Genomic DNA, 228,278 nt, shown 5'->3' with positions numbered 1-228,278 from the left:
ATCTCCTGATCGATTTTTCCAAGTGCCGCCTCACGGCCGAGACCCTGGCGCTGCTGTGCAACCTGGCGCGGGCCGCCGGCGTCGAGGCGCGCCGCGATGCGATGTTTGCGGGCGAGAAGATCAACGCCACCGAAAAGCGCGCCGTGCTTCACACCGCCCTGCGCAACCTCTCCGACGATCCGGTGATCGTCGATGGCGATGACGTGATGCCCGATGTGCGCGAGGTGCTGGCAGCCCTCGGCGACTTCGCCGAGGGCCTCCGGGCCGGCGAGATCACCGGTGCGACCGGCAAGGCCTTCACCGACGTCGTCAACATCGGCATCGGCGGCTCGGACCTCGGGCCGGTCATGACGACGCTGGCGCTGGCGCCCTATCACGACGGCCCGCGGCTGCACTATGTCTCCAATGTCGACGGCGCCCATCTCGCCGACACGCTGAAGAGCCTCGACCCGGAAACGACGCTGTTCATCGTCGCGTCCAAGACCTTCACCACCATCGAGACCATGACCAATGCCCGCTCGGCGCGGCTCTGGGTGGCGAATGCCCTGGGAGAACGCGCGGTCGGTGATCATTTCGCGGCCGTCTCGACGGCCATCGACAAGGTGGCGGCCTTCGGCATCGAGCCCTCGCGCGTCTTCGGCTTCTGGGACTGGGTCGGCGGGCGCTACTCGGTCTGGTCCGCCATCGGCCTGCCGCTGATGATCGCCATCGGCCCCGACGCCTTTGCCGAATTCCTCGAGGGTGCGCATGACATGGACCGGCACTTCCGGACCGCGCCGCTGGAGGACAACCTGCCGGTGCTGATGGGACTGGTCGGTGTCTGGAACCGCAACGCGCTTGGCCATGCCGCCCGCGCGGTGCTGCCCTATGACCAGCGGCTGTCGCGGCTGCCGGCCTACCTGCAGCAGCTCGACATGGAATCAAACGGCAAGGGCGTGACCCTCGACGGCGCACCGGTGGCCGTCGAGACCGGCCCGCTGGTCTGGGGCGAGCCCGGCACGAACGGCCAGCATGCCTTCTACCAGCTGCTGCACCAGGGCACGACGGTCATTCCTTGCGAGTTCATCGTCGCCGCACAGGGGCACGAATCGGATCTCGCCCATCATCACGAGATGCTGGTGGCCAACTGCCTGGCGCAGTCCGAGGCCCTGATGCTGGGGCGCACGGAGGCAGAGGCGCGGGCACAGCTCGCGGCCACCGGCCTTGATCCGGAGGAGATCGAGCGACTGGTCCCGCACAAGGTCTTCCCCGGCGACCGGCCGTCCCTGACCATCGTGCATGACCAGCTGACGCCCTTTGCCCTTGGCCGGCTGATCGCGCTCTACGAGCACCGGGTCTTCGTCGAGGGTGTCATCTGGGGCATCAACTCCTTTGACCAGTGGGGCGTGGAACTGGGCAAGGAACTGGCCACGGCGCTGTTGCCGATGGTGCGCGGCGAGGCCGACGCCTCGGCCAAGGACAGCTCCACGCGCGGTCTTCTGGCGGCCCTGCGCAACGTCTGAGCGGCGCCACGGACCAGTCCGGACCGGGCAGGCCTCCAACCTGCCGGCAGCCTCGCGGGCCTGGAACAAATCCGGGCCCGCCTGCGTTCCGGGTCGTGATTTAAATCACCGCATTATCGCCAAGTTAGCCTATTATCGCCTAGGGCATTGGCTGCGGGAGTGTATTGCCCCGTCCGCACGCTTAGGGAGACCCGTGATGAAGAAGTATGTAGTCCTTGCCGTTGCTGGCCTCGCGCTGGCGGCATGCCAGTCCGACAGCCAGCGCGACCGCGCGCTCGTCGGCGGCGGCCTGGGCGCGGCAACCGGTGCGATCATCGGCGCGGCCGCAACCGGCGATGTCGGTGGTGCCGTGGTCGGCGGCGTGATCGGCGGCGCCGGCGGTGCCATCGTCGGCTCGGCCACCACGCCGAAGAACTGCGTCGCCTACGACCGCTACGGCCGTCCGTACCGCGTCGTCTGCCCGTAATCGGACCAGATCAACACCCGCGCCGGGTCCGGTTCTCGCCGCCCGGCCGGGTTCATCTGACCCGTCCGTGACGCTGGAGGCCGCCGAATGATCTCGCGCCGTCTCGCGCACATTCTTCTTGTCCTGATGTGCGGCAGCCTTGCCGCCTGTTCGAGCACAAGTCAGCGCGACCGGGTACTGGTCGGCGGCGGCCTTGGTGCGGCAACAGGTGCTGCGATCGGGGCTGCAGCCGGTTCGACGGCCGGTGCGGCTCTGGCGGGGGCGGCCATCGGTGCGGTCGGCGGCGGACTGATCGGGGCTGCGACGGCCCCGCGCGACTGCATCGCCCGCGACGCCAACCGGAACGCCTACAAGGTGCCCTGCCCCTGATACTGGCTCTGCCCCCCTATCCCCGTCCCTGTCCCTGCCCCTGTCCGTGCAGCTGACGGGAAGGGCCTCGCCGACGGGACGATCGTCCAGCAAAAAAGCCCCGGGCCAGTCACCCGGGGCTTTGCTGTTGTCAGGGACGAACCCGCGTGCGCCCTCAGGCGTTCAGGGCAGCTGCCGGCTCGACGTAGTCGTAGCCAAGCGCATCGGCCACGGCCTTGCAGGTCACCTTGCCCTTGTAGACATTGAGGCCCGGCAGGAAGTTCGGGTTGGCAAGCAGCGCCTTCTTCGCGCCATGGTCGGCGAGCGCCAGCGTGTAGGGCAGCGTCACGTTGTTCAGCGCGAAGGTCGAGGTGCGCGGCACGGCGCCCGGCATGTTGGCAACGCAGTAGTGCACGACGCCGTCGACGACATAGGTCGGCTCGGCATGCGTGGTGGCCCGTGCGGTCTCGAAGCAGCCGCCCTGGTCGATCGCCACGTCGACGATCACCGAGCCGTTCTTCATGCGCTTGATCATGTCGGCGGTGACAAGCTTCGGCGCGGCAGCGCCGGCGACCAGCACGGCGCCGACGACCACGTCGGCCTCGACCACATACTGCTCCAGCGAAGCCTTGGTCGAGTAGACCGTGCGCAGCGCCGAGCCGAAGGTGCGGGACAGGCCGGCGAGCACGTCGACATTGCGGTCAAGCACGGTGACTTCCGCACCGAGGCCCAGCGCCATGGTGATGGCATGGGCACCGACGACACCGCCGCCGATGACAACGACCTTGGCCGGTGCCACGCCCGGGACGCCGCCCACGAGAATGCCCGAACCGCCGTTCGCCTTCTGCAGCGCATTGGCAGCAGCGGTGATCGACAGGCGACCGGCGACCTGCGACATCGGCGCCAGCAGCGGCAGGCCACCGCGACCGTCGGTCACGGTCTCGTAGGCGATGCAGGTGGCACCCGACTTGACGAGGTCAGCCGTCTGCTCCGGATCCGGAGCCAGGTGCAGGTAGGTGAAGAGCGTGTGGTCCGGGCGCAGCATGGCGCGCTCGACGGCCTGGGGCTCCTTCACCTTGACGATCATCTCGGCGCTGTCGAAGACCTCGCGGGCGGTCTTCAGGATCTTGGCGCCAGCCGCGACATAGGCCGCGTCATCCGCGCCGATGCCGGCACCGGCCTGGGTTTCGACGAACACTTCATGGCCATGGGCCACGACTTCCATGACGCTGTCCGGCGTCAGACCCACGCGGTATTCGTGATTCTTGATTTCCTTGGGCACACCGATACGCATTGGTTCTTCCTCTCTGGGCAGGATTTATCCTCCGACGATAGCGGGATGCGTTTAGAATTGGATTGCGTTCTGTGCGCACAAACACGTAAAGTCGCAAGATCCTGCGAAAATCGAACGCTTTTTCCGCATAGTCTGCGAGGATGCCGCAATGAAGCTCGACCGTCTCGACAAGCGCATTCTCATGGTCCTGCAGCAGGACGGCCGCATCCCCAATGCGGATCTCGCGGAGCGGGTCGGCCTGTCGGCCTCCGCCTGCCTGCGCCGCGTGAAGGCGCTCGAGGAGGCGGGGATCATCAGCCGTTACGTGGCCCTGCTCGACCAGCGCAAGCTTGGCCGGCGCATGGATGTCTTTGTCGAGATCTCGCTGGTCGGACAGTCCAACGAGGTGCTCAACGCCTTTGAACAGGCGGTCGTGCAGTCTCCCGAGATCATGGAATGCTATCTGATGGCCGGCGATGCGGACTACCTGCTGCGCCTGACCGCTGAAGACCCGAACGACTTCGAGCGCATCCACCGCGAGACCCTCGCGCGCCTTCCGGGCGTCTCCCGGATGAAGTCGTCATTTGCCATCCGCCCGATCGTGCGCAAGACCGCCTTTGCGCTGGAAGGTGCAGGCCGTCCGGGCGAGGACGGCGGTCGACGTTCCGGCTGACGGAAGCTATAGTCCGCCCGCCTGAATCGATTGAATCCACGACGGAGCTGCGCCCTTGTCCCTAGCCTTCACCTGCCTGATCGACGGGCGCTATGACCTTGGCGAATGCCCGACCTGGGACGCAGACACCGGCACGCTCTATTTCGCCAACATCAAGGGCCGCACGATCCACGCCTACGACTGGGCCAGCAGGACGCTCCGCGCCAGCTGGACCTTCGCCCGCGACGTCGGCTCCTTCGGCCTGTGCCGGGATGGCCGGCTCATCGTCGCCGTGTGGGACGAGGTCGTGCTGTTCGACATGGCGACGGGCACCAGCGAGGTGATCGCACGGATCGAGGCCGACCTTCCCCACACCCGCCTCAATGACGGCAAGGTCGGGCCGGATGGCGCCTTCTGGGTCGGCACCATGGACCTGCGCTCGCCGCGCGAGCCGGTTGCCTCGCTTTACCGGGTGGCCCATGACGGATCGGTGCGTCACGTCACCGGAGATCTGCGCGTCTCCAACGGCCTTGCCTGGTCACCGGATGGCAAGACCCTCTATCACGCCGACAGCGGACCCGGCTGGATCGACAGCTGGGATTTTGATGCGGCAACGGGCGAGGCCAGCAACCGCCGCCGCTTTGCGCAGCTGACCAACGAGACAGGCCGCCCCGATGGCGGGACGGTCGATGCTGCGGGCAATTACTGGAGCGCCGGTGTCTCGGCCGGGATCCTCAACTGCTTTGCGCCGGACGGCAGCCTCACCGGTGCCCATCCAATGCCCGTTCCGCGCCCCACCATGCCGTGCTTCTGCGGTCCGGACCTCGAGGATCTCGTCGTCACCAGCCTGCGCCCGGACGATGCGGCCGCACTGGAGGCCTATCCCCGGTCCGGCAGCCTGTTCCACACGCGCCCCGGCGTCCGGGGCCTGCCGGCCGACCGGTTCGGCCCGCTCGACTGAGGTCGGGCGGTCACGCCGGCTCGTCGACCTCGCCAAGACCCGCAGGCAGCACCGACCGTGCCGCCTCCGGGATCGACCGGCCCCAGTTGGGCGCCAGATCATGATCGACCGCAATGCGCTCGTCGAAGACGAAGCACTCGCCAGACCAGAGGCTGCGGTCCTTCGGCATCTTCTCCAGATAGTTCAGGATGCCGCCGTCCAGATGGAAGACGTTCTCGATCCCGAGATCGAGAAGGTAGGACGTCGACTTCTCGCAGCGGATCCCGCCGGTGCAGAACATCGCCACCTTCTGCGCCTTTCCGAGGTCGCGCTGCTGCTGCAGCCATTCGGGAAACTGCCGGAAGGACCGGGTCTCGGGATTGACCGCGCCACGAAACGTGCCAAAGGCGAACTCGTAGTCGTTGCGCGTGTCGATGACCAGAACGTCCGGTTCGCTGATCAGCGCGTTCCAGTCCTCCGGGGCCACATAGGTCCCGACCCGGCGGCGAGGATCGACGCTCGGAACCCCAAGCGTCACGATCTCCTTTTTCAGCCGGACCTTCATGCGGCGGAACGGGATCCGTTCGCACCAGCTTTCCTTGTGCACCAGATCGGCCAGCCTTGCGTCGGCACGCAGATGGTCCAGCACCTCGCGCAGGGCCTGCTCCGGACCGCAGATGGTGCCGTTGATGCCCTCCGCCGCCAGAAGCAGGCTGCCAAACACCCCGCGCTCGCGGCAGACTTCGAGCAGCGGCTGCCGCAGCGCGGCGTAGTCGGGCAAAGGCACGAACTTGTACAGGGCGGCGACGAGAAACTGGGTCATGGCAAGGCAGCAGGTCGGCAGGTCAGGGGCACGGGTGGTCCGGACGTCTCGGGCAGGCCAGTGCCTGCCGCGCCTGTATGCCCGCAAAGCCGGCAAAACGCAAAAAGGGAACGCCCCTTTCCTGCCGGAACAGGAAAGAAGCGCTCCAGGAGGTCCGGGAGGAACCGGAACGACGGGGCTCAGCGGCCGCCGCTGAAGGCATTCAGCACCGTCAGCAGGCTCGTGAGATTGTCCGCGACACCGGTCTGGGCAACCTTCTCGGTCGCACCGGCCGCAGCCGTCGTGTCGAGCGAGTAGATCTGCATGATGCCCTGGTTCACGGCTGCCTGCGCCAGCGAGGTCTGCTGCTGCTGGGCCTGCACCGCATTCTCGAACAGGATGCCGGTGGAATGGGCCATCGCCTGGTAGAGCGTGCTGATCGCGATCGCCGGGGCCTCGCCCACGACCTTGACGTTGGACTGGGTTACCGCATCGGTGACCATCGGATTGACGGTTACGGGATCTGCCATTGGTCTTGCTCCTTTGAGGGGGCCGCGCGTCACTCGGCCCTTGCATCTGATAGGACGCCCAGCCCCTGGGCTTGTGACGGCGAATGTCTTCTTTTCTCGAGTGTTTTCAGTCTTCTGAGCCGGCGGACCGGCCTCACTTGCCAGGCCGGGTCAGCGCCGGAACAGCGCTGGATCGGGGCCACGTGCGCCGGGATCAGCTGAACGAGTTGAGGATCGTGAGCAGGCTGCTCAGGCTGTCGGCGGTGCCGGTCTGGCCGATCTTCTCGGTCGCCCCGGCGGCAGCCGTGGTGTCGAGCGAGTAGATCTGCATGATGCCCTGGTTCACGGCTGCCTGCGCCAGCGAGGTCTGCTGCTGCTGGGCGGCCACGGCATTCTGGAACAGGATGCCGGTGGAATGGGCCATCGACTGGTACAGCGTGCTGATCGCGATCGCCGGAGCCTCACCCACGACCTTGAGGTTGGACTGGGTGACGGCATCGGTGACCATCGGGTTCATGGTAACGGGTACGGGCATCTGGTTGCTCCTGAAAGCGGGAGGTGCGGTGTGCCCTCCTTGCCTTCTCTTCGACGCCGCACGGACCAGACCGTGAAGTGTAATCCCTTATTTTTGCTAACTTTTTTCTGAAAGACTGCCCGCACGCACGTCAGCCCTGGCGGGAGCGCTTCTGCTCCAGCCGGGCCGCCAGCTGTGACAGCAGTCCCGCGATCTTGCGCTCGACCTCCTGGGCGACGATGCCGCGGATGTCGCCGCCGCGCTGGTTCATCTGCACCGCCAGTCCGCGCGGCGTCACCTGCGGCCGCGCCTGGGACTGCCCCGGTGCCGGGGCCCCCATGCCGGGCAGCCCCGTTTGCGCGGCCGGAGCGGGGCCACCTCCCGGCCCCTGCCCGCTGCCCTCGCTGCCCGGCGGCGACCCGAGCCCCTGACCGATGGTGCTGGCGGCGGCCAGCGCCGTCGACGCGTTGGCCCCGAGCTGGCTCAGCACATCCTTGTCCGACAGCAGCCGCAGCAAGGTCTCGTTCTCGTTGCGCATCGAGGTTGCCAGCTGGTTGGCGGCCTCGCTTGCGGCCGAGAGCACCTTGGCAGCGGCCGCGATGCCCTGCTCGAACGCCTGGTCAGCCGCCTTCTTCTGCCGGCCCGCCTCGATCCCGGCGGCGAGGACGGCCGGCAGCTGCCGGGTGACCGCCTGATAGCTCGCCTGCAGCGCTGCAACCTTCATGTGATCCTGCAGCAGCTTGCGCATCAGCTGGCTGCCCGATGCGCCCGCCTGCTCGCTGGCCTGTTCGCTGGCCTGTTCGCTGGCCTGTGCGCTTGACTGTGCGCTGGCCTGTGCGCTGGCGTCACCGCTGGCCGAAGGACCCTCAGTCCTGTCCCCGGAGCTGCCGGCGGCAGCGGCAGGCCCCGTGGTGCCAGCCGGACCGGCCGCGACCGGCCCGGCAGGCTGAGCCGCCGGCTCGGCCGTGCCCCCGACAAGCACCTCGACCCGCGGCGGCGTGACGACCGGGGCGGTCACATCCGGCAGGGCCAGCGGGTCGATCTGCACGTCCGGCGCGCGGACCTCGGGTGCCCTGACCTCTGGGACGCTGACCTCGGGCACGCTGACCTCTGGCACGCTGGCCTCGGGCACGCTGGCCTCGGGCACGCTGGCCTCGGGCGGCGTGACGTCCGGTGCCTGCACCTGCGGCACGGGAACGGTTGGCGCCTCAGGCGCGGAAACGATCAGCGTTTCGGACATCCCGGTCCTCCTCAGGATTGCGGTCATCTTCCCTCACCTGCCCGCGCGACCCGTCGCAACGGCTGTCACGGACCTCCTCGCGGCCCGATCCGGTCGAGACAGGGTCGCTGGCCCGATCACTGCCGCGATCACTGGCCCGATCACTGGCCCGATCATTGGCCCGATCATTGCCGCGATCATCGCGGGCAGGGGCGGCGTCGGTGTCCCTGTCATGGCAACGGCACTCACCGCGATCCGCGCCGCGGGGGCTCGCTCGGTCGGCCTCGCGCCCCGCGCCGCGCCGGACCGGAACGCTGCCGGCCTCGGCCTGCACGACATAGACCCCGCTCATCCCCGACCCGCAGGGATGGCCGCAGCCGCCCGCCCCCGGCACCGCACGCAGGCCCAGCTCCGGCGCGGGGTCGAAGCGCAGGTTGCGCGCCAGCCGCATCGTGTGGTCGGCACCGCCCAGCGAAGCCCGCGCGCTGGCGATCTGGGTCACGACACGCGGATACATGCAGTAAAGCCGTTCGATGTCGGCCGGATCCTGGTCATGCCCGAGATCCCGCGCCCAGCGCTCGAGAAAGTCGGCCAGAAGGCCGTCCAGCTCCGTGCAGATCACATCCAGTTCGAGTTCCATGGTCGCACTCCTGTCGTTGGCATGCGCAGGGCATGCTTCGCCTGTCCCGCAGGACATCTGCAGGTTCGGGCAGACCCTCCGGTGCACGTCAGGTCAGGTCTTGAGATCAGTGAAGATGGTCTGGGCCGACTGACCGGCCGTGGTGCTGACAGAGCCATAGACCTGCACGGCAGCCGTCACCATGCCCTGGATATCGCTGAGAAGCTTGGTCGCCTGCGCTTCGCCGGCCGGCCCCTGGGCCGCCTTCTTGATCGCGATTGCCTGCCCGGCAACGGCGATCTGCATGATCGCGTTCATGTAGCTGGCCGCATCCTGCACCGCCTGCCCCGTGGTCTGGCCGACCATGAGCTCCGGCGGAGTGACGGCCATCTTCAGGCCGGCGTCCAGGGTCTCCGCATTGGAGAACTGGACGGCCTGAACCACCTGCTGATTCAGGGCGGATGTGTCCGGCGTCGCGCCGGAGCCTCCGGCCCGCACTCCGCCGCCGCCCCCCGCGCCGGAGCCAGGGCCGTTGCCGTTGCCATTGCCGTTACCATTGCCGTTGCCATTCTCGTTGCCGGAACCGTCACCGGTCCCGTCATCGGCACCGGACGGACGCGCGCGGTCGTCCGCGGCCGATGCAGCGGCGCTCCCGTTGCCCGGGCTCCGGCCATCGCCGGTTGCGGCGCGGGCCGGCGCGGACGCGGGATCGGAGGCACCACGAAGCCGGGAAGCCCCGGCCCCCATCCCCTCGGCCGCGAAGGCAGGCGTGCCATCCGCGACCGGCTCCGGAGACCGGTCCGCACCGGCAAGGGGTGCGATGATGCGGTCGGCAGAAACGCCGTTCCTGCCGACATCGGCAGCCTGGCTGCCCTGCTGCTGGATGCTCATCTGAGACCTGTCCTCTCGGTTCCTCGAGGTTTCTGCCGGACCGGACGCGGGGCTGCGACCGGCACGCCGGCCCCCTTCCATCGCCAGCGTCAGCGGGCGGGAGGGCTCACCGGCATCCGGAGCGGTCACCCGGTGACGGCGATCGGGCACCCAGTCGGCCGTAAAGCCATCCGACCAGCCCGCGCCGGCGACGGCCGGTCCGCGCGCGGTGCTGCTGGCGGCGGGCATCGCGGCAGGTGCGACCGCCAGGATCGCTCTGGTGCGGGTGATCAGCCGGTCGAGCCACATGGCGACGATCCCCTCCCCGGTCTCACTCGCCGATGTCCATGATCAGCTGCACGGCCTTGGAAACGACCGCGGTCATGATCTGGTTCATGGCCTGCTGGCTGTGCACCGCGTTCTGGATCGACAGGCCCGTCGCGTGGCTGCTGACCTGATAGAGACTGGCGATCGCCTGGGCCGGGGCTTCCGCCACCACCTTGACGTTGGTCTGGGTCACGGCATCGGTGATTTGGGCGTTTACGAGATCGACCATGGCGCAAGTTCCTGTTTCGCTTGCAGTTGTGCGTACCGGTAAAGACGCGTCAGGCCTTCCGGCGTGACGCGGGCGGGACCAGCGCCGGCTCCTCGCCGGTCTCAAGGCCCTGGCGCAGCATCTGGCGCAGGTTCTGCACCCGCTTGCGGGCCAGCGGCTCGCTGATGCCGAGGGCCACCGCGATGTCGCGGTAGCTTGCCTCGTCGCAGAAGCGCATCTCGAAGATCCGCCGATGCTCGGCCGGCAGGCGGTCGATCAGCCGCATGACGCGGCCGAGGGCCTCCTGTTGCCACAGGAGATGCTCCTGGCTTGGCCGGCTGTCGGCGAGATCGGCCGCATTGTCCTCGTAGATGTCGGTCGAGAAGTCCCGCACCTGCCGCTCGGAGTTCCGCTTGCGCAATCTGGAGATGTACTCGTTCTTCAGGGCAAAGAGGAGGAAGGCACGGGGCTCGCGCACCTGCGTGTCGCTGCGCTCCACATGGCTGATCGCCTTGATGAGGGTCGAGGACAGGAGATCCTCGGCCTCTTCCCGGTCCCCCCGCGTCAACCGCATGGCACGGCGGCGCAGAACAGGGCCATCGTCGATCCAGCTTGCCCAGAGGCCGGACGTCGGCAAGTCGTCAAGCATCATCCGTTTCCTGATCTCGTTCACGTGCCGCCTCCCTGCGCAGCGCCCCTTCCGAGTGGGCATTCACGCAGATTGACGCAGAAGATATTCCTTCGTGACACTACATCAGATGAATTTTTATTTAAATCTGTTTGGCGTTAGGAATTTGTTAGGCATGTTATTCTTGAGTTCAGCAACCGACTACACCAAAGAACGTCAAGAACCGCGCAAGCAACGGCATCTTCGCCGCAGCATTCCGACAGTCCGGAAAAGATCAATCCAAGGTTGCGGTCAGGATGCAGCCTGAACCTGCAGGGCAACTCACCAGTCAGGCAGGAAACTCAACCAGAAAACAACCTGAACGCGAACAGACGCGCACTGCCAGAACGCGCCGCGCCTGCCGGACGATTGCGCCCGCGCCCGTCAGATCATCCCGCACGCCACCGGAACGGCGCTTCGCCCCTCACGCGTCCCTGATCCGACCGGACCGGCACGGCCAGGCGGAAGCCCCGGCACACCAGGCGGAGCCAGTTGATGAGGCCTCTAAGGACGCGCGGACAGACCTGCAAAGCCGGCCCGGGCAAGACAGGAGCCACATCCGGTCCGCACGACACGGGGGCGAGAAGAACTGGGCGCGAGACGGACAGGACGCGAGATGGATCGGGCGAGCGATGAGGCGGGCGAGCGATGAACGGGGCGAGCGATGGACCGGGGCCGAGCTGCCAGGACAAGGCAGACTGAAAACAAAAAAGGCGGCTTTCGCCACCTTCATTCAAGACCAGCCGGAGAGTGAGATGGTGGGTGCACAAGGATTCGAACCTTGGACCGTCTGATTAAGAGTCAGATGCTCTACCAACTGAGCTATACACCCATCTCGCCGCCGCGCCGGACAGGCCGTCCGCGTCGGATGAGCGGCTTATACCCACGGCCTCCCCGCATGGCAACCCCCTTGATTGAAGTTTTTATGGTGAGCCGTCGAAGCTGTGGGAAACTCGCCAAGCCCTTGGCAACACGACGTCAACGGGCCCCGCCCGTGCCGCTGCGCAATTTTCGGCAAGGCGCGGACGGATTTGCGAAACAAACTGAATTTGGCCTTGACCGGACGTGTTCACGCCACTAGTGTGCGGCGCAATCGCTGGCGGCGTCCGGGTGTGGACAGTCGAGGCGGGAGATGATCTTATCCCGATCGGCCCGATTGGCGGGCCGGGATGGTGAAGCTGGTAGCAGGGTCGACAAGATGGCTTCTCTGATTCTGGTAGTAGGGACGCGCGCCGCCGGAACGGTTTGATCCGTTCGGAACAGGTTGGCGCGCAGACAGGGCTCCTTCGGAGCCCTTTTTCGTTCCAGCCCCCTGTTCCCGGACCGACAGACCCGCTCGAGGCAAGCGGACGGCAGACCGGAATGACCAGCCCCACCAGGGGCAAACGCAAGGATGTGATGCGATGACACGGGAGATGACCGGAGCCGAGATGGTGCTCCAGGCGCTGAAGGACCAGGGTGTTAAACATGTCTTCGGCTATCCCGGCGGCGCGGTGCTGCCGATCTACGACGAGATCATCCAGCAGGACGAGATCCAGCACATTCTGGTGCGCCATGAACAGGGCGCCGGCCATGCGGCCGAAGGCTACGCCCGCTCGACCGGCAAGCCGGGCGTCGTTCTGGTCACGTCCGGCCCGGGCGCGACCAACATGGTCACCGCCCTCACCGATGCCATGCTCGATTCCATCCCGCTCGTCTGCCTCACGGGCCAGGTTCCGACGCACCTGATCGGCACGGACGCCTTCCAGGAGTGCGACACGGTCGGCATCACGCGCAACTGCACCAAGCACAACTGGCTTGTGCGCAACGTCAACGACCTGCCGCGCATCCTGCACGAGGCCTTCTATGTCGCCACCTCCGGCCGCCCCGGCCCGGTCGTGATCGACATCCCCAAGGATGTCCAGTTCGCCAAGGGCGTCTACCAGGGCCCGACCTCGACGCCGGCCGCCGCGCACAAGAGCTACCGCCCGCAGGTCAAGGGGGACATCGGCGCGATCCGCCAGGCCATCGAACTCATGGCCAGCGCCCGCAAGCCGGTCTTCTACACCGGCGGCGGCGTCATCAATTCCGGCCCCAACGCCAGCCTGCTGCTGCGCGAACTGGTCCAGCTCACCGGCTTCCCGATCACCTCGACGCTGATGGGCCTTGGCGCCTATCCGGCCTCCGGCGACAACTGGCTGGGCATGCTTGGCATGCACGGCACCTACGAGGCCAACATGTCGATGCATGACTGCGACGTCATGATCTGCATCGGCGCCCGGTTCGACGACCGCATCACCGGCCGGATCGATGCCTTCGCCCCCTACGCCCGCAAGATCCACATCGACATCGATCCTTCCTCGATCAACAAGATCGTCAAGGTCGACGTGCCGATCATCGGCGATGTCGGGCATGTGCTTGAAGATCTGGTCCGCCTGTGGCGCTCCTCGGGCACCAAGGCCGATCCGGCTGCGCTGAAGTCCTGGTGGGCGCAGATCAACCAGTGGCGCGCGCGCAAGTGCCTGGCCTACACGCCGAGCAATGACGTGATCATGCCGCAGTATGCCCTGCAGCGCCTTGCCGCCCTCACCAAGGACCGCAACACCTACATCTCGACGGAAGTGGGCCAGCACCAGATGTGGGCTGCCCAGTATCTCGGCTTCGAGAGCCCGAACCACTGGCTGACCTCCGGCGGCCTCGGCACGATGGGCTACGGCCTGCCGGCCATCCTCGGCGCGCAGGTCGCCCATCCCGACGCGCTCTGCGTCTGCGTGGCGGGCGATGCCTCGGTGCTCATGAACATGCAGGAGATGTCGACGGCCGTGCAGTTCGGCCTGCCGATCAAGATCTTCATCCTGAACAACCAGTACATGGGCATGGTGCGCCAGTGGCAGCAGCTGCTGCACGGCAACCGCCTGTCGCATTCCTACATGGACAGCCTGCCGGACTTCGTGAAGCTCGCCGAGGCCTATGGCGGCGTCGGCTTCCGCGTCGAGCGCCCGGCGGACCTCGATGACGCGATCCGCGAGATGATCGCCGTCGACCGGCCGGTCCTCTTCGACTGCCGCGTCGCCAATCTCGCCAACTGCTTCCCGATGATCCCCTCGGGCAAGGCCCACAACGAAATGCTGCTGCCCGACGAGGCCAACGACGACGCCGTCGCCAATGCCATCGGCTCGGCTGGCAAGGCCCTGGTGTAACAGGCTGGAAGGACTGAGACGAATGAACGCGCAGAACGTGAACGCGCCCTCCGCCTATTTCATGGCCGAAGTCAGCGACAAGACGGAAACCCATACCCTGTCCCTGCTGGTGGACAACGAGCCCGGCGTGCTGGCCCGCGTCATCGGGCTGTTCTCCGGCCGTGGCTACAACATCGACAGCCTGACCGTCTCCGAGACCGAGCACGAGGCCCATCTCTCCCGGATCACCATCGTCACCACCGGCACGCCGATGGTGATCGAGCAGATCCGGCATCAGCTCGACCGGCTGGTGCCGGTCCATCGCGTCACCGACCTGACCGTGCAGGCTCGGCTCGGCAACCAGGACAAGCCGCTGGAACGCGAGCTGGCGCTGGTCAAGGTGGCCGGGCTCGGCGAGAAGCGGCTTGAGGCCCTCCGGCTGGCCGATGCCTTCCGCGCGACCGTGATCGACGCGACGACGGAGCATTTCGTCTTCGAGATCACCGGCCGGACCTCCAAGATCGAGCAGTTCATCCAGATCATGAAGCCGCTCGGACTGGTGGAAGTCTCGCGCACCGGCGTTGCCGCCGTGCAGCGCGGACCGGAAGGTCTCTGACCGAACCGAGCCCCGGCGGCCCCGGCAGCCCCGCACAGCCCGTCTGCGTCGTCCGCAGGCGGGCATTTTTTCAGGCCGCAACCTGTCCCGGTCCGGCGCGCAAGCCGGATTGCGGCACGCCGCGTTACAGAACCGAAGTCCCGTAGACGTCGGCCCCGAGAGGCAATATAGGAGGCTCCTGTTCCGGCCGGGGGCCTCCCGCCCCGGCCGCGCCCCGTCCGAACGCCGACCCACGAGGGTCCCACCAGGAAGGCAGATGCCCATGAGCAACGGTTTGTCCCGCCCGAAGAACCAGATCCGCTGGCTGCTGCTGGAAGGTATTGCTTCCACGGCCAAGCAGGTGCTGGACGCCAGCGGCTACCACAATGTCGAACTGCTCTCGAAGGCGCTCGACAAGGACGCGCTCATCGAGGCGCTGAAGGGCGTGCATGTGGTCGGCATCCGCTCCCGCACCCAGCTGTCGCGCGAGGTCATCGAGGCCGCCGGCACGCTGGTCGCCATCGGCTGCTTCTCGGTCGGCACCAACCAGGTCGACCTGACCGCAGCGCGCGAGCGCGGCATCCCCGTCTTCAACGCCCCCTTCTCCAACACCCGTTCGGTGGCGGAGCTGACGATCGCCGAGATTGTCATGCTGATGCGCGGCGTCTTCGAGAAGTCGACCGCAGCCCACGCCGGCCGCTGGATGAAGACCGCAACCGGCTCGCGCGAGGTGCGCGGCAAGACGCTCGGCATCGTCGGCTATGGCAACATCGGCTCGCAGCTCGCGGTGCTCGCCGAGGCCGTCGGCATGACCGTCCTCTACTACGACAAGGTCGACAAGCTGCGGCACGGCAACGCCGCGCCGGTGGACAGCCTCGAGGAGCTGCTGAGCCGCTCCGACGTGGTGTCGCTGCATGTTCCCGACACGGCCGAGACGCGCAACATGATCCGCGCCGAGCAGCTTGCCCTGATGAAGCCCGGCAGCTTCCTGATCAACAACGCCCGGGGCAAGGTCGTCGACATCGCCGCCCTCACCGAGGCCCTGACGTCGAAGCACATTGCCGGCGCGGCCATCGACGTGTTCCCGAGCGAGCCCAAGTCGAATTCGGACGAGTTCATCAGCCCGCTGCGCGGCCTGCCGAACGTCATCCTGACCCCGCATGTGGGCGGATCGACCGAAGAGGCCCAGGAGCGCATCGGCGAGGAAGTGTCGCGCCGGCTGGTCGAATACTCCGACGTCGGCTCGACGCTCGGGGCGGTCAACTTCCCCCAGGTGCAGCTGCCGCGCGGCACCGATGCGACCCGCTTCATCCAGGTGCACCGCAATGTGCCGGGCGCGATGCGCGCCCTCAACGATCTGTTCGCGCGCCACAACCTCAACATCCACGCCCAGTACATGCAGACCGTCGAGGAGACCGGTTACGTGGTGCTGGACGTGGACGGCAAGGTCGAGAACGGCGTCGAGATTCTCGAGGAGATCCGCGCCCTGCCCGGCACGATCCGGGCCCGGCTGCTCAACCGGGTGTGAAATTGCCCCATCGGCAGTCGCCGGTCAGAGGTTGACAGGGCCGTGAAATCGGTCACGCTAGGCCAAAGGGCAGCCGGTCGCGCTGCCCTTTCCCGTCTCACCGATCTGGAATCCGCGCTGATGTCCGCCTCCCGCCTGTCCGTTAACGTCAATGCCGTTGCCGTTCTGCGCAATCGCCGGGACCTTCCCTGGCCGAGCGTGACCGGTCTTGCCGCCATCGCCCTCGAAGCCGGCGCCAAGGGGATCACGGTCCATCCGCGTCCGGACGAGAGACATATCCGCAAGTCCGACGTGTTCGAGCTGGCCGAGCTGATCGAGGACCGCTTCCCGCACAAGGAACTGTGCCTCGAGGGCTATCCGTCACCGGACTTTCTCGATCTCGTCGAGAAGGCCAGGCCGGATCAGGTGCTGTTCGTGCCCGACGACCCGCACCAGCAGACCTCGGACCACGGCTGGCGCTTCGACCCGGCGAGCAAGGCGTTGCTGAAGGAGGCCATCACGGCCGCGCGCGAGGCGGCGGTGACCGTCTCGCTGTTCCTGGATCCGGAGCCCGCCCTTGCTGCCGAAGCCGCGGCGATCGGTGCCGAGCGCATCGAGATCTACACCGGGCCCTATGGCGGCTGCCATGACAACCCGGAGGCGGCCGGGCGCGAACTGGACAGGATCGTTGCCACGGCGGAGGCGGCCCGCGACGCGGGGCTCGGCGTGAATGCCGGCCACGACCTGACGGTCGCCAACATTCCTGCCCTGATCCGGCGCGCGCCGTTCATCCGCGAGATGTCCATCGGGCACGGCTTCACCGCCGACGCGCTCATCCACGGGTTTGCCGAAAGCGTTCGCCGCTTCCGCCGGGCCATGGGCGAGATCTGATCCGGGCCATCGGGGCCGCAGACCGCTGCCGGCGCCGTCTCACTCGACCGGCGGCAGCGTCTTGTCCCTGGCGCATTGCGCGAGTTTGCCCTGCTTGAAGGAATAGACAACGGTGATCCGCCGCCCCTCGCCGGATACCTCGGTCTCGACCTTCATGCAGCCGCAGGCATAGCCATAGGGCCCGTTCACGGCCTTGTAGTCGCCGGCCGAAATGTCACCGATGTTCTCCATGCCGAGGGCTTCCGCGTCCGAGCCCTGCGTGGCGAGGATCCAGTCCCCGTCACGGTCGGTGAGCCACCAGTTGCCCGGGGTCGGATTGACCACCCAGCCGCAACGGGTTTCGGGGGCCGCCTCGGCCACGCCGGCGGCAAGCGAGAGGGGCAGCAGCAGGGGCAGCAGGGCAAGGGCAATCCGGCGCATGATCCGTCTCCGGCTCAGTTGTTGATCGACACCAGGGCCCAGTGGCTGCGGGTGCAGGACTGGTTGTCGCAGACCGGAGCGATCCACACCGCGCCATCGCCGATCGACACGCCGTCGGAGGACACGAACAGCTCCGTATAGTCGGCCGACGCGACCAGGTCCTTCGTGGCCTCGGTCACCAGCCGCTCGTAGTTGCGCTCGAACTCCTTGGCCGACCTGATGTCGAAGGACGTGCCGTTGTTGTTCACCGGCAGGGGAAAGGCGACCAGCTTGGCCACGTCCCGCGCCGTTCCGGTGACAAGCGCACGCCGCAACTCCTCGAGGAAGGGATCGAGGCCCTCGGCATCGCCGAGCAGGGTCTCGACCTGCGCATAGATCTCGTCCTCGCTCGCAGCCTGTCCGGACAGGGGCCACAGGGCACTTAGGCTGACTGCGAGCGCAAGCAGGATACGGTTCATCTACGTTCAACTCCGCGTCTGATCTGGATCAGACACTACAGGAACGCCGTGCACGCATCTTGACAAAAACAGGGGCGACCTCGGCGTTTGGCGGTCAGGACACCACCAGCTGCAAGCCCGTGCAGGCCGCGATCAGGACCATGACGATCCAGCCCGGGTGACGCCCGCGCGTGCCCCAGATCCAGTACACAGAGGCAGCCGCGAAAAGAAGGGTGATCAGGAGCAGCCAGCGTGCATCCGGGACCGTGTCGCCCGCCAGATGGAACAGCGCGCCGGCGAACCCGAGCCCGAGGAGAGATGTCAGGTGCCAGGTCGTGCGGAGCGCCGCGAAGTGTCGGTCCGGAAGCCGTTCAGTGCTGCCGCCAGCCTGCCGCCGGGCAAGCCGGGCGAACACGAGCCGTTCCCCGAGAAGACTGTGGGCCGCGGCCAGGAGCACCGCAAGGCCGGAGGCGATGAGCAGAAGGGAATGCATGCGTCCAGTCTCCTGCCCGCGTCAGTCCCCTGACAGAAGCGCAGGTCCTAGTGCTCGCGCAACCCCCTTTCGTCGTGGGGCAGTCGGCCCTTCTCCCTCTTGAACACCGCTTCAGGGGGCAGGCTGGAAATGGGAATGCGCCGATCGACCGGCACATGGCCGCTGAGCTGCAAGGCCAGATAACGGCCGCAGCACACGCGCAGGAACGAGGTGAAGTTGCCAAGGTCATGCCCGGCGTCGATCGATTCATGGTGCAGCCGGGTGATCAGCTGCACCACGTTCATGCCGTCCCGTCCGGCGATGTCCTCCAGCACCGACCAGAAGAAGGTCTCCAGCCGGACGCTGGTGACCATGCCATCAATGCGCAGCGATCGGGTCGTACTCTCCCAGAGCTGCGGCTCGGCGCTGATGAACAGCTTGCACATCGGTGTCCTCCCCAGGATCACGATCTCACCCCGTTCCCCATGAGGACCGAAGGCGGTCTCCTTGTCGAGCCGAATTCTGCGCCAGGACGCCTGCCGGATCTGGCGGTCGAGGCCGTAGATCTTTTCCGCCGTCATTCCGGACAAGGTGAGCGTGAGCGAACCGCAGATCCGGGATCCAGCACATCTGTGCGAGCATAAGCGAGCGCCTCACCTCGTCAGCTTCAAACCAAACGCCGATCAAGTCGTGTCGCGCTTCGCGCGACTGATCTCTGGATCCCGGCTCGGCGCTTCGCTGACGCTCAGCTGGGCCGGGATGACGACCACATGACAAGGAACGCACCGGTCAGAGGCGCACCCAATGGCGCGCCCCTCGCCTCGTCAGCCGGCTCAGGCGGCCTGGCGGGTCGTGTCGCGGGCGGCGAGCACGTCAAGGAACTGGCCGAGCCAGGCCGGATGAGCCGGCCAGGCCGGGGCGGTGACCAGATTGCCGTCGGTGATCGCAGCGTCGATCGCGATGTCGGCATAGGTCGCGCCGGCAAGCTCCACCTCGGGGCGGCAGGCCGGATAGGCCGATACGGTCCGCCCCTCGATCACCCGGGCAGCGGAGAGCAGCTGCGCACCATGGCAGATCGCGGCCACCGGCTTGCCGGCCTCGAAGAAGTGGCGCACGGCTGCAATCACGCCGGCCTCCAGCCGCAGGTATTCCGGCGCCCGCCCGCCCGGAATCACCAGTGCGTCATAATCGGCCGGATCGACCTCGGCGAAGGTGGCGTTGAGCGTGAAGTTGTGGCCGCGCTTTTCCGTGTAGGTCTGGTCGCCCTCGAAATCATGGATCGAGGTGGCGACCGTCTGCCCGGCCTTCTTGCCGGGACAGACGGCATGGACGATGTGCCCGACGGTCAGCAGCGTCTGGAACGGCACCATGGTTTCATAATCTTCCGTGAAATCGCCGGTGATCATCAGGATCTTCCTGGCCGCCATGCTGTCCTCCCTAGGCTGAAAGCGGTAGGTGCAAACCCTAGCAAAACCGCGCGGCGCACGGGTATTATGGCACTACTACAGCGTCCTTTTTGATCGGACGGACAGCCGACAGGCATGACCCTTCCCTGCGTCATCCGGCCAGGCAAAGCGCCGAGCCGGGACCGGGGCGTCGCGGTATCGATGTGTCCATAAGCCAAAACCTCTGAGACCTTGGCTCTCCGGTCCCGGATCTCCCTTGCGCTACGTCCGGGAAGACACCTGAGGGTCCCTGAGCGGTCGGAGCCATCCTTTCAATGCCCCGGCGTTTCGTCGCTTGCCCCCTTGACGACCCGGCACGCCTCGCCTAAAAGCATGAACCGTACGGTACGGTACAGATCTTGAGGAGGAGCGACGCCGTGGCGCAGACAGCCCTGCATGACAGCTTGCCGGATGAGGCCGAGGCCTTCACCCCGCGCCAGCAGACCGTGCTGGAATGCGCGCTCAAGCTCCTTGTCGAAGGTGGCGAGAAGGCGCTGACGACAGCCGGTCTCGCCCGCAGCGCCAACTGCTCCAAGGAAAGCCTGTACAAGTGGTTCGGCGACCGGGACGGGCTGCTGGCAGCCGTGGTGTCCTTTCAGGCAAGCAAGGTCCATTTTGCTTCCGAGGGCGCGGCGACCGACGCCCAGACCTTCCGCACCCACCTCACTGCCTTCGTGCGCGAGCTGCTCGACGTCCTCACGGGCGAGACCTCGCTGGCACTGAACCGCCTCGCCATCGGCCAGTCCAACCGGGAGGAAGCGCGGCTTGGCCGCCTGCTGCTCCTGCGCGGCAAGTACACGATTTCCACCCGCGCACGCGCCCTGCTCGAGGCCGGCCGGTTCCGCGGGTTCCTGAAGTTCGACGACGCGGAGGAGGCCTACCAGGTTCTCTACGGCCTGGCCGTCCGCGACCAGCACATCCGCCAGCTCCTGGGCGACAAGCCGCGCTCCAAGGATCTGGACATCGACCGCCAGGCACATCTGGCGGTGGACCGGTTCTACCGCCTGTTCGGCGCCGAGGCGCCCTACACCGGCGGGGGAAAATGAACGGCAGCCCCGGCCGGCGCCACGGTCGGGCCCTGCCATCGTGAAGTGGGAGAAAGGAAGACCCATGCGTGTTTATTACGATCGCGATGCCGATCTGAACCTGATCAAGTCCAAGAAGGTTGCCATCATCGGTTACGGCTCGCAGGGCCGCGCCCATGCGCTGAACCTGAAGGACAGCGGCGTGAAGGACATCGTGGTCGCCCTGCGCCCCGGCTCCACCACCGCCAAGAAGGTCGAGGCTGATGGCCTGAAGGTGATGAGCGTCGCCGAGGCTGCCGCCTGGGCCGACCTGATGATGATGGCCACGCCGGACGAGCTGCAGGCCGACATCTACAAGGACCACATCGAAGCCAACATCCGCGACGGCGCCGCCATTGCCTTCGCCCATGGCCTCAACGTCCATTTCGGCCTGATCGAGCCGAAGTCGACCGTCGACGTGCTGATGGTCGCACCGAAGGGCCCGGGCCACACCGTGCGCGGCGAATACGAGAAGGGCGGCGGCGTGCCGTGCCTCGTGGCCGTTCACCAGAACGCTTCGGGCAATGCCCTTGACCTTGGCCTGTCCTACGCCTGCGGCGTCGGCGGCGGCCGCTCGGGCATCATCGAGACCACCTTCAAGGAAGAGTGCGAGACCGACCTGTTCGGCGAGCAGGCCGTGCTGTGCGGCGGCCTCGTCGAGCTGATCCGCGCCGGCTTCGAGACCCTGGTTGAAGCCGGCTACGCGCCGGAGATGGCCTACTTCGAGTGCCTGCACGAAGTGAAGCTCATCGTCGACCTCATCTACGAGGGCGGCATTGCCAACATGAACTACTCCATCTCCAACACCGCCGAATGGGGCGAGTATGTCACCGGCCCGCGCATCGTGACGGCCGAGACGAAGGAAGAGATGAAGCGCGTCCTCAAGGACATCCAGACCGGCAAGTTCACCTCCGACTGGATGCAGGAGTACCGCGCCGGTGCTGCCAAGTTCAAGGCAACCCGCCGCCTGAACGACGCGCACCAGATCGAGGAAGTCGGTGCCAAGCTGCGCGGCATGATGCCCTGGATCAAGAAGGGCGCGCTGGTCGACAAGACCCGCAACTGATCCTGCCGGTCCCTCGTCCGGACCTGCAAGAACGGCCCGCCCCACGGCGGGCCGTTTTCGTTTGTCGCCTGTCCGCCTTGCCGGCACCGCAGCCGGGTCCGCTGGCCCGCCGTCCCTGCCTGCCGGCCTGTCCCGGCGTGCTGCCGAGGCCCGCGCCCCGCCAGAGCGCCCCCTGAAAGCAGACAGGCCCGGCAATGACGCCGGGCCTGTCCGATCCGTGTGACGCTGTCCGTTGCCTCAGCTATCGAGGAACGAGCGCAGCTTGCGCGACCGGCTCGGATGCTTGAGCTTGCGCAGGGCCTTGGCTTCGATCTGGCGGATACGTTCGCGGGTCACCGAGAACTGCTGACCGACTTCTTCCAGCGTGTGGTCGGTGTTCATGCCGATGCCGAAGCGCATGCGCAGCACGCGCTCCTCACGCGGGGTGAGCGAGGCAAGGACCCGGGTCGTCGTCTCGCGCAGGTTCGACTGGATCGCCGCATCGATGGGCAGGACCGCGTTCTTGTCCTCGATGAAGTCGCCGAGGTGGGAATCCTCCTCGTCGCCGATCGGGGTTTCGAGCGAGATCGGCTCCTTGGCGATCTTGAGGACCTTGCGGACCTTTTCCAGCGGCATCTGCAGCTTTTCGGCCAGCTCTTCCGGGGTCGGCTCGCGGCCGATCTCGTGCAGCATCTGGCGCGAGGTGCGGACGATCTTGTTGATCGTCTCGATCATGTGCACCGGGATGCGGATGGTGCGGGCCTGGTCGGCGATCGAGCGGGTGATCGCCTGCCGGATCCACCAGGTGGCATAGGTCGAGAACTTGTAGCCGCGGCGGTACTCGAACTTGTCCACGGCCTTCATCAGGCCGATGTTGCCTTCCTGGATGAGATCGAGGAACTGCAGGCCGCGGTTCGTGTACTTCTTGGCGATGGAGATCACGAGGCGCAGGTTCGCTTCCACCATTTCCTTCTTGGCGATGCGCGCCTCGCGCTCGCCCTTCTGGACCATGGAGACGATCTTGCGGAACTCGGTGATCTCGAGACCGGTTTCGGTCGCCAGGGTCTGGATCTCCTGCCGCAGCTCGCGGATGGTGTCCTTTTCCTTGGCGACAAAGTTCTTCCAGCCGCGCGTGGCAAGGTTTGCCACCTTGCGCAGCCAGTTCGGGTCGAGCTCGGCGCCCTGGTACTGCTTGAGGAAGTCGGTGCGGTCGACGCCGTAGCTGTCGGCCAGACGCAGCAGGCGGCCTTCGTAGCCCATCAGGCGCTTGTTGATGTCATAGAGCTGCTCGACCAGCGCATCGATGCGGTTCTGGTTGAGCGACAGGCTCTTGACGTCGGCGACCAGCTCTTCCTGGATCTTCTTGTAGCGGCGCTCCTGGCTCGGCGAGAGCGTCTTGTTGGCCAGCTTGTTCTCGACGAGCTGGTCCTGCAGGCGGCGCAGCTTCTTGTAGCTGTCGGCAACCCGGTCGAAGGTTTCCAGCACCTGCGGCTTCAGCTCGGCTTCCATGGCCGACAGGGAGACGTTGGACTCGAACTCGTCCTCTTCCTCCTCGCCCTCTTCCGGCAGGCGCTCGCCGTCCGGACCAAGGCGCGGCGCGTCGCCCTCACCCGCCGGCGGCCGCTTCGGCATGCCGTCGTCGTTGAGCTCGATCTCCTCTTCCTCGCCCTCGCCGACGACCGGCCCGCCACGCCCGTCCGGGCCGGCGTAGGTCGCCTCAAGGTCGATGATGTCGCGCAGGAGAACCTTGCCCTCGTTCAGCTCGTCCCGCCAGATGATGATGGCCTGGAAGGTCAGCGGGCTTTCGCAGAGACCTGCGATCATCGCCTCGCGGCCGGCCTCGATGCGCTTGGCGATGGCGATTTCGCCCTCGCGCGACAGGAGCTCGACCGAGCCCATCTCGCGCAGGTACATGCGCACCGGGTCGTCGGTGCGGTCGGTGGGCTCGCGGGCGGTTCCCGCCTTGGCGAGTGCCGTGGAGCTGGCAGGCACCAGCTCGCCCCCATCCTCGCTGTCGTCGACCTGGGCCTCGTCAACCTCATCGCTGTCGATGACGTTGATGCCCATGTCGGACAGCATCGACATCGTGTCTTCGATCTGTTCCGAGGAGACCTGCTCGGAGGGCAACACCTCGTTCAGCTCGTCATAGGTGACATAGCCGCGCTTCTTCGCGGCCTTGATCATGCGCTTGACGGCGGCATCGGACAGGTCGAGCAGCGGGCCATCCTGCCCCTCCCCCGACGTCTCCTGTGCCTCTTCCGTCTGTGTTGCCTTAGCTACCATTGTCTGCTCCAGAACCGCCGCGGTGAGCGGCGTCGCACCCGCCTGTCAGGACCTGATCCGAATCGCCCTCGCGAGCCCATCCGTGTCGCGCTGCCCTGACGCTGCGCGGAGATGGCGGGTGATGATTCGGGTTTTAGTCCCTGTCCCTTAAGTCCCACTTAACCGTAAGGCCCGATTGCCGAAATTCGCCTGAGCGCTCGGCTGACCAAACCCGTTCCCGCGAGCGCGCCGGTCAGACGCCTCGCCAGGCCATACGTCAGGATGTTGCAGCATCGTTCTGTGAACTGCCCGTGGTCTCGTGCCATGCGGAGCGGAGTGAGCTGCCTGAATTTCCCTATTTAGCTCGACGCATGTGATTCGCAAGTGTGATTCGCGACCAGTCAATGCGATTCGGGCAAAAATCACCGTCTTCGTAAACCTTTGCGTCACCAAAGCCGCCTTGCGGGGCTCTCCGGCCTGCCGGCGCCGGCCCCGCGCTGCCTGTGCTGCGGTGCGCAGCCCGGTGTCACCGCGGCCGCGGCGCGCTCAGGATGCGACCGCCGGCGCGGCGCGCAGCTTGCGCGCCCGTTCGGCCAGCTCCGCCTCCTCGCGCGCACATTCCTCGCGCCGGCGGGCCAGATCCTGGGTCAGTCCGCGAATGCGGTTCCAGGAGCCCTCGTCCAGCTCGATCTCGGCCGCGTCCAGCTCCTGTTTCAGGTCCTGCTCCAGGGCAATCAGCTCGAGGCTGTCGAGGAAATGCAGGAAGACCGCTTCGATGAAGTCCTCCGGCGGCCCCTTGCGCAGCAGCGGAAAGCGCTGCGCCAGCTCGGAGAAGCTGCCCAGTCCGGTGCCGGTCCCTGCCCGGGCCTCGTCCGCGCCGGCCTCCCCCATCACCTCGCCCAGCAGCTGGTAGAAGGTGTCGTCCAGCGTCTCGTAGAAGTCGGAGACCGACAGGTTGTCGAAGTCGCTGGCAACCCGGCAGATCGCGTCACGGAAGCGGGCATGCAGCGGATCGGAGAAGCCGAGCCGCGCCACCCGCTCGATATGCCGGTCGAGGAGATGCGGGAACCGCACGCAGAGCCCGCAGATCATCCGTTCCGTGCCGAACATCGGTCCCTGCGGCGCCGAAAGGATGCGGCCACCCGGATCGGTGGTGACAATTGCGTTCGGTCCGCCGCTGCCGCCCCCGCTGCCCGGCTGCCCCGGCGCGCCTGCAAAGCGTCGGCGGCGCGCCTGCTCGTAAAAGAGGTTCGACAGCTTCAGGCGCAGGTCGAGCTGATAGCGCCGCCGCACCCGCTCGTCGCGGATCGTGCCGATCAGATCCTCGAAGCGCTTTTCCAGCGCCGCCTTGCGCTCCGGCGTGTCGAGATTGGCCGCCGAGATTTCCCGGTCCCAGACGGCCTCGGACAGGGGCTGGGCCTTTGCCACCTCTTCCAGAAAGCCGGTGACACCCCGCGCCTTGACGAGGTCGTCCGGATCCTGCCCGTCCGGCAGGAAGCTGAACTGGAACGAATAGCCGGACTTCAGCACCGGGAAGATGCGGTCGATCGCCCGGTGCGCGGCGGCAATGCCGGCCGCATCGCCGTCGAAACAGACGACGGGCTCGGGCGCGAGCTTCCACAGCCGCAGCACCTGCTCTTCGGTAAAGGCCGTGCCGAGGGTCGCCACCACATGGCGGATGCCCGCTTGCCACAGGGCGATGGCATCAAGATAGCCTTCCACCACCACGGCCTGGCCGAGCTTGAACGCCGGCTCGCGCGCCCGGTGGGCGTTGAACAGCATCGTCCCCTTGTGGAACAGCGGCGTTTCCGGGGAATTGAGATACTTCGGCTGGCCGTCGGGATCGAGCGTGCGTCCGCCGAACGCAATGACGCGGCCACGATCGTCATGGATCGGGATCATCAGCCGGCCCCGGAACCGGTCATAGGACGGGCGGCCATCTTCCGGCCGGATGACAAGCCCTGCCTCGACCATGACCGGCTCGTCCACGCCCTGCGCGGCCAGATGCTTCTTCAGCGCGTCCCGGCTGTCTGGCGCAAAGCCGAAGCGGAATTCCGACAGGGTCGCCGGCTGGAGCTGCCGCTTCTGCACATAGGCGCGGGCGGCCTCGCCTCTGGGCCCGGCCAGTTCCGTCTGGAAGAAGCGGGCCGCCATCTCGCAGACATCCGCAAGGCCGGCGCGCTTCTTCTCCTGCCGGGCGGCCTGCGGATCAGGCGCCGGCAGCGCGACGCCGGCCTGCCCGGCCAGCCGTTCGACTGCCTCGGGGAAGCTCAGGCCTTCCGTGTCGGTCAGGAAGCGGAAGTGATCGCCGGAGGCACCGCAGCCGAAGCACTTGTAGCGGCCCCGGCGGTCATCGACGTGGAAGCTCGGGCTCTTTTCCTGGTGGAACGGGCAGCAGGCCCAGAAGTCGCCCTTGCCGGGCTGGGTCTTGCGCCGATCCCAGGACACACGTCGGCCGACGATGTCGGACAGCGATATCCGAGCCTTGATCTCGTCGAGCAAGCGGGTGTCGAAGCGCATGTCTCAGCCTGGTGCCGGGGAGCGAGCCTGTTCCGCTGCCGCGACCGGCAGGTGCAGAGGAGCCCGCAATCGTTCTAGATAGGGGATGGACGGGTCTTCCTGCAAGAGCACCGTCCGGGGCGCGGCGAGCCGCCCGGCACCATCGCGCCTGCCCCGTGTCACCTGCCCCGTGTCACCTGCCCCGTCACGCCTGCCCCGTCACGCCTGCCCCATGTCTCTTGACCCGGCTGCAACAGGGGCGGGCCCGGCGGTCGAGACCCGCCTTCGGGCCCGGTAAAGGCCCTTGCGCCATGCGGACGGCTCCGGCCGTCAGCCCTCGGTCGGCTTCGGCTTGCTGCGCAGCAGATCCTTGACCATGCAGGAGGCCTGCACGAAGTCCATCTGGCCGGGATAGCGCTCCTTGAGCGCGGCCATGCAGCGGCCCATGTCGCGCAGGCCCGCCGCATCGATGGCCCGGATCGTTTCCTCGCAGATCCGGCGCATCGCCCCTTCCTCCATCTGCGGCGGCAGGAACTCGCGGATAATCTCGCTTTCCTCTTCTTCCTGGTCAGCGAGATCGATCTGGCCGGCTTCCTCGTAGCCCCGGCGCGATTCCGTGCGCTGCGCCAGCATGCGGCGCAGGAAGTCGTGGATTTCCTCGTCGGGAACGCCGTCGCGGCCAAGATCGCGGGCGGCCGAGTCGCGGTCCTTGATCGCCGCCAGGATCAGGCGCAGTGTCGCCACGCGCCGCTTGTCGCCGTGCTCGAGCGCCTGCTTCAGCGCGGCGCTGATCTCTTCCCGCATGACAAGTCCCCACGACATCCCCGGGCCCGGCCCGGGACAAATTAGACAAGTTCCGGCCGCAAAGCAACGCCAAACAGATCAAGTCATTGATTTTGCTTGATTTTATTCGCAGAAACCACAGTTGACCGGACCCGCGCCTTGGCCTACATTCCCGCGCTTGAAGCATGAGGGCGCCTGCCGGCCCCGGTTGCGCACATTCACAGTGCTGACGGGCTGCTGCGCCCGATGATGTCATCAACAACACCGGGAAAGCAAGACATGACGACCGCAGACGCGTGGGCCGTTCCGCCTGCCACGGCGCTACTGGTGCTGGCCGATGGGACCGTGATCGAAGGCCGCGGTCTTGGTGCCACGGGCGAGTCCGTCGCCGAAGTGTGTTTCAACACGGCGATCACCGGCTACCAGGAAATCCTCACCGATCCGTCCTACGCCGGGCAGATCGTGACCTTCACCTTCCCCCACGTTGGCAACGTCGGCGTGAACGAGGAAGATGTGGAGACGATCAACATGGCCTCGGCCTCGGGCGTCCGCGGCGCGGTCCTGAAGGCCGACGTCACCAGCCCGTCCAACTACCGGGCGGCGCGCCGGTTCGACGACTGGCTCAAGGCCCGCGGCATCATCGGCATTTCCGGCATCGACACGCGGGCGCTGACGGCCCGCATCCGCGACCTCGGCGTGCCGAACGCGGTCATCGCGCATCACCCGGATGGCACGTTCGACATCGAGGCGCTGAAGGCCAAGGCCGCAGCCTGGCCCGGCCTTGAGGGCATGGACCTGGCGCGGGACGTGACCAGCGGCCAGAGCATGACCTGGACGCAGACGCCCTGGGCCTGGAACGAAGGCTACGGCGAGCGCGGCGCGGCCGAGTTCAAGGTCGTCGCCATCGACTACGGCGTGAAGCGCAACATCCTGCGCCTGCTGGCGGAGGCCGGCTGCGACGTGACGCTGGTGCCGGCCGAGACCTCTGCCGAGGACATCCTGGCGCTGAAGCCGGATGGCGTCTTCCTGTCGAACGGTCCGGGCGACCCGGCGGCCACCGGCGACTATGCCGTGCCGACCATCCGGTCGCTGGTGGCAAGCGGCCTGCCCGTGTTCGGCATCTGCCTCGGCCACCAGATGCTGGCGCTCGCCCTCGGCGGCAAGACGCTGAAGATGCACCAGGGTCACCATGGCGCCAACCATCCGGTGCATGACCACACCACCGGCAAGGTCGAGATCACCTCGATGAACCACGGCTTCGCCGTTGACCGCGACAGCCTGCCGGACGACGTCGAAGAGACGCATGTCTCCCTGTTCGACGGCTCGAACTGCGGCATCCGCGTCAAGGGCAAGCCCGTGTTCTCGGTGCAGTATCACCCGGAGGCGTCCCCCGGCCCGCGCGACAGCCACTACCTGTTCCAGCGCTTCACGGACCTGATGCGCGCCCACAAGGCCGCGCATTAAGGCAGCGCCTTCAGCTGACAAACGAAAGCCCGGCCAAGTGCCGGGCTCAGACTGCCGACAAACCCTCGATCGTCATCCCGGGCGCAGCGGAGCGTCAGCGAAGCGCCGAGCCGGGATCCAGATATCAGCCGCGCGAAGCGCGACACACCTGTCGGTCGCAAGTCGTATCGAGGTGACTTGGGTTTGGGCTCGCTTGCGCTCGCACAGACATGCTGGATTCCGGGTCAGGCCCGGGACAGGCCCCGGATCTGCGGTTCGCGAAACGCTCACCTTGTCTGGAATGACGGCAGGCTGACGAACCCTCTATCGTCATCCCGGCCCAGCTGAGCGTCAGCGAAGCGCCGAGCCGGGATCCAGATATCAGCCGCGCGAAGCGCGACACACCTGTCGGTCGCAAGTCGTATCGAGTTGACTTGGTTTTGGGCTCGCTTGCGCTCGCACAGACATGCTGGATTCCGGATCTGCGGTTCGCTGAAAGCTCACCTTGTCCGGAATGACGGGAAACTCACGAAACTTCGAGGTTTGTCAGCAAGCTCAGCCCGGCCTCGAGCCGGGTTTTTTGTTGGCCACGGCAAGTCGCGGCATCGGGCCTGGAACGGCGCAATAAAAAAGCCCGGTCCTGGGGCCGGGCTTCTTCGTCGTGTCGACCTGCTGGCGTCAGGAGACGGGGATCAGCTTGTCGAGCGAGTTGAGGACGTGGTCCACTTCCGCGACCTGCTCCTGCAGCAGCGCATGCTGTTCCTTCAGCATGTCCTGCTGGGCGCCACAGATCGAGCGCAGCTCCTCGAGCTGCTGACGCCGCGGGGCGTTGCTCTCGACCAGCTTGATGACCCGGCGGATCTCGGTGAGCGTCAGGCCGATCTTCTTTGCCTGCAGGATGACGCGCATGCGGCCGACGTCACGGCGGGAGTAGAAGCGGCGAGCGCCCTTGCGAACGGGATTGATCAATCCCTTCTCTTCGTAGAAGCGCAGGGTGCGGAGGGTGACGGCAAACAGCTCCGACATCTCAGAGATGGCAAGAAGCTTGGTGTCGTTCTCATCGTCGATGACCGGCCCTGCGATATCAGGGACGACGACGATGTTTGTCGCTAAACTGTTCATGGTCGAGTCTTGCCCGGTGGTTGATGCGAAGACGAACGTCGGGCCACATGCGTTTCCGCAGGTCCGGTCTCCCACCTAGTCCGACCCTGCAGTACTGACATCACATATGTTACCCCCTGCCCGACATTTGTCACCCGCACTTCGTTCGAGGTGCAGGGTCACGCGCTACAGGGGGACCGATTTGTTCATCACCGGTACTATTGCACCAGACCCCGTAGTTCGCTTCTCACAACGCGCCAAATTTTGCGCCCTGGATACAAAAAGACGGAAAACGAAACGTTATTTCGCAAGGAAAGCGAGGGTAATTTTGTTGTTGCGACGCACATGACGCAGGATAGAGCAGGCGTTGATTTGAGTGTAGAGCAATGATTTATCAAACTATAGCTATTATCGATAATCCGGAGAGACCGAATACAGCCATTTCGGATCACCTCACCAAAGGTTCGACACCAGTAGCACTCAAGACAAGCGCAAGGAGAGATCTGTGAGTTCGCATATATATTGTGTGATCACAGGCGAGGAACGGCCCTCACGCCCATATGGAAACACTCAGAAACATCCTTGAAACCGTTTTCATCGCTAGTATCTTGACAAAATACGACGTTCCGATGTCGGTTTATAATCGTTCCAAGGAAATCAATTCCGCTGTAATGCAATTCGCCCCGACGTCAGTCACCCGAATGGCGCCACTGGCTGGGGGTCGTGCCGAACCAGCGTTTCGCGGCCCGGGTAAAATTGCCGACGGCTGAAAATCCGAGTCGGAAGGCAATTTCGGAGATCGGCAGCGACGTGTTCCGGAGCAGGTCGGCCGCCGTCTCGCGCCGGACCTGGTCGTAGAGCTCCTGGAAGCTCTGCCCCTGCTCGGACAGACGGCGCTGCAGCACGCGCGCGCTGACGCCAAGGGTCCGGGCGACCATCTCCAGCGACAGGTCTGCCTTGCTGAGGTTCTGGGCAATCTCCTCCCCGACAAGACCGGCCACGCCGGTCACCTGGCCGCGGTCCGCAGTCCGCCGCTGGGCCAGCTCGACCAGCGCGGAAAAGAGGGCCGGATCATGCCGGGGAAGTGCCCGCTCGGCCTGATCGACCGGCAGGGAAACGCTGTTGTAGGGGGCGTCGAACGCGAGCGAGGCTCCGAACACCTGCCGATGCAGTTTCAGGTCGGCCGGCTTTGACCGGGCAATCCGGAACTCCGCCAGCCGCATCACGTCCGGTCCGAGCGCCGTCGACAGGCGGACGGCGAGGGCTGCAGCAATGCGGTCGGCAAGCTGGTCCCGCAGCACGATGCGCGGCGACAGGCGCCAGACCAGCTCGGTCCGCTTGCCGCTGGTGCGCGCGGTGCAGTCCGCAAGGTCGATGAGGGACCGGTGATGGGCCGCGATCACCTCGAAGGCGACCTTCGGCGTCGGCGCGTAGGCAATGGCCAGCATCAGGGGATGCATGGCCCCGCCGTCGGGCAGGCCGGAACAGCGCACACCGATGTAGTCGTCCTTCAGCATCCGGGCGCCGAACTCGAGCAGATGCGCATAGTCATTCAGCGACAGGAACCGGGAGTAGAGGGCGCCGGCCGGCGGCAGCGTGACGCCTGCCTTGCGGCTGACGTCGTCCAGTGTCAGGCCGTTGCGGGCCAGATGCAGGGCAAATGCCTTCAGCACGCTGCCGAAGACCTGCGCCGTCTCCTCGCACCGCCCGCCATGCCCCTGCTCGCGCTGCCCTTCAGCCGCGTCGTCCACGTCCCCGGTCCCATTTGTCGGCAGGCCCGTCCGGCCCTGCCCCCCAGCCACAAAGATAGCGCCCTTGTATACCGACAATCCCGCAGCGGGGCGATGGTAAAAAAACCTTTGAAAACAAAGCCTTTACAGAAGATTAACAGTAATATTGCAATTTTTCGCAATGCCGACAACCACAGAATGCACTTTCCGACCCCTGGCAACCCGACGGTAGCCGGCGAAGAAATTCGATTTGGCACCCCGGCCGACGGTGCTAAAGATGTCCCGCCGGCCAGACCATGCCACCCGGGACCCAGTGATGGCAGAGACGAAGAAATCCCCGCGCCCGCCCGTGATGACGCCGGACCAGTTCCGCGACTGGCGCCGCGCCCTTGGCCTCAAGCAGAAGGAGGCTGCGGAACGCCTCGGCCTGAAGAAGCGCATGATCCAGTATTACGAGAAGGGCCATCGCGACGGGCGGCCGGTCGAGATCCCGAAATCCGTCCGCCTCGCCTGCTACGCGCTGAGCCAGGGGATCGGCGATTTTGACGGAACGGCAACCACGGCAGCCAACCTTCCGCCCCGCCCGGCGGACGGAGCGCCCGCCTCAGACTTGGATTGATGCGATCCGGGGTTTCATCCTCGGAGTTTATTGCCTATAAGGCGCGCTCAGCCACCAGTGTAATCCTCTTGGACGAGCCCTCACGTCCGCGCTTCAAGGCGCGGCGACGGGACGATGCGAGCCACGATGCCCAAACGCACAGACATCTCCTCCATCCTGATCATCGGCGCCGGTCCGATCGTCATCGGCCAGGCCTGCGAGTTCGACTATTCGGGCACCCAGGCCTGCAAGGCGCTGCGCGAGGAAGGGTATCGAATCATCCTCGTCAACTCCAATCCGGCGACGATCATGACGGACCCGGATCTGGCGGATGCCACCTACATCGAACCGATCACGCCGGAAGTCGTGGCGAAGATCATCGAGAAGGAACGCCCCGACGCGCTCCTGCCGACCATGGGCGGACAGACCGCGCTGAACTGCGCGCTTGATCTGGAGCGGGAAGGCATTCTCGAGAAGTTCGGCGTGGAGATGATCGGTGCCCGTGCCGAGGTCATCGAGAAGGCGGAGGACCGCGAGAAGTTCCGCGCTGCGATGGATGCCATCGGGCTGGAGAACCCGCGCGCCTCGATCGCCTCCTCGCCCGCGATCCGCGATGCCAACGGCAAGATCATCGGCTACGACCGCAGCGCCGGCTTCCAGGAAGCCATGAAGGCCCTCGACGAGATCGGCCTGCCGGCCATCATCCGTCCCGCCTACACGCTCGGCGGCACGGGCGGCGGCGTGGCCTACAACCGCGAGGAATTCGAGACGATCGCCCGCTCGGGCATCGACGCCTCGCCGGTTGGCCAGATCCTGATCGACGAGAGCCTGCTGGGCTGGAAGGAGTACGAGATGGAAGTCGTCCGCGACAAGGCGGACAACTGCATCATCATCTGCTCCATCGAGAACATCGACCCGATGGGCGTGCACACGGGGGATTCCATCACGGTCGCGCCGGCGCTGACGCTGACCGACAAGGAATACCAGATCATGCGCGACGCCTCGATTGCGGTGCTGCGCGAGATCGGCGTCGAGACGGGCGGGTCGAACGTGCAGTTCGCCGTCAATCCGGAAAACGGCCGCCTTGTCGTCATCGAGATGAACCCGCGCGTGTCGCGCTCCTCCGCCCTCGCCTCGAAGGCGACCGGCTTCCCGATCGCCAAGGTCGCGGCCAAGCTCGCGGTCGGCTACACGCTGGACGAGCTGGAGAACGACATCACCGGCGGCGCGACGCCGGCCTCGTTCGAGCCGACGATCGACTACATCGTCACCAAGATCCCGCGCTTCGCCTTCGAGAAGTTCCCGGGCTCCGTGCCGACGCTGACCACGGCCATGAAGTCGGTCGGCGAGGTCATGGCCATCGGCAGGACCTTCCCCGAAAGCCTGCAGAAGGCCCTGCGCGGGCTGGAGACCGGTCTCACCGGCCTCGATGAAGTCGAGATCCCGGGCCTTGGCCAGGGTGACGACCAGAACGCCATCCGCGCGGCCATCTCCACGCCGACACCGACCCGTCTGCTCAACGTCGCCCAGGCCATCCGTCTCGGCATGCCGCTCGACCAGATCTATGCCATCTGCGGCATCGACCCCTGGTTCCTCGAGCAGATCGCCGGCATCATCGAGATGGAAGCGAAGGTGCGCGCCAACGGACTGCCGCAGTCGGCGGAAATGCTGCGTCGTCTCAAGGCCATGGGCTTCTCGGACGCGCGCCTCGGCTCGCTCTCGGGCCTCGATGCCGACGCGGTTGCCAAGCGCCGCGCCGATCTCGGCGTGCATCCGGTCTACAAGCGCATCGACACCTGCGCGGCCGAATTTGCCTCGCCGACGGCCTACATGTACTCGACCTACGAGACCCCGTTCGCAGGCGCTCCGGTCAGCGAGGCGATGCCCTCGGACCGCAAGAAGGTCGTCATCCTCGGCGGTGGCCCGAACCGCATCGGCCAGGGCATCGAGTTCGACTACTGCTGCTGCCATGCCGCCTTCGCCCTGGAAGATGCCGGCTATGAATCGATCATGGTCAACTGCAACCCGGAAACGGTCTCCACGGACTACGACACGTCCGACCGGCTCTACTTCGAGCCGCTGACCCCGGAGGACGTGCTGGAGATCATCCGCGTCGAACAGTCCAACGGCACCCTGCACGGCGTGATCGTCCAGTTCGGCGGCCAGACGCCCTTGAAGCTGGCCCAGGCCCTCGTGAAGGCCAACGTGCCGATCCTCGGCACCTCGCCCGACATGATCGACCTTGCCGAGGACCGGGACCGGTTCCAGCGTCTCCTGACCAAGATCGGCCTGAAGCAGCCGCAGAACGGCATCGCCTATTCCGTCGAGCAGGGCCGCCTGATTGCCGGCCAGCTCGGCCTGCCGCTGGTGGTGCGTCCGTCCTACGTTCTGGGCGGCCGTGCCATGCAGATCATCCGGGACGAGGAAGCCCTCAACTCCTACCTGCTCGGCACCCTGCCGGAGCTGGTGCCGGGAGAGATCCGCGCCAAGTACCCGAACGACAAGACCGGCCAGATCAACACGCTGCTCGGCACCAATCCGCTGCTGTTCGACCGGTATCTCGACGGCGCCATCGAAGTTGACGTGGACGCCCTGTCCGACGGCAAGGACGTGTTCGTCTGCGGCATCATGGAGCACATCGAGGAGGCCGGGATCCACTCCGGCGACAGCGCCTGCTCGCTGCCGCCCTACTCGCTCTCGGCCGAGCTGATCGACGAGCTCAAGCGCCAGACGGTGGCCCTTGCCAAGGCGCTCGAGGTCGGCGGCCTGATGAACGTCCAGTACGCGATCCGCGACGGCGAGATCTTCGTGCTGGAGGTGAACCCGCGCGCCTCGCGCACCGTGCCTTTCGTCGCCAAGACCATCGGCCTGCCGATCGCCAAGATCGCCAGCCGCGTGATGGCCGGCGAAAGCCTCGCGTCCTTCAACCTGACGGAGAAGACGCTGACGCATGTGGCGGTCAAGGAAGCCGTGTTCCCCTTCGCCCGGTTCCCGGGCGTCGACACGATCCTCGGCCCCGAGATGCGGTCGACCGGCGAGGTCATGGGCCTCAACGGCTCCTTCGCCTCGGCCTTCGCCAAGTCGCAGATCGGCGCCGGCACCGGCGTCCCGGTCGGAGGCACGGTGTTTGTCTCGATGCGCGACCAGGACAAGACCGGCGTCGTCGATGCGGTCCGCCGTCTGGAGCGGCTGGGCTTCCGCATCATCGCCACCAGCGGCACGCAGCGCTACCTTGCAGAACAGGGAATTGCCTGCACAAAGGTCAACAAGGTGCTTGAAGGCCGCCCGCACATCGTTGATGCTATCAAGAATGGAGAGGTCCAGCTCGTCTTCAACACGACCGAAGGCGCGCAGGCCCTGTCCGACAGCCGTTCGATGCGTCGCGCTGCCCTCCTGCACAAGGTGCCCTACTACACGACCCTCGCCGGGGCCGTGGCAGCGGCAAGGGGCATCGAGGCGTATAAAACCGGCGGCCTTGAAGTTAGACCCCTGCAGTCCTACTTCGGCTAAGGCTCTATTCATCCACACTCGGGCCGGACTGGAACATGTCCGGCCGGAGCGTGTTTTTTATGTTCTTTCGGCCCGCGCCCTCGGTGCGGGCCATGGTACGTGAAGGTCCAGGACCAATGGAAAAGATCCCGATGACGGCTGCCGGCTATGCGATGCTGCAGTCCGAACTGAAGGAGCGCACGTCGGTCGAGCGTCCCCGGATCGTTGAGGCGATTTCCGAGGCCCGTGCGCACGGCGATCTGTCGGAAAACGCCGAGTATCATGCGGCCAAGGAAGCCCAGAGCCACAACGAGGGCCGCATTGCGGAGCTCGAGGACAAGCTCGGCCGCGCCGAGATCATCGACGTCTCCAAGCTGTCCGGCACCACCGTCAAGTTCGGCGCGACCGTGACGCTGATCGACGAGGACACCGAGGAAGAGAAGAAGTACATGATCGTCGGCGATGTCGAGGCCGACGTGAAGCAGGGCAAGATCTCGATTTCCTCTCCGATTGCCCGTGCGCTCATCGGCAAGTCGGTTGGCGACACCGTGGAAGTTTCGGCTCCGGGCGGCTCGCGCTCGTACGAGATCGAGAACATCCAGTTCGTCTGACACCCGGATATCCGGCGTCCTTGCATGAAAATGCCCGCGGCTTCGCGGGCATTTTTTGTTGGCACACGGGGCAATGGCACAGGCCCTCAAGGCGGTTCGCTGATCGAGGGGTATCGAAGTCTCTATGGCTTCCGAGCAATTTCAATGCTTTATGCATCGCCACCGCAGGATGTCGCGTAACGCCGTCCACATGACCTGCAAGGTTGCTGCCGACTGTAACCCTGTCCGGAACAGGAAGGTCTTGTCGTCTATTCACCCGACAGGTTCTGCGTCCAGTCCTCATGCCCGTGGCGCACGCGAATGATCAGCACATCATTGCGGTCGTCGACGACATAGATCACGAGATGAGACCGGACCGGATAAACGCGGACAGGCGGGCTGATTTCATGACGTTCCCGCGCCACATGCGGATTGGCTGCAATCAGTTCGAAGACGTTTTCCAGCAAACCATGATAGCGTGCGGCCTGCGCTTCGCCAAACTGCATAGCCCCTTCGATCACAATCCGCGTGATATCGTCCGCGGCCTTGCGTGTGAGCCTATAGGCCATCCGAAGACGGATCCGTCCGGACGCGATGACGCACAGTCTTCAGGATGTCGGCCATAGATTGGTCACTGACGCCGCTTTCCAGACCTTCGGTAACGAGCATCTGCATATGGGCAATCTTGCCGCAGCGCTCCTGGTCGCGACGGATCAAGTCACGCACATAATCACTCGCGTTGCTGTAACGCCCCGAACCAGCCTGCGCCTCCACCCACTCCTTCATGGGATCCGGAAGCGAGACATTCATCGTCGCCATGACCAAAGTCCTCCAGGAACACCGGCAAAGTTTGGCAGGGTTTGGCAAAGTTTGTCAAATGGCCAGTTGCGGCCACAACCGTGTTTGGTCACTCTCACTTGGAAATCGGCACCATCGCCTCGTCCTTGGTGCGCCGGATGGTGAGCGCGGTGCGCACGCTGTCGACGTTGGGGGCGGCGGTCAGCTCGCGAATGATGAAATTCTGGAAGGTCTGCAGGTCGGGGGCGACGCACTTCAGCAGGAAATCCACCTCGCCGGACAGCATGTAGCACTCCCGGACGATCGGCCAGTTGTTCACGGTCTGCTCGAAGGCGATCAGGTCGCCTTCCGTCTGGCTGTGCAGGCCCACCATGGCGAAGGCCGTGACCTCGTAGCCCAGCTGCTTCTCGTCGAGCAGCGTCCGGTAACCGCGAATGAGTCCGGCCTCCTCCAGGGCACGGACACGGCGCAGACAGGGCGGCGCGGATATCCCCACGCGCCGGGCGAGTTCAACGTTGGTCATCCGCCCATCCTGCTGTAGTTCTTTCAGGATGTGCCAATCGATGGCATCAAGCCGAGCTTTCAAGAATCTCTCCATCTCGATAGGGGCGGGTGGTCTCCTGGACCGGGGCTGGAGGGCTCTGCCGGCCTTGTCCCGTGGCTGAGGCCTTGCGACTCTCTGGCTTGCCCGCGTACATGAAGCCGGAAGTAAAATTTTTTTGGCGGTTCTGCAAGACTATAACAAAAAGCCCGATGAATAAGAAAGAACTCGAAACCGCCATTTCCGGCGGCTCCGCCCCGGTCTGGATCCTGACCGACGGCAAGGCTGGCGACGAGGCGCAATGCATCGGCGTTGCCGAGGCGCTGGGGCTTGCCTACGAGCGCCGGGTGGTCCGCCCGCGCGCGCCCTTCACCTGGGCCATGCCCTACGGGCCGATCGATCCGCGCGAGAGCGAGCTGAGGCCGGGCAGTCCCCTCGCCCCGCCGTTCCCGCGTCTGGCCATCGCCTCCGGACGCCGGGCCGTGCCCTATCTCAAGCGCCTGAAGCGGATCAGCGACGGCTACACCTTCACCGTTTTCCTCAAGGATCCGCGCACCGGACCGGCGACGGCCGACTTCATCTGGGTCAGCACGCATGACCGCCTGCGCGGCGACAACGTGATGGTGACCCTGACCGCGCCGCATCGGATGAGCGCGGCCCGTCTCGCCCGCGCCAGCGCGACGCCGGATCCGCGGCTTGACGGCATTGCCCATCCGCGCGTCGCCGTCCTCGTCGGCGGAGACAGCCGGCACCACCGGTTCTCGGATGCCGACGTCCATGCGCTGGTCAGCGGTCTGGAGACATGGGCGCGCATCGGGGCCCGGCTGATGATCACCACCTCGCGGCGGACGCCGCCCGCGCTTGCGCGCGCGCTGGTGGACCTGTCGGCGAGAGGGGGCCATTTCTTCTGGGATGGCACGGGCGACAATCCGCTCGCCGCCATGCTGGCCCGCGCCGAGGCCATCGTCGTCACGGCCGACAGCACCAACATGATCGGCGAGGCGGCCGCAACCGGCCGCGCCGTCCACGTGTTTCATCCCGGCGGCGGCCACGCCAAGATTGGAAAGTTTTTGTCCGAACTGGCCAAGAACGGCATCCTTCACCCCTTCCCCGGGCCGCTCAAAACCACTACCTACGAGCCGCTGAACAGCACACCGGAAATCGCCGCAGCCATTCGCGACGCCCTCCTGCGGCGCGCGGCTGCCGGCCAAAGCACGATTGCCAGCCAGCCTTGAGGCCGGCACAGGAACGTCCAAGGGGGCTCGCATGACCACGCAGCACGTCAAGCTTCTCATCATCGGGTCGGGACCGGCCGGGTACACGGCCGCGATCTATGCGGCCCGCGCCATGCTCGAGCCCGTTCTTGTCGCCGGCATCCAGCCGGGCGGCCAGCTCACCATCACCACCGACGTGGAAAACTACCCGGGCTTCGCCGAGCCGATCCAGGGCCCCTGGCTGATGGAGCAGATGCGCCTGCAGGCCGAGCATGTCGGCACGCGGCTGCACTACGACACGATCACCGAGGTTGATCTCTCCTCCCGGCCGTTCCGCGCCGTTGCCGACAGCGGCACCATCTTCCTTGCCGAGGCACTGGTGATTGCCACGGGGGCGCAGGCGCGCTGGCTCGGCCTGCCCTCGGAGCAGGAGTTCATGGGGGCCGGCGTGTCGGCCTGCGCCACCTGCGACGGCTTCTTCTACCGCGGCAAGGAGGTTGTGGTCATCGGCGGCGGCAACAGCGCGGTCGAAGAAGCGCTGTACCTTGCCAATCTGGCCTCGAAGGTCACGGTCATTCACCGCCGCGACACCTTCCGCGCCGAGCGGATCCTGCAGGAGCGCCTGTTCCGGCATCCGAAGATCAGCGTGGTCTGGGACAGCGCCGTCGACCAGATCCTCGGGGGTGGCATGCCCAAGGCCGTGACCGGGGTCCGGATCCGGAACGTCAAGACCGGCGCGCTGCAGGACCTTGCCACCGATGGCGTCTTCGTGGCCATCGGCCACGCGCCGTCGGTCGATCTGTTCCGCGGGCAGCTGCAGCTCAAGCCGAACGACTACATCTTCACCGAGGCCGATTCCACCCGCACCTCCGTGCCCGGCGTCTTCGCGGCCGGAGATGTCACGGACGACGTGTATCGTCAGGCCGTGACGGCTGCCGGCATGGGCTGCATGGCAGCGCTTGAAGCGGAAAAATTTCTGGCGGAACATGGTCCGGGCACGAAGGCCTGACAGAATCGCCCTCCCGCGCGCGTCCAGCGCCCGGCACGAGCGGAGGCTCCAATGATGGATTGGGATAAGCTGCGGATCTTTCATGCTGCTGCGCAGGCGGGAAGCTTTACCCATGCCGGCGACAGCCTGAACATGAGCCAGTCCGCAGTCAGCCGTCAGGTCAGCGCCCTTGAGGCGGATCTTGGCGTGCCGCTGTTCCACCGCCATGCCCGCGGCCTCCTGCTCACCGAGCAGGGGGAGCTGCTCTACCGCACGGCACGCGAAGTGCTGATGAAGCTCGAAGCCGTGCAGACGCGCCTGACCGACAGCCGCGAGAAGCCGACCGGCGTGCTGCGCGTGACCACGACGGTGGGCCTCGGCTCGACCTGGCTGACCTCGCGCATCAACGAGTTCATCGACCTCTATCCGGACATGGAGCTGCGGCTGATCGTCGATGATGCGGAACTGGACCTGTCCATGCGCGAGGCGGACATCGCCATTCGCCTGCGCCAGCCGACCCAGCCGGACCTGATCCAGCGCAAGCTGTTCACCGTGCATTTCCACGTCTACGCCTCGCCGTCCTACCTCAAGCGCTACGGCACGCCTGCCACGCTGGAAGAGCTGGACCAGCATCGCCTCGTCACCTTCGGCGAGCATGCGCCGGCCTATCTGCGCGACATGAACTGGCTGGAGACGGCCGACCGCGACCCGTCCGAGCCGCGCCGGGTCGTGCTGCGCGTCAACAACGTCGTCGCCATCAAGAAGGCGATCCAGCAGGGCATCGGCATCGCCATCCTGCCCGACTATCTGGTCGAGAACGACGCCGGCCTGGTTCAACTCCTGACGGACATCGAGGACCGGATTCCGAGCTTCGACACCTATTTCGTCTATCCGTCGGAGCTGAAGAACACCGCACGCGTCACGGCCTTCCGCGACTTCCTGCTCGCCAAGGCCGAGCGCTGGTCCTACTGAGCCAGCCTTTTTCTCCCGCAGTGCAACGCGAAACCGGACCGCCCGACACGCGGTCCGGCTGCGACACTTTGGCCCTCTTGCCGGAAACATGGGCAATCCGGCGAGCCAGCGCCGATGCACGACTGGCCACAGACTGACCCGAAGACGCTGATTTTACAGGCATTTGCCCATGCGGACGGCAAGCGTTGTGCAGCGCAACCTGAACTTGACGACAAACGCATGACGATTTCGCCAGCTACCCGCCAGATGCATAGCAGATCTGCGCTTCTGCCACTTGTTTCGGCAGCTTGTGCACTGCATATAAGCATCACTGTTGGTTCTGCGGCGTCGCACTCTCCTCCCAGCGACGCCAATTCAGCCAGCTGTTCCCCTCTGGAAGGTGATCTTTCACCGCTGTGAGAGATCAAAAAATAACTGCCGGGTCCTTTGACCCGGCTTTTTTTTGTCCTGCATCCGGAGCCGGCTGGCAGGGCGAGGGGACCAGCCTGCGCCCGCCCGGACTGCCCCCGTCGCAACCGGCGGCACAGGCCCGACCGGCCGGTCGCGCGAGTGCCGCCGTGCCCCGTGGCGTGCCGGGTCGCCTCACATGAAGAGCTTTTCGCCCTCAAGCCCCTTGTAGAGACCCGCGACCTGCTCGCCATAGCCGTTGAACAGAAGCGTGGGCCGGCGCTCGCCGGTGCCCAGCAGCTCCTCGTCGGCCTGGCTCCAGCGCGGATGCGGCACCTCCGGGTTCACGTTGGCCCAGAACCCGTATTCCGAGCCGGCGATCTCCTCCCAGAACGAGACCGGCCGCGTGTCGGTGAAGGAGATGCGCACCACGGACTTGATCGACTTAAAGCCGTATTTCCACGGCAGCACCAGCCGGATCGGCGCACCGGACTGTTTCGGCAGCGGCTTGCCATAGACACCGGTGGCCATGAAGGCCAGCTCGTTGGTGGCCTCGGCCAGCGTCAGGCCCTCCACATAGGGCCATGGGTACCAGCTCGCCTTCTGGCCGGGGGCAATCGACGGGTCGAGGAAGGTTTCCATGCGCACGTACTTCGCCTCGGCCCGCGGCGCGGCCAGCTTCACCAGCTCGGCAAGGGCAAAGCCCGACCAGGGCACCGCCATCGCCCAGGCCTCGACGCAGCGGAACCGATAGAGCCGCTCTTCCAGCGGCATGCGCTTCAGCAGGTCGTCGATGCCGATCTCCTGCGGGTTGTCGCAGAGCCCGTCGAGCTTCACCGTCCAGGGCCGGATCGACAGCTGCTGCGCGGCGGCCGAAATGCGCTTGTGCGAGCCGAACTCGTAGAAATTGTTGTAGGTCTCGACGAAGGCCGGGTTCGTGAGGTCCCGGTCCAGGGTAAAGGCCGGATTGCGCGCGACCGGATAGAGCCCGGCGCTCGGGTCCTCCTGCGCGCGCAGCTGGCCGGGGATCAGCCCGCCCAGGATGCCGCCGGCAAGGCCAAGCCCCGCCAGCACCTGGCGCCGGTTGAAGAAGACCGCTTCCGGAGTGGCCTCGTGCTCCGGGATGGTCCAGCCGGGTCTGTGAAGGATGTTCATGGGCAGGCTCCCTTGCATGCCGTTCCGCAACTGCCCGCATGGGAACCGCCTGCGGCCGCTCCGCGCAAGTCACGGTCGGGTGAGGCCGCGAGGAAGCCCCGCCCGACCGTGTCTGCAGCAGGGGTCAGGCGGCGCGCGCCGCCGCGCGCTGGACAACCTGGTCGGCCGCCTTGCCGACCAGTTCGGCCAGATGGTCGAAGCGGTGCGTGTAGCTTCCGACCCCCGACGTGGCCGAGCGCAACTCGACGATCAGATCGGTGATGTCGGCTTCCGGGATCAGCGCGCGCACCTCGTCCCATCCCGGCCAGCCGGGTCTTGCATCAAAGCCGAGCAACTGGCCGCGGCGGGCCGAGATGATCGCGTTGATGCGCGGCGTGGCCTCGCTCGGACACAGCACCTTCACCTGGTGCACAGGCTCGAGCAGGACAGGGCTGCAGGCCGGCAGGCCCTCGCGCATGGCCAGGATCGCGGCCATCTTGAAGGCCTGATCGGAACTGTCGACCGAATGGTACGAGCCGTCGGTCAGGGTCACGGCAAGATCGACCAGCGGGAAGCCGAGCGGACCGGTGGCAAGCGCCTCGGCAACCCCCTCCCCCACCGCCGGGATATACTGTTTCGGCACCACGCCCCCGGTGATCCGGTCCGAGAAGCGGAACCCCTCGCCGCGACCGAGCGGCCGGATGTCGAGCGCAACGTCGCCGAACTGGCCATGGCCGCCCGACTGCTTCTTGTGGCGGCCGCGCACGGACGTGCCCTGGCGGATCGTCTCGCGATAGGCGACCTTCGGGGCGCGCACGTCCAGGGAAAGTCCGTACTTGCCACGCAGGCGTTCCTGCGCGACGCGCAGATGCATCTCGCCCTGCCCCTCCAGCCGTGTCTCGGCCGTCTCCGCGCCCTGCGTCACCCGCAAGCCGGGGTCTTCTTCCAGAAGCTTTGCAAGGGCGGCCGACAGCTTGACCTCATCCTTGCGTTCGGCCGCCGCCAGCGCGACGGACAGGACCGGTTCAGGGATCCAGGACCGGGCCACCTGCGGCGCCTTGCGGCCGAGGCCGAGGGTCTCGCCGGTCTGCACCCCCTCCAGCTTGCCCAGCGCCACCGTCTCGCCGGCCTCGCCCTGAGGACGCTTGGCGGTCTGCTGACCGTTGAGCGCAAACACGCCGCTGACCCGCACCTCGCTGCCATCGGCGCGGACCAGACCCGTTGCGTCGCTCACGCGGCCGGACAGGACACGCACGAGCGACAGCTTGCCGCCATGCGAGGTGTGGAGTGTCTTCAGCACCTGCACCGCGTCGCAGTCTGCCGGCAGGTCAAGGCGATGCCGGGTGGCCGCGATGCCTGGTGCCTCGTGGCGCAGCGCCTTCATCAGCCGCTGGATGCCGTTGCCATGGTCCGCCGATCCGATGAACACCGGACAGATCAGGCCTTGCCGCATTTCGGTGACAAGATCGGCAAAGATCCGCTCCCGTCCCGGCGCGATGTCCTCGAGCAGGGCCTCCATCAGCACATCGTCGTGGTCCGCAAGCCGCTCCAGCATGGAGAACCGGGCCTCGACCTCGCGCTGGTGCTCGTCATCCGGCATCTCGATCACCAGGCTTTCCGCATGTTCCCGGTAGACAAAGGCCCGTTCCAGCGCCAGGTCGATGAAGCCCATCGCGATGCCGTTCTTCCAGATCGGGATCTGGCGCAGCACCAGCGGCACGGCGGACGCCGGCTGCAGGGCGGCCAGCACCTCGCGCACGCGCCGGTCGGTGCGGTCGATCTTGTTGAGGAACAGCACGCGGGGAATGCCGCGATCCTCCAGTGTCTTCAGGATGAGCTGCAGCGCCGGGATCTTCTTGTCGTCGGCTTCCGCCACCACCACGGCCATGTCGACACCGCCGAGCACGCCCTGGGCCTCGCTCGGGAACTCCACCGATCCGGGACAGTCGAGAAAGGTGTAGCGGTCCCCGAGATAGTCGGTCTCCGCCACATTGACCTCGACGCTCATCCCGTGCGCGCGGGCTTCCGGGCTGGCATCGCCGACACTGGTGCCGGCGGCCACGCTGCCCTGGCGCGTCAAGGCCCCGGTGCGTGCCAGGATGGCCTCCAGCAGGGTCGTCTTGCCGCTTGCGAAGGGGCCGAGCAGGGCGATGCACCGGGGCCCGGCGTGTCTGCCGCCGGCGTCCGTCTGCCCGTTGGGCTGTGTCCTGTGTTCCGTCATGCCGCTGCCTCCCGTTGGCCTGGGGTGCCAGCGCGGTTTGCGACAGGATTGGCGCCGCAAGGCCGCGCCGCCGCCCGCCATCGGGCGGTAGGTCATGGTCGCGCCGTTTTGTCGGCTTAGGCAAGGAAAACATGTGCGGCGTTGCAGCATCTGCAAGCCGCCACGTCCGCCCCCATCTTCGCCCCCCCATCCCCGCCCTTGGGCAAGGCGGCTTGCAATCCGGGTCCCCGGCGGGGCAGGATTGCGGACACACGCCCCTGGAGTCGACATGCACCCGTTGTCCCGCCGCCCGATCAGTCCTGCAGCCTCCGCCGCACGCCTGCTCCTGGCGCTTGCGCTTGCAGCACTGGTGGCCGCCGTGCCGGCACCGGTGTCAGCCCAGACCTCGGCGCTTGGCGGCTTTCGGGACAATGGCACGGCCGGCGGACGGGCGGCGCGCAGCGAAAACCCCGCGCGCCTGCTCGACCGGGACCGCGCCCGCCAGCTTGGCACCCTTGACAGCACCACGGAGCGTCTGGAGCGGGAACGGGCCGACCGGGCCCGGGAACTCGCGGTTCCCTGTCCGCCGGGCACGACCAAACCCTCCTGCCTGCAAGGTCAGGGCACCACACCGCCTGCCAAGCCCAAGTGACGCCGGCCTGCGATGCCCGGCCCCGCATCAGAAGGCCCCGCAGGAGAAGGCCTGGCATAAGAAGGCCCGGCAAGACGACGGGGCAGCGGGAAAAGGCAACAAAAAACCCGGCCTGACCGCCACGCGGGTGCCAGGACCGGGCCAATCAACAGCGCCAAAGACCCATCACCGGGCACGGCAGGGAACGGAGACCGCTCCCGCCGCCCCGGTGAGCAGGCTTACTTCAGATTGCCGCAGAAGCGCTGGATGCGCGTGCAGGCTTCCTCCAGCGCCTCGGTCGAGGTCGCGTAGGAAATGCGGAAGTTCGGGCCAAGGCCGAAGGCCGAGCCATGCACCACCGCAACGCCCTCGGTCTCCAGCAGCTCGGTGACGAAGTCCTCGTCGGTCGCGATGACCTTCCCGGACGGCGCGGTCTTGCCGATGGTGCCGGCGCAGGACGGGAACACGTAGAACGCGCCTTCCGGCACCGGGCAGACGAGACCCTTGGCCTGGTTCAGCATGGACACCACGAGGTCGCGGCGCGCCTTGAAGATGTCGTTGTTCTTCGGGATGAAGTCCTGCGGGCCGTTGAGGGCTTCCACCGCCGCGTACTGGGCGATCGAGCAGGGGTTGGAGGTCGACTGCGACTGGATGGTCGCAATCGCCTTGATGAGCGAAACGGGACCAGCCGCATAGCCGATGCGCCAGCCGGTCATGGCATAGGCCTTGGAGACGCCGTTGACGGTCAGCGTGCGGTCGTAGAGCGCGGGCTCGACTTCCGCCGGAGTGGCAAACTTGAAGCCGTCATAGGTCAGGTGCTCGTACATGTCGTCGCTCATCACCCAGACATGGGGATGCTTGACGAGCACGTCGGTGAGCGCCTTCAGTTCGGCATGGCTGTAGGCAGCGCCGGACGGGTTGGACGGCGAGTTGAAGATGAACCACTTGGTCTTCGGCGTGATCGCGGCTTCCAGTGCTGCAGCCGTGATCTTGAAGGTGGACTTGTCCGCCTCGACGATCACCGGCGTGCCGCCGGCCAGTTCGACCATGTCCGGGTAGCTCACCCAGTAGGGCGTCGGGATGATGACTTCATCGCCCGGGTTCACGGTCGCCATCAGGGCATTGTAGAGCACCTGCTTGCCGCCGGTGCCAACGGTCACCTGGGCCGGCGTGTAGGTCAGGCCGTTCTCGCGCTTGAACTTCGCGACAATGGCGTCCTTCAGCTCCGGAATGCCGTCAACGGCGGTGTATTTGGTCTTGCCCTCGGTGATGGCCTTGATCGCCGCTGCCTTGATGTTTTCCGGGGTGTCGAAGTCCGGTTCACCGGCACCGAGACCAATCACGTCCCGGCCAGCCGCTTTCAGCTCACGCGCCTTGTTGGTAACCGCGATGGTCGCGGACGGTTTCACGCGCGCGAGGGCGTCGGCAATAAAGCCCATAGGTTTCCTCCGTGGGAGACTGCAGAAACAAGCGCGCGGACCCTAGTGCCAGATCCACGCCGCCGCAAGGGTTAGCCGGGGCATTTTCGCCTCTTCGCGCCCAGACAGCTCCTCCGGACAGCTCCTCCGGACAGCTCCTCCGGCCAGCTCATCCCGGGTGCGCATCCGGACGCGGGCCTGGCAGCAGGTTGGGCAGCGGGTCGGGCAGCGGGCCGGGCAATCTCCCGGATCCGCGCCGCGGAACACTCAGCCGGCAAAGCCGGATAACGCGCGCGGCGCAGAGGCTTGGCGCTTGCCACATTTGGACACAATCTGTTCCGATCTTTTCTGAAGTAGAAAAATTATGCATGGTCAATTTTGTAAAGTGTAAATCTCTAAGGGGTACTACGTAAAGGTGAGTTTTAAAACCGGGTGCAACAGCAATGGCGCGTCTCTTCCCTTCCGTCACACTGCAGCAGTCCGCCAGCAAGGACGCGCTTCAGGCGCTCGACAACCTGCCGGTCGCCGTCATGACGTGCGATCTGAAGACGTTCTGCATCGATTATGCAAACCGGGCCTCCATCGCCCTGGTGGAGCGGCTGCAACATCTGCTGCGGATTGACCCGAAAGCCATTGTCGGAACCTGCATCGACGTGTTCCACCGGAACCCCGCGCACCAGCGCGCCCTGATCTCCAATCCCAAGCGCCTGCCGCACGAGGCGCGCATCACGCTGGGCGACGAGGTCATCGACCTGCACATCTCGGCGATCTACGACAGTGCCGGTCGCTACACGAAGGCGTCGCTGGTCTGGAAGATCGTCACCGACCAGGTGAAGGCGGACCGCGACACCAAACGGCTGCTGCAGATGATCGACAAGATGCCGATCAACGTCATGACCTGCGATCCGAAGACCTTCGAGATCAACTATGTCAACAAGACCAGCATCGAGACCCTGACCAAGGTCGAGCAGTACCTGCCGGTCAAGGCGCGCGACCTGCTCGGCACGTCGATCGACGTGTTCCACCGCCATCCCGAACACCAGCGCCGCCTGCTCTCCAACCCGTCCAACCTGCCCTGGAAGACCAACATCAAGGTCGGCCCGGAGACCCTTCGGCTCAACGTGTCCGCGATTCTGGACGAAAAGGGCGACTATCTCGGCCCGATGCTGAGCTGGTCGATCATCACTGACCAGTCGGTGGTAACCACGAAGGTTGGCGACGTGGTGGTCACGATGAACGAGGTCGGGGATCATCTGAACCAGACGGCGTCGTCGATGCTGGAGTCCGCGAGCACGGCGCTTGACCGCGCCACCTCGGTGACGGCCGCAGCCGAGCAGATGAACGCCGCCTTCAGCGAAATCGCCCAGCGGATGGGAGAAGCGGCGCGGATTTCCTCCAGCGCCACCGCCCGGGCCGACACGACTGCCGCCAAGATCGGTGCCCTGATGGCCGCATCCGACCAGATTGGCACGATCATGGGCACGATCCAGTCGATCGCCGACCAGACCAAGCTCCTCGCCCTCAACGCCACCATCGAGGCCGCCCGCGCCGGCGATCTCGGCAAGGGCTTCGCGGTCGTCGCCGCCGAGGTCAAGGGCCTGTCGGAACAGACCAGCCGCGAGACGGAGCAGATCCGGGCACAGATCGAGGCCATGCAGACCCAGACCACCGAGGCACGCACGGCGATCCAGTCGATCATCGAGGTCATCCGCGAGCTGGACGCCCTGTCGACGGCGGTCGCCAGCTCCATGACGGAGCAGCAGGCCGCGTCGCAGGAAGTGGCCCGCGCCATCGGCAGCGTGTCGCAGGCCAGCCAGGGCACCCAGAAATCGGCCCAGTTCATCATGGGGCTCGTGCAGCGCGTCGATGGCGTGCGCAAGGCGAATGTGGAGATCCAGGACTTCCTCAAGACCATCTGACGTCGGATCAGGGGTGGACGGCGCTGGCCGTCTATCCCTCGTCGTGCCTTCGGCCGCCGCAGCCCGACCGGCTTCGGCGGCCTTTTTCCGTCTCAGGCCTTGCCTTCCAGAACAAGACGCGGCGGCTGGTCCTCGGCCTCGATCAGCAGGGCACGCAGCCGCTTGTTCTTGGAGACACCGTCCATGGAATTGACGACCACCGACTGCGGCGCGACCGTGCCCTTGCGGGCCGCCTCCAGCAGCACCGTGAAGGACTTGGGATGCAGCAGCGTCTCGGTGATCGGGGTGTCGTCCATGACCTGCTGGGTCAGCTTGTAGACCTTTCGCGCCGCCTTGTTGGCGGCCAGGATCTTGCGCGTCTTCGTGCAGACGACCAGCACCGGTGCGGTCATGATGTCGAAGACCTTGGCGAAGTCGGCCCGACCGCTTTCGCTGGGTTCGGCGGAAAACAGCACGCCACGGACCGTGTCGCTCACCCGGAAGAAGACGACCGAGTAGTTGAGCAGGATGCTGTCCCCGCCCGGAAGCTGGAAACGGCCGCGCCCGGCTGCGCCGGCACGCCGCGACAGGGCGGTCAGCGTCAGCAGTGCCAGCGTCTTGCCGACCCGCTTGGGAATGTGGGCAATGTTGCGGCCAAGGCAGAGGGCCGGGTCGGTGATGCCGAAGACCTGGAGGAAGGCCGGGCTCGCGTAGCGGATGTAACCGTAATTGTCGACCGTCAGGACGATCTTCGTCGAGTTCTCGACGAAATGCCTCAGGATCGGCGCAAGGCCCCGCACGACGGCCCCGCCCTCGGTGTCGGCCAGGCTGCCGACCGGATGGCAGATGACGAAGGACCGCCCGTCCTCGGCGTCATAACGCAGGCCGTAGAGCGAGACACCGGCAAGGCCGGACTCCGCATCCCCGCCCACGTCCGCCGGTCCGGCCTTGCCGCGCTTCAGCACGGTCTGCAGGAACGCGAGGAGGTTCTTCTGCGTCTGCGGCGGCATCATGCGCAGGGCGTCGACGAGGGGAGCGTCCTGGGCCCGGGCCGGCTGGCCCTCGAAGGTCTGCGAGCCGGTCTCCTGCCAGATCAGGCGGCGGGTCGTCAGGTCGGCGATCAGATAGAGAAGTCCTGCCAGCCGCAACACCGGCTGCCCCACGGCGGACGCCTCTGCGGTCGCATCGGCTGCCATCCCGTCCTCGTCAGCCGGCGTCACCTTTGCAAGTGCGTTCTGCTGCAAGTGCGTCTCCCGCTCCCGACCCGGTCCAACCGGCTGGCTACAGTCCCTGAGAAAAAGTGGTCGCAGATCTTCACGAAAAAGACGTGAATCAGAAAATGACAAGGCTAACGATCCCGCCACAATATGGCCGCAGAAACTGTCCCGCTCGGCCAAGATCCGAGCCAGACGAGGTCGCATTCGGACGGCAGTGTCCGCCCAGTCGGACAACCGAACGAAGGACCGGATGCCGTGAAGGGACCGTTTTCTGACCACCGTGATGGCGTCATGCCGCCGGCGGACGTGCCGGGCTTCCTGCCCCTGACCTCTCTCGCCTGCTTCGGCGCCGCCGGGCTCTACGCCCTCTTTGGCAGCGCCGCCACGGTCGAGGGCGCCATCCTGCTGCTGGTCGGCGTGTTCCTCGCCATGTCTTCGGTCACGCTGGCCCTCTGGCAGCGACTGGAACGCGGCCTCGGTGGCGCCGCCCGCGTCGAAGCCGGGTATCGCCCCCGCCAGCGCAAGGGGTCCTGAGACATGCCGCGCAACATCCGGAACCCGGAGGAGGCAAGCCTCCGCCCGCTCGGAATAGCCATTGGCCTCGGCCTGCTCCTCGCCCTCGTCATCTCCCTGACCGGCCCGCACGGCAACGCCATCGCCAAGGGCCAGACGAAGCCGCAGCCCGCCGCAGACGTCGCCCTCGACGAGCGTTAGGCCGCAGCGCCGGCGCGCAGTTGTCATTCCGCCCGGACAGGAGGATACTGACGCCATGCCGAGCGCTGGAGGCTCCCATGGTCGTGGATCTCAGCCTGTCACCCGACACCATCCGCATGTTCGCCCAGAAGGCCCGGTCGGCCTCGACCGCGCTGGACGATGCCTATGAGGATCGCGGCGAGACCAACATCGAGCTCGATCCCGACCGCCTCGCCGGCAGCCATCATCACGATGCCCTCGCCGAGGAGGAAAGCGAGGACCTGAGCGAGGAAGAGCTCAGGGAACTGCTCGACGACCTGAATGTCGATGAAGCCTCCGAGCTGGTCGCCATCGTCTGGATCGGCCGGGGCGACTACGAGGCCGGCGATTTCCTGCAGGCCGTCGAGGAGGCCAGGGACCGGGCCTTCACCGCCACCTCGGGCTATCTCCTGCGCATGCCCATGCTGGCGGACCATCTCGAGAACGGGCTCGAGACGCTGGGCCTGTGATCCAGCCCGGCACAAGCTTCCGCCTTTACCGTCCTGTTGCGGGCGCCCTGCGAGAGGCGTGGACAGTCCCCTGCCGCCTCTTTGCGGAACCCGAGCCTTAACCTATCGTTAACCATGCCGGGCGTTCTCTGTGCTGCATCCGGTCAGTATCCGGTCCGGCAGCCAGACTGAGGCAATGAGGACAGCGATGAGCATCCAGGACCGCTACGACGTGGACAGCACCGGAACAGCCCGTCCCTCGCCGTGGCCCTTCGTCGTGGCAACGGTCGCGGTCGGCGGCCTCGCAAGCGTCCTGATCAGCGCCTTCCTGGGCTGACAGGCGCGGCAGGAGCCGCCGATGACACAGCGTCGCCTCCCCCTTCTGGACGCGCTGCGCGGGATCGCGCTGCTGGCCATGGGGATCTACCACCTGTCCTGGGACCTGCTGTGGTTCGGCGTGGTCGACTGGCCGGTCGACACCGGTATGGGCTGGCGCGCCTTCGCTGCGGCCATCGCTGCAACCTTCCTGTTTCTCGCCGGCGTCAGCCTCAGCCTTGCCCATGGCGGCGGCATCCGCTGGCGACCGTTCTGGCGACGCCTGCTGGTGATCGTGGCCGCCGCTGCTGCCGTCAGTGCCGGCACCTGGTACGTCCTGGGCGACGGCATGGTGCGTTTCGGCATCCTGCATGCCATCGCTGCCTCAAGCCTCGTTGCCCTGCCCTTCACCCGCCTGCACCCGGCTGCGGCAGCCCTCGCCGGAGCCGGCGTCCTCGCCCTGCCGGCTCTGGCCGCCGGCCCCGCCTTTGACGGACCGCTCTGGCTCTGGACAGGGCTCGGCGATCCGGGCGTCGCCAGTGTGGACTACGTGCCCCTCGCCCCCTGGACCGGCGCGACGCTTCTCGGCGTCGCAGCCGGGCTGCTGCTGCAGCGGGCCCGCCCGCTGATGATGCTGGCCCGGCGCTGGCAGCCGGGCAGCCGCGCCGGTCGCCTCGGCGTGCTGGCCGGGCGGCATTCCCTGGCCGTCTATCTCCTGCACCAGCCGGTGCTGTTCGGCAGCCTCTGGCTTCTGGCTGCCGTGCATCTCATTCCGGACAGGGCCTCGACCGACTTCCTCGACAATTGCAGCCTCACCTGCGCGGTCAGCGGCGTGGACGAGGCCGACTGCCGCGCCATCTGCCGCTGCACCCTGACGGCGATGCAGGCCGATGGCCTGTGGTCGAACCTCTTGCGCGATCCGGACAACCTGTCCCTGCGCGAGGACATGAACCTGCGTCACCAGACCTGCGTGCTGGGCGAGACCCGGCCGGCGCAAGGCCAGACACCGGCGCGATAAGCAGACCGCGACGTTGGAATGCCAGCGCGAGCGTCGCGCACTCAGAGCGCCCCGGCCGCCCGCGCCAGCCGCGTGTCCGCGTAGCTGGCAAAGTCCGCCGCCGGATTGCCCGCCGCCATCTGCTCCAGCGCCCAGAAGGCCGAGACGACATCGCAGACCGGTCGCATCCGCGCCACCCGCGGGGCGAGCCGGGCGGCCGCGGCCAGATCGCCGGCGCAGTAGCCCGCAAGGAGCGCCATGCGCGCCGCCCCGCCATAGGCCGCCTCCAGCCCGGCATAGGCGAGGTCCCAGGCCGGATCGGCGCGGCCTGCATACTCAAAATCGATCAGCCACAGGCGCCCCTGCGACAGCAGCACGTTCTGGGGCACGAGATCACAATGGCTGGGCACGGCCGGCCCGGCCGCGCCCCCCTCTTGCCGCGCCAGATCCTCGACCGACCGCGCGACCGCCAGGGCATCGCCGTCCAGCAGGCCAGCCGCCACGAGCGCCGGCCGGCGCGCAGCCAGCCAGGCCGCCGGATCGAAGCGCGCGCCGGAGAGGGTCACGTCCGTGTGCAGCCGGCGCAACAGGGCGCCAAGCTGCGCGGCTTCGGCCGGATCGGCGGCATCGCCGGCTCCCAGCGGCCGGGCATCCGGCACGGCGCGCAGCAGCATGACCCCGCGCGCCGGATCGGCAAAGAGCACCTGCGGACCAAAGCCGAGTGCTGCAGCCCGGCGGGCATAGGCTGCCTCGAGGTGGCGATCGACACGCCCCTTCAGGCTTGGCCGCTCGATGCGCAGGATAAAGCTGCCCCGGTCTCCATCCACGCGGAACACCTCGTTGCCGAAGCCGCTGAGCGCGGCAATCGCACAGATCGGTCCGATCACCCGCTGTAGCTCGGGCAGGGCAACAAGCACATCCGGAACGGAACCGGCCGGGGAGACAGGCTTCATTTGCGTGGGCAGCTCCGCTATTGCTCTGGCCAAAGGCTTAGCCTGCCCCTGCCCCGCGCTCAAGGCAGTGGCCCGGCACAAGCCGCCAGCGCTTTCATCAGACAGGGACCGCCGCATGACCGACCTTGCCACCACCGATCCGGCCCAAGACCCCGGCGCATCCCCCAAGCCGACAATCAGCATCACCTATTGCCGCCAGTGCGGCTGGATGTTGCGCGCCGCCTGGCTGGCGCAGGAGCTGCTCAGCACCTTCTCGGAGGATCTCGGTGCCGTCACGCTGGTGCCGGGGACGGGCGGCATCTTCATCATCACCTGCAACGGCACCACGGTCTGGGAGCGCAAGGCCGATGGCGGCTTCCCCGAGGCCAAGATCCTGAAACAGCGTGTCCGGAACCTGGTGTGGCCCGAGCGGGATCTCGGCCATTCGGACGGGCACTCGAAGGGGGAGGCGCCCGGCCACTGATCCCCACGGGTCCGTTGCACTGCTGCTGCGGATCGCTGGCCGGTCCGCCCGCCCGCGCGCCGGAGCGGTCGCCCGATGCCGGACCTGCGGCTGCCACCAGGGCCGGTCCAGTCTGCCCGGACACAGCCATCCTCCACGCCTGGTCGCCGGGCCTGGAACGCTGTCGACCGGCACCACGCACTGATCCCGCCAGTGTCGATCCTGTCAGTGTCGATCCCGCGCTGAGGTCCGTGCCCTGCGACCACGCAAGTCGCCGCAGGGCAGCACATCGGTCAGGTCTCCCGGTCGAGGTCGGCAAACAGGTCGCGCGCAACGTTCAGGCCATTGATCGCGGCGGGCAACCCGCCATACACTGCCATCTGCCAGATCGCCTCGACGATTTCCTCGCGGCTCGCCCCCGCCGCCAGGCTATGGGCGATGTTCGCCTTGAGCTGCGGTCCGGTCTGCCCGCCCAGAGCCGTCAGGGCGGCCACCGTGCAGAGCTGGCGCGTCTTCAGATCGAGACCGGGGCGTGCGTAATGGCGGCCGTAGGCCCATTCGACGAGGCTCTCGCTGAAGCCGTCGACAAGATCATCGTACCGCTCCGCCAGCACCTGTTCGAGAGCGGGGTTCAGTGTCCGGACGATGTCGCGTCCACGTTCGAGGGCTGAGGTCATGGGCGGGCTCCTTTCACGGCGCGGGGTGCAGGCAAAGCACCGGGATCCTCGATCTCGCCCGCCTCGATCTTGCGGTAGGTCTCGACCTTTTCGTCGAGAAGCTCGAGCGTCTTCTGCATCTCCCACAGGCTGGCGGCGACTTTCTGGCGATGACGCTCGATCATCTCGCGCCGCTCCCGCGCGGTCTCCGCGCCCCTTGCGCGCAGCTCGGCATAGGCAAGGCGGTCGCGAATCCCCATCCCTGTTGCCTTCAGCCGCTCCAGAAACTGCAGCCAGCGCAGGATGGACGCGTCATAGACACGCCGGCCACCGGCATCGCGCAAGGGGGCCGGGATCAGCCCGATCTTTTCATAGTAGCGCAGCGTGTCGACGCTCAGTCCGGTCCGGGCGGCAAGGTCACCGATCTTCATTGCGCGCCCTCCCGCCCGGCCAGGCCGAAAGCCGTCTCCAGCCGGGCCGTGTCCTCGTAAAACTGGTAATGCGTGATGAGCCCGCCGCGGTACCGCAGTCTCACGGCGAAATCGCTGGCAAAGGGCAGCCCCGTCGCGCGGACGACGTGATGAAACCGTCCCGAGGCATAGGCCAGCGATCCGGTTTCGACCACGTCTCCGATCTCGAACGCCTGTGTCTCGAACGCGCTGGCCAGACCGCGGCAAAACTCCGCCAGGCCGCCCGCGCCACGAAACGTGCCATAGAGCGGCAGCCGGGCGTCGCGGTCGGGTCGCACCGCGACAAACTCCGCATCCGCTTCAATCATCCGCCCTGCCCCTTCAAGGTCCGCAGACCCGAGGCAGGAAAAGAACTGTTCAAGCCGTGTCATCATCGTCTCCCTCTGAACAGTTCCCGACCCTAGGTGCTGGAGCGCACTTCAGGTCAAGAGCCGAAATTCAGAAGGGCGATGACATGTCTGCCGCTTTGCCGGAAGAACCCGGCGACGGGGCAGAAACCCCGCGTGCCGGATCTGTCGTCAGTAGGTTGTCCAGCCGCCGTCCGTCGCCCAGGTGGCACCGGTGATGTTGGAGGCCTCGTCGGAGAGCAGGAACAGCATGATCGCCACCTGCTCCGCCGGCGTTGCCGGACGGTGCGCCGGATCGGCATAGGCGAGGATGCTCTGGGTCTTGATCCGGCCCATGCCGCCGCCGCCGTCCTTCATGCTGGCGGCGACCAGCGCGCCGGCGCGGGCAACCATCGGCGTATCGGTGGCGGCCATGTTCACGGAATTGATGCGGATGCCATAGGGGGCATAGTCGATGGCCGCGTTCTTGGTGAGGCCGTTCACCGCATGCTTGCTGGCGACATAGGCCGGATTGCCGGCAAGGCCGGTCAGCCCGGCGATGGAGCCCACATTGACGATGGCGCCGCCCTGCCCCTGCTTGACCAGCTGCGCCAGCTGCGGCCGCAGCGAGCGGAACACGCCGCCGGCATTGATCTCCATCACCGCGTCCCAATACGCGTCGGTCGCCTCGTGGATCGGGGCGAAGACGCGCGGCTTCTGGGCCGCATAATCGACCGGCTCACCGGAGTAGACACCGTCCATGACACCGGCGTTGTTGATGGCGCCGGACAGCCCGCCAAAGCTTGCCACGGCCACATCGACCGCCTTCTGGCAGACGGCGGCATCGCGCACGTCGCCCGGAACGAACTCGGCCTTGCCGCCCGCCTTGCGGATCCCGTCGATCACCGCCGCGCCCTGGTCCTCGATCCAGTCCACGCCGACGACGTTTGCCCCCTCGCGCGCCAGACGCTCGGCCGCCGCCTGCCCCATGCCGCGCGCGCAACCGGTGACGATGACCGTGCGGCCCTTGAAACGATCCGGCACGACATAGGCCGGGTCGGTCGGGGCAATGGCAAGGCCGCCGACATATCCACCGCCGCCACCGGCTGGTGAAGCTGCCGCGGCAGGCTGTGTCTGTGTCTGGGCCTGGGCCTGGGCCATCTGCAGGCCACTGGCGGCCGCCACGCCGGCAACACCACCGGCCAGGGTCATTCCCTTCAGGACATCACGACGATCAAGGGTCATGTCAGTTCGCTCCTTCGGCCCCGGACCAACCGGAGCCTGTGACCGCAGGATGCGGGGGTCAGTAGGTGGTGAAGCCGCCATCGGTCGCCCAGTTGGCGCCGGTGATGTTGGAGGCCTCGTCGGACAGCAGGAACAGCATGATCGCAACCTGCTCCTCCGGCGTGGCATCGCGGTGGTTGGTATCGGCGTATTGCAGCAGGCTGCGGGTCTTGATCGTGCCCATGCCCACCCCGCCCAGGGCCTTCATCCGCGCGCCGACGAGCTGCTTGGCGCGCTGCACCATCGGCGTGTCGGTGTTGGCCATGTTCACCGAGTTGATGCGGATCCCATACGGCGCGTAATCGATGGCCGCATTCTTGGTCAGGCCATTCACCGCATGCTTGCTGGCGACATAGGAGGGAGTGGAGCTGAAGCCCCGCAGACCCGCGACACTGGCGACGTTGACGATCGAGCCGCCCTTGCCCTGCTCGACCATGTGGCGCAGCTGTGCCCGCATGCAGCGGAACACGCCGGTGGCATTCACCCGCATCACCACGTCCCAATACGCGTCGCTGGCGAGATGAACCGGGTTGAAGGCGAGGTCCTTCTGCTTGTCGTAGTCGATGGGCTCACTGGGCGGAATGGCATCCATGACGCCGGCGTTGTTGATCGCCCCGTCCAGACCGCCGAAGGTCGAGACGGCCACCTCGACCATGCGGTCGCAGACGGCGGTGTCGGACACGTCGCCCGGCACGAACTCCGCCTTGCCGCCGGCCGCCTTGATCGCAGCAATGACGGCGGCGCCCTCGTCGGCGATCCAGTCCACGCCCACGACATTGGCCCCCTCGCGCGCCAGACGGTCCGCCGCCACCTTGCCCATGCCCCGCGCACTGCCGGTGACGATGTAGGTCTTGCCGGCAAAACGGTCGGAGATGACATAGTCCGGGCTCACCGGCGTCACGTCATGGTGTCCCGGCATGGCGGCGATGGGGTTTCCGGCCGAGGCCTGCGCCTGCGCCTGAGCTTGCGTCGCCGAGGCTCCGGCGACCACGCCGACGGCGCCGGGGGCGGCTGCGGCCAGTGCCATCGTTTTCAGAAGGTCCCTGCGGTCCATGTCAAGAACTCCCTTTTCGCAAAGCATCAATAGGCAACACGCACGAAGAGCATGGTGCTGAGCCAGGGATCTGGATCGGCGTTGAAGGCCTTCTTGACGGCAGCCCCCGGGAACGTCGCCGCCACATGGCCCTGCACATAGACATTGCGCGAGGCGAAGTATTTGCCGGTCAGGTTGAGCTCGTAGCCGTAGTCCTTCGAGCCGAGGAACGACAGGGCCGGATTGCCGCCCAGGTTCGTCAGGCTGTCGGCGCGGAACAGCCAGACCTGCGGCACCAGCTCAAACTTCGCCGACGGACGCAGCCGCAGCTGGAACCGATGCGCGATGACGTTGGAATCCTGCACCACCTTGAAATGATTGATGCCCTGCACCCACTGCTCGCCGTTGCCGCCCGACAGCAGCGGATCCCAGCGCTCGAAGGTGGCGGTGTTCGGATCATCGCCCGAGAACTGGGCATAGCGGTAGCTGAAGGTGGGCGACCAGGGCAGGTCGGCAAAGCTCCAGCCGGCCTCGCCATAGAAGCCATAGGCCTGCATGTCGAAGTTCTCGTTGCGTTGAAGCGCGGCTTCCGCCGCAACGAAAGGCCCCGGCGTTCCGGCCGGATTGGGTTGCCAGCGCAGCCGGGCGTCGAAGACCTGCAGGCCTTCCCGGGTGAAGGTCTGCGTCGGCGTGAAATACTTGAAGCTCGAGTGAGGCACGCGCAGGAAGCTGGCGGCCGCTTCGAAGCCGTTGCTCAGCCGGGTCTCGATGTTGATGCCGTCGATGACGGTCTTGCTGTCGAGAATGGGCAGCTCGTCCGGATCGACCCGGAACAGCTCGACCTTGGTGTTGTTGTAGCGCAGCCTTGCCAGCGCAACCATGTCCGCCGACCAGCGCGGATTGGCCTGCAGCGCCGCCCGGTCCCGGCCATTGGCTGCCGTGTTGATGATCAGGAAGCCGTCGCCCAACGTGAAGCGCTGACGCCCGAGGGAGGCGTCAAGCTGCAGCCGGTCCCCGTTCTCGCGGGTCACCCCGGTGATGAAGCCGGCAAAGGCATCTTCGACGGCGACATGGCTGCGGGTGCGGTTGCTGAACAGCTCCTGACCATACGAGCCGCTGGCCAGAACACTCGCCCCGCCATAGACATAGAACCGCTCGCTCAGCGGCGTGATGCCGTAGAGGCCGGTGTGCACCATGCCCTCGACCCAGTGCTGGTAGCCCTTGCCGGAGGGCTTGCCCTGCACCATCGGATTGCCGTTCAGCATCAGGTCGGGCCGGCCGTACCAGGCATCGGCGTTGCCATAGTACAGCGCGATGGACTCGGCCTTCACCTTCACATAGGTGCCGCCGCTGTCGTAGAGCACGGGAAAATCCGACGCCTTGCCCGTCGCCAGCATGCCGCGCGGCGCCCCGGCAGCTGCCGCGTCGCCCAGCGTCAGGTCGAAGGTCAGGGTCAGGCCGCCAGTGTCGGCAAAGCCGATGTCGTAGCTCGCCCCGGCAAGCCCCGCCGCGCGGGTGGCCCGGTTCAGCGCGAAATCGACCAGCGTGCGGTAGAAATGGTCGTCGGGATAGACGGCAAGACCGCGCCGGAACTGGTCGATGGCCCGGTCATTGAGGGCAGGATCGGCGGACGGATTGGTCAGCCTCACGCGGATCTCGGCGATGCGCTGCCCTTCGTCGGCTTCGGCGGCGACTTGCGCCTGCACCGGAGGCACAAGGACGACGGACGGCGCCGCCTGTCCTGCGCCAAGGGCAAGCAGCGCAAGGATGCTCCGTTTCAGTGCCGCCCCCTGCACAGCCATCCTTCTGCCCCCTGATCAGGCGGTCCCCGCGGGACCCAATCCTGTCGTGTAACCCTAACCCGCCTCGCGCAAGGCAGGCAATCCCGACGTCTCCTGACGCCCGTCTGTCAGGAGAGACGGCGCGACGCGGACGAAGGCCGGAACAAAGCCGCAACGTGCCCTTTCCTCGCAGGCGGACTCGGCCCATATTGGCCCGATGAGCAAGAAGCCGATTTCCCCGACCGCCTCCTCCTCCGACCCCGCAGACGGCTTTGGCGAAGCCCCGCAGGCCGCGTTTGACGGCGCGCCGCTGTCGGGGTCGATCGCCGACTGGGCGGCCGAAATTGCCGATGCGGCCGAACGGCTGCCCGATCCGGCGTCCAGACTGGAGCCTGGGTCGACCTCTGGGCCGACCTCTGGGCCGACATCTGGGCCGGCATCCCGACCGGCGCCGCTTCCGGCCGGCACCCCGGGCGCGCCGGGCAGCGGCCTGCGCACGGCCCGCGCCTCGGCGCGCGAGCGCGAGCGCGCGGGCGGCGACGGCGCCGTGGCCGCCGGCGTGACCGAAGGCCGCAAGGCCCGCCTGAGCGCCAAGGGCGCCCACGCCAGGGGCGAGACGGAAGGCAACGCCCGCTCCTCGCGCGGCACGTCCATCGGCAAGGCGGAGAGCGCGCGCGAGCGCGCGGCGGGCGGGCTCAACCCGGTGGCCGGGCTCGACATCTCGCTGGAAGAGGCGGAGAAGCTCGAGCAGCATCTCAAGGACAACCGCAAGAAGAAGGGCCGCAACGCCCTGCCGGAACTCTCCGGGGACGGTGGCGCGACAGCCACCGTCGCGGCTCTGTCCGCCCTGATCGAGAGCGGCAACCCGCTGCACAAGAACGGCGAGGTCTGGGTGCCGCACCGGCCGGTGCGTCCGGCCAAGTCGGAAGGCGGCGTGCCGATCGTGCTGAAATCCGCCTACGAGCCGAAGGGCGATCAGCCGACCGCCATCGCCGAGCTGGTGTCAGGCCTCGAAACCGGCGAGCAGACGCAGGTCCTGCTCGGCGTCACCGGCTCGGGCAAGACCTACACGATGGCCCAGGTCATTGCCCGCACCCAGCGCCCCGCCCTCATCCTTGCCCCGAACAAGACGCTGGCCGCGCAGCTTTACGGCGAGTTCAAGAGCTTCTTCCCCGACAACGCGGTGGAGTATTTCGTCTCCTATTACGACTACTACCAGCCGGAAGCCTATGTGCCCCGGACGGACACCTACATCGAGAAGGAATCCTCGATCAACGAGCAGATCGACCGGATGCGCCACTCGGCCACCCGCGCGCTGCTGGAGCGGGACGATGTCATCATTGTCGCCTCGGTGTCCTGCATCTACGGTATCGGCTCGGTCGAGACCTACACCGCCATGACCTTCGCCCTGTCGGTGGGCGAACGCATCGACCAGCGCCAGCTGCTCGCCGACCTGGTGGCCCTCCAGTACAAGCGCAACGACGCCGCGTTCCAGCGCGGCGCCTTCCGCGTGCGGGGCGACACGATCGAGCTGTTCCCGGCCCACTATGAAGACCGCGCCTGGCGGATCACCCTGTTCGGCGACGAGGTCGAGGCGATCACCGAGTTCGACCCGCTGACCGGCCACAAGTCGGGCGAGCTGAAGAGCGTCAAGATCTACGCCAACTCGCATTACGTGACCCCGAAGCCCACGCTGCAGCAGGCGATCAAGTCCATCAAGGCCGAGCTGAAGGGACGGCTCGAGGAGCTGAACGCGCATGGCCGCCTGCTCGAGGCGCAGCGGCTGGAGCAGCGCACCCTGTTCGACCTCGAGATGCTTGAGGCCACCGGCTCCTGCGCCGGCATCGAGAACTATTCGCGCTATCTCACCGGCCGCGCGCCGGGCGAGCCGCCGCCGACGCTGTTTGAGTACCTGCCCGACAACGCGATCGTCTTTGCCGACGAGAGCCATGTCACGATCCCGCAGATCGGCGGCATGTACCGGGGCGACTTCCGGCGCAAGGCGACGCTGGCCGAATACGGCTTCCGCCTGCCCTCCTGCATGGACAACCGGCCCTTACGCTTCGAGGAATGGAACGCCATGCGGCCGCAGACGGTGGCCGTGTCGGCGACGCCGGGCAGCTGGGAAATGGACCAGTCCGGCGGCGTCTTCGCGGAACAGGTGATCCGCCCGACCGGACTGGTCGATCCGCCCGTGCTGATCCGGCCCGCGTCCTCCCAGGTGGACGACCTGCTGGGCGAGGTGCGCGAGACGGCGGCCAGGGGCTACCGCACGCTGGTCACCACCCTGACCAAGCGCATGGCCGAGGACCTGACCGAGTACCTGCACGAGAACGGCGTGCGCGTGCGCTACATGCATTCCGACATCGACACGCTGGAGCGCATCGAGATCATCCGCGACCTGCGGCTCGGCGCCTTCGACGTGCTGGTCGGCATCAACCTGCTGCGCGAAGGCCTCGACATTCCCGAATGTGCGCTGGTCGCCATCCTGGATGCCGACAAGGAAGGCTTCCTGCGCTCGGAAACCTCGCTGATCCAGACCATCGGCCGCGCCGCCCGCAACGTCGACGGCAAGGTGATCCTCTATGCGGACGGCATGACCGGCTCGATGGAGCGGGCCATTGCCGAGACCAACCGCCGCCGCGAGAAGCAGCTGGCCTACAACATCGAGCATGGCATCACCCCGGAGAGCGTGCGCCGCTCGATCGGCGACATTCTCGAGAGCGTCTACGAACAGGACCACGTCACGGTCGATGCCGGCTTTGCCGAGGATGGCAACCTGGTCGGCCACAATTTCAAGGCCCATCTGGAAAGCCTCGAGAAGCAGATGCGCGAGGCTGCAGCCGACCTCGACTTCGAGACCGCTGCCCGGCTGCGCGACGAGATCCGCCGCCTCCAGGCGACCGAGCTTGCCCTCAGCGACGACCCGATGGCGCGCCAGTCCGATGTGGAGGAGCGCGGCGGCGCCTATCAGGGCGAGCGGCTGTACGGAGCCGGCGGCTCGAAGGAAGGCGCCAGCGGCAAGAAGAAGGAAACCGCCGCCGACCGGGCGAGGGCTGCCAGGGACGCAGCCCTGCCCGCCCCCGGCTCAAGGGTGCGCAAGAACAGCCTCGACGAGATGACCGTCGGCCGCACCGAAGTCCCGCTGCACAGCGGCCCGCTGCCGAAAAAGCCCGTCATCCAGGCAGAGGACGCCCCGCACCATACCCCGCGCGGACGGATCGGTGTCGGCTCCTACGAGGACCCGTCCGACGATGCACGACGCAAGGGACGGTCGAAGAAGACAGGACGGCCGGGCCGCTAACTGGGGCCGGTAACTGGGGACGCAACTCGGGCCGGTAACTCGGGCCGGTACCTCGGGTTGGTGAACGGCGCGCGCGGTTGACCGCCCGGGGTCTGGCCCGGGCCCGTTGCCCCTCGGCTGGGCGCAGGCCGGTAGGCGCAGCGCAGGCAGGGCCTGGCCGGTGCTGCGCGTGGCACCGCGCCGGTCGCGCGGGGCTGTCACCGGTCGCGCGGCGATGTCAGACGCCGCCGGCGTAATAGCGTTCGATCAGCTCCGTGACCTCGCGGTCGCGGGCGGCTTCGGTGGTTCCGCCGAGGACGACGACCATGACCTGGCGCCCGCCGCGGCTGGCGGTGGCGACAAGATTGTAGCCGGACATGGAGAGATAGCCGGTCTTCAGCCCGTCGACGCCCTCAACCCGGCCAAGCAGCTTGTTGGTCGCCTCGAAGACGCGGCCCTGGAAGCTGAAGGAGGTCCGGCCGAAATAGGGCAGATACTGCGGGAAGCGGCTGCGCAGCGCGCCGGCGAGCCGGGCGATGTCGCGCGCGGTCGTCACCTGGCGCGTGTCACTGAGGCCGGAGGCGTTGACGAACCGCGTGCGGCTCATGCCCAGGGCCTGGGCCTTCGCCGTCATGCGCGCGGCAAACGCATCCTCGGATCCGGCGACCGCCTCGGCGACAGCCACGGCCATGTCATTGGCGGAGCGCACCGCCAGCGCCTGCACCGCATCCTCGACACGCACCGTCGTTCCGGCCGGCACGCCGATCCGGGCCGGCGGCCGCGAGGCAGCGCGGGCCGAGACCGGGATCTCGCTCGCCAGCGACAGCTCGCCCCGCTCGATCGCCTCGAACAGCAGGTAAAGCGTCATCATCTTGGTCAGCGAGGCCGGGTACCGGGGGGCATCGGCGTTGAAACTGTCGATCTCCCGGCCCGAGCCGTCCAGCACCAGCACGGACTTGCCGCGCTGTTCTGCGGCTGCCGGCGCATAGGAGACCGTCAGGCTGGGCAGGGCCGCGGCCGGTTGCGCGGCGGCGGCAAGCGCCGGGGCTCCGGCGCCGGGCCCGCCGGCGGCCGTGCCTGCCGCGCTCGCCCCGGCCATCGCCGCGCGGGACGTGCCGCTGCTCTGGCACCCGGCCAGGCCAGTGGCCAGGGCAGCCACCATCAGGAGGCCGAGAACAGGCTTTTTCAGCCTCATGACGGTGAGGGCAGGCACGCGCGAACTCCGCGGATCGAAGGGGTTTCAGGACTTCAGGCGATAGCCGGTCTTGAAGATCCAGGCAACCACGCCGAGGCTGACGGCCAGAAACAGGACGGTCATGGCAAGGCTGAGGCCGACGCTGACATCCGCCTGGCCGTAGAAACTCCAGCGGAAGCCGGAGACCAGATAGACCACCGGATTGAACAGCGTCACCGTCTGCCAGAACTCCGGCAGCATGCGGATGGAGTAGAACGACCCGCCGAGGAAGGTCAGCGGCGTGACAATGAGCAGCGGCACGAATTGCAGCTGCTCGAAGTTGCGCGCCCAGATGCCGATGATGAAGCCGAAGAGCGAGAAGGTGACGGCGGTCAGGACAAAGAACAGCACCATCCACATCGGGTGCTCGATCCGCAGGTCGACGAAGAGCGTGGCGGTCAGCAGGATGATGACGCCGACCAGCATCGCCTTGGTGGCCGCCGCCCCCACATAGCCCACCACGATCTCGAAATACGAGACCGGCGAGGACAGCACCTCGAAGATGGTGCCCGTGAAGCGGGGGAAGAAGATGCCGAAGGAGGCGTTCGAGAGGCTCTGGGTGAGCAGCGACAGCATGATCAGCCCGGGCACGATGAAGGCGCCGTAGCTGACGCCGTCAACCTCGGCAATGCGCGAGCCGATCGCCGCGCCGAAGACCACAAAGTAGAGCGAGGTGGAGATGACCGGAGAGACGATGCTCTGGAACAGCGTCCGCCAGGTTCGGGCCATCTCGAACATGTAGATGGCGCGGATCGCGAAGAGATTCATTGGGATTGCCTCACCAGGTTGACGAAGATCTTTTCCAGCGAATCCTGCCGGGTCTGCAGGTCGCGGAACTGCACGCCGGCGGCGCGCAGGTCGCTCATCAGCGCGGTGATGCCGCCGCGCTCGCCCTGGCTGTCGTAGGTGTAGGTCAGTTCCCCGCCCCCCTCGCCGAGGCTGAGGTCATAGCCGGCCAGGCTCTCCGGCACCCGGGCGAGCGGCTCGACCAGATGCAGCACGAGCTGCTTGCGCCCGAGCTTGCGCATCAGCGCCTGTTTCTCTTCCACCAGGATGATCTCGCCCCGGGTGATCACCCCGACCCGGTCGGCCATTTCCTCGGCCTCCTCGATGTAATGGGTGGTCAGGATGATGGTGACGCCCGACGCCTTCAGCCGGCGCACCACGTCCCACATGTCGCGCCGCAGCTCCACGTCCACGCCGGCAGTCGGCTCGTCGAGGAACAGCACCTTGGGCTCGTGCGCCAGCGCCTTGGCGATCAGCACGCGCCGCTTCATGCCGCCCGACAGGGTCATGATGCGCGCGTTGCGCTTCTCCCACAGCGACAGGTCCTTCAGAATCTGCTCGATGCGCGCCGGATCCTTCGGCAGGCCGAACAGGCCGCGGCTGAAGGTGACGGTCGCCCAGACGGTCTCGAAGGACTCCGTGGTCAGCTCCTGCGGGACGAGGCCGATCAGCCGGCGCGCGGCCCGGTAGTCCTGCGTCCAGTGGTGACCGTGCACGCGCACCGTGCCGGAGGAGGCCCGCACCAGGCCGCAGATGATCGAGATCAGCGTGGTCTTGCCGGCCCCGTTCGGCCCGAGCAGGGCGAAGAGCTCGCCGCGCCGGATGGTGAGACTGACCGAGCGCAGCGCGGTGAAGCCGGTGTCGTAGGTCTTGGAAATGCCGTCGATCTCGAGCGCAGCCTCGGGAGCCGTTCCGGCCCCGGCTTCGGCGAGTGTCTCGAAGCCGGCGCGTGGGCCGGCCTTGGCGGCAGACGGCAGGGTCGGGTCAGGTTGCATGGGCGCACTCCCGTTGCGGGCCGGGTCAGGCGGGGTCTGTCAGGACCGGACGGCCGGGGGGACGGCATCACGGACGGCAGGAGCCCGGACGGCCTCTCCGGCGGCGGGCCGGTCCGAGGGAGCCGCCGCGACAGGGCCCGCAGAGGGCCGCCGCCACGGGGGCAGGATCGGCCGGATCATAGTGGGATCCGCTGCCCGGAAAAGCCCGTCGGACGAGAAAAGGGGCCGAAAGCCACCGAAACTCCGTTTCCGCAGGGTGAACACTGCGGTCAGGCCGGCGGCCGTTTGAGCCGGCGCAAAAGCGCACTACCTTGAGGGCAACACCAGACCTGAAGGGAGATGTCCCATGTCCATCCGTCCCGTGCGCCAGATCAGCGGCACCACCCCGACCCTCGAGGGCGCCGGCGTGCGCCTCGACCGTGTCTTCGGCTTCCAGGATCCGGAGCTGACCGATCCGTTCCTGATGATGGACGATTTCCGCAATGACAACCCGCGCGACTATGCCGCCGGCTTTCCCTGGCACCCGCACCGGGGCATCGAGACCATCACCTATGTCCTGGCCGGTACCGTCGACCACACCGACAGCCTCGGCAACACGGGCAGCCTTGGCGCCGGCGACGTGCAGTGGATGACCGCCGGGCGCGGCATCCTGCATCAGGAAATGCCGAAGGGCGATGCGCGCGGCCGCATGCATGGCTTCCAGCTCTGGGCCAACCTGCCCTCGCAGCTGAAGATGACCGCACCGCGCTACCAGGACGTGACGGCAAAGGACATCCCCGTGATCCTCGACGACGACGGCACCATCGTCCGCGTGATCTGTGGCGAGTTCTGGGGCAGGCGCGGCCCGGTCGACGGCATCGCCGCCGAGCCGCAGTATCTCGACATCACCATTCCGCCCGGCCGCGCCAAGCGCCTGCCCGTCGACACCCGCCGCCAGGCCTTCGCCTACATCTTCGAGGGCGCCGGCAAGTTCGCGGACGCCTCCAGGCCCTTCGGCGTGCTGACGGAAAAGGAACTCGACAACGAGGAACTCTATATCCGCGACGAGACCGGCGACCGCACGCTGGTGATCTTCGGCGCCGGCGACGAGGTCGTCGTGCAGGCCGGCGAACAGGGCATGCGTTTCCTCCTCGTCTCCGGCGCCCCCATCCGCGAACCCATCGCCTGGCACGGCCCCATCGTCATGAACACCCGCGAGGAACTCATCCAGGCCGTCACCGAACTGCGCAACGGGACGTTTATCAAGGGGTGAGGGGTTGGGACAAAAATCCGGTCATGACATCGTCAGGACGATAAGCTAGTCTAACAGGCAAGAATTATGCGCCCGCAAAGGTTTGGCTGATGTCATCGCCCGCAAGGACAGAGAAGCTGGAAATGCGCCTCTCGCCGGAAGCCAAGCGGCTCCTGCGGGAGGCGGCCGAACTGCGTCACAAGAGCATGTCGGAGTTTGTCCTCGACAGCGCCCTCGCCGAAGCGGAGGCGACGCTGCTGGATCGCCGCCTCATTCAGCTGAACGACGCGGATTGGACCGCCTTTCTCGTGGCCCTGGATGGCCCGCCTCGGCGCGACGACCGGCTCGAACAGCTTCTGACGTCCCCAAGTGTCTTCGACTGAGGCATGGCGAGCCCGAACAAGCCCACAATCGAGAAACTGACTGCCCTGCACGATCTTGGCAGCTTCGATTGCGGCTCGGCGGCGCTGAATGGCTTTCTCCAGAACCATGCGTTGGGCAATCAGTCAGCTGGCAGCGCGCAAACCTATCTCGCCCTGATGAACGGCAGTGTCGTGGGCTTCTACAGCCTTGCTGTCGGGCAGATCGAGACCGCAGCCGCGCCAGACCGCCTGCGTAAAGGGCTGCCACGGCATCCGGTCCCGATCATGTTGCTGGCGCGCCTCGCAATCGACCGCCGCTGGCAAGGGCAGCGTCTCGGCTCCGGCCTGCTCAAGGATGCGCTTCTCAGAACACTGCGCGCTGCCGACATCGCGGGCATTCGCGCTGTGGTGGTTCAAGCCAAGGACGAACCCGCCCGCGCGTTCTACACCGCTTTCGGCTTCGTCCCGTTCGAAAGCGCGCCGTTTGTCCTCTACTGCCTCATCAAGGACATCCGGCGGATGACAGGCCGAGATGACTGAGACCCTTGCCGCCCTCTCCTTTCGGGGATAGCAAGGGTCTGCCTCCCGCCGGCCTGCCAGACTGGACCTTGCCGACATGCCTGTTGCTCCTCGCCTGCGCCCCGGGCGCATCGCCGATGCTGCCGTCCTGACCGATATCCTGCACCGGTCGAAGGGCTCCTGGGGCTATCCGGAGCCGGAGATGGCCGGTTTCAGGGCCAACAACCGGGTGACCCCGGCGACGCTGACGTCGCAGACGGTGATCGTTGCCGAGCTGGATGGCCGGCCGGTGGCCTTTGCCACGGGCGAGGCGCGGGAGGATCACCTCTTTGTCGACTACCTCTTCGTCGCTCCGGAGGCCCAGGGGCTCGGGCTCGGCCGGCTGCTTCTGGCCGCGCTGGAGGATCACGCCCGGTCTGCCGGCCTCGCCCACTTGCGGCTGGAAAGCGATGCCAATGCGGTCGGCTTCTACCGCCGCCTCGGCTTCGGGATCCTTGGCGACCGCGCCAGCACGATGATCCCGACCCTGCGCATCCCGCTGATGCAGCGCACGCTGGCAGACCCCGTCCTGCCGCTGAGCGGACTGGCGCTGACCTTCGATCCCGCCGGCCGCTGGAGCTTCGAGACGGACAATGAAGCCGCCATCGCGGCCCACTGGCGCGCCGCAGTCGCACGCAACCCGCACATGTGGAACGGCCGCATGCTGCAGGCCACCGATCTGGCGCTGACGCCGGAGGGGCTGCTGTCAGGCAGCTGTGTCGAGATCGCCTTCGCCAGTTTCATCGCCTGGCGCGACTGGGGCTGCCCGGACCGGAACGGCGCCAATGTCTTCGGCTCGGCCGTCGTCCGGGCAGCGGGCGGCGAGCTGCTCTTCGGCGTCATGGGGCCGAAGACCGCCAACCACGGGCTGATCTACCCCCCGGGCGGCAGCCTCGATCCGGGAGACCTCAGACCGGACGGCACGGTCGATCTGGAAGGCTCGATCGCCCGCGAGCTCCTGGAGGAGACCGGCCTTTGCATCGATGAGGCCGAACCGGGCGCCCTGTTTGCCGTGCGCGACGGCCCGCGCCTGTCGGTCGCCCGCGAACTGCGGTTTGCCGCGGACGCGACGCGCCTGCGCGCCCGGATGCTCGCCCATTCCCGGCAGACGCCCGAGGAGGAACTGGCGGATGTGCTGATCCTGGAGCGGGCAAGCGACCTGCCGGCCGCCCAGGTGCCGGCCTTCGCCCGGCTCATTGCCCGCCACCTCATCGGGTGATCCGCCCGCCAGCGCCCCGGCATGCACCCTGACGCGCACCCTGGCGCGCATCCTGGCACGCGCCCCCGACACGCACCACGGCACGCCCCCGGCACCTGCAAGGATTTGCTAACCACTTCCGCACAGGGCGGACTGGTGGAGCCGCGCAAACCATGCAAAAGTCCGCGCCTGTCGCGCTGGTTCGCCGCCCGATCCAGCGCCGCCTCTGACACGCATCCGGGAGAGACTGCCGATGGGACGCCGCTACGCCGTGCTCGACGTGTTCACCAACAAGGCCCTGGCGGGCAATCCCCTCGCCGTGGTGCAGGATGCGGAAGGGCTCGACACGGCGCAGATGCAGGCCATCGCGCGCGAATTCAACCTGTCGGAGACCGTGTTCCTGCTGCCTGCGCGCGGCCCCGCCCACTCGGCCCATGTGCGCATCTTCACGCCCGCGCGCGAGCTGCCCTTTGCCGGTCATCCGACGGTCGGCACCGCGATCTTCCTGGCCATGGAACGGTTCGGCGAGATCCGCGGCGAGCAGAATGCGGTGGTCGTGCTGGAAGAGGCCATCGGCACCGTCCGCTGCGGCGTGACGCTGAAGGAAAACGCCGCCGGCTTTGCCGAGTTCGACGTGCCGAAGCTGCCGCAGCCGGGCGTGCCGGCGCAGGAGAAGGAGGCGATCGCCGCAGCCCTCGGGCTCATTCCCTCCGAGATCGGCTTCGAGAACCACAAGCCCTGCCTCTATGACGCCGGCGTTCCGTTCCTGTTCGTGCCGGTGGCCGACATGAGTGTCCTGTCCCGCGTCTCGCCGGTCGTCTCGCTCTGGTCCGATGCCTTCGGCCCGGCCAAGACGCGCAGCGCCTACATCTACACCCGCCAGACCCGCTCGCAGGACAGCGCCTTCCACGCGCGGATGTTCGCCCCCGACCTCGGCGTGCACGAGGACCCGGCGACGGGCTCGGCCGCCGCAGCCTTCGCCGGCGTGGTGCATCACTTCGACCGGCCGACCAACGGCACGCATTTCCTGCGCATCGAACAGGGGTTCGACATGGGCAGGCCTTCGCTGATCGACCTGGAGATCGACATCGAGGCCGGCTCGCTGCATGCGGTGCGCATCGGCGGCCAGGCGACCCTGATTGCGCGGGGCGAGCTGTTCCTCTGAACGGCTGACCGGGCGGGCGGGCATTTCTTCTTGCGCGCCCCCGCCCCTTCCGTTACAGAATTTGCCCAGAACGCGCGCCAGCCGCCCTCGGCTGGCCCCTCTCCCCAGGGGGTCCGGTCGGCCACAGTTGCCCCGGCTCCCGAAGAAAAGGCCGCAAGCCCGCATGATCGCCGCACGCGACATGATCGAAGCTTCCCGCACTGCGGACATCCGCGGTGGCCTTTCCGCGCGCACCCTCCTGATCGGCCAGCTGCTTCTGCTTAGATGCCCCTGAGCGTCGGCAGGCCCTTGCACGGGCGGGCTCTCAGGGGATAGCGAACTCACCCAAGGATTGAAGACCGCTCCCGCCCGATGCCCCGATGGGGAAGATTGCGACCAGGGCCGGCGGGACTGAAGGGAAGGAAGACCACCCATGACCGCGACCAGCCCGGCAGAACAGGCCAGCTCGAAGGACAAGGTATTCATTTTCGACACCACCCTGCGCGACGGCGAGCAGTCGCCGGGCGCGTCGATGACGCTGGAAGAAAAGCTGCAGGTGGCCGAACTGCTCGACGACATGGGCGTCGACATCATCGAGGCCGGGTTCCCGATTGCCTCCAACGGGGACTTCGAGTCGGTGCGCGAGATTGCCAAGCGCTCGAAGAAGGCCGTGATCGCCGGCCTCGCCCGCGCCATCCATGCCGACATCGACCGCTGCGGCGAGGCCGTGCGCCACGCCGAGCGCGGCCGCATCCATACCTTCGTTTCCACCTCGCCGATCCATCTGAAGTACCAGATGAACAAGAGCGAGGACGAGGTTCTGGCCATCATCGCCGACACGGTCGCCCGCGCGCGCAACCTGATCGACGACGTGGAATGGTCGGCCATGGACGCCACCCGCACGCCGATCGAGTATCTCTGCCGCACGGTCGAGGCCGCGATCAAGGCCGGTGCGACCACGATCAACCTGCCCGATACCGTCGGCTACGCCACGCCGGACGAGTACAAGGCGATGTTCATGGAAATCCGCAACCGGGTGCCGGATGCCGACAAGGCGATCTTCTCGGTGCATTGCCATGACGACCTGGGTCTGGCCGTCGCCAACTCGCTGGCCGGTGTGGCCGGCGGTGCGCGCCAGATCGAGTGCACCATCAACGGCCTCGGTGAACGCGCCGGCAACGCGGCGCTGGAGGAGATCGTGATGGCGCTCCGCACCCGCGCCGACGTGCTGCCCTACACCTGCGCGGTCGCGCCCAGGATGCTCACCCGCGCGTCCAAGCTCGTGTCGGCGGTCTCCGGCTTCCCCGTGCAGTACAACAAGGCCATCGTCGGCAAGAACGCCTTCGCGCATGAAAGCGGCATCCATCAGGACGGCATGCTGAAGAACGCCGAGACCTACGAGATCATGCGCCCCGAGGATGTCGGCGTGAAGTCCACCTCGCTCGTCATGGGCAAGCACTCCGGCCGCCACGCCTTCAAGGACAAGCTGAAGGAGCTGGGCTACGAGCTCGGGCAGAACGCGCTGGAAGATGCCTTCCGCCGCTTCAAGGATCTGGCCGACCGCAAGAAGAACGTCTACGACGAGGACATCGAGGCCCTGGTCGAGGACGAGATCGCCACGGCCGGCGAAGGCGCCAAGGTGATTGCGCTGACCGTGATCGCCGGCACCGGCGGCCCGCAGAAGGCCATCCTGACGATGGACATCAACGGCCGCCACGAGACCCGCGAGGCGACCGGCGACGGACCGGTCGACGCGACGTTCAAGGCCATCCGCGCCATCTGCCCGCACACGGCAACCCTGTCGCTCTACCAGGTCCATGCCGTGACCGAGGGAACCGACGCCCAGGCGGAAGTCTCTGTCCGGCTCGAGGCCAATGGCCGCATTGCCACCGGCAAGGGCGCCGACACCGACACGCTGGTCGCCTCCGCCCGCGCCTATGTCGCGGCCATGAACAAGCTGAGCCTGCGCCAGCAGTCGGCCAATCCGGGCGCGCTGATGGCCGGCTGAGCCGGCAGCGGGCACGGTGTGACAATCAGGGGCCGGGGGCACATGCCCCCGGCCTTTTGTTTGACTGACACCGTCTGGCCGTCATTCCGGCCCAGCTGAGCGCAAGCGAAGCGCCGAGCCGGAATCCAGACATCAGCCGCGCGAAGCGCGTCAAGATCGGTTGAGTGTCAACCGTTGGTTCTGGATTGGTGTAGAGCTCGCTAACGCTCGCACTGTCACGCTGGATTCCGGATCTTCCGTTCGCTGCGCTCACTTCGTCCGGAATGACGACTAAAGGTTGGCACTGGGAGACAGTTGAACAATTTGGGCTAGGGCCCGGGGGCACATGCCCCCGGCCTTTTGCCTTGTGTGTCGCCCGCGGATTTCCGTTGATCTTTGCTGCCGCCTGCGGATCGTATGACCAGCCGCAGCCAGCCGGGAGCCAGCCGTGATTGCCGTGATCTTTGAAGTCGAACCGCATGCCGAGCACGTGGCCGCCTATTTCGATCTGGCCGGCGCGCTGAAGGCCGACCTGCTGACGATCGACGGGTTCATTTCGGTCGAGCGCTTCGAGAGCGTGACGACGCCGGGCAAGTTCGTCTCCCTGTCCTTCTGGCGGGACGAGGAGGCGCTGGCGGCCTGGCGCCGGCTGGCAAGGCACCGGACTGCGCAGTCAGTCGGCCGCGAGATGATGTTCGCCGGCTACCGCCTGCGCGTGGCCAGCGTGATCCGCGACTACGGCCTGACCGACAGGGCCGAGGCGCCGGAGGACAGCCGCAGCCTGCACGGGTAATGCGGGCTGCCGTTGGCAACCAGCCGGTCAAGCGCGGGGCTCAGGGCCTGGAACACATCCTGCGGTCGCCCCCGCACGCTGCGCCTTTCGCGGAAGTCCATGCCGGCCGCCTGCAGCACGCGCTGCGCCGTCAGGTGCTCGGGCCGCGCGAAGCTGATCAGGTGGGTGTAGGAGGTGTTGTCGAAGAACCAGCGCACAAGCGCCGGAGCCAGTTCGCGCCCGAATCCCCGCCCCCAGTGCCCGCGCGCGAGCACGATCTCCATCGCGATCTCCGAGGTGTCGTCGAACGGCTCGAACCCGGCCCGGCCGACGAGGTCGCCGTCCCGGGTCAGGATCTTCCACATGCCGAAGCCCTGCAGGGCAACGCCGGTGACATAATCCACCAGACGCCCGGCCAGGCGCACGGGGTCCCAGGCAGCGGCCTCGCCATCCAGATGGCGGTTGACCTCCGGGTCGCCATGCAGGGCGATGAGAGCGGGAAGATCATCGGGAGTGAAGGCCACGGCCCGGAGGGACCGGGTCGCGAGAACGGTTTCCAGCATGCCCTTGTCTCCTGTCTTGCACGGTGAGTGACTGGCTGTGACGCCGCGAGGGAGATAGCCAGAAATTGTGCGGATACAAGGGCGACGAGGGGACCAAAACAGGGAATCGACAGGCAGGCGAGCGGATCGCGTTAGCCGCGAGGCCCCGCAAGGACTTGATCCAGAAGCGCATTTTCCGAAACACCCGACGGATCGAGCCGCGGCCAGGCCGCCAGCTGGCCGCGGAAGAACGTCTCCTGGCGCTTCGCGTACTGGCGCGTTGCAACCACAAGCTGCCGCTCGGCCTCTGCCCGGTCGATTGCTCCCGCCAGCAGTCCGCCGATTTCCTTGACGCCGATTGCCCGCATCGCCGGCAGCGTCGCCGGCAACCCGAGCGCCAGCAGGTCGCGCACCTCGGCGATCCCCTCCTCTGAGAGCATCAGTTCCGCCCGCCGGGCGATGCGCGCATGCAGCCAGGCACGCGGCGGCGCGAGCACGACCGTCCGCACGCGATCTTGCGGCAGCAGCGGGGCCCCCGGCCGCTCCGCCTGCCAGGCAGCGAGCGTGCGGCCCGTGGCCAGGACCACCTCCAGCGCGCGCGTCAGGCGTTGCAGGTCCTGCAGACGGCCGGCCGCGTCCGGGTCAAGCGGGGCGAGAGCGCTGCGGACAGCCTCAAGGCCCTGGTCCTCGGCCAGACTGCGGCAGCGGGTGCGGATCTCGGCCGGGATCGCGGGCACCTCCGCAAACCCCTCCGTCAGGGCGCGGAAATAGAGGCCCGTTCCCCCGACGAGGATCGGTCGCAGTCCGGACGCCCGCGCCGCATCGAGGGCAGCGGCGACGAGCCCGAGCCAGGCCCCGGTGGAGAAGGCCTCGGCAGCCGGCAGCACGCCATAGAGCCGGTGCGGCGCGCGCGCCTCGTCCTCCGGCCCCGGACGGGCGGAGACGAGCCTCAGCTCGCGGTAGAGCTGCATCGAATCGGCATTGATGACGAGCCCCCCCAGCCGCTCGGCCAGGGCCACGGCAAGCGCGGACTTGCCGCTGGCGGTTGGCCCGGCTATCAGGATCGCGCCTGTTGCATCCGCATTGCTCATCTGCCGAAAGGTCCGTCCATGTCCCTGGTTGCCACGCTCGTTTCCAATCCGGCCGATCCTGCCCTGGATGCCGATCTGGCCACCCGGGCCGCCGGGCTGGTCCGCAGCGCCGCACCGGTCGAGACCCTGGCCACCGGAATTGCCGTCGACATCGCCCTCGGCGACGGGCTGGCAGCTGCCGAGGCCGACAGCCTGCTGCGCAGCCTTGTCGCCGATCGCCCGGTGGATGTCTATGTGCAGCCGCGCGCCGGTCGGCGCAAGCGCCTGCTCATCGCCGACATGGATTCGACCATGATCGGTCAGGAGTGCATCGACGAGCTGGCGGCGGAAGTCGGGCTGAAGGAGCATGTGGCCGAGATCACCGAGCGCGCCATGCGCGGCGAACTGGAGTTCGAGCCGGCCCTGCGCGAACGGGTGGCGCTCCTGAAGGATCTGCCGCTTGACGCCGTGGCCCGCGTCCTCGACACCCGCATCACCCTGACGCCGGGTGCGCGCGAACTGGTCGGGACGATGCGTGCCAACGGCGCCTACTGCGCCCTCGTGTCGGGCGGGTTCACCCTCTTCACCGGCCCCGTGGCGGAGCGCATCGGCTTCGACGAGAACCGGGCGAACATCCTGGAAGTTTCAGGCGACCGCCTTGCCGGTCTGGTGCGCGAGCCGATCCTGGGGCGCGAGGCCAAGCGCGAGCGGCTGGAACAGCTCGTGGCCGATCGCGGCCTGTCCTTTGACGACACGCTGGCCGTCGGCGATGGCGCCAACGACCTGGCGATGATCGCCCGGGCCGGTCTCGGGGTTGCCTATCGCGCCAAGCCGAAGGTCGCAGCCGAGGCAGACGCCCGCGTCGACCACGGCGACCTGACCGCCCTGCTCTATTTCCAGGGCTATCGCCAGGCCGACATCCGCAGCTGACGTCCGCGGGCTGGCCCGGCGCGCAAGGGTGAGGCCGTCACGTCTCAGGCCGAAACCGCCGACGGTGCGCCAAAGGACTGCACGCTCATGCCCATGACCTCCTGCTGATGCAGGAGCGCCAGCGCCTGTTCGGCCGGCATCGGTCGGCCGGTGTAGAAGCCTTGCGCCTGGGTGCAGCCCTCGGCCTTGAGCGCAAGGAGCTGTTCCTCGCTCTCGACCCCCTCCGCCGTGGTGGCAATGCCGAGGCTGGTGCACAGGCCGGTCACTGCCCGCACCACGGCCAGCTTGTCCTGACCCTTGTGGATGTCCTGGATGAAGGCCCGGTCGATCTTCACCTTGTCGAAGCGGAACTTGCGCAGGTAGCTCAGCGACGAATAGCCCGTGCCGAAGTCATCCATGGCGATGCGCACGCCGAGCCGCTGCAGATCCGCGAGGATCGACAGGGTCGCGTCGGTGTCGTGCAGGAGCACGCCCTCCGTGATCTCGATCTCCAGGCGGTTCGGGCTGAGCCCCGATGCGCCCAGCGCGGCAATCACATCCAGCACCAGCGTGCGGGTGCGGAACTGCACGGGCGAGACGTTGACCGCTACGCGCGTGTCCTTCGGCCACCGGGCCGCCTCCTGGCAGGCATGGCGCAGCACCCAGGTGCCGATGGCACTGATGAGACCGGTCTCCTCGGCCACCGGGATGAACTCGGCCGGCGACACGTTGCCGTGGCGGGGGTGCGGCCAGCGCAGCAGCGCCTCGAAACCTTCGATCTGGCCGTCCTGCAGATTGAACAGAGGCTGGAAATGCAGGCGGAACTCGTCGTTGGCCAGCGCCTGGCGCAGGTCGATTTCCAGCTCGCGCCGCGCCTTGATCGCCGAATCCATCGACGGCTCGAAGAAGCGGTGGATGTTGCGCCCGTCCTGCTTGGCCCGGTAGAGCGCCATGTCGGCGTGCTTCATCAGCAGGTCCGCATCCTCGCCGTCCGCAGGGGCGATCGCGATGCCGATCGACACGCCGATGAAGATGAACTGGCCGCCAATGTCGAACGGCTGGCCGATGGCGGCGATGATCTGGTCGGCGATCTCGGCTGCCCGGTGCCCGTCCGTGCGGCCGGCCAGCAGGATGGCGAATTCGTCTCCGCCCAGCCGGGCCACATGGTCGCGCTCGCCCAGGGCCTGACGCAGCCGCTCGGCGACGGCCACGAGCAGGCGGTCCCCGATCGGATGCCCGAGCGTGTCGTTGACCGTCTTGAACTGGTCGAGGTCGAGATAGAGCAGCGCCGACGGGTCGCCCGATGCAAGGCAGTGGGCCAGCGCCTCGCCGATCTGGTCGCGGAACAGCACCCGGTTCGGCAGACCGGTCAAGGCGTCGTGATGGGCAAGATAGGCAATGCGTTCTTCCTGCCGCTTGCGCTCGGTCACATCCTCATGCACGGCCACCGTGCCGCCCTCGGGGGTCAGCGCGGTGGTGACGACGATCGTGCGCTCGCCCTTCATGCTGACGATGCGCTGGCTGCTGAGGAAGAAATGCGGCGTCACGCCTGCGCCACGCTCGGTGTCATCGGCCAGCACGACGGCGCCGTTCTCGCGGCAGCGGTCGATGACCTGCTGCAGCGACGTGCCCGGCCGGACATCGGCGACCGAGAGGCCAAACAGCTCGCGGAAATTGTCGTTCGCCAGAATGATGCGCTCGTCCGGCCCCGTCAGCAGGACGCCCTGCGGAATGCTCTCGACAGCCGATGTCAGGCGGTCGAACTGCTGCTGCACCTCGACGCGTGAGGCCGCCAGCAGGTCGAGACGCGCCTGGTCGAGGGTCCGCATCAACCCGTCGAAGGATGTGGCCAGCGATCCGATCTCGTCCGGCCGGGTCAGCAGCGACTGGGGCAGCTCGCTCTCGGAGCGCCCTTCCGCCCGGAGCCGGCGCACATGCGCCGTCAGGTGCTCGATCGGCCGGGTGACCAGCAGGCTGAAGGCCAGCACCGCCCCGATGCAGGCCAGCGCGGCGAAGCTGACAGCGCCAAGAATGGCCGGAACGCTGTGGTCGATCTTGCGGGTGATCTCTTCCGTCGAGGCCTGGTTCTGGAGCTTGGCCCAGATCGCAAGCTTCTGCAGGATCTTGGTCAGACGATACTCGCTGAGGCGCAGCTGACGCGCCGTCGACTGCATGCGCGTGTCGATCTGCGCCCCCTGCAGCAGGTTTTCCCGCAGGCCATGCACATCGGTCAGATCGGTGGAAATGGCGCCAAGAATGCTCTGGATGTGGCGCACCCGGGCCCCCATGCCCCGGCTTTCCAGCCAGGGTGACACGTTGCGCAGCTCGCGGCGCAGGGCGGTCAGGGCCTCGAGTTGCTCCTCCACGACCGGGGTCACGCCGGCAGTGCTCTGGGGATAGGAATCACCGAGGAGGCTGTCGCGGAGCTTGCGGGCCTGCAGGCGGAGGTCATAGGCTCCGCGCAGCAGCGGCCAGTCGCCCACCAGGATGGTGCCCAGCCGCGCCAGCTCGTTTTCCATGCCGGTCACGCTGCGAAACGCGCGCTCGGCCGTGTCCAGCTCGCCGGCAATGGTGTGGCTGCTCTGTTCCATCAGGGCGTTGATCGACACCTCGAACCGCGTCAGGCTGAACTCGATGCGCTGCTCGATGCCCACGCGCGCCTCGCGGTTCACCTGATAGTCCTCGCAAACGGCGAGGATTTCGCGGTGCACGCCCTGCAGCTCTGCCTTGGCCATCTGCAGGCTGCGGCCCAGCTCTTCGAGCTGCACCCGCTGTGCGTGCCTGCGGAAGGCCTCGATGTCGGAAAAGTCGGCATTGCGCAACGCAAAGGCCGCCCGCTCCACCTCGCTGCCGGTGCGATGGAAACACTCGTCGATCAGGTTGCGGGCAATCGAGTTGATCTGCTGCATGGCCGCCGACGCCCGGAGCGCATCCGTGTAAAGCGGACCGGTGCGTTCGTTGATGAGGCGGATGCCTGCCGCAACGGAAAAGATCTGCTGGGTGCTGACAAAGCCGACGATGCCGATCAGCAGCACAAGAAAGCCGCCGATGCCGGTCATTACCACCCGAAGGCGCTTGGCCTTCGGAAAGGTCAGCTGTGGCATGCGCAATTCCATCCAATGCTCCCGCACCCCGCCGTCGGTCGGCCACGCCAGCGCCAGCCGTCGGATACGGCATGGGGCGGGCGCAGGCGAACCTGGCGCATCCTCTCCCCTGTTTTAGGTGAAGGTGCCTTACTTTCCGTAAAGGAGTATGAGAATTTTTACGGATGTACTTTCTTAACCCTGTTGCGGTCAGCCTTAACAAAAGGAAAATCAAAGCATTCAGAAAGCGGACCTTGATCTCGTCTTGCCTGACATCGTCAGTATGGCCCTCAAGCCCTCATGCGCGTCGCCACCGGTGAACGGCAGCGGCAGGCCCTGTCCTGCAGGCTCCGGCCGCCGCGCGCGTCCCCTCGGTGGAAACAGACAACGCCACAGAGCCGGAAGCTGACCCGGAAACAGGCCCAGAAACGGTCCCAGAAACGCACAAGGGGGTGAAGCCAGGCTTCACCCCCTTGCCGGAGAGCCAATCCGCCGAACCGGGCGGTGGTTACTGGTCTTCGATCCGCACCGGCACGAACCGCAGCTCGCCGGTCGGATTGGCAAGCAGCAGCAGGGCCGACTTGCGACCGTCCTTCTTCAGCTTCTCGATCTGGGCGATCACGTCTTGCGGCGTCTTCACCGGCTCCTGCGCCACTTCCTTGATCGTGTCGCCTGCCTGGACGCGCTTTTCCTCCGCCGCGCTGCCGGCGGTCACTTCCGTCACCGCAACGCCTTCCACGCCGGCGTCGATCTGGAACTTCTGCCGCAGCGCGTCGTCGAGCGTGGCGAGCTTCATGCCGAGGACCTCGCTGACAGCTTCCGGCGCCGGCTTGGCCGGGGTTTCCGTACCCTCGCCCTCGCTGGCTTCCGCCTCCTCGAGCCGGCCCAGGGTCACCTGCAGCTTCACGCGCTCGCCCTTGCGCAGGACGGTGACGTCGACAGCCTTGCCGATCTCGGTGTCGGCCACCATGCGCGGCAGGTCGCGCATGCTGGGAACTTCCTTGCCGTCGAACTCGACGATGACGTCGCCAGGCAGGATCTCGGCCTTGGCCGCCGGGCCATCTTCCGTGACCCCGGCCACCAGCGCGCCGATGGCCTTGTCCATGCCGAGGCTCTCGGCGATCTCGTCGGTCACTTCCTGGATGCGCACGCCGAGCCAGCCGCGCCGGGTCTCGCCGAACTCGCGCAGCTGCGCGATGACGGAGGTTGCCGTCTTGGCCGGAATGGCGAAGCCGATGCCGATCGAGCCGCCGGACGGCGAGATGATCGCGGTGTTGATGCCGATGACGTTGCCGTTCATGTCGAACAGCGGACCACCCGAGTTGCCGCGGTTGATCGAGGCGTCGGTCTGGATGAAGTTGTCGTAGGGACCGGAGTTGATGTCGCGGTTGCGGGCCGACACGATGCCGACCGTCACGGTGCCACCGAGGCCGAACGGGTTGCCGATCGCCATCACCCAGTCACCGACGCGGATCTTGTCGCTGTCGCCGAAGGACACGGACGTCAGCTCCTTCTCCGGCGTCACCTTCAGCACCGCGAGATCGGTCTTCTCGTCCTTGCCGATCAGCTCGGCCTTCAGCTTGGTGCCGTCATTGAAGTTGGCGGTGATTTCGTCGGCCCCCTCGATCACGTGGTTGTTCGTGATGATGATGCCTTCCTTGCCGTCGATGACGAAGCCGGAGCCCAGCGACTGGACGCGGCGCGGCTGGCCGTCACCGTCCTCGCCGCCCTCGCCCTGCTGCTGGCGGTTGAAGAACTCCTCGAAGAACTCCTGGAAGGGCGAGCCTTCCGGCACCTGCGGCAGCGGGATGCTGCGCTGCGCCTTCACGGTCTGCGACGTGGAGATGTTGACCACGGCATCGGCCAGCTTCTCGGCCAGATCGGCGACCGAGGCCGGTCCCTGCACCGGTGACGGTGTCTGTGCGAGGGCGGCCGGCGAACCGGTCAGCGACAGGGCAACGACGGCAGCCAGGGCGGCGCCGGCTCCCCGGGCAATGTGTTTGCTAGCGAACATGAGGGCCATTGGCCTCGTCCTCCATTCCGACGGAATGCGGCGGCCCGAATGGCGCCGGTCCCGGCCAAGGTTATACGACATGATGGCGGCAGTTCGGCACCAAACTTGCCGTGAAGGGGATCAGCCCCGGATCATCCACACGAGAAAGACGCCCGCGCACAGCGCAGCGAGGCCGGTGGCCCGGAGGGTCTGTTCGGGCAGGTCGAGCACCCGCCGCATCATGGTCTTCATGGCGTCTGGCGCCAGCGCGTAGAGGGTTCCCTCCAGCGCCAGCGCCAGTCCGAGTGCGACCAGCAGGTCGGTCATTGAGCAGCGGCAGCTGCCGGACGACCCGCGCCTGCCGGATCGTTGAAGTAGCGGAAGAAGCTGGAGTCGGGCGACAGCACCAGGCTGGTCTCGCCGGACCGCAGACCCGCTTCATACGCCTGCATCGAGCGGTAGAAGGCGAAGAAGTCCGGATCGACGCTGAAGGCTTCCGCGAAGATGCGGTTGCGCTCGGCATCGCCGTCACCGCGGATGATTTCCGCGTCACGGCGGGCCTCTGCGATCAGGACCGTGGCATCGCGATCCGCACGCGAGCGGATACGGCGGGCCTGTTCCTCACCCTGGGCGCGGATTTCGGTTGCCTCGCGCTGACGCTCGGTCTGCATGCGCTGGAACACCGCCTGGCTGTTGGCTTCCGGCAGATCCGCGCGGCGGATCTTCACGTCAACCACCTCGAGGCCGAGTTCGGCCGCGCTGGCGCTGACATCCCGGCGGATGCTTTCCATGATGCCGGTGCGGTTGTCACGCACCACCGCGGTGAAGGTCGCCTTGCCGAGTTCCGACCGCAGCGACGACTGCAGCAGCGTCGACAGGCGCTGGTTGGCCGCGTTGACGTTGTTGACGCGCTGGAAGAACAGCACCGGATCGGAGATGCGGTAGCGGGCAAAGGCATCGACCATCAGACGCTTCTTGTCCGAGGCGATGGCTTCCAGCGGCGGCATGTTCAGGTCGAGGATCCGCTTGTCGATGTAGATGACGTTCTGCACCAGCGGCAGCTTGAAGTGCAGGCCCGGCTGCTGCGTGGCCGAGATCACCTTGCCGAACTGCAGGACCAGGGCCTGCTGGGTGGGGCTGACGATGTAGACCGCCAGGTAGACGACGACGGCGGCCAGAGCGACCACGACGCCGAGGAGACCAAAGAGACCGTTCTTCATCACTGTCCACCTGCACCGTTGCGGACCGCCGGAGTGCCCGGCTGGGCCTGGGCCGGAGTGCGGTTCAACATTTCATTCAGCGGCAGGAAAGGCACGACGCCTTCCGAGTTCTGCTTCTGGTCGATGATGATCTTCGAGTTGGCGCTCAGCACCCGTTCCAGCGTCTCGAGGTAGAGACGCTCGCGCGTGACGTCCGGCGCCTTGCGGTACTCGTCATAGATCTTGGAGAAACGCTGCGCCTGACCGGTCGCCTCGGCGATGGTCTGGTCACGGTAGGCGGTGGCCGCTTCCATGACGCGCGCGGCCTCACCGCGGGCTTCCGGCACGATCCTGTTGGCGTAGGTCTGGGCCTCGTTCTGGATGCGCTCCTGGTCGGCCCGCGCGGCCTGCACGTCGCGGAAGGCGTCGATGACCTGCTGCGGCGGATCGACCTTCTGCATCTGCACGTTGATGATGTCGATGCCGGCGCGATAGTCGTTCAGCGTCTTCTGCATCAGCTCCTGCACGGCGATCTGGATCGGCGCACGGTTCTCGGTCAGGATGGCGTCGATGTTGGAGCCGCCGACGACTTCGCGCATCGCGCTCTCGGCAACCGCCCGGACGGTCCCTTCCGGATTCTGGATGTTGAACAGGTAGTCGGCGACGCCGTCACGCGTGTTGCGGATGCGCCACTGCACCTTGAAGTCCGCGTCGACGATGTTCTCGTCGCCGGTCAGCATGAGGCTTTCCTCCGGCACGTCGCGCGACCGCACGGTGCCGCCCATGACGGTTTCCTCCATGCCGACGGTCATTTCGCGGACCTGGAGCACCGCCGGCGTGAACACCTGGCCGACAGGATAAGGCCAGTTGTAGTTCAGGCCCGGCTGGGTCTGGTCGGTCACTTCGCCGAGCACCAGCTCGACACCGACCTGATCGGGCGCCACGGAATAAAGACCGGTCGCCAGCCACACGCCAGCCAGCACCACGCCGGCAAGGGCGATGCCCTTGGCCCCGAGATTGCCGCCACCGCCCGGCAGGACGGTCTTCATCCGGTCCTGGGTGCGCTTGAGCAGTTCCTCCAGATCCGGCGGCGTGTTGCCGCCACCGCGGTTCGGGCCATTGCCCCAGGGGCCGCCGTTACCGCCGCCACCGCCGCCACTGCCGCCGCCCCAGGGACCGCCGGCATTGCCGCCGCCCTTCCAGCCGCCGCCCCCACCACTCTGGTTGCTCCAAGGCATCAGGTCTTCCTTCGTCGGGAAACCGATCCTGCCGGTTTCCTGGTTGAACTTCCGGTTTGTGACCCGCAAGGGGTTAGGGTCCGGTTACCGCGCCGCCCGCCCGGGGCCGCGCGCCGCCCCCCGAACCGGCTTGCATCGCACGTCCTGCGGGAATTGGGTCTGTCGAGGCCGAATTTCAAGCTTTTCGGCCAGAGACTTCACGCCGGACCGGCGTCCCGGCGCATGTGGACGTGGGGGATGCCGTCCTCCAGATAGGTCTCGCCGTAGGGACAGAAGCCATGCGAGGCATAGAAGCGCTCCAGATGCGCCTGTGCGGACAGCACCACGGGTCGTGCGGGATGCCGGTCGGCCGCCCGCTGCAGTCCCTCGCGCATCAGCCGGTCGCCCAGACGCAGGCCCCGGAAGGCAGGGGCCACCACGATGCGCCCGAGCCGCACCTCCGCCTCCCCGAGCACGCCGGGGGCAAAGAACCTGAGGTAGCCCGCCAGCACCCCGTCCTCGGTGACCAGCGACAGGTGCTCCGCCTTCGGATCCAGACCGTCGATCTCGACGAAGGCGCAGGCCTGCTCGACCACGAAGACATCGCCGCGCAGCTTCAGGATGGCATGCAGCTCGTGCACCGTCAGCGCGTCGAAGGCGCGCCAGCGGGCCGTCAGCGTCGGGCGGACAGGGTCGGTCATCGGCGGTCTCCGGTGCCGGACACCGGCACGCTCCGGCGGTCGAAGGCGAGGAAGGTGAAATCCGCCTGATCCTTCGGACCGCGCTCACCCGGGATGCGGGCGACCTCCTGCCAGAGCGCCGGATCGATCGGAGGAAACAGGGTGTCGCCCTGCGGGCTTGCGTGGATGCGGGTGATTTCCAGCCGGTCGGCCAGCGCCATGGCCTGCGCATAGATCTGGCCGCCGCCGATCACCATCACTTCACCGAACTCCGCAGTCTCCGGGCGCCCCGCCGCCAGCGCCAGCCCGGCGTCGAGGGAGGGAACGAGCGCCACCCCCTCCGGCAGGTCCGGCGCGCCGCGACTGATGACGATGTTGAAGCGGCCCGGCAACGGGCGCCCCAGGCTGGCGAAGGTCCTGCGCCCCATCACGACGGGACGCCCCAGGGTCAGCGCCTTGAAATGCTTCAGGTCGGAGGGCACGTGCCAGGGCATGGCATTGCCGGCCCCGATGATGCCGTTTTCGGCGACGGCGGCCACGACGACCACGCGGGGGGGCGTGTCTGCGGGGGGGCGAGGCGCCGCTCCAGATGACGCGGCTGCGGATGACGCCAGGGCGGACGCGCTCACCGGCCGAGCGCCTTCAGCGCCTTGTCCGGCTGGTCGGTGAAGATCCCGTCCACACCGGCCGTGGTGACGGCCAGGCGCACCAGCTCGTCGAAGCTGGCCGCGAAGGGCGGCAGCCGGTCGGCGCGGAACGTGTAGGGATGCACCGCCAGCCCGAGGGCCTTGGCATCGGCCACCAGACTGGTCACTTCGGCGACCCCGTCCTTGTTCTGGTCGGTCAGGACCTGGGTGAAGGTCGGCCCGATCCCGTTGGCAACGGCGGCAATCTCCTTCAGTCCATCCGGCGTGCGCAGCCGGTCGTAGTCGACGCCCGGCGCCATGTTCCAGCTGTTCTCGCCGATCAGCTGCACCAGCTTGCCCGTATACCCCAGCTCCTTGCGCAGCCGGACGATCTCGTTGAAGTCGAAGGATTGCAGATAGACCGGGGCGTCGGGACCGTAGCCGGCCTCGGCCAGCACCTTGAGCACGGCCGCTGCCAGATCCTGACCCTCGGCGCGATGGAAGGCGGGCGCCTTCAGCTCCGGATAGATGCCTGCCGTGCGTCCGGTCGAGGCATTCATGCCCCGGATGAAGGCCAGCTCTTCCGCGAGTGTGGGAATGGTCAGACCCGTGCCGACCCGCGGGAAGCGGCCCTTGAAGGCCTGCTCGCCCTGCTTGTTGCCGCGCTCCAGCACCTCGAGCTGCTTCAGCTCGGCCAGGGTGAAGTCGATCGCGTAATACAGCCCGTCCGGCCGGGCCCGGCCCTTGAACACGTCCGCCACATTCGTCGTGGCATCGAGCGTGATGTCATGCAGGATGACCGGCACGCCGTCCCGCGACAGCACCACATCCTGCTCGATGTAATCGGCCCCCATGGCATGAGCCATGGCCTTGGCGGCCAGCGTGTGCTCCGGCACGTAGCCGGACGCGCCGCGGTGGGCGATCACAAGCGCGCTCGTGGGCGCGGTCGTGGCCGCGGCAGCGGGCCCGCTGGCCAGCACCGCATTGGGCGTCACCGCCAGGGGCAGGATGGCAACGGCAGCCAGGGCCATCAGGCCGGCAACGGAACGGCGACCGGAAAAGCCGGGGGCAGGAGAGCCGGGGCTGGGAAGCAGACGCATGAACGATCCTCGGCAGAGCGCACCGGCCTCAGACGGCAATCGGTGCCTTGATGGCAGGATGGGGATCATAGCCGACAAGCTCGAAATCCTCATAGCGGAAGGCGAAAAGATCGCGCACCGCCGGATTGAGCTTCATCGTCGGCAAGGGCCGCGGCGCGCGCGCGAGCTGCAGGCGCGCCTGCTCGAAATGGTTGGCATAGAGATGCGCGTCGCCCAGGCTGTGGACGAAATCACCCGGCGCCAGATCGCAGACCTGCGCCACCATCAGCGTGAGCAGCGCATAGGACGCGATGTTGAAGGGCACGCCCAGGAAGACATCGGCCGAACGCTGGTAGAGCTGGCAGGACAGCCGGCCGTCGGCAACGTAGAACTGGAACAGCGCGTGACAGGGCGGCAGCGCCATGTTGTCGACCTCGGCCGGGTTCCAGGCCGACACGATGAGCCGGCGCGAATTGGGCGAGGTGCGGATCATGTGCAGCAGGTTGGCGATCTGGTCGATCGACCGCCCGTCCGGGGCCGGCCAGGACCGCCACTGCGCGCCATAGACGGGGCCGAGGTCGCCGTTCTCGTCGGCCCACTCGTCCCAGATCGAAACGCCGTTGGCCTTCAGGTAGGCGATGTTGGTGTCGCCGGCGAGAAACCACAGCAGTTCGTGGATGATCGACTTCAGATGCAGCTTCTTCGTAGTGACGAGCGGGAAGCCGTCGGCCAGGTTGAACCGCATCTGATGCCCGAAGATCGAGCGCGTGCCGGTTCCGGTTCGGTCGCCCCGGTCGGTGCCGTCCTCGAGAATGCGGCGCATGAGGTCATGGTATTGCTGCACGACAAGCCTCGCAGGCGAGATAAATGAACGCCCTGTCCCCGGCCACCAGGCCATGCCCTTCGGATCATGCCCTTGGGGCCATGATTTTGAGGTCATGGTCCCGAGCCGGTCTTCAGGGCCGGGCGGAGCCGCGCCGGCTTACACGGCTTCAGGCGCGCGCGACAGCCGACACTCCCATTATTCCCCGTTCGCGCGAGTCGCTCCACAGCGGAATGTGATGCCCCCTTTCAATCAGGTCGACCAGCTTCTATATTGAACGTGCCGGCTTGCCGGCTATGGCGATAAATGGTCAGTGCAATAAGCCTATCGGACCCGGGGGCGGTACCCGGCGCCTCCACCCAAGCCCGCAGGACGATCATCGTCCGGCGGGTTTCGGCGGGGGCGAAACAGGATCGACGAGGGTGTAAAGACTGTTCTTTCGCTCGGCATGGTACCACCGACATCGGACCAAACTTATAGTTGCCAATGACAACTATGCTCAGGACGTCGCTCTCGCCGCGTAATGCGGTGCGGGTTGTCCACTCAAAGCCCTGACGGGTAGCACCGTCAGGCGGGGTCCGGAGGCACCTGGCAACAGAAGCCTCCACTTTCGTTTCGCACTGGCAACCGCCGGCGTATCCAGCAGAAGCCAGTCCCGACAGGTTGACCTCCGGCAGGACCCGGATGCATCCCCGTCTCCCCTGGCCATGCGCCGTCTGGCCGGGCTCATGCGGGCCGCCGGTTCCGGACGGCCGGTTCTGGGCGGCCGGATACGGGCAGCCGGATATGGGCAGCCGGATATGGGCAGCGAGGCGAACGAAAGCCGCATGGTGCCCCGGGGGCTTTTCTTTTTTGCCCGGTGACGCCAAGGTGCAGCCAGACGCAGTACGAATCCGGCGGACGAAAGACCATGGCAGAAGACCTGCTCCGTTACGACATCCTCGTGCAGGACGCCCTCCGCGGCGCCGTGAAGAAGATCCTGGCCGAAGTGGCCCGGACCGGTCTTCCGGGCGAGCATCACTTCTACATCGCCTTCGACACCAATGCGCCGGGTGTGCGCGTGTCGTCGCGGCTGAAGGAACGCTATCCCAACGAGATGACAATCGTGCTCCAGCACCAGTTCTGGGACCTGGCGATCGGCGAACACGCCTTCGAGGTCGGGCTGTCCTTTGGCGGCATCCCGGAAAAGCTCCTGATCCCCTTCAGCGCCATCAAGGGGTTCTTCGATCCCTCGGTGCAGTTTGCCCTCGAGTTCGAGCCCGGCAAGACCGCCGAGCCCTTGCCGGATGACCTGATCGAGGCCGTCGGCGAGCTGGCGGAGCTCGAAGGCCGGACCCGGCTCGAGTCGGTCCCGGCCAGCAAGGGCGAGGACAAGGCTGACCGGCCACGCCGCGAAGCCGCCGGCAAGACCGACAAGGGCGCCAAGGCGGAAAAGGCCGAGAAGGCTGACAAGGCCGAGGCGGGCAAGAGCGGTGCGAGCAAGACCGACGAGCCGGACAAGCCCACCGATGGCAGCGGCGGCGCGGTCGTGTCTCTGGACGCCTTCCGCAAGAAGACCTGACACCCGAGCTTCGACAGGCAGAGCCATGGCAGCGGACATCGTCAATCTGCGACAGGCCCGCAAGCAGCGCGACCGTAAGGACCGCGAGGCGACTGCGGAGGCCAACCGGGTCCGATACGGCCGCAGCAAGGCGGACCGCAAGCTGGCCGAGGCGCGCGAGGAGATCGCCCGTCGCCATCTGGACGGCCATCGTCTGGCGGATGGCGATCCGGCAGCCACCTCCCCGGCTGCGGACACCGTGACGCCCGGCGCGAGCGGCCCGGACAGCTGAGGCCGCCGATGCCCTTTCTCAAGCGCTCGCTGAGCCTCAAGGGACATCGGACATCGCTCGCTCTCGAGCCGGAGTTCTGGCAGGTGCTCGACGCCATCGCGGCAGACGAAAACCGCTCGCTTGCCAGCCTCATCGACCATGTCGACAGCACCCGCGCCCCGGACCAGCCGCTCTCCTCGGCGGCAAGGGTCCATGCGCTGCGCCACCTGCGCGACCGCTCCAGCTGACCTCCTGAAGGACCTGCCGCCCGAAAGGGTCTGCATCGCTCCCTGCCACACCCGGGACCCGACCTGATCCGCCCCCGATTTCTGGGATCGAGGGTCCGGCATCAAGGGTCCGGCATCATGGGTCTGCGAGCCGAGCGCGCGCGCACACTCACGGCCCGGACGGATGCCGGTTGCCCAAGGGTCAGCGCCGCTGAGGTCGCCTGAGCAGAGGTCAGTTGCGGGCGGGAGGATAGGTGATGACGAGCCCGTTGGGATCGGTCACGTAGCGCGGGCCCGGCCTGGGCGCAGCAGCAGCAGCGGCCGCGCCCTGTTGCGGACCCGGACGCTGCTGGGTGGCCTGGGCCGGCGGCTGCGGCGGCTGCAGCAGCGGATCGCGGCTCTCGAGGATCTGGTTCGGCTGCAGCCCGGCTCCCACCTCGCGGGCCGGCTCCAGCGGCTGCAGCACACCGGCCGGAGCCGGAGTGCCGATGGCCGAACGGATCCGCTGTTCAAAGTTCAGCAGGTCGCCGATCGCATCGCGCCCGCTTTCCTGCGGCGCGGGGGACACCGCAGCCCCTTGCCGCGCCGGCGCTGCACGATCGGGAGCTGCACGATCAGGAGCAGGACGCTGGGACGCCGGGCGGTCCGGAGCCGGCGCCGTGCCTGCCGGTGCCGGTCGGGCCGGATCTGTGCTGGCAGGCGCGACGGGCGTCTCGGCGGCTGCCGGCACGGCCTGGGCGGCGCGCTCCTGCTGCCGCCGCAAGGCTTCCTCGCGGAAATACTTCACCTCCCGCATCAGCCGGTCGCGCTCGAGGATCTCGGCCTGCAACCGCTCGACGCGTTCGACCTCCTGCTCGAACGAGCGCAAGGTCAGGAAGGCCGTGAACGGGGCAACGTCGATGCTCCGCTCGGGTGCGGCCAGGTCACCGCTGAACAGCAAGGCCGCCTGTGGCTCGGCCCCGGCCGTCGCATTGCTTCCGGCATCGACCTTGACCGTGATGTCGCTGTCCAGCGTCCAGTCATTCAGGTTCAGCAGCGCCTGTCCGGTCAGCTCCGCGCCCTCAGCCGACGCGGCCACATTGCGCAGGGCCAGGCGCCCGCCGTTGAGCGCAAGCGTGCCATCGAGCCGCTCCAGCTCAAGCGACCCGGCATCAAGCTGGCTTGCGAACACCTCGCGGATCTTGTCGTCTTCCAGCACAAGCCCGGCATCGGCCGCCCGGATCACCAGATCGAAGGCAGCCGGGTTCATGGCGCGCAGCTCGGCGCCCGACAGCTGCAGCGTCCCTCCGCCAGCCAGCGCCGCGACCAGGGCAGAGATCGAGCGTCCGGAGGACTGGAACTCGCCCGAGGCGTCGAGCTGACCGGTGGCCACCGCGCGGCCGCCCGCTTCCCACACAAGCTCCTCGAGACGCGCTCCCGCGACCTGGAGCGTGCCGCTGAGCCCCGCCTCCGCGCCACTGCGCGTCAGCGCCAGATTGCCGGTGATCTTGCCGCCCGCAAGCCCGGCGTCGATCGCCTCGAGCCGCAGCAGGTCCGGCTTCAGGCGCAGCTTGGAGGCCAGACGCGACACTGCCAGCGTGTCGCTGAGGAAGGCCTCCTCAGCCCGCAGGTCCAGCGCCAGATCGAGATTGGGCAACTGCACCGGACCGAAGGCCGCCTTGGGCCAGCCCCCGTCGGCGTCGGTCTGCAGCCACTGGTCCGCCCCCAGCACCAGCTCGGACACGACCCGGACGTCGAGGGCCGAGAAGTCGAGCGCCCCGGTCAGGCGCGTCGCGCCGGTCGCATCGGCCGGCGCGAGATTGCCGGCGAGGCGCCCTTCGATGTCGACGCCGGCCACTGTCCCCTTGAGATCGTCAAGCGTGATGCTCGCGCCCTCGCCGACCAGTTCAAAGGCCAGATCCATGCCGATCTCGCCGGAGAGCACTGGCAGCACCTTGTCCCAGAGCAGCGCGACCGGCGCGAGATCGTCGGCACGCGCCTGGACGGCCGCCGTGTAGCGCGGCGCGGCCCCCTCGACGAGTTGCAGATCGCCGGTGGCGTCGATCCGTGTTTCGCCGGCCCGCGCCCTGAGGCTGAGCGCCATGCCCTTGGCGGGCTGGCCGTTCAGGCTGGCGGTGATCTCTCCGGCCGCAAGGGCGCTGTCCTCGGTCAGCGGCAGGCCGAGCTGGCGCAGCAACAGCGCGCCGTCCGGGCCTTCGAGGGCAAGGCTTGCCGCGACATCGCCATCACGCCATGCGTCGGTCCGTCCCGAAAAGCGGCCATCGAGCCGAAGGGTGCCGCCGGCGGCGCTGCCGGCAACCGTCAGCTCGCTCTCGCTGCCGTCCCGCGTGGTTCGGGCCTCGAGGCTGGCCTCAAGCCGGGCGGGGACCAGATGGTCGGCGGCCCGGGCGAGCTGGGCCGTCAGGGCCGCCTCCGGTGCCAGGTCTTCGGCCAGGGCAACAAGTCCGGCCAGCGAGCTGGCCTCGATGGCGGCGGTGATCCGGCCGGCCGGCGACGTCGCCACATCCTCGATGGCCCCCTTGGCCTCGATGCGGGCTCCGGCAAAATCGGCCGCCGACAGGCTCGTGAGGGTCAGATTGTCCCCGGCCAGCTCGGCCTGGACCGAAAGCGCCTTGCCGGCAATGCCGCGGATCAGGATCTCGCGGGCCGAGAGGCCGAGCGAGATATCGGAGGACGCCAGCGCTGCGGCAACATCGGGCTGCCGGAACAGCCCGGTCAGCCCGCCGAGTTGGTCAAAGTCCAGCCGGCTTGCGTCCAGGGACAGGGCGAGGCGCCCCCGCCCGCCGGTTCCCTCGGCATAGGACACCGACCCCGTGGCGGTGGCCCCGCCGATGTCGAGCCGCGCGCCGGTCATCGACCATTGCCCGGGCTGCAGCGCGATGCGGCCGTCGATCCCGAGCGGTCCGCCGGACTGCACGGTGGAGGGCGTCTGGTTGAACCAGGCCAGGAAGGCCTGCGGCTGGGCGACGTTGAACGACAGGGTGCCGGTGTAGGCAAGCGCCCGGCTGGTGCCGAGCTCCCCTTGCGTGGCCAGTTCGGCGCGCCCCGGCAGGCGGCTGGCCAGACGCGTGACGCGCCAGCCCCCCAGGGTCGTTTCCACATCGAGACGGGTCGATTGCAGGATGCCGCCGCCGAGCACGATGGCCGGCACCTCGAGACTGATGAGACCCGGCAGCGGCGATGGCGGCAGGGTGGCGAGACGCTGGATCATCTCCGACCGAGCCCGGTCGAGCGCGACGGGCTTCTGCGGCCCCTCCCCATAGATCCGGTCGAAGTCGATCTGCTTGGCGCTGGCCTTGATCTCGAAGCGCCGCTGCCCCGCAAGTCCGACGCGCGCCTCGCCCTTGAGGCTGATGGCGCGGTCCTCCGGTCCGATGCGCAGGTCGAAGGCCGGGACCTGCACGCCGTCGGCGGTCAGCGCCGCACTGCCCTCGGCGCGCCAGCTGTCGGGCTCCTGTCCGGTGCCGATGGAACTGGCCGTGAAGCGGCCGTCGAAACCGGGGGCTCCCGCCTCCTGCTTCAGCGTGCCATCCAGCGTGACCTGCAGCGCCTGCAGCGCCGGGACGAGATCGGCGCGCAGCCGCAACGTGCCATCGGCCTGGTGCTCACCGGTGGTCAGGCGCAACGAATAGGGATTGCCGTCGTGAATCAGGCTGCCATCGACCTTGAAGGGCCCCTTGAGCGACCGGGCGCTGATGGCGACATTGACGTTCTCCAGCTTGTGACTGGAACTGTCCCGGGCGTCGAGCAGCGTGATCGCGCCAGTGTCGACCTCGATCTGGTCGAAGGCGATGTTGCGCGGGTCGATCTTGGCCAGGGCGCCGGAGCCGGTGGCGTCCGTCAGCCAGTCCAGCCGGCCGTATTCGTCCATGGCCAGCGTCAGCTGCGGCCGTTCGAGCCGCATGTCGAGCACGCGGATCTCGCCGCGCAACAGCGGCGGCAGTTCCACCTGCATCTCGAAGCGCGAGACGATCAGCAGCGGATCTTCCGCCTCGCCGACGCGCACGTCGGTGAAGGTGAGCGTCGGCGCCGGCAGCAGGCTCATGTCCGCCTTGCCGAGCACCGTGACCTTGTGGCCCAGCGCCTGCTCGGCATAGGTCTCGAAGGTGGAGCGATAGGCCGTCCAGTCGACAAAGAGCGGCCCGACCAGCGCCGTCAGCAGCGCCAGGATGATGACCACGCCTGCCGTGATATAGACCGAGTTCAGCGTCACTCTCCAACGTCTCAGCGATGCGGCTGTCCGGCGAACCGACCATCCCGCGCGAATGCGGCAGGGTTGCGGCGGACCGGGACTTGCGGCCCGGCCGCCTCCGCCGGTCAGATCACCACGATCTTGCCCGGGTTCATGATGTTCAGCGGATCAAGCGCCTGTTTCAGCGTGCGCATCACGTCCAGCGCCTCGCCATGTTCCCTCTTCAGATACTTCATCTTGCCCTGGCCGACACCATGTTCTCCGGTGCAGGTGCCCTCCATCTCGATCGCCCGCCAGTTGAGGCGCTCGACAAAGGCTTCGGCGGCGGCGACCTCGGCCGCATCCGTCACATCCACCAGAACCATGACATGGAAATTACCGTCGCCCACATGACCGACGATCGGTGCGATCAGGCCGGAGGCGGCGATGTCGTCGGCCGTTGCCGCAACGCATTCGGCCAGACGCGAGATCGGCACGCAGACATCCGTCGTCACGGCCTTGCAGCCGGGTCTGAGGCCGATCCCGGCGAAATAGGCGTTGTGCCGGGCCGTCCAGAGCTTGGTCCGCTCCTCCGCCTGGCTCGACCAGCGGAAGGCCCCGCCGCCACACTCGCCGGCAATGGCCTCGAACAGCTCCGCCTGTTCCTTTACCCCGTTCGGCGTGCCGTGGAACTCGAGGAACAGCGTCGGCGTCTCCGCAAGGCCCAGTCCCGAATAGGCATTGCAGGCGCGCACCTGCAGCGTGTCGAGGAGTTCGATGCGGGCCACCGGAATGCCGGACTGGATGGTCATGATCACCGCGTTGCAGGCCGACGCCACGTCCGGGAACGGGCAGACACCGCCGGAGATCGCCTCCGGCTGTCCGAACAGCCGGAGCGTCAGCTCGGTGATGATGCCGAGCGTGCCCTCGGAGCCGACGAACAGGCGGGTGAGGTCGTAGCCGGCCGAGGATTTCCGCGCCCGCCCGCCGGTGTGGATGATCTTGCCTTCCGCGGTCACCACGGTGAGGCCAAGGACGACATCCTTCATCGTCCCGTAGCGCACCGCGTTGGTGCCGGAGGCGCGGGTGGAGGCCATGCCGCCGAGGCTGGCATCCGCGCCCGGATCAATCGGGAAGAACAGCCCGCTGTCGCGCAGGAAGGCATTGAGCTGCGACCGCGTGACGCCCGGCTGCACGACGCAGTCGAGATCCTCGGCATGCACGGCCAGCACCTTGTTCATGCGCGACACGTCGACGGAGACGCCGCCACCGGGCGCATTGACGTGGCCCTCCAGCGACGATCCGGTGCCGAAGGGGATCACCGGAACCCGGTGCTCGGCGCAGATGCGCACGATCTCGGCGACCTCCTCCGTGCTTTCGGCAAAGACGACGATGTCCGGCGCCTGATTCGGCAGCCAGGACGTGGTGTGCCCATGCTGCTCGCGGATCGCTGCCGTGCGGGCAACCCGGGCGCCAAAGCGCGCCGAAAGCGCCTCGCCGGCAGCAGCAATGCCTGCCTCATTGCGACGAACCAGCACCTGCATCGCGGCGAGCGACATCGGATCCTCCTCCAGTGTTCTTGCCCCGTATCCGGGGCAGCCGGCCGAACCCTAGCAAATCCCTCCGCAGCACCAAAGGTTTCATGTTGATCCGATGTGAAATGGTTCGCACCGGCCCCGAGGCATCGGGGAAAGATGGCGGGCGTCATTCCGGACTAGGTGGGCGACGCGAACCGCAGATCCGGGATGACGGCCCCGTCCCGCTCAAGGCCGGGACCGCACGACGGAAGAGCCTCCCAGGGGAGCCTCTCCCGCCCCGAGATCAGACCGGCTTGGTCGCGGCCTCCAGCCAGATGCGGGTGCGGGCGTCGAGATGCGGCCCGACCTCCTCGTTGACCCGCGCATGATAGCGGTTGAGCCAGTCGCGCTCCTCGGCGGTCAGGAGCGCGGGCTCGACAAGGCGGCGGTCGATCGGGGCGAGCGTCAGCGTCTCGAAGCCGAGCATCGGACGCTCGCCGCCGGGGATCTCCGCAGCCTCGGTCACAAGCTCCAGGTTCTCGATCCGGATCCCGTACTGCCCGGCCGGATAGTAGCCCGGCTCGTTCGACAGGATCATGCCCGGACGCAGCGGCTGCGCCCCGGTCTTGGCGATCCGCTGCGGCCCTTCATGCACGGAGAGGAAGGACCCGACGCCATGGCCCGTGCCGTGGTCATAGTCGAGCCCCGCCTTCCAGAGCGCGATGCGGGCCAGCGTGTCGAGCTGCGCGCCGGTGGTGCCGACCGGGAACCGCGCGGTGGCGATGCCGATGTGACCTTTCAGCACGAGCGTGAAATGCCGCTTCATGTCCGCCGTCATCTCGCCGACCGCAAGGGTACGGGTGATGTCGGTGGTGCCGTCCTCGTACTGGCCGCCCGAATCGATCAGGTAGGGCCGGCCAACCGGGATCGGCAGGTTGCTCTCCCGGTTGACGCGGTAATGGCAGATCGCCCCGTTCGGTCCCGCGCCCGAAATCGTGTCGAAGGAAATGTCGCGCAGCGCGCCGGTCTCGACCCGGAAGCGCTCCAGCGCCTCGGCCGCGGCGATCTCGTCCAGCTCGCCGCCGGGGGCGGTGGCATCGAACCAGCACAGGAACCGGGCAAAGGCGACCGCATCGCGCAGATGCGCGGCACGGGCCCCGGCAATCTCGACCCTGTTCTTGATCGCCTTGGGCAGAAGGATGGGGTCCGGCCCCTCGACCAGCTTGCCGCCGGCGGCCAGAATGCGCGTGGCGATGGCCTCGCCCGCCAGATCCGGATCGACCAGCACGGCCTTGCCCGCCGCTCCCAGCGCCTCGAGCGCTGGCAGGAAGGCGGCCGGCTCGGCGATGTCGGTGAGCATCGCCAGCGTGTCGCGGACCGTGTTGGACAGCTTGCGCCCGTCGATGAAGAGCTGCGCGCTGCCGGCGGCAGTCAGCACGGCAAAGGACAGCGGGATCGGCGTGTGCATGACATCCGAGCCGCGGATGTTGAACAGCCAGGCAATGGAATCAGGCTGGGTGATGACCACCGCATCCGCGCCCGTCCGGCCGACGGACGCGGCGATGCGGGTGATCTTGTCCCTCGCCTCCTCGCCGGCCTTGTCCATCGGCTGCAGGCTGACGGCCCCGAGCGGCGCGGCGGGTCGGTCGGCCCACACCGCATCGACCGGATTGTCTGCGACGGCCACCAGCTCCGCGCCGGCCGCAGCACAGACCTGGCGCAGCCTCCGGGTGCCGTTCAGGGTGTGCAGCATCGGATCAAAGCCGAGCTTCATGCCCGGCTTCAGATGGGCCTGCAGCCAGTCGGTCGGCGGAGCCTCGATCAGGTGGTGCGGCTCGAAAAGCTCGCAATCGACCTGGTCGCGCACCTGCAGCGTGTAGCGGCCGTCGATGAAGATGGCAGCCCGCTCGCCCAGCACGGCCGCAACCCCGGCAGACCCGCCAAAGCCGGTCAGCCATTGCAGGCGACAGTCGCAGGGCGGCACGTATTCGCCCTGATGTGCGTCCGCCCGGGGGATGAGAAACCCATCCAGTCCGCGACGTGCGAGTTCAGCCTTGAGGGCGGCAAGACGGGGCTTGCCAACGCTCGGATCGGTGGGGGTGTCGAATGTCTGGAACATGGCGCGACACTAGCCACAGGTTGCGCGCCGCGCAATGCCGTCGAGGCCGCGAGGGCGCCGGAAATGGTTAAGAATCCGTATCGTGCTGCAGTGCAATACCATTAATTCGCACATGCGAAATCCGCAGGGCTGGCATGCGATTCCAAGCCTTTTCGCCAGCCGGACCTGACCGCATATATCGGGCAACAAGGGCCGGGACTACGGCCCGGATCCACACACGGAGTTGCACAAATGGCCCTTTCCACTGCCACCTCGACCGGTCTTATCGGTGAAGGCCGCCGGCCGGCCCGCAGCCTGTTCCGCCGCGCCTTCGATCACATGATCGCTGCCCGCGAGAAGCAGGCCCTGCGCCACGTCAACAGCTATCTTCTGTCGCTCGACGACGCCACGCTGGCTCACTACGGCTACGACCGTGACGAGCTGAAGCGCCAGGGCGCGGCAGCGACCCTGCTCTGATCTCTCCGGGGCGTCGCGGACGCAGCGGAGATCGGGCAGACCCCGAGCAAAAAAGGCGGCCTGCGGTCAGATGACCGCAGCCGCCTTTTTCCATCTGGACGCAGACATCCCGGACAAGCCGGCGGCGCGACCGCCGCCGTGCCGGCTTCAGGCGGCGTGAACACCGCCGCGCACGAGCGTGAGCGTCAGCCAGCCGTTCTTGTCCCAGCGCCGCACGAGCCGGAACCCCTGTGTGCCATAGGCAAACAGGATGCGCGGACCGTCCTCGACGCGCAGCCCCGACAGGATGAGCGTGGCATCCCCGGTCATCCGCGACGAGATCGACCTGGCCATCTGCATCAGCGGCCGGGCGAGAATGTTGGCAATGACGAGGTCGAACGGCCCGAACTCCGCAAAGCGCCGGTCCTCGACCCCGGCCGCCGTAAAGGTGCGGATCAGATGCGGCACCTGGTTCAGGACCGCGTTTTCCTGCGCGGTGCGCGTCGCCACCGGGTCGATGTCGGTGGCAACGACCACCTGCCGCGCGAGCTTTGCGGCCGCAATCGCCAGCACGCCGGTGCCCGTGCCGAGATCGAGGATCCGGTCGAAGTGCCAGCGGCCGACCAGCCGGTCGATCTCGCGCAGGCAGCCTTCGGTGGTGCCGTGATGGCCGGTGCCGAAGGCGAGCGCCGCCTCGATCTCGATGCCGATCGCGCCGGCCGGCACCTTGTCGCGGTCATGCGAGCCATGCACGACGAAACGTCCGGCCCGGACCGGTGCGAGGCCCTCCAGGCTCTTCTGCACCCAGTTCAGATCCTCAAGCAGCTCCGCCTCGACGGGCGCCGCGAAGGCGTCCGGGCCGACGCGCTCCTGCACCTCGGCGATGGCCTCGTCCGGCTCGAGCCCGAACAGCAGGACCTCGACCGCCCACACGCGTCCGTCGGGCGTGAACTCGTAGACCGTAACCGGGTTGCCCTCGTCCTCGAAGGCGCGCTCGATGACGCCATAGATGCGCTTGGCTTCCTGTTCGTCGGCGGCGATCCGCACTCTGACCGTCTGCATGGTGACCTCCGCCAGATATCCGGCCTGATGTTCTCGAAGCGCCGATATAACCGGAGCCCCGGGCCGCGGCCAGCGGAAACAGTCCCGTCCCTGCGCCGGCTTCGGGCCCGCAGGACCCCAGGTCCGTGCGGCGCGCCGGGCTCAGCCGGCCCGTGGCAGCAAGATGCGCGCCGTCAGCCCGCCCCCCGGCGTGTCGTCCAGCTCCAGCCTGCCCCCGTGGCCTTCGGCAATGGCGCGTGCGGTCGCAAGCCCGAGGCCGAAGCCGGTTGCCTGGCCCATCCCCTGCCCGTCGGCCACGGTCCGCGCCGCATCCCCGCGCTCGAACGGCTCGATCAGGCGCAGCTTCTCCGCGCTGGACAGCCCGGGACCATGGTCGGCCACCTCGATCAGGATCTGGTCCTCCCGCGCAAAGGCCCGCACGTCCGGGATGCCTGCATGGCGGTGGGCATTGTCGATCAGGTTGGACACTGCCCGGACCATTTCGCTGGCGCGACCATGCACGGTCAGCCCGGGGGCACAGGTCAGCGTGACGGTCTGGCCCATGTCCTCATACTGGTCCTGCACCGACAGGAGCAGGCTCGGGAGATCGACCGGTCCCGTGCGTTCCCCGGTCCGGCCCTCGCGCAGGAAGGTAAGCGCGCCATTGATCTGGGCCTCCATCACCGCAAGGTCGGCGAGGTTGCGATCCTTCTGGTCGCCGTCATCCATCAGTTCGAGCCGCAGGCGCAACCGGGTCAGCGGCGTGCGCAGGTCGTGACCGATGGCCGCCAGCATGCGGGTGCGCCGGTCGATGAGATCGCGGATGCGCACCTGCATCCGGTTGAAGGCTGAGGCTGCCGCCCGCACCTCGCGCGGACCGCGCTCGGTGACGATGACCGGTTCCGCCTGCCCCTCGCCGAACACCGACACCGCCCGCTCCAGGTCGGACAACGGCCGCACCAGCGTGCGCAGGGCCCAGACCAGCAGCATGGCAAGACTGAGCGCCAGGAAGAACAGGATCTGCAGGAAGGGGCTGCCGATGAGCGGCGGACCGCCGCGCTTCGCCAGATGCTCGGCCCTGAGCCGCGTGCCGTCGGCGAGCGAGAACTCCACCACCACGCCGCGCTCTGGCCCCATCGGCATGGAGCCGAGAAAGCGCATGCCGGCATCCAGGTCTCGCGGCGGCGTGATCCGGTCCTGCAGCGCCGGCGGCACGCCCAGCAGCGGCTCGGACGGGTCGACCAGATGCAGCTCGTATCGCCGCGTCGCCGCGTTGATGTCGCGGATGAGGCCGGGACGCTCGGCCGGTGCGGCCTCGTTCAGGAGATGGACCGTGCGGCCCAGCAGCAGCATCTGCGAGATCGCGTCGGAATGGGGAGCCGTTGGCCGCAACAGGGCAAAGAAGGCGAAGACGAAGGTTGTGATGAGGATCAGGGCGGAGATCATCACCAGCATCAGCTGGGCCGCGATGCGCTCCGGCCAGAAATAGGCGATCAGGCGCGTCACGCCGCGCTCACTTCGGCGACGAACTCGTAGCCGCCGGCCCGGACCGTGCGGATGTACTGGCCGCCGCTGGACGAGGGATCGAGCTTGGAACGCAGGCGGCTGACCAGGATGTCGATGTTGCGGCCGGTGGAGCTGGTGCCGACGCCGGTCGTCAGGTCGACAAGCTGGTCGCGCGACAGGACCCGGCCCGGTCTTTCGCAGAACACCTGCAGCAGCGCCAGTTCCGCCGGCGTCAGCGTCACGACCGAGCCGCGCGGGCTGTGCAGCGTGTGCGCGACGCAGTCGAGCGTCCACCCGTCGAAGCTGAGCCGGCGCGCCTGCACCGAGGGCATCGCCGCGCCCAGGTCCATGCGGCGGAACAGGGCGCGGATGCGCGCGATCAGCTCGCGCGGGTTGAAGGGCTTGGCGAGATAGTCGTCCGCACCGACCTCAAGCCCGATCACCCGGTCGAAGTCGTCCGACTTGGCCGAGACGATGATGATCGGGATGGCGCTGGCCGCCCTGAGCCGGTGGCAGATGCTGAGCCCGTCCTCTCCCGGCAGCATCAGGTCAAGGACGACCAGGTCGATCCGGTTGGTCGCCATCTGCTGTTCCATCTCCGCGCCGCTGCGCGCGACGGACACACGCCAGCCATGGCTGGTCAGATGCCGCTCCATCAGGGTCCCGATTTCGGGATCGTCTTCGACGATGAGGATGTGCTCATGGGTACGCATGGCCGCAATATGCAGCCTTGCCCGTGTTGCGACAACATCTTTTGCAGAAGCTTTTCTGGACGTTTCCGAGAAAGTCCAGAACAGAGACAGCATCCACAGAGATCAGCACATGTAGTTTTCACCGCATCACCGTGCAGCGACACGGTGACCGACTGCCGACGCGCGCCGCGCCCGTCCGGATGCTGCGGCAATCCGGCTCAGTGGCGTTCGACGAAACTGTCGATCACCCGCTTCTCGCCCGCCTTCTCGAAGTCGATCGTCAGCTTGTTGCCCTCGATTGTCGTGATGCGGCCATAGCCGAACTTGATGTGGAACACCCGCTCGCCGACCGTGAAGCTGGAGGGGGTGTCGGACACCGATTTCGCCACGAGCTGTCCCTCGATGGTCAGCGGCCCTTGCGCCCTCGTGCGGGAGGAACGCATGTCGGAGCGGTTGCCGTGGTCCTGACTCCCCGCCTCGCGCGCGCGCTGCGCCCGCTGCCAGCCCGGCGTCGAATAGGTGTTCTGGAACGGATCGCGGGCGTCGAAGCGGGAGACGCCATAGGCGTTGCCGCCGCCATAGCCGCCACCGCTGTAGCCGCCGTAGCGGGTGGAGCTTTCCACCACCTCGACGTGGCGTTCCGGCAGCTCGTCCAGGAAGCGCGAGGGAATGCTGGACTGCCACGAGCCGTGGATGCGGCGGTTGGAGGCAAACCAGATCTTGGCCCGCTTGCGCGCCCGGGTGATGCCGACATAGGCCAGCCGCCGCTCTTCCTCGAGACCAGCCCTGCCGCTTTCATCCAGCGCGCGCTGATGCGGGAACAGCCCCTCCTCCCAGCCCGGCAGGAACACGGTGTCGAACTCCAGCCCCTTGGCCGAATGCAGGGTCATGATCGACACCGCATCGGCGGCATCGGCCGTATCCCGGTCCATCACCAGCGCGATGTGCTCGAGGAAGCCCGGCAGCGATTCGAACTCCTCCATCGAGCGGATGAGTTCCTTGAGGTTGTCGAGACGGCCCGGCGCTTCGGCAGAGCGGTCCAGCCGCCACATCTCGGTGTAGCCGCTCTCGTCCAGGATGATCTCGGCCAGTTCCGAGTGCTTCATGTGAACCAGCTGCGCCCGCCAGCGGTCGAGGCTGTCGACGAGATCGGACAGCGCCTTGCGTGCCTTCGGCTTCAGCTCTTCCGTGCGGCAGAGCTGCGTGGCGGCCTCCAGCAGCGGGATGCGGCTGGCGCGGGCCAGTTCATGCACCAGCTTGAGGCTCGCCTCGCCGAGGCCCCGCTTCGGCGTGTTGACGATGCGCTCGAAGGCCAGATCGTCCGCCGGCTGCACCACGCAGCGGAAATAGGCCATGGCATCGCGGATTTCGGCCCGTTCATAGAAGCGCGGGCCGCCAATGACCCTGTAATTGAGACCGAGCGTGACGAAACGGTCTTCAAACTCGCGCATCTGGAACGACGCGCGCACGAGGATGGCGATCTGGTTGAGCGAATGGCCCTTGCTCTGCAGCGCCTCGATCTCCTCGCCGATGGCGCGGGCCTCTTCCTCCGAATCCCAGGACGAGGCGACCGTGACCGCTTCGGCTTCCGGGTCCTTGTCGTCGGTGAACAGCGTCTTGCCGAGGCGGCCCTCGTTGTGGGCGATCAGATGCGAGGCCGCGCCCAGGATGTGGCTGGTGGAGCGGTAATTGCGCTCCAGCCGCACCACGACGGCACCGGGGAAGTCGTGCTCGAAGCGCAGGATGTTGTCCACCTCCGCGCCGCGCCAGCCATAGATCGACTGGTCGTCGTCGCCGACGCAGCAGACGTTGGAATTGCCCTGGGCGAGCAGGCGCAGCCACAGATACTGCGCCACGTTGGTGTCCTGGTACTCGTCCACCAGCATGTAGCGGAAGCGGCGCTGGTAGTCCTTCAGCACATCGGGCTGCGTCTTGAACAGGGTGATGCAGTGGAGCAGCAGGTCGCCGAAATCGGCCGCGTTCAGCACCGACAGGCGGTCCTGGTATTCGGCGTAGAGCTTGCGGCCCTTGCCGTTGCCGAAGGCCCGCGCCTCGCCCTCCGGGATGTCCTTCGGCGTCAGGCCGCGGTTTTTCCAGCTGTCGACGAGCGAGGCGAACATGCGCGCGGTCCAGCGCTTCTCGTCGAGGCCCTCGGCCTGGATCACCTGTTTCATCAGGCGCAGCTGGTCGTCAGTGTCCAGGATCGAGAAGCCCGACTTGAGGCCGACCAGCTCGGCGTGGTTGCGCAGGATCTTGACGCAGATCGAATGGAACGTGCCGAGCCAGGCCATGCCCTCGACGCCCGGGCCGATGTAATGGGCGATGCGCTCCTTCATCTCCCGCGCGGCCTTGTTGGTGAAGGTGACGGCGAGGATCTGCGACGGCCAGGCGCGCTGGGTGGCAAGGATATGCGCGATGCGGGTGGTCAGCACCCGGGTCTTGCCGGTGCCGGCGCCGGCCAGCACCAGAACCGGGCCATCGACGGTTTCCACCGCCAGCCGCTGTTCCGGGTTGAGACCGGCAAGATAGTCAGCGGCTGCCGCCTGGGGCGTGCCCTGCCGCGCCGCGAGCGCCCGGGCGGCAATGCCCCCGCCCTGCGGACGATGCGCGGGCGCCGGCTGCGCCGGCCCCTGGTCATAGGCCGCGTCGATCTCGCTCCAGTCGTCGGAAAATCCCGGGGGCACGCTCATCATCCTGCCGCATCTCGTTTCTGGCTGAGAACAATATAGCAACAATGGCGGCGAGAGCGAGGCGGATGGCTGCGTTTTCCCGTGGTGTGAGGGGGTGGCGGACTGCATAAAACGTGCACAAACACGAAAAGCACGACAAGATTGCAAAGAGGCTATCGGCAGGGATCCATGACGTATCACGTCTACATTCTGGCCAGTCGCATGCACGGAACGCTCTACGTCGGCGTGACGAATGATCTTGCACGCCGCGTGGACGAGCACAGGCGAGGCTTGGGCTCACGCTTCACACGGGAGCATGGCGTTACGCGCCTCGTCTTCTACGAAGGTTTCGAGGATGTGGAGGCCGCGATCGCTGCGGAAAAGCGGTTGAAGCGATGGCATCGGGCCTGGAAGGTTCAGCTGGTCGAGCGGAACAATCCCCTCTGGAAGGACCTTTATCTTGAGCTGAACATGTGACCCGCCTTCCGCTGTCACCTCGGACGAGAGCGAAGCGGAGATCCGGGGCCTACTCGTTTGCAGAGCAAAGGAGACGGGCACGGTCGCGCCACAAGCTGCCGTGAGGATGTGCGACGCCCGTGGCAGCGCTGAAGTACACGCAGCACCGCTCTGGAAGCGAGTAGGCCCCGGCTCTCGCGTTGCTCGGCCGGGGTGACACGGAGAGGGTGTCGCTCCCATGCGGCATGTGCCTTCGCGCGGAGAATGCCCCAGACCGAGGTGTCACCCCGGACGGAGCGAAGCGGAGATCCGGGGCCTACTCGTTTGCAGAGCAAAGGAGACGGGCACAGTCGCGCCACAAGCTGCCGAGAGGATGTGCGACGCCCGTGGCAGCGCTGAAGTACACGCAGCACCGCTCTGGAAGCGAGTGGGCCCCGGCTCTCGCGGTGCTCGGCCGGGGTGACACGGAGAGCGGGATGGCCGGAGAGGCTTGAACGGAGACGACGATCCAGTCCCTCACCCGCCGACCAGGTCGAACCACTCGTCTTCGGTGATGACCTCGATGCCGAGGTCCTGGGCGGTCTTGAGCTTGGAGCCGGCGCCGGGGCCGGCGACGAGGAGGTTGGTCTTCTTGGAGACAGACCCCGCAACCTTGGCGCCCAGCCGTTCGGCCATGGCCTTGGCCTCGTCGCGGGTCATGCGCTCCAAGGACCCTGTGAAGACGACGGTCTTGCCGGCCACCGGCGAGCCGGAGGCGTCGATCTTCTCGGCGTCCAGCGGGGTGACCTCGGCGAGCAAGGCCGCAAGGGCTTCGCGGTTGTGATCCTCGGCGAAGAACTGCACCACGGCTTCGGCCAGCGTCTCGCCGATGCCGTCGACGGCGTTGAGATCGGCCCAGGCGTCGCTGGCGTGATCGAGCGCGGCCGTCATCGCGGCCTCGAAGGCGCCCCAGGAGCCATAGGCGCGGGCGAGCAGCTTGGCGTTGCCCTCGCCGACATGGCGGATGCCGAGGGCGAAGATGAAGCGGTGAAGGTCGATGCGGCGGCGGGCGTTGATCGCCTCGAACAGGTTCCTGGCCGAAACCGCGCCCCAGCCGTCGCGGTTGCGCAGCTTGGTGAGCGCCGCCTTGTCGCGCGCCTCCAGCGTGAAGATGTCGGCCGGCGTGCGCACCAGCCCTTCGGCGAAGAAGGCATCGATCTGCTTGTCGCCAAGGCCCTCGATGTCGAAGGCATTGCGCTGGACGAAATGCTTCAGCTTCTCCGCGGCCTGCGCCGGGCAGATCAGGCCGCCGGTGCAGCGGCGCACCGAATCAAGCCGCCCGGTCTTGGCGTTTTCCTCGCGCACCGCATGGCTGCCGCAGGCCGGGCAGACGGTGGGGAAGACGTAGGGCTGCGCATCGGCAGGCCGGCGGGCAAGGTCGATGTCGACGATCTGCGGGATGACGTCGCCGGCGCGCTGGATCATCACCGTGTCGCCGATGCGCAGGTCTTTCCCCCCCCGGATCGGCTCGCCGTCCATGCCGATGGCCTTGATGTAGTCCTCGTTGTGCAGCGTGGCGTTGGAGACGACGACGCCGCCGACGGTGACGGGCTCGAGCTTGGCGACCGGCGTCAGCGCGCCGGTGCGGCCGACCTGGATCTCGATGTCCTTCAGCACCGTGTAGGCCTTTTCGGCCGGGAACTTGTGCGCGATCGCCCAGCGGGGCGAGCGGGAGACAAAGCCGAGGCGCTGCTGCAGGTCGAGCCGGTCGATCTTGTAGACGACACCGTCGATGTCATAGCCAAGGCCGGAGCGGTCCTCCTCGATGCCGTGATAGACCGCCAGCAACTCCTCGACGCGGGCGCAGCGCTGCATGCGCGGGTTGACCGCAAAGCCCCAGTCGGCGAACTGGCGCACCATGTCGAACTGGGTCGCTGCCGGCACCTCGCTCATCTCCCCCCAGGCATAGGCGAAGAAGCGCAAGGGCCGCGAGGCGGTGATCTCGGGATTGAGCTGGCGCAGCGAGCCGGCGGCGGCATTGCGCGGATTGGCGAAGGTCTTGCCGCCGTTGGCCGCCATGCGCGCGTTGAGCGCGGCGAAATCGGCATGCGACATGTAGACCTCGCCGCGCACCTCGACCACCGCCGGAACGCCGGCGGGCAGCCGCTGCGGGATGTCGGCAATGGTGCGGGCATTGGCCGTGACGTTCTCGCCCACCGTGCCATCGCCGCGCGTGGCAGCACTCACCAGGACGCCGTTCTCGTAGCGCAGCGACAGGGACAGGCCGTCGATCTTCGGCTCGGCCGTCACCACCAGGTCGCCCATCAGCGGATCGAACTTGAGGAAGCGGCGGACCCGGCCGACGAAATCGCGCACGTCCTCATCGGTGAAGGCATTGTCGAGCGACAGCATCGGGACCTGATGCGTGATCTTGCCGAAACCGTCGGCAACGCTGGCCCCCACCCGCAGGGACGGGCTGTCGGGGCGCACCAGATCCGGGAACCGCGCCTCGATCTCGGCATTGCGCCGGCGCAGGGCGTCATAGTCGGCATCCGAAATGGTCGGGGCGTCTTCGGCATGATAGCGCCGGTCATGGCCTGCGATCTCGGCGGCCAGACGTTCCAGCTCGGCAGCGGCTTCCTCGCGGGTCAGGTGGTCGGCGTCAGGGCGCGGGCGCTCGGTCATGGCCGGGTGGTCCTTGTGAATGCGGATCGGCGAGGAGAGTGCCTCAGCTTTCGCTGACTGTCAGCAGCCGCTGAGCGGCAGCGCGGGCCTCGTCGGTGATGACGCTGCCGGCCAGCATCCGGGCAATCTCTTCCCGGCGGTGCGCCGCATCGATCGGCGTGATGCGGGTCGCCACACGCTCGGGGGCGACCTCTTCCTTGGCGATGAGGAAATGTCCGTCCGCCCGCGCGGCGACCTGCGGCGCATGCGTCACGGTCAGGACCTGGACGCTGCGGGCAAGGCGGGCAAGACGCCAGCCGATGGCCTCGGCCACAGCACCGCCGACGCCGGTGTCGATCTCGTCAAAAACCAGCGTCGGCACGGACCCGCTGTCGGCGAGCGAGACCTTCAGCGCAAGCAGGAAGCGCGAAAGCTCGCCGCCCGAGGCCACCTTCATGATCGGGCCGGGCCGGGTGCCCGGATTGGTCTGGACCCAGAATTCCACCATGTCGACGCCGGCCGGCGTGCGGTTGTCCGGATCGCTGGTCATCTCGACAAGGAAGCGGGCCCGCTCGAGTTTCAGCGACGGCAATTCGGCGGCCACGGCCGCCTCCAGCCGGGCCCCGACCTGCCGGCGTTCGGCCGACAGCCGCGCGGCCACCGCGTCATAGGCGCCACGCGCCGCATCGGCCGCCCGCACCAGGGCGTCCAGCCTCTCCTCGCCCGCGTCCAGATCCCCGAGGTCGGCCGCCATGCGCGCGGCAAGCGCGGGCAGCTCGTCCACGGTCACGGAAAACTTGCGCGCGGCCGCCCTGAGCGCGAACAGGCGCTCTTCGGTCGCCTCCAGCTCGCGCGGGTCGAAATCGGTCTGGCGGATCGCGGCCTCAAGACCGCCGCGCGCCTCTTCCAGCGCATCCAGGGCGGTGCCAAGCGCAGCCACGGGCCCGCCCAGCATCTGCGGCGCCTGCTCGGCCTTGCGTTCCAGGCGGCGCATCAGGCTCGCCAGCTCCGGGATCGGCGAGGCCGAGCCGTTCAGCGCCTCGTAGGCCTCGTTGAGATCGCCGGCTATCTTCTCCACCTGCATCATCGCCGCCCGCCGCTCGGCCAGCTCCGCCTCCTCGCCGGACTTCGGCGCGAGGCGCGTCAGGTCGTCGACGGCAGAGCGCAGGTAATCCGCCTCGCGTCGCGCCGCCTCGATGCGGGTCTTGTGATCGCGCAGGGCCTTGTCGGCGCCCCGCAGCCGGCCATGCGCCTCGGCAACGTCGGCGACAAGCGCGTCGAGGCGGCCAAAGCTGTCGAGCAGCAGCCGGTGGCTCTCGGGGTCGACCAGCGCCCGCTCGTCGTGCTGGCCATGCACCTCGACCAGCATCTGCCCGGCCTGCCGCAGCAGACCGACGCTGACCGGCTGATCGTTGATGAAGGCACGGCTGCGACCGTCCTGTGTCTGGATCCGGCGCAGGATCACGTCGCCATCATCGGGAACATCGTTGTCGCGCAGGAGCGCACGCACCGGGTGGCGCGCGGCGACGTCGAACACGGCCACCACCTGCCCCTGTACCTCCCCATGGCGCACGAGGCCTGCGTCACCGCGGCCGCCGAGCGCGAGGGTCAGGGCGTCGAGCAGGATCGACTTGCCGGCACCGGTCTCGCCGGTCAGCACGGTCATGCCACCGGAGAACTCGATGTCCAGCCGGTCGATCAGGACGATGTCGCGGATCGAGAGTGTCGCCAGCATCGAAGGTACCCTGCCCCCTGGGTGTCGGACGTCCGCCTCAGAACAGACGGACGTTCTGGAAGGCCTTGCTGATCCAGCTGCCGCGATCCTCGGAGGGCTCGTATCCGCCCTTCTGCAGCAGCGAGAACGAGTCCTTGTACCACTGGCTGTCCGGGTAGTTGTGGCCCAGGATCGCCGCAGCGGTCTGCGCCTCGTTCACGACGCCGAGCGCATAATAGGATTCGGTCAGGCGAGCCAGCGCCTCCTCGACGTGGCGCGTGGTCTGGTAGTTGATCACCACCGTCTTGAAGCGGTTGATCGCGGCGATGTAGTTGCGCCGCTCCAGGTAGTAGCGACCGACCATCATCTCCTTGCCGGCGAGCTGGTCATAGGCGACCAGAAGCTTCGACTTGGCATCGGCCGTGTACTCGCTGTCCGGATAGCGGGTGACGAGATCGTTCAGCGCCGCCGCCGCCTGCTCGGTGATCTTCTGGTCGCGCGTGATGTCCGGGATCTGGCGGAAATAGGCCTGACCGATCAGGTAGAGGGCATAGGGCATGTCCTCGCTGCCCGGGTAGAGCGTGGTGAAGCGCTCGGCTGCGGTCACGGTCTCCGGGTAACGGCCCAGGGAGAAGTTGATGAAGGCGAGGTTGATCAGCGACTTCTTGGCGTATTCCGAATAGGGATACAGCTTGTCGAGTTCGGTGAACTTCTTGCCGGCATCGGACAGGCGGCCCGCGTTGCGCAGCGCCAGACCCTCGTTGAACAGCACCTCGGCCGGCGTGTCGTCGAGCGCCAGGTCATCCTCGTCATTCGAGGAACAGGCCGTCAGCGCGAGAGCCGTCGCAATCAGCAGGGAGTGGATGAGTGTCGTCTTCCTGCGCGGACGCTTGACTGTCCCGGTCGCGATGTTGTCCAGCACGCCTACCAACTCCTTGCCCAGGACACCGCCCGCGAACCGGCCACATCGACCGGACTGGAACGGCTCCATCGTATTGATGCGTGATCGATTGCCGATCCGGTGTCTGCACCGGAGCGGAAATCGATCAGGCAGGTCAAACCCAGACCTCGGCCAAGGCTTAAGCTGCCGCGTGGAAAATGCCAACCATTTTCCAAGGCATGGCTTTTACCGGATGATGGCAGGCCCTTCCACGGCATGTGTCGAGTTTTTTAAGCTTTTTTGTGGCGGAGGGACAGCTGGGACCTTTTTGGCAAGATTCGACTGCGCGGCCGGGTGGGGACAAGACAGGCTAATGGCACCTGTCTGGCGCCAACCCGGGGCGCAGCGAGGCGGAGACCCGGGACCGGAGAGGCCGGGGCCCTGTCTGATACAGCCTTGCGCACCATTAATGCCTCGGCGCTCCGGTCCCGGCTCTCGCGCGGCTCGGCCGGGATGACTCCGGACATATTCCAGGCTGATCGCGCGGAGAGCGCACGGCGTGGATGCCATGGTCGAGCCATGGCATGACGGCGGCCGGAGTGTGGCTGGGGTATCAGGAAACGTCGGGACCGAAGGCGGCGGCAGCCAGCGCCGGACGACCGGCCGACTGCGTCGTGTCGCGCCAGACCGGCGCCTCGACAATGTCATAGGCATCCTTGCCGGAGCGCATGAACAGCTCTTCCAGGATGGCATGGTTCATCTTGTGGCCACCCTTGAAGGAGCGGTAGAGGCCGAGGATCGGCAGACCGGCAAGCGCCAGATCCCCCACGGCATCCAGCGCCTTGTGGCGGACGAACTCGTCCGGCCAGCGCGTGCCTTCCGGGTTCAGCACCCGGTCTTCGGCAAGGGCCACGGAGTTTTCCAGCGAGGAGCCGAGGGCAAAGCCCATGGCCCAGAGTTTCTCGACGTCCTTCACCTGACCGAAGGTGCGGGCGCGGGCCAGCTCCTTGCGGAACACGTCCGGCGTCAGGTCGCGGGCAAAGGTCTGGCGGCCGATCAGGGCGCTCTCGAACTCGATCGTCACCTCGAACCGGGTGCCGTCATAGGGCAGCAGCTCGCACCAGGCCGAGCCGACATCGATTCGGACCGGCTTCTTGATGCGCAGATAGCGGCGGCCACGGTCGAGGCGCTTGAGGCCGACCTGATCGATCGCGGCGACGAAGGGGGCGCTGCTGCCGTCCATGATCGGCATTTCCGGGCCGTCCATCTCGACGATCGCATTGTCGACGCCAAGCGCGACCAGCGCGGCCATCAGGTGTTCGACGGTGGAGACGCCGTTGCGGGCGGGATCGGCCAGAACCGTGCAGAGCGCGGTGGCCGTCACCTGGTCCCACCGGGCAGGCACCAGGCGGGCATCCTCGCGGGCATCGCAGCGGGTGAACACGATCCCGGTCCCGGCATCGGCCGGGAGAAGGGTGACGCTTGCCGGCTTGCCAGAGTGGACGCCAATCCCGGTGAGGGTGACCTGATCGGCCAGGGTCGTCTGGAAGTCGGTGCGGTGGGTCATGAACGATGCCTTGCTTCGGTCCGGCGTCTGAGGCGGCTCAAGCTTTACGCAAGCTTGCTACGCTCTGTTAACGCTCTGCGATCTGGCCGAACAATAGACCCGGCCCCGGCATCCCCGAAATAAAGCTTTATTACGCTTTGTAACGACGACGCCTGTCACAAGCCATTGATTTCGCTTGGTCATATGGCGCAAGCCCGACCCTTTGCAACAAACGGAAACGACCCGGTGAAACCACCGGGCCGCTCCGCAGGGAAGGGGGTACGCCGTATCGGACCGACTCAGTTCGACTGGCGACGCAGGAACGCCGGGATCTCGAGCTGGTCTTCGTCGCTGTGCGCATGCGGGCGGGCCGGCGCACGACCGGTCGCGTCCAGCTGGCCGGCGGCGCCCATCTGGGGACGCGGGGCCGGAGCCATCTGGGGCATGCGCGGAGCCGGACGCATCTGCGGCTGCGGGGCAGCGGCCGCCGGTGCGGCAACGCGCGGCTGGACCGGCGCTTCCGGGGCGACATCCTCAGGCTCGACGTGGCGCGACAGGCCCGAGGCCAGCCGGCGCAGCAGCCCCATCGGGCGGCGTTCGTCGGCGTGATCGTCCTCGAGGTGCGGCTGGACCGGCTCCGGCTGCATCTGCGGCTGGGGAGCCGGTTCCTGCACGCGGGCGGCCTGGGCGCGCAGCTCACGCTGGGCGATCGGCGGGAAGTCTTCCACGCGCGGCATGCGCGGGTTGGCGACCGGCTGCTCGGCGACTGGCGGGATGTACGGGCGGCTGATCGGCGCTTCGGCCGGCAGCGGCACCTGGACGGGCTCGCCGAGGTCGGTGGCCGGGATCTTCGACGTCATCATGTCGGGAGCCGGGCGAAAGGCCTTGATCTCGACTTCCGGGTCGGAGGCGGCAGCAACGGCGGTCGGCTCCGGCAGGGAGAGTTCACGCTCGAGGCTGGCCAGCGCGCGCGAGGCTGCATCCTGCTGGAAGGAGCTCACCGGCGCGGCAGGACGCGCCTCCACGGGACGGGCCGCGGACGTCACGATCGGCTTCTGCACGCTGTCCACGCGCGGAGCCGTCATGACGTTCATGTCAGCGTTTCCCAGGGTCTGCTCCTTGTCGATGCCGGTGGCGACGACCGACACGCGGATGATGCCGTTCAGGCTCTCGTCGAAGGTGGCACCCAGGATGATGTTGGCGTCGGAATCGACTTCCTCGCGGATGCGGGTCGCGGCTTCGTCAACCTCGAACAGGGTCAGGTCATTGCCGCCCGTGATCGAGATGAGCAGGCCCTTGGCGCCCTTCATCGAGGTTTCGTCGAGCAGCGGATTGGCGATCGCAGCCTCGGCCGCCTGCTGGGCGCGCTTGTCGCCGGAGGCCTCGCCGGTGCCCATCATCGCCTTGCCCATGCCGCGCATGATCGAGCGCACGTCGGCAAAGTCGAGGTTGATGAGGCCTTCCTTGACCATCAGGTCGGTGATGCAGGCCACACCCGAGTAGAGCACCTGGTCAGCCATCGCGAAGGCGTCGGCGAAGGTCGTCTGGGCGTTGGCGATGCGGAACAGGTTCTGGTTCGGAATGACGATCAGCGTGTCGACGTTCCGCTGCAGTTCCTGGATACCGGCTTCGGCGATGCGCATGCGGCGCGCGCCCTCGAACTGGAACGGCTTGGTGACCACACCTACCGTCAGTATACCCTGCTGGCGGGCCGCCCGTGCGATGACGGGAGCTGCACCCGTGCCGGTGCCACCGCCCATGCCGGCGGTGATGAACACCATGTGCGAGCCGGACAGGTGATCGTTGATCTCGTCGATCACCTCCTCTGCGGCCGCGCAGCCGACTTCCGGCTGCGACCCGGCGCCGAGGCCTTCGGTCACCGCCACGCCCATCTGGATCAGGCGTTCGGCATGGTTCATGGCCAGAGCCTGCGCGTCGGTGTTGGCGACGACGAAGTCACAGCCCTGCAGGCCGGCCGAAATCATGTTGTTGACGGCATTGCCGCCAGCCCCGCCGACGCCGAAAACCGTGATCCTCGGCTTCAGCTCCTGAATGTCAGGCATCTTCAGGTTGATGGTCATTAGTTCCTCGCGACCCTCTAAGGGCACCCGATTCTCGGGGGCCCAGTTCTTCCCTTGTGTGCGCCGTTTCCGGCTACCCCGTTCCCGACGCGGCGTCCCGCGTCAGAAGCTTTCCCTGATCCACTGGCCCACACGGGCCAGGTATCCCTGGTTTCCGCCCCACCCAGACCGCTTGTACTTCGGTTGGAACTGCTCGATCTGGGACACCTGCGGATAGATGAGCAGGCCAACGGACGCGGCGAAGGCCGGACCCTTGGCTGCCTCGGGCAGACCCGCCACGCCGAGCGGCCTGCCCAGACGGACGTTCCGGCCAATAATCCGGCGCGCCACGTCGCTGAGGCCGGTGAGCTGGCTTGCGCCACCGGTCAGCACGATCTGCTTGCCCACGCGCCCGGCGAAACCGGAGGCCGTCAGGCGGTCCCGCACCAGCTCGAGGATCTCCTCGACGCGGGGACGGATCACCCGGGTCAGCGCCGACCGCGGGATCTGGTTGGGCAGATCCCCCTCGCCCTCGACGGGCGGAATGGTCAGCATGTCCCGGTCGTCGACGCTGGTGGACAGCGCCGATCCGTGGAGGGTCTTCAGCCGCTCGGCATCGGTGAGCCGGGTGGCAAAGGCGCGCGCGATGTCGGTGGTGACATGCTGCCCGCCCACGGCGATGGCATCCAGATGGACCATCTGGCCTTCAACGAACACGGACAGCGTGGTTGTGCCGCCGCCCATGTCGATGCAGGCCACGCCCAGTTCCGCCTCGTCGTCCACGATGGTCGAGAGGCCGCTGGCGAAGGGCGTCGCCACCAGCGTTTCCACCTGGAGATGCCCGCGGTTGATGCAGAGCTCCAGATTGCGGACCGGCGGCACTTCCGTCGTCACCACCTGCATGTCGACCCCGAGCTTGAGGCCCATCATGCCGCGCGGGTCGCGGATGCCGCGGTTGCCGTCCAGCGAATAGGAAATCGGCAGGGCATGCGTCACCGCACGACCTTCCGTTGCGGAATGCGACGAACCGGCCACCAGAACCCGCTGGATGTCTGCCTCTGTGACAGATTCGCCAGCTAATGGCACGGTGGCGCTGAAGATTTCGCTCTGCAGTCGCCCGCAGGACACATTGGCAATGACCGATTCAACCGTGACGCCGGCCATCCGTTCGGCCGCATCCACGGCAAGACGGATCGCCTGCTCGGCCGCATCCATGTCGACGACCACGCCCGACTTGATCCCGCGCGAGCGCTGGTAGCCGTAGCCCAGCACCTCGACCGCATGCGAGCGACCGGCCAGCACGTCCGATCCCTCGCGCGGGGTCAGCTTGGCAATCAGGCAGCAGATCTTGGTCGAGCCGACATCAAGGACAGACATGACAACGGCACGACGCCCCGGCAGGGGGCGCATGCGCGGCAGGTAGAGGGCGGTTCCATGACGGCTCATGTGTTCGCCCCCCGCTTGGCAACGCGGTCCTTGCCCTCGAGGCTTTCGCGGCGCCGCTCGGCCGCCTCGTCGGTGAGGCGGACCACCACCCGGTCCGCCAGACGCAGGTCGACGGCGGCGATGTCGCGCGTCAGCAGCGCGGTGCTGGCGTCCATTTCAACCAGCTCGGCCAGCGCCACGTCCATGCCGTTCTCCGGCAGGCGCACGGTGATGCCGTTCTCGAGCATCAGGTCCCAGCGGCGGTTGCTGACCAGGAAGGCGGCGCGCACGCGCGGGCGCAGCACCGGCACCTTGTCCAGCGCGGCAATGATCTCGCCGGCGCGCTTCTGCGCCCCCTCGTTCACCACCAGCAGCAGGTTGGCGTAGCGGCCGTCGACCTGATCGGTGATGACGTCACCCTGCTCGTTGATGATCGAGACCGTCGTCCCGCGCTGCCACAAGGCAAAAGGGATGCGCTCCTCCACCGTCACCTTGAGGGTGTTGGGATAGAGCTTCATGACCGAGGCGGACTTGATCCACGGGATCTGGGTCAGGCGCTCGCGGGCCCCGTCGACATCGAACATCACCATCGACGCCCCGTCCTCGATGCCGAGGGTCGAGAGGATCTGGTAATCGCTGGTCTCGCGCTGGCCCGACAGCTTCACGGTCTCGATGCCGAACCCGGCGGCGCTGATCAGCGCCTCGGAGACCATGCGGCCATAGCCGCCGAGAATGACGCCATAGGTGATCGTGGCGGCAAGGAAGGCAACGGCGGCGACGGATCCCGTCCCGCGCGGCAGCTCCGCCAGCCGCCCGGCCTGACGCCACAGCGGCCGCTGATGCAGGCGCGCGACACCGCGCCCGCGCGGTGCGAGCTCCGCCTCGAGCGGAAAAGCAGTATCTTCCTTGGCCTTGCGCCTCAGCGAGAGCAACTTGCGTCCTCCACCATCCAGGTGACGAGGTCTCCGAAACTCATGCCCTCGTGGGCGGCGAGTTCCGGGACCAGAGAGGTCGGGGTCATTCCGGGTTGAGTGTTAACCTCAAGACAGATCAGGGCCCCGGAGCCGTCCGGCTGCTCGTCGAAGCGGAAATCCGCCCGAGAAACACCCCGGCATCCGAGCGCACGATGCGCCGTCAGGGTAAGTTTCTGTACTTCTTGGTAAACAAAGGGTGAAATTTTTGCAGGAAGGATGTGGTCAGACCCACCTTTCGCATACTTGGCTTCATAATCGTAGAAACCGTGTCCTTTTGGCACAATGTCAATAACGCCAAGCACCCGGTCGCCCATCACCGCGCAGGTGAGTTCGCGCCCGGGAATGTAGGTTTCGCACATCAGGATGTCGGCATAGGGCCAGTCGGGGCGGTAAAGTTCCTGCGGCGGATGCGGCGCATCGGCCTTGACGATCAGGACACCGAAACTGGACCCCTCGTTGATCGGCTTCAGCACATAGGGCGGCTCGATCGGATGCTCGCGGCCGATGTCGTGCCGGTTGACGACCACATGGCGCGTCACGGGAACGCCCGCAGCCGCCATCACGGCCTTGGCCTTGACCTTGTTCATGGCGAGTGCGGAGGCCATCACCCCCGAATGGGTGTAGGGAATGCCGAGGATTTCCAGCACACCCTGGATGCAGCCGTCCTCGCCGAAGGGGCCATGCAGGGCGTTGAAGGCAACGTCGGGGCGCAGGTCGGCCAGGCGCGCGGCGACATCGCGACCGACATCCACGCGGGTCACGCGAAAGCCGCGCGATTCCAGCGCCTCGGCACAGGCGTTGCCCGATGAAAGGCTGACAGGCCGCTCGTGCGCCCAACCACCCATCAGCACCGCTACATGTTTACCCGTCATTTGCCGCGACTCACCCGTACACGTGTTTCACGCCGAGAATGCGCAGCAAATTGGTAAGGAAACGTTAACCAAGGCGTTAAGGATTGCGTTAACCCGGGGGCAGCCGCGCCGCACCCGGGTCAAACCTGTTAACAACTCCGTCAGTCGAGGAAGGGTGTCACCGCCTGTCCGGGCAGGAAAGCGCCCAGGCGCTTGATCTCCCATTCCAGCAGGATGCCCGAGGTTTCGCGCACCCGCCGGCGCACTGTCTCGCCCAGAAGCTCCAGATCATGGCCCGTGGCGGTGCCGGTGTTGATCATGAAGTTGCAGTGCATCTGCGACATCTGCGCCCCGCCGATGGTCAGGCCGCGACATCCTGCCGCATCGATGACCTTCCAGGCCGAGGTGCCCTCCGGGTTCTTGAACGTGGAGCCCCCGGTCTTCTCGCGGATCGGCTGCGCCTTCTCGCGGTGCGCCGTCACCTCCGCCATCTCCGCCCGGATCGTCTCGACGGGCGTCGGCACGCCCTCGAACAGGGCCGAGGTGAAGATCAGGTCGGCGGGCGCCGAAGAGTGGCGATAGGCATAGCCCATGTCGGCCAGGGACAAGACGTGACGCCGGCCCTGCCGGTCGATGGCCGTGACCTCGACCACCCGGTCGCGGGTCTCTGTGCCATGGGCACCGGCATTCATGCGCAGCGCGCCGCCGACCGCCCCCGGAATGCCGGCATAGAAGGCAAAGCCGCCAAGACCGGCTTCGGCCGCAAACTCGGCGAGGCGCTTGTCGGGAACGGCGGCACCGGCGCGAATGCCCGTCTCGCCAGCACGGTCAATCGCGCCGAAGCCCTTGCCGGTGAGGCGGATGACGACGCCGTCAAAGCCACCATCGCGGATCAAGAGATTGGAGCCGAGACCGATGACGAGCACCGGCACGTCGTCGGGCAGCTGCTGCAGGAAGCTGGCAAGATCCTCCTCGTCGGCCGGCTGGAACAGCACGCTGGCCGGCCCGCCCGCACGCAGCCACGTGACGGAGGAGAGCGGGGCATCGCCCGAGACCCGGCCACGAATGCCGTGGATCGCGGCGCCGAGGCGGATCAGGAGACGATCCGGACTCACGCCTTCGCCCCCTGCCCCAGCGCCTCGAGCTGGCCAGGCAGCGCATGCGCCCACTGGGTGATGTTGCCGGCGCCCAGGCAGACGACATAGTCGCCCGGCCGGGCGATCTCGGCGATGATCCCCGCCAGGGCCTCCGGCCCTTCGAGCGCCAGCACCGAGCGGTGGCCATGGATCTTCAGGCCGCTGACCAGGCTGTCCCGGTTGACGCCCTCGATCGGCTGCTCGCCGGCCGCATAGACCGGGGCGACGATCACCGTGTCGGCATCGTTGAAGCAGGTGGAGAAATCGTCGAACAGGCTGGCAAGACGCGTGTAGCGGTGCGGCTGGACCAGGGCGATGACCCGGCCCGCAGTCGCCTCCCGCGCGGCCTTCAGCACGGCGCGGATCTCGACCGGGTGATGCCCGTAGTCGTCGAACACGTCGACACCGTTCCAGCTGCCGGTGTGGGTGAAGCGCCGCTTGACGCCGCTGAAGCCGGCCAGGCCCTTGCGGATCGCCGCGCCCGCGATGCCGAGCCGGTTGGCGACCGCAATGGCGGCCGTGGCGTTGGAGACATTGTGCAGCCCAGGCATCGGCAGCACCAGGTCATCGAGCACCTCGCTCGCGCCCGAGCGGCGGTTCTGGAAGCGCACGCTGAAATGCGACTTGCCTCCCTCGAAGCGCACGTCGACGAAGCGGACATCGGCCTGCGGGTTGGTGCCATAGGTGACGATGCGCTTGTCCTCGATCTGGCCGACCAGCGACTGGACTTCCGGGTGATCGAGGCACATCACGGCAAAGCCGTAGAAGGGCACGTTCTCGACGAAATGGCGGAAGGCCGCGCGGACCCCGGCGAAGTCGCCGTAGTGGTCGAGATGTTCCGGGTCGATGTTGGTGACGACGGCGACGTCGGCCGGCAGCTTGACGAAGGTGCCATCGCTCTCGTCCGCCTCGACCACCATCCATTCGCCCGCGCCCATACGCGCATTGGTGCCATAGGCATTGATGATCCCGCCGTTGATCACGGTCGGATCGAAGCCTCCGGCCTCCAGCAGCGCGGCGATCAGCGAGGTGGTGGTCGTCTTGCCATGGGTGCCGCCGATGGCGATGGCCTGCTTGAAGCGCATCAGCTCGGCCAGCATCTCCGCACGGCGCACGACCGGGATCAGCTTTTCCCGTGCCGCGATCAGCTCGGGATTGTCGCGCTTGATCGCGGAGGACACGACAAGCACTTCGGCCGCACCGAGGTTTTCGGCCGCATGGCCGATGAAGACCGGAATGCCCTTCTCGCGCAGGCGCTGCACATTGGCGCTCTCGGACATGTCCGAGCCCTGCACGGTGTAGCCCAGCATGTGCAGCACCTCGGCAATGCCGCTCATGCCGATCCCGCCGATGCCCACGAAATGCACCGGACCCAGTTCACGCGGCATCTTCATGGCCGGTCTCCTTTCACGTCTTCGACTGCGCTGCCACCTGCTCGACCAGATCGGCCAGGCGCGCCACGGCGTCCGCCTTGCCTTGTCCGGCCGCAGCCCTCGCGGCAGCGGCAAGGGTTTCGGGGTCATCCATCAGGCTGCCGAGCCGGTCGGCCAGCGCCTGAGGCGTCAGGTTCTTCTGGTCGATGGGCCAGGCCCCGCCCACCGCCTCCAGCACCCGCGCATTGGCGCTCTGGTCCTGATCAAGCGCGTGCGGCAGCGGCACCAGGATCGACGGCCGGCCAATGACGGCCAGCTCGCTCACGGAGGAGGCGCCGGAGCGGCACAGGATGAGATGGGCGCCGGCGAGCCGCATCGGCAGATCGGTGAAGAAAGCCGCAAGCTCGGCATGGACGCCCAGCGTCTCCAGCTGCTTGCGCACCCGGTCCAGATCTTCCGGACGGCACTGCTGGACCAGTCGCAGACGCGCGCGCTTGTCCGCCGGCATGAGCGCCAGCGCCTCCGGCATCAGCTCGGAGAAGAAACGTGCGCCCTGCGAGCCGCCGAACACGAGCAGATGGAACGGCCCGGCCCCGTCGAGCGGCGGATAGGCAAGCCTTGCGGCCTCGATCACCATCGGGCGCACCGGATTGCCGGTCTCGCGCACCTTGGCCGCAAGGCCGGCATCAAGGCCGGCGATCGGCACGCTGGTGGCGACGGCGTCGACACCGCGCGCGAGCATCCGGTTGGCCCGCCCCATCACCGCATTGGCCTCGTGCAGGATGGAAGGCACGCGGGCGAGCCGCGCGGCCATCATCGGCGGGAAGGTCGGATAGCCGCCGAAGCCGACGACCACGGCCGGGCGGATCCGCCGGATGACGCCGAAGGCCTGCAGGGTGCCGCGCGCGAGGCTCAGGAGCGTCCGCAGCAGCGCCAGCGGCGAGCGCGAGCGCAGGGTCTCGGAGGCAATGATGTGGACGTCGCGCGCCGGGAAGCGGGCACCGTACTTGTCGGCCCGCTCGTCGGTGGCGAGGTCGACGGTCCAGCCGCGCCGGACCAGCTCGGTGGCCAGCGCCTCGGCCGGGAACAGGTGGCCGCCGGTGCCACCGGCGGTCAGGAGGATGGTCTTGGTCATCGGATACCCGGTTGCATCAGGCTGGAGGGCGAGACGCGGGAAATGATCACGCTTTCGCTGTGCTTGGGCTGCGGCTTGCGCCGCGTCAGCGCCAGGATGAAGCCGGCGGTGATCGCCGTGGAGATGGTGGACGACCCGCCGTAGGAGATGAAGGGCAGCGTCATGCCCTTGGCCGGCACCAGGTTCAGGTTCACCATCAGGTTGATCATGGCCTGCAGGCCAAACAGGACGACCAGACCGGAGGTCGCAAGCCGCGCGAAGGCATCCTGGTCCCGCGCCGCATTGCGCAGCCCCCGCAGGATGATGAAGGCAAAGACCGCCACCAGCAGCATGCAGACGATGATGCCGAACTCCTCCGCCACCACCGAGAACACGAAGTCGGTGTGGCTGTCCGGCAGGATGCGCTTGACCACGCCCTCGCCCGGCCCCTTGCCGAACCAGCCGCCCGACAGGAAGGCCTCGCGGGCCGTGTCCACCTGGAACGTGTCCCCCGATTCCGGGTCGAGGAAGCGGTTGATGCGCGAGGTCACGTGCGGCAGGAACAGGTAGGCCGAGCCCATGCCGACGACGCCAAGCACGGCAAGCACGATGATCACCGCCCAGGGCATGCCGTTGATGAAGAAGAGTGCGCCGAAGGCCAGACCCATCAGCATGGTCTGGCCGAAGTCCGGCTGCGCGATCAGCAGCGCCGAGGAAATCGCGAACAGCAGCGCCGACAGCAGCGCACCGGGCACTTCCCGCCGGCGCCCGCTCTCCGACAGCAGGAAGGCCACGATGACGACGAAGGCGGGCTTCAGGAATTCCGACGGCTGCAGCGTGGTGATGCCGAGGTCGATCCAGCGCCGCCCGCCCTTCACCTCGAAGCCGACGAACAGCGTCGCCACCAGCAGCACCAGCGCGCCAATGAGCAGGAACAGCGCCGCGCGCCGGATCAGCCGCGGCGTCATCAGCGACAGGCCGAGCATCACCGCCATGGACGGCAGCAGGAAGGTCGCCTGCTTCTTGACGAAGAAGAAGCTCTCCACGCCGAGCCGCTCGGCCACCGGAGGACTGGCCGCAAAGGACAGCACCACCCCGCCGATCATCAGCAGCATGAAGGCCGCCAGCAGATAGTGGTCAACCGTCCAGAGCCATTCCGACAGCGGACCACGGTCGGCGCGAGAAACCATCAGGCATCCCCTTCTGTCTCCGAGGCCCCGTCCAGGGCCTCGACAGCCGCGACAAACGCATCACCACGCACTTCAAAGTTCGGGTACTGGTCAAACGAGGCACAGGCCGGCGACAGCAGCACGACCTTCTCGGCCGCCGGGTCGAGCGCCGCATCGGCGGCCGCCCGCGCCACGGCCACATCCATCGTGCCGCAGATCTCCGTCGCCGCCTTGCCGTCGAGCGTCCGGGCAAAGGCCTCCGCCGCCTCACCGATCAGGTAGGCCCGGACGATGCGCGGGAAGAACTCCCCGAGCGGGTCGATGCCACCGGTCTTGGGCTTGCCGCCGGCGATCCAGTAGATGCGCGGATAGCTCGCCAGCGCCCAGGCGGCGGCGTCGGCATTGGTGGCCTTGCTGTCGTTGACGAACAGGGTGCCGTTGCGCCGCGCGACGATCTGCATGCGATGCCGCAGGCCGGGGAAGGTGCGCAGCGCGGCCGCGATCCGCTCCGGCGCATGCCCGAGCTCAAGGAGCGCGGCGCAGGCCGCCGCCGCGTTCTGGGCATTGTGCCGGCCGCGCAGGCTGTCGATGCCGGCGAGATCGGCGAGGCGCTCCTGCCGGCCCTGGTTGGCCATCATCAGCCGGCCGCCGTCGCCATAGACCCCGTCGGTCTGCGGCAGATGACCCGAGATGCGCCGAACCCGCTTGCCGGACAGCGCCAGCCGGTCGGCCATCGCCGCGCTCATCGGGTCATCGACCCCGATCACGGCCGAGTGGCTGCCGGCCACCAGCCGCTCCTTGATGGCGGCGTAGTTTTCCATCGTGCCGTGCCGGTCGAGATGATCCGGCGACAGGTTCATGTGGATGCCGACCGTCGGGTCGAGGCTGGGGGCCAGGTCGATCTGGTAGGACGAGCACTCGATGACATAGTGGCGGCCAGGCACCGGCGGTTCCAGGTCGAACACGGGCGTGCCGATGTTGCCGCCCATCTGCACGTCGAGCCCGAGGCTGCGGACGAGATGGGCGACCAGCGCCGTCGTGGTCGACTTGCCGTTGGTGCCGGTGATGCAGATCAGCGGGGCCTCGGGGCAGGTCCGCCGGCGCTCGCGCACGAAAAGTTCGATGTCGCCGATGACCTCGACCCCGGCAGCCCGGGCGAGCCGCACGGTCCAGTGCGGCTCGGGATGGGTCAGCGGCACGCCGGGGGAGAGCACGAGGGCGGCAACGCCGTCCCAGTCGATGCCGGCGAGGTCGGAGGCGGCGAGCCCGCGCGCGCGCGCCACCTCGATGCGGGCCGGCGCATCATCCCAGACGATGACCGTCGCCCCGCCGGCCTTCAGCGCCAGGGCACTGGAAAGGCCCGAGCCGCCAAGCCCGAAAAGCGCAACCGTCTGTCCGGCGAAACTCGTGATCGGGATCATCCGGTCCTCACCGCAGCTTGAGGGTCGCCAGGCCGATCAGCGCGAGAACCACGGCGATGATCCAGAAGCGGATCACCACCTGGGACTCGGTCCAGCCCAGATGCTCGAAGTGGTGGTGGATGGGCGCCATGCGGAACACGCGCTTGCCGGTCAGCTTGTAGGAGGCCACCTGCACGATCACCGACACGGCCTCCAGCACGAACAGGCCGCCGATGATGGCCAGCACGATCTCGTGCTTGGTGGCGACCGCGATCGCGCCGATCATGCCGCCAAGCGACAGCGAGCCGGTGTCACCCATGAAGATCGCCGCCGGCGGGGCATTGAACCACAGGAAGCCGAGCCCCGCTCCGATCACCGCGCCGCAGAGCACCGCGAGTTCGCCCGTGCCCGGCACATGGTGGATCTGCAGGTACTCGGCAAAGACCGCGTTGCCCGACAGATAGGCAATGATGGCAAAGGAGGCACAGGCAATCATGACCGGCACGATCGCCAGGCCATCGAGGCCGTCGGTGAGGTTCACGGCATTGCCGGCCCCCACGATCACGAAGGCCGCGAAGGGGATGAACACGATGCCGAGGTTGAGCAGCAGGTCCTTGAGGAAGGGGAAGGCGATCGACGTGGCGAAGGGCCCGGTTTCCAGCAGGGTCACCGCAAAGGCGGCCGAACCGGCAATGAGAAACTCGATCCCGAGGCGCGCCTTGCCCGAGAAGCCCTTGTGCGTGGCCTTCGTCACCTTGAGATAGTCGTCGTAGAAGCCGATCAGGCCGAAGCCGACCGTGACCCACAGCACGATCCAGACATAGGGATTGCTGAGGTCCGCCCACAGCAGCGTCGAGACGATCATCCCCGAGAGGATCATCAGTCCGCCCATGGTGGGCGTGCCCTTCTTGGTCAGCAGGTGGCTCTGCGGCCCGTCCTCGCGGATCGGCTGCCCCTTGCCCTGGCGGACGCGCAGCCCGGCGATGATGCGCGGCCCGAACAGGAACACGAACACCAGCGCCGTCATGATCGCGCCGCCGGTGCGGAAGGTGATGTAGCGGAACACGTTCAGCGCGGAGAGCTGACCGGAGAGTTCGCCGAGAAGATAGAACATTGGGGATCCTTAAACCGCTACGGTTTCGTCCGCTGCCGCATAGTCCTGCTTGAGCGCTTCCACAAGGGGGCCCATCCGGCTGCCCAGAGATCCCTTGATCATGATCACGTCGCCGGCGCGCAGATCTTCCTTGAGCGGCTCCAGCAGCGCGGCTGACTGTTCGGCATAATGCGCCCGCATCTGCGTCGGCAGACGCTGCCAGAGCGCATGCATCAGCGGCCCGGCGCAGTAGACCCGGTCGACCTTCGCGGCCTGCATCGGCTCGACCAGCTCCGCATGCAGCTGCGCCGCCGTCTCGCCCAGTTCCAGCATGTCGCCGACAACCGCGATGCGGCGGCCCGGCAACGCGACCGGGCTTTCACCGAGGAGGCTGAGGGCGGCGCGCATCGAGGCCGGGTTGGCGTTGTAGCTCTCGTCGATGATGGTGATGCTGCCGCCGGGCACGAGCAGGCGCGTCTGCGCCCCGCGGCCCTTGGGAGCCGACAGCTCCGATAGGGCCAGCCCCGCCAGCGCCAGATCGGCCCCGAGTTCGACCACGGCCAGCAGCACGGCGAGGCTGTTGACGACGAAATGGCGGCCGGGGGCACCGATCTTGTAGGTGATCTCCTCGCCGAGAATGCGCGCCTGCACCACGGACGTGCCGGTCTGACCGACGGCGCGCAGCAGCTGGCCGTCGGTGCCCTCCCGCTCGCCGAAGGTGCGGATCGTCTCGACCCCGGTGGTCCGGGCGAGGAAGGTCAGCAGGTCGAACTGGTCGTTGTCCTGGTTCAGGATCGCCACGCCGCCGGGCTCCAGACCATTGAAGATCTCGGCCTTGGCCTTGGCGATGCCCTCCACGGAATCGAAGAATTCCAGATGCACCGCCTGCACCGTGGTGATGATCGCCACATGCGGCCGCACCATCTGCACCAGCGGCGTGATCTCGCCCGCGTGGTTCATGCCGATCTCGAACACGCCGAAGGCCACATCGCGCGGCATCCGCGCCAGGGTCAGCGGCACGCCCCAGTGGTTGTTGAAGGACGCCACCGACGCATGGGTCTTGCCGCAGCGCGACAGGGCAAGCCGCAGGGCTTCCTTGGTGCTGGTCTTGCCGACCGAACCGGTGACGGCAACGATGCGCGCGCTGCTGCGGGCGCGAGCCGCCCGGCCCAGCTGGCGCAGCGCCTCCAGCACGTCCTCGACCACGACATAGCGGCCGTCCGCCGGCAGGCTGGCCAGCCGGTCCCGGGCGACCAGCGCCAGCGATGCCCCCGCCGTCAGCGCCGCCTCGACGAAGTCGTGGCCGTCGAAGCGCTCGCCGGCGATGGCCACGAAGGCATCACCCGGCTCGAGCGTGCGGCTGTCGATGGAGATGCCCGTGATCGCATCTGCGGGCGTGCCGGCGACCGTTCCGTCGACGGCGCGGACGAATTCCTCGAGGGTCCAGAGCGGCAGGCTCATGCCTTGTCTCCCATGCCGAGCGCGGCGCGAACCGCATCGTGATCCGAAAATGGCAGCACCCTGTCACCGACGATTTGGCCCGTTTCGTGGCCTTTTCCGGCAACGCACAGGACATCCCCCGCTTCCAGCAGGGAAACGGCCGTCTCGATCGCCTGCTGGCGGTCGCCGATCTCCAGCGCGCCGGGGGCACCTTCCAGCATCGCCTTGCGGATCAGGGCCGGATCCTCGCTGCGCGGGTTGTCGTCGGTGATGACGACGACATCGGCGCGGCGGGCGGCCACGGCCCCCATCATCGGACGCTTGCCCGGATCACGGTCCCCGCCGGCACCGACGACACAGACGAGTCGCCCCTGCGTGAAGGGGCGCAGCGCCGCGAGCGCATTGTCGAGCGCGTCGGGCTTGTGGGCGTAATCGACGAAGGCAAGCGCACCGTTGGCCTTGCAGCCGATCAGCTCGAGCCGGCCCGGCGCCCCCTTCAGGTCCTCCAGCGACCGCATCACGGCCCCGGTCTGCTCGCCGGCCGCGATGGCAAGGCCGGCCGCGATCAGGGCGTTCGACACCTGGAACCGCCCGGCCAGCGGCAGCGAGACCTTGTAGTCGCCGCGCGCCGTCGCGACCGTCAGCACCTGGCTGAAGCCGCTGTGCCGGAGCCCGGTCAGCCGCAGGTCCTCGCCGCGCTCACCGACGGTCAGCACCCTGAGCCCCCGCGCGCGGCACGTCGCGATCACCCGGTCGGCGTAGGGCTCGACCGGATCGGCGACCACGGTGCCGCCGGACGGCAGCACCTCCGTGAACAGGCGCATCTTGGCCGCGAGGTAATCCTCCATGGTGGCGTGGTAGTCCATGTGGTCGCGGCCGAGGTTGGTGAACCCTGCCGCCGCCAGCTGCACGCCGTCGAGCCGGTACTGGTCGAGGCCATGGCTGGAGGCTTCCATCGCCGCATGGGTGATGCCGTCACCGGCCAGACGGGCGAGATCCTGGTGCAGCGTCACCGGGTCCGGCGTGGTCAGGCCGCCGTAGGTCTTGCCGTTGGAGGTGATGGTGCCGATCGTGCCGAGGCTGGCGGCGGCATGGCCGCAGTGCTCGAAGATCTGGCGCACGAAATGCGCCACGGAGGTCTTGCCCGCCGTCCCTGTCACCGCAACCATGGTCGCCGGCTGCGGCGCGTGGAAGCGCGCGGCCATCAACGCCAGGGTCCGGCGCGGATTGTCGCTGACAAGCACCGGCGCCGTGACACCGTCGGCCGCCAGCATCCCGGCCCCGGCGGCGTCCGTCAGGACGGCAACCGCGCCCTGCTCCAGCGCCGTGCGGGCAAAGCGCGCGCCATGGACCTTCACCCCGGCAAGGGCGACAAACAAAAAACCCGGACGCGCCGCGCGGCTGTCCGAGGTCAGACCGGTGATCGTGAGATCGGTGGAAACGGCCGGACCCGGCAGGTCCGCCATCAGGCTGCTGAGATGCATGTCGTCGTCTGGTCCGGTTGTGCGCCGTCTTGTCCAAGCTGCCCGGGGTCTGGCTGCGACCCCGCCCCGGTCAGCTCGGGATTGCCCTTAATAGGATATTTCGATGGTCTGTGTCCCCTCGGTCGTCGGCCGCGGCATCACGCCCAGCATCGGGGCGACGCGCCGGATGATGTTGCCCACCATCGGGGCGGTGTTGAGGCCGGCGGTGGCCGCCATGCCTTCCTTTTCCGGCTTGGGCTCGTCCAGCACGACAAGCACGACGTAGCGCGGATCGTCCATCGGGAAGGCGGACAGGAAGGAGTTGCGGCGCTTGTTCGGGTTGTAGCGGCCGTTCTCCACCTTCTCGGCCGTGCCGGTCTTGCCGCCGACCAGATAGCCCGGCACGTCGGCGCGCTTGCCCGATCCGGTCAGCACGTTGAGGCGATAGAGATAGCGGATGGCCTGGCTGACCTTTTCGGTGAGCACGCGCTTCGACAGCTTGTCCGCCTCCTCCGCCGTCCGCGGCAGGAAGGTGGGCGGGATGTAGCGACCGCCGTTGACGAGGGCAGCCGCCGCCACGGCCGTCTGCATCGGCGTGACCGAAATGCCGTGGCCGAACGAGATGGTGATCGCGGCCAGTTCGCCCCAGCGCTTGGGCAGCTGCGGCGCGGCGTTCTCGGGCAGTTCGGTGATCATGCGGGTGGTGAAGCCCAGCTCGGCCAGGAACTGCTTCTGCGCCTCGATGCCGGTGGCCAGCATCATCTTCGCGGTGCCGATGTTGGACGAGTAGATGAAGATCTCCGGCACCGACAGGATGCGCTTCTTGCCGTGGAAGTCGGAGATGGTCCGGCCGCCGGCCCGGATCGGCCGGGTGGCATCGAAACTGTCGTACATGGTCACCTTGCCGGACGCGAGCGCGTTGGCCGTGGTGAAGCCCTTGAACACCGAGCCCATCTCGAACGTGCCGCCGGTGGCGCGGTTCATGCGGTCCGGCTGCAGCGCCTCGCCGCGGTTGTTCGGGTCATAGTCGGGCAGCGACGCCATGGCGACGACCTCGCCGGTGTGCACGTCGAGGATGATGCCGACGCCCGCGATGGCATGGTACTGCTGGATGCCCTTCTGCACCTCGTCGCGCACGATGTGCTGCGCCCTGAGGTCGATGGACAGTTTCACCGGCTCGATGGCCCGGCCTTGCGCGAAGCCGAGCTTCTGCAGGTCCTTCAGCCAGGCGTCATCGACATATTTCTCCATGCCGGCGATGCCCTGGTTGTCGATGTTCACCGAGCCGACAACATGGGCCGCAATGGGGCCACCGGGATAGAAGCGCTGCTTTTCCCAGAGGAAGCCGATGCCCGGCAGGCCAAGGCGATGGATCGCCTGCTGCTGCGCCGGGGTGATCTCGCGCTTCAGCCAGATGAAGCCGGCGCGGCTCGACAGGCGCTTGCGCATGGCGTCATTGTTCAGCTCCGGAAAGACGCTTCCGAGGCCTTCCAGCGTCTCCTCCACATCGAGGATCTTGCGCGGCTCGGCATAGACCGAGGCGGTCTTGATGTCGGTGGCCAGGATCTCGCCGTTGCGGTCCAGCAGGTCGGGACGCGTGGCGGCCACCGCATCCTGCGCCGACATGAATTCCTGCGTCGGCACGTCTTCCATCTGCGCCAGCTGCACCAGGCGCCCGCCGATGACCGCGAAGACGATGGTGAAGGCGGCCATGGCCAGATACACGCGCGAGCGCACCGTGCCGGAGGACACGGAGCCGTAGTTGGGGCGCGGCTGGCTGCGCTTGAACTGCAGGAAGGACATGGGCTCGTTGGCCTGGCTCATGACGGTGCCCCTACTGGATGGCTGCAGCAGCAGGGCCGGTCGACCCGGTGGTGAGTGGTTCCAGCGAGGCGGCAAACCCGCCGAGCGGGTCGGCCTCGCCAATCGGCTCGAGCATCACCGGCTTCACCGGCAGGTCCTCGATCTTGACGATCTGCTTCGGATCGAGCGGCTGCAGCTGCAGGTATTCGCCGTAGCGTTCGACGAGACCCTGCAGGCGGTCGGGCTGGTTGAGGATGCTCCATTCCGCCCGCAGCACGCGGATGGCGTCGCGTTCCTCCACGATCTGGCGCTTCAGCTCCGCAACCCGCTCGGCCGATCGCTCGGCGGCCATCTTCATGTCGAAGACGACCGCAGCCCCGATCACCACGGCGATGACAAAGATGAGGTTCAGATAGCGGACCAGCATCAGCCTAGCCTCCCAGACCCCGGTAGGCCGCCAGATGCGGCACACCGATGGCGTGAATGTCGAGCGGCCGGGCGGGCGCTGCAGTCCGACGCCCCGCGCGCAGGCGCGCCGAGCGCGCGCGCGGATTGGCCTCGGTCTCGGCCTCGTCGGGCTCCTGCCCGCCCTTGACCACGAGTTCAAATGTCGGCGGCGGAACGTCCTGTTCCGGCATGTGGCGGGAGCCGCCGGCCGTGGTGCGGCTGCGGTCGGCGAAGAACTTCTTGACGATGCGGTCTTCCAGGCTGTGGAAGCTCACGACCACGAGGCGACCGCCGGGCCGCAGCACGCGCTCGGCCGCAGCCAGAACCTCGGCAGCCTGATGCAGCTCGCCGTTGACGTAGATCCGCAGCGCCTGGAAGGTGCGCGTGGCCGGATGGATGTGCATCTTCTTCGGCGACCGGCCCACCACCTTCTCGATCAGCGCCGCAAGATCGCCGGTCCGCGTGAAGGGCTCTTCCTTGCGCCGTGCCTCGATGGCCCGCGCCACCTGCCCGGCCCGCTTTTCCTCGCCGAGCAGCCCGATGATCCGCGTCAGGTCCTTGGCCGGCAGCGTGTTGACCACATCTGCAGCCGAGGGCCCCGCCTGTTCCATCCGCATGTCGAGCGGACCGTCGCGCATGAAGGAAAAGCCGCGATCGGCTTCATCCAGCTGCATCGACGAGACGCCGAGATCGAGCACGACACCATCGACCGCCTCGACGCCGAGCCCCTCGAGATGGCGTTCGAGATCGGCAAATCGGCCCGGCACCAGACGCAGCGCGCCACGGGCCTCCGCCACCAGCGGCTGACCGCCGGCAATCGCATCCGGATCCCGGTCGATGCCGATGACCCTTGCCCCGGCAGCCAGCAGTGCCCGCGTGTAGCCGCCGGCCCCGAAGGTTCCGTCGACGATGACCTCGCCCGGCGCAGCCGCCATGGCAGCCAGGACCGGCGCCAGCAGGACCGGCACGTGGCGCACCGGCTGACCGGCAACGCCGGAGGGTCCGGCAATGTCGAGATCTGCCGTCATGCCGCCCCTCCCGCTGCCGGCCCGGCGCCGGACAGCATGGCAAGCGCGCGCTTCTGCGCCTCGGCGCGGTGCAGACGGAAACGCTCCGGCTCCCAGAGCTGAAACTTGTAGCCGAGCCCGACGAAGGTGATCTGGTCGGTGACGCCGGTCTGTTCGCGGATCATGTCGCTCAGCACGATCCGCCCTTCCGCATCGACCTTCGGGGTCTCGCTGGCACCGAAGAGGGCAAAGGCGAGGGCATCATGATCGGCGGAGAGCTTGGCAAAGCCGGCGAGTCGGGTCTCGATCTCGCTGACCAGCTCGTTGCCACCGGCATCGACTGCCGGCGCATGGGGAGACGCGATGCAGTAGAGACCCTCGAAGCCGTCCCGCGCCAGCGCGGCCCGAAACGGCGCAGGGATCGACACCCGCCCCTTCGAATCCAGCCGGTTGGTAAAATGCGAGACGAAGCCGGCCATGATCCCCTTTCAACGCGCCGTTCTGGCGCGAGCCCCGATTACACAGGAAACGAACATATGAAGCCTGCAGCAGGCGGCGCATCCCGGTGCCTCGGGCGGAAGCGCGACGCAAAAACCGCAGTCCATCGATCATTTCCGGGTTTTTATGGGATACCATGGGACGGCTTGGGCGTCAATGGAATCACCCTGTGTGGCCCGGTCGGGCACGGGGTCAACCGCGCCTGTCCCCAGAAACATCAAGAGGGTTAACAGAGCCTTACCGCGATGGCGGCCACAGGCTGGCCGCGGGCAGCCGCGCGCGTCTTCCGGCTGCCGCGACATCCGGATTTCAGTCGTTGTAACAAGGGCTTGCTTGGGAAAAGTGTCAGTCGGCCTGTAAGCCGGGTTCTGTAAGGCAGACCGTTTGACCGGTCCACGCGACGGCCATTCATCTGGGACGCCTGTTGCCAGACGCCTCGCGCAACCTACCCGGATGGCCGGCCTGGAAACCAACCCGGCTCCCTTGCGGGACCCTGTGCCATCCCTATTCGGTTTTGCTCCCGGTGGGGTTTACCGTGCCGCTTCCGTTACCGGTCGCGCGGTGGGCTCTTACCCCACCCTTTCACCCTTACCCGTGGTGGCCCTCGCCGGAGCGAGGCAGCACGGGCGGTTTGCTTTCTGTGGCACTGTCCCTGGGGTCGCCCCCGCCGGGTGTTACCCGGCACCGTGTCTCCATGGAGCCCGGACTTTCCTCCCCCGCAGCCTTTCGGCTCTCGCGGCAGCGGCCGTCCGGCCGACTGACCCGCCCCCCTTACGGAGGATTTGCGGCCGGGTCAAGGACGGCCGGCAGCGGCCAGCCGGGCTCTCAGCTCCGTCTTCAGCACCTTGCCATAGGCGTTCTTGGGCAGCTCGGCGACGAAATGGTAGGTTTTCGGGCGCTTGAAGCGGGCGAGAGCGTCCAGGCAGAGTCGGTCCAGCTCTCCCGCGCCGACCACCGGATCGGCGACGACGAAGGCCACGACCACCTCGCCCCAGTCCGCATCGGCAGCCCCGATGACCGAGACCTCGCGCACGCCCGGATGGGTCAGCAGGACCTCCTCCACCTCGCGCGGATAGATGTTGCTGCCGCCGGAGATGATCACGTCCTTGGACCGGTCGGTCAGCGTCAGGAACCCGTCCTGCGACAGATGGCCGACATCGCCGGTGCGCAGCCAGCCGTCCCTCAGGCTCGCTGCGGTGGCCGCGGGGTTGCCCCAGTACCCGGCCATCACCGGCGCGCCCCGCACGAGGATCTCGCCCGGCTCGCCGGGTGCCGCGGCGACACCGTCCGGCCGCTCGACCCGGACCTCGACGCAGGCATGCGCCCGTCCGACGGACTGAAGCCGGCTGCGCCAGTCGGGGTGGCTGCGGTCGGCGACCAGATGGCGCGGCAGCGCCGTGATGGTCATCGGGCATTCGCCCTGCCCGTAGATCTGCACGAAGCGCGGGCCCATGGCCGCCACCGCCTCCTCGATGTCGGCCAGATACATCGGGCCACCGCCATAGACGATGGTGCGCAGCCCCTCCCCCGTGACCCCGTCCGCGCGCGCCCGGTCCACCAGCCGCCGCACCATCGTCGGGGCGGCGAAGAGATGCAGGCTGCCGTGGGCGCGGCCCAGCGCCAGGATCTCGGCCGGGTCGAAGCCGCCGCTCTCCGGCACCATGTGCGCCGCCCCGCGCAGGACATGCATGAAGTTGTAGAGCCCCGCCCCATGCGACATCGGCGCGGCATAGAGTGCTGCGTCCTCGGTCCGAACCTCGTCGACATCGCAGAAATAGGCGAGCGTCATGGCCATCAGGTTGCCATGCGTGATCATCACGCCCTTGGGCCGGCCGGTGGTGCCGGAGGTGTAGAACAGCCAGGCCAGATCCTCGGCAGCCCGGGCGACCGGATCGGCCGGATCCGCCGCGCCGGCGGGGCCGTCAAGGCCGTGGTCGGGCTTGACCAGTCGTGCCGGACTGCCGGCCTCGGCCAGCGCGGCCGACAGCGCCGCGCGGTCGGCCGCCGCCTCCACCACCATCAGCGCCGCGCCGCTGTCGCGGGCGATGAAGGCCGCCTCGCGCGGATGCAGCTTGTGGTTCACGGGCACGACCGCCAGACCCGCATGCCAGGCGGCATGGAGCAGCTCAAGATAGGCCGGGCAGTTGGGCAGGAACAGCGCCACCCGGTCCCCGGCCGCAAGGCCGTCCACGGTCTTGAACTGCGCCGCCCGCCGACGCACGCGCCGCGCCAGCTCCGCGTAGTCGGCCAGCACCCGCATCCCCTGCATCAGCGCCGGACGATCGCCCATCACGCGGGCAGTCCGCGCCAGCCAGTGTGCCACGTTCATCGCTCGACCGCTCCTCCAGGGCTCCCTGCTCCTGCAAAGACAACCGGGGTTTCGATCCGCGCGCAAGCCGGTCGAAGGCCGGAGGGGGCTTGGTCAGGTGTGGCCGGCGCTCGCCATCATCCCGTCAAGGAGAGCCGTCACCCGGTCGATCTCGGCAGCGGTGGCGCTGGCATAGCCGAGGATCAGACCATGGTCCGGCTCGGAGCCGCAATAGCACGGGCTGAGCGGCGACGGCGCAAAGCCGTGCCGCCCCAGGTCCTCGACCACCTTGCGGTCGTCGAGAGGCAGGTTGAAGCGCAATGCGAGCTGGATGTTGCCGGTCGGCGGTGTCACGCGCACCCGGTTGCCGAGACCTGCCGCCAGCGCCGCATGCAGGGCATGGCCCCGCGCCGCATAGATCTCGCGCACGCGTCGCAGATGCGCGCGGTGGTGCCCCTCGCGCAGGAAATCGGCAACCGCGGCCTGCACATGCGCGTTGGCCTGACGTCCGGTGTTGCGCATCAGCAGCGTCAGCGGCGCGACCAGATGGTCCGGCACCACGCAATAGGCAATCCGCAGCCCCGGCAGCAGGCTCTTCGAGAAGGTGCCGAGGTAGATCACCTCACCCTGTTCGGCCAGCCCCTGCAACGCGGCGATGGGCCGTCCCTCGAACAGGAACTCGCTGTCGTAGTCGTCTTCCAGGATCAGCGCCCCGGCACTGCGGGCCGTCGCGATCAGCGCCAGCCGGCGGTCGAGCGTCATGCGCCCTCCGAGCGGATAGTGCTGCGACGGGGTCACATAGATCAGCCGCGGCGTCGGCGTGCCGGCCGGCAGGCGGGAGATGTCGGCCCCCCGTTCGTCCGCAGGCAGCGGATGGACGGAGAGGCCCGCACCGAGAAAGGCGAGCCGCGCGCCGGTGTAGCCAGGGTTTTCCACCAGGGCCGCGTCGCCCTCGTCGGCAAAGGCCTGTGCCAGAGCCGACAGCGCGGCCTGCATCGACGACACGATCAGGATCTGCCCAGGGCTTGCCCGCACGCCGCGTTCTGCCGCCAGATAGCCCGCCAGCGCCTCGCGCAACACCGGCAGCCCGGCCGGCTCGTCATAGAGGAGGCCGCTGCGCAGCGTCCGCACCGCCCGGCGCAGGCCCCGCGCCCAGAGTTCGGTGGGAAAGAGCTCCGGGTCCGGCAGACCGGGCTGCAGGGCGCCGCGCCGGAAGATCCAGTCGGGCCCACGCGGATCGGCCGTGAGGCGGTGACCACGGGCCGAGAGACCGGCGGGCCGGATCGGTGTGTCCACCGACGGGCCGGCCGCCGGCGTGGCGCCATCGCCGGCCCCGTCCAGACGCACCGGCGGGGCCAGTCGGGGGGCCGCCCCCGGACGGACCTCGATTATACCCTCGGCTGCAAGCAGCTCGAATGCATGGTTCACGCTGTTGCGCGAGACGCCGAGGCTTTCGGCGAGTGCCCGCGAGGACGGCAGCCGCGCGCCCCGGGGCAGGCGCCCGTCCAGCACGGCCCGCCGGACCGCTCCGTAGATCTGCTGCGGCAGACCTTCGGCGGCATTGCGGTCGATCTCGATCACGCCGTCCAGCAACTGGATCTCCGGAATTTGGCAGAGGTGGATCTTCAACAGATCCAGTTGTTAGCACAGGGTGCAGGACCAGCGGAAGCGGCTTGCACGCGCCGTGACCGCTCCGGCTGCAACACCCGTGAGACCGACGATGACCGAGACCCTGCCCAGCTCCCCGAACGAGCCCCACAACACCATCCGGAACGACACAGCCGCAACCGGTCCGGCGAGCGGCGAGACCGCCCCCGTCGACCGCAAGGCCCTGCCGCGCTATGCCCGGGTGCGCAACGGCCGGCGCGCGGACTATGACGCGGACGCCGTGCACGCCATCCTGGACGCAGGCCTCGTCGGCCATGTCGGCTTCATCCACGAGGACCGGCCGATGGTGATCCCGATGGCCTATGGCCGCGACGGGTCAACGCTGTACATCCATGGAGCCGGTGCGGCCCGGATCGTGAAGGCCCTTCCGGCCGGTGCGCCGGTGACGCTCGCCGTGACCCTGATCGACGGCCTGGTCGTTGCCCGCGCCGCCTTCCACAACTCGGTCAACTACCGCTCCGCCATCGTGCACGGACGGGTCCGGGAGCTCGGCGATACGGCCGAGGCCGAGCGGGCTCTCGCCCTCATCACCGATCACCTTCTGCCCGGTCGCTGGGCCGAAAGCAGGCCGATGACGGAGAAGGAGCTGAAGGCCACCGGCATCATCGCCATCGAGATCGAGCACGCGGCGGCGAAGTGCCGGGCCGGCGGGCCGGTCGATGACGAGAGCGACCTTGGCCTGCCGGTCTGGGCCGGCGTCGTGCCGGTGATGACGGCGCTTGGCGTGCCGCTCGCCGATGCCAGCACACCGGTGTCGGTGCGCCAGCCCGCATCGCTGGCCGCCAGCCGCCGGAAGTTCCTGTAGGCTTTCCGGGCAGCGGCTGCAGCGCGATGCGGCGGATCAGGCGGAGGCCAGGATGACCTTGACCTTGCCGCAGTAGCGCTTGCTGGTCGGGTTCATGCGCTTGGCGAAGTGACCGGCGTTGTAGCGCAGCACCGTGCCGCAGGTGTCGCCGGAGGCGAGCTTGTGGGCGCCGGCGAGGTAGCGCATGCCCCATTCCAGATTGGTGGCCGGGTCATAGAGGGCGCGGACCGAGCCCCGGAAGCCGAGGCCACGGGCGGTGGCCGGCTTGATCTGCATCAGGCCGACTTCGCCGGCACTGCCGCGGGCGCGGGGATTGTAGTTGCTCTCCACCTTGATCACCGCATGGGCGAGCGCCAGCGGAACGCCGTGGCGGGCAGCCGCCTCGGCGATGAGGGCGTCGAACCGGTCGCTCGGCCCGCGCGGCGCGGTGGCATCGGCCGTGCGGTCGGCGGTCGCGGCGGCGCCGGGCTTGCCCTTGCGGGTGATCACGAGCCCGGCGGGCACCGCCTCGTCGACCGGACGCAGCGCCGGACGCAGCACGCCGGAATCATCCTCGACGAGCACTTCGCGCATGTGCGGTTTCGTCTTGGTCTTGCCTGCTTCGATGCCGGGCTTCGGCAGCAGCGCGCGGCCGCCGCTCGCCTGGACGGGTGCGGTGGTTGTGGCGACGGACAGAAGAAGGGCGAGAAGGCCAAGCGCGGCCCGGCGCAAGGTCGTGCGCGACTGAGACATCCAGTCTTACTCCGTTTTTTGTTTTTTGATCGGTCAGCGGTTTTGTCGAGGCGCAGAGAAATGACCGCGACCTTGGGCCAGAATGGGCCAGGATCAATCACGAAATGTTACAGACGTTAAGGATAATATGGCGAAATCAAAGATGATTTTTCGTCAATTCCTGCAGAATCAGGCAAGATCCGGGCAGCAATACGGCATGTTGCGGCCGCACTGCGGAGACGCTCGGGAAGACGTCTGGATCGGGCAAGAACTGATCTGCACGCCCTGCCGCGAAATCAGGGAGCGGCGCCGGAATGACCTTCCCAAAGGGAACCCGGGCACCCTGCCCCTGCGGCAAGGCACCGTCATGAGAACACCCTCAAGTTGCAGCGCTCCGCCGGACCCGGGTCAGTCCAGGGCCGGCAGGCTGGTCAGCAGCTGATGCAGCGTGGCAATCGTCGAGGCATCGGCGATGCCGTCCACGCGCTCGGGGCGGAAGTGTCGCTGGAAGGCGCGGACCACCGCGGCCGTCTGCGCGTCGAACACGCCGCTGACGCGGATGTTGTAGCCGTAGATGGCCAGCATCGACTGCAACGCCTCGATCGGCTGCCCGCTCTCACCTTCCTGGAAGAAGCGCCCGCCACTGACCGGGACCGGCGGCACATGATGCACGAGCCCGCGCGCGGCCAGGAGGTCCCAGGGAAACAGCTCGCCCGGATCGTCCTTGCGCTCGGGCGCCACATCCGAATGCGCGAGGATCCGCCAGGGGGCGATGGCATGACGGGCTGCAATGTCGGCGACGAGGGCGATGACCGCCTCCACCTGCGCCGGCGGGAAAGGGCGATAGCCCCAGGCATGGCCGGGATTGACGATCTCGATGCCGATCGAGCGGGAGTTGATGTCGGTCTCTCCCTTCCAGAACGACGTGCCCGCGTGCCAGGCTCGCCGGGCTTCAGGCACGCATTGCAGGACTGCCCCGTCCTCCTCGACGAGATAATGCGCCGACACCTCGGCGCGCGGATCGCACAGCCGCTGCAACGCACTCTCGCCGTCCTGCATCCCGGTGTAATGCAGCACGATCATGTCGATGGCGGCGCCGGGGCGCCGGTCGTTGTGGTTGGGCGAGGGATGCACCTTGGCGGCCAAGCCGCAATCCGTCTTCACACTCACAGGCCGCGCTCCGCACTGATCTGGGCATAGGCCGCATTGAGAGCGGCCAGCCGGTCATTGGCAATCCGGACGAATTCCTCGGGCACGCCGCGGGCAATCATCACGTCCGGGTGGGTTTCGCGCACTTCCCGCCGGTAATGCGCCTTCACCGCCTCGTCGCTGGCGTCCGGCGAGATGCCGAGCACGAGATAGGGATTGGACCGCTCCCGCACGTGCCGGGCCAGGACCTTGGCGAACTCGCGCTGGTCGAGCCCGAAGATCTGGCTGACCCTCTCCAGATACTGCACCTCGTCGGGATGCACGACCCCGTCCGCCTTGGCGATGGAGAACAGCCCGTCGAGAATGTCGAGCAGGGTCTTGCGGTCATAGGGAAACAGGTCGGCGAGCTTCTTGGCGTAGGTCTCGTAGCCGGCGATATCCTGCTTGGCGAGATTGAACAGGCGCGCCACGTTGGCCTCCTCGCCGGAGGGGATCTCGAACAGGTCGCGGAAGGCGATCACCTCGTCGGTGGTGACGACCCCGTCGGCCTTGGCCATCTTGGCCGAGAGGGCGATCATGGCCACGGTGAAGCCGACCGAACTGGTGCCCTCGGGCCGCGCCAGCACGAGCTGGACGAGCCGGTCGATGATCTGGACGCCTCCCGCGCCGATGGCCGCGACAATGGCGCCAATGCTGCTCCAGACACTCACCTGCCCGCTCCCTGACCTCTGCCGCGCCCCGTGGACCGGCAGGACCGATCTTCCTCGCAGTACAGGCACCGGCCCTTGGAGTGCAAGCCCCTCGCACATCTTACGGAGGGCCCATAAACCTGACCGAAACCTCTGATCGCTAGACTGGCAGCACTCAGGGATTGGAAAAAGGCATTTTCCGGACAATGACCCCGCTTTCGCGACGCCGCAACCTGGCTACGGTCGGCGCCATTCTGGTGCTCATCGCCTTGCTGGCCGCCAGTGTCTTCGCCAGCAACCGGCTGATGACCCGCTGGCTGCTTGTCCACAGTCTCGAGAGCGCGATCAGCGGCTGGAGCCAGGTGGCCGTCAGCCTGCACGGACGCACGCCCGCCGGCGCTGCGCAGGACAACGCCCCGCGCATCTCCACCGAGGGCCTGCGCCTGACGACCCTGACCGACACGTTCGAGCTGAAGCCGGCCGAGGAGGCCGCCAAGCCCGTGCTGGGCGATACGCCCGCCTACATCCAGCGTCTGGCCGACCAGGCCCGCCGCGAGCTGGGCTCCGATGCGGTTCATGCAGCCAGCGCCGTGGTCTTTCCCTCCGCGACCGGCTGGTCGCTCGAGCAGGCGCAGCGCCTGACCGCCGGGCTTCCCGAGCGCTTCTTCGCCGCCCAGGTTACCGCCGACGAGGTCACCCGGTTCCTCGCGTTGCTGCACGACAGCAGCGCGCCGCAGGCCACCCTGTACCGCACCTGGTGGGGCGGCGTCGAGCCGCTTGCCCTGATCGGCACGCCGATGCGCCGGGAAGGCCAGCTCTATGGCGCCAGCCTGATGCTGGTCGACATCGGCCAGGTCATCGGCTCGGTCAACCGGGTGCTGATGATCGTCACCGCGCTGATCGTCGCCCTGTGCATCTTCTCGCTCTCCATTTCGGCCTTCGTTCTCTGGGTCCGCTTCCGCGACGTGGTGCGCACCAACCGCAACATCGAGTTCCTCGCCCACCATGATCCGCTGACCGGCCTGCCGAACCGCGCCGTCTTCAGCGCCAAGCTGAACGAGGCCCTGCGGCTGGCCCATGCCAAGGCGAGCAACCTCGCCGTGATCCTGATCGACGTGGACAAGTTCAAGGCGATCAACGACACCTACGGCCACGGCACCGGCGACATCTTCCTGCAGGTGATTGCCGACCGGCTGCGCTCCGTCTTCGGCGAGCATCTGGTTGCCCGCCTGTCCGGCGACGAGTTCGCCGTCATGGTGACGAGCCACTCCGACGTGGCGCGCATGACCAAGATGGCCAGCGACATGATCGCCGCCACCAAGGCGCCCTGCGTGATCGACGGCATCGAGATCCAGATCTCGCTGTCGATGGGGCTTGCCCGCGCCAACGACGGCAGCTGGCGCTCCTCGCGTCTGCTGCATTGCGCCGATCTGGCGCTCTACCGCGCCAAGCACTCCGGCCGCTCGACCTTCGTGTGGTACACGTCGGAGATGGATGCCGAGGCGCAGAAGCGCAAGGAAATCGAGGCCGGGCTCGTCAAGGCGCTCAAGTTCGACCAGTTCGAGCTGGTCTACCAGCCGCAGTTCTCCCTGCACGACAACCGGCTGAAGGGCTACGAGGCCCTGATCCGCTGGGAGCATCCGACCAAGGGCACCATTTCGCCGGATGTCTTCATCTCGGTGGCCGAGGACACGGGCCTCATCGAGGACATCGGCGACTGGGTCCTGCGCCGCGCCTGCCAGGAGGCGGCAACCTGGGAGGACAAGAGCCTGCGCGTCGCGGTCAACTTCTCGCCGGCCCAGTTCCGGGCCGGAGAGACCCAGAAGAAGGTGGCCAAGGCGATTGCCGAGTCCGGACTGGATCCCCGCCGGCTGGAGATCGAGATCACCGAAAGCCTGCTGATTGCCGACACGGATGCGGTCGTCGAGACGCTGGAGGATATCCACGCCCTCGGCGTCACCATCGCCATGGACGACTTCGGCACCGGCTACTCCTCGCTGAGCTACCTGAGCCGCTTCCCCTTCGACAAGATCAAGATCGACCGCAGCTTCATCCGCACGCTTGGCCGCGACATCGGGACCGACGCCATCGTCACCTCGATCATCGGCCTCGGCCGGTCGCTGAATGTCCAGATCACCGCGGAGGGCGTCGAGAGCCAGGAGCAGGTGACGTTGCTGCGTGCAGCCGGCTGCGATCTGGTGCAGGGCTACCTGTTCGGCCGCCCGGGTGCCGTGCGGCAGGGCATCTCGACCATGTCCGCTGCCGAGGCGCCGCTGTCCCGGCCGCATCCCGACGCAGCGGATCAGACCGCTGCGGTCGCGGACGACGACGTGCGCGAATGGACCCTCGATGCCTCCGGCCCGGATGGCAAGGCGGCCTCCGGCGGCACGAATGACGCCTTGCTCCAGCCCCTGCCGGCCATGCCCGAAGATGCCATGGCCGCACGGGCGGCGGCCCAGTAGCCGCCGGGTCGTCCGCCGGCCGCAGGCCGGCGGGATCCGCGCCTCAGGAGGCCGCCGGAGCCTCGACCACTTCGCCGTCTTCCTTGACGAAACGGCCGATGGCGGGATTGGGGAGGATGTCCAGCACCACCTCGGACGGACGGCACAGGCGCACGCCCTTCTCCGTGACCACGAGCGGACGGTTGATCAGGATCGGATGCGCCAGCATGGCGTCGAGCAGCTGGTCGTCGGTCAGGTCCGGATTGTCGAGCCCCAGCTCGGCGTAGGGCGTGCCCTTCTCGCGGATCACCTCGCGCAGGCTCAGCCCGGAGCGGCGGACCAGATCCTCGAGCTCCGCCCGCGACGGCGGCGTCTTCAGGTACTCGATCACCACCGGCTCTTCACCCGACTGACGGATCATGGCCAGCGTGTTGCGCGAGGTGCCGCATTCCGGGTTGTGGTAGATCGTGATCATGCTGCTTCCCCTGTGGTTCGGTCTGTCACGCGGTCTGGTCCCCGGCCCAAAACTCTGGCCAAGAACTCCGGCCCAAAACTCTGGCCCAAAACTCCGGCCCAGAACTCCGGCCCAGAACTCCGGCAAGAGACGCGGCAAGGCACCAGACTTCGCATCCGGTCTGTCTGGCGCCCCGGCCCGGACCTCGTCCCCGCGACGGCGGTCGCAGCGGGCCGGTCTGGCCTGCGGCGGGCGGCGGCCGCATGACGCTTCGGAAGCTGCTGTCTAATCCGGCACAACGTCACATTTATGACAGTCTGACGTCACCACGGCCCGCCCTGTCGCAGGCCAGGGACCAGGCCGAACCGGAAACAGTGAGCAACAGCCGTTAACGATACGGAAAAGAAAAACAACCGCTAATTGACTCAAAACGGAGGGATTATTAACATATTATTAATCTGAACTCTTGGTCGGGATTGCCATGTTTCCGTTGTCTGCTCAACGTCATGAATTGGTCAATGCTGACGAAGTTGCTGCATTCTTCATGCAGAACCCGACATTTGCACCTGTCTCGCCCTTTCAGTCCGCCTGGTTCCTCTCGGCTTTTCTTGAAGCATCACCTCCTGATGCGGGACACAAGATCATCGTCCACACCCTGCGTGATCCGCAGACGCTCGAAATACTTGTCGCCTTGCCCGTGATGCAGACGCGCAGCTATGGCGTTCGCCGCATCCAGGCGCCAGGCAGCAGCTACTGCGACATCACGGCACCCGTTTTGAGCGAGCGTTTCCTTGCGCTCCCGCCAGCGACGCGCAGCCAGTCGCTGGAGCGGCTCCTGTCGCAGATCCACGACGGCGACTACATCCGCCTGCCCAATGTCACCGCCACGGTGAACGGCCAGCCCAATCCCCTGTTCGACCAGGTGTCGCGGGCACGCCAGCAGGCTGCCCAGTACAGCATGTACCTGCCCGACAGCGCCCCGGACCGGCGACCGTCGCGCTCGGCCTACAAGGAATATGAGGGCAAGTACCGCAAGCTGGAGCAGAAGGGCTACACGTTCCGGGAAGTCGAGGGGGCAGAGCCCCGGCTTGCGGCCATCGACACGCTGCTCAGGCTCCGGGCCGAGAGCTTCGCCGCCCGTGGCATGGCCCAGCCCGACGCGACGGCCGCCTCTGCGCTCTACCGCGCGCTGGTGCGGCGTCCGGATGCGGTCAACCGGCTGCATGTCCTGGTGCTGGCCGATGCGGGCGGCGACATCGTCGCCGGGGCCGCCCTGATCGGCGGCAAGACCTGTCTCAACGGCACCCTGCTCGGGATCTCGGGGCCGGAATGGCGCCGCCTGTCGCCAGGCATGGTGCTGATCATGAAGATCCAGGACTGGGCCCGCGACCGTGGCTTCACGCATCTGAACTTCGGCGCTGGCGACCAGTCCTACAAGGAAAAATTCGGCGCGCATGCGGTTCCGGCCGGCGAGATCGTCCGTGCGCGCACCGTGGTCGGTCGCCTGCATCTCTACGCCTGCGACCTGCGTCGCCAGGTTGCCGGGCTCGGCCAGCGGCTACGCAGCGGCCCGGGCCTGCTGCCCGGCATGCGCACGACCGCGCTTGCGGCGGCCACCCAGGTCGAGACCGCGGGCATCGCCGCCTTGCTCTGAGGCCGGGCCAGCCCGCCCGCAGACGCGTGGACCGGGGCCCGCGAGAGCCCCGGCACCGCCGTCCTTGCTGTCTCGCCGGCCGCGCGGCCGGGCCTCAGTCCGCCGCGCCCCAGCCGCCAGCCGTCGGCGTGATGACGGTCACCGCCTCGCCGGCCTCCAGCACCGTCTGGTCGCAGCTCGCCAGCACCTCGATGCGACCATCCAGCCGCCGCACCTCCGTGCGCCCGATCGTGCCGTCACCGCCGCCCATCATGCCCTTCGGCGGCAGGGTGCGGTGCGAGCCGAGGATGGCGCAGTCCATCTTCTCGAGGAAGCGCAGCGTGCGCCGGGTGCCGCCGCCGGCCGACCACTTGCCCTGCCCGCCCGAACCCGGGCGGATGTGGAAGTCCTCCAGAAGGACGGGGAAGCGGAACTCCAGCACCTCCGGATCGGTCAGACGCGAGTTGGTCATGTGCGTGTGCACGCCGTCGGTGCCGTTGAAGCCGGGACCGGCCGGCGATCCGGAGCAGATGGTCTCGTAATACTGGTAGGTCGCGTTGCCGAAGGTCAGGTTGTTCATCGACCCTTGCGCATTGGCCATGGCGCCCAGCGCGGCGAAGAGCGCGTTGGTGACATGCTGCGAGGTCTCGACGTTGCCGGCCACGACCGCCGCCGGATAGGCCGGCTTGAGCATGCAACCATCCGGGATGATGATGTGGATGGGCTTCAGGCAGCCGGCATTCATCGGGATATGGCCATCGACCATGACGCGGAAGCAGTAGAGCACCGCCGCACGGGTCACGGGTTCGGGCGCGTTGAAGTTGTTCGGCTTGACGCCGGTGGTGCCGGTGAAGTCGACCGTCGCCTCGCGCTTGTCCCGGTCGACGGTGATCTTCACCCGGATCACCGAGCCCTGGTCGGTCGGATATTCGCAGGAACTGTCCTTGAGCGCCGAGATCACCCGGCGGACGCTTTCCTCCGCATTGTCCTGCACATGGCCCATGTAGGCCGTGACCACGTCGAGGCCGAAGTGGTCGACCATCTTGCGCAGCTCCTGGATGCCGCGCTCGTTGGCCGCGATCTGCGCCTTCAGGTCCGCGACATTCTGGTGCACGTTGCGCACCGGATAGGGATGCGTGGTCAGCAGCTCCACCAGCTCCGCCTCGCGGAAGCGGCCCTGGTCGACAAGCTTGAAGTTGTCGATCAGCACGCCCTCCTCGTCGACCGTGGTCGCGCGCGGCGTCATGGAGCCCGGCGCCGAGCCGCCGACGTCGGCATGGTGCCCGCGGCTGGCGGCCCAGAACAGGATCTCCTGGCCCTCGTCATCGAAGACGGGCGAGACCACGGTGATGTCCGGCAGGTGGGTGCCGCCGTTGTAGGGCGCGTTGAGGGCAAAGACGTCGCCGGGACGGATGTTGCCCGCGTTCAGCTTGATCACCGTCTCGACCGAGCGGTCCATGGAGCCGAGGTGCACCGGCATGTGCGGCGCATTGGCCACCAGCGCGCCGGTGCGGTCGAACACGGCGCAGGAGAAGTCCAGCCGCTCCTTGATGTTGACCGAATAGGCGGTGTTCTGCAGCGTCACGCCCATCTGCTCGGCGATGGACATGAAGAGGTTGTTGAAGACCTCGAGCATGACTGGGTCGGCATGCGTGCCGATGGCCGCCGCCCGGTCGAGCGGCACGACGCGGGTCAGGATCACGTGGTCCTTGGCGTTGATGGTCGCGCGCCAGCCTGGCTCGACGACAATGGTCTGGTGCGGCTCGATGATCAGCGCCGCCCCGTCGACGCTCATGCCGGGGGCAAGGCTGGCGCGGGCATAGACGGCGGCATCATGCCAGGCGCCGGCGGAATAGAAGCGGGTCATGCGGGCAGGCGTGGCCGTGCCGCTTGCCAGCGTGCAGTCGGGTTCGGCAATGCCGGCGCCGCCGCCGAAGCTCTCGACCTCGACGGCCTCGACCACCACGGGCTTGTTCTCGTAGGCAAAGCCGAACTGCTTGCGGTGCGCCTCCTCGAAGGCCGCGAGCATCTCCTCGACCGACGACAGCAGCACCGGCATCGGCGTGTCCGTGCCCTCGTAGCGCAGATGCGCACGCGACAGCGTCTGGCGGTCGGCGGCCGCAACGCCCTGCCCCGTCAGCTCGGCCTCCGTCTCCGAGGCGAGCCGCTGGGTCAGCCGGGCGAGTTCGGGCAAAAGGGCGGCATCGAGCCGCTTGACCACCGCCTGCTGCCGGTTGGCGCGGATGTCGGCAAGGCCCATGCCATAGGCCGACAGGATACCGGAGAAGGGATGCACGATGACCGTGGTCATGCCCAGCGTGTCGGCCACCATGCAGCCGGACTGCCCGCCCGCGCCGCCGAAGCAGGTCAGGGCATATTCGGTCACGTCATAGCCGCGCTGGACCGAGATCTTCTTGATGGCGTTGGCCATGTTCTCGACGGCGATGCGCAGGAACCCGTCCGCCACCTCGACCGCCGTGCGGCCATCGCCGATGCGCTCGGCCAGCTCGGCAAAGGCCACCTGCACCGCCTGGGTGTCGAGCGGCTGGTCGCGGCCGGGGCCGAAGATCTTCGGGAAGAAGTCGGGCAGCAGCTTGCCGGTCATGACATTGGCATCGGTGACCGCCAGCGGCCCGCCGCGGCGGTAGCATTTCGGGCCGGGATTGGCACCGGCCGAATCCGGTCCGACCTGGAAGCGGCCATCCCGGTAATGCAGGATCGAGCCGCCACCGGCCGCCACCGTGTGGATCATCATCATCGGCGCGCGCATGCGCACGCCGGCCACTTCCGTCTCGAAGGCCCGCTCATAGGTGCCATCGAAATGGCAGACATCGGTGGAGGTGCCGCCCATGTCGAAGCCGATCACCTTCTCGAAGCCGGCAAGCTTCGACGTCTCGACCGCGCCGACCACGCCGCCGGCCGGGCCGGACAGGATGGCATCCTTGCCCTGGAACAGGTCCGCCGCCGTCAGGCCACCGGAGGACTGCATGAACATGAGGCGCGGCCCCGCGCCCAGCTCCTCCTGCACCTGCGCCACATAGCGACGCAGGATCGGCGACAGATAGGCATCGACGACGGTCGTGTCGCCGCGCCCCACCAGCTTCATCAGCGGCGAGACCTCATGGCTGACCGAGACCTGCGGGAAGCCGATGGCCCGCGCCATGGCGGCAACGCGCCGCTCGTGATCCGGATAGGCATAGGCATGCATGAAGACGATGGCGACCGAGCGGATGCCGTCCGCATAGGCGGCCTCCAGCGCGGCGCGGGCGCCGGCCTCGTCCAGCGGCAGTTCCAGCGTTCCGTCGGCGCGCAGGCGCTCGGCGATCTCGTAGACCCGCTCGTAGAGCAGCTCCGGCTTGATGATTGCCTTGGCGAAGATGTCGGGCCGGGCCTGATAGCCGATGGCCAGCGCATCGCGGAAGCCGCGCGTCGTGAACAGTGCCGTGCGCTCGCCCTTGCGCTCCAGCAGCGCGTTGGTGGCGACGGTGGTGCCCATCTTCACCGTGGCGATGCGGCCGGAGGGGATCGGCGCGCCGGCGGAAAGGCCCATCAGCTCGCGGATGCCCTGCACGGCGGCATCGCGATAGGCCTCCGGGTTTTCCGACAGGACCTTGTGGGCGTGGATGCTGCCGTCCGGCGCCCGGCCGACGATGTCGGTGAAGGTGCCGCCGCGGTCGATCCAGAAATCCCACTGACCGTCAGCCTGACCCGCGATCTGCCCGCTCATGCCATCCTCCCAAATGCAAAACCGGTGTTCCGGCGCGGCTTCTGTCGCCCGCAGCCGGACTTGTGAGGGGAGCCTAGCGCGACAAAAAGAATTTGTCGATAAAATATCGACAAGATGCCATCATGCAGTCTCTTCCCCCTCTGGACCCGGACGGAGCCGCGATGACCCAGGATGACGACAAGCCCGACCTGCCGCCGATCGGCCCGATCGTATCGGCCTCGCACCTTGCCTCGGGCGCGATGCCGGCCCTGTCCGAGATCGAGTTTGCCGTCACCATGATGGTCAACGCCTACCAGCGCTGGATGGTGCGCTGCATGGCGGCTGCCGGTGTTCCGGCCATGAGCCCGCTGGAAGTGCAGGTGCTGCATCAGGTCAATCACCGCGGCCGCGAGAAGACGCTGGCCGATGTGTGCCTGGTGCTGAACATCGAGGACACGCACACGGTGACCTATGCCCTGAAGAAGCTGGAACAGGCGGGCCTGATCGTCTCGGGCAGGCGCGGCAAGGAAAAGACGGCTTCCATAACAAGGGAAGGTGAACGCGCCTGTCTTGAGTATCGCAGGCTGCGTGAAGCGCTTTTGGTACAACCGGTCAAGTCGATCGGACTGGACGAGCAGGAACTGTCCCGCCTCGCTGCTGCGCTGCGCACCATCTCGGGCAACTATGAACAGGCCGCACGCGCCGCAGCTGCGATGTAGATCACAGTTTCATAAGCATTTTCTGCTAGACCAATGACATCCGCAGCCCGCGGATGTCTTTGCGACATGTCGCAATTGGGAGACTTAAATGAAGTTCGTTTCGATGGGTGCCTCGCTCGCTCTGCTGATCGCCAGCGCAGGCTTTGCGTCCGCAGGCAGCTGGGTGTTCAACCTGGAAAACAAGTCCGAATCGCATGTGACGTCGTTCCGCACGCAGGAAAACGGCGCCTGGAGCCAGAACTGGCTCTCCGAGAATGTCGCCCCGGGCGAGACCTTCGACATGGACTTCGGCACTGACGAAGGCTCCTGCGTCGTCCGCACCCGCATCGACTTCACCGATGGCACCTACATCGATGCCGACATCGATTACTGCGACATTTCCCTGATCACCGTCCGCAACAAGGACGTGGTCTGGAAGTAATCGGACCTCGTGAAAATTGACAGGCCGGGCGAGCAATCGTCCGGCCTTTTTTTGGCAATTCGCGCAAGGTGCCGTTAAGGCAGAATTCTCAATCAGTCTCGCCACTGGCAGGTTGTATACAATTTTATTAATTAACTTACCGGACTATTCGCTCAGGACGGACACCATGTGACACATCAACGCAAAGCGGGAGCCAGACATCCTTACCGAACAGGCATGAGGATGAAAAAGCGACTCCTGCGTGCAATGGGGATAGTCATGAGCAATGTAGGTCAGCACGCGTCTGCCTTGCGTTCTGTATCGGCCAAGATCCTTGGCATCGTCATTTTTCTCGCAACAGCCATGATCGCCGTCGCCTCGGTCGGCGTGATCCAGATGGCGTCGATCGGCAAGGAATTGCAAGGGATCGCGGACGCGAAGATCCCGTTGACGGCAACAGTCTCAACTGTAACGGCACGCCAGCTCGAACAGGCCGTGCTGCTGGAGCGCATCTTCCGCGCCGGACAGATCACCGCTGACGGCCGCAACACCGAGACCTTCATCCAGAACTTCGACCAGCTGAACCGGGAGGTCGATGAAGAAATCCTGCTGGCTGAGGCCCGGGCAGAAGCGGTCATGAGGCTGGCCCGGGACGAGCAGGAGCGGGCGCTGTTCGGCTCTTTCCTGGCCAAGCTCAAGGCCATCGAGGCCGAGCACAAGTCCTATGCCGACGGGGCAGCAGGCCTGAAGGCCCTGATCCGCGAGGGCCGGATCGCGGAGGCATCCACCGTCGCCACCACGCTGGAAGTCAAGCAGGAGAAGCTCGACACCGCGCTGACCGATCTTCTGTCCGAGTTGAACGCTGCCACGGAAGCATCGGCCACGGCCGCCTATCAGCATGAACAGAACGGGCTCGTGAAGCTCGTCCTGGTCTCGGCCATTGCGATCGGCCTCGGCCTGCTGGTTGCCAGTTACCTCGCGATCTACGGCATCAGCCGTCCGCTGCGCACGGTGACCCATGGGCTCAACCGGCTGGCGCAGGACGACACCACGGTCGAGATCCGGGTGCGCAACCGCGACGAGATCGGACAGCTTGCGACCGCCTTCACCACCTTCCGCCAGAAACTGATCGAGATGCGGGAGCTGCAGGAGCACATGCGCGAGGAAGAGCAGCGTATCGAGGCCGAGAAGCGCGCCCTGATGCTGCGGCTGGCCGACAATCTGGAGGCCAGCGTGAAGCAGGTGGCCGACCATATCTCGGACGCGATCCTCGAGCTCGAGCGCGCCGCCAACCAGATGGCGCGCAACGCCGAGACCACCTCGAGCCAGGCCAACACCGTGGCCGCCGCTGCCGAACAGTCGACGGCCGGCGTCCAGTCGGTGGCCGGCGCATCCGAGGAACTGGCCGCCTCGATCCGCGAGATCAGCCGGCAGGTCACCCTCGCCCTGCGGTCGGCCGGGCAGTCGCGGACCACGGCCGACCAGTCCAGCACGACGGTCAGCGGCCTCGCCGTCTCCGCCCAGCGCATCGACGAGGTCATCGGCCTCATCAACGACATCGCCGACCAGACCAACCTGCTGGCGCTCAACGCGACCATCGAGGCTGCCCGCGCCGGGGAGGCCGGCAAGGGCTTCGCGGTCGTCGCCGCCGAGGTCAAGGCCCTGGCCAACCAGACCGGCAAGGCCACGGACGACATCAGCCGCCAGATCGGCGAAATGCAGTCCGGCTCGGTCGCGACCGAACGGTCGATCGGCGACATGGTCCAGTCGATCGGTCTCATCAACGAGCAGATGACCGCCATCGCCTCCGCCATCGAGGAACAGAACGCGGTCACCGCCGAGATTGCCCGCAACGTTGCCGAGATCGCCAATGGCAGCCAGGAGGTGACCCAGACCATCGTCCAGGTGCGCGAGAGTGCGGTCGATTCGAGTGCCGGCGCGCGTCAGGTCCTGTCCACGGTCGAGGATCTCACGCGCCAGTCGGAGCTCCTGCGCCGGGAACTGGACGACTTCCTGCTGCACATCCGCGCGGCCTGAACCGCCAGGCAGCACCATCCGGGCCCGGTCCCTGGACCGGGCCCGGCACTGTCATTTCAACCAGCTGGTTCAATCTCTCCCGTCAGTCCGGACAAGGCGAGCGCAAGCGAGCCGCTGATCCGGGATGACGGAGGATGCCGGGCTAACCCGAAGTCACCTGTGTTGCCCGCGCCTTGCCGGCAAGGTCGACGAGGGCTGCGCGCAGGTCGCCCGGATGCTCGAGGGGCGTGTCGAACCACAACCGGGCCGACTGGTCACCGGCCTGCAGGTCGAGCCCTTCCGGATCAAGCCCGGCCAGACGCCAGCTTCCCTCGCCCGCCTTGCACAGCACTTCCGCGTAGAGCTTCACCGCGTCGGCGTGATCCTCGTTCATGTGGGCGACCGCGCCGGCCTCAAAGGACTCCAGCCGGGTCCAGCTTGCCTCCGGAAGCACCAGATCCTCGCGCGTCGGGGCGAAGGCCTTGCCGAAGCCGCCATTCAGGCTCGCCCGCTCAATCTCGAGGCGGTAGAAGGCAAAGTCGGGAAAGTCGACATAGAGCTCCGCCTTCGGATGGCGGGCGAGGTAACGCCGGCGCAGCCTCGCATGCTCGCCCGTCTCCCGCTCCAGCTTCCGGGCGCGGCACAGCAGCGTGATCCGGGGATGGGCCAGCGGATCGCCCTTGCCGGGTTCGCCGAGCAGCAGCGAGCAGCGCGGGTCGGCCGCAAGGCCGGCGCTGTGGCCGGACAGGCTTGAGGCCAGCATCACCGGCGTTCCGTCGAGATCGCACACGACGGCCACCCGGCTGGACATCGGGTGACCCGTTTCCGGCTCCAGCACCGCCAGCGCCCCGTGCCGGGCCAGGCGCATCAGCCCCTTGGCCTGACGACGGGCGGCATCGTCGGTGTCCTGCAGCACATCCTTCTTCTTTGGCGTTTCAGCCATCTTGTCTTCCTGTAAGATGCAGATCTCCCTCACCGCCAGTCTACCGGCTTCCGGTCCCGAATGCAGCCTCGCCGGCCTCTTTTGGACAGGACTGCAAAGATGAACGGCAGATGAACGGCGATCTCAGGATGCGTTCAGTGGCCGCGTGCGAGAGTGACACCATCGAAGGAACGGACAGCGTTCCGAGCACGGAGTTCAAGAGATGACCCGCTTCAAGCGCAGTGCAGTCGCCCTTGCCCTGACCGCAAGCATGCTGGTTCCGGTTGCAGGCCCGGCTCTCGCCGGCGACGGCTGGGGTGAGCGTGGTGGCCGCCACGGCTGGAGCAACGACTGGGACGACGACTACCGTCACCGCCCCTACAATCCGGACCGCAAGCGCAAGTCCGACAACACCGATGCGGCGATCGCTGCCGGCATCATCGGCCTTGCCGCCGGCGCGATCCTGTTCGGCGCGATGAGCGACAGCAGCACCTCGGCCCCACCGCCGCCGGCCTATTACCCGCCGGCGCCCGCCCCGGTCTATGGCGGCGGCTATGGCGGACAGGTCTATGGCAGCCCGGTCTACGGTGGCGGCTATGGCGGCGTGGGCCGGATCCCGGAACCGAGCGTTCCCGTCGATGATCATCCGATCATCGTGCATGGCGGTCAGGTCGCCGGCGGCCAGGGTGTGGGCTACCAGCCCTGGAGCCCGGCCTGGTACGACTACTGCCGCGCCCGGTACCGCAGCTTCAACCCGCAGACGGGCACCTACACCACCTACGCCGGCGAGCAGCGCTTCTGCCAGTAACGGCAGCGCCGCACCCGCGCCCGCCCGCGCTCCGCGCGGGCAAAGGCTCTCCGCCACCGGTCATCCCCTGCCCTGCCCCCGAGACCGGAGGCGGACATGCGAGGGGCCGCCCTCACGGGCGGCCCCTCTGCGCATCTGGCTGCCGCCGGCCGACGGCAGCCTCAGTCGGCCATGGTCTCGATCGAGGCAAAGCCCTGCGGCGCGTCGCCGGCATGGAAGGGCTCGTCCACCTCCACCACCGTATCGGGATAGAAGCCGTTGAAATGCGTTCGCAGCGACAGGCTGTAGGCGCCAATGTGGCCGATCTCGATCCAGTCGCCCGTATCGACCGTTTCCGGCAGCCAGAAGGGGCGCGACAGGATGTCGACACTGTCACAGGTGGCGCCACAGACCTTGAAGGGAACGATCTCGCCCGCATTGCCGACCCGCCGCCGGCGTGCCGGATCGGGAATGAACCGGGCCGGCAGCGTGATCTTGCCGGTCCAGCTGTCCGACAGGGAGGCCCAGATCCCGTCGTTGATGTAGAGCCGGCGCCCCTTCTTCAGCAGGACCCGCACGATCAGCGAGATCGAGCGCGCCACGATCACCCGCCCCGGCTCTGCCACCAGCGGCATCGTGTCGAAGCCCCAGTCGGCGATGTCCTTGCGCAGCTCCGCCATCAGGTCAGCCAGATCCGGCATCGCCGGCGTCTTGCGGCGCGGATCGTGGCCATAGACGGCCGGAAAGCCGCCGCCGACATCCAGCTCGCGGATCGGAACCCCGGCCCGGGCCCGCACCCAGTCGGCCGAGGCCAGCGCACGTTCGTAGGTCTGCGCATCCTCGATCTGGCTGCCGACATGGAAACACAGGCCACAGCGGAAGCCGATGCGGTCGATCCGCTGCAACAGTTCCACCGCATGGGCCGGCGCGGCGCCGAACTTCTTCGACAGCTCGTAGGCCGCATGGCCCTTGGTCGCCAGGCGGACGAACAGGGTGATCTCGCCGGGGTCGATGTCGAGCGCGCGCACGATCCGCAGGATCTTCGCCACCTCGTCCTCATGGTCGAGCGACAGGGTGCGGATGCGGTAGGTCTCCAGCGCGAGCCGGATGTCCGACTGCGCCTTGACCGGGTGCATGTAGAGCATCTCGGCCGTTGGCGCGACCGCCCGCACGGCGGCAAACTCGGCCGGCGAGGCCACATCAAAGCAGTCGATGCCGGCATCGGCCAGGGTCTGCAGGACGAAGGGCTCGCCGTTGGTCTTCACCGCATAGGCCGTCTTGCCGGGGAAGGACGCCTTGAAGGCCTGGGCATCTTCCCGCAGCACCGCGGGGCGAAAGCAGTAGACAGGCTGGTCGGGACGCAGGGACAAGGTGGCATCGACGGCAGTCCGGAAGCGTTCCATGCGCGGTCTCCTCAGCAAATCGGCGCGGCTGGCGCCCTGGTCCCTCGTCGCCACGGACCGGCAAGGCCGGTGGCCAACTGCACCCCGATTCCCGGACCCTAGCAAGTCTCGACGACAGTTCGGTGCCGTCCGGCCGCATCTGGCCTGACCGGTCAGCCGTTGCGGACTTGCAGTCTGGCCGGTTCCATGGCTGACTGGATGGGACCTGCCGCCGCAAGGACGCCTCTTCCATGACCGCCGAACTCTATCTGGCCTATGTGGTCGCCACGCTTGTCGTCGTCGCCATACCCGGTCCCACGGTGCTGCTCGTGGTCAGCTACGCCCTGGCGCATGGGCGCAAGGCGGCCACTGCCTGCGTGCTCGGGGTGGCCCTCGGCGATGCCACGGCAGCGACGGCGTCCCTGCTGGGTCTCGGCGCGGTGCTGGCCACCTCGGCAACCGCCTTTTCGGTGCTGAAATGGGTCGGAGCCGCCTATCTGCTGTGGATCGGCGTGAAGATGTGGCGCCAGCCGCCGGTCGAGCTCAGTCTTGACGCCGACGCCCGGGCCGCCCTGTCGATGGATGCCTGGCGGGTGTTCTGGCACACCTATGCGGTCACCAGCCTGAACCCGAAGGGCATCGTGTTCTTCATGGCCTTCCTGCCCCACTTCATAGCGCCGCAAGCCCCGGTCGCTCCGCAGCTCGTGCTGCTTGGCGTGACCTTCGTGGCCATGGGCGCGATCAATGCGCTCGTCTACGCGCTCTCGGCCTCCGCCATCCGCGAAAGGATCCGCAAGCCCGGCACGCTGCGGCTGTTCAACCGGATCGGCGGCAGCCTGCTGATCGGGGCGGCGGCGATGACGGCGGCGCTGCGCCGCGCGGCAACCTCGTGAGCCGGTCATGACCCACGCAGCCGAGGTTCCGCTGCAGGCTCTCGATCTGGCCCGCGCCCTCGTCGAGGGGCGCGAGACGCCGGCCTCGCTCCACGCCCGCTGCCTGGAGGCCATCGCCCTGCGCGAAGCGGCGGTCCAGGCCTTCACCCATTGCGAGGAATTGCTGGCGCGTCCGCCCGCCCCCGCCGGCGGCGCCGCGTCAGGCCCCCTCGGCGGCCTGCCCGTGGGCCTCAAGGACATCTGCGACACGCTCGCCTTCCCCACAAGCTACGGCTCGCCGATCTACGACGGGCACCGCCCGGAGGCCGACAGCGCCATCGCGGCCAGCATCGCTGCCGCCGGGGGCTATGTCCTCGGCAAGACCGTGACGACGGAATTCGCCCATCTCAATCCTGCCCGCACCCGCAACCCGCACAATCTCGACCACACGCCCGGCGGCTCCTCGTCCGGGTCGGCGGCCGGGGTTGCGGCGGGGTTCTTCCCCCTGGCCATCGGCACCCAGACCGGCGGCTCGATCAACCGGCCCGCGTCCTACTGCGGCGTGACCGGCTTCAAGCCGACCTTCGGCACCCTGCCCCTGTCCGGCACCAAGCCCTATTCACCGACACTGGACACGCTCGGCCTGTTCGCGGCGCGGGTGGATGATGTGGCCTTTGCGGCGGCCGCGCTGACCGGCCAGCCCCTGCGCACCGACGGCGTCGAGGCCGGGGCGCCGCATGTCGCGCTGGCGCGGGGACCGCTGTGGCACGAGGCTTCGGACGAGATGCAGGCTGCCGTCGAGACCGCCGCACGCCTTGCCGAACGGCGCGGCGCACGGGTCACCACGATCGACCTGCCGCCGGAGTTTGCCGAGGTCCACCGGGTGCATCCGGTCATCTCCGACCATGAGGCCGTGACGGCGCTGGCCCGCGAGCTGCTGCTCCACGCCGACGCCCTCAGCCCCATCCTGACCGCAGCGCTGGACTTCGGCCGCAAGGTGACCCCCGAGGCATATCGGCAGGCCCAGGAGATCGCCCGTGTCGGCCGTCGGGCGATGGCGGGCGTGTTCGGCCGCTTCGACGTGGTGCTGACCCCGTCCGCCCCCGGCGCTGCCCCGCGGGGGCTCGGCTCGACCGGAGCCTCCACCTTCAACCGCGCCTGGACGCTGATCGGCGGACCGACGGTGACGGTGAGCGGTCTGAGGGATGCCGCCGGCCTGCCGCTCGGGGTGCAGGTCTGTGGTCCGGCAAGGGCCGACGCCCGCACCCTGCTGGCGGCAGCCTTCCTTGAACGGGCGATCCGGACCGGCTGAGTCCCGTGTCCTGACGGCAGGCTCTCAGGCCTCGCCGCGCGCACGGGCGGCCGCAAGCTCCATGCCGTCCATGATCCGGTCGAGCGCCTTGCGGAAGGCGCGCCCCTCGACCTGGCGGCGGAACTCGCCCGCCAGCCGCGTGGTGTGGGGAAAGTCGGCCGGCGCCAGCTGGTCGGTCTCGTCCAGCATCGCCTGCGAGGCCGGGCGGAGCAGCCCGCCGGCCTCCGCCGCCGCCAGACCAAGCACCGCCGCATACCAGCCGACGCAATAGTCGACCATGTCCTCCGCATTGAAGCCGGCATCGGCCAGCGCGACATAGACCATCTCCGCATGCCGGATGTCGGCCGGCCCCGTCACCCAGAAGCGCAAAAGCAGCGGGAACGTATGCGGATAGGCGAGAGCCACGCGCCTGTACTGGAAGGCGAGGTTCTCCAGCCGGCTGCGCCAGGGCGTCGCCGGATCGACCGGGATCAGCTCGGCGTTGAGCCGGTCGCCCATGGCCCGCTCCAGCTTCTCCTTCGAGCCGAAGTGATACTGCACCGTCATCGGATCCAGACCGAGAGACTGGGCCAGCCGCCGCAGGCTGAACCCGTCCGGCCCTTCGGTCTCGCGCATGCGGATGGCCGCATCGAGAACCGCCTGCGGGTCGATGCCCCGTGGTCCCTGACGTCCCTCACCGGGTTTTTTCGACATCGCAGAAATTTTTCCCTTGCCATTCCTACGCCGTAGAATTACACATTCTACACCGTAGAAATCAAGTCAAATGCCACCTGGCGCCACCGCGCCGGGACGGTTTTGCGCATCGAAAGGAGACCTCAAGATGAGCAGCCTTACCGCCCGGTCCGACCGTCGCGCGCTCGGCCTCGCCGCCGTGATCGGTTCGACCTTCTTCCTGGGCCTTGCCCACGGGATCGGATATCCGCTGACTGCCGTCAGCTTCGACCGCTGGGGCGCGCCCGGATGGCTGACGGGTCTGGCCGCCGGCATGCCGGCGCTTGCCGCACTGGTCCTGCTGCCCTTCGCGCCCCGGCTGGCCTTCCGGCTCGGCCTCGTGCCGGCGATGGTGGGCGGCTGTGCCATCGGCCTCGCCGGCTTCGTCCTGATGCCGCTGCTGCCGAGCGTCGAGGCCTGGCTGGTGCTGCGTTTCATGATGGGCATCGGCCTGCTGTTCCCGTGGCTCCTGGGCGAGACCTGGATCAACGCCGCCGCCGAGGATGCCAGCCGCGGCCGCGTGCTGTCGCTCTACACCGTGGCCCTGTTCGGCGGATACGGCATGGGCCCGGTGCTGCTCGGCCAGATCGGCACCGACGGGATGCAGCCCTTCCTGATCGCCGGCAGCGCCCTGCTGCTCGCCGTCCTGCCACTGGTGGCAGCCGCGTCCCTTGCGCCCCGGATCGACGGCCACGCCGGCGGCAACCCGTCCGCCGTCGCACGGCTCGTGCCGCTTGGCATGTCGGCAGCGCTCGTGGCCGGCACGCTGGAGTATGCCTATATCGCGCTGCTGCCGAGCTTTGCCGCCCGCCTCGGGCTCGCCGAAGCCCTCGGGCTCGGTCTGGTGACGGCCTTCCTCTGGGGCGGCGTGACGCTCAGCTTTGCCTTCGGCTGGCTCGCCGACCGCATGGACCGGACCCGTCTGATGCTCTGGATGCTGGCGGCCTTCCCCGTGGTGGCGCTGGTGTCCGGCCTTGCCACGGCGATGCCGGGTGCGGCGCTGGCGGCAACCTTCCTGCTGGGCGGGCTGGCCTGCGCCTTCTACACGCTGGGCCTGGCCATTCTCGGCGAGCGGCTGCGGCCGCAGGATCTCGCGCCTGCCAATGCCGCCTTCCTGGTGCTGTATCAGGTCGGCACGCTCGCGGCCCCGCCGGTTGCCGGTGCTGCGATGGATGCGTGGGCGCCCTGGGGCTATCTCGCCGCCGTCATCGGCTTCGGTCTTGTCGCTCTGGCCGCAGCGATCTGGCTTGCGGGCCTGGAACGGCGCCGGAGCTGACCCTGAAAAGGAGCTGACCCTGAAACGGAGCTGACCCCGAAACGGACGAAGGCCGCCCGCGCGGCCTTCGGTCCCTGTCCCGGACGGGACTGTCGCTGCGCCGGTCTCAGGAGGCCTTGCGCATCCGCTCCTTGATCGCCTGAAGCGCCCGGCTTGCGTCACCGCGCTGCACCCGGGCATAGCGGGTGAAGGCGTCGTTGAGATCCTTGGTCGTGAGCTTGAGCCGCTTGGCCCGCATCATGACGATGTTCTTGTAGGCCACATCCGAGACGCCGTTGGCCCGGCAGAGGATGTTGAGCACCGTGTCCTCGGGATTGAACACCACGCGGGCGACGGATTCATGCGGCAACTCGCTCAGCTCGGCAAAGAGCATGGCAAGATCGACCGGCCGGTCCCCCTTGGTGAACTGGTTGACCGCATCATCGACCGGCCGCTTGCGCGCCTTGACGTCGCGAATCAGCATGTCGGCCTTGTTCTTGGCGCTGCCGAGATCGCGCACCTGCGCATGGACTTCCTGTGCCGCCCGCTCGGCCAGCAGGTTGACCAGCGTGTTGTCGCCGCCCATCTCCTGGATGCGCCGGCGCAGCTCCTCCGACAGGAACGACACCAGCCGGCGCGCGCCCTCTTCCGGAATGTCGTTGCGCCCGATCAGCGCTTCCTGGATCTGCGGATGCGCGCGCGCCTTCTCGACCAGAAGATCGAAGGCATTGGCGCTGAACCGGGCCGCCTCGTTGCCGGCCACCTTGGCCAGGACCGACGAGGACCCCCGGTCGACGATGACGCTGGTCACCTCCTCTTCCAGCGGCCGCCGGTCGGCGATGGCACCCAGGTGGTCCATCGAGCCGGTGCTGGCGATGTCGACGAGATCGGAGGTGGTCAGGACCGGCGAGTTCTCCAGCATCGGCTGGGCGACGGAGAAGTCGTCCTTGGCGAGGTGGAAGGCGAGGTCATGCGGCGTGTTCGGACTGTCGGAGATGCGCACCGCCAGGGCCATGCGCGCCTCGTCCTCAAGCTGTCCGATGACCTTCAGCACGATGTCGCCGAACAGCAGGCTGACATGGTCGACCTGCTCGGGCGGGGCGGCGAGGAACATGTCGGTCACCGCCTCGACAAGCGACTGCCGGCCGCCTGCCGAGCGATCAAGCGCCAGCTCGGAGAGCTTGCTGAGACTGACCATTCCACCTCCCGGAAACCGGGTCTCCCTGTTATCCGGCTACCCTAGGGGCAAATTGGTTAATGCGACATTAACGCGCAGCCTTCTGTTCATCACTGCGATTAATGAATTCAGTACATCGGAGCAGATTTTCACATCTTCCCGATGACGGGATGTTCACGTTGCGCAGACCCGCGAAAACGCCTGAATAAATGCGTGTCGCGAGCGGGGAAATACGCAGTTTCCGCCAGTCTCGCCTCGCAGCTTGCAAGCGGACATCGTGATATTCCAGTTTGCGCCCTCCGGATGATCGACAATCACGACGCGAAAATGCCGCACGGTTGTGCGCTGCGGAAACTTTTTTGGATCGACAGCGGCCGACAGTTCACTACATTAAGGATTGTGCAGGAAATGGACATCGGGAGGCCAGACTATGTCGATCGTCCGTCATCTTGACGTCATCGCCGTGTGTGCGGCGTTCATGTTCCTCGGGGCCATCATCATCGGCCTCGTCTAGGAAGCACTGGGGCCCGGGCATCCGGGACCGGCGGACCATGCCAGAGGAGCACCGGATGCTGCCGGACGGATCCGTCCGGACGGCAGCACCGGGGCGGCAACGCCCGTCGAACGTGCCAGGCGACCAGCGACCGGCGCAAGCCTTGGCCGCGTCGCAGCCCGCCCACCCAGGCTGATGCCCAAGCTGATACCAGGCGTGGGGTCGGGCAGCATAAGTGCGAGGGACGGTTCTCGGTCGGGCAGGACGCCACACTGCCCGGCTTTGTTTTTTCTCACGCCTCCGCCCGCAGTGTCTCTGTCCTGCGTCCCATGCCGATGCCGGGCCGGGCGACAACGTCAGGTCCCGTCCGGACCCCGTTGGACCGGACCACCCGAACGCCTCCCGGCCGCCCCGCCTCCCCCTGCATACCCTGCGCCCGTTTGCCCTTTCGCCCGCCGCGCTTCCCTTGCACGGCCGCAGCGCGCTCCCCCAATCACAGGCCCGCCGCCGGGCGAATGAAAAACCGCGCGGCCTTGCGGCCACGCGGCTCCTTTTTGTCGATGGGGACAGCATCGATGCGGACAGCGCCTGCGGCCTCAGCCGGACTGGCGGGCCCGCCGGCTGCAGATCAGGCCGCGCTGGACACGGCCTGCTCGACGGCGGCCCGGGCAGCGGCGCGCTTGGCCTCGACGTCGGTCGAGTACAGGTCGGCGGCGACCACCTGCACGTCGGTGATGCCGACAAAGGCCAGCACGTGCTTCAGGTACGGGGTGGCGAAATCGACCGGGGAGTTGACCGGCGTGCCGCCCGTGGCCACCACGAGATAGGCCTTCTTGCCCTTCAGCAGACCTTCCGGGCCAGCTTCGGTGTAACGGAAGGTCTCACGCGCACGGGCGATCATGTCGACCCAGGCCTTGAGGCTGGACGGGATGCCGAAATTGTAGAGCGGTGCGGCGATGACGACCACATCGGCCGACTTCAGCTCGGCCACCAGCGTGTCCGACAGGGCAAGCTTGAGCTTCTGCTCCGGGGTGCGCTCGGCCGGGTCGGTGAAGTTTGCGGCGATCCAGGCCTCGTCGACGATCGGCAGGCCGGCCGACACGTCGCGGGTCAGCACGCGGGCGTCGGCATCGGACGCGAGCAGGCGCGCGACCAGCGTGTCGGTCATTTCGCGGGTCATGGACCCGGCCTTGCGAGCGGAAGCATCGATCTTGAGAATGGTCTTGGCGGTGGTCATCTGGGGCTCCTGCACATGTCCCGGTCGCGCCGGGTGTTCAACTGAGCCTCAATATATGCGGGCCTCCGCCAATGACTATTGCAGCAGACGTGAACAGTGTGTTTGACGCGACCGATCACTCGGCCGCGGCAATCCGCCGGTTCGGGTCATAATTCAGGATCGGAGCCAGCCAGCGTTCCGCATGGGCCAGATCCCAGCCCTTGCGGTTCGCATAGTCCGCCACCTGGTCCGCCTCGATCTTGCCGACACCGAAATAGTGGCTGTCCGGGTGGCTGAAGTAGAGGCCCGAGACGGACGAGCCGGGCCACATGGCGTAGCTCTCGGTGAGCTGGATGCCGGTGGAGGCCGTCGCGTCGAGCAGGCGGAACAGGGTTTCCTTCTCGGTGTGGTCCGGCTGGGCCGGATAGCCCGGGGCCGGACGGATGCCCTGGTACTTCTCCTCGATGATTTCCTCGTTCGTCAGCGTCTCGCCGGCCGCATAGCCCCACAGGTCCGTGCGGACGATCTGGTGCAGCTTCTCGGCGAAGGCTTCCGCGAGACGGTCCGCCAGCGCCTGGCTGAGGATCTTGTTGTAGTCGTCGCCCGCCTTGGCATAGCGCGCGGCAAGGTCATCCTCGCCGTGGCCGGCGGTCACCGCAAAGCCGCCGACCCAGTCGGCGACGCCGGAGCCTTCCGGCGCGACGAAATCCGACAGGGCGACGTTGGCGCGCCCGCCTGCGGTGCGCGACATCTGCTGGCGCAGGGTGAAGAAGGTCGCCAGCTCCTGGCGGCGGTCCTCCCCGGTGAACAGCACGATGTCATCGCCGCGCGCCTGCGCCGGCCAGAGACCGGCGACGCCCTTGGCGGTCAGGAGCTTCTTCGTGACGATCTCGTCCAGCATGCGCCGGGCATCATCATAGAGCGCCTTGGCGGCCGGGCCATAGCGGTTGTCGGTCAGCACCGCCGGATAGCGGCCCTTGATCTCCCAGGTGGAGAAGAAGGGCGTCCAGTCGATGAGCGGCACCAGGTCTTCGAGCGGGAAGTCGTCGAAGCGGGTCAGCCCGAGGGTCTTCGGGCGCGGTGCGACGCGGGCAAAGTCGCTGCGGAAGGCGTTGGCGCGGGCATCCGCGATGGATGTGCGCGGACCACCGCCACGCGCCGCCGCATGCGCCTCGGCGATCTCGGCATATTCGGTCCGCACCTCGGCGTAATAGGGCTCGCGCTGGCCTTCGCTCATCAGGCGCGAGGCCACGCCGACGGCACGGCCGGCATCGGTGACATAGATTGCCTGGCCGCGGGCATAGTTCGGATGGATCTTCACCGCCGTATGGATGCGGCTGGTCGTCGCCCCGCCGATCAGCAGCGGCACGTCGAGCCCCTCCCGCTCCAGCTCGGCCGCGACATGGCACATCTCGTCGAGCGAGGGCGTGATCAGCCCGGACAGGCCGATGATGTCGACCTTCTCCGCCTTGGCGACCTCAAGGATCTTGGTTGCCGGCACCATGACGCCGAGGTCGATCACCTCGAAATTGTTGCACTGGAGCACGACGCCGACGATGTTCTTGCCGATGTCGTGCACGTCGCCCTTGACGGTTGCCATCAGGATCTTGCCCGCCGAGGACGAGCCCTCGAGGCCGGAGAGACGCTTCTCCTCCTCCATGAAGGGCATCAGATAGGCGACCGCCTTCTTCATGACGCGGGCGGACTTCACCACCTGGGGCAGGAACATCTTGCCCGAGCCGAACAGGTCACCGACCACGTTCATGCCGTCCATCAGCGGCCCTTCGATGACATGCAGCGGCCGGGCCGCCGTCTGGCGCGCCTCCTCCGTGTCTTCCTCGATGAAGTCGGTGATGCCGTTGACGAGCGCGTGCTCCAGCCGCTTGGCGACGGGCCATTCGCGCCAGGAGAGATCGGCTTCCTTCTTCTTGCCGCCCTCGCCTTTCCAGCGCTCCGCCGCCTCGAGCAGGCGGTCGGTCGCCTCGGGCGAGCGGTTGAGGACCACGTCCTCGCACAGGTCGCGCAGTTCCTTGTCGAGGTCGTCATAGATGGCGAGCTGGCCGGCGTTGACGATGCCCATGTCCATGCCGCGCGTGATGGCGTGGTAGAGGAACACCGAATGCATCGCCTCGCGCACGCCCTCGTTGCCGCGGAACGAGAAGGACAGGTTCGACACGCCGCCCGACACATGGGCATGCGGCAGGTTCTCGCGGATCCAGCCCGTCGCCTCGATGAAGTCGACGCCGTAGTTGTTGTGTTCCTCGATGCCGGTCGCCACCGCGAAGATGTTCGGGTCGAAGATGATGTCTTCCGGCGCGAAGCCGACCTTTTCCGTCAGCACCTTGTAGGAGCGGGCGCAGATCTCGGTCTTGCGGGCGAAGGTGTCGGCCTGGCCCTGCTCGTCGAAGGCCATGACCACGACCGCCGCACCATAGCGGCGCACGAGCTTGGCCTGGGCGATGAAGGCCTCTTCGCCCTCTTTCAGCGAGATCGAGTTGACGATCGGCTTGCCCTGGACACACTTCAGCCCGGCCTCGATGACAGTCCACTTGGAACTGTCGATCATCACCGGAACGCGGGCGATGTCCGGCTCGGCGGCGACGAGGTTGAGGAAGGTGACCATGGCGGCTTCCGAGTCCAGAAGCCCCTCGTCCATGTTGACGTCGATGATCTGGGCGCCGTTTTCCACCTGCTGGCGCGCCACGTCGAGGGCCGCGGTGTAGTCGCCTTCCTTGATCAGCTTGCGGAAGCGCGCGGAGCCGGTGACGTTGGTGCGCTCGCCGACGTTGACGAACTTGATCTCCGGCGTCAGCACGAAGGGCTCGAGACCCGACAGGCGCATCAGGCGCGGCACGTCCGGCAGCTTGCGCGGGGCCTTGTCCGCCACTGCCTCGGCAATCGCCTTGATATGCGCCGGCGTGGTGCCGCAGCAGCCGCCGACGATGTTGACGAGACCGGAGGCGGCGAACTCGCCGACGAGGCGGGCCATGTGTTCCGGGCTCTCGTCATACTCGCCGAATTCGTTCGGCAGGCCGGCGTTGGGATAGGCACAGACCAGCGTCTGCGCCACGCGCGACAGGTCCGCGATATGGGCGCGCATTTCCTTGGCGCCGAGCGCGCAGTTGAGACCGATCGACAGCGGGTCGGAATGGCGCACCGAATACCAGAAGGCCTCCGCCGTCTGGCCGGACAGGGTGCGGCCCGACAGGTCGGTGATGGTGCCGGAGATCATCACCGGCAGCCGCAGGCCCCTCTCCTCGAACACCTCGTCGATGGCAAACAGCGCGGCCTTGGCATTCAGCGTGTCGAAGATGGTCTCGACGAGGATGATGTCGGCGCCGCCATCGATCAGGCCGCGGGTTGCCTCGGCATAGGCGATGCGCAGGTCATCGAACGAGACGGCGCGATAGCCGGGATTGTTCACGTCCGGCGAGATGGAGGCGGTGCGGTTGGTGGGGCCGATGGCCCCGGCGACAAAGCGCGGCCGCTCGGGGGTCTTGGCGCTGACGATGTCGCAGGCCTGACGCGCCAGCTTCGCGCTCTCGAAGTTCAGCTCATAGGCCAGCGCCTCCATGCCGTAGTCGGCCTGGGCGATGGTGGTGGAGGAGAAGGTGTTGGTCTCGACGATGTCCGCCCCGGCCTCCAGATAGGCGACATGGATGGCGCGGATGTCATCGGGCCGCGTGAGGCTCAGGAGGTCGTTGTTGCCCTTGAGGTCCTTCGGCCAGTCGGCAAAGCGCGTGCCCCGGAACGCGGCCTCGTCCAGCCGCAACGTCTGGATTTCCGTCCCCATGGCGCCATCGAGCACAAGGATGCGCTTGGCAGCAGCAGAATGGAGCAGGTCGAAGGCGGCGGACTTCTTCAGCATGGGTGTGTTCCGGTTCCTGTCACGCAAAAGGTCCGGCGGGCCGGACCTGACATTCGGTGGCGTCTGTCGCGGAGTGTCGCATCCGCGCCTGACGTTTTTATGGGCGCTGCCGTCCCGGGGAGGACGGGAGCGAGGCAGCGGTTCCTCTCCCCATTTTCAGGGGGATGATGGCGATCACAGTCTGGCCCGGGTTTCTCTCCCCCCTTGAGGGGGAGATGCCCCCGGCAGGGGGCAGAGGGGGGTAGCCGACTTTACCGTTACCTGGCCCGTTACCTGGCCCGTTACCCGGGAGGTCGTCGCCTGTTGACGCGCCGATACCCCCCTCTGTCTGCTGGCGCAGACATCTCCCCCTCAAGGGGGGAGAGGGGAGCTGCGGCGTTCCTCCGGACACGCCCGCCCCTTTCATCCGGATGCAGCCCTCAAGCCGCCTGGCGGGTGCCTTCGGCCTGGCCCATCCCCAGCATGTGGCAGATGGCGTAGGTCAGGTCGGCGCGGTTCATGGTGTAGAAATGGAAGTCACTGATGCCGCGGTCGACCAGATCCATCACCTGCTCGTAGGCAACCGCAGCGCCGACGAGCTTGCGCGTCTCCGCGTCCTCGTTGAGGCCGGAGAAGCGGCGCGCCAGCCAGTGCGGGATCGAGGTGCCGCACTTGGCCGAGAACACCATGGTCTGCTCGAAGTTGTGGATCGGCAGGATGCCCGGCACGACCGGGATCGAGAGGCCGGCCTTGGCGATGCGCTCCAGGTAGCTCTCGAACAGGTCGTTGTCGAAGAAGTACTGGGTGATGACACGGGTCGCACCGGCATCGACCTTGCGCTTCAGGTTGTCGATCTCGACGCTCCAGTCGGCGCTCTCCGGATGGCGCTCCGGATAGCCGGAGACGGAGACCTCGAAATCGCCGATGGCGCGCAGGCCGGCCACCAGGTCGCTGGCATAGGCATAGCCGTCGGCGCGCGGCTGGTAACGGGCGCCCAGGCCCTCCTGCGGGTCACCGCGCAGGGCCACGATGTGGCGCACGCCGATGTCCCAGTAATCCTGGATGACCGCATCGACCTCGGCGCGCGAGGCGCCGACGCAGGTCAGATGAGCGGCCGGCAGCAGGTGGGTTTCCTTCAGCAGGCGTTCCACCGTGCGATGGGTGCGCTCGCGCGTCGACCCGCCGGCGCCGTAGGTGACGGAGACGAAGGACGGGTTGAGCGGCGCCAGCCGCTCGACGGTGGACCAGAGCGAAGCCTCCATCTTGTCGCTCTTCGGCGGGAAGAACTCGAAGGAGGCGGTGATCGGGGCGCGCTCGGCGAGGCGCGAACGACGGACGAAGGTCGAGGCAGTCATGTTACGCAACCTCACGGGTTAGATCGACAAGCGGAAGATCGGTGATGATGCGCGGATCGCGCGCAAGCCAGAGCGTGACGGTCAGCTTCGAGCCGTCCGCACCGGCCGGAGACAGGTCGGTGACCAGTTCGACGTCGAGGTCGAGCCCTTCCAGCCATCGCGCCATCTGCTCGCGCGAGAAGCCGAGGCGGCGGTGGGCATGGGCCTCGCGCAGGAACTCCAGGTCATGCGGGGCGAAGTCGACAATGATCAGGCGGCCGCCGGGGCGCAGCACCCGGGCAGCCTCGGCCAGCGCACGGGCCGGGTCATCGAGGAAGTGCAGCACCTGATGCACGGCCACCACATCGAAGGAGCCGGCCGGCACGTTGAGCGCATAGATGTCGCCATGGCGCACCTGCGCCCGGGTGAGGCCCAGCTCTGAGAGCTTGGCCCGGGCGACCGTCAGCATGTCATGCGAGGCATCCACGCCCAGGGCGGTGGTGTAGCGGTCCGCGAACAGCTCCAGCAGCCGGCCCGTCCCGGTGCCCAGATCGAGGAAGGACTGGAACGGCCGGTCGCCAAGGGCGCGCAGCATGGCCGCTTCCACATCGGCTTCCGCAATGTGCAGCGAACGCTCCTTGTCCCAGTCGCGGGCCTTGGCGGCGAAGTAGGCCGCAGCCTCCTCGGCCTTCGCCCGGCGCAGGGCATCGAAGCGGCTGGCGTCGGCGGTCAGCACCGGATCGGCCGCCAGCAGGCGGGCGACGAGGTCGCGGGCGAGATCGCCGGCCGCGTCCTCCGACAGCCGGTAGAACACCCAGGAGCCTTCCGGATAGCGGCGCACGAGACCGGCCTCGGCGAGCAGCTTCAGGTGACGCGAGATGCGCGGCTGGCTCTGGCCGAGAATGGCCGTGGCATCCTTCACCGTCAGCTCGCTGCGGGCCAGCAGCGCCAGCAGCCGCAGACGGCTCGGCTCCCCCGCAGCCCGAAGGCCGGAGAGAAGATCATCGATCGCAAGATGCTGGTCAGGATACTGGGGTTCGCTCATGCCGCTCACGTGACTGGCTGATATAAAGATATCTTTATACGAGAACGCTGATCCGCGCAAGCCATCCTGCCCCCGCAGCAGCCCGGCAGCAAGGTCGCGGCGTTCAGGTGGTTGAGAGGACGTTAATGCACTCTGGCAGGGCGACCCGGCGGCCGATGCTGCAGCGCATCACGAGGACCTTAAACAGAATCCCCTAAGCGATTCTTCCGACTCAGTGTTTTGCCCCCTGTTGAAGTTGAGGATGGACATGAGCGCCCTCCCCGACCTTGTCGCCCGGCCGCATGGTCAGGCTGGCCCGTCGCCTCACGCGCCGCAGACAAGGCGCTGAAATCTGCCAGCCCCAGGCGATCCGAGGCTGCACTGGGCGGCCGGGCGCGGTTCTGGGCGCGATTCCGGGCGCGGTTCCGGGCGAACTTGCCGGGCGAACTTGCCGGGCGGACTTGCCGGGCGACCGGCCTGAAGGGCGGACGGCGGGCGCGGCAGCTCATCCTCCGCATCGCCTCACCGGATGGCTGCAAGTGATTCCCGCGACTCGCCTTTTCGCCCCCACCTCAACCGGCGGATCAGAGGCGGATGATCTTCCACCACAGCCGCAGCTCGCGCGGAACCGGCAGGCCGGCAACGGCCCGAAGCGATGAATGGCTGTCCCCGTCGCCGGATCCATCGCTGGCCCCGTCGCCGGACCCATCGGCGGACCCGTCGCCACGCCGTCGCCTGCCCCTCGTCCGTCCGGTCGTCGAGACTGGCCGCCTGCCCGCCCGCGCGCTATAGCTTGGCGGACAGACAGGAGGCGCGCATGGCCGATGACGGCAAGCAGGAGCGGGAACACGGCTTCCCGGACGGTCTCGTCCGCACAGCCGGACGCCGGATCAAGGGGACCGTCGAGCGCGTGCTGGTGACCGCAACACCGGCCGACTTCAGCACCCACGACGTCGACCGCCTGCCGCTGACCTTCGAGGGCATTGCCGGTGGACGGCATGCCGGCTTCACCCGCCGCTCGGGCGGGCGCGAGCCGTGGTATCCGCGCGGCACCGAAATGGTCAACGAGCGGCAGATCTCGCTGCTGTCGGTCGAGGAGCTGGAGGTCGTCGCCGGCCGCATGGACCTGCCGCGCGTCGATGTCGCCTGGATCGGCGGCAACATCCTCGTCTCCGGCATTCCCCATTTCTCGCTGGTGCCGCCGCGCACGCGCCTGGTGTTCGGGGACGGGGCGGTGCTGCGCGTGGACGGCGACAACGTGCCCTGCCGCATCGCCGGCAAGGGCATCGCCGCGCAGTACCCGGACCGCGCGGGTCTGGACCTCTTGTTTCCGCAGAAGGCGCGCAACCGGCGCGGCCTCGTTGCCTTTGTCGAGAAGCCCGGCATCATCCGTCCGGGCGAGACCGTCACGGCCCACATCCCCGAGCACTGGCTCTACCCGAAGGACTGAGCCTCTCCCAACCGCGAAAGGACCGCAATGCTTCCGATCCATCACATGATCCCGGGCGGACCGCGCCCGGTCGCGCCCTTCTCCCATGCCGTGGAGGCCGATGGCTGGGTGTTCGTGACCGGCCAGATGCCGACCGACCCGGCAGCCCCGGACGCCCCCCTGCCGGAGGGGGTTGCCGCCCAGACGGCCCGGGTGATGGAAAACCTGAAGCTGGTGCTGGCCGGCGTCGGCCTGGGGCTTGAGCACGTGACGATGGCGCGCGTCTATCTCACCGAGTTCGAGCGCGACTACGCCGCCATGAACGAGACCTACCGGGGCTTCTTCACGCCCGGCCAGCTGCCGGCCCGGACCTGCATCGGTGTCACGGGGCTTGCGGTCGGCGCGCTCGTCGAGATCGACCTCATCGCCCGCCGTCCCTGACCGGATATCGCTGACCGGATGTCCCTGACCGTGTATCGCTGACCGGGTATCGCTGACGAGACATCCCCGGCCTTCGCCCCCGACCCGCCTCCCGTCCCGGCATCCCCTGAAGGCATCTCCTGAAGGCATCCCGAACCGCCATCCCGGATGCGGGTTGGCGGCTTGCCTTGCCCCGGTCGCGGGGCGCACCTGTCCCTGCGGCAGCCTGCCGCAGGGCATCCCGCCGCAGTGACCCGGCCCCGTTGAGCCGCCATTTACGGGATTGCGCGTACGAAGTTCTACGTCCGCGCTCCTGTTTGCTCTGATGCCGAGGCCTGTTCCATGTCTGCCGTTGCCACCGCTGCCCGCCGCAAGACGCCGCCGATCCTGCTCCTGCGGATCCTCATGCTCGTGCCGGTGTTCAACCTGTTCCTGCGCGAGGCCATCCACGGCACCGACAACGACCGCCTGTGGTTTGCCTTCAACCTGCTGGTGCTGTGGCTGATCGCGGTTGTCACCTTCGGCTATCCGGCCGTCATCATTCCGGCGCTGTGCCTGGTCGGCATGGCCTTCCTGTGGCTGCTGGAAACGGTCCGCTAGGACCAGCCTGCGCGGCCCTTGAGCCCTTTTTCGGCGTGATGCCTCGGCATGTCGGCGGCTTGATGCAAGGCTGTGGCGGCGCCAGTCGCTGCGGGCCGCGCATCGTCCCGCCCCTGCCCTAGTCGGCGTCCGTGTCGGTCCCGATCCGCCGCGCGCAGCCCCAGTCGGCCAGGATGGCGTCCATTGCGCCGGCCACGAAGAAGCGGGCCGCGTCCCGGTCATAGCCCTCGTCGAGCAGCGCGTCATAGTCGGTATGGCTGTGCCGGACATGGGAGGCGAGGGCCTGCCAGACCGCGATGCTGACCGGCAGGTGGCGCAAATGTCCGGCAAGCGCCAGGTCAAGCACGGCGCCGGCATCCAGCATCGGGATGCGCGGGGCCATCTCCCGGAGCGCCTTGCGCATCTCCTGCTGGCGTCGTGTTCCTGCCGCCACCGCGTGCCCCCTGTCCTGCGGGGTCCATCGGCCCGACCCCTGGGCCGGCGTAAGCGACCGCGCGCCCGGCAGCAAGCCGAAACTTCAGCCGAAGATGGCGTCGGTGCACTGGCCCCGGGCTTCCAGTCGGGCCAGGTCCGGTCCGGCCAGCCAGGCCTTCAGCTCGGCCGGCATCATCGGCGCGCCGAGCAGGAAGCCCTGACCATAGGTGCAGTCCAGCGCCCGCACGGCGTTGAGCTGTGCCTCGGTCTCGATGCCCTCCACCACGCAGTCCAGTCGCATCGACCGGCACAGCGTGATGATCGACGGCACGACGCCCGCGCCGGACGTTGTCAGCCCGGCGATGAAGCTGCGGTCGATCTTGACCCGGTCGATCGGCAGACGGTGCAGGTAGCCGAGGCTCGAATAGCCGGTGCCGAAGTCGTCCAGCGCCAGTCGCGCCCCGGCGAGCCGCAGATGATGCATGGAGGTCTCCGCCGCCTCGTAGCTGCGGATGACGGCCGTCTCCGTCAGCTCGAAGGTGAGCCTGGACGGCAGCACCCGGCTTTGCCCGATGAGGCTCAGCAGTGCCATCACCGTCTCGCGTGAGGTCAGGTCATGGGCGGACAGGTTGAAGCTGAGGTTGAACCCCGGCGGCAGGTCGTCGAGCCCCTGCAGCGCCTTCTCGAACAGGCACAGCGTGACCCGGTGGATCAGCCCGGCCTTTTCCGCCAGCGGGATGAACTGGGCCGGCGACACGGGACCGAGATCCGGGCTGTTCCAGCGGGCCAGCGCCTCGACACCGACTGGCCGCATGGACCTCAGATCGAAGATCGGCTGGAACGCCAGCTCCAGTTCCCGCGCAAGGTCGGCCGTCTGCAGGCCGCTCTCGATGGCCCGGTCGGAGCGGATCTTGCGCTCGTGGGCGGCGGAATAGAGCGTCGCCTGACCCCGGCGCGCGATCTTGGCATTGTACAGGGCGTAGTCGGACCGGTCGAACAGCTCATGCGCGGTGCGGCCCGCCTCGGGAAACAGGGCAATGCCGCAGGAGGCGCCGATGGTGACGCGGGTCGACCCGATCATGTAGGGCTCGGCGACCGCGTTGCAGATGTCCTGGCAATGGGCCTCGAGATTGTCCGGCAGCCGGCGCAGGATCAGCCCGAACTCGTCGCCCCCCAGACGGCAGATGGAGGTGGAGGCATCCGCGAAACGCATCAGCCGCTGGCCCACCGCCATCAGCAGCAGGTCGCCGAACTTGTGGCCATAGGTGTCGTTGATGGGCTTGAAGCGGTCCAGATCGACGACGGCGACCGCGAATGCCGTGCCTGCCGCCGAGGCGGCTGCGAGCTGGTCGTCGAGCTCGTTGAAATAGTAGCGCCGGTTCGGCAGGCCGGTGAGCGAATCCGTATGGGCCAGCCGCGCGTTTTCCTGGCTGAGCCGGGCCGTTTCCGCCTGTTTCTCCGCCAGCTCGGTGCGCGAGCGGATCAGGTCGCGCAGGGCCGAATAGCCGTTCAGCAGCACCTGGATGATCACGAGGCAGACGAGGAAGATGTTCATGGCGATGGCGATGAACACGGGCTCGCCGGTCGCCGCATAATAGGCCAGGAACGGCGTGTTGACGGTGATCATCACCATCAGCGCCGCCTGCGGCAGGCTCATCAGGCAGAAGATGCAGCCGATCACCGTGATGGCAACGAAGAGGATGACATGCCCGCGCTCGTAAGGCCCGCCATAGGCATCGAGGGCGAGAGACCAGGCAATATGCGCCGCCGCCAGCACCGCTCCCACCACCACCGTGCGCCGGAGCTCCCGCGCGGCCACGTCAGCCGTCACCGGCAGGCTGTGCCGCCGCAGCCAGGTGAGCATCCGCATCGCCGAAGCACTGATCAGCAGCACCAGCATGCCGGCAGTCAGCCACAGCGGCGCCACGTCGAAATGGGTGAAGGACACCGCCACCGCATTGACGATCAGCAGGGCGTAGAGCAGCGGCACCTGGCTCTGCAGGGTGCGATACTGGGCGATGAGCAGGTCCGGCGCCTGATGGCGCAGCAGGAGCCAGTCGAAAAACCGTGTGAGCTGTCCCATCAAAGCCCTCCGTTTCCGGCCAAATATCGCCAGAATTACGTAACGGAGCCTTAATCGCCGGACAGCCGTCCGCGTGGCTGCCCTAGGGCCCGCGCCGCCGCCGGAGGAGCGTGCCTCGCGGGTCGTGCCCGCTGGGCCTTCCATCGGCGTGCAAGGACGGCAGCGCGGGGTCTTGCCCTGGCAGAAGCCCCGGTCGCCTCTCCCGCCCCGGTCCCGACGCTGCCATGTCGGCCCCCAGCACATCCTCCCAGAGATCCGGCGGCAGGGCCGACACCGGCATCGCTGCGCCGGCCCCGTCGACCTGCGCGCCGCCGTCACGGCCGGCCTGCGGGCCAGAGGACGGGCCAGAGGGCGGGCCAGATCGCAACCTTGCCCGCCACAGGCCGCCGGCAAGACGGGCAAGCCTCTGCAGCAGTCCGGGCCGCAGGGGGGAACGGGAACGGGGGGATGGAGACAGACCTGTGACGGGATCGAGTGGGGCAACCATGGCGCGCCTCAATTAAGAAAGACTTTTATTTCTTAATTGCCTCACGCGAATATGAAAAGAGAAAACTTTCTATATCCGGCGATCCATGATACATCCGTTGTCATGTCCGACCGAACCCGCACCCGCCTGCTGAATGCCTTGAAGGCCGCCGGCCCGCAGACCGCTGCCGACCTGGCCGCGTCCCTGTCCGTGACGCCCGTGGCGGTGCGCCAGCATCTGGATGGCCTGCTGGCCGAGGATCTTGTCGCCTTCGAGGACCAGAAAGGGGCCGTGGGACGCCCGCGCCGGGTCTGGGCCCTGACGGCGAGCGGTCACGCCCGTTTCCCCGACAACCATTCCACCCTTGTCGCGGGCCTGCTCGGCGGGCTGCGGCAGCTCTATGGCGAGGAGGGGCTGGAGCGTCTCATCGGTCTGCGGGAGCAGGAAACGGAGACCGCCTACCGGCAGGCCCTGGCCGAGGAGCCGGACCTTGCCGCCCGGCTCGACCGCCTCGCCGCCCTGCGCAACCGCGAGGGCTACATGGCCGAGATCGAAGGCAACGCGGCGGATGGCTGGCTGTTCATCGAGAACCACTGCTCGATCTGCGCCGCGGCAACAGCCTGCCAGGGCTTCTGCCGGTCCGAGCTGGCCCTGTTCCGCAAGGTTCTGGGTCCCGAGGCGGAGGTGGAGCGGACCGAACACCTGCTCTCCGGCGACCGCCGCTGCGTCTATCGCATCCGCCGGTCGGGCTGAGACGCCCGCGTCAGGCGGAGCCGCGCGCGGGGCTGATGCCCTCCGCCACATCGACGCCGATGTCGGCCAGGGTGCCGGCCAGCGTCTGGTGCAGGGTCTCGAAGTCCTGCCGGCGGGGCGAGGCCCGGCGCCACACCAGCCCGACCATCCGGCGCGGCTGCGGATCGGCGAAGCGCAGCAGCGCGACGCGGTCGTCCCGCACCTCCACGTCCGTGCAGATTTCCGGCAGCAGCGTGACGCCGTAGCCGGCCGCCACCATCTGCATCACCGTCGCCAGACTGGTCGCACCGAAGGCGGATCGCCGCCCGCCGACCACCGTCTGGCAGTAGTTGAGTGCCTGGTCGCGCAGGCAATGCCCCTCCTCCAGCAGCAACAGGTCGTGCTGGCGGATTTCCTCGACTGTCACCCGGCGGCGTTCGTCCAGATCCGGCCGGTTGTGCACGGCCAGCAGGAACCGGTCCTGAAACAGCGGCAGGGCGACCAGATCCGCCCGCTCCACCGGCAGCGCAACGATGACCGCGTCGAGGTCGCCGTCATCCAGTTCCTGCAAGAGCTGATCGGTCAGCGTCTCCCGCAGCGTCAGGCGCAGATGCGCGTGCCGGTCGTGCAGCACGGGCAGGATGCGCGGCAGCAGATAGGGGGCGATCGAGGGAATGATGCCCAGCCGCAGCGGGCCGTTCAGCGGCTGGCCACGGTGCCGGGCATAGTCGGTCAGGTCACGCACGTCGGACAGGATCCGCCGGGCGCGCCGCACCACCTCCTCGCCCTCCGGCGTCAGGCGCACCGCGCCGCTGCGCCGCTCCACCAGCGTCAGGCCCAGCTCCTGCTCCAGATCCTTGATCTGCATGGAGAGCGCCGGTTGCGACACGGCCACGGCCTCCGCCGCCTTGCGGAAATGGGCGTGGGTGGCGAGGGCGTCGAGATAGCGAAGCTGGCGCAGGGACAACATGCCATAAGAATAACTGATCGAGAGATGGAATCAATCCGATTGGCACTGATCGCGCCGGTGGGGCACCTTGGCCCCGTCGCTCCGCCCGGGACAGGTCCTGTCCCGGGTGCCCGTGCGATGCGCAGTCTGGTCGCGGGCAGTCGGGTCGCGGGACGGGTCGTCTCGCGATCGGGGTGCCTCGCGGCTGGGGCCCTCGCCCCGCCTCCTGGCGCGCTGCCCTCCCCTTGGGGCGGCGGGGCCGGACCGGACAGCGCGCTGGTTGCCGCCCTGCGGTTAACCAGGTTTCATTTTGGTGCCAGACTTGAGGGGTGATTGACCGATCACCCCTCTCTTTTTTCGCGCGAGACAGCAGACCCGACCGCCGCTCAAGCCCCGGACCAGCCTCGCCGGCGCCCCGCGAAACCCGGCCAGATTGGCGCAAGCCCTGGACTTATCGCAAAAACCTCAAAGCCGGGACGGCTACACTTCCATTCAATTTGATGAAAACAATAATAGATAAAGTATAATTTCGCACATCGCGTCTTTTTATTATCTTTAAATCTCCCCCGTAAAACAGACACCATGTCCAAATGGGCCGGGTGGTTTAGAATGTCCGAAGCTTACAAGACTGAGCTCGTGAATTTTCAGGAACTTTCCAACGAATCCAGTGCAGACCGACGAGCGGAGCTGGCCAGACACGTGGCCGTCCTGTTCTCGCTGACCTCGGAGAAATGCAGCGACGAGCAGGTCGACATCTACGACTCCGTTCTGCTGCGCCTCGTTGACATGGTCGAGGCCGAGGTCCGTCGGTTTGTTGCCGAACGGCTTGCCGAGCTCCGGCGCGGTCCCGAACGGACGATCCGTCAGCTTGCCGGTGACGAGATTGACGTGGCCGATGCGCTGCTGCGCCGCTCGCCGGTGCTGCGCGACTGCGACCTGGTTGACATCGCCGATGTCCAGAGCAACGCCCATCGGCTGGCCATTGCCCAGCGCGACGTGCTGTCCGAGCAGGTCACCGACGTGCTGGTGGCCCGCGGCGACATCCGGGTGAAGCGGCGCGTGGCGGCCAACCAGGGCGCCGCCTTCTCCGTCGAGGGCATGGCCGGGCTGATCGAGGCCGCCACCTCCGACCAGACGCTGCAGCTCGCCCTCAGCGACCGCTCCGACCTTGCAGACGAGCAGATCCAGCAACTGGTGTCGATCGCCACCGAGGCCGTGCGCCAGAAGCTGGCCGGGCTGAACTCCGGCGGCGCGGCCGAACGCCTGCCGCAGGCCGCCGACATTGCCGTCCAGCGCATGTCGAACGACTACTGGCTCAGCCGCTACGATTTCGAGACGGCCCGCAGCCGCGTCATGGCGCTGGCCCGCGAGGGCCGGCTGAACGAGGCCACCCTGCGCTGGCTGGCGGCCGACGACCGCTTCGCCGAGGCCGTCGTGGCCTTTGCCTGCCTCACCCGCATCGGCCTGAACGAGGCCAGCCACTGGATGGTGCGTCTCGATGTCGAGCCGTTCCTGATCGTCTCCAAGGCGCATGGCCTGTCACCGCTGACCGTGGCGACACTGCTCAAGGTCGGTCCCTGGCGTCATCGCCTGACCGTTCAGGCCCGGGCCCTGGCGATGGCCCATTACGAAATGCTGCGGCAGGACGACGCCCGCCAGAGGCTGGCCCACTGGGACAGCATGACCAGCCACTGATCCGCCCACCGGTCGACCGGATCGCGCCCCCACCCGGCCCGGCCACCCCGCCCCGGTCCGGTGACACCGCCCCGCATCACATGCCCCCGTCCCGCCGGACGGGGGCATTCTTTTTGCCCGTGCTGCCCATTCGGCTGCTCCCCGCCGCGCAAACTATCCTGTAGCTTGGGCGAAGGGGGACGGTCGGGCCAGTGGCCCGGCAGCGGTCTCCTGTTGTCTTGAGATCATCAGGTGGACTGCAGCACGATGGACATGGTGAACCGCTTGCCCGCACCGGACGGTGCGATTGCCCCGCGTGCGTCAGCCCTCCAGCCGGATCCCCATCCGCGCCGGCATCCCGTCGCCGCACTGCTGCTGCTCCTCCTCGCTGCCCTTCTCCTGCTTGTCCCGGGCCAGGCGCCTCGCGCCGAGACGCCGCTCGTCACCCGGGCCGCACCGGCTGATGCGCAGGCCCAAGGCCAGAAGCCTGACCAGAGCCAGAGCCAGAGCCAGAGCCAGACCCCGGCACGGACTGCGACGGACGCCGGGACCAGCGCCGGGACAGATGCCGGGACAGCCGCCAGCGTCGCCTATGACATTTCGGCCTATGACCGCCTGTCGCAGGACATGGGCGACACCATGACCGAGACCTTCCAGCTGCGCGGCACCCTGCAGGCCATTCTCGCCGAGTTGCCGAGCCTGCCGGCCAGCATGATCGCCACGCTCCAGTCGAAGTCGCCCGATGGCTCGCTGCGCTGGCTCTGGGGGGCGCTGGTCGTGATCGTCATTGCCGTGCTGGCCGGAAACGGGGCCAACCTGTTGTTCCGTCGCTGGGCGCGGCCGCTCTATCACGCCCGCTTCGCGCAGGCGCCGGAAACGCGAACCGACAAGATTGCCTATCTGCTCGGGCGGGGCATCGTGATGACGCTTGGCACCGCCGTGTTCTTTGTCGTGGCCTGGAGCGTTGCGGTCCTCCTGCATGAAAACACGGAGGCTGGCCGGATCACGGTGATGACCGGCGTGTCAGCCTATGCGAGCTGGCTCGTGGCGCGTCTTGTCTTCTTCAACATCCTCGTTCCCTATTCGTCGCAGTACCGGATGCTGGCGCTGAGCGACGAGGCCACCAACGGGCTCTATCACGCGATCCGCGCCTGCGTCGGCGTCTCGATCCTGCTGCTGTCGATCAGTCTCTGGATGTCCAGGCTGGGTCTGGCCACGAATGCCCACAAGCTTGCGCTGATCGGCTCCGGTGCCTTCGCGATGCTGGCCCTGTCGGCGATTGCCATCCACTGGCGCAAGGATGTCGCCGGTGCCATCCTCGGGTCGGCGCCCCGCAGCGCCGCTGGCGCCCTGCAGTTCGTGGCCCGGATCTGGCACGTTCTGGCGATCCTGTATTTCGTGGTGGCCTTCGGCATGTCGGCGCTGCGGATCCTGCTCGACCAGCCCTTTGCCATCGGCCTCGTGGCCGCGCCGATCCAGTCCCTGATCGCCGCCATCCTGCTCTACGCGGTCCTGCTGCTGATCATCGACCGCCTGCTGCCGCGCCTCGACACGCGGCGGGCACAGGCGGCCCTGGCCGGCGACATCGCGCGCAACGAGGAAACGGCGGGCGAGGCCCCCGACGACGGCGCCAACGCGGCACAGGCCCAGGCAGAAGCGCTCGAGAACGAGGCCGCGCGCGCGCCCTACCGTGATCTCCTCGACCACGGCGCCGGCATTCTCACCCTCGTCTTCGCCGCCTGGCTGCTGCTGCAGGCCTGGGGCATCTCCCTGCAGGATGACAGCTCGATCCTGAGCAATCTGGTGGAAATCGCCATCGTCGGCTTTCTCGGCTACATGGCCTATCAGGCCGTCGAGATCGCCGTCGCCCAGGCGATGCGGCGACAGAAGCCCGCGGGCGACAGCCAGGAAGCGCTCGAGATCGACATGGGCGGCCAGGGCGATTCCCGCCTCTCCACGCTGTTGCCGATCTTCCGCAACTTCCTCCTGATCACCATCGTGGTGATCTCCGGCATGCTGATCCTGTCGCAGATGGGTATCGACATCGCCCCGCTCTTTGCCGGTGCCGGTGTCGTCGGCCTTGCCATCGGCTTCGGCGCGCAGACCCTCATCCGCGACATCTTCTCCGGCGCCTTCTACCTGATCGACGATGCCTTTCGCAAAGGCGAGTACATCGACATCGGCGGCGCCAAGGGCACGGTGGAAAAGATCTCGATCCGCTCCATGCAGCTGCGCCATCATCGCGGGGCGCTGACCACGGTGCCCTTCGGCGAGATCAAGCACGTGCAGAACTACTCGCGTGACTGGGCCATCATGAAGCTCGCCTTCCGCGTCACCTATGACACGGACACCGAGAAGATGCGCAAGATCATCAAGAAGTTCGGCCAGGAGCTGATGAACGACCCCTATTACGGGCCGATGTTCCTCGATCCGCTGAAGTCGCAGGGCATCCTGTCGATGGAAGACAGCGCCATGATCGCCCGCGTCAAGTTCATGTCGAAGCCGGGCAAGCAGTTCGAGCTGCGCAAGGTGATCTATGCCGGGCTGCAGGAGCTGTTCGAGAAGAACGGCATCCACTTCGCCCACCGCGAGGTGACCGTGCGCGTGGCCACCGAAGACGGCCGCGTGATCCCCAACCCGACGCCGGCACAGGTCGCCGCGGCAGGGGCGGCCGTCATGGGCAGCCTCGACGGAGCCCCCGGGCTGGACGGTGCCCCCGCGCCGGGACAGCCGGCGCCGTGATCGGGCTCCGGCTTTGACACGTCATTCCGGACAAGGCGAGCGACCAGCGAACCGCAGATCCGGAAGCCAGCGCATCTGTGCGAGCGACAGCGAGCCCGTTGACAGATCATTCCGACACGGCTCGCGCCTGATCCCGTGTGTCGCGCTGCGCGCGGCTGTCATCTGGATCCCGGGTCTCCGCTTCGCTGCGCCCGGAAGGGCGATGCAGAGTTTGCAGCCAGTCAAAAAAAATCCCCGGGGCAGGCCCCGGGGATTTTTTCTTGAACCGTGACGCCTCAGCGGGTCAGCGGCTTGTACTTGATGCGGCGCGGGTCGGCGGCATGGGCGCCGAGGCGACGGACCTTGTCCTTCTCGTAGTCCTCGAAGTTGCCCTCGAACCATTCCACGTGGCTGTCGCCCTCGAAGGCGAGCATGTGGGTGGCCAGACGGTCGAGGAACATGCGGTCGTGCGAGATGACCACGGCGCAGCCGGCGTAGTTCTCCAGCGCGTCTTCGAGGGCGGCCAGCGTCTCGGTGTCGAGGTCGTTGGTCGGTTCGTCGAGGAGCAGCACGTTGGCGCCCTGCTTCAGCACCTTGGCCAGATGCACGCGGTTGCGCTGACCACCGGAGAGATCGCCCACCTTCGCCTGCTGGGCCGGGCCCTTGAAGTTGAAGGACGAGCAGTAGGCGCGGGAGTTGATCTCCTTGCCGTCGAGATAGATGATCTCGTTGCCGTCGGAGATTTCCTCCCAGACGGTCTTGTTCGGGTCCAGCTTGTCGCGCGACTGGTCGACGTAGCCGAGGCGCACGCTGTCGCCGACGATGATCTCGCCGCTGTCCGGCTTTTCCTGGCCCGTCAGCATCTTGAACAGGGTGGTCTTGCCGGCGCCGTTCGGACCGATGATGCCGACAATGCCGCCGCGCGGCAGCTTGAACGACAGGTCCTCGATCAGCAGGCGGTCGCCGAAGCCCTTGTTGACGCCCTTCAGCTCGATCACGTTGGCGCCGAGGCGCTCGCCGACCGGGATGAGGATCTGCTCGATCGTCGGCATCCGCTCTTCCTGCATGGCGAGCAGGTCTTCATAGGCGCGGATACGGGCCTTGGACTTGGTCTGGCGGCCCTTCGGCGACATGCCCATCCACTCGCGTTCACGCGCGATCGCCTTGGAGCGGGCCATGTTCTCGCGGCCTTCCTGCTCCATGCGCTTGGTCTTCTTCTCCAGATAGGCCGAGTAGTTGCCCTCGTAGGGGATGCCCTGGCCACGGTCCAGCTCGAGAATCCAGCCGGTGACGTTGTCGAGGAAGTAGCGGTCGTGGGTGATGATCAGCACCGAGCCCTTGAACTCGCGCAGGTGCCGTTCCAGCCAGTGGACGGTCTCGGCGTCCAGGTGGTTGGTCGGTTCGTCGAGCAGCAGCAGGTCCGGCTCGCTCAGCAGCAGCTTGCAGAGCGCGACGCGGCGCTTTTCACCGCCCGAGAGGTTGTCGACGGGCGCGTCCGACGGCGGGCAGCGCAGGGCTTCCATCGCCATCTCGACCTTGCTCTCCAGGTTCCACAGGTCCTCGGCGTCGATGATGTCCTGGAGCTTCGCGCCTTCCTCGGCCGTCTCGTCCGAGTAGTTCATCATCAGCTCGTTGTAGCGGTCGATGATCGCCTGCTTGTGCGCGACGCCTTCCATGACGTTCTCGCGAACCGTCTTGGAGGTGTCGAGCTGCGGTTCCTGCGGCAGGTAGCCGACCTTGGCGCCTTCGGCAGCCCAGGCCTCGCCGGTGTACTCCTTGTCGATGCCCGCCATGATCTTCAGCAGCGTCGACTTGCCCGCGCCGTTCGGACCGAGGATGCCGATCTTGGCGTCCGGGTAGAAGGACAGGTGGATGTTGTCGAGAACCTTCTTGCCGTTATAGGCCTTCGACAGGCCATGCATGTGGTAGATGAACTGGCGCGCCATGGGGCCTCGCGTCTCCGTGCTTGAAGGGGAAATCCGGGGATCTTTGGAGCGCACTTGTACGGGAGATTGGCCCGTCGGGCAATGGGTGAGGAGCCCTAGCCCAGCCGGTCCTTGAGCCCGTACCACCAGTAGGCGGCCTGCAGGTAATGGCGGCGCAGGCGGGCCAGCGGAAACCGCCGCAAGGGGCCGCGCAAGGGCAGCGGCAGGTGCCACGCGGGCCGTTCGTCCAGCGCCAGTTCTGCCGCCAGTGTCCCGGCCATCGAGCCCATCGCCACGCCGTTGCCGTGGTAGGCGAGCGCTGCGAACACGCCCGGGTGGCCGGGCACGCTGCCGATGTAGGGGGTGAGGTCCAGCGCCAGACAGACCCGTCCCGACCAGTAATGCGTTGTCTCCACATGGGCGAGCGCGGGAAACAGCGCCTCGAAGTCCGACCGGATCAGCCGCCGCAGCCGGTTCGCTTCCCGTGCGGAGCCGAAGATGCCGCCGCGCATGCCGAACAGCATGCGGCCGTCCGGGAGCAGGCGGAAGTAATGCAGGAGCGTGCGGCTGTCGGAGCTCATCACCGGGCTGGTCCAGCCCTGCGCCATCCGCTCCTCTTGCGTCAGCACGCGGGTGACCATGACATTGGACAGGACCGGCAGCAGACGGCCCTCCACCCAGGGCAGGAGATCCTCATCCAGATAGCCGTTGCCGGCCAGAATGACCCGGCGCGCCAGAAGCCGGCCCTTCGGGGTCTCGACCCGCCAGCGCCCGGCGTCCGGCACGATGTCGAGCACCGGCGAGGTGCCGAAGATCGACTGCTCCGCGTCGCGCAGCGCCCGGGCAAGGCCGCGCACATATTTCAGCGGGTTGAGCCCGAAGCCATGCGGGGTGAGCATCCCGCCATGCGTGCCGGCGGCCGACAGGCCACGGGCGGCCAGATCGGCCGGGGTCAGCATCTGGGTGCCGAGCCCGAAGCGTGCGTTGACGAAGGCGCTTTCCTCCCGCAGCGCCCTGAGCGCCGAGGGCTTGTGCGCCAGCACCAGCTCGCCGGCGCCGCTCTGGTCGGCCGCGATCAGATGCTTGTCGAGCCGCCGGGCCACATGCTCGATCGCCTCGACCTGCAGCGCGACGAAACGCTGCGCCTCGGCCTCGCCGTAGGTCGCCACCAGGTCCTCCGGCGACCGTTTGGACCCGCCGATGCAGCAGAAGCCGCCGTTGCGGCCCGAGGCCCCGTAGCCGACCTGATGCCGCTCGAGCACGGCAACACTTGCACCGAGTTCCACCGCCCGCAGCGCCGCGTTGAGCCCGGTGTAGCCGGCCCCGACCACCGCCAGGTCGACGGCCAGCGCCTCGCCGGCCGGTGTCTCCAGCTGCGGATCGATGACCGGCGGCCCGACGCTGTCCTCCCAGTAACTGCCGATCGGAAGGCCGGGCTCGTCGATCATGGCCGTCAGATCCCGAGCCGGTCGCGCAGCGAGAACCAGGTCATCGCCGCCACGAGCAGCGGGAAGCGCATGCGCGCGCCGCCGGGGAAGGAGGGGATGCGGAGGCGCTCGAACACGTCGAAGCCCCCGGCCCGGCCGGTGACGGCCTCGCCGATCAGCCGGCCGGCAAGGCAGGCCATGGCCACCCCGTGACCCGAGTATCCCGAGGCGCTGACCACATTGGGGGCCAGGCGGGTGAACAGGGGCATGCGCTTCGGCGTGATCGCCAGCGTTCCGCCCCAGCCATAGTCGATGCGCACGTCGCCCAGCTGCGGAAACACCGATTTCAGCGGCCTGCGCACGAACTCCGGGATGTTGGCCGGGAACCGGTAGCCGTAGGTCTCGCCGCCGCCGAACAGCAGCCGGTGGTCACGGGTCATGCGGAAATAGTTGATCACGAACTTGCTGTCGGCGACCGCCACCCCGCCCGCGATCAGGGCTTCGGCGCGCTCCGCGCCGAGGGGCTCCGTCACGATGATGAAGTTGTTGATCGGCATCACCTTCGCCGCCACCTTCGGCTCCAGCTTGCCGAGATAGCCGTTGCAGGCCAGCACCATGTGCCCGGCCGTGACGCTGCCGGCCGCCGTGGTAACGGTAACCTTGCCGCCTTCGTTGCGATATCCCGTCACGGTCGAGGTCTCGAAGATCCGCACGCCGGCCGCCTCCGCCGCACGGCCGATGCCGAGCGCGAGGTTGAGCGGATGCACGTGGCCGGCCCCCTTGTCGAGCACGCCGCCGTGGTAGAGCGGGCTGGCCAGGCGCGCGCGCACGCTGTCGCGGTCCAGCACCTCGTTGTCGTGATAACCGTAATGCCGGGCCAGGTGATCGGCATAGGCCGCATGATCCCGCGCAATGTCGGGACGGTGATCGGCGTAGAGGATGCCCGGCCGGTAGTCGCAGTCGATCTGATGCTTGCCGATCAGCGCGTGGACGATGGCCTTGGAGTCCTCGGCAAGATCCCACAAAAGCCGGGCGTCGGACTTGCCGACCATGTCCTCCAGCGTGATCTGGTCAAGGCGCTGGCCGGAGCCCACCTGCCCGCCGTTGCGGCCCGAGGCGCCCCAGCCGATGCGATGCGCCTCCAGCACGACGACCGAAAGCCCGGCCTCTGCCAGGTGCAGCGCGGAGCTGAGCCCCGTGTAGCCGCCACCGACGATCACCACATCCGCGCTGACCGCACCGGCGAGCGAGGGATGATCGGTCCTCCGGCTCGCCGTCGCCGCATACCAGGAGGTCGCATGCTGCCCCGGTCGGTCATTGGCGGTGAGAAGATCGAGGGATTTCAGCATTCGGGTCTCGGCAGCAGACAAAATGTGATCACATTGGGCGTGCCCGACAGTCTTCACTGGACGGACACTGCTTGGCAAGACCTATCCTGCACCCCTCCCCCTCCGGAACGCCGCAAGCCACGTGAGGCCGGCCTCCGTTCCGCCAGCACCGGACAGGCGGGGGCGGTATTCGGCGCCGATGTGGCCGGCGTAGCCGAGGCGCTGGAGGCCGTCGAGAAGCGGGGGATAGGCGAGCGCGCCCTGGTCGGGTTCGCCGCGGTCGGGCACACCGGCGATCTGGATGTGGCCGATCTTCGGGAAGGCCTCGGCGAGGACGGTGGCCGGATCTCCGCCCATGCGGGCGACATGGTAGCAGTCGAGCAGGAGCTCGGCCTCCCCGCCCGTCTCCTCGATCAGCGCCAGGGCGCGGTCCACCGTCGAGACGAAATAGCCGGGCACGTCGAAGGTGTTGATCGGCTCCAGCAGGATGCGCAGGCCCTGCGGCCGGGCCGAGGCAAGCGCGTGGCGCAGGTTGGCGAGGAACGCTGCGTGCGCCTCGGGGCCCTCGGCCTTGCCGGCCATCAGATGCACGGCCCCTGCCCCGCAGGCTGATGCATAGGCCAGCGCCGCGTCGATGGCCGCGCGCGCCTCGCGCTCGCGTCCGGCCAGGGCCGAGAGGCCGAAGTCACCCGCCGCAGCGTCGCCCCTGGCCGTGTTGAGCGCGAGGATCGGCAGGCCCGCCTCTGCGGCCGCGGATTTCAGCTCGTCTGCCGGGATCGCAGCCGGGCCCACGTGTGGCCAGTGCAGCTCCACCGCATCGAACCCGGCCCGCGCCGCCGCACCGACGGCCTCGGGCAGCGACAGGTCCGTGAAGAGAAATCCGAGATTGGCAGAAAACAGCAGCATGGCGAGGCCCCGGGCAGTTGAACCCCAAACAGTCGAGCCCCAAGCCTAGACCAGTTGCGCCGCGATGGCAGGCCTTTTGTGCCGCGCCTTGTGTCGCTCCTTGTGCCACTTCATGTGTCGTCGCGCGCGGCCTCACATGTCCAGCGGATCCATGACGAAGACCGCATCGGCAATTCCCGGCGCCGGTCTCTCCGGCGCGGTGTGCGGCAAGAGCACCGTGACAGTTGCGACGCCGAGATCAGCCAGCTGCGCTGGCGTGCCATGACCGAACTCGAGATGACCCCGGCCGATGATGCCGACGACCAGCGGCGCGCCCCTCGCCGCGCGGGCCTCGGCAATGCGGCAGGCGAAGGCGCGGTCCCAGACCTGCTGCGCGCGGACGAACCGGTCGAAGGCCGGATCGTCGGGGCTGGTGACCTTGCGGTTCGGCGCGCCGCCGCCGGTGAACTCGAACAGGAAGCGGCGATAGGCCGGGGTCGCCGGCAGCGCGGGCGTCACGCCGTCCCGGTCGGCGTCCGGGATGGCGTCCCAGCCACCGATGCCGACCTCTGTCACCAGAGCGCGGCGGCAGTTGAGCCCCAGCATCGGCAGGCGGAACTGCCGGCAGAAGCGGAACAGCGGCAGGTAGAGCTCGGCCGGGAAGCCCCAGACCGTGCCCCATTCGGCCTGCTCGAGAAAATCGGCCTCGGTCAGCTCACCCGCCACCCAGCGCGCCAGCACCGGATCAAGCCGCGCCGGGACCATCTCGAAGCCGACCGCGATGTCGGCGCGACGGGCGAGGAGGCCGGCCAGGACATGCAGTTGCCAGCGGTGCTGCGCCGCCTTGTCGTGCTGCTCGCCCAGGAGCACCACATCGGCGCGGGCAGCAAGGGCGAGCACCTCGGGATGGGCGAGGACGGCCCCGTCAGACGGCCGGATCCATTGGCCGGGGATCATGACGGCCCCGCTCATGCGAGCGGCCCGATGGCGAGGCCGGTGCGGTTGCCCTCAGCGTCCAGGGCATGGCGCCAGCCGTCCGCGTCCTGCCAGGAGGCGACGGTGCCGGCCTTCAGATGCAGATGGAAATCCGGCGTCATGATGTTGAAGAAGCCGCTCATCGGCTTCACCGCCTCGACCTTGCCCTGCCACTGCTGGCGCACGCTGGCGGTCTCGAAACGGATCGTCACCGGATCGCCGCCGACCAGCGCCTCCAGCACCGGAGCGGCGGGATCGCCCCCGGTCTCGGGCGGCGTGGCCTCTGCGGCGGACCGCTCGGGCGCAACAGCCGGAATGCGGGCAAAGAGGCGCAGCGCCGTCTCGAACGGCTCGGCCCCCTCCAGCCCCACGACGGAGACGCCCGGCTCGCCGCTGGCGGTCATGAAGTCAAGCCGCGGCAGGACCTTGTCCTTCATCACCGAGGAGGTGTCGTAGTGGAGGCTGTCGAGGGAACTGAGGTCGATGACGGCCGCGTGGCAGGCGCCGGACAGGGTGACGCTGTGGTCGCTGATCTCGGCCGTGTCGAGGGGGCCGATGCGCTCGTGCAGGCTGCCGGCGCTCCGCACAATGACCATGATGCGGCCAAGGCCGGGAAGCAGCGGGAAGACGGCGGCAGGCTGGACGTCGAGACGGTGGCGTTTGACTTGATCGGTCATGCGAGGGCTCCGGCGCGTGGGGCTGGCAGCGGCTGACTTGCACGGTCAGTGGCGGCTGCGGGGTCAAGGGCGAGGATCTGGTAGGGCGCGAGCCCTTCGGGCGGGCGATGGGCGGCGCAGATGATGGTGGCGTTGGGCAGTTCGGCCCTGACCCTGGCCAGCAGGTCCACCTCGCTGCGGGCATCAAGCGCGCTGGTTGCTTCATCCAGGATGAGCACGGCAGGCCGGTGGATGAAGACCCGCGCCAGCGCCAGCCGCTGGCGTTCGCCCATGGAGAGGCCCGCATAGCCCTCAGGGCCAGGCAGATCGAGTGCGGCGAGCTTGTGCCCCAGACCGGTCTCCCGGAGGGCCGCCTCGATGGCGTCACGGCCCACGTCCTCCGGCTCCCGTGGATAGGTCACGGCATGAGCAAGACCTTCGGGGAAGACACGCGGGGTCTGCGGCAGCACGAGGCGCGACCCTTCGGGCACGCTGATGCGGCCCTCGCCAAAGGGCCAGAGGCCGGAGAGCGCCGCAAGCAGCGTGCTCTTGCCGGCCCCTGACGGCCCGGCCACCCAGAGGCTCTGACCGGGCTGCAGCGCCATATCCGGAACCGGAGCCAGCCGCCTGCCCTGCGGAGTGGAGAGCGCCACACCTTGCAGCTTCATGCCGCCGCCGGGGGCTGCCCCCCGCGTGATCGCCTGCGGCACGCCCTCAGGCGTCTGCGGATTGCGCGTCAGCGCCAGAAGATCATCCAGACGCTCCGACACCGCCACGAATTCCGCCAGATCCCGGTAGGAGAAGATGAACCAGCTCAGGGTCGTTGCGGTGGTGGAGAAGCTCTGCGCCAGCTGCATCAGCCCGCCGAGGGTCAGGTTTCCGGCAAAATAGATGGGCAAGGCCAGAAAGGTCGGAATGCGCAGGATCGTCTGCATGTAGGGCCGGACGAACAGGCCGAGGATGACTTCGGCGCGGATAAGCCGGTGCCAGTTGCGGCGGATCTCGCCGAACCTGCGCTCAAGGCGGCGGCGCTCGGCCTCCTCGCCGGAGGACTGTGCAATTTCGTCCGTGCCTTCCCGCAGCTGCACCAGAGCATGGCGGAAGTCCGCCTCGCAGCGCTCCTGCTGGAACACCAGCCCCTTGACCGGCCGGCCCAGCAAATGGGTCAGGAGGCTCGACACAGCCACATAGAGGAAGGCGGCCCAGACCATGTAACGCGGAATTTCCACATCGAGACCAAACAGGTGGAAGCTGAGTGGCACGGCTGAAAGTGACCACAGCACCGCCACATAGGAGACAAGGGCGACCGCGTTTGAGATCACGTCCAGCGTTTCGATGAGCAGCCGCTCGATGAACTTGCGGCAGTCTTCGGCAATGCGTTGGTCCGGGTTGTCGACCGGCTGCACCGAAAAGCCGGGGCGCAGATGCCAGTAGGCCTTGTTGGCAAGCCAGGCATCCTGCATGCAAGCCGTCAGCCGCGCGCGCAAGCGCATCTGCAGCCGTTTGCGCAGCCAGTCGCCAACGAGGAAACAGGCCGCGGCAGCCGCAGTCAGCGCGGCAAAATGGCCGACCTGAAGCAGGGCTTCTGCCGCATCCCGCCGTTCCAGCGCGTCATAGAAGGCCTTGTACCAGCTGATGATCTGCACCGACACCCAGACGGCGGCAAACTGCAGCCCAAGCACCACGGCATAAAGAACCAGCGCCACCGGCGCGCCGGGTCCTGACGCGGCAAGCCGCGTCAGGCGATAAATGCGGGCAAGAACAGCGCGCATCGGATCAGAACTTCACGTTGAACGAGGCCTGGAAGGTGCGGCCGGGGCCGGTCTGCAGCTCGAGCGGGTTCTGGTTGGCAATGGCCGAAGTCGGCCGCGTGGTCATGCCGGCGGCGGAGGCCTCGAAGTAGCGGGTGTCGAAGACGTTTTTCACGCCGAGATCAAGGCTTGCCATTTCGGTGACCTGCCAGGAGGCAAAGACATCGAGCACCGCATAGCCGCCCGGCTTGAAGCCGGTGGGCGAGGAGGTCTCGTAGACCGGCGCGGCCATGCGGGTCATCGCATCCAGCGTCAGGTTGTACTGCGGCAGCGCGTAGCTGAGGCCGAGCACGGCGGTGAGCGGCGGCAGGGTGTGCGGCGTCGAGGCGGCGCCGGCTGCGGCCTTCTGCGTGCCCTTTTGCCAGGCGACGCTGGCAGTGGCGGTGAGATCCTCGGTCAGGCCATAGGCGCCCTCCACTTCCACGCCCCAGACGGCCACTTCCGACAGGTTGCGGTAGGTGTAGTCATTGGTGCCGGGCGGGTTGTAGAAGCTCTCGATGAAGTCGGTGTAGTCGGCGCGGAAGCCGGTGATCGACAGGTAGCCCCGCTCGATCTGGGCGCGGACACCGGCCTCGAGGCTGCGCACCTTTTCCGGCTTCAGGTTCGGCGCGGGGATCTGGTCGAAGGCAGCCCCGGGCACGGAGGTGAAGAGCTGCTGCGCCGTCGGCATCTTGAAGCCTTCGCCGTACTTGCCCCAGACCGACCAGGTGTCATCGATGTGGTAGAGCGCGCCGAGGCTCTTCAGCAGCGACGTATCCTCCCGCACGCGCGGCTCGGAGCCGGGCACGACCTTGTAATCCGGATTCGGACGCGGATTGATGCGGTAGGTGGCGAGGCGCAGGCCCGGCGTCAGTTCCAGCGTGTTGTCGAACAGGCCGATCTTGTGCTGGGCATAGACATCGGCCCGGCGCGTGTCGGAATTGGCGAAGTTGAAGCCGCCCGCCCGCGCCTCCGTCACCGCGCCGGTGGCAAGGTTGGTGGTGCGGTCAAGGCGGGTGTAGTCGACCCTGGAATAGTCGCCGTCGAAGCCGAAGGTCAGCTCGTGGTCGGTGGCGCCGAGTTCAAAGGCCTTGGTCGCCTGCACGTCCAGCTCGAAGAAGTTCTCCTTGTAGGAGAGATAATCCTGCAGGATGTAGCCCTGCCCCGCGCGGGTCGTGCCGCGCTGGAGGCCCTTGCGGTCATACTTGTGCGGCGTGTAGGCGAACGTCGTCTTCAGCTCGTCGAGGACGCCGCTGTCCGGCGTCCAGCTGTGTTCCAGCGCGAAGCGGTTGCGCGTCAGGGTCAGGTCGCGGTCATAGCCCGTGATGACATTGCCGTTGGTCTGGACCCCGCGCGTACGGGTGTAGTCCACGTCGGTCGTGCGCCGCAGAAGGTCGGCCGAGGCCTCCAGCCGGTGCTCGTTCGACGGCGTCCAGACGAACTTGAACAGGCCGCGCGTGCTGTCGGCATTGGTCGGGTCGAGCTTGTCGCAGGGCAGCTGGCCGGCGGAGAGCACACGCGGGCAGCCGTAGATGCCGCCGTCGGCGCGGGCGTTGGAGAGTTTCGCCTCCTTGGCTGCCTGCCGCGACACGGCCGCCATCACCGCGAAGGTCTCGGACCAGCGCTGCGCGAACACGCCAGAGGCGAGGCCGGAGCTGTTGAGACTGTCATAGGCAACGCGGCCCTCGCCGCCCATCTTGCGGCCCTTCAGCACGTCTTCCGGGTCCAGGGTCTCGACGGCGACGACACCGCCCAGCGCATCAGCGCCCCACAGCACCGAGGCCGGGCCGCGCACCACTTCCACCTGACGCACGAAGTTGAAGTCGAGATAGTCGCGGGTGCCGTCGGTGATGCGCTCGGCGACGCGCGAGCCGTCCACCTGCATCTGCACCCGGTTGCCGCCGACGCCGCGGATGGTGAAGCCGGAGAAGGTGTTGAACGGATCGGTGGCCGAGGTCTGGCGCTGCACGGTGACGCCGGGCAGATACCGGGTCAGCTGCTGCATGTCGGAAATGCCGAGCTGCTCCAGCTCCTGCCTCGTGACGACGGAGACGCTCGCCGGCACGTCGAGCACCGCCCGCTCCTGCCGGTCGGCAAACAGCGTGATGCGGCTGAGCTGGGTGATGAGGCCACCGGCCTCGGCCAGCAGCGCAGCCTCGCCAGCCGGAGCAGCCCCGGCCGCCGCCGGCGCAGGTGCCGCAGCCGTTGCCGCACGGGTCCCGGATGCGGGCCTGGCCGCTGTCTGGCCGCCGGTTTGGCCGCCGGTTTGGCCGCCGGTTTGGCCAGCCGTCTGGCTGCCAGACTGGCCCGCTGACTGGCCAGCTGACTGGCCTCTTGTCTGGGCCAGCGCCGGCGACGCACCGGCTGCGGCGCACAGGAGAGCGAGGCCGGCGACGCACGCCAGCCAGAGGGCATCGCGCCCTGAAGCAACGGACATGAAAGATCTCCCGAAAGGCCCGGAACCTGTCAGTCCGGGCCACGGCTCAAGGAAGGAATCGCTTGCTTTGGGCTGGCAAATCCGGCGCGCACCATCCGCGCTGCACCGTCATGGGAGGGAGTATTAAAATATGAGGTCTGGAGTCAAGTATTAAAACCCGATGACCGCGCCATAGGGCACAACCATGGTCAGCCGATTAAGTCTCTGGCCGCCCATTGAACCCGCCACCCGCTCGATCTAACGTCCCAACGGGCTACGAGGTGCGGGAGGCGGCAGGTGGGGTCGCGTTGCAGGCTTGTCGGACGTGGTGTGCTGGCGCTCGGTTTGATCGCGGGCGCGGGCGGGGCGGTGGCGCAGCCGGTCAGCGGTCAGGGGCAGCCTCTGCGGGCGCCGCTGATGCTGGGGCAGGACAGCCGGGACGGCGCCGTTCTGCGCGTCAGCGATGCGCCGGATGCGGCCGGGGAAACCCTGGCCGGTCAGGGCGCGGTCGTCTCCAGCGTCGCCGGGATCCTGTCCGGCCGGATTGCCGGCAGCAGCCCGGACACCGGGACGAGCCGCACGCCCGGCCCGGACGGCACGCAGACCGTCGACGTCACGGACCGCTCGGTGTCGGTCGAGATCGACCAGACCGGCGCGCTGCCGGGGGGCGCGGAAGGCCAGGTCAAGACCACGATCCGCTATGACAAGTGCCCGGACGCCTCCGGCCGGATCGCCATCTCCTTCAAGTCCGTGAGCAACCTGTCCGGCGCGGGCGGCGGCACGACGACCCGCGTGACGGCCGTGGTCGACGGCACGGTGCAGTTCAACGACGACGCCCGGGCCGCCCCCTTGCAGGCCGACACAAGGGTGGAACAGACCATCACCTCCGGCGGCGCGAGCCGGTCCGTCGACGTGAGCTGGACCCGGCTGCAGGACACGGCCGTCCGCGACCAGAGCGTCAACGCCGCGAGCCCCAACTCGGGCAAGGCGGATGTTGCCAGCGCCGACCGCATCCGCGCGCTGATGGAGCTGACGGCGCAGAAGATCATGAGCGATCTGGAGAGCTACGTCGAAGCGGGAAACTGCGTCACCCTGACGGCCGAGACCACCCCCGCCAAGCGCAGCAAGGTGCCCCCCTCCTCGAGCTTCGAGATCCTGGCCCGGCCCCGCGCCAAGACCGATGGCCAGCCGGCCGGCGGAACGGTGGTGGCAACGCTGGAGGGCGGCGCGCAGCTCGATCCGGCCGGCACCAGGGTTCAGGCGGACGCCCGCTTCACCTATACGGCCCCGTCCGCTGCCAACCAGAAGGCGACCGTCAAGCTGGTCGCCCGCTCGAAACGCGGCGTCGGACTTGCGTCCGTCGGCTTCGACACGGCCGGCGCGGCGCTGTTTGCGTCCGGCGGCGCGGATGCCTATCACGGCGAGGGCACGATCTGTGATGCGAGCAAGCCGTTCGTGATCGCCGGCAGCGGCGTGACCAACGACTTTTCCCCGAGCGACGCCACCAGCGGCACGTACAAATACGCCGGCAACCTCGGGGGATTTGCCGTCTGGGGCGAAGGAACCTACACGCTGACGCTGTCCCCCGATGGCACCACCGGCAAGCTGGTGGCCAGCGGCGGCGGGTCGGTCAAGACGCCCATGGGCACCTTCCGCAACGAGGGCTCGGAAATCTACCAGCTGACCCCGGCCCCGCCCTGCGACTAGCCCGCACGCGGCAGGGCCTGTCAGGCCGGCAGGAAAACCAAGGGGGAAAGATCTGGTGGGCCCGGAGGGACTTGAACCCCCAACCAATCCGTTATGAGCGGACGGCTCTGACCATTGAGCTACAGGCCCTGCGCCAAAGGCGGAGCCTTCTGGTACACCAGCCCCGGCGTGTCGGGCAAGAGGCGAGCGGCAGGGGCGTCCTGCCGGTCCGCAGCCCGCCTGCACGTCCTCTCCCGTGCACCTGCCTCCCGTCCCTGCCCCCTCTCTCAGGCACCCTCCCCGGCCCACTCCCTCACTTGCCACCATCCCCGCCTCGGTTGCATCCCGCCCTTGCAAGCCCCTGTGCGTCCCGGGCAGGGTGGCAGCAGGTCACAGCAGCAGGCACAGGCATCCGATGCGAAACTCCCTTCTCAATGTCACCCTGGCGCTGGTGCTTGTCTCGCTGGCCGGGTGGCTGCTGGTGGTCGGCCGGGCGCTGCTCCTGCCCTTCGTCACGGCGCTGATCGTCTGGTACCTGATCAACGCGCTGGCCAGCGGCCTCAGGGCCGTGCCGCTTGGCCCCTGGCGGCTGCCGGCCCTGCCCGCGCTGCTGATGGCGCTGGTGCTGATCTTCGTCGCGGCCACCTTCATCTTCGATCTGGTGGCCGCCAACCTCACCCAGCTTGCCCGCGACACCCCTGCCTACCAGACGCGGCTTGAGGAGGTCTTCGCCAGCCTGTCGGCCCTGGCCGGGCTGCAGGAGCCGGTGCAGATGCGGGACCTGATGCCGCAGACCTCGCTGACGCAGCTCGTCACCCAGGCGGCCAGCTTCATCACCACCATGGCCGGTTCGGCCTCGCTGGTCTTCATCTACGTGCTGTTCCTGCTGATCGAGCAGTCCACCTTCGACCGCAAGTATGCCGCCCTGTTCGACAGCGAGGGGCAGGCCGAGCGCGCCTTTGCCATCCGCGCCGAGATCAACCGGCGGGTGCTGCATTACTTCGGCATCAAGACCGGCGTCAGCCTGGCGACCGGCCTTGCCACCACGGGGCTGCTGATGCTGGCGGGCCTGCCCTATGCGGCGCTGTTCGGCTTCATTGCCTTCCTGCTCAACTACATCCCCACCATCGGCTCACTCATCAGCGTCATTTTCCCCAGCGTGCTGGCGCTGGTCTATTTCGACACCTTCGCGCCGTTCCTCGCGATTTCCATCGGCCTCGGGGTCATCCAGTTTGCCCTCGGCAATCTGGTCGAGCCGAAGCTGATGGGCTCGAGCCTCAATCTCTCCGGGCTGGTCATCCTCCTGTCGCTGGCCTTCTGGGGCGCCATCTGGGGCGTCACGGGCATGGTGCTCTGCGTGCCGCTGACGGTGGTCATCCTCATCATCTGCGCCGAGATCCCGCAGACCCGGCCGATTGCCGTGCTCCTGTCCGCCGACGGCAATGTCGGCCCGCCGCTCCAGCATCGCCAGACACCTGCGGGGGAAACGGCGCGATCGCGCGGGTAACGAAGCCCTGCAGCCGGCGGGACGCTGACGAGGGAAGTCCGGCGCCGACGCACCTCCTCCGTCATTCCGGACGCCTCCCCCGTCATTCCGGACAAGGTGAGCGTCCAGCGAACCGCCGATCCGGGGCCTGTCCCGGGCCTGACCCGGGATCCAGCATGTCTGTGCGAGCGCCAGCGAGCCCAAAACCAAGTCAACTCGACAAAACCTGTGGCAGACACGTTTGTCGCGCTTCGCGCCGCTGTTGTCCGGATCCCGGCTCGGCGCTTCTCTCACGCTCGGCCGGGCCGGGATGACCGCGTGCAGGCGTGCCGGAAGCGACAGGCGCAGACGCGCCTTTGACTTGCCGCATTCGGGGACGAGGGTGACGGTGCCCTCAAGGCAACATAAGGATTTTTGACGATGACCTTTCCGCTGTCTCCCTCGGTCCGGCGTCCCCTCCGGCTCATGGCCCTCGCCCTGCCGCTGAGCCTCGCCCTCGCCGTCTCGACGGTCTCCGCGCGGGCGGATGAGAGCCGGAACGACCAGTTCATCACCGTGCAGGGCATCGGCTCCATCGCCGTTGTCCCCGACCAGGCGCTGATTTCCGGCGGCGTGGTCAGCGAGGCCAAGACCGCCGCCGAGGCGCTGGCGGCCAATTCCAAGGCGCTCGCCGCCGTGGTCGAGAAGCTGAAGGCCGCCGGCATCGACGACAAGGACATGCAGACCAGCGGCTTCTCGGTGCAGCCGAAATACACCGACTACGGCAAGACCGACCAAGCGCCGGTGATCGACGGCTACCAGGTCAACAACACCGTCTCCATCAAGGTGCGTGACCTGTCGAAGCTGGGCGGCCTGCTCGACACCATGGTCTCCAGCGGGGCCAATGCCATCGGCGGCGTCAGCTTCATGGTCTCCGACGGCGACAAGCGCTCCGACGATGCGCGCAAGGCCGCGGTGGCCGATGCGCGCCGCAAGGCCGAACTCTATGCGGCCGCCGGCGGCGTGAAGCTGGGCAAGGTCCTGTCGATCACCGAAGGCGGCTCGGCCATGCCGCAGCCGATGTACCGGATGGCCGCAATGTCCGCCGAGGCCGCGCCGCCGATGCTGGCCGGCGAGGAGACGCTGAGCGCCTCCGTCACCGTGGTGTTCGAGCTGGCAAACTGAGCCGGCGAGGCCTCCGGTCAGGAGGCCGGACGACGTCTCTGAGACAGTCCGGGCGGGGCCATGGCCCTGCTCGGACACGGCCCGGCACCGCGTCTCCCCGCTGCCGGCGTCCGGATGTGCCCCGGGTGTACGCGGATGTGTCCTGTCAGAGGTCCTTGATCCAGACCTGCATCGGCTTTTCGGTCTCTTCCTCGTCGCCGATGTCCTTCCACGGGAAATAGACCACGGCGCCCTCCAGCGGCGCGTAGCCGCGCTTGCGCCAGAAATCGGTCAGCGGCACATAACCGGCCGGCCGGGCGGGATGGTCATCGGGCCGCACCACCGCACAGAAGGTGGCACGCGAAAAGCCCAGCGCCCGGGCATGCGCCTCGCGGGCGTCATAGAACTGGTGGCCGAGCCCCTGGCCACGATAGGCCGGATCAAGCACGGATTCGGCCAGATAGAAGATCTGCTTCAGATCGAGACCGCGTTCCTCGAAGGGCTCGCGGAACTGGATCACTTCCTTGGCCAGCGGTTCGCCGGTTGCCGCGCCCACCAGCCGGTCGCCGTCATAGGCGCCCACGATCACCGCTCCGGACGTGGCCGCATAGCGGGCAAGATAGCGTGTCTCGTAGTCCATGGTCCCGTCATAGAGATAGGGCCAGTCGCGAAACACCGAGATGCGCAGTCTGGCCAGATCCTCCAGGGCCTCCTGGAGCGCGCCATTGGTGAGAACCTTGATCTGAACCGGCATGTACTCTCCCTGCTGTGCTTATGTTTTTTGCACACGATGAGGGCCTTGCCACAAAAAAGACAAGAGCCGATTTTCATCGCCCAGCTGTTGCAAGGCTGCCATGCAGTTGACGCAGGGCTCAGCCCGCAGACCAGGCCGGGAATGCGTGCCTCGGGGCCGCCTGGGCCCGGGCGCAGGCCGGTTACATCTCACGACAACTTCGCCGTGGCGCAGAAGATCGGCCGGCGTAACATGGGCAGGGCCGCAGGGTCTTGCTGCGGTTGACTGCCGAAGGAGGTTCCCATGTCGCGTGCCACGCCCTCGTCCTACAGCCCGCTCCAGATCGGCCTGCACTGGGTCATCGCCGCGCTGGTTCTGGTCCAGATCGTCTTCGGCGACTGGATCGGCCATCTCGGCCGGGCGCTCGACCAGGGCCTTGCGCCCGACCTGGTCACCCGCCTGCTCGGCACCCTGCATGTCTGGATCGGCATCGCCATCCTGGCGCTCACCGGCCTGCGGCTGGCGCTGCGCCTCGGCCGCGGGGCACCGGCCCCGCTCGGCGGCACGCCGCTGACCCTGAGGCTGCTGACGGCCGCCCATGCGCTGTTCTATGCGCTGCTGCTGGCCATGCCCGTATCGGGGCTCATCGCCTGGTACGGCGGCGTGCCTGTGGCCGGAGAGGTGCACGAGGCCATGAAGCCGGTGCTCGTCCTGCTTGTTGCCCTGCATCTCCTGGCCGTGCTCTGGCACCGCGTCGTGCTGCGGGACGACACCATGGCCCGGATGCTGCGGCCGGGGCGCTGACGGAGCGCGAGCCCGGCCGGGGCGACCTGTCTCAGTCTCGGGCTTCCAGCCAGATCCGTGCCATGTCGATGTCGCCGGACAGGAGGCCGGCCGCGATCTTCTGACCGACCACCGCACCGAACTTGTAGCCATGGCCCGAGCAGGCGGAGACGAAGACGGTCCTGCCGTCGTCGCGCACGAAGAAATGCTCGTCCGCGGTGAAGGTGTAGGCGCAGGTCACCACGTCGGTGACGCGGTACTCCGCGATTCGGGCGAAGGGCGGGGCGAAATGGTCGCGCAGGGTCTCGCCCTCGCCCGGCACCGGCAGCCGGTTCGCATTCGCGTCGGCGTTGCGGTACTTGTGGATGCCGGCACCGAACTTCAGCCCCGTGCCGGGCACCGGCGGCAGCACGTAGCCATCCACCTTGCCGCCCACGTCGAGGATCACCGGCGCGGCCGCCCAGGCCGCCTTGAGGTCGGCAGGGGGCTCGAGATAGACCACCGCCGTGCGGTAGGGCGTCAGCGTCGGGGCAAGGTCCGGGGCAAGCTGCGTCACCCAGGCCCCCGCCGTCACCACCACGCGGTCGGCAGTCAGCACCGTGCCGTCGGCCAGCGTCACGGTACCGGCGGCCCGGTCGATGGCCGTCACCCGGGTCCTCTCGCGCAGGTCCGCGCCCCGGGCCCGCAACCAGTCCCGGAGGCCGGCCGCAATCTCGCGGCACAGCAGCACGCCGCCCTCCGGGTTGAAGGCGGCAAAGCGCAGGGTCTGGCCATCGAGGAACGGATAGCGCGCCTCCGCCTCGGCACCGCTCATCTCGTCGAGCGCATAGCCGCCGGCAATCATGCCGGTCCGGTAGCGCTCGCCCTCGTCACCCGGCTCCTGCGACAGCAGCAGGAAGCCCGTGTCCACCAGATGCCGCGCGCCGAGGTCATCCCACATCTCGTCCCAGGCCGCATAGGCGTCGGAGATGCGCCGCTGGTAGCCGCCCTGCCCGCCATAGGCGCGGCGGATGATGCGGTGCTGGTCGCCGGAGGCCGACAACGGATTGGGAACCGGCCCCTGCTCCAGCAGGGTCACGGCCACCCCGCGCCGCACCAGTGCCCAGGCGGTGGACAGGCCGGCGATCCCGGCCCCGACGACGATGACGTTCATGACGGGGGACTTCCTTTGCGGTCAGGGCAGGAGGAATAGGAGAGAGCGCGGTGGCGGGCCGGCACGGAGGCCGGCTCAGGCGCTGACCTGGGCGATCCAGTCTTCCAGGTTGTAGTAGGTGGTGATGCGGCGGATCCGCCCGTCGGCGATGTCGAAGAAGGTGCCGGCCGGCAGGCGGTAGGTCTGGCCCCGCGCCTCGGGCAGGCCCGCATCGGAGGCCAGATAGGTGCCGTTGACGATGAACTCCGCCGCCGCCCGCGACCCGTCCGCGTTGACGAACAGCTCGATGTCGGTGAGCGTTTCCCGGTAGCAGCGCGTCATGTGCGCATTGAACTCGGCAAACAGCGCCTTGCCCTCGCGCCGGCCGCCCTGGTTCACGTCATGGGCGACATCCTCGCTGACGAGGGCGACCATCGTCGCCGTATCCCCGGCGTTGAAGGCGGCATAGTAACGGGAAATGAGGTCGCGGGTGGCGGCGCTGGACATGGGGCGGGATCCTCGACTTGGGGTTCGCTCGGAGGCCGCATTCAGCCCAAGGTCACGCGCGCTGGCAAGCCGTCGCGCGCCACCGATCCCCGCATTTGCGTCGTCGGGCGAGACAGCCCGTCGCCCGCCGCCCCGTCAGCTGCCCCGTCAGCTCACCCGTCAGGGGATCGGCGCAAGCTGGGCGGCCGCAGCAGCGCGCAGCGCCCGGGTCACGGGGTGAAGCGCGGCGGCGACCGAGCGGCTCACGTGCCAGTAGAGCGGCACCGCCAGGCGCGTGCCGGGGATCAGTTCGCAGAGCCGGCCCTCGGCCAGCGCCGCGCGCACCAGCGGCTCCGGGTTCATGCCCCAGCCGAGCCCCGCCAGGGCGGCATCGACAAAGGCATGGGTCGAGGCCAGCCAGTGTGTCGGCGGCGCCAGTCCCGGACCGACGGCCTTGTCCAGCCAGGCGATCTGCAGCCCGTCCTTGGCGTTGAACGTCAGCGCCGGGGCCCTGGCGAGCGCCGCGCGCGTCACGCCATCGGCAAACCAGCGCTGCCGGAACGCCGGACTTGCGGTCGGAACATAGGTCAGCGCCCCCAGCGCAAAGCAGTCGCAGCCCTGCACCGGATCCGGATCCCCGCTCACCGCCGCGCGCACCTCGCCCCGGCGCAGCCAGTCGGCGCTGTGGTCCTGGTCGTCGATCATCAGGTCGAACAGCAGCCCCTCCCCGGCGAGTTCGGCCATGGCCGGGACCAGCCAGGTTGCCAGACTGTCCGCGTTGACCGCCAGACGCACCGTCACGAGGCCGCCGCCGTCGAGATTGAGGTCACGTCCGAGGCCGCGCTCCAGCAAGGCCAGTTCCTCGGCGTGCCGCAGCACCCGCTGACCGGCCTCGGTGGCGCTCGCCGGCTGGCCGCGCACCACCAGCACCGCGCCGATGCGCTCCTCCAGCGCCTTCAGCCGCTGCGACACGGCCGAGGGCGTGACACGGAGCGCAAGCGCAGCCTTCTCGAACGAGCCGCTGCGCAGGATCGCGGCCAGGGCGGCCAGCTGGGAGGGATCGAGGTTCATTAGAAACTCTAATCTTCGTTCAGAATATTTAGCTTCACTGATCGACGACGCGCAAGTACCACGGGCTCCGGGCCTGCCGGTCGCGGCCTCTGCCGCAGGCCCTGGCCCGTCCCTGCCTGTCGTGTCCCGTCCTGTCCTGTCCGTGCCCGGGAGTTCCGCATGATCGTCGCCGCCGTCAATGGCCTGCTCCTCAGCCTGTCGCTGATCGTCGCCATCGGCGCGCAGAACGCCTTTGTCCTGCGTCAGGGCTTGCGGCGGCAACATGTGCTGGCGGTCTGCCTCACATGCGCCCTCAGCGACGCGCTGCTGATCACGCTGGGCGTCGTCGCCCTGTCCGCGATCAACGAGGCGCTGCCGGGCTTCGAGCCGGTGCTGCGCTATGGCGGGGCGGCCTTTCTGCTGGCCTACGGCTTGCGCAGCCTCCTCTCGGCCTGGCGCGGCGGCAATGCGCTGGCGCTCGCGACGGACCAGACCCAGGGCCTCGCTGCCACGCTGGCCACCTTGCTCGCCTTCACCTTCCTCAACCCGCATGTCTATCTGGACACGGTGCTGCTGATCGGATCGGTCGCCAGCCAGTACCCCGGTGCGGAGGCCGCCTTCGGTGCGGGGGCGGCCGCCGGCTCCTTCCTCTTCTTCTTCGCGCTCGGCTACGGGGCGCGTCTGCTCGCCCCGCTGTTTGCCCGGCCCTCCGCCTGGCGCATCCTTGACGGCGTGATCGCCGTGGTGATGGTCCTGCTCGCAGCCAAACTGGTGGCTTGAGCCCGGACGGGATTTGCGCTCAGATCGGTCGCCTCCGATCCGTCCCGCAAAGGTCCGACATGTTTCTCCCGGCCGAAGACCTGCCTCGCCTCGTCGCCCTGCGCCACGCGCTGCACCAGCATCCGGAGGTTTCGGGCGAGGAGCGCGAGACGGCGCGCCGGGTGGCGGACTTCCTGCGCGACCATGCCCGACCGGACGCCCTGCTGACCGGCCTCGGCGGGCACGGGGTGGCCGCAGTCTATGCGGGCGCCGCCCCGGGGGAGACGCTGCTGCTGCGCTGCGAGCTGGATGCCCTGCCGATCGAGGAGCACAGCACCGCGGCCCATCGCTCCCGGATCCCCGGCAAGGGCCATCTGTGCGGCCATGACGGACACGCCACCATCCTGACGGCAGTCGCGACAGCCCTTGCCCGCGCCCGCCCGGCGCGCGGCCGCGTGGTGCTGCTGTTCCAGCCGGCCGAGGAAGACGGCTCGGGGGCCGCCGCCGTCATCGCCGACCCGGCCTTTGCCCCTCTGCGGCCGGACATGGCGCTGTCGCTGCATAACATGCCGGGCCTGGCGCTTGGCCATGCGGAGCTGAAGGCGGGACCGGTCAACTGTGCCTCGCGCGGGCTCCGGCTGCAGCTGACCGGCAGGACAGCCCATGCCTCGCAGCCCGAGACCGGCGTCTCGCCGATGCAGGCGGTGGCCGGGCTGATGCCGGCCCTCACCGCCCTGTCCTGCGGCACGCAGGCGGATCAAGGCTTCCGCCTCGTCACGGTGACCCACGCCCGCCTGGGCGAGCCGGCCTTCGGCATCGCGCCGGGCGCGGCAGAGATCTGGGTCACCCTGCGCACGCTGACCGATGCGGGCATGGCGGATCTCTGCGCGTCAGCAGAAGGGCTCGCGCGTCAGGTTGCAGAGCAGGCCGGCCTCGGCCTTGCGATGACCTGGCATGACATCTTCCATCACTGCGAGAACGCGCCGGAGGCGGTCGCGGTGCTGGCAGCCGCCCTGGACGCCGAGGGCATCCCGTGGTCGGCGGGCTCCCTGCCCATGCGGGCCTCGGAGGATTTCGGGCGCTTCGGCGCCCTGTGCCCGTCGGCCATGGTGTTCCTGGGGGCCGGCGAGACCCGCCCCGCCCTGCACAATCCGGATTACGACTTCCCGGATGCCCTCATCGCACCCGCCGCCAACCTGTTGCTGCGGGCGGTGCTCCAGCGGCTCGGCTGACCGGGCGGCGGAGCCGTCTCAGTCGGCGGGAAAGCCCCGGGCGGCCCATTCGCCACGCGGCACGGCGCCGCGCACCTTGAAGGCAAAGGCCACCACCCGGGTAATGCCCTCGTCCATCTCGCAGCGGAAGGCGACATCGTACCAGTAGCCGCCAGCCCGGAAGCCGGCCCGCTCGGTCGCCAGGATGGTGCCGGCCCGCAGGCGGAATGTGGGCAGGATCTCCGGATCATAGGTCCGCGAGGCAGCTCGAAGCTGTGCCCGCAGTTCGGTCATGCACAGGAGGTCCGCCCGCTGCTCGCGCGGCATGCCGCGCATGGCTGTCCTCGCACGGGAATCGCCCGACAGCGTGTTGGAAAAGAGACGGCGACTGGGGCTCAGCTCAGCCAGCACCCCAGACCCAGAACCGGAGCCAGTTCCCTCACCCGAGCCTGCCCGGCCCGGACGGATTGCTCCCGGTGGCGGTGTCGCCTCGGCAGAGGCGGTCTGCCGCCCGGATACGGGCGGCTTCGGCTTCGGTGGGGCCGCGGCCATCAGCGGCCCGACCAGGGTCGACGCCGCTTCGGGATCCGGCAACAGTCCCGGCCCGTCGGCGGGGCTTTCCTGCAGCTCGGGGCGGTCCCCCGGGCGCGCTGCAACCGCGCCGATTGCCCCCGCCGCCGGAGCTGCGGGCGCCTCGGGATCAGCGGCGGCCTCGGCAACCGTAGGATCCTCGACGCGGGCCTCCGGCGAGGCCTCGGAGACTTCAGCCCCGGCACCAGGGGATGCGTCAGGTGCTCCCTCGTCTGCCGCCTCGGCTCCCGCCTCGGCGACGGGATCGGCGACGGGATCGGCGACGGCCTCGGGACCGTCCGGTCCGGCCTCCCCATCGCCCGCCTCTCCCTCTCTCGCGGTCCCATCTCCCGCAGCACCGCCGCCAGCTCCCCCCTCTTCGGCGGCTGCGGCATCGGCAGTCACGGTCTCCGGCGCGGACAGCCCTGCGTCCTCGGATGCCTCCGCCTGCGGCGCTGCGGCCGCGCTGCCGTCGGCCTGTGCCTCCGGCCCGCTGTCCTCCTCGCCGAATTCGACCACGGGCACCAGGACCGGCAACGGGGCAGTTGCGGCCTGCGGCTGCGGCTCGGCCTGCGGCTGTTCCACGGGCGCCGGGGCAGGATCGACCGGCGCAGGATCCGGAACAGGAGGGGCCGGCGGCGCGGTCGCTTCTGGGACCGCCTCTGGGACCGCTTCAGGGGCCGGAGCGGGTGGCGGTGCCGGCTGTTCCGGTTGCGGCTGGTCTGGTTGCTGCGGCTCGGGCTGCGGCTGTTCGGGCTGGGAGGGCTCTGGCTGGGGCAACTCCGGCGGCGCCACCAGCGTCACGTCCACCACCGTCTGCGGGGGGCTTGGCAGGAAGCTCGGGGCGCCTGCAAGGATCAGACCGGCCAGCACGATATGCAGGACCAGCGAAGCCACGACCGCCCCGCCAAACCGGATCCCGCTGCTGACCGTCTGCTCGTCCATGCGTCATCCATACCGGCGATTCCCGTCAAAAGGGAGGCAGGAAATCGATTGCGACGGTCTGTTCAACGGCCTTTGATCACGCCAGGCAGCGCCTTGCGGCAAAACGAGGACACCAGACGGACGCATGCCGCAAGCAAGCCCGCTGTTGTTAGCCGCGAAACAAACCGCTCTTGCTTACGGATGTCGCAGATGATTGCAAATTGATCAGATCTTTTGCCGCAATTGACGAAGCAGGATTTGCAGAAGCTTAACAGGTCTCCATTAACGTAAAGGATGACGGCATCGTTGCTGCGGCAGAACCAGAAACCGCAGGATGCAGACGATGCGACCGCTCACCCGCAGGACGTTACAAAGGGGACAATTTCATGCCGTTGACCAGCCTCAAGACCGGTGTCGCAGCAGCCCTGCTCGTGGCCTTTTCGCTTCCGGCCTCCGCCGAAACCTTCAAGCTGACGACCCTGGAATGGCCGCCTTACGTGATGGCAGACGGCAGCGGTCCCAGCACCGATGCGGTCAAGGCCGCCTTCGCCAAGGCCGGCCACACGGCCGACGCCACGGTCTTTCCGTGGAACCGCGCGGTGAAGATGGCGGCGGAGGATCCCGCCTGGATCGGTGTGTTCCCGGAGTACTATTCGGCGGATGCCGACGCCGAGAAGGGTGGCTCGCGCTGCCTGTTCTCGAAGTCCTTCGGCGTCAGCCCTGTTGGCTTCGTGCAGCTGGCGACCAAGCCGATCACGTGGAAAACCCACGAGGACCTGAAGGCCTACAAGATCGGCGTGGTGCGTGGGTACAACAACGAGGAACAGTTCGACGCCATGGTCGCCAAGGGCGAGATCAAGGTCGATGAAGCTGAAAGCGACAGCCAGAACATCCTGAAGGCCGCTGGCGGCCGGACGGATGCCGCCGTCGTCGACCGGCTCGTGTTCGAGCATCTGGCCAAGACCGATCCGCAGGTTGCCGCCGTGGCCGGCAAGCTGACCTTCAACGAGGTGCTGCTGAAGGAACATGGCCTGCATGTCTGCTTCAAGAATTCCGACGCCGGTCGCGCCGCCCGCGATGCCTTCAACAGCGGTCTCTGACCCGGTCTCCCCGCTTGTCCCGTCCGATCACCCGGCCTTCACAGCCGGGTGATCACAAATCCGTCTTGCCTGCCTCGGCGTAAATCGCAAACTGGACAATGCATTTACCGGAGGCATCATGACCGTCCTCAGCCGACTGCAGACCCTTTCCCTGGCGGTGACTGTTCTGGCCGCCGTCTGCCTCGCGCTGCCGCCGGCCGCGCGCGCCGATCTGGGGCCGGCAAGCCAGCTCGTGCCGGCGGCCGAACTGGTCGGCAAGGGACGCCTCACCTTCCTCGGCTTCCGGATCTTCGACGCCGAACTCTATGCGCCGTCGGGGCGCTACTCGGCCTCCCGGCCCTTTGCCCTCAAGCTGACCTACCTGCGCCGCTTCTCCGGTGATGCGATTGCGGAACGGTCCGTGGACGAGATCCGCCGGCAGGGCTTCTCCGACGAGGCGAAGCTGCAGGCGTGGTACGCCGAGATGCAGCGCATCTTCCCGAATGTCGCCTCCGGCGATTCCATCACCGGCGTGCGCGATACCTCGGGCAAGACCGTCTTCTACAAGAACGGCCGGAAGATCGGGACCATCGCCGACCAGGAGTTCACGCGCCGCTTCTTCGCCATCTGGCTGGGCAACAACACCCAGGACCCGGACCTGCGCGCCCGCCTCACCGGTTTGCGCCCCTGAGCCGCTGTCCGCGCCCGGTCTGAGACCTGCGGGCGCGGGCCGGGCCGCCTGCGGCGGCCATCGCACCCAAGTTCTGGACCCGACCGCACATGACCTCCGCATCCGCCCCCCTCACGGCCCGGTCCATGGCGGCCTACGGTGCCATGGCCCTGCCGCTCGCCTTTGCCGGCCTGCCGGTCTACCTGCATGCGCCGGACTTCTATGCCACCGACCTCGGCGTCAGCCTCGCGGCCCTCGGCACGGTGCTGCTCGGCCTCCGGCTGATTGACGCGGTGCAGGACCCCTTCATCGGCAGCCTGTCCGACCGCTGGTCGTCGCATCGTGGGCTGATCCTGTGGATCGGCGCCCTCATGCTGGGTGGCGGCTTCTGGATGGTGTTCACGCCGATGGGGTCGGCGCCGCTGCTGTGGTTTGCAGCGGCGGTCCTGCTCTGCACCACCGGGTTTTCCGTCGTGTCGATCAACCTGCAGGCGCTCGGCGGCCTCTGGCATGCGAGCGACGCCGACCGGACCCGCATCGCGAGCTGGCGCGAAGGCTTCGGCCTGCTCGGGCTGCTCCTGGCCGCCATGGCGCCCACGGTCCTGGCCTTTGGTGACCCGCGCGCCGTCGCCTTCGAGCGGCTGGCGCTCCTCTATCTGCCGCTGCTCGCCCTGGGCCTGCTGCTGCTGCTGCGCTGGCTGCGCCGGGCACAGCTGGATGCCCCGGCTGCCGACGAGGCCGGGGTGGGCTGGCGCGAGGTTCTGGCGGGTCGCTGGCGGCGCCAGTTCTTCGGCCTCTATCTCGCCAACACCGTGGCCGGCAGCATCCCGGCCGTGCTGGTGATGTTCTTCATCCGCGACCGGATCGGGGCCGAAGCACAGACCGGGCTGTTCCTGCTTGCCTATTTCCTGTCCGGTGCGCTGTCGATGGCGCTCTGGCCGCGCATTGCCGCCCGGTTCGGCAAGCCGCAGGCCTGGGCCCTGTCCATGGGACTGGCGATCGCGACCTTCGTCTGGGCAAGCCTGCTCGGTCCGGGCGACGTCACGGCCTATGCGGTGGTCTGCATCCTCTCGGGCCTGGCGCTTGGCGCCGACCTTGCCCTTCCGGCAGCGATCCTTGCCGACCACATCGCCCGCGACCGGGCCCAGGACGCGGCCTCCCGCCTCTACTCCGTGATGACCTTCGTCTCCAAGGCAGCGCTGGCCCTCGCCACCGGGCTGGTCCTGCCGACGCTCGGCCTGCTCGGCTACGTCCCCGGCAGCGCCCTGACCGAGACGGGCGGGCTTCTGCTCAGCCTCGCCTACGCCGCCTTGCCCTGCCTGCTGAAGGCGGTCACACTGGTCTGGTTGCTGAAGATGATGCCGGTTCTCGCCCCCGCCCCCCTTGCGCCGGATGCAGCGGCGGGCGTGGACGGGGTGCCCGGTTCCGGCCGACCGGCCCTCTGACAGTCCCGCTTGCCCAGTCCCACTTGCCAAGTCCCGCGTGCCCGATCCCTCACCACCCCGCTGCCCCCTATGAGCCTGCGCCCGCCCTCCTCGCGATCCCCCGACCCGGAAGATCCGATTGCCGCCGCCCTGCGCCAGGACGTGCTGGCCGAGAAGGCCGCGACCCTTGCCCGGCTGACGGGCAAGCTGGACGAGGCCCTGCACCGGCTCGCGGCGGCGGAGCGGCGGCTTGCCGAGGCGGGCGAGGACGAACGCGCCCATCGGCTCGAGCGGCTCGAGCAGCGCCGCGACGAGGCCGGCGAGGCCCTCTGGCACGTCATCATCCAGCGCGAGCTGTGCGGGCTGCGACGGCATCAGGAATTCCTCGCCCTGGTCGGCGTGCCGGCGTCGGTCCAGCTGCGCATGGGGCCAGCCCGGCGCGGGTCCGAAAAAAGATGAAATTCGGCTCTCCGGACGCTTGCCAGTTCCCTCGCGGCAGTGGTTCCTAGGCTCCGGCCCATGCTCGATTCGCCAAGGTGTGAAATTGTTGCCGGATGGCTGAAACTTGTCGGCCAAAAGCCATGTTTTCGTCTTGAAGTTTGCTCATAGCCCTGTGTAAGTGCAGGCCATGGGGGCCTGGAGTCAGGCAATGGAATTGACCGGAAATCCGCGCCCGGCACGGCGCTTGTCTGTGACCCTTGCCAGCCTGTTCGCAGCCCTGGGCATTGCCTTGTCCTGCGCCGTGAGCAGCCCTGCGCGCGCCGACGGGGCCCGCGTGGTGCCGGAAGGCAACCGCAACGCGGAGCAGCCGGCCATTCCCTTTGCCTCGGCGCGCCGCACGGCCGCGCTGAAATCCTCCTACGATGCCAAGTTCGAGCGTGTCCTTACCGTGCTGCGCCGTGACCGCAGCCTGATCGCCGACATCAAGCGCGTCTCGGCCCGCTACGGCATCGACCCGCTGCACATGATCGGGGCGATCGTCGGCGAACACACCTACAACTTTGATTCGCTCGACAGCGCGCAGAGCTACTACGTCAAGGCGCTCGCCTATGCCGGCGTCAGCCTCCGGTTCCAGTATGACGGCGAGGATGTGGCGGATTTCGTCCTGCGGCCGCAGTTTGCCGAGTGCAACACCGCCGCCCGGCAGGAGGACAGCAACGCGCTGTGGACCTGCTACGAGGGCGTCTGGGAAAGCACGTTCCGTGGCCGCACGGTCGACGGCAAGCGCTTTCCGCGCACCAACCTCAACGAGACCTTCTTCCAGCCGCTCTTCGCCGGACAGAGCTTCGGCCTTGGCCAGCTGAACCCGCTGACCGTGCTGAAGATGACGGATCGCGTTGCCCGCGAGAGCCGGTTCGCGCGGCTCACGGCCCGGGATGCCAACGAGATCTATCAGGCAACGATGGATCCCAACATCTCGCTGCACTACATGGCCGCGATCATCCAGGATGCCATCGAGGCGTACCGGACCGTGGCCGGCGTCGACATTTCCGGCAATCCCGGCCTGACGGCGACGCTCTACAATCTCGGCAATCCGTGGGGCCGCGCGGCCCAGTTCCGCCGCTCCGGCAGCACCTGGCCCCAGGAGAACTATTACGGCTGGCTGGTCAACGACCGGATCGAGGACCTGCGCAGCCTGCTCTGACCTGGCGTCAGCGCAGGAACGGATTGGTCAGCCGCTCATGTCCGAGCGTGGACGCCTCGCCGTGGCCCGGCAGGAAGGTGACATCGTCACCCAGCGGCAGCAGCTTGGTGCGGATCGAGTGAATGAGCGTGGCATGGTCGCCGCCGGGCAAGTCCGTGCGTCCGACGGACCCGGCAAACAGCACATCGCCCGAGACCGCAAACTTCAGGTCCGGATTGTAGAAGACGACATGCCCGGGGGCATGGCCGGGGCAATGCAGGACCGAGAAGTCCCGGTCGGCGATCCGGACCGTCTCGCCCTCCGACAGCCAGCGGTCCGGTTCGACGCTCTTGAGCCCCGACACGCCGAACTTGATGGCCTGTTCCTCCACCCGCGCGATCAGGGGGCGATCGGCCTCGTGCGGGCCTTCCACCGGCACGCCAAGCGCCGCCGCCAGATCGGCCGCACCGCCGACATGATCCAGATGCCCATGCGTGAGCAGGATCCGCTCGACCGAGACCTTGTAGGCCTTGATCGTCTCGAGAATGATCTCCACATCCCCGCCCGGATCGACAACGGCACCGGCCATGGTGGCCGGGTTCCAGATCAGCGAACAGTTCTGCTGGAACCCGGTGACGGGAATGATCGCGACCTGGATCGGCGGCAGGGTGTCATCGGTGGCGCTGGACATGCGGATCTGGCTCCGTTCGGCTCGTCTGTTGCCTGACTACAGGCTTGACCACGCGACAGGCAAGCACAACCGGGCAGTCACGGCGCGGCCCGTCGCCGACGTGAGCCATGGGCAGCCGGCCCGGGTCACGAACCGGCCCGGATCCGGGCGTTTTCCGGCAACGGAACGCGAACCGAACGCGCAAGATCAGAGGTCTTGCGCCAAGGTCCGGCAGCCCAAAACCGGACGGTTTAAATCTAACCCGTTCGGTGCGCTGAAATAATGCACTTGCAGCAAACACAGGTGACAACGCCCGGTAGAAAGGCCGCTTGCGACCGCCTGTTTGCGCGTATTTCCGGATGCCCCTCGCTGATTTCCTCTCGACGGAACCTGTTCTGGGCGCGCCGGCCGGGTTGCTTGCCGCAGAAGAGTGCAGGCCCGACCACGCTGATGAAAAGGAAGTTCCGTTGCGGGATAGTGTGCAAAGCTCGTCGGTGTCTCGGACAGCGAATACGAAAGATCGATAAGGATTCGCTTGCCCGAAGCCCTAACGCACAGCTATGATATTTTTTGCGGCGGACTGGATCGGGTTGCGGCAGTGTTGTTTCACCCCAATACCATGGCTGTTGGCATGTGCAGGCCAAAAGCCTGCACGGAAGCCCGCATCTTGATGCGGATTAACGAGGAATGGGTCGGTGCCGTCGAAGGCGGCACGTAATGAAGGTGATTCAGCAATGCACGATGGCGATTCGGACCGGCGGGCGCGCGGACGGCGCGGCGGCAAGCGCGAGTTCGGCGGTCCGCAGGACTTCGGCAGCGATTTCGGCGGCGGCAGTGACTTTGGCGGCGGTGACTTTGGCGGTGCCCGCCGCACTGGTGGCTACGGCTACGGCCGTGATGAATATGCATCCGGCGATCGTGACGGCGGCAGCCGTTATGGCGGCGGGCGTGACGGCGGCTACGGCGGCGGCCGTGAAGGCGGTGGCGGTTACGGCGGCGGCCGTGGCGGCTATGGTGGTGGCGGCCGCGAAGGCGGCGGCGGTTATGGTGGCGGCGGTGGTCGCGGCGGTTTCGGCGGCGGCCGTGACGGCGGCGGCGGCGGCTACGGTGGTGGCGGCGGACGCTTCGGCGGCGGCGGCGGTGGCGGCGGTGGCCGCTTCGGCGGTGGCGGCGGCGGCGGGGATGGTGACGGCGAAGGCGGCTTCCGTCCGCGTCGTCCGCGTCCCGAGTTCGACGCTCCGGTCGAGCGCGGCCCGCGTCAGCCGGGTACGGTGAAGTTCTTCAAGGCCGACAAGGGCTTTGGCTTCATCACTCCGGACAACGGCGAAGCCGATGTGTTCGTCCACATCTCGGCCGTCGAGCGGTCGGGCTTCCAGTCCCTCGACAGCGGCCAGCGCGTCTCCTTCGAGACCGAGCCGGATCGTCGCGGCAAGGGCCCGAAGGCGGTGAACCTGCAGCTGCTCGAAGGCGATGCCTCCGGCGCGGCAGATGCCGGCCAGGACCAGGACGACGACGGCTACGACGACTGATCGTCTGCCGGCGTCCCGGAACCCATGATGCTCGACCCATGGATCCCCGATCCATGGGTCGAGTTTTTTAGGGCCAGCGGCCGGCAGGTCGCGTCTGCTGGGCCCCGTCTGGCAGGTCACCGTCTGGTGAGCCACCAGCCACGGCGTCACGTCTGGTGGGGCACGTCCACTGTGTCACGTCTGGTGAGTCACCCTTCCACGGAGTCACGTCTGTTGGGACACGTCTGGTGAGCCGGCATCGGGCTTGCAAAGGTCTGGCGGAAACGGCCGTATTTCGGGGCGTCCGGCTGGCGGGCGCGCAGGGCCCTGCCGAGCCAGGACCCGGGCTGCAACGGTCTGGCGGGACATCACAGACTGACCCCAAACCGGCTGGCCGCGACTGGCTTCCGACTGGCATCCCGCAGGCATCCCACTGGCTTCCCACTGACCAGCCAGGGCCCGCAGTCCCCCGCTGCCGGGCGCTCAGGCGATCATGTCGGCAGGGTCTCTGCAGAGGGGTGCAGCTGGCAGACAAGACCAGCCGAAAAGGCCAGCCAGCAAGGCCAGCCAGAAAACACGGCAGCAAGCACGACATCAGGCAGGGACAGAAGACCGGTCGGTCTGATCCGTCAGGGCGCATGGATCACGCGGCCACCGGCCGGCGCAGGGTCTGGGACGCAGAGGAAGGCGACGGGCCGGACAGCCTGCTCCGCGCCTCCATTGCCCCGGGCTCATGCCGACCATGGCCCGAGAGCGTGCCTGTCCCGAGCCAGTGCAGGGTCAGTGCGGGGCCGGCACAGGGCCGGTCCCGGGTCAGCGCAGAACCAGCGCAGGGCCAGCGAAGGGACAATGCCGGATCCGTGCTGGGGCCTGGCCCGGAACCCTGGGGTGATGCGGCGCCTCCGCAGGCTGCGGAAACGCACGCCCGCCCGCGTCCTTCGGCACACCACGCTTGACGCCCCCCCTGCCCCTGCCGCCATATGCCGACCTCTCGCACCAAAGCCGACCCATGCCGATCAGACCCGCCCGACTTGACGACCTTCCGGACCTCCTCGCCATCAACCAGGCCAATGTGCCTGCGGTCGGTGACCTCGACGCAGACAGCCTCGCCCGGCTGATGCAACAGGCGGCCCATGTGCTTGTTGCCGAGACGGCGGACGCCGGAGTGGCGGGATTCCTGCTGTGCCTGCATGAGGGAGCGGCGTATGGCAGCCCCAATTATGCCTGGCTCGCCGCACGCCACCCGCGCATGGCCTATGTCGACCGCATCGCGCTCGCCGAAGGACAGCGCAGCCAGGGCCTGGGTGCGCAGCTCTATGCGGCGCTGGCCGCCGCCGAGGCCGGCACGGGCCGGCCCCTGACATGCGAGGTGAACGAAAGACCGGCCAATCCCGGTTCGCTGCGCTTTCACCAGCGTCTCGGGTTCGAGATCACCGGGCGGGCCGATCACGGCAGCAAGGCCGTGATCTTCCTCGTTCGCCCCGCAGATGCCAAGGACATGATCCGATGAACTACCGCCACGCCTATCACGCCGGCAACATTGGCGACGTGCTCAAGCACGCCGTGCTGGCCGCCTGCCTGACCTACCTCAAGCGCAAGGACCAGCCGTTCCGCGTCATCGACACCCATGCCGGCATCGGCGCCTACCCGCTGGCGCTGGAGGAAATGCAGAAGACCGGCGAGTGGCAGCGCGGCATCGGCCGGGTGCTGGCGGAGGCGCGGCCGGACGCGGTCGCACGCATTCTTGCCCCCTGGCTCGAGGCCGTGGCCGCAGCCAATCCGGCCGGTCCTCTCGAGATCTATCCGGGCTCGCCGATGCTGGCGCGAATGCTGATGCGGCCGCAGGACCGGCTGACGCTGACCGAGCTGCATCCGGCCGATCATGCCACACTGGCCGGTCGCTTTGCCGGAGACTGGCAGGTGAAGGTGATCCACCTCGACGGCTGGCTGGCGCTCGGAAGCTTCGTTCCGCCCAAGGAGAAGCGCGGCCTGGTCCTGATCGACCCGGCCTTCGAGGTGACCGACGAGTTCGAGCGGATTGCCGACGGCCTCGTCAAGGCCTGGAAGCGCTGGACCAACGGCATGTATCTGGTCTGGTACCCGCTGAAGGACCGCAAGGGCATCGACCGGTTCCACCGCACGCTGGAGGAGGCCGGCGTGCGTGACGTCCTGACGCTGGAACTGAGCATCGGCCGCAGCGATCCGGACAGCCCGATGCGCGGTTCCGGCATGACGCTCGTCAACGCCCCCTACACCCTGGCCGACGACATGCGCGTTGCCCTGCCCTGGCTGCGCGATGTGCTGGGTGAAGGGCCGGACGCTGAGGCAGTGGTCCGCCAGATCATCCCGGAGTGACCGCAGCCGGGCCAAGACGGCCGCTCCCGACAACACACACGGCCGCCGCCGGCAGAGCGCAGCGATCCGGCCTTGACGCCCAAACGCCCCTCGGCCAAGGTCGCTGCGTCAGTTTCGTGCCCTGTTCCGGAGCCTTGCCCATGCGCCTGTCCCTGCAAGCAACCCGCCTTGCCGTCGCCGCCCTTCTCCTGTCCGGGGCGACCCTGTCCGGTACCGCGGTGCAGGCCCAGGAGCGGGTCTATTTCGCGGTGACGAGCGAGCCGCGCCTGCCGGCCTGCAGCGACGCCTCCGTGCAGGGCGCGGTCGCCGGGCGTGTCGCGTCGGCCGATGCCATCTACTACGGCGGGCGCACGATCACCGGGATCGAGCGCATCGCCGAAGTGGGCTATCGCGCCGATGGCATCAGCCCGCTCGCGCGCCGCTACTGCAGCGGCATCGCCACGCTGTCGGACGGCAGCCGGCATGGCGTGCATTACGCGCTTGTCGAGTACAACGGATTTGCCTCGGTCGGCTGGCGCGTCGATGCCTGCCTCGAGGGGCTGGACCGCTGGCACGTGCATAACGGCGGCTGCCGGACCGTGCGTCCCTGATGCGGCTGCCGAGGTCGGGTTTGGCGATGCGTCTTTCGGTTTCAGATGTGAGGCAGGCGATCCACGGCTGCCTGTCCGCCCTGCTGGTGCTGCTGGGAGTTGCGCTGCTCCCGGCCACGACCGCCCGCGCCGACGACGATGAGGCCGGGGATTTCGACTTCTACGTCCTGGCGCTGTCCTGGTCGCCGACCTATTGCGCGACAGCCGGGGCCCGGGCCGACCCGCAGCAGTGCCGCGCCGCGCGGCCGTTCCGCTTCATCGTGCACGGGCTGTGGCCGCAGCATGAACGGGGCTGGCCGGATTTCTGCGCGCTGCCGCGCGAAAACCAGCCGAGCCGCGAGATCGTCGAGGGCCTGTTCGACATCATGCCGAGCCGCGGACTGATCCAGCACCAGTGGCGCAAGCATGGCAGTTGCACCGGCCTGTCGGCCGCCGCCTATTTCGACCTCACCCGGGCTGCCTTCGAGAAGATCACGATTCCGGCCGCGTTCCAGAACCTGCGCAACGGCGGGCGCATCGGCCCGGATGCGGTCGAGACGGCGTTCCGCATGTCCAATCCGGGCCTGCGTGACAACGCGATCGCCACCACCTGCGATGCCGGCAAGCTGAAGGAAGTCCGCATCTGCTTCGACAAGGAGCTGAACTTCCGGTCCTGCCCGGCTGTTGACCGGGCCGATTGCCGGGCCCGGGTCGTCGAGGTGCCGGCCCCCTGAGCCAACGAGGTCGGGCTGCCAGGTCGAGGTGCAACCTGCACCCGCGGTCACTTCGGCATGGCGAGCTTGATGTTGCGGTCGATGTAGTCGCGCTTCAGCCGCTCGACACGCATGACGGCCAGCCGGGCCGGGCCAGCATCGAGGATCGAGGCGGTTTCCCTGGCGGCCTCCGTCACGGCCACGCGATAGGCGCGCAGCGGTTCTTCGGCAAAGCCGGGCCGCAGACCGTCGAAGGCAGGGCCGGACAGCGCGTAGAAAAGGCACGCCAGCAGCCCTGTTTCCAACAGGCAGCGGGCGAACCAGTATCTGCTCCAGAGCTGTGCGACGGCCACTTCCAAATGCTCCAAGTCTCGTCTCAGTCGCGACCCTAGCCACAATCCTTTAAAAAGCCCTAAGACATTCCATTAGAGTTTAGCTCAAAGATACCAGCGATTTGCGGCCATCTGCCCCTTGCGGCCGGCATCCCGGCATGCACAGTTGAGCTCCCACCGCTGAAGGAGTTCCCCACCCATGCTGGTACTGCGTTCGTCTCCCGCCTCACCCTTCGGCCGCAAGGTGAAGGTGGCTGCAAGCGTGCTTGGACTGCTGGACCGGATCACCATCGATCCGGCCGACACGACCAATCCCGACGACACGATCCGCATCCAGAATCCGCTCGGCAAGATCCCGGCCCTGATCCTTCCGGACGGCACCGTGCTCTACGACAGCCGGGTGATCGTGGAGTATCTGGATCACATCTCGCCGGGCCTGCGCATCATCCCGGCCGACGCCAGCCGCTTCGAGGTGCTGCGGCTGCAGGCCCTGGCGGACGGCATCAACGATGCCAGCATCCTGCAGGTCTACGAGAAGCGCCTGCGCCCGGAAGAGCGGCGTCACCCGGACTGGGTTGCCTATCAGGCAGACAAGGTTGCCCGCGCCCTGTCGGCGCTGGAGGCCGTGCCGCCGCGCGCCGTCACCAGCCCGCTGGTCAACATCGGCGACATCGCGCTCGCCTGCGCGCTCGGCTATCTGGACCTGCGCTTCAAGGGCGCCTGGCGGGACAACTGCCCGCATCTGGCAACCTGGCTCGCGGGCTTCGAGGCCCATGTGCCGATGTTCGCGCAGACACGGATCGAACCGGTCGAGTGGTAAGCCGCGCCGGCCCCGGCGCGCCGGTCATTCGGCCGGCGGTGTCGGGCCGTCGAGGGGCCGGGGCGGCGAGCCTGCCTCCGCCTGCCCGGCCTGCGGCCGGCCGCTGCGGCCCCAGCCCCCGAGCAGGCCTGCCGGCACCGTCTTCGCCAGGGTGAGGGCCAGGGCGCGGCGTCCCGAGCGCAGGGCCATGCCGGCATCATGCTGGATCGCCAGCAGCGACGGCGTCAGCAGCAGCACGAGCAGCAGGCCAAAGCCCAGGCCATAGGCCAGCGTGATCACGGTGGGCAACAGGAACTGCGCGGCCCGGCTCGTCTCGAACAGGAGCGGCGCAAGGCCGAAGACCGTGGTCGCCGTGGTCAGGATCACCGCCCGCAGGCGGTCGCAGACACCGTCGACGATCGCCTCGAGGAAGGGACGCCGGGCCCTGTTCTCGTCGATGGTCGTCACCAGCACGATCGAGTCGTTGATGATGATGCCGGCCATGCCGATGAAGCCGATGATGGAGAACATCGACAGCGGCAGCCCGTGGACATGGTGCCCCCAGATCATGCCGACCGCGCCGAAGGGGATCACCAGCATGATGATGATCGGCCGCGTCCACGATTCAAAGATCCACGCCAGCGTCAGATAGATCCCGGCAAGACAGAGGACGAGGCCAAGCAGGGCATCCTGAAGGAACGCGTCCTCCTGCTCCGCCAGCCCCCCGAGCTCGGTCTCGATGCCGAAACCGCTGGCGATCTCCGGCAGGATGCGGTCGCGCAGCGCCCGGGTGACCTCGGCCGCGGCGGAAGGGTCATCCTCGGAAATGTCGCCGGTGACCCTCAGCGTGCGCAGCCCGTCCTCGCGCCGGACAGAGGAGAAGCCGTAGTCCGCCTCGATGGTGACCACCTCGCTCAGCGCCACGTAGCTGCCGCCCGGCGACTTGATCCGGGTCTGGTAGAGGAAGGCCGAATGGGTTTCCTCATCCGGCATGTTGACCTTGATCGTGACGGTGCGCCGGTCGAGCGGAAACTCGACGACCTCGATGCCCTCGAGACGGTTGCGCAATTCCCGGGCGATCTGGTCGGAGCGGAAGCCCAGCGCCTCGCCGCGCGGGGTCAGCCGCACCGTCAGCTCGGTCTTGTCGAAGGCCATCGTGTCTTCCAGCGCACCGACACCCGGCAGCACCGCAAGCTGGCGCTTCAGCTCTTCCGCCGCTGCCTTAAGCGTGTCCGCCGTGCCCCCCCGCAGCCGGACATCAATGGCCTGCCCGCCGGGCCCGGACCGGCCGCCGCGCAGGGACAGGGTCTCCAGCAATGGCGTTGCGACCACTTCCTTCTCCCAGTCCGACAGGAAGCGCTGCGCCGAATAGGGCCTGAGGTCCGGATCGATCAGCTCGATGTCGATGGAGCCGAGCTGGTCCGGGTCCTTGGTTTCGCCGGCGCGGAAGCCCCAGCCGGAACTGCCGCCGACCTGGGTCAGCGCGAAGACCACCGGTGCCGTGCCATGCTGCTCCGCATAGCGGTCGTTCACGACGGTGAGCGCCCGCTCCATCTCGCGCAGCATGGCCTTGGTGTCGTCGCGCTGCGCACCCGGCATCATGGCCACGTTGGCGGAGACGACGGCGCGCTCGGGCGAGTTGAAGAAGCGCCAGGGCACTGTGCCGTCGACATAGAGGCTGGCCGACAGCAGCAGCACCATGATGCTGCCCCCGAGGACCGGATAGCGCAGGCGTACCACCAGCCGCATGAAGGGGCGGAACAGCCGGGCAACGAACCAGTCGAAGCCGCGGCTAAACACGCGGTTCGGCCAGTCGAACCAGGACGGCTTGCGCTGCTCTGCGGCGATGGCATGACGCATGTGCGCCGGCAGGATGAAGAAGGATTCGACCAGGCTCGCCAGGAGCACGATGGCGACGACAATCGGAATGTCCTGGATCAGGGCGCCAAACCGCCCGTCGACGGCGGCAAGCCCGGCAAAGGCGATGATCGTCGTCAGCGAGGCGGCAATCACCGGTGCGGTCATGCGCCGGGCCGCAAGCGACGCGGCCTCCGCCGGGCCATAACCTTGCTTGCCCAGATGGTCGGCATGCTCGCCGACGACAATCGCATCATCCACCACGATGCCGAGACAGATGATCAGCGCGAACAGCGACATCATGTTCAGCGTCATGCCGAACGCGTACATGAGGCCGATGGTGGCCGCCATCGCCACCGGAATGCCGGCAGCGACCCAGAAGGCGGTGCGCGCCGAGAGAAACAGGAACAGGAACAACAGGACCAGCAGCAGGCCGCCGATGCCGTTCTCGATCAGGATGTTCAGCCGGTCGATGATTTCCCGGGTGCGCGTCTCGGTCAGGACGATCTCGACCCCGGACGGCAGGGTCGGCCGCATCTCCTCGATGACCCGTTCGACCTCGCCCTGGATCTTGATCGTGTCGCCCTGGGCATTGCGGTCGACGCGCAGGACCACCGCCGGCTGGCCCTCATGGAAAAAGGCGATGCCGCGCTCGGCCCCCTCGGTCTCGATGCTGGCGACCTCCCGCAGCACCAGCGCCTCGCCACCGGCAGGCGCGCGGATGCGGATGTCGCCCAGATCGGTCTCGCTGCGGCGGTCCGAGCCGGTGCGCAGCCGCGCAGCGCCATTGCCGATCGAGCCGGCCGGGGCCGATTCGGCCTCCGTGCCGATGGCATCGGCCACATCCTGCAGGGTCAGGTCATGCCGGATGAGATCGGCCTCGCGCACCATCACCCGGATGACGGGATCCGCCACGCCGCGCACCGTCACCTGTGTCACGCCGGCGCGGAACAGCCGGCTCTGAAGGTCATCGGACAGGCGGGCGATCTGGTCCAGGTCGACGGGACCGTAGATGACCACATTGGTCACCCGGTCGCGAAACCCGCCCCGGGCCACATCCGGCAGCTCGGACCCGGTCGGCAGGTTGGCGCGGCTCTGGTCGACGGCAGCCTTCACGTCTTCCGAGGCCCGGGACATGTCCCAGCCCGCCTCGAAGGTCAGCGTCAGCGTTGCCGTGCCCTGCCGGGCCACCGACTGGGCTTCTTCCACCCCCTCGACGGCGAGCAGCGGCGGCGCGAGCACCTCGACGACGCCGCGATCCATGTCCTCGGGCCCCGCCCCGGACCAGCGCACGGTGACGGTCATCGTCTCGTTGACGACATCGGGGAAGTACTGGGTGCGGATCTGCAGGCCGGCGTAGATCCCGGCCAGCAGCATGATCATCAGCAGCAGGTTGGCCGCCGTGCCATGCCGGACCATGTAGTCGAGGACGGAACCGAACCGTTCGCCGCCGGGACTGCGCATCGTCAGCCCCTCCGCCCGGCGCGGGCCTCGATCCGCTCGACCAGCGCCCGGGAGACCTCGGGCTGGTTGAGCGCCTCGATCAGCCGCGCCTTGCGGTCATCGGGCATGGCACTCGCGGCGAGCTGCGCAAGCAATGCGGCCCGCCGTTCCGGTTCGAGCCGGACCATCTCGCCCTCGGCGGTGGACGGCGCACCCGGAGCCTGCGCGACCGGCGCGGCCGCACCGGCCGGCTGGCGGCGCTCGATGCGGATGCCGCTGCCGAGCTGCGGCAGGCGCTCGCGGACATACTCGCGTCCGAAAGGAACGCCGGCGACAATCAGCTCGTCGCCCCTGCGCCGCAACACCCGGGCCTGGATTTCCTCCAGACGGTTGTCGGCGCCCACGACCAGCAGCCGACCGTCCTCGGTTGCGGCACTGACCGGCACGACGGCCACCTGCGACAAGGCCGGCTCCTCGATCTCGACCGTGACGAAGTCGCCCGGCCGGAACACCGTGTCGGTGCCCACGTCGAGACTTGCAAAGAGGGTCCGCCCCGCCTCGCCCTCTCCCACGACGGCGGCCACGCGCTCCAGCAGCCCCTCGGCGATGATGCGGCGCTCGCCAAGCGTCAGGATGACCCTGACAGGCTGCGGCAGGAGCTGGCCGTCGCTGCCCAGAAGCCGCGAGAACTGCTCGGTCGACACGGAAAAGCGCACCTCGAGGGCTGTCGGGTCGATCAGGTTGGCGAGTTCCTCGTTCGGCGACACCCGGCGGCCCAGCGTCACGCCGACCGTGTCGAGAATGCCGTCGAAGGGCGCGGTCACCGTTGTCTCGGCCAGGATGCGCTCGGCATCCTTCAGCGCCACCTCGGCGCGCTTGAGCGCAAAGTCGCTGCGTTCGATCCGCTTGCGGGCCGACAGCACGGACTGCAGACGGTTGTTCAGGGCCTGCTCGATCGCGGCGACGCTGAGCTGTTCCTGCTCCACCAGCGCCATGGTGGAATAGCCCTTGTCCATCAGCTGACGCTGGCGCTCGAGCGCCTGCTTGCGCAGCTCCACCTGCTTGCGCGTCGCCTCCAGCTCCCGTTCGGCCGCGACGATGGCTTCCTCGGCCTCGTCCTTGTCGGAGCGGGCATCGGAGAGATTGGCGCGGGCATCGAGCAGCCGCGAGGTGGCCTCCGCCGGATCGATCCGCAGCAGCACGTCCCCTGCCTTCACCTGCGCCCCATCGCGGAAGCGTTCGGACATCTCGACCAGCTGGCCGTCGGACGAGGCCCGCAGCTGCAGCGTGCGCCAGCTGCGGATCTGGCCATAGGCCGTGATCTCCGGCGTTACTGTTACATCCTCGAAGGTGGCGGTGTTGGCAAGGAAGCTGCGTTCGGCCGGCGGGCGCGACCGGGTCTCCTGCGGGGCCGTGGCGGCCGCATGGAGGTGGTAGACACCATAGCCGATCGCACAGACCATCACGGCAAACAGTCCGAAGCCCATGATGCTGCGCAGGACAAATCGCATGCCGTCACTCCCTCCTGTCCGTGGCGCGTCGGGCCGACCTTACATCGGCAGCCGTCCGGCTGCGAAGGCAAAGTGTTGAATTGGCAGGACAACTTATCGCGACCAAAAAAGGCAAAGCCCGGCGACAGGGTCGCCGGGCTTCAGGAAAGTCCGTGCCGGTATGCGGCTCAGAACTTGTAGCTGACACCTGCGCGCAGCGTCGACGTGGTCGTCTCGGTGCGGTAGCGCACCGGACCCAGGTTGAAGCTGTCGCGGCCGTAGTCGGCATAGAGGTACTCGAGACGGGCCGTGACCTTGTCCGTCACGGCGCCCTCGACGCCCGCACCGACGGTCCAGCCCAGCTGGGTGGCGTCGTGCTTGCCGGTCGGAGCGCGGACGGTCAGGTCGGCGATGGCCAGACCACCGGTACCGTAGACCATGAAGCGGTCGAAGGTCACGCCGAGGCGGCCGCGCAGGCTGCCGTTCCAGTTGGAGCTGGCGCGAACGCTGACGTTGTTGGACGAACGGCGCTTCTCGAGATCCGCATACTGCAGGTCGGCTTCGACACCGGCGATGAAGTTCGGGAAGATCTCGTGGTTGTAGCCGCCATGCACGCCGAAGGTGACGCCGTCACCGCGGGCGTTGAACTTGCCGGTCGGGTTGGAGCGGTGGGAGAACTCGGCCCAGCTCCAGCCCAGGTTGCCACCGAAATAGAACCCCGACCAGTCAAACCGCGAGCTGTCGACCGGCGCGCTGTAGTCGTTTGCCGGGAAGGAAGACTGGGGAAGGTCAGCCGCAATTGCCTGGCCCGAGAGAGCGGCGAGAACGGCGAGGGAGGCGCCGGCTGCTGCAAGACTCTTCATGATCATGCTCCACGCATTACTGTTACAAAATACAACGGTACCCGGAAGAGGAGCACGCCATGCGCCGCTGTGCGGCGGCTGTCCCCATCCTCACCCGTACCCAGATATGAGCGCCGTTTATGTCTGAATGATTAGCGGAATGAGGAAAAACCGTGGCGCAACGGAGGTAAAATTGGGCATGGTTAGCTCATGGTTAACGCTGCCCGAACAGGCCGGGAGACGCCCCGCGCGGGACCTGCGCCCGGGCCCGGCAGGCGCCTGAATTCCGCGACCCGGCCACTGATCCAGCACCCCTGCAGCCGCCGTATAGCGCTTATACAAGACGCGTGCCCGGACCGCAGGCTTCAGGTCCCGGCACACAAGAAAGATGCAGATGACCCCATCGACTGCCACGGCCCTGATCACCGGGGCCTCGAGCCGCATCGGCGCCGCCATGGCGCGCGACCTGGCGGCCGCAGGCTGGAGCCTTGCGCTTCACGCCAACCGCTCTGCGGACAAGGCCGAGGCGCTGGCCCAGGAGCTGCGTGCAGCCGGGTGTCGCGTCGCCGTGATCGTTTGCGACCTGCTTCACCCGGGGGCCGCCGGCCGGCTCGTCGCCGAAGCGGGCGAAGCGCTTGGCCCGCTGCACTGCCTGATCAACAATGCCTCGATCTTCGAGCCCGACGAGATGGGCGCGCTGGACGAGGACCGGTTCGACCGGCACTACGCGATCCACGTCAAGGCCCCGCTGTTCCTGACGGACGCCTTCGCTGCGGCGCTGCCGCCGGAGGCCGAGGGGCTCGTGGTCAACCTGATCGACCAGCGGGTGTGGAAGCCCACCCCGAAGTTCATGTCCTACGCTCTGTCCAAGGCAGCGCTGTGGGAGGCCACCCGGATGACCGCACAGGCCCTTGCGCCCCGGATCCGCGTCAATGCCATTGCCCCTGGCCCGAGCTTCCGCAACGAGCGGCAGACGGAGGACGACTTCCGCCGCCAGCAGGAGGCGGTGCTCTTGCGCCGCGGCCCGGCCCCGGAGGAATTCGGCGCGACCGTCCGCTATTTCTGGCAGGCCCGCTCGGTCACCGGCCAGATGCTGGCGCTTGACGGTGGCCAGCATCTGGCCTGGGAAACGGCGGATGTGGTGGGGGTTGGCGAATAGCCGCTATAGTCGGGCCAGTCCGTCATCAGATTCGCGGCGCCGCAACCGGTGCCGCCGCCAGCGATCGAACCCATGTCCGCCAGCCGTTCCCGCTCCGACACGCCCGAAGAGGCTGAGGAAATCGTCGAAACCGTCCAGCCCGCCGTTACCTTCCTGCCGGCGGAGGTCGAGACCGCACCCGGCATCGTCGGCGTGGAGGTCATTGCCGATGTGGTCAAGCGCCTGCCGATGGGGCCGGGCGTCTATCGCATGCTCGATGCGAACGGCGACGTGCTCTATGTGGGCAAGGCCCGCAGCCTGAAAAAGCGTGTGACCAGCTACACCCGCCTGCAGGGCCAGTCGAACCGGATCATGCGCATGATCATGTCGACGGCCGCGATGGAGTTCGTGCTCACGCGCACGGAAACCGAAGCCCTGCTGCTGGAAGCCAACCTGATCAAGCGGCTGCGCCCCCGGTTCAACGTGCTGCTGCGGGACGACAAGTCGTTTCCCTATATCCTGATCACGGGCGATCATGCCTCCCCGGCCATCGTCAAGCATCGCGGTGCCCGACGGCGCAAGGGCGACTATTTCGGTCCCTTTGCCTCGGCGACCGCCGTCGGCCGCACGATCAACGCGCTGCAGAAGGCGTTCCTGATCCGCAACTGCACCGACAGCTACTTCGAGAACCGCTCGCGTCCCTGCCTCCTCTACCAGATCAAGCGCTGCGCCGGCCCCTGCACGGGCGAGACCACGCCGGAGGACTATGCCGGCCTGGTGGCCGAGGCGCGCGCCTTCCTGTCCGGGCGCAGCCAGCTCGTGAAGCAGGAACTGGCGGGGCTGATGGAGGCCGCGTCGCAGCGGCTCGACTTCGAGCATGCCGCCGTCTACCGCGACCGCCTCGCCGCCCTGTCGCACATCCAGTCGCATCAGGGCATCAACCCCCAGACGGTCGACGAGGCCGATGTGGTGGCCATCCACCAGGAGGGCGGGCAGAGCTGCGTCCAGGTCTTCTTCTTCCGCACCGGGCAGAACTGGGGCAACCGCGCCTATTTCCCCAAGGCCGACAAGTCGCTGGACGAGGCTGCCGTGCTGGAGAGTTTCCTCGCGCAGTTCTACGACGACAAGCCGGCCCCGCGGCTGATCCTCCTGTCGCATGCGGTGGAGGATCAGGATCTGCTGGCGGCCGCGCTCGGCGAGCGGGCCGGCCACAAGGTCGAGGTCGCCGCGCCGAAGCGGGGCGAGAAGAAGGATCTGGTCGATCACGCGCTGACCAATGCGCGCGAGGCGCTCGGCCGGCGGCTGGCGGAAACCTCCAGCCAGGCCCGGCTGCTGGAGGGCGTCGCGGAGGTCTTTGGCCTGCCGGCCGCGCCGCGCCGCATCGAGGTCTATGACAATTCGCACATCATGGGCACCAATGCGGTCGGCTGCATGATCGTGGCCGGGCCGGAGGGCTTCGCCAAGGGCCAGTACCGCAAGTTCAACATCAAGTCCGAGGGACTGACGCCGGGCGACGACTACGGCATGATGCGGGAGGTGCTGACCCGCCGCTTCACGCGCCTGCTGAAGGATCACGCCCGCTCGCCGCTGGAGGCTGCCGACACGGTCTCCTCCGACGCGGGACAGCCGGTCGCGCCGGACCTGGAGGATGACGGCGAGGCGGATGCCGGGCTGGCGCAGGACATGCCGGCCTGGCCGGACCTGGTCTTCATCGACGGCGGCCAGGGCCAGCTCAACGCCGTGCGCGAGATCCTTGCCGGGCTCGGCATCACCGACGTTCCGCTGGTCGGCATCGCCAAGGGGCCGGACCGCGACGCCGGGCGCGAGAAATTCTTCATGGAGGGGCGGCCCTCCTTCATGCTGCCGGAGCGCGACCCGGTGCTCTATTTCGTCCAGCGCCTGCGCGACGAGGCGCACCGCTTCGCCATCGGCACCCACCGCGCCAAGCGGAAGAAGGACATCGCCCGCAATCCGCTCGACGACATCGCCGGCATCGGCCCGACCCGGAAGCGCGCCCTGCTGCGCCATTTCGGCACGGCCAAGGCGGTCTCCAAGGCCGGGATCGAGGATCTGATGGCGGTGCAGGGCATCTCCGAGACCGTCGCGCGCCTCATCTACGATCATTTCCACGACTGACGCGCCATGCTAAGGAGACGGCGGGGGAGTTGCGCTGCGCCGCAGCATGCGTGAGGCCGGAGACCGAGATCTGATGAACACCCTGGCGGCTTCCCCGTCGCGTTTCCGCCGCCTGCTGCGCGGCCTGTTCCGGCTGGCGGCCTGGGGCGGCGCGATCGTCGCGCTCGGCATGGGCGCGTTGGCGCTGATGCCATTCGTCGCCTCGGACTTCTGGTTTGCCGACAACATGAGCTTCTTCCTGCCGCAGCTGATCGGCTGTGGCGGGCTGGCGCTGCTGGGGGCGGCCCTGTGCCGGGTCCTCGCCGGCCGGCGCCTGCGCCGCACCGTCTTTGCCGGCGTGGCCGCCGTGGCGCTCGCAGCCCTTGCCGGCAGCACCGTGCTGACGGCGCTGCGCACCGCCTCGGTGCTGGCCATCGGCCGCGCCGGGGAGAGCGATCTGGCCCGCCAGCCGGACGGCCAGCCCTTCCGGGTGGTCTCGATCAATCTCGAGATGCGCTATCTCGGCGACGCCGAGTTCATGGCCTATCTGGAGAGCCTGAACGCGGACGTGCTCGTGTTCCAGGAGACCAACTGGCGCCAGCAGCTGCGATACCGCGAGAAGGTCCGCAAGGAGACAGGGCCGCTGGTCGGGCTCGGGCCCTATTTCAGCACCCATGTGATCGGCACGCTCGGCAGCATCACCTTCTTCTCGCGCTATCCGATCCTGTCGAGCGAGAGCATCCCGGTCGGCGATGTCTGCGGCGCGGGGCGGTGGGGCGAGCGCGAGATCCTGCGCATCACCCTCGACGTGAAGGGCAAGCCCGTCACCTTCGTCGCCCTGCATCCGGAAAGCCCGCGCTCGCCGTGCCGCTTCGAGGCCCGGCAAAACTACTATGCCACGCTCGGCCTGACGCTCGCCGCCCTGCGGCGCGAGGGTCAGGGCCCGGTGCTGCTGGCAGGCGACTGGAACATGTCGCCCTGGTCGGCCCACTTCAGCCAGCTGCTGGAGGCCGGTGGCCTGAAGACCCGCTTCCCGACCTTCATGCCCGTCATCACCCGCTTCTTCTTCGACTATCGCCTGAGCTGGTTCCTCGGCTCCGCTGTCGATCACATCGCGGTCTCCCCCGATGTGGAGATCCGCAGCGTCACGCTCGGCCCGGATGTCGGGTCCGACCATGTGCCGCTGATCGCCGATCTGCAACTGCCCTGACACAGGCTGGCGACCGGTCTCTGGCGACGGGCATCCGGGCCTAGGGGCCCGACGAGGAGCGGAGATCCACAGCAAAGACGGGCGCGGCCGGCTGGCGCATTGAGCCCCTCGTCCCGAGCGGCAAGAGTAGCGCCAGACCGGCGGCGATTCTTTGCCGCCTTCCCGTTGCAAGCCGGACAGCCCATGGCCAAGCTCTACTTCAACTATTCGTCGATGAACGCCGGCAAGTCGACCGTGCTGCTGCAGGCGTCCTACAACTACGTCGAGCGCGGCATGCGCACGTTGCTGATGACCGCCGCCGTCGATGACCGGGCGGGCATCGGCCGCATTGCGTCGCGGATCGGACTGTCCTCACCGGCCGACATCTTCCGCCCGGGCGACGATCTCTATGAACACATCCGTCAGGCCCATGAGGCGACGCCGGTCGATGCGGTGTTTGTCGACGAGGCCCAGTTCCTGAGCGAGACGCAGGTCTGGCAGCTGGCCCGGGCGGCCGACCGGCTCGGCATGCCGGTGATGTGCTTCGGCCTGCGCACCGACTTCCAGGGCAAGCTGTTCCCGGGCAGCCAGGCGCTGCTGGCCCTGGCCGACAGTCTCAAGGAAATCAAGACGATCTGCTGGTGCGGCCGCAAGGCAACCATGGTCGCACGGCTTGACGGCTCCGGCCGGATCGTGGAGGAAGGCGAGCAGGTGGTCATCGGCGGGGAAGATGCCTATGTTTCCCTGTGCCGCCGCCACTGGGTCGACCGTGACCTCGGGCGCGGGCCGGGTGAGCCGGCCTGAGGGCCCGGGCCGGGCGACCGGCCTGATTTCTTCCCGTCGTTCCCGGATCAAGGACGCACATGATGCTCGGCAAGCTGCTCGGTTCACTGTTCAAGGGAAGCGGCCCCAAGGCGCCGGAAGGCCCTGCCGCCCAGGAGGATTACAAGGGCTTCCTCATCCTGGCGGAACCGCGTCAGGCGGGGGGCCAGTGGCAGATCGCCGGACGCATCCTCAAGGAAGTCGACGGCGAGGCAAGGGAGCATGTCTTCATCCGTGCCGACCAGCTGCCGAGCCGTGACGAGGCAGCCGATTTCATGCTGCGCAAGGCGCGCAGCATGATCGACCAGCAGGGCGACGGCATCTTCCGCTGACCCCCGAGCGGTCGGCCCCGGCCAGAACCGGCCAGAACCGGCCAGACCCAGCAAGCGCCGGCCCGAACTTGCCAGAAGCGGACAGCGCCGGATCGTCCCGGCGTGGAGCCTGCGCCCGGCTTGAAGGCGGCCGGGCGTCTGCTATCGGGGCGTCTGCCATCGGGGCGTCGGCCTTGACACACCGCCTCAGGCGGCGCGGAGGTCTTCCAGGCGGCGGATCTGCTGTCCGGCCGCGTCGAAATTGGCCGGGTCGAGCCAGGCCTCGAAGGCAGCCTTCAGCCTTGGCCATTCGCTGTCCAGCACGGAGAACCATGCCGTGTCCCGGTTGCGGCCCTTGTAGACCATCGCCTGACGGAACGTCCCCTCGTAGGTGAAGCCCAGGCGCAGGGCCGCCCGGCGGGAGGGTCCATTGCGGTCATCGCATTTCCACTCGTAGCGGCGGTTGCCGAGGTCATCGAAGGCGTGCCGCATCATCAGGTACATTGCCTCGGTGGCCAGCGGGCTGCGCTGCAGCGCGGGGCCGTAACTGATGTGCCCCACCTCGACGACGCCATGAGCGGGGTCCATGCGCAGGAAACTGGCCACCCCCAGCGCCACTCCGCTCAGCTGGTCGACGATGGCGTAGAACAGCGGATCGGTGCGCGCTGCCATGTCGCCGTAGAACGCCACGAGCGCCGCCTCGTCGGCAAAGGGGCCATAGGCGAGATAGGTCCAGTTGCGCCCCTCCGCATCCGCCCGCCAGGCACGGAACAGGTCGGACGCGTGCCGCTCCATCGCGAGTCGCTCCAGCCGGCACAGCCGGCCGTCCAGCCTGCGTCCGTCGGGCAGCGCCGCGCCGCGCCAGTCGGCCACCGCCGCGCCAACGGGAAGTCCTGTCTCGGAACCGGGCATGCTGTCCTCCGCCATGTTTCGGATGCGCCGGTTCTAGCCGACAGGAACCTGCTCGCAGAAGCACCGCTTGCCCCGCAAATCGGGGCACCAGTTGCGGCCACGGGGCCTCTGCCCCGCTGCATGCGTTGACACCCCTGCCCGCGCATGCTTGTGTCCCCCCGAAATGTCCCTGCCCTCGCAGCCACAGATCCTTCATGGCCCGTAATGTCGTCCTGAGCCTGCCGAACATCCTGACCTACGCACGGATACTCGCGATTCCGGGCGTGGTGGCATGCTTCTATTTCGACGGCACCACGCCGCGCTGGATCGCCCTGTCGATCTTCATCGCGGCCGCCGTCACCGATTTCTTCGACGGCTACCTGGCCCGGGCCTGGCAGCAGCAATCCGCACTGGGGCGCATGCTGGACCCGATCGCCGACAAGCTGCTCGTCGCCGTCTGCCTCCTCCTGCTGGTGGACAAGGGCGACATTGCCGGCTGGTCGCTGATCGCCGCCATCATCATCCTGTGCCGCGAGATCCTGGTGTCGGGACTGCGCGAATTCCTCGCCGAACTGCGCGTCAGCGTGCCGGTGACCAAGCTCGCCAAGTGGAAAACGACGGTGCAGCTCGTGGCCGTCGCCCTGCTGGTCGCCGGACCGGCCGGTGAGACAATCCTGCCCGGCACGATGCTCGCGGGCTTGATCGCCCTCTGGATTGCGGCAATGCTGACGCTCTACACCGGTTACGATTACTTCCGGGCCGGAATCGGACATCTGATCGAGGAGTGATCCCGGCACACCGTCCGGGGCCCGGGCGCCGCGTCACGGAGGTCGGTGCAGCAACGGGACCGGCGCGCGACTGGCACGAGGCACGACACGCATGCTCATCCGCTATTTCGCCTGGGTTCGGGAACGCGTCGGCCTTGACCGCGAAGAGGTCGAGCTGCCGCCGACCGTCGTCACCGTGGCCGACGTGATCACCTGGCTGCAGACCGTGGACGACGCCCACGGCCATGCCTTCGAGGATCCGGAGGTCATCCGCGCGGCGCTTGACCAGGTGCATGTGGAACCCGACACCCCGATCGGCGCAGCGCGGGAGATCGCATTCTTCCCGCCGATGACGGGGGGCTGATGTGAGCGCACCCGTGTCACAACAGGCCTCCGGCGACCAGCCGCTTTTGAGCGTGCGCGTCCAGGCCGAGGATTTCGATCCCGCCGAGGCCGGAGCCCTGCTCACCCGGGGCCGCCGGGATGTCGGGGCCCTGGTCACCTTCACCGGACTGTGCCGTGACGAACAGGGCCGCCTTGCCGCCCTTGAACTCGAGCATTTTCCGGGCATGGCCGAGGAGCAGCTGACCCGGATCGCCGAAGAGGCGCTGGCCCGCTGGCCGCTGACGGGGCTGGTCGTGATCCACCGCCACGGGCGGATCGCGCCGGGCGCCAACATCGTCCTGGTCGCCGCCGCCTCCTCGCACCGGCAGGCAGCCTTCGAGGCCGCAGATTTTCTCATGGACTACCTGAAGTCGCGCGCCCCCTTCTGGAAAAAGGAAATCCTGGCGGACGGCTCGTCGGGCAGCTGGGTGGCCGCCAGGCAGACGGACGAGGACCGCCTCACGCGCTGGTGAGCCGCAGGAGGCGGAACGGGTCTTGACCTCGCCCCATTTCTGACCGACTGGTTGGTCTTCCCGGTCCGCCCTCTCCCTCCCTCCGCGAACCGCCCGTCTTCTGCCGCAAGGCTCCTGAGGTTATCCGATGTCAGACACGGCCCGGCCCGACGGCCCGGACGCACGGCCGCATCCCGGCCTGTCCTTCCTCGAATTCGTGATCATGGTCGCGGCGCTGATGGCGCTGAACGCGCTGGCCATGGACATCATGCTGCCCGCCCTGCCCGACATCGGCGACGCGCTGCAGATCGCCCACGAGAACGACCGCCAGCAGATCCTGATCGCCTATCTGGTCGGCTTCGGTGGCGCGCAGCTGCTGTTCGGACCGCTGACGGACCGGTTCGGACGGCGGAGCATCATCCTCGGCAGCCTCGGCCTCTATGCCGCCGCAAGCCTCTACGCCCTGATCGGACAGTCGCTCGACGAGCTGCTCGTGGCACGGCTGCTCCAGGGCATCGGCTGCGCCGGCACCCGCGTGGTTGCCGTCTCGGTGGTCCGCGACTGCTATGCGGGGCGCCGGATGAGCCAGGTCATGTCGCTGGTGATGATGATCTTCATGGCGGTGCCGATCGTGGCACCGTCGATCGGCCAGGCGATCCTGCTGGTCGCGGACTGGCACTGGATCTTCAGCACGCTGCTGATCGCCGGCGTGGTCATGCTGCTGTGGACCGGGCTGCGGCTGCCGGAGACCTTGCCGGCGGAGCGTCGGCGGCCGCTGGAGCTGCGGCCGGTGCTGCGCTCCTATGCGCGCGTTCTCACCAATCGCCTGAGCCTTGGCTACACGCTGGCCACCACCTCGATCTTCGGCGCGCTGTTTTCCTTCATCTCGATGGCACAGCAGATCTTCGTCGACATCTTCGGCCTTGGCGTCTGGTTTCCCGTCGTCTTCGCCGGGGTCGCCATCACCATGGCCTGCGCCTCGTTCCTGAACTCGCGTCTGGTGATCGCCATCGGCATGCGCCGGCTGTCCCACGCCGCGGTCCTGATGTTCATCGCCTTCGGCCTGCTGCAATGCCTGATGCAGGCGACGGGCGTGCAGGATGTGTGGCTGTTCACGGCCTGCATGGCGGTCAACATGGCCTGTTTCGGCTTCATGGGCGGAAACTTCAATTCCATGTCGATGGAGCCGCTGGGGGACATCGCCGGCACCGCCTCCTCGGTGATCGGCTTTGTCACCACGCTCGGCGGCGCCATCCTGGGCTTCCTCGTCGGGCAGCAGTTTGACGGCACCCTGTGGCCGATCGCGCTCGCCTGTGCCGGCTATGGCACGCTGGGGCTCGGCTTCGTGCTGCTGGCCGAACGCGGCAAGCTGTTCCAGACGCAGCACGCCCCCGCGCCCCGGCCCTGAGCCGCCTGTCGGCGCTGCCCCGGCCGGAGCCTGCCTTCCCGCCGGTCGGGGAAAGCAGGCGCACAGGTCACTCGGCCGCGTTCAGCTGGTCCGCCTGCCCTCGCACCAACGCGTCGTAGTCGCGCAGCAGGGTGGTGGTGATGTCGCCAACGGTGAAGCTGTAGGGCCCGATCTCGGACACCGGCGTCACCTCGGCGGCGGTTCCGGTCAGGAAGCACTGCTCGAAGCCGCCAAGTTCCTCCGGCAGGATCACCCGCTCGATCACCTCGAACCCGCGCGCCCGCGCCAGCCCGATGACGGTCCGCCGGGTGATGCCATCGAGGAAGCAGTCCGGTTTCGGCGTGTGGATCCGTCCGTCCTGAACGAAGAAGACATTGGCCCCGGTCGCCTCGGCCACCTGTCCGCGCCAGTCGAGCATCAGCGCGTCTGCATAGCCCTTGTTCTCGGCCTCGTGCTTGGACAGGGTGCAGATCATGTAGAGCCCGGCGGCCTTGGACTTGTAGGGCGCGGTCGCCGGGTCGGGGCGGCGATACTTCGCCATGTCGAGGCGGATGCCCTTCAGCTTCTCTTCCGGCTTGAAGTAGCTCGGCCACTCCCAGGCCGCGATGGCGAGATGGATGGTGTTGTGCCGGGCCGACACGCCCATCATCTCGCTGCCGCGCCAGGCAACCGGGCGCAGATAGGCATCAACCAGGTTCATCCGCCGCAGAAGCTCTTCCTTCGCCGTATTGATGGTCGCGCTGTCGAAGGGGATCCTGAACCCCAGCATGTCCGCCGAGGCATGCAGACGCTCGGTGTGCTCCTCGCTCTTGAAGATCCGCCCGCCATAGGCGCGCTCGCCTTCAAAGACGGAGCTGGCATAATGCAGGCCGTGGGTGAGGACATGCAGCTTGGCCTCGCTCCAGGGCACGAACACGCCATCGTACCAGATGACACCGTCTCGCTGATCAAAGGGAACTGCTGCCATGATTTCCTCTCTCCCGCGCAGTCTTGCGCCTGTTCCGGTCCACGTCGCCGGTTCGGACCGCAGAGGGGACCGGCCAACGGGAACGGCAGTTTTGCACCGTGGCGTAACAATCGGTATCCTGAAGTGACAGGACGATCCCGCCGGATTCTCCTAATGAACCGCAGAGGCCGGAAGGAGCAGGGTCGGACCCTCTGATGATCCGGATCTCGGCACGATCCTTTCGCCCGAGTGGTGAAACTGGTAACAATCGATCAAAATTAAGTCAATATGGCTGACATAAATTTCATGACCTCCACCAGTTTCGATCCCTCGGTCCCGCCGCGCAAGCCGGGGGCAGGCCGCGCGGACACGCCTCCGCCGGGCGAGGCAGCCCCGCCCTATGATCTCATCGAACTGCTGTTCTTTGCCTACCGCGACTTCACCGCCGATCCGGATACGGTCCTGGCGGATTTCGATTTCGGCCGGGCGCACCACAGGGTCCTGCATTTCGTCGACCGGAATCCCGGCATCCGCGTGACCGACCTGCTGGCAATCCTGCGCATCACCAAGCAGAGCCTTGGCCGGGTGCTGAAGCAGCTGGTGGACGAGGGCTACATCGACCAGCGCCCCGGCCCCCAGGACCGACGCCAGCGGCTGCTGCACACCACCGAGAAGGGAGAGGTGCTGGCGCGCAAGCTGGCGGCCATGCAGGCGCTGCGGATCGACGATGCGGTTGCGGCCCTGCCGGAGGGCGGTGCCGACGTGGTGCGCCGGTTCCTCTACCAGATGATCGACGCGGATCTGCGCCCGGATGTCGGTCGCATGCTCGGAGCCACGGCCCTGCTGCGGGTCGAGGGCCCGGCGGGCCGGCGGAGCGACAACAGCGAGACCTGAGCCCATGCCCAAGGCCCCCGACGACAACGCCCCTCACCTGCTGCTCGTGGACGATGACAGCCGCATCCGCGACCTCCTGGGGCGCGTGCTGCGCGAGGACGGCTACCGCGTGACGACGGCAGCCAATGCGGCCGAGGCCCGCCGCTGCCTCGCCGGGCTCGACTTCGACCTGCTGATTCTCGACATCATGATGCCCGGCGAGAGCGGCCTTGATCTCGCCGCCTCCCTCCGCCGCGAGACGGCCGTGCCGATCCTGATGCTGACGGCACGCTCGGAGGCCGAGGACAGGATCGCCGGGCTTGAGGCCGGCGCGGATGACTATCTGCCCAAGCCCTTCGAGCCGCGCGAACTCATGCTGCGGATTGCGGCCATCCTGCGTCGCGGCGGCCCGCGGCGCAGCGAACGCCCGGCCGAGGTACGCTTCGGCCCCTTCACCTATCAGCCCGAACGCGGGGAACTGAAGCGCGGCGACGACCTCATCCGCCTGACCGACCGGGAGAAGCAGATCCTGAACATCTTCGCCGACCAGCCCGGCGCGACCGTGCCGCGGCACAAGATCGTCGGTGACGACAGCGGGCTCGGCGAACGGACGGTGGACGTGCAGATCAACCGGCTGCGGCGCAAGATCGAGGACGATCCGGCCAATCCGATCTACCTGCAGACGGTGCGCGGGATCGGCTACAGGCTTGCCTGTGACTGAGCCCCCGACCCCGGATCCCGCGGCCACGAACCAGACCGCCGAGCGCAGCCCGGACCGGCCCCGCCCGACCGGCGTCGTGGGACGGCTTCTCGACCTGTTCGACATCGCGGCAGCCCCCTACCGCCTCCTGGCCGGAGGGCTCTACCGCTTCATGCCGAAGGGGCTCTACACCCGGGCGCTGCTGATCATCGTGGTGCCGATGGTCGTGCTGCAGTCGGTCCTTGCCTTCGTCTTCATGGAGCGGCACTACCAGCTCGTCACCAACCGCCT

General features: G+C 67.6%; 197 protein-coding genes, 2 tRNA genes and 2 other RNA genes (2 of these 201 running past the window's edge). 86 read left to right on the top strand and 115 right to left on the bottom strand.

The features are described 5' to 3' along the window. From pgi to GWI72_RS02360, 3 genes are all read left to right on the top strand, one after another. Nucleotides 1–1,502, top strand: the 3' portion of a protein-coding gene (pgi, locus tag GWI72_RS02370) for a glucose-6-phosphate isomerase (RefSeq protein WP_161707773.1). Its footprint begins 124 nt before the window's first position; 1,502 of the gene's 1,626 nt are visible here — the last part of the coding sequence; its start codon lies beyond the left edge, outside the window; its stop codon occupies nt 1,500–1,502. Between the two features lie 196 nt (nt 1,503–1,698). Next, nucleotides 1,699–1,968: a glycine zipper domain-containing protein gene (locus GWI72_RS02365; RefSeq protein WP_161675405.1), complete on the top strand. Its 270-nt coding sequence runs from the start codon at nt 1,699–1,701 to the stop codon at nt 1,966–1,968. An 87-nt stretch (nt 1,969–2,055) separates the two neighbouring features. Beyond that, nucleotides 2,056–2,337 (top strand): glycine zipper domain-containing protein, encoded by a 282-nt coding sequence (locus tag GWI72_RS02360; RefSeq protein WP_161707772.1) that lies wholly within the window; start codon nt 2,056–2,058, stop codon nt 2,335–2,337. 154 nt (nt 2,338–2,491) lie between these two features. On the opposite strand, the gene ald is transcribed toward GWI72_RS02360, so the two are convergent. Next, nucleotides 2,492–3,610 carry an alanine dehydrogenase gene (ald, locus tag GWI72_RS02355; protein WP_161675401.1) on the bottom strand — a complete coding sequence of 373 codons (1,119 nt, stop codon included), beginning with the start codon at nt 3,608–3,610 and terminating at the stop codon, nt 2,492–2,494. 148 nt (nt 3,611–3,758) lie between these two features. Here ald and GWI72_RS02350 point away from each other — a divergent pair, with 148 nt between their 5' ends. After that, nucleotides 3,759–4,262 (top strand): Lrp/AsnC family transcriptional regulator, encoded by a 504-nt coding sequence (locus GWI72_RS02350; RefSeq protein ID WP_161707771.1) that lies wholly within the window; start codon nt 3,759–3,761, stop codon nt 4,260–4,262. 55 nt (nt 4,263–4,317) lie between these two features. Further along, nucleotides 4,318–5,202, top strand: a complete 885-nt coding sequence (locus GWI72_RS02345) for an SMP-30/gluconolactonase/LRE family protein (RefSeq protein WP_161707770.1) — start codon at nt 4,318–4,320, stop codon at nt 5,200–5,202. A 10-nt stretch (nt 5,203–5,212) separates the two neighbouring features. Here the strand turns inward: GWI72_RS02345 and trhO are convergent, their stop codons facing one another. The 9 genes from trhO to GWI72_RS02305 form a co-directional block, all read right to left on the bottom strand. Then, a complete protein-coding gene (gene trhO, locus GWI72_RS02340) occupies nt 5,213–6,004 on the bottom strand; it encodes an oxygen-dependent tRNA uridine(34) hydroxylase TrhO (RefSeq protein ID WP_161675396.1) in 792 nt (263 codons plus the stop codon). Nucleotides 6,005–6,183: 179 nt separating this feature from the next. Then, nucleotides 6,184–6,513 carry a RebB family R body protein gene (locus tag GWI72_RS02335; protein WP_106753023.1) on the bottom strand — a complete coding sequence of 110 codons (330 nt, stop codon included), beginning with the start codon at nt 6,511–6,513 and terminating at the stop codon, nt 6,184–6,186. Between the two features lie 193 nt (nt 6,514–6,706). Then, nucleotides 6,707–7,027: a RebB family R body protein gene (locus GWI72_RS02330; protein WP_161707769.1), complete on the bottom strand. Its 321-nt coding sequence runs from the start codon at nt 7,025–7,027 to the stop codon at nt 6,707–6,709. Nucleotides 7,028–7,157: 130 nt separating this feature from the next. Further along, entirely contained in the window at nt 7,158–8,246 is a 1,089-nt protein-coding gene (locus tag GWI72_RS02325; protein WP_161707768.1) for a hypothetical protein, read from the bottom strand. Then, nucleotides 8,215–8,865, bottom strand: a complete 651-nt coding sequence (locus GWI72_RS02320; protein ID WP_161707767.1) for a hypothetical protein — start codon at nt 8,863–8,865, stop codon at nt 8,215–8,217. Before GWI72_RS02320 ends, GWI72_RS02325 begins: the two co-directional genes overlap by 32 nt. A gap of 93 nt (nt 8,866–8,958) precedes the next feature. Next, a complete protein-coding gene (locus tag GWI72_RS19895; protein WP_179956006.1) occupies nt 8,959–10,023 on the bottom strand; it encodes a hypothetical protein in 1,065 nt (354 codons plus the stop codon). Between the two features lie 22 nt (nt 10,024–10,045). Beyond that, nucleotides 10,046–10,270 (bottom strand): RebB family R body protein, encoded by a 225-nt coding sequence (locus tag GWI72_RS02315; RefSeq protein WP_106753028.1) that lies wholly within the window; start codon nt 10,268–10,270, stop codon nt 10,046–10,048. Between the two features lie 49 nt (nt 10,271–10,319). Then, the gene (locus tag GWI72_RS02310) at nt 10,320–10,898 is read right to left on the bottom strand and encodes an RNA polymerase sigma factor (RefSeq protein ID WP_161675386.1); all 579 of its coding nucleotides are present in this window, start codon (nt 10,896–10,898) and stop codon (nt 10,320–10,322) included. Between the two features lie 774 nt (nt 10,899–11,672). Further along, a tRNA-Lys gene (locus GWI72_RS02305) sits at nt 11,673–11,748 on the bottom strand. Nucleotides 11,749–12,319: 571 nt separating this feature from the next. Between GWI72_RS02305 and GWI72_RS02300 the strand changes: the two genes are divergently transcribed. The 4 genes from GWI72_RS02300 (at nt 12,320) to GWI72_RS02285 (ending at nt 17,067) form a co-directional block, all read left to right on the top strand. Continuing rightward, nucleotides 12,320–14,095 carry an acetolactate synthase 3 large subunit gene (locus tag GWI72_RS02300; protein ID WP_161675384.1) on the top strand — a complete coding sequence of 592 codons (1,776 nt, stop codon included), beginning with the start codon at nt 12,320–12,322 and terminating at the stop codon, nt 14,093–14,095. A 22-nt stretch (nt 14,096–14,117) separates the two neighbouring features. Beyond that, nucleotides 14,118–14,690 (top strand): acetolactate synthase small subunit, encoded by a 573-nt coding sequence (gene ilvN / locus GWI72_RS02295; protein WP_161675382.1) that lies wholly within the window; start codon nt 14,118–14,120, stop codon nt 14,688–14,690. Between the two features lie 262 nt (nt 14,691–14,952). Further along, on the top strand, nt 14,953–16,197 hold the full coding sequence (gene serA / locus GWI72_RS02290) for a phosphoglycerate dehydrogenase (protein WP_161675380.1): 1,245 nt from the start codon (nt 14,953–14,955) through the stop codon (nt 16,195–16,197). Between the two features lie 117 nt (nt 16,198–16,314). After that, nucleotides 16,315–17,067 carry a pyridoxine 5'-phosphate synthase gene (locus tag GWI72_RS02285; protein ID WP_161709073.1) on the top strand — a complete coding sequence of 251 codons (753 nt, stop codon included), beginning with the start codon at nt 16,315–16,317 and terminating at the stop codon, nt 17,065–17,067. A gap of 39 nt (nt 17,068–17,106) precedes the next feature. Here the strand turns inward: GWI72_RS02285 and GWI72_RS02280 are convergent, their stop codons facing one another. The 5 genes from GWI72_RS02280 to GWI72_RS02260 form a co-directional block, all read right to left on the bottom strand. Further along, on the bottom strand, nt 17,107–17,487 hold the full coding sequence (locus GWI72_RS02280) for a DUF4087 domain-containing protein (RefSeq protein ID WP_161707766.1): 381 nt from the start codon (nt 17,485–17,487) through the stop codon (nt 17,107–17,109). Between the two features lie 14 nt (nt 17,488–17,501). Next, on the bottom strand, nt 17,502–17,945 hold the full coding sequence (locus GWI72_RS02275) for a hypothetical protein (protein ID WP_161675376.1): 444 nt from the start codon (nt 17,943–17,945) through the stop codon (nt 17,502–17,504). Nucleotides 17,946–18,039: 94 nt separating this feature from the next. After that, nucleotides 18,040–18,417, bottom strand: coding sequence for a hypothetical protein (locus tag GWI72_RS02270; protein WP_161707765.1), 378 nt, complete (start codon nt 18,415–18,417; stop codon nt 18,040–18,042). 47 nt (nt 18,418–18,464) lie between these two features. Continuing rightward, nucleotides 18,465–18,842 carry a ribbon-helix-helix domain-containing protein gene (locus GWI72_RS02265; protein ID WP_161675372.1) on the bottom strand — a complete coding sequence of 126 codons (378 nt, stop codon included), beginning with the start codon at nt 18,840–18,842 and terminating at the stop codon, nt 18,465–18,467. A 387-nt stretch (nt 18,843–19,229) separates the two neighbouring features. Further along, the gene (locus GWI72_RS02260; RefSeq protein ID WP_161707764.1) at nt 19,230–19,823 is read right to left on the bottom strand and encodes a DJ-1/PfpI family protein; all 594 of its coding nucleotides are present in this window, start codon (nt 19,821–19,823) and stop codon (nt 19,230–19,232) included. Nucleotides 19,824–20,218: 395 nt separating this feature from the next. On the opposite strand from GWI72_RS02260, the gene GWI72_RS02255 reads away from it, so the two are divergent. Then, nucleotides 20,219–20,887, top strand: coding sequence for a TetR/AcrR family transcriptional regulator (locus GWI72_RS02255; RefSeq protein ID WP_161675368.1), 669 nt, complete (start codon nt 20,219–20,221; stop codon nt 20,885–20,887). A 64-nt stretch (nt 20,888–20,951) separates the two neighbouring features. Continuing rightward, nucleotides 20,952–21,971, top strand: coding sequence for a ketol-acid reductoisomerase (gene ilvC, locus GWI72_RS02250; RefSeq protein WP_161675366.1), 1,020 nt, complete (start codon nt 20,952–20,954; stop codon nt 21,969–21,971). Between the two features lie 237 nt (nt 21,972–22,208). On the opposite strand, the gene rpoD is transcribed toward ilvC, so the two are convergent. From rpoD to GWI72_RS02235, 3 genes are all read right to left on the bottom strand, one after another. After that, complete coding sequence (rpoD, locus tag GWI72_RS02245; RefSeq protein WP_161675364.1) at nt 22,209–24,233, bottom strand: RNA polymerase sigma factor RpoD; 2,025 nt, start codon at nt 24,231–24,233, stop codon at nt 22,209–22,211. Nucleotides 24,234–24,758: 525 nt separating this feature from the next. Further along, nucleotides 24,759–26,732 (bottom strand): DNA primase, encoded by a 1,974-nt coding sequence (gene dnaG / locus GWI72_RS02240; RefSeq protein WP_161707763.1) that lies wholly within the window; start codon nt 26,730–26,732, stop codon nt 24,759–24,761. Nucleotides 26,733–27,041: 309 nt separating this feature from the next. After that, nucleotides 27,042–27,515 (bottom strand): GatB/YqeY domain-containing protein, encoded by a 474-nt coding sequence (locus GWI72_RS02235; protein ID WP_161675360.1) that lies wholly within the window; start codon nt 27,513–27,515, stop codon nt 27,042–27,044. 258 nt (nt 27,516–27,773) lie between these two features. Between GWI72_RS02235 and carA the strand changes: the two genes are divergently transcribed. Beyond that, a complete protein-coding gene (gene carA / locus GWI72_RS02230; RefSeq protein WP_161675358.1) occupies nt 27,774–28,958 on the top strand; it encodes a glutamine-hydrolyzing carbamoyl-phosphate synthase small subunit in 1,185 nt (394 codons plus the stop codon). A gap of 657 nt (nt 28,959–29,615) precedes the next feature. On the opposite strand, the gene GWI72_RS02225 is transcribed toward carA, so the two are convergent. Continuing rightward, nucleotides 29,616–30,059, bottom strand: coding sequence for a MerR family transcriptional regulator (locus GWI72_RS02225; RefSeq protein WP_161675356.1), 444 nt, complete (start codon nt 30,057–30,059; stop codon nt 29,616–29,618). Nucleotides 30,060–30,727: 668 nt separating this feature from the next. Then, nucleotides 30,728–31,789 carry a helix-turn-helix domain-containing protein gene (locus tag GWI72_RS02220; RefSeq protein ID WP_161707762.1) on the bottom strand — a complete coding sequence of 354 codons (1,062 nt, stop codon included), beginning with the start codon at nt 31,787–31,789 and terminating at the stop codon, nt 30,728–30,730. Nucleotides 31,790–32,084: 295 nt separating this feature from the next. Between GWI72_RS02220 and GWI72_RS02215 the strand changes: the two genes are divergently transcribed. From GWI72_RS02215 to greA, 3 genes are all read left to right on the top strand, one after another. Continuing rightward, nucleotides 32,085–32,387 (top strand): helix-turn-helix domain-containing protein, encoded by a 303-nt coding sequence (locus GWI72_RS02215; protein WP_208995747.1) that lies wholly within the window; start codon nt 32,085–32,087, stop codon nt 32,385–32,387. 126 nt (nt 32,388–32,513) lie between these two features. Further along, on the top strand, nt 32,514–35,876 hold the full coding sequence (carB, locus tag GWI72_RS02210) for a carbamoyl-phosphate synthase large subunit (protein ID WP_161675352.1): 3,363 nt from the start codon (nt 32,514–32,516) through the stop codon (nt 35,874–35,876). 116 nt (nt 35,877–35,992) lie between these two features. Next, entirely contained in the window at nt 35,993–36,466 is a 474-nt protein-coding gene (gene greA / locus GWI72_RS02205) for a transcription elongation factor GreA (protein ID WP_161675350.1), read from the top strand. A gap of 248 nt (nt 36,467–36,714) precedes the next feature. Here the strand turns inward: greA and GWI72_RS02200 are convergent, their stop codons facing one another. From GWI72_RS02200 to GWI72_RS02190, 3 genes are all read right to left on the bottom strand, one after another. Beyond that, the gene (locus GWI72_RS02200) at nt 36,715–37,014 is read right to left on the bottom strand and encodes a type II toxin-antitoxin system RelE/ParE family toxin (protein WP_161675348.1); all 300 of its coding nucleotides are present in this window, start codon (nt 37,012–37,014) and stop codon (nt 36,715–36,717) included. Further along, the gene (locus GWI72_RS02195) at nt 37,004–37,264 is read right to left on the bottom strand and encodes a type II toxin-antitoxin system ParD family antitoxin (protein WP_161675346.1); all 261 of its coding nucleotides are present in this window, start codon (nt 37,262–37,264) and stop codon (nt 37,004–37,006) included. Before GWI72_RS02195 ends, GWI72_RS02200 begins: the two co-directional genes overlap by 11 nt. A 94-nt stretch (nt 37,265–37,358) precedes the next feature. After that, nucleotides 37,359–37,829, bottom strand: a complete 471-nt coding sequence (locus GWI72_RS02190) for an Lrp/AsnC family transcriptional regulator (protein ID WP_161675344.1) — start codon at nt 37,827–37,829, stop codon at nt 37,359–37,361. A 167-nt stretch (nt 37,830–37,996) separates the two neighbouring features. On the opposite strand from GWI72_RS02190, the gene GWI72_RS02185 reads away from it, so the two are divergent. From GWI72_RS02185 to GWI72_RS02175, 3 genes are read left to right on the top strand one after another with little or no spacing between them, the layout of a single operon-like run. Next, entirely contained in the window at nt 37,997–39,019 is a 1,023-nt protein-coding gene (locus tag GWI72_RS02185; RefSeq protein ID WP_161675342.1) for a mitochondrial fission ELM1 family protein, read from the top strand. A 31-nt stretch (nt 39,020–39,050) separates the two neighbouring features. After that, complete coding sequence (gene trxB / locus GWI72_RS02180) at nt 39,051–40,007, top strand: thioredoxin-disulfide reductase (protein WP_161707761.1); 957 nt, start codon at nt 39,051–39,053, stop codon at nt 40,005–40,007. 54 nt (nt 40,008–40,061) lie between these two features. Then, nucleotides 40,062–40,958, top strand: coding sequence for a LysR family transcriptional regulator (locus GWI72_RS02175; protein WP_161676094.1), 897 nt, complete (start codon nt 40,062–40,064; stop codon nt 40,956–40,958). A 582-nt stretch (nt 40,959–41,540) separates the two neighbouring features. On the opposite strand, the gene msrP is transcribed toward GWI72_RS02175, so the two are convergent. Next, nucleotides 41,541–42,500, bottom strand: a complete 960-nt coding sequence (msrP, locus tag GWI72_RS02170) for a protein-methionine-sulfoxide reductase catalytic subunit MsrP (protein ID WP_161675338.1) — start codon at nt 42,498–42,500, stop codon at nt 41,541–41,543. A gap of 124 nt (nt 42,501–42,624) precedes the next feature. Next, nucleotides 42,625–44,700 carry an elongation factor G gene (locus tag GWI72_RS02165; RefSeq protein ID WP_161707760.1) on the bottom strand — a complete coding sequence of 692 codons (2,076 nt, stop codon included), beginning with the start codon at nt 44,698–44,700 and terminating at the stop codon, nt 42,625–42,627. Between the two features lie 268 nt (nt 44,701–44,968). Between GWI72_RS02165 and GWI72_RS02160 the strand changes: the two genes are divergently transcribed. Further along, nucleotides 44,969–45,331 (top strand): hypothetical protein, encoded by a 363-nt coding sequence (locus tag GWI72_RS02160; RefSeq protein ID WP_161707759.1) that lies wholly within the window; start codon nt 44,969–44,971, stop codon nt 45,329–45,331. A 218-nt stretch (nt 45,332–45,549) separates the two neighbouring features. On the opposite strand, the gene GWI72_RS02155 is transcribed toward GWI72_RS02160, so the two are convergent. After that, nucleotides 45,550–46,749, bottom strand: a complete 1,200-nt coding sequence (locus GWI72_RS02155; RefSeq protein WP_161675333.1) for a pyridoxal phosphate-dependent aminotransferase — start codon at nt 46,747–46,749, stop codon at nt 45,550–45,552. Between the two features lie 422 nt (nt 46,750–47,171). Here GWI72_RS02155 and GWI72_RS02150 point away from each other — a divergent pair, with 422 nt between their 5' ends. Next, complete coding sequence (locus GWI72_RS02150; RefSeq protein ID WP_161707758.1) at nt 47,172–48,647, top strand: methyl-accepting chemotaxis protein; 1,476 nt, start codon at nt 47,172–47,174, stop codon at nt 48,645–48,647. A 92-nt stretch (nt 48,648–48,739) separates the two neighbouring features. On the opposite strand, the gene GWI72_RS02145 is transcribed toward GWI72_RS02150, so the two are convergent. Continuing rightward, nucleotides 48,740–49,870 (bottom strand): PAS domain-containing protein, encoded by a 1,131-nt coding sequence (locus GWI72_RS02145; RefSeq protein ID WP_161707757.1) that lies wholly within the window; start codon nt 49,868–49,870, stop codon nt 48,740–48,742. A 228-nt stretch (nt 49,871–50,098) separates the two neighbouring features. Here GWI72_RS02145 and GWI72_RS02140 point away from each other — a divergent pair, with 228 nt between their 5' ends. The 5 genes from GWI72_RS02140 to GWI72_RS02125 all read left to right on the top strand — a co-directional run bounded on the left by GWI72_RS02140 (nt 50,099) and on the right by GWI72_RS02125 (nt 52,357). Further along, entirely contained in the window at nt 50,099–50,377 is a 279-nt protein-coding gene (locus GWI72_RS02140) for a hypothetical protein (RefSeq protein WP_161675327.1), read from the top strand. A 3-nt stretch (nt 50,378–50,380) separates the two neighbouring features. Then, on the top strand, nt 50,381–50,557 hold the full coding sequence (locus GWI72_RS02135) for a hypothetical protein (protein WP_161707756.1): 177 nt from the start codon (nt 50,381–50,383) through the stop codon (nt 50,555–50,557). A 77-nt stretch (nt 50,558–50,634) separates the two neighbouring features. Beyond that, nucleotides 50,635–51,045 (top strand): DUF3775 domain-containing protein, encoded by a 411-nt coding sequence (locus GWI72_RS02130; protein WP_161707755.1) that lies wholly within the window; start codon nt 50,635–50,637, stop codon nt 51,043–51,045. Nucleotides 51,046–51,232: 187 nt separating this feature from the next. After that, the gene (locus tag GWI72_RS20285) at nt 51,233–51,361 is read left to right on the top strand and encodes a hypothetical protein (RefSeq protein WP_280116325.1); all 129 of its coding nucleotides are present in this window, start codon (nt 51,233–51,235) and stop codon (nt 51,359–51,361) included. Nucleotides 51,362–51,382: 21 nt separating this feature from the next. Next, a complete protein-coding gene (locus GWI72_RS02125; protein ID WP_161707754.1) occupies nt 51,383–52,357 on the top strand; it encodes a heparan-alpha-glucosaminide N-acetyltransferase in 975 nt (324 codons plus the stop codon). Between the two features lie 41 nt (nt 52,358–52,398). Here GWI72_RS02125 and GWI72_RS02120 read toward each other — a convergent pair whose 3' ends face one another. Beyond that, nucleotides 52,399–53,289 carry a choline/ethanolamine kinase family protein gene (locus GWI72_RS02120; RefSeq protein WP_161707753.1) on the bottom strand — a complete coding sequence of 297 codons (891 nt, stop codon included), beginning with the start codon at nt 53,287–53,289 and terminating at the stop codon, nt 52,399–52,401. 115 nt (nt 53,290–53,404) lie between these two features. On the opposite strand from GWI72_RS02120, the gene GWI72_RS02115 reads away from it, so the two are divergent. Next, on the top strand, nt 53,405–53,752 hold the full coding sequence (locus GWI72_RS02115) for a SelT/SelW/SelH family protein (RefSeq protein ID WP_161707752.1): 348 nt from the start codon (nt 53,405–53,407) through the stop codon (nt 53,750–53,752). 272 nt (nt 53,753–54,024) lie between these two features. Here the strand turns inward: GWI72_RS02115 and GWI72_RS02110 are convergent, their stop codons facing one another. From GWI72_RS02110 to GWI72_RS02085, 6 genes are all read right to left on the bottom strand, one after another. Further along, nucleotides 54,025–54,408, bottom strand: a complete 384-nt coding sequence (locus GWI72_RS02110; RefSeq protein ID WP_161707751.1) for a carboxymuconolactone decarboxylase family protein — start codon at nt 54,406–54,408, stop codon at nt 54,025–54,027. Next, nucleotides 54,405–54,818 carry a MerR family transcriptional regulator gene (locus tag GWI72_RS02105; protein ID WP_161707750.1) on the bottom strand — a complete coding sequence of 138 codons (414 nt, stop codon included), beginning with the start codon at nt 54,816–54,818 and terminating at the stop codon, nt 54,405–54,407. The genes GWI72_RS02110 and GWI72_RS02105 overlap by 4 nt, the downstream gene beginning before the upstream one ends. Further along, on the bottom strand, nt 54,815–55,228 hold the full coding sequence (locus GWI72_RS02100) for a nuclear transport factor 2 family protein (protein ID WP_161707749.1): 414 nt from the start codon (nt 55,226–55,228) through the stop codon (nt 54,815–54,817). The genes GWI72_RS02105 and GWI72_RS02100 overlap by 4 nt, the downstream gene beginning before the upstream one ends. Nucleotides 55,229–55,375: 147 nt before the next feature. Then, complete coding sequence (locus tag GWI72_RS02095) at nt 55,376–56,428, bottom strand: SDR family NAD(P)-dependent oxidoreductase (RefSeq protein ID WP_244314188.1); 1,053 nt, start codon at nt 56,426–56,428, stop codon at nt 55,376–55,378. A 58-nt stretch (nt 56,429–56,486) separates the two neighbouring features. After that, a complete protein-coding gene (locus GWI72_RS02090; RefSeq protein ID WP_161707748.1) occupies nt 56,487–57,521 on the bottom strand; it encodes an SDR family NAD(P)-dependent oxidoreductase in 1,035 nt (344 codons plus the stop codon). A gap of 26 nt (nt 57,522–57,547) precedes the next feature. Continuing rightward, the gene (locus GWI72_RS02085) at nt 57,548–59,302 is read right to left on the bottom strand and encodes an alginate export family protein (RefSeq protein ID WP_161707747.1); all 1,755 of its coding nucleotides are present in this window, start codon (nt 59,300–59,302) and stop codon (nt 57,548–57,550) included. A 196-nt stretch (nt 59,303–59,498) separates the two neighbouring features. Between GWI72_RS02085 and uvrB the strand changes: the two genes are divergently transcribed. Then, nucleotides 59,499–62,585, top strand: a complete 3,087-nt coding sequence (gene uvrB / locus GWI72_RS02080) for an excinuclease ABC subunit UvrB (RefSeq protein WP_161707746.1) — start codon at nt 59,499–59,501, stop codon at nt 62,583–62,585. A 217-nt stretch (nt 62,586–62,802) separates the two neighbouring features. Here the strand turns inward: uvrB and GWI72_RS02075 are convergent, their stop codons facing one another. The 3 genes from GWI72_RS02075 to GWI72_RS02065 are packed head-to-tail and all read right to left on the bottom strand — an operon-like array spanning nt 62,803 to nt 65,579. Beyond that, nucleotides 62,803–63,777: a D-alanyl-D-alanine carboxypeptidase family protein gene (locus tag GWI72_RS02075; RefSeq protein WP_348272631.1), complete on the bottom strand. Its 975-nt coding sequence runs from the start codon at nt 63,775–63,777 to the stop codon at nt 62,803–62,805. 27 nt (nt 63,778–63,804) lie between these two features. Beyond that, nucleotides 63,805–64,566 carry an ABC transporter permease gene (locus GWI72_RS02070; protein WP_161675303.1) on the bottom strand — a complete coding sequence of 254 codons (762 nt, stop codon included), beginning with the start codon at nt 64,564–64,566 and terminating at the stop codon, nt 63,805–63,807. Then, a complete protein-coding gene (locus GWI72_RS02065; protein WP_161675301.1) occupies nt 64,563–65,579 on the bottom strand; it encodes an ABC transporter ATP-binding protein in 1,017 nt (338 codons plus the stop codon). The genes GWI72_RS02070 and GWI72_RS02065 overlap by 4 nt, the downstream gene beginning before the upstream one ends. 346 nt (nt 65,580–65,925) lie before the next feature. Between GWI72_RS02065 and GWI72_RS02060 the strand changes: the two genes are divergently transcribed. From GWI72_RS02060 to GWI72_RS02030, 7 genes are all read left to right on the top strand, one after another. Beyond that, nucleotides 65,926–66,831, top strand: a complete 906-nt coding sequence (locus tag GWI72_RS02060) for a pirin family protein (protein ID WP_161675299.1) — start codon at nt 65,926–65,928, stop codon at nt 66,829–66,831. A gap of 122 nt (nt 66,832–66,953) precedes the next feature. Then, on the top strand, nt 66,954–67,193 hold the full coding sequence (locus GWI72_RS02055; protein ID WP_244314187.1) for a type II toxin-antitoxin system TacA family antitoxin: 240 nt from the start codon (nt 66,954–66,956) through the stop codon (nt 67,191–67,193). 3 nt (nt 67,194–67,196) lie between these two features. After that, complete coding sequence (locus tag GWI72_RS02050) at nt 67,197–67,712, top strand: GNAT family N-acetyltransferase (RefSeq protein WP_161707744.1); 516 nt, start codon at nt 67,197–67,199, stop codon at nt 67,710–67,712. A gap of 76 nt (nt 67,713–67,788) precedes the next feature. Further along, nucleotides 67,789–68,949 (top strand): GNAT family N-acetyltransferase, encoded by a 1,161-nt coding sequence (locus tag GWI72_RS02045; RefSeq protein WP_161707743.1) that lies wholly within the window; start codon nt 67,789–67,791, stop codon nt 68,947–68,949. 232 nt (nt 68,950–69,181) lie between these two features. Then, nucleotides 69,182–70,093 carry a PhzF family phenazine biosynthesis protein gene (locus GWI72_RS02040; protein ID WP_161675295.1) on the top strand — a complete coding sequence of 304 codons (912 nt, stop codon included), beginning with the start codon at nt 69,182–69,184 and terminating at the stop codon, nt 70,091–70,093. Between the two features lie 412 nt (nt 70,094–70,505). Beyond that, the gene (locus GWI72_RS02035) at nt 70,506–72,080 is read left to right on the top strand and encodes a 2-isopropylmalate synthase (RefSeq protein WP_161675293.1); all 1,575 of its coding nucleotides are present in this window, start codon (nt 70,506–70,508) and stop codon (nt 72,078–72,080) included. Nucleotides 72,081–72,507: 427 nt separating this feature from the next. Continuing rightward, the gene (locus tag GWI72_RS02030; protein ID WP_161675291.1) at nt 72,508–72,852 is read left to right on the top strand and encodes an antibiotic biosynthesis monooxygenase; all 345 of its coding nucleotides are present in this window, start codon (nt 72,508–72,510) and stop codon (nt 72,850–72,852) included. Here GWI72_RS02030 and GWI72_RS02025 read toward each other — a convergent pair. Next, on the bottom strand, nt 72,795–73,394 hold the full coding sequence (locus GWI72_RS02025) for a GNAT family N-acetyltransferase (protein WP_161675289.1): 600 nt from the start codon (nt 73,392–73,394) through the stop codon (nt 72,795–72,797). The two genes, GWI72_RS02030 and GWI72_RS02025, sit on opposite strands and share 58 nt — an antisense overlap. Before the next feature lie 131 nt (nt 73,395–73,525). After that, complete coding sequence (gene miaA, locus GWI72_RS02020; protein WP_161707742.1) at nt 73,526–74,464, bottom strand: tRNA (adenosine(37)-N6)-dimethylallyltransferase MiaA; 939 nt, start codon at nt 74,462–74,464, stop codon at nt 73,526–73,528. A gap of 18 nt (nt 74,465–74,482) precedes the next feature. On the opposite strand from miaA, the gene serB reads away from it, so the two are divergent. Further along, nucleotides 74,483–75,373: a phosphoserine phosphatase SerB gene (gene serB, locus GWI72_RS02015; protein ID WP_161675285.1), complete on the top strand. Its 891-nt coding sequence runs from the start codon at nt 74,483–74,485 to the stop codon at nt 75,371–75,373. A 44-nt stretch (nt 75,374–75,417) separates the two neighbouring features. Here serB and GWI72_RS02010 read toward each other — a convergent pair whose 3' ends face one another. From GWI72_RS02010 to GWI72_RS01970, 9 genes are all read right to left on the bottom strand, one after another. Beyond that, entirely contained in the window at nt 75,418–78,456 is a 3,039-nt protein-coding gene (locus GWI72_RS02010) for an EAL domain-containing protein (protein WP_161675283.1), read from the bottom strand. A 487-nt stretch (nt 78,457–78,943) separates the two neighbouring features. Next, nucleotides 78,944–80,449, bottom strand: coding sequence for a DegQ family serine endoprotease (locus GWI72_RS02005; RefSeq protein ID WP_208995795.1), 1,506 nt, complete (start codon nt 80,447–80,449; stop codon nt 78,944–78,946). Between the two features lie 120 nt (nt 80,450–80,569). Further along, nucleotides 80,570–80,755, bottom strand: coding sequence for a DUF2065 domain-containing protein (locus GWI72_RS02000; protein ID WP_161675279.1), 186 nt, complete (start codon nt 80,753–80,755; stop codon nt 80,570–80,572). After that, on the bottom strand, nt 80,752–81,648 hold the full coding sequence (gene hflC / locus GWI72_RS01995; protein ID WP_161675277.1) for a protease modulator HflC: 897 nt from the start codon (nt 81,646–81,648) through the stop codon (nt 80,752–80,754). Before hflC ends, GWI72_RS02000 begins: the two co-directional genes overlap by 4 nt. Beyond that, nucleotides 81,648–82,865 (bottom strand): FtsH protease activity modulator HflK, encoded by a 1,218-nt coding sequence (hflK, locus tag GWI72_RS01990; protein ID WP_161675275.1) that lies wholly within the window; start codon nt 82,863–82,865, stop codon nt 81,648–81,650. The genes hflC and hflK overlap by 1 nt, the downstream gene beginning before the upstream one ends. A gap of 197 nt (nt 82,866–83,062) precedes the next feature. Then, a complete protein-coding gene (locus GWI72_RS01985) occupies nt 83,063–83,545 on the bottom strand; it encodes a GNAT family N-acetyltransferase (RefSeq protein WP_161675273.1) in 483 nt (160 codons plus the stop codon). Further along, entirely contained in the window at nt 83,542–84,072 is a 531-nt protein-coding gene (locus GWI72_RS01980; protein WP_161707741.1) for a dihydrofolate reductase, read from the bottom strand. The genes GWI72_RS01985 and GWI72_RS01980 overlap by 4 nt, the downstream gene beginning before the upstream one ends. Nucleotides 84,073–84,149: 77 nt before the next feature. After that, complete coding sequence (gene glpQ, locus GWI72_RS01975; protein ID WP_209000036.1) at nt 84,150–85,250, bottom strand: glycerophosphodiester phosphodiesterase; 1,101 nt, start codon at nt 85,248–85,250, stop codon at nt 84,150–84,152. 28 nt (nt 85,251–85,278) lie between these two features. Continuing rightward, nucleotides 85,279–86,073, bottom strand: coding sequence for a thymidylate synthase (locus GWI72_RS01970; RefSeq protein WP_161675269.1), 795 nt, complete (start codon nt 86,071–86,073; stop codon nt 85,279–85,281). 221 nt (nt 86,074–86,294) lie between these two features. On the opposite strand from GWI72_RS01970, the gene ssrA reads away from it, so the two are divergent. The 4 genes from ssrA (at nt 86,295) to GWI72_RS01950 (ending at nt 88,111) form a co-directional block, all read left to right on the top strand. Continuing rightward, nucleotides 86,295–86,661: a transfer-messenger RNA gene (ssrA, locus tag GWI72_RS01965) on the top strand. A 301-nt stretch (nt 86,662–86,962) separates the two neighbouring features. Beyond that, nucleotides 86,963–87,613, top strand: coding sequence for an SspB family protein (locus GWI72_RS01960; protein ID WP_161707740.1), 651 nt, complete (start codon nt 86,963–86,965; stop codon nt 87,611–87,613). A 25-nt stretch (nt 87,614–87,638) separates the two neighbouring features. Continuing rightward, complete coding sequence (locus GWI72_RS01955) at nt 87,639–87,884, top strand: DUF4169 family protein (protein ID WP_161707739.1); 246 nt, start codon at nt 87,639–87,641, stop codon at nt 87,882–87,884. An 8-nt stretch (nt 87,885–87,892) separates the two neighbouring features. Further along, the gene (locus GWI72_RS01950) at nt 87,893–88,111 is read left to right on the top strand and encodes a ribbon-helix-helix domain-containing protein (RefSeq protein ID WP_161675263.1); all 219 of its coding nucleotides are present in this window, start codon (nt 87,893–87,895) and stop codon (nt 88,109–88,111) included. A 211-nt stretch (nt 88,112–88,322) separates the two neighbouring features. On the opposite strand, the gene GWI72_RS01945 is transcribed toward GWI72_RS01950, so the two are convergent. The 3 genes from GWI72_RS01945 to GWI72_RS01935 form a co-directional block, all read right to left on the bottom strand. Further along, a complete protein-coding gene (locus GWI72_RS01945) occupies nt 88,323–92,303 on the bottom strand; it encodes an AsmA family protein (protein ID WP_161707738.1) in 3,981 nt (1,326 codons plus the stop codon). A 104-nt stretch (nt 92,304–92,407) separates the two neighbouring features. After that, nucleotides 92,408–93,820 (bottom strand): FAD-binding oxidoreductase, encoded by a 1,413-nt coding sequence (locus GWI72_RS01940; RefSeq protein ID WP_161707737.1) that lies wholly within the window; start codon nt 93,818–93,820, stop codon nt 92,408–92,410. Nucleotides 93,821–94,082: 262 nt separating this feature from the next. Then, a complete protein-coding gene (locus GWI72_RS01935; RefSeq protein ID WP_161707736.1) occupies nt 94,083–95,897 on the bottom strand; it encodes an aminopeptidase P family protein in 1,815 nt (604 codons plus the stop codon). 231 nt (nt 95,898–96,128) lie between these two features. Between GWI72_RS01935 and GWI72_RS01930 the strand changes: the two genes are divergently transcribed. Continuing rightward, nucleotides 96,129–96,353: a hypothetical protein gene (locus GWI72_RS01930; protein ID WP_161675255.1), complete on the top strand. Its 225-nt coding sequence runs from the start codon at nt 96,129–96,131 to the stop codon at nt 96,351–96,353. A gap of 147 nt (nt 96,354–96,500) precedes the next feature. On the opposite strand, the gene GWI72_RS01925 is transcribed toward GWI72_RS01930, so the two are convergent. The 4 genes from GWI72_RS01925 to GWI72_RS01910 all read right to left on the bottom strand — a co-directional run bounded on the left by GWI72_RS01925 (nt 96,501) and on the right by GWI72_RS01910 (nt 102,261). Continuing rightward, a complete protein-coding gene (locus tag GWI72_RS01925) occupies nt 96,501–97,394 on the bottom strand; it encodes a 50S ribosomal protein L11 methyltransferase (RefSeq protein ID WP_161707735.1) in 894 nt (297 codons plus the stop codon). A gap of 141 nt (nt 97,395–97,535) precedes the next feature. After that, nucleotides 97,536–98,879, bottom strand: a complete 1,344-nt coding sequence (locus GWI72_RS01920) for an ATP-binding protein (protein WP_161707734.1) — start codon at nt 98,877–98,879, stop codon at nt 97,536–97,538. After that, a complete protein-coding gene (locus tag GWI72_RS01915) occupies nt 98,876–99,592 on the bottom strand; it encodes a response regulator (protein WP_161675249.1) in 717 nt (238 codons plus the stop codon). Before GWI72_RS01915 ends, GWI72_RS01920 begins: the two co-directional genes overlap by 4 nt. A 197-nt stretch (nt 99,593–99,789) precedes the next feature. After that, nucleotides 99,790–102,261 carry an ATP-dependent helicase gene (locus GWI72_RS01910; RefSeq protein WP_161709069.1) on the bottom strand — a complete coding sequence of 824 codons (2,472 nt, stop codon included), beginning with the start codon at nt 102,259–102,261 and terminating at the stop codon, nt 99,790–99,792. Between the two features lie 168 nt (nt 102,262–102,429). Here GWI72_RS01910 and GWI72_RS01905 point away from each other — a divergent pair, with 168 nt between their 5' ends. After that, nucleotides 102,430–102,717 carry a GIY-YIG nuclease family protein gene (locus GWI72_RS01905; RefSeq protein ID WP_161707733.1) on the top strand — a complete coding sequence of 96 codons (288 nt, stop codon included), beginning with the start codon at nt 102,430–102,432 and terminating at the stop codon, nt 102,715–102,717. A 495-nt stretch (nt 102,718–103,212) separates the two neighbouring features. On the opposite strand, the gene ligA is transcribed toward GWI72_RS01905, so the two are convergent. From ligA to pdxR, 23 genes are all read right to left on the bottom strand, one after another. Next, complete coding sequence (ligA, locus tag GWI72_RS01900) at nt 103,213–105,360, bottom strand: NAD-dependent DNA ligase LigA (RefSeq protein ID WP_161707732.1); 2,148 nt, start codon at nt 105,358–105,360, stop codon at nt 103,213–103,215. Between the two features lie 43 nt (nt 105,361–105,403). After that, nucleotides 105,404–107,074, bottom strand: a complete 1,671-nt coding sequence (gene recN, locus GWI72_RS01895) for a DNA repair protein RecN (RefSeq protein WP_161707731.1) — start codon at nt 107,072–107,074, stop codon at nt 105,404–105,406. A gap of 37 nt (nt 107,075–107,111) precedes the next feature. Further along, a complete protein-coding gene (locus GWI72_RS01890; RefSeq protein WP_390805653.1) occupies nt 107,112–107,975 on the bottom strand; it encodes an outer membrane protein assembly factor BamD in 864 nt (287 codons plus the stop codon). 571 nt (nt 107,976–108,546) lie between these two features. Then, nucleotides 108,547–109,500: a UDP-3-O-acyl-N-acetylglucosamine deacetylase gene (gene lpxC, locus GWI72_RS01885; RefSeq protein ID WP_161675237.1), complete on the bottom strand. Its 954-nt coding sequence runs from the start codon at nt 109,498–109,500 to the stop codon at nt 108,547–108,549. A 278-nt stretch (nt 109,501–109,778) separates the two neighbouring features. Beyond that, nucleotides 109,779–111,560 (bottom strand): cell division protein FtsZ, encoded by a 1,782-nt coding sequence (gene ftsZ, locus GWI72_RS01880; RefSeq protein ID WP_161707730.1) that lies wholly within the window; start codon nt 111,558–111,560, stop codon nt 109,779–109,781. A gap of 102 nt (nt 111,561–111,662) precedes the next feature. Next, nucleotides 111,663–112,985: a cell division protein FtsA gene (ftsA, locus tag GWI72_RS01875; RefSeq protein ID WP_161675233.1), complete on the bottom strand. Its 1,323-nt coding sequence runs from the start codon at nt 112,983–112,985 to the stop codon at nt 111,663–111,665. After that, nucleotides 112,982–113,896 (bottom strand): cell division protein FtsQ/DivIB, encoded by a 915-nt coding sequence (locus GWI72_RS01870; protein WP_161675231.1) that lies wholly within the window; start codon nt 113,894–113,896, stop codon nt 112,982–112,984. The genes ftsA and GWI72_RS01870 overlap by 4 nt, the downstream gene beginning before the upstream one ends. Beyond that, complete coding sequence (locus GWI72_RS01865; protein WP_161707729.1) at nt 113,884–114,810, bottom strand: D-alanine--D-alanine ligase; 927 nt, start codon at nt 114,808–114,810, stop codon at nt 113,884–113,886. The genes GWI72_RS01870 and GWI72_RS01865 overlap by 13 nt, the downstream gene beginning before the upstream one ends. 140 nt (nt 114,811–114,950) lie before the next feature. Then, nucleotides 114,951–115,904 carry a UDP-N-acetylmuramate dehydrogenase gene (murB, locus tag GWI72_RS01860; protein ID WP_161707728.1) on the bottom strand — a complete coding sequence of 318 codons (954 nt, stop codon included), beginning with the start codon at nt 115,902–115,904 and terminating at the stop codon, nt 114,951–114,953. Next, on the bottom strand, nt 115,901–117,319 hold the full coding sequence (gene murC / locus GWI72_RS01855; protein WP_161707727.1) for a UDP-N-acetylmuramate--L-alanine ligase: 1,419 nt from the start codon (nt 117,317–117,319) through the stop codon (nt 115,901–115,903). The genes murB and murC overlap by 4 nt, the downstream gene beginning before the upstream one ends. A 13-nt stretch (nt 117,320–117,332) precedes the next feature. Further along, entirely contained in the window at nt 117,333–118,433 is a 1,101-nt protein-coding gene (murG, locus tag GWI72_RS01850) for an undecaprenyldiphospho-muramoylpentapeptide beta-N-acetylglucosaminyltransferase (protein ID WP_161675223.1), read from the bottom strand. Continuing rightward, on the bottom strand, nt 118,430–119,602 hold the full coding sequence (ftsW, locus tag GWI72_RS01845; protein ID WP_161707726.1) for a putative lipid II flippase FtsW: 1,173 nt from the start codon (nt 119,600–119,602) through the stop codon (nt 118,430–118,432). Before ftsW ends, murG begins: the two co-directional genes overlap by 4 nt. Further along, on the bottom strand, nt 119,602–121,002 hold the full coding sequence (murD, locus tag GWI72_RS01840) for a UDP-N-acetylmuramoyl-L-alanine--D-glutamate ligase (RefSeq protein ID WP_161707725.1): 1,401 nt from the start codon (nt 121,000–121,002) through the stop codon (nt 119,602–119,604). Before murD ends, ftsW begins: the two co-directional genes overlap by 1 nt. Before the next feature lie 7 nt (nt 121,003–121,009). Beyond that, on the bottom strand, nt 121,010–122,095 hold the full coding sequence (mraY, locus tag GWI72_RS01835) for a phospho-N-acetylmuramoyl-pentapeptide-transferase (RefSeq protein WP_161675217.1): 1,086 nt from the start codon (nt 122,093–122,095) through the stop codon (nt 121,010–121,012). Nucleotides 122,096–122,104: 9 nt separating this feature from the next. After that, a complete protein-coding gene (locus GWI72_RS01830; protein WP_161675215.1) occupies nt 122,105–123,535 on the bottom strand; it encodes a UDP-N-acetylmuramoylalanyl-D-glutamyl-2,6-diaminopimelate--D-alanyl-D-alanine ligase in 1,431 nt (476 codons plus the stop codon). Then, the gene (locus GWI72_RS01825) at nt 123,532–124,998 is read right to left on the bottom strand and encodes a UDP-N-acetylmuramoyl-L-alanyl-D-glutamate--2,6-diaminopimelate ligase (protein WP_161707724.1); all 1,467 of its coding nucleotides are present in this window, start codon (nt 124,996–124,998) and stop codon (nt 123,532–123,534) included. Before GWI72_RS01825 ends, GWI72_RS01830 begins: the two co-directional genes overlap by 4 nt. 87 nt (nt 124,999–125,085) lie before the next feature. Beyond that, a complete protein-coding gene (locus tag GWI72_RS01820; RefSeq protein ID WP_161675211.1) occupies nt 125,086–126,801 on the bottom strand; it encodes a peptidoglycan D,D-transpeptidase FtsI family protein in 1,716 nt (571 codons plus the stop codon). 10 nt (nt 126,802–126,811) lie between these two features. Then, nucleotides 126,812–127,207: a cell division protein FtsL gene (ftsL, locus tag GWI72_RS01815; protein WP_208995744.1), complete on the bottom strand. Its 396-nt coding sequence runs from the start codon at nt 127,205–127,207 to the stop codon at nt 126,812–126,814. Between the two features lie 4 nt (nt 127,208–127,211). Next, nucleotides 127,212–128,255 (bottom strand): 16S rRNA (cytosine(1402)-N(4))-methyltransferase RsmH, encoded by a 1,044-nt coding sequence (gene rsmH, locus GWI72_RS01810; RefSeq protein WP_161707723.1) that lies wholly within the window; start codon nt 128,253–128,255, stop codon nt 127,212–127,214. Then, on the bottom strand, nt 128,252–128,713 hold the full coding sequence (locus GWI72_RS01805) for a division/cell wall cluster transcriptional repressor MraZ (protein WP_161675207.1): 462 nt from the start codon (nt 128,711–128,713) through the stop codon (nt 128,252–128,254). Before GWI72_RS01805 ends, rsmH begins: the two co-directional genes overlap by 4 nt. A 360-nt stretch (nt 128,714–129,073) precedes the next feature. Then, nucleotides 129,074–129,493, bottom strand: an RNA gene (rnpB, locus tag GWI72_RS01800) — RNase P RNA component class A. 32 nt (nt 129,494–129,525) lie between these two features. Next, nucleotides 129,526–131,061, bottom strand: a complete 1,536-nt coding sequence (locus GWI72_RS01795) for an AMP-binding protein (RefSeq protein WP_161707722.1) — start codon at nt 131,059–131,061, stop codon at nt 129,526–129,528. Nucleotides 131,062–131,154: 93 nt separating this feature from the next. After that, the gene (gene pdxR / locus GWI72_RS01790) at nt 131,155–132,633 is read right to left on the bottom strand and encodes a MocR-like pyridoxine biosynthesis transcription factor PdxR (protein WP_208995743.1); all 1,479 of its coding nucleotides are present in this window, start codon (nt 132,631–132,633) and stop codon (nt 131,155–131,157) included. 127 nt (nt 132,634–132,760) lie between these two features. Between pdxR and GWI72_RS01785 the strand changes: the two genes are divergently transcribed. Then, the gene (locus GWI72_RS01785; RefSeq protein ID WP_161675203.1) at nt 132,761–133,513 is read left to right on the top strand and encodes a pyridoxamine 5'-phosphate oxidase family protein; all 753 of its coding nucleotides are present in this window, start codon (nt 132,761–132,763) and stop codon (nt 133,511–133,513) included. Nucleotides 133,514–133,549: 36 nt separating this feature from the next. Here the strand turns inward: GWI72_RS01785 and GWI72_RS01780 are convergent, their stop codons facing one another. The 3 genes from GWI72_RS01780 to GWI72_RS01770 form a co-directional block, all read right to left on the bottom strand. Next, nucleotides 133,550–134,086, bottom strand: coding sequence for a lytic transglycosylase domain-containing protein (locus GWI72_RS01780; RefSeq protein WP_209000125.1), 537 nt, complete (start codon nt 134,084–134,086; stop codon nt 133,550–133,552). 546 nt (nt 134,087–134,632) lie between these two features. Beyond that, complete coding sequence (locus GWI72_RS01775; protein WP_348272630.1) at nt 134,633–135,394, bottom strand: N-acetylmuramoyl-L-alanine amidase; 762 nt, start codon at nt 135,392–135,394, stop codon at nt 134,633–134,635. Then, nucleotides 135,391–136,083: a TerB family tellurite resistance protein gene (locus tag GWI72_RS01770; protein ID WP_161675197.1), complete on the bottom strand. Its 693-nt coding sequence runs from the start codon at nt 136,081–136,083 to the stop codon at nt 135,391–135,393. Before GWI72_RS01770 ends, GWI72_RS01775 begins: the two co-directional genes overlap by 4 nt. Nucleotides 136,084–136,268: 185 nt before the next feature. On the opposite strand from GWI72_RS01770, the gene GWI72_RS01765 reads away from it, so the two are divergent. Next, complete coding sequence (locus GWI72_RS01765; protein ID WP_161707720.1) at nt 136,269–138,524, top strand: putative bifunctional diguanylate cyclase/phosphodiesterase; 2,256 nt, start codon at nt 136,269–136,271, stop codon at nt 138,522–138,524. Between the two features lie 43 nt (nt 138,525–138,567). Here the strand turns inward: GWI72_RS01765 and arsC are convergent, their stop codons facing one another. Next, nucleotides 138,568–138,978: an arsenate reductase (glutaredoxin) gene (arsC, locus tag GWI72_RS01760; protein WP_161675193.1), complete on the bottom strand. Its 411-nt coding sequence runs from the start codon at nt 138,976–138,978 to the stop codon at nt 138,568–138,570. 523 nt (nt 138,979–139,501) lie between these two features. Here arsC and GWI72_RS01755 point away from each other — a divergent pair. Continuing rightward, nucleotides 139,502–140,611, top strand: a complete 1,110-nt coding sequence (locus tag GWI72_RS01755; protein ID WP_161707719.1) for a GNAT family N-acetyltransferase — start codon at nt 139,502–139,504, stop codon at nt 140,609–140,611. A 94-nt stretch (nt 140,612–140,705) separates the two neighbouring features. Here GWI72_RS01755 and GWI72_RS01750 read toward each other — a convergent pair whose 3' ends face one another. After that, the gene (locus GWI72_RS01750) at nt 140,706–144,317 is read right to left on the bottom strand and encodes a hydantoinase B/oxoprolinase family protein (protein WP_161707718.1); all 3,612 of its coding nucleotides are present in this window, start codon (nt 144,315–144,317) and stop codon (nt 140,706–140,708) included. Between the two features lie 161 nt (nt 144,318–144,478). Between GWI72_RS01750 and GWI72_RS01745 the strand changes: the two genes are divergently transcribed. The 3 genes from GWI72_RS01745 (at nt 144,479) to GWI72_RS01735 (ending at nt 147,452) form a co-directional block, all read left to right on the top strand. After that, a complete protein-coding gene (locus tag GWI72_RS01745; RefSeq protein WP_161675188.1) occupies nt 144,479–145,015 on the top strand; it encodes a winged helix DNA-binding protein in 537 nt (178 codons plus the stop codon). An 88-nt stretch (nt 145,016–145,103) separates the two neighbouring features. Continuing rightward, nucleotides 145,104–145,436: a hypothetical protein gene (locus GWI72_RS01740; RefSeq protein ID WP_161675186.1), complete on the top strand. Its 333-nt coding sequence runs from the start codon at nt 145,104–145,106 to the stop codon at nt 145,434–145,436. A 258-nt stretch (nt 145,437–145,694) separates the two neighbouring features. Further along, nucleotides 145,695–147,452, top strand: a complete 1,758-nt coding sequence (locus GWI72_RS01735) for a methyl-accepting chemotaxis protein (RefSeq protein WP_209000034.1) — start codon at nt 145,695–145,697, stop codon at nt 147,450–147,452. 142 nt (nt 147,453–147,594) lie between these two features. Here GWI72_RS01735 and GWI72_RS01730 read toward each other — a convergent pair whose 3' ends face one another. Continuing rightward, entirely contained in the window at nt 147,595–148,374 is a 780-nt protein-coding gene (locus GWI72_RS01730) for a HugZ family pyridoxamine 5'-phosphate oxidase (RefSeq protein WP_161707717.1), read from the bottom strand. A 202-nt stretch (nt 148,375–148,576) separates the two neighbouring features. On the opposite strand from GWI72_RS01730, the gene GWI72_RS01725 reads away from it, so the two are divergent. Next, complete coding sequence (locus GWI72_RS01725) at nt 148,577–149,161, top strand: BA14K family protein (protein WP_161675183.1); 585 nt, start codon at nt 148,577–148,579, stop codon at nt 149,159–149,161. A 161-nt stretch (nt 149,162–149,322) separates the two neighbouring features. Here GWI72_RS01725 and GWI72_RS01720 read toward each other — a convergent pair whose 3' ends face one another. Beyond that, entirely contained in the window at nt 149,323–150,543 is a 1,221-nt protein-coding gene (locus GWI72_RS01720) for an alanine racemase (protein WP_161675181.1), read from the bottom strand. Nucleotides 150,544–150,773: 230 nt separating this feature from the next. On the opposite strand from GWI72_RS01720, the gene GWI72_RS01715 reads away from it, so the two are divergent. Beyond that, nucleotides 150,774–151,415 carry a LysE family translocator gene (locus GWI72_RS01715; RefSeq protein ID WP_161675179.1) on the top strand — a complete coding sequence of 214 codons (642 nt, stop codon included), beginning with the start codon at nt 150,774–150,776 and terminating at the stop codon, nt 151,413–151,415. Between the two features lie 7 nt (nt 151,416–151,422). Continuing rightward, complete coding sequence (locus GWI72_RS01710) at nt 151,423–152,706, top strand: amidase (RefSeq protein WP_161675178.1); 1,284 nt, start codon at nt 151,423–151,425, stop codon at nt 152,704–152,706. Between the two features lie 24 nt (nt 152,707–152,730). Here GWI72_RS01710 and GWI72_RS01705 read toward each other — a convergent pair whose 3' ends face one another. Then, nucleotides 152,731–153,399: a TetR/AcrR family transcriptional regulator gene (locus GWI72_RS01705; RefSeq protein ID WP_161675176.1), complete on the bottom strand. Its 669-nt coding sequence runs from the start codon at nt 153,397–153,399 to the stop codon at nt 152,731–152,733. A 127-nt stretch (nt 153,400–153,526) separates the two neighbouring features. Between GWI72_RS01705 and GWI72_RS01700 the strand changes: the two genes are divergently transcribed. Beyond that, on the top strand, nt 153,527–154,693 hold the full coding sequence (locus GWI72_RS01700) for an MFS transporter (RefSeq protein WP_161675174.1): 1,167 nt from the start codon (nt 153,527–153,529) through the stop codon (nt 154,691–154,693). 106 nt (nt 154,694–154,799) lie between these two features. On the opposite strand, the gene GWI72_RS01695 is transcribed toward GWI72_RS01700, so the two are convergent. From GWI72_RS01695 to GWI72_RS01675, 5 genes are all read right to left on the bottom strand, one after another. Next, entirely contained in the window at nt 154,800–155,870 is a 1,071-nt protein-coding gene (locus GWI72_RS01695) for a DUF2336 domain-containing protein (protein WP_161675172.1), read from the bottom strand. Between the two features lie 1,100 nt (nt 155,871–156,970). Beyond that, on the bottom strand, nt 156,971–157,579 hold the full coding sequence (locus GWI72_RS01690; RefSeq protein WP_161707716.1) for an FMN-dependent NADH-azoreductase: 609 nt from the start codon (nt 157,577–157,579) through the stop codon (nt 156,971–156,973). A 115-nt stretch (nt 157,580–157,694) separates the two neighbouring features. After that, a complete protein-coding gene (gene metH, locus GWI72_RS01685) occupies nt 157,695–161,426 on the bottom strand; it encodes a methionine synthase (protein WP_161707715.1) in 3,732 nt (1,243 codons plus the stop codon). 419 nt (nt 161,427–161,845) lie between these two features. Continuing rightward, nucleotides 161,846–162,760, bottom strand: a complete 915-nt coding sequence (gene metF / locus GWI72_RS01680; protein WP_161707714.1) for a methylenetetrahydrofolate reductase [NAD(P)H] — start codon at nt 162,758–162,760, stop codon at nt 161,846–161,848. 1 nt (nt 162,761) lies between these two features. After that, nucleotides 162,762–163,784 (bottom strand): ArsR/SmtB family transcription factor, encoded by a 1,023-nt coding sequence (locus GWI72_RS01675; protein WP_161675164.1) that lies wholly within the window; start codon nt 163,782–163,784, stop codon nt 162,762–162,764. A gap of 796 nt (nt 163,785–164,580) precedes the next feature. On the opposite strand from GWI72_RS01675, the gene GWI72_RS01670 reads away from it, so the two are divergent. The 3 genes from GWI72_RS01670 (at nt 164,581) to GWI72_RS01660 (ending at nt 166,212) form a co-directional block, all read left to right on the top strand. Then, entirely contained in the window at nt 164,581–165,213 is a 633-nt protein-coding gene (locus GWI72_RS01670; protein ID WP_161707713.1) for an MOSC domain-containing protein, read from the top strand. Nucleotides 165,214–165,240: 27 nt separating this feature from the next. Beyond that, entirely contained in the window at nt 165,241–165,633 is a 393-nt protein-coding gene (locus GWI72_RS01665; RefSeq protein WP_161707712.1) for a RidA family protein, read from the top strand. 321 nt (nt 165,634–165,954) lie between these two features. Continuing rightward, the gene (locus tag GWI72_RS01660; protein ID WP_244314186.1) at nt 165,955–166,212 is read left to right on the top strand and encodes a hypothetical protein; all 258 of its coding nucleotides are present in this window, start codon (nt 165,955–165,957) and stop codon (nt 166,210–166,212) included. 118 nt (nt 166,213–166,330) lie between these two features. Here the strand turns inward: GWI72_RS01660 and GWI72_RS01655 are convergent, their stop codons facing one another. After that, a complete protein-coding gene (locus GWI72_RS01655; RefSeq protein ID WP_161675158.1) occupies nt 166,331–166,645 on the bottom strand; it encodes a DUF2293 domain-containing protein in 315 nt (104 codons plus the stop codon). 84 nt (nt 166,646–166,729) lie between these two features. Then, nucleotides 166,730–168,709, bottom strand: a complete 1,980-nt coding sequence (locus GWI72_RS01650; RefSeq protein ID WP_161707711.1) for a putative bifunctional diguanylate cyclase/phosphodiesterase — start codon at nt 168,707–168,709, stop codon at nt 166,730–166,732. Nucleotides 168,710–169,298: 589 nt separating this feature from the next. Between GWI72_RS01650 and GWI72_RS01645 the strand changes: the two genes are divergently transcribed. Next, nucleotides 169,299–169,928 carry a helix-turn-helix transcriptional regulator gene (locus tag GWI72_RS01645; RefSeq protein WP_161707710.1) on the top strand — a complete coding sequence of 210 codons (630 nt, stop codon included), beginning with the start codon at nt 169,299–169,301 and terminating at the stop codon, nt 169,926–169,928. Between the two features lie 10 nt (nt 169,929–169,938). Here GWI72_RS01645 and GWI72_RS01640 read toward each other — a convergent pair whose 3' ends face one another. Then, nucleotides 169,939–170,877 (bottom strand): LysR substrate-binding domain-containing protein, encoded by a 939-nt coding sequence (locus GWI72_RS01640; RefSeq protein ID WP_161707709.1) that lies wholly within the window; start codon nt 170,875–170,877, stop codon nt 169,939–169,941. A 678-nt stretch (nt 170,878–171,555) separates the two neighbouring features. Between GWI72_RS01640 and GWI72_RS01635 the strand changes: the two genes are divergently transcribed. Both GWI72_RS01635 and GWI72_RS01630 read left to right on the top strand, forming a co-directional pair. Next, entirely contained in the window at nt 171,556–172,551 is a 996-nt protein-coding gene (locus tag GWI72_RS01635; RefSeq protein WP_208995741.1) for a DUF2336 domain-containing protein, read from the top strand. Between the two features lie 246 nt (nt 172,552–172,797). Then, on the top strand, nt 172,798–175,272 hold the full coding sequence (locus GWI72_RS01630; protein ID WP_161707708.1) for a mechanosensitive ion channel family protein: 2,475 nt from the start codon (nt 172,798–172,800) through the stop codon (nt 175,270–175,272). Nucleotides 175,273–175,547: 275 nt separating this feature from the next. Here GWI72_RS01630 and ettA read toward each other — a convergent pair whose 3' ends face one another. From ettA to GWI72_RS01590, 8 genes are all read right to left on the bottom strand, one after another. Next, nucleotides 175,548–177,197, bottom strand: coding sequence for an energy-dependent translational throttle protein EttA (gene ettA / locus GWI72_RS01625; protein ID WP_161675146.1), 1,650 nt, complete (start codon nt 177,195–177,197; stop codon nt 175,548–175,550). A 95-nt stretch (nt 177,198–177,292) separates the two neighbouring features. Beyond that, nucleotides 177,293–178,624, bottom strand: a complete 1,332-nt coding sequence (locus tag GWI72_RS01620; RefSeq protein WP_161707707.1) for an NAD(P)/FAD-dependent oxidoreductase — start codon at nt 178,622–178,624, stop codon at nt 177,293–177,295. Between the two features lie 5 nt (nt 178,625–178,629). Next, nucleotides 178,630–179,952, bottom strand: coding sequence for an NAD(P)/FAD-dependent oxidoreductase (locus GWI72_RS01615; RefSeq protein WP_161707706.1), 1,323 nt, complete (start codon nt 179,950–179,952; stop codon nt 178,630–178,632). A gap of 81 nt (nt 179,953–180,033) precedes the next feature. Then, entirely contained in the window at nt 180,034–180,837 is an 804-nt protein-coding gene (locus GWI72_RS01610; RefSeq protein WP_161707705.1) for a hydroxypyruvate isomerase family protein, read from the bottom strand. 132 nt (nt 180,838–180,969) lie between these two features. Continuing rightward, the gene (locus GWI72_RS01605) at nt 180,970–181,788 is read right to left on the bottom strand and encodes a ChaN family lipoprotein (protein ID WP_161707704.1); all 819 of its coding nucleotides are present in this window, start codon (nt 181,786–181,788) and stop codon (nt 180,970–180,972) included. Further along, complete coding sequence (locus tag GWI72_RS01600; RefSeq protein WP_161707703.1) at nt 181,785–182,468, bottom strand: ChuX/HutX family heme-like substrate-binding protein; 684 nt, start codon at nt 182,466–182,468, stop codon at nt 181,785–181,787. The genes GWI72_RS01605 and GWI72_RS01600 overlap by 4 nt, the downstream gene beginning before the upstream one ends. After that, on the bottom strand, nt 182,465–184,219 hold the full coding sequence (locus tag GWI72_RS01595) for an ABC transporter ATP-binding protein/permease (protein ID WP_161707702.1): 1,755 nt from the start codon (nt 184,217–184,219) through the stop codon (nt 182,465–182,467). The genes GWI72_RS01600 and GWI72_RS01595 overlap by 4 nt, the downstream gene beginning before the upstream one ends. Before the next feature lie 4 nt (nt 184,220–184,223). Continuing rightward, nucleotides 184,224–186,674, bottom strand: a complete 2,451-nt coding sequence (locus tag GWI72_RS01590; protein WP_161707701.1) for a TonB-dependent hemoglobin/transferrin/lactoferrin family receptor — start codon at nt 186,672–186,674, stop codon at nt 184,224–184,226. 276 nt (nt 186,675–186,950) lie between these two features. Here GWI72_RS01590 and GWI72_RS01585 point away from each other — a divergent pair, with 276 nt between their 5' ends. Further along, nucleotides 186,951–188,360 carry a hypothetical protein gene (locus tag GWI72_RS01585; protein WP_161707700.1) on the top strand — a complete coding sequence of 470 codons (1,410 nt, stop codon included), beginning with the start codon at nt 186,951–186,953 and terminating at the stop codon, nt 188,358–188,360. A gap of 53 nt (nt 188,361–188,413) precedes the next feature. Here the strand turns inward: GWI72_RS01585 and GWI72_RS01580 are convergent. Then, nucleotides 188,414–188,489: transfer RNA gene (locus GWI72_RS01580), tRNA-Ile, on the bottom strand. Between the two features lie 265 nt (nt 188,490–188,754). Between GWI72_RS01580 and GWI72_RS01575 the strand changes: the two genes are divergently transcribed. Further along, nucleotides 188,755–189,846, top strand: a complete 1,092-nt coding sequence (locus tag GWI72_RS01575) for an AI-2E family transporter (protein WP_161707699.1) — start codon at nt 188,755–188,757, stop codon at nt 189,844–189,846. Between the two features lie 399 nt (nt 189,847–190,245). Beyond that, complete coding sequence (locus GWI72_RS01570; protein ID WP_161675118.1) at nt 190,246–190,989, top strand: SIMPL domain-containing protein; 744 nt, start codon at nt 190,246–190,248, stop codon at nt 190,987–190,989. Between the two features lie 145 nt (nt 190,990–191,134). Here the strand turns inward: GWI72_RS01570 and GWI72_RS01565 are convergent, their stop codons facing one another. Beyond that, complete coding sequence (locus GWI72_RS01565) at nt 191,135–191,722, bottom strand: GNAT family N-acetyltransferase (RefSeq protein ID WP_161675116.1); 588 nt, start codon at nt 191,720–191,722, stop codon at nt 191,135–191,137. A 282-nt stretch (nt 191,723–192,004) separates the two neighbouring features. Between GWI72_RS01565 and GWI72_RS01560 the strand changes: the two genes are divergently transcribed. Next, nucleotides 192,005–192,505, top strand: coding sequence for a cytochrome b (locus GWI72_RS01560; protein WP_161707698.1), 501 nt, complete (start codon nt 192,005–192,007; stop codon nt 192,503–192,505). Between the two features lie 31 nt (nt 192,506–192,536). Here GWI72_RS01560 and GWI72_RS01555 read toward each other — a convergent pair whose 3' ends face one another. From GWI72_RS01555 to GWI72_RS01545, 3 genes are all read right to left on the bottom strand, one after another. Further along, nucleotides 192,537–193,637, bottom strand: coding sequence for an NAD(P)/FAD-dependent oxidoreductase (locus GWI72_RS01555; protein ID WP_161707697.1), 1,101 nt, complete (start codon nt 193,635–193,637; stop codon nt 192,537–192,539). Nucleotides 193,638–193,712: 75 nt separating this feature from the next. After that, nucleotides 193,713–194,123 carry a ketosteroid isomerase-related protein gene (locus GWI72_RS01550; RefSeq protein WP_161675111.1) on the bottom strand — a complete coding sequence of 137 codons (411 nt, stop codon included), beginning with the start codon at nt 194,121–194,123 and terminating at the stop codon, nt 193,713–193,715. 159 nt (nt 194,124–194,282) lie between these two features. Further along, nucleotides 194,283–195,173 (bottom strand): LysR family transcriptional regulator ArgP, encoded by an 891-nt coding sequence (locus GWI72_RS01545; RefSeq protein WP_161707696.1) that lies wholly within the window; start codon nt 195,171–195,173, stop codon nt 194,283–194,285. 159 nt (nt 195,174–195,332) lie between these two features. Between GWI72_RS01545 and GWI72_RS01540 the strand changes: the two genes are divergently transcribed. Both GWI72_RS01540 and GWI72_RS01535 read left to right on the top strand, forming a co-directional pair. Further along, entirely contained in the window at nt 195,333–195,932 is a 600-nt protein-coding gene (locus GWI72_RS01540; protein WP_161707695.1) for a LysE/ArgO family amino acid transporter, read from the top strand. A gap of 59 nt (nt 195,933–195,991) precedes the next feature. Continuing rightward, complete coding sequence (locus tag GWI72_RS01535; RefSeq protein WP_161707694.1) at nt 195,992–197,143, top strand: amidohydrolase; 1,152 nt, start codon at nt 195,992–195,994, stop codon at nt 197,141–197,143. Between the two features lie 18 nt (nt 197,144–197,161). Here the strand turns inward: GWI72_RS01535 and GWI72_RS01530 are convergent, their stop codons facing one another. Then, a complete protein-coding gene (locus tag GWI72_RS01530; RefSeq protein WP_161707693.1) occupies nt 197,162–198,637 on the bottom strand; it encodes a DUF930 domain-containing protein in 1,476 nt (491 codons plus the stop codon). 365 nt (nt 198,638–199,002) lie between these two features. On the opposite strand from GWI72_RS01530, the gene GWI72_RS01525 reads away from it, so the two are divergent. From GWI72_RS01525 to GWI72_RS01505, 5 genes are all read left to right on the top strand, one after another. Beyond that, nucleotides 199,003–199,716 carry a substrate-binding periplasmic protein gene (locus GWI72_RS01525; protein ID WP_161675102.1) on the top strand — a complete coding sequence of 238 codons (714 nt, stop codon included), beginning with the start codon at nt 199,003–199,005 and terminating at the stop codon, nt 199,714–199,716. Nucleotides 199,717–199,834: 118 nt separating this feature from the next. Continuing rightward, nucleotides 199,835–200,386: a chalcone isomerase family protein gene (locus GWI72_RS01520; protein WP_161675100.1), complete on the top strand. Its 552-nt coding sequence runs from the start codon at nt 199,835–199,837 to the stop codon at nt 200,384–200,386. An 89-nt stretch (nt 200,387–200,475) separates the two neighbouring features. Continuing rightward, a complete protein-coding gene (locus tag GWI72_RS01515; protein ID WP_209000033.1) occupies nt 200,476–201,810 on the top strand; it encodes an MFS transporter in 1,335 nt (444 codons plus the stop codon). Between the two features lie 69 nt (nt 201,811–201,879). After that, nucleotides 201,880–202,248, top strand: a complete 369-nt coding sequence (locus GWI72_RS01510) for a DUF6665 family protein (RefSeq protein ID WP_161707692.1) — start codon at nt 201,880–201,882, stop codon at nt 202,246–202,248. 190 nt (nt 202,249–202,438) lie between these two features. Beyond that, a complete protein-coding gene (locus GWI72_RS01505; RefSeq protein WP_161675095.1) occupies nt 202,439–203,434 on the top strand; it encodes a DUF1402 family protein in 996 nt (331 codons plus the stop codon). A gap of 7 nt (nt 203,435–203,441) precedes the next feature. Here GWI72_RS01505 and GWI72_RS01500 read toward each other — a convergent pair whose 3' ends face one another. Next, complete coding sequence (locus tag GWI72_RS01500) at nt 203,442–204,104, bottom strand: MBL fold metallo-hydrolase (protein ID WP_161675093.1); 663 nt, start codon at nt 204,102–204,104, stop codon at nt 203,442–203,444. Nucleotides 204,105–204,817: 713 nt separating this feature from the next. Here GWI72_RS01500 and GWI72_RS20280 point away from each other — a divergent pair. From GWI72_RS20280 to GWI72_RS01475, 5 genes are all read left to right on the top strand, one after another. Beyond that, nucleotides 204,818–205,612, top strand: coding sequence for a cold-shock protein (locus tag GWI72_RS20280; protein WP_179956000.1), 795 nt, complete (start codon nt 204,818–204,820; stop codon nt 205,610–205,612). A gap of 988 nt (nt 205,613–206,600) precedes the next feature. After that, nucleotides 206,601–207,101 (top strand): GNAT family N-acetyltransferase, encoded by a 501-nt coding sequence (locus GWI72_RS01490; protein WP_161707691.1) that lies wholly within the window; start codon nt 206,601–206,603, stop codon nt 207,099–207,101. Further along, the gene (locus tag GWI72_RS01485; RefSeq protein ID WP_161707690.1) at nt 207,098–207,946 is read left to right on the top strand and encodes a 23S rRNA (adenine(2030)-N(6))-methyltransferase RlmJ; all 849 of its coding nucleotides are present in this window, start codon (nt 207,098–207,100) and stop codon (nt 207,944–207,946) included. The genes GWI72_RS01490 and GWI72_RS01485 overlap by 4 nt, the downstream gene beginning before the upstream one ends. A 140-nt stretch (nt 207,947–208,086) precedes the next feature. After that, the gene (locus GWI72_RS01480; RefSeq protein ID WP_161707689.1) at nt 208,087–208,536 is read left to right on the top strand and encodes a cytoplasmic protein; all 450 of its coding nucleotides are present in this window, start codon (nt 208,087–208,089) and stop codon (nt 208,534–208,536) included. Nucleotides 208,537–208,562: 26 nt separating this feature from the next. After that, entirely contained in the window at nt 208,563–209,249 is a 687-nt protein-coding gene (locus tag GWI72_RS01475) for a ribonuclease T2 family protein (RefSeq protein ID WP_161707688.1), read from the top strand. A 47-nt stretch (nt 209,250–209,296) separates the two neighbouring features. Here the strand turns inward: GWI72_RS01475 and GWI72_RS01470 are convergent, their stop codons facing one another. Next, on the bottom strand, nt 209,297–209,596 hold the full coding sequence (locus GWI72_RS01470) for a hypothetical protein (protein ID WP_161675084.1): 300 nt from the start codon (nt 209,594–209,596) through the stop codon (nt 209,297–209,299). A gap of 163 nt (nt 209,597–209,759) precedes the next feature. Here GWI72_RS01470 and GWI72_RS01465 point away from each other — a divergent pair, with 163 nt between their 5' ends. Further along, nucleotides 209,760–210,380, top strand: coding sequence for a glutathione S-transferase (locus GWI72_RS01465; protein WP_161707687.1), 621 nt, complete (start codon nt 209,760–209,762; stop codon nt 210,378–210,380). Between the two features lie 24 nt (nt 210,381–210,404). Here GWI72_RS01465 and GWI72_RS01460 read toward each other — a convergent pair whose 3' ends face one another. The 3 genes from GWI72_RS01460 to GWI72_RS01450 form a co-directional block, all read right to left on the bottom strand. Next, nucleotides 210,405–213,680 carry an efflux RND transporter permease subunit gene (locus tag GWI72_RS01460; protein WP_161707686.1) on the bottom strand — a complete coding sequence of 1,092 codons (3,276 nt, stop codon included), beginning with the start codon at nt 213,678–213,680 and terminating at the stop codon, nt 210,405–210,407. Nucleotides 213,681–213,682: 2 nt separating this feature from the next. Then, on the bottom strand, nt 213,683–215,170 hold the full coding sequence (locus GWI72_RS01455) for an efflux RND transporter periplasmic adaptor subunit (protein WP_161707685.1): 1,488 nt from the start codon (nt 215,168–215,170) through the stop codon (nt 213,683–213,685). A 167-nt stretch (nt 215,171–215,337) separates the two neighbouring features. Beyond that, nucleotides 215,338–216,012 carry an outer membrane protein gene (locus tag GWI72_RS01450; protein ID WP_161675076.1) on the bottom strand — a complete coding sequence of 225 codons (675 nt, stop codon included), beginning with the start codon at nt 216,010–216,012 and terminating at the stop codon, nt 215,338–215,340. A 373-nt stretch (nt 216,013–216,385) separates the two neighbouring features. Between GWI72_RS01450 and GWI72_RS01445 the strand changes: the two genes are divergently transcribed. The 5 genes from GWI72_RS01445 to GWI72_RS01425 all read left to right on the top strand — a co-directional run bounded on the left by GWI72_RS01445 (nt 216,386) and on the right by GWI72_RS01425 (nt 221,587). After that, nucleotides 216,386–217,150 carry an SDR family oxidoreductase gene (locus tag GWI72_RS01445; protein WP_161707684.1) on the top strand — a complete coding sequence of 255 codons (765 nt, stop codon included), beginning with the start codon at nt 216,386–216,388 and terminating at the stop codon, nt 217,148–217,150. A gap of 72 nt (nt 217,151–217,222) precedes the next feature. Continuing rightward, nucleotides 217,223–219,265: an excinuclease ABC subunit UvrC gene (gene uvrC / locus GWI72_RS01440; RefSeq protein WP_161675072.1), complete on the top strand. Its 2,043-nt coding sequence runs from the start codon at nt 217,223–217,225 to the stop codon at nt 219,263–219,265. Nucleotides 219,266–219,338: 73 nt separating this feature from the next. Further along, nucleotides 219,339–220,454 (top strand): endonuclease/exonuclease/phosphatase family protein, encoded by a 1,116-nt coding sequence (locus tag GWI72_RS01435; protein WP_161707683.1) that lies wholly within the window; start codon nt 219,339–219,341, stop codon nt 220,452–220,454. A gap of 183 nt (nt 220,455–220,637) precedes the next feature. Next, a complete protein-coding gene (locus tag GWI72_RS01430; protein WP_161675068.1) occupies nt 220,638–221,237 on the top strand; it encodes a thymidine kinase in 600 nt (199 codons plus the stop codon). A 62-nt stretch (nt 221,238–221,299) separates the two neighbouring features. Next, entirely contained in the window at nt 221,300–221,587 is a 288-nt protein-coding gene (locus tag GWI72_RS01425) for an HlyU family transcriptional regulator (RefSeq protein ID WP_161675066.1), read from the top strand. Nucleotides 221,588–221,773: 186 nt separating this feature from the next. On the opposite strand, the gene GWI72_RS01420 is transcribed toward GWI72_RS01425, so the two are convergent. Further along, the gene (locus GWI72_RS01420; RefSeq protein WP_161707682.1) at nt 221,774–222,478 is read right to left on the bottom strand and encodes a GNAT family N-acetyltransferase; all 705 of its coding nucleotides are present in this window, start codon (nt 222,476–222,478) and stop codon (nt 221,774–221,776) included. 194 nt (nt 222,479–222,672) lie between these two features. On the opposite strand from GWI72_RS01420, the gene pgsA reads away from it, so the two are divergent. From pgsA to GWI72_RS01400, 4 genes are all read left to right on the top strand, one after another. Then, nucleotides 222,673–223,245 (top strand): CDP-diacylglycerol--glycerol-3-phosphate 3-phosphatidyltransferase, encoded by a 573-nt coding sequence (pgsA, locus tag GWI72_RS01415; RefSeq protein WP_161675062.1) that lies wholly within the window; start codon nt 222,673–222,675, stop codon nt 223,243–223,245. Between the two features lie 91 nt (nt 223,246–223,336). Continuing rightward, nucleotides 223,337–223,588, top strand: a complete 252-nt coding sequence (moaD, locus tag GWI72_RS01410) for a molybdopterin converting factor subunit 1 (RefSeq protein WP_161675060.1) — start codon at nt 223,337–223,339, stop codon at nt 223,586–223,588. 1 nt (nt 223,589) lies between these two features. Continuing rightward, a complete protein-coding gene (locus GWI72_RS01405; protein ID WP_348272629.1) occupies nt 223,590–224,081 on the top strand; it encodes a molybdenum cofactor biosynthesis protein MoaE in 492 nt (163 codons plus the stop codon). Nucleotides 224,082–224,208: 127 nt separating this feature from the next. Then, entirely contained in the window at nt 224,209–225,468 is a 1,260-nt protein-coding gene (locus GWI72_RS01400; RefSeq protein WP_161707681.1) for a multidrug effflux MFS transporter, read from the top strand. A gap of 67 nt (nt 225,469–225,535) precedes the next feature. On the opposite strand, the gene GWI72_RS01395 is transcribed toward GWI72_RS01400, so the two are convergent. Further along, on the bottom strand, nt 225,536–226,435 hold the full coding sequence (locus tag GWI72_RS01395; RefSeq protein WP_161707680.1) for a branched-chain amino acid aminotransferase: 900 nt from the start codon (nt 226,433–226,435) through the stop codon (nt 225,536–225,538). Nucleotides 226,436–226,720: 285 nt separating this feature from the next. On the opposite strand from GWI72_RS01395, the gene GWI72_RS01390 reads away from it, so the two are divergent. The 3 genes from GWI72_RS01390 to GWI72_RS01380 all read left to right on the top strand — a co-directional run. Continuing rightward, complete coding sequence (locus GWI72_RS01390; protein WP_161707679.1) at nt 226,721–227,308, top strand: MarR family winged helix-turn-helix transcriptional regulator; 588 nt, start codon at nt 226,721–226,723, stop codon at nt 227,306–227,308. Nucleotides 227,309–227,312: 4 nt separating this feature from the next. Continuing rightward, a complete protein-coding gene (locus GWI72_RS01385) occupies nt 227,313–228,008 on the top strand; it encodes a response regulator (protein ID WP_161675052.1) in 696 nt (231 codons plus the stop codon). A 151-nt stretch (nt 228,009–228,159) separates the two neighbouring features. Further along, nucleotides 228,160–228,278, top strand: the beginning of a protein-coding gene (locus GWI72_RS01380; RefSeq protein WP_161676083.1) for an ATP-binding protein. 1,174 nt of this gene lie beyond the right edge of the window; 119 of the gene's 1,293 nt are visible here — the first part of the coding sequence; the start codon lies at nt 228,160–228,162; its stop codon lies beyond the right edge, outside the window.

The organism is Pannonibacter sp. XCT-53 (assembly GCF_009915765.1).
GTDB lineage: Bacteria > Pseudomonadota > Alphaproteobacteria > Rhizobiales > Stappiaceae > Pannonibacter > Pannonibacter tanglangensis.
The sequence above is the reverse complement of the archived record's forward strand: the minus strand, read 5'-3'. Positions and strand labels throughout refer to the sequence as shown.

Excerpts from the sequence above, each read along its gene's own strand:
- GWI72_RS01425 (WP_161675066.1), top strand. The coding sequence starts at position 221,300 with ATGCTCGGCAAGCTGCTCGGTTCACTGTTCAAGGGAAGCGGCCCCAAG.
- GWI72_RS01650 (WP_161707711.1), bottom strand. The coding sequence starts at position 168,709 with ATGGGACAGCTCACACGGTTTTTCGACTGGCTCCTGCTGCGCCATCAG.
- GWI72_RS01660 (WP_244314186.1), top strand. The coding sequence starts at position 165,955 with ATGTCTGCCGTTGCCACCGCTGCCCGCCGCAAGACGCCGCCGATCCTG.
- GWI72_RS01570 (WP_161675118.1), top strand. The coding sequence starts at position 190,246 with ATGACCTTTCCGCTGTCTCCCTCGGTCCGGCGTCCCCTCCGGCTCATG.
- GWI72_RS01740 (WP_161675186.1), top strand. The coding sequence starts at position 145,104 with ATGAAGTTCGTTTCGATGGGTGCCTCGCTCGCTCTGCTGATCGCCAGC.
- GWI72_RS01745 (WP_161675188.1), top strand. The coding sequence starts at position 144,479 with ATGACCCAGGATGACGACAAGCCCGACCTGCCGCCGATCGGCCCGATC.
- GWI72_RS02110 (WP_161707751.1), bottom strand. The coding sequence starts at position 54,408 with ATGACCTCAGCCCTCGAACGTGGACGCGACATCGTCCGGACACTGAAC.
- pgsA (WP_161675062.1), top strand. The coding sequence starts at position 222,673 with ATGGCCCGTAATGTCGTCCTGAGCCTGCCGAACATCCTGACCTACGCA.
- GWI72_RS01955 (WP_161707739.1), top strand. The coding sequence starts at position 87,639 with ATGGCAGCGGACATCGTCAATCTGCGACAGGCCCGCAAGCAGCGCGAC.
- GWI72_RS01765 (WP_161707720.1), top strand. The coding sequence starts at position 136,269 with ATGACCCCGCTTTCGCGACGCCGCAACCTGGCTACGGTCGGCGCCATT.
- GWI72_RS02315 (WP_106753028.1), bottom strand. The coding sequence starts at position 10,270 with ATGGTCGATCTCGTAAACGCCCAAATCACCGATGCCGTGACCCAGACC.
- GWI72_RS01780 (WP_209000125.1), bottom strand. The coding sequence starts at position 134,086 with ATGCGCGAAGTGCTCGTCGAGGATGATTCCGGCGTGCTGCGTCCGGCG.
- GWI72_RS01910 (WP_161709069.1), bottom strand. The coding sequence starts at position 102,261 with ATGAGCGTGCCCCCGGGATTTTCCGACGACTGGAGCGAGATCGACGCG.
- GWI72_RS01475 (WP_161707688.1), top strand. The coding sequence starts at position 208,563 with ATGCGTCTTTCGGTTTCAGATGTGAGGCAGGCGATCCACGGCTGCCTG.
- GWI72_RS02090 (WP_161707748.1), bottom strand. The coding sequence starts at position 57,521 with ATGGACCGCAGGGACCTTCTGAAAACGATGGCACTGGCCGCAGCCGCC.
- GWI72_RS02300 (WP_161675384.1), top strand. The coding sequence starts at position 12,320 with ATGACACGGGAGATGACCGGAGCCGAGATGGTGCTCCAGGCGCTGAAG.
- GWI72_RS02195 (WP_161675346.1), bottom strand. The coding sequence starts at position 37,264 with ATGGCGACGATGAATGTCTCGCTTCCGGATCCCATGAAGGAGTGGGTG.
- GWI72_RS01865 (WP_161707729.1), bottom strand. The coding sequence starts at position 114,810 with ATGACGGGTAAACATGTAGCGGTGCTGATGGGTGGTTGGGCGCACGAG.
- GWI72_RS02265 (WP_161675372.1), bottom strand. The coding sequence starts at position 18,842 with ATGTGCAAGCTGTTCATCAGCGCCGAGCCGCAGCTCTGGGAGAGTACG.
- murD (WP_161707725.1), bottom strand. The coding sequence starts at position 121,002 with ATGATCCCGATCACGAGTTTCGCCGGACAGACGGTTGCGCTTTTCGGG.
- dnaG (WP_161707763.1), bottom strand. The coding sequence starts at position 26,732 with ATGCGCTTCGACACCCGCTTGCTCGACGAGATCAAGGCTCGGATATCG.
- GWI72_RS20280 (WP_179956000.1), top strand. The coding sequence starts at position 204,818 with ATGCACGATGGCGATTCGGACCGGCGGGCGCGCGGACGGCGCGGCGGC.
- GWI72_RS02275 (WP_161675376.1), bottom strand. The coding sequence starts at position 17,945 with ATGAACCGTATCCTGCTTGCGCTCGCAGTCAGCCTAAGTGCCCTGTGG.
- GWI72_RS02155 (WP_161675333.1), bottom strand. The coding sequence starts at position 46,749 with ATGGGCTTTATTGCCGACGCCCTCGCGCGCGTGAAACCGTCCGCGACC.
- GWI72_RS02040 (WP_161675295.1), top strand. The coding sequence starts at position 69,182 with ATGGGACGCCGCTACGCCGTGCTCGACGTGTTCACCAACAAGGCCCTG.
- GWI72_RS01925 (WP_161707735.1), bottom strand. The coding sequence starts at position 97,394 with ATGCAGACGGTCAGAGTGCGGATCGCCGCCGACGAACAGGAAGCCAAG.
- GWI72_RS02310 (WP_161675386.1), bottom strand. The coding sequence starts at position 10,898 with ATGCTTGACGACTTGCCGACGTCCGGCCTCTGGGCAAGCTGGATCGAC.
- GWI72_RS02070 (WP_161675303.1), bottom strand. The coding sequence starts at position 64,566 with ATGAATCTCTTCGCGATCCGCGCCATCTACATGTTCGAGATGGCCCGA.
- ligA (WP_161707732.1), bottom strand. The coding sequence starts at position 105,360 with ATGACCGAGCGCCCGCGCCCTGACGCCGACCACCTGACCCGCGAGGAA.
- GWI72_RS01935 (WP_161707736.1), bottom strand. The coding sequence starts at position 95,897 with ATGTTCCAGACATTCGACACCCCCACCGATCCGAGCGTTGGCAAGCCC.
- GWI72_RS01960 (WP_161707740.1), top strand. The coding sequence starts at position 86,963 with ATGGCAGAAGACCTGCTCCGTTACGACATCCTCGTGCAGGACGCCCTC.
- GWI72_RS01720 (WP_161675181.1), bottom strand. The coding sequence starts at position 150,543 with ATGGAACGCTTCCGGACTGCCGTCGATGCCACCTTGTCCCTGCGTCCC.
- ftsA (WP_161675233.1), bottom strand. The coding sequence starts at position 112,985 with ATGAGCCGTCATGGAACCGCCCTCTACCTGCCGCGCATGCGCCCCCTG.
- greA (WP_161675350.1), top strand. The coding sequence starts at position 35,993 with ATGGAAAAGATCCCGATGACGGCTGCCGGCTATGCGATGCTGCAGTCC.
- GWI72_RS02270 (WP_161707765.1), bottom strand. The coding sequence starts at position 18,417 with ATGCATTCCCTTCTGCTCATCGCCTCCGGCCTTGCGGTGCTCCTGGCC.
- GWI72_RS02260 (WP_161707764.1), bottom strand. The coding sequence starts at position 19,823 with ATGGCGGCCAGGAAGATCCTGATGATCACCGGCGATTTCACGGAAGAT.
- GWI72_RS02280 (WP_161707766.1), bottom strand. The coding sequence starts at position 17,487 with ATGCGCCGGATTGCCCTTGCCCTGCTGCCCCTGCTGCTGCCCCTCTCG.
- GWI72_RS02105 (WP_161707750.1), bottom strand. The coding sequence starts at position 54,818 with ATGAAGATCGGTGACCTTGCCGCCCGGACCGGACTGAGCGTCGACACG.
- trhO (WP_161675396.1), bottom strand. The coding sequence starts at position 6,004 with ATGACCCAGTTTCTCGTCGCCGCCCTGTACAAGTTCGTGCCTTTGCCC.
- GWI72_RS01530 (WP_161707693.1), bottom strand. The coding sequence starts at position 198,637 with ATGGACGAGCAGACGGTCAGCAGCGGGATCCGGTTTGGCGGGGCGGTC.
- GWI72_RS02050 (WP_161707744.1), top strand. The coding sequence starts at position 67,197 with ATGGCGAGCCCGAACAAGCCCACAATCGAGAAACTGACTGCCCTGCAC.
- GWI72_RS01535 (WP_161707694.1), top strand. The coding sequence starts at position 195,992 with ATGTTTCTCCCGGCCGAAGACCTGCCTCGCCTCGTCGCCCTGCGCCAC.
- GWI72_RS02325 (WP_161707768.1), bottom strand. The coding sequence starts at position 8,246 with ATGTCCGAAACGCTGATCGTTTCCGCGCCTGAGGCGCCAACCGTTCCC.
- GWI72_RS01390 (WP_161707679.1), top strand. The coding sequence starts at position 226,721 with ATGACCTCCACCAGTTTCGATCCCTCGGTCCCGCCGCGCAAGCCGGGG.
- GWI72_RS01600 (WP_161707703.1), bottom strand. The coding sequence starts at position 182,468 with ATGACCGATCAAGTCAAACGCCACCGTCTCGACGTCCAGCCTGCCGCC.
- GWI72_RS01805 (WP_161675207.1), bottom strand. The coding sequence starts at position 128,713 with ATGGCCGGCTTCGTCTCGCATTTTACCAACCGGCTGGATTCGAAGGGG.
- GWI72_RS01420 (WP_161707682.1), bottom strand. The coding sequence starts at position 222,478 with ATGCCCGGTTCCGAGACAGGACTTCCCGTTGGCGCGGCGGTGGCCGAC.
- GWI72_RS19895 (WP_179956006.1), bottom strand. The coding sequence starts at position 10,023 with ATGTGGCTCGACCGGCTGATCACCCGCACCAGAGCGATCCTGGCGGTC.
- GWI72_RS01400 (WP_161707681.1), top strand. The coding sequence starts at position 224,209 with ATGTCAGACACGGCCCGGCCCGACGGCCCGGACGCACGGCCGCATCCC.
- ftsL (WP_208995744.1), bottom strand. The coding sequence starts at position 127,207 with ATGCTGGTCCGCTATCTGAACCTCATCTTTGTCATCGCCGTGGTGATC.
- ald (WP_161675401.1), bottom strand. The coding sequence starts at position 3,610 with ATGCGTATCGGTGTGCCCAAGGAAATCAAGAATCACGAATACCGCGTG.
- GWI72_RS01500 (WP_161675093.1), bottom strand. The coding sequence starts at position 204,104 with ATGTCCAGCGCCACCGATGACACCCTGCCGCCGATCCAGGTCGCGATC.
- recN (WP_161707731.1), bottom strand. The coding sequence starts at position 107,074 with ATGCTGGCGACACTCTCGATCCGCGACATCGTCCTGATCGACCGGCTG.
- GWI72_RS02005 (WP_208995795.1), bottom strand. The coding sequence starts at position 80,449 with ATGTTCGCTAGCAAACACATTGCCCGGGGAGCCGGCGCCGCCCTGGCT.
- uvrC (WP_161675072.1), top strand. The coding sequence starts at position 217,223 with ATGTCCGCCAGCCGTTCCCGCTCCGACACGCCCGAAGAGGCTGAGGAA.
- GWI72_RS01750 (WP_161707718.1), bottom strand. The coding sequence starts at position 144,317 with ATGAGCGGGCAGATCGCGGGTCAGGCTGACGGTCAGTGGGATTTCTGG.
- GWI72_RS02235 (WP_161675360.1), bottom strand. The coding sequence starts at position 27,515 with ATGCGGGAAGAGATCAGCGCCGCGCTGAAGCAGGCGCTCGAGCACGGC.
- GWI72_RS01550 (WP_161675111.1), bottom strand. The coding sequence starts at position 194,123 with ATGTCCAGCGCCGCCACCCGCGACCTCATTTCCCGTTACTATGCCGCC.
- ilvC (WP_161675366.1), top strand. The coding sequence starts at position 20,952 with ATGCGTGTTTATTACGATCGCGATGCCGATCTGAACCTGATCAAGTCC.
- carA (WP_161675358.1), top strand. The coding sequence starts at position 27,774 with ATGACGACCGCAGACGCGTGGGCCGTTCCGCCTGCCACGGCGCTACTG.
- GWI72_RS01715 (WP_161675179.1), top strand. The coding sequence starts at position 150,774 with ATGACCGCCGAACTCTATCTGGCCTATGTGGTCGCCACGCTTGTCGTC.
- GWI72_RS02150 (WP_161707758.1), top strand. The coding sequence starts at position 47,172 with ATGGCGCGTCTCTTCCCTTCCGTCACACTGCAGCAGTCCGCCAGCAAG.
- GWI72_RS01445 (WP_161707684.1), top strand. The coding sequence starts at position 216,386 with ATGACCCCATCGACTGCCACGGCCCTGATCACCGGGGCCTCGAGCCGC.
- GWI72_RS01520 (WP_161675100.1), top strand. The coding sequence starts at position 199,835 with ATGACCGTCCTCAGCCGACTGCAGACCCTTTCCCTGGCGGTGACTGTT.
- GWI72_RS01480 (WP_161707689.1), top strand. The coding sequence starts at position 208,087 with ATGCGCCTGTCCCTGCAAGCAACCCGCCTTGCCGTCGCCGCCCTTCTC.
- GWI72_RS01545 (WP_161707696.1), bottom strand. The coding sequence starts at position 195,173 with ATGAACCTCGATCCCTCCCAGCTGGCCGCCCTGGCCGCGATCCTGCGC.
- murC (WP_161707727.1), bottom strand. The coding sequence starts at position 117,319 with ATGAAGATGCCGCGTGAACTGGGTCCGGTGCATTTCGTGGGCATCGGC.
- metF (WP_161707714.1), bottom strand. The coding sequence starts at position 162,760 with ATGACTGCCTCGACCTTCGTCCGTCGTTCGCGCCTCGCCGAGCGCGCC.
- GWI72_RS01395 (WP_161707680.1), bottom strand. The coding sequence starts at position 226,435 with ATGGCAGCAGTTCCCTTTGATCAGCGAGACGGTGTCATCTGGTACGAT.
- ettA (WP_161675146.1), bottom strand. The coding sequence starts at position 177,197 with ATGGCGCGCCAGTTCATCTACCACATGCATGGCCTGTCGAAGGCCTAT.
- GWI72_RS01985 (WP_161675273.1), bottom strand. The coding sequence starts at position 83,545 with ATGACCGACCCTGTCCGCCCGACGCTGACGGCCCGCTGGCGCGCCTTC.
- GWI72_RS02335 (WP_106753023.1), bottom strand. The coding sequence starts at position 6,513 with ATGGCAGATCCCGTAACCGTCAATCCGATGGTCACCGATGCGGTAACC.
- GWI72_RS01615 (WP_161707706.1), bottom strand. The coding sequence starts at position 179,952 with ATGCTGAAATCCCTCGATCTTCTCACCGCCAATGACCGACCGGGGCAG.
- GWI72_RS01565 (WP_161675116.1), bottom strand. The coding sequence starts at position 191,722 with ATGCCGGTTCAGATCAAGGTTCTCACCAATGGCGCGCTCCAGGAGGCC.
- msrP (WP_161675338.1), bottom strand. The coding sequence starts at position 42,500 with ATGAACATCCTTCACAGACCCGGCTGGACCATCCCGGAGCACGAGGCC.
- GWI72_RS01465 (WP_161707687.1), top strand. The coding sequence starts at position 209,760 with ATGCTGGTACTGCGTTCGTCTCCCGCCTCACCCTTCGGCCGCAAGGTG.
- GWI72_RS01670 (WP_161707713.1), top strand. The coding sequence starts at position 164,581 with ATGGCCGATGACGGCAAGCAGGAGCGGGAACACGGCTTCCCGGACGGT.
- GWI72_RS01730 (WP_161707717.1), bottom strand. The coding sequence starts at position 148,374 with ATGGCTGAAACGCCAAAGAAGAAGGATGTGCTGCAGGACACCGACGAT.
- GWI72_RS01590 (WP_161707701.1), bottom strand. The coding sequence starts at position 186,674 with ATGTCCGTTGCTTCAGGGCGCGATGCCCTCTGGCTGGCGTGCGTCGCC.
- GWI72_RS01430 (WP_161675068.1), top strand. The coding sequence starts at position 220,638 with ATGGCCAAGCTCTACTTCAACTATTCGTCGATGAACGCCGGCAAGTCG.
- GWI72_RS01825 (WP_161707724.1), bottom strand. The coding sequence starts at position 124,998 with ATGCATCTCAGCAGCCTGATGGCGGACCTGCCGGGTCCGGCCGTTTCC.
- rsmH (WP_161707723.1), bottom strand. The coding sequence starts at position 128,255 with ATGACGGCAGATCTCGACATTGCCGGACCCTCCGGCGTTGCCGGTCAG.
- uvrB (WP_161707746.1), top strand. The coding sequence starts at position 59,499 with ATGAGCAAGAAGCCGATTTCCCCGACCGCCTCCTCCTCCGACCCCGCA.
- GWI72_RS01560 (WP_161707698.1), top strand. The coding sequence starts at position 192,005 with ATGTCGCGTGCCACGCCCTCGTCCTACAGCCCGCTCCAGATCGGCCTG.
- GWI72_RS02330 (WP_161707769.1), bottom strand. The coding sequence starts at position 7,027 with ATGCCCGTACCCGTTACCATGAACCCGATGGTCACCGATGCCGTCACC.
- GWI72_RS02175 (WP_161676094.1), top strand. The coding sequence starts at position 40,062 with ATGGATTGGGATAAGCTGCGGATCTTTCATGCTGCTGCGCAGGCGGGA.
- GWI72_RS01525 (WP_161675102.1), top strand. The coding sequence starts at position 199,003 with ATGCCGTTGACCAGCCTCAAGACCGGTGTCGCAGCAGCCCTGCTCGTG.
- ftsW (WP_161707726.1), bottom strand. The coding sequence starts at position 119,602 with ATGGTTTCTCGCGCCGACCGTGGTCCGCTGTCGGAATGGCTCTGGACG.
- moaD (WP_161675060.1), top strand. The coding sequence starts at position 223,337 with ATGCTCATCCGCTATTTCGCCTGGGTTCGGGAACGCGTCGGCCTTGAC.
- GWI72_RS02060 (WP_161675299.1), top strand. The coding sequence starts at position 65,926 with ATGTCCATCCGTCCCGTGCGCCAGATCAGCGGCACCACCCCGACCCTC.
- GWI72_RS01515 (WP_209000033.1), top strand. The coding sequence starts at position 200,476 with ATGACCTCCGCATCCGCCCCCCTCACGGCCCGGTCCATGGCGGCCTAC.
- GWI72_RS02085 (WP_161707747.1), bottom strand. The coding sequence starts at position 59,302 with ATGGCTGTGCAGGGGGCGGCACTGAAACGGAGCATCCTTGCGCTGCTT.
- GWI72_RS01555 (WP_161707697.1), bottom strand. The coding sequence starts at position 193,637 with ATGAACGTCATCGTCGTCGGGGCCGGGATCGCCGGCCTGTCCACCGCC.
- GWI72_RS01485 (WP_161707690.1), top strand. The coding sequence starts at position 207,098 with ATGAACTACCGCCACGCCTATCACGCCGGCAACATTGGCGACGTGCTC.
- GWI72_RS02360 (WP_161707772.1), top strand. The coding sequence starts at position 2,056 with ATGATCTCGCGCCGTCTCGCGCACATTCTTCTTGTCCTGATGTGCGGC.
- GWI72_RS01915 (WP_161675249.1), bottom strand. The coding sequence starts at position 99,592 with ATGCGTACCCATGAGCACATCCTCATCGTCGAAGACGATCCCGAAATC.
- GWI72_RS02185 (WP_161675342.1), top strand. The coding sequence starts at position 37,997 with ATGAATAAGAAAGAACTCGAAACCGCCATTTCCGGCGGCTCCGCCCCG.
- GWI72_RS02125 (WP_161707754.1), top strand. The coding sequence starts at position 51,383 with ATGACACAGCGTCGCCTCCCCCTTCTGGACGCGCTGCGCGGGATCGCG.
- GWI72_RS02130 (WP_161707755.1), top strand. The coding sequence starts at position 50,635 with ATGGTCGTGGATCTCAGCCTGTCACCCGACACCATCCGCATGTTCGCC.
- GWI72_RS01820 (WP_161675211.1), bottom strand. The coding sequence starts at position 126,801 with ATGAGCCAGGCCAACGAGCCCATGTCCTTCCTGCAGTTCAAGCGCAGC.
- GWI72_RS01930 (WP_161675255.1), top strand. The coding sequence starts at position 96,129 with ATGGCCCTTTCCACTGCCACCTCGACCGGTCTTATCGGTGAAGGCCGC.
- GWI72_RS01640 (WP_161707709.1), bottom strand. The coding sequence starts at position 170,877 with ATGTTGTCCCTGCGCCAGCTTCGCTATCTCGACGCCCTCGCCACCCAC.
- GWI72_RS02200 (WP_161675348.1), bottom strand. The coding sequence starts at position 37,014 with ATGGCCTATAGGCTCACACGCAAGGCCGCGGACGATATCACGCGGATT.
- GWI72_RS02045 (WP_161707743.1), top strand. The coding sequence starts at position 67,789 with ATGCCTGTTGCTCCTCGCCTGCGCCCCGGGCGCATCGCCGATGCTGCC.
- GWI72_RS02010 (WP_161675283.1), bottom strand. The coding sequence starts at position 78,456 with ATGCCACAGCTGACCTTTCCGAAGGCCAAGCGCCTTCGGGTGGTAATG.
- glpQ (WP_209000036.1), bottom strand. The coding sequence starts at position 85,250 with ATGCGTCTGCTTCCCAGCCCCGGCTCTCCTGCCCCCGGCTTTTCCGGT.
- metH (WP_161707715.1), bottom strand. The coding sequence starts at position 161,426 with ATGCTGAAGAAGTCCGCCGCCTTCGACCTGCTCCATTCTGCTGCTGCC.
- trxB (WP_161707761.1), top strand. The coding sequence starts at position 39,051 with ATGACCACGCAGCACGTCAAGCTTCTCATCATCGGGTCGGGACCGGCC.
- GWI72_RS01905 (WP_161707733.1), top strand. The coding sequence starts at position 102,430 with ATGACGTATCACGTCTACATTCTGGCCAGTCGCATGCACGGAACGCTC.
- GWI72_RS01385 (WP_161675052.1), top strand. The coding sequence starts at position 227,313 with ATGCCCAAGGCCCCCGACGACAACGCCCCTCACCTGCTGCTCGTGGAC.
- GWI72_RS02100 (WP_161707749.1), bottom strand. The coding sequence starts at position 55,228 with ATGACACGGCTTGAACAGTTCTTTTCCTGCCTCGGGTCTGCGGACCTT.
- GWI72_RS02160 (WP_161707759.1), top strand. The coding sequence starts at position 44,969 with ATGCACCCGTTGTCCCGCCGCCCGATCAGTCCTGCAGCCTCCGCCGCA.
- GWI72_RS01455 (WP_161707685.1), bottom strand. The coding sequence starts at position 215,170 with ATGCGATTTGTCCTGCGCAGCATCATGGGCTTCGGACTGTTTGCCGTG.
- GWI72_RS02365 (WP_161675405.1), top strand. The coding sequence starts at position 1,699 with ATGAAGAAGTATGTAGTCCTTGCCGTTGCTGGCCTCGCGCTGGCGGCA.
- GWI72_RS01755 (WP_161707719.1), top strand. The coding sequence starts at position 139,502 with ATGCAGAACCCGACATTTGCACCTGTCTCGCCCTTTCAGTCCGCCTGG.
- serA (WP_161675380.1), top strand. The coding sequence starts at position 14,953 with ATGAGCAACGGTTTGTCCCGCCCGAAGAACCAGATCCGCTGGCTGCTG.
- GWI72_RS02350 (WP_161707771.1), top strand. The coding sequence starts at position 3,759 with ATGAAGCTCGACCGTCTCGACAAGCGCATTCTCATGGTCCTGCAGCAG.
- GWI72_RS01645 (WP_161707710.1), top strand. The coding sequence starts at position 169,299 with ATGTCCGACCGAACCCGCACCCGCCTGCTGAATGCCTTGAAGGCCGCC.
- GWI72_RS02025 (WP_161675289.1), bottom strand. The coding sequence starts at position 73,394 with ATGCTGGAAACCGTTCTCGCGACCCGGTCCCTCCGGGCCGTGGCCTTC.
- GWI72_RS02120 (WP_161707753.1), bottom strand. The coding sequence starts at position 53,289 with ATGAAGCCTGTCTCCCCGGCCGGTTCCGTTCCGGATGTGCTTGTTGCC.
- GWI72_RS01510 (WP_161707692.1), top strand. The coding sequence starts at position 201,880 with ATGAGCCTGCGCCCGCCCTCCTCGCGATCCCCCGACCCGGAAGATCCG.
- GWI72_RS01490 (WP_161707691.1), top strand. The coding sequence starts at position 206,601 with ATGCCGATCAGACCCGCCCGACTTGACGACCTTCCGGACCTCCTCGCC.
- GWI72_RS01460 (WP_161707686.1), bottom strand. The coding sequence starts at position 213,680 with ATGCGCAGTCCCGGCGGCGAACGGTTCGGTTCCGTCCTCGACTACATG.
- GWI72_RS02055 (WP_244314187.1), top strand. The coding sequence starts at position 66,954 with ATGCGCCTCTCGCCGGAAGCCAAGCGGCTCCTGCGGGAGGCGGCCGAA.
- miaA (WP_161707742.1), bottom strand. The coding sequence starts at position 74,464 with ATGAGCAATGCGGATGCAACAGGCGCGATCCTGATAGCCGGGCCAACC.
- GWI72_RS02165 (WP_161707760.1), bottom strand. The coding sequence starts at position 44,700 with ATGACGGAACACAGGACACAGCCCAACGGGCAGACGGACGCCGGCGGC.
- GWI72_RS02135 (WP_161707756.1), top strand. The coding sequence starts at position 50,381 with ATGCCGCGCAACATCCGGAACCCGGAGGAGGCAAGCCTCCGCCCGCTC.
- GWI72_RS02215 (WP_208995747.1), top strand. The coding sequence starts at position 32,085 with ATGGCAGAGACGAAGAAATCCCCGCGCCCGCCCGTGATGACGCCGGAC.
- GWI72_RS02320 (WP_161707767.1), bottom strand. The coding sequence starts at position 8,865 with ATGGAACTCGAACTGGATGTGATCTGCACGGAGCTGGACGGCCTTCTG.
- hflC (WP_161675277.1), bottom strand. The coding sequence starts at position 81,648 with ATGAAGAACGGTCTCTTTGGTCTCCTCGGCGTCGTGGTCGCTCTGGCC.
- GWI72_RS01795 (WP_161707722.1), bottom strand. The coding sequence starts at position 131,061 with ATGAACGTGGCACACTGGCTGGCGCGGACTGCCCGCGTGATGGGCGAT.
- arsC (WP_161675193.1), bottom strand. The coding sequence starts at position 138,978 with ATGATCACGATCTACCACAACCCGGAATGCGGCACCTCGCGCAACACG.
- GWI72_RS01595 (WP_161707702.1), bottom strand. The coding sequence starts at position 184,219 with ATGCGCGCTGTTCTTGCCCGCATTTATCGCCTGACGCGGCTTGCCGCG.
- ilvN (WP_161675382.1), top strand. The coding sequence starts at position 14,118 with ATGAACGCGCAGAACGTGAACGCGCCCTCCGCCTATTTCATGGCCGAA.
- GWI72_RS01695 (WP_161675172.1), bottom strand. The coding sequence starts at position 155,870 with ATGGTCAGTCTCAGCAAGCTCTCCGAGCTGGCGCTTGATCGCTCGGCA.
- rpoD (WP_161675364.1), bottom strand. The coding sequence starts at position 24,233 with ATGGTAGCTAAGGCAACACAGACGGAAGAGGCACAGGAGACGTCGGGG.
- GWI72_RS01725 (WP_161675183.1), top strand. The coding sequence starts at position 148,577 with ATGACCCGCTTCAAGCGCAGTGCAGTCGCCCTTGCCCTGACCGCAAGC.
- murG (WP_161675223.1), bottom strand. The coding sequence starts at position 118,433 with ATGACCAAGACCATCCTCCTGACCGCCGGTGGCACCGGCGGCCACCTG.
- GWI72_RS01675 (WP_161675164.1), bottom strand. The coding sequence starts at position 163,784 with ATGAGCGAACCCCAGTATCCTGACCAGCATCTTGCGATCGATGATCTT.
- GWI72_RS01620 (WP_161707707.1), bottom strand. The coding sequence starts at position 178,624 with ATGATCGACGAGCCCGGCCTTCCGATCGGCAGTTACTGGGAGGACAGC.
- GWI72_RS01665 (WP_161707712.1), top strand. The coding sequence starts at position 165,241 with ATGCTTCCGATCCATCACATGATCCCGGGCGGACCGCGCCCGGTCGCG.
- GWI72_RS02095 (WP_244314188.1), bottom strand. The coding sequence starts at position 56,428 with ATGACCCTTGATCGTCGTGATGTCCTGAAGGGAATGACCCTGGCCGGT.
- GWI72_RS01700 (WP_161675174.1), top strand. The coding sequence starts at position 153,527 with ATGAGCAGCCTTACCGCCCGGTCCGACCGTCGCGCGCTCGGCCTCGCC.
- GWI72_RS01630 (WP_161707708.1), top strand. The coding sequence starts at position 172,798 with ATGGACATGGTGAACCGCTTGCCCGCACCGGACGGTGCGATTGCCCCG.
- GWI72_RS20285 (WP_280116325.1), top strand. The coding sequence starts at position 51,233 with ATGAGCATCCAGGACCGCTACGACGTGGACAGCACCGGAACAGCCCGT.
- GWI72_RS01690 (WP_161707716.1), bottom strand. The coding sequence starts at position 157,579 with ATGACCACCGCCAAGACCATTCTCAAGATCGATGCTTCCGCTCGCAAG.
- GWI72_RS02065 (WP_161675301.1), bottom strand. The coding sequence starts at position 65,579 with ATGCAACCTGACCCGACCCTGCCGTCTGCCGCCAAGGCCGGCCCACGC.
- GWI72_RS01830 (WP_161675215.1), bottom strand. The coding sequence starts at position 123,535 with ATGAGCCTGCCGCTCTGGACCCTCGAGGAATTCGTCCGCGCCGTCGAC.
- carB (WP_161675352.1), top strand. The coding sequence starts at position 32,514 with ATGCCCAAACGCACAGACATCTCCTCCATCCTGATCATCGGCGCCGGT.
- ftsZ (WP_161707730.1), bottom strand. The coding sequence starts at position 111,560 with ATGACCATCAACCTGAAGATGCCTGACATTCAGGAGCTGAAGCCGAGG.
- GWI72_RS01735 (WP_209000034.1), top strand. The coding sequence starts at position 145,695 with ATGAGCAATGTAGGTCAGCACGCGTCTGCCTTGCGTTCTGTATCGGCC.
- GWI72_RS01435 (WP_161707683.1), top strand. The coding sequence starts at position 219,339 with ATGAACACCCTGGCGGCTTCCCCGTCGCGTTTCCGCCGCCTGCTGCGC.
- GWI72_RS01705 (WP_161675176.1), bottom strand. The coding sequence starts at position 153,399 with ATGTCGAAAAAACCCGGTGAGGGACGTCAGGGACCACGGGGCATCGAC.
- GWI72_RS01950 (WP_161675263.1), top strand. The coding sequence starts at position 87,893 with ATGCCCTTTCTCAAGCGCTCGCTGAGCCTCAAGGGACATCGGACATCG.
- mraY (WP_161675217.1), bottom strand. The coding sequence starts at position 122,095 with ATGTTCTATCTTCTCGGCGAACTCTCCGGTCAGCTCTCCGCGCTGAAC.
- serB (WP_161675285.1), top strand. The coding sequence starts at position 74,483 with ATGTCCCTGGTTGCCACGCTCGTTTCCAATCCGGCCGATCCTGCCCTG.
- hflK (WP_161675275.1), bottom strand. The coding sequence starts at position 82,865 with ATGCCTTGGAGCAACCAGAGTGGTGGGGGCGGCGGCTGGAAGGGCGGC.
- GWI72_RS02225 (WP_161675356.1), bottom strand. The coding sequence starts at position 30,059 with ATGAACAGTTTAGCGACAAACATCGTCGTCGTCCCTGATATCGCAGGG.
- GWI72_RS02035 (WP_161675293.1), top strand. The coding sequence starts at position 70,506 with ATGACCGCGACCAGCCCGGCAGAACAGGCCAGCTCGAAGGACAAGGTA.
- lpxC (WP_161675237.1), bottom strand. The coding sequence starts at position 109,500 with ATGACCCACCGCACCGACTTCCAGACGACCCTGGCCGATCAGGTCACC.
- GWI72_RS01785 (WP_161675203.1), top strand. The coding sequence starts at position 132,761 with ATGACCGAGACCCTGCCCAGCTCCCCGAACGAGCCCCACAACACCATC.
- GWI72_RS01940 (WP_161707737.1), bottom strand. The coding sequence starts at position 93,820 with ATGTCGCTCGCCGCGATGCAGGTGCTGGTTCGTCGCAATGAGGCAGGC.
- GWI72_RS02115 (WP_161707752.1), top strand. The coding sequence starts at position 53,405 with ATGACCGACCTTGCCACCACCGATCCGGCCCAAGACCCCGGCGCATCC.
- GWI72_RS01610 (WP_161707705.1), bottom strand. The coding sequence starts at position 180,837 with ATGCTGCTGTTTTCTGCCAATCTCGGATTTCTCTTCACGGACCTGTCG.
- GWI72_RS01450 (WP_161675076.1), bottom strand. The coding sequence starts at position 216,012 with ATGAAGAGTCTTGCAGCAGCCGGCGCCTCCCTCGCCGTTCTCGCCGCT.
- GWI72_RS02000 (WP_161675279.1), bottom strand. The coding sequence starts at position 80,755 with ATGACCGACCTGCTGGTCGCACTCGGACTGGCGCTGGCGCTGGAGGGA.
- GWI72_RS01540 (WP_161707695.1), top strand. The coding sequence starts at position 195,333 with ATGATCGTCGCCGCCGTCAATGGCCTGCTCCTCAGCCTGTCGCTGATC.
- GWI72_RS01575 (WP_161707699.1), top strand. The coding sequence starts at position 188,755 with ATGCGAAACTCCCTTCTCAATGTCACCCTGGCGCTGGTGCTTGTCTCG.
- GWI72_RS01505 (WP_161675095.1), top strand. The coding sequence starts at position 202,439 with ATGGAATTGACCGGAAATCCGCGCCCGGCACGGCGCTTGTCTGTGACC.
- GWI72_RS01605 (WP_161707704.1), bottom strand. The coding sequence starts at position 181,788 with ATGAGCGGGGCCGTCATGATCCCCGGCCAATGGATCCGGCCGTCTGAC.
- GWI72_RS01710 (WP_161675178.1), top strand. The coding sequence starts at position 151,423 with ATGACCCACGCAGCCGAGGTTCCGCTGCAGGCTCTCGATCTGGCCCGC.